We start from the raw sequence: 175255 nt of genomic DNA, 5'->3' as shown, positions 1-175255 counted from the left end.
CTCCACCAGAAAGGACCAGATTCGCGAAAGGCGAAAATAGTATGACTTGCCCAACTACATGCCCTTGACACGGACCGGCCTTCTCATGGAAGGCCAATGCACTCATTGAGGATTTTGTGAATCGGAGATTGGTCCTCACAAACGCTCGTGGGAGGGCCGACAAAAAGGTCCAATAACAGAAACGAATGAGGCGGTGGGCCTGTGTCTCTTCTAGGGGTCCGCTGACTCTCGCATATCGCTCGCCCGCTTCTTCATCCGAAAAGGGTCGGCATCTAAGAACCTTCCCGACTGCACTTTCAATCGTCGCAGTCGCCTTGCCAAAAGAGAGAGCCTTGGGTCCTGTGATCGGCATGGATCTGCCAATGTATTCCTCTGAGAGCAATGCCTCGGCGTATTCCTCTGAGAGCAATGCCTCGGCAGAGACAGCAGCGATATCGTCGGAGTGAATGAGAATGCGCCTCCATTCTCTGGTCGATGAGTGCACAACCCTGCGACCTAAGTCTAAGAAATCAATCGGACAATCGGCCCGTGAGGTCAGCTCTTACCCCAGATCATATCGAAGCCGTGGCGGAAGCCGAGCACCGCGCAGGAGATCAGCGTGATTTCGAGCGGAGCGTTCATTGGGTCGCCTCGATCTGCAATGCCGGACGGGTCTCGCGAGAATGGGCGTGTTGATCGTGCAGGAGTTGGAAGACGTCCAGCATGCCAGATCCGGTCTTGGCGGAAACCTCGAAGATCTGCATCCCGGGGCGCACACTTTCGATATTTCGGCGAGCGGTGGTCACATCGAAGTCGGCAGCCTCAGCAATATCCATCTTGGTGATGATCGCAACATCGGAGCTGTTGAAAATGGTGGGATATTTCAGAGGCTTGTCTTCACCTTCGGTGGCCGAGAGCATGACAAAACGGAGCTCTTCGCCGAGGTCGTAGCTGGAGGGGCAGACGAGATTGCCGACGTTCTCAATAAAGAGAAAGTCCAGGGCGTCAAGCTGCCATCCTTCCAGTGCTTTTTCGATCATCTGGGCATCGAGATGGCAGATGGTTCCAGTAGTGATCTGGCGGACGTTGGGTGTGGCTCGCTTGAGACGCGCGGCGTCGTTTTCGGTTGCGAGATCTCCGACCAACGCGGCGACGCGGAAATCGCGTGCTAGGCCGCTGAGTAGCTTTTCGAGGAACGCGGTCTTGCCTGAGCCGGGGCTTGAGACCAGACCGACGACACTGACGCCAGAGGTCTGGAATCGTTCACGGAGCGCGTGGGCGAGAAGGTCGTTTTGCTTGAGAATTTTGGCGCGTACTTCCACGATTCGTGTGCTCATGCGGCGACCTCCAGAGAGACGACTTCGAGTTCGCGGCCGCTGATTATCGTCTGGCTCGGCGTCTCGCACTCCGGACAGCAAAGTTGATAGAGCGACGGAGGCGTAAGGTTTTGGTGGCAGTTAGCGCAGTAGATGACGAGCGGAACGGTCTCGATATCAAGGTGCGAACGTTCGAGCGGAGTGCCTTCGCAGGCGAGCTCCCATGCGAAGAGGAGCGCGTTGCGGTCTACACCCGAGAAGACACCGACTTTCAGGTGCACAACCTCTACATCGTGAAGGTCGCGCGCTTCGGATTCGTCACCGATCTCATCGATGATGCTGAGAACGATCGATAGCTCGTGCATGAGCTGCCTTTCCTACTTACTGCATCAGGTTGCGAGCGGCTACATTGTGCTGATTTTGATGTAACGCTTGATGTCTGGCGCTGCCATAATTCCTATGACGATTACGGCCAGCCCCAGTACTCCGAAGATAATTTTTCCTGTCATGATGTCACCTCGCTACTGTTTGGGACCTGGACGAGTGTCTGCAACCGCATCGGCGGATCCTCGATTTCGGCGAGGGTTCTTCCGATCAACTCTTCGATCATGTTCGACGCTTCTTCGACCGCGGCCTGTACCTGCGGCGACAGCCCCATTCGGCCTTCGAGTTCGTCGCCAAAGTCCCTGGGTTCGCAGCCAACGACAAGGATTCGGGGCGCGATGGGACCAATCGCAGCGGCGAGATTGAGGACACGCATGGGGTCCATGCCATGAGGGTTCAGGTCCATGCCAGGTGCACCCGGATCGCCGAGTCCGGTGAGATCGGGTTCGAGGACGAACAGCGTGCCGGGTGTATCGTTGCGGGGAAGTGCGTCGACGAGGATAACTGTGTGCCAAGGGTCGAGCAGCGTGTAAGCGAGGTCGAAGCCGCGGATGCCAAAGTCTTTCACCAGGACCTCGCCGGCTAGTGTGCGGCGTGATAGCGAACGGACGACCTCGACGCCGAACGCGTCATCCCCAAGGAAGATGTTACCGATGCCGGCGATGAGGATTGTCTTCGTCACGCCGAAGCATCCTCTCTCAACGCATCCTGTCCGTTGTCTATATATGGCTCGACCTCTTCCGTGCCGAAGAAGAAGCGGTGGCCGGGCTGGCGCATCATGCCAAACTCGCGGCCGGGGTCGTCATCGATTACCACAGCGATCTGAATCTGATCTTCAAAGTCCTGCTCGATGGCTTCGATCACGCCAACCTTGCCGGTGAGGGCAATGTCGATGATGTCGGCGGTCTTCTGTGGCCAGATGCGGACGCGATCGCCGACGCGGAGAGCAATTCCGAAGACGGTCACCGACTCAGGTGGTGCTTTCTCTTCGGCGAAGGGATTCCACTCGACGCTGAAGCCATCTGGAGCGTCGGGATTCATGAGGCATCTCCTCGGATTTCACGTGTCGGACGAACGATGCCATGGGCTTTCAGCATCTCTTCGCCGGTGAGAGCTTCAGTGCGTTCAAGGATGCGGCGAGCGCGAGGATCGCCTGTACGCATCTGCTGCTTTTCGTCGTCGGTAAGGGTAAGGACACGTAGCGTAAGCATTTCGTCCATCTCTGTAGCGTCGAAGAAGTCGCCGGCGCTCTCGGGCGAGGTTTTGGGATAGTCGTACATGATGATGGGCGAGAGAAGAAGGATGGAGCGGTCCGGTTCGTCGCCGGCCAGGACAGGGAAAACTCCGATGTTAGCGCAGGCTTTGGCATCGGCACTGTAGAGGTCGGAGGGTTCTAGGAGCGAGATGAACTCTCCTCCGGTCAGGCCGAACAGGAGGTGTGCAGAGACCAGCGACTGGGGCAATGCTTCGTCGCGGCGGCTTTCGGCGGCGTTCGAAAGGGGGCTAATGTTTTCAAGTTCGAGATGCAGCTTGCAGGCGCCGCTGGGCAACATCTGGGCACTGACGGTGAGGCTCGCAGCGAGTTCGGCCGTAGTCTTGATGTGCAGTCTAAGAGGTTTGGTGAGGAGCGCCGTAAGGCTCAGGTTGCAGTGGTCCGACGTACGTTCGATTGCTTCTTCCCAGTCGAGTGATGGATCGGCGAGGTCTGAGCCTGTTCGCGGTTGCGGCAACAGTTGGAGAAAGCTGACCTTGATATCGAGCGAGACGCTGTGGCCGGGTAGAAGAAGGCATTCGGAGACAAGGCTGAACGGTTCCGGGGGCCGCTGGGCCTCGGCGTAGATGCGAGGGTAGAGCGTGCCGAAGTTCCACCGGTGGCGATTCTTGATGGCTGTGGGCCGGTATGGATAAAGAATGTATCCCTCGTAAAGTACAGCTGCTGCGATCTTTTCGACGGAGGTGAAGTTCATGCTTCGACCTCCTCTGGGCGTTTTGCTGAGGCGTTTTCGCTGGCCAGGGCCTTGGCGATGGCTTGTTCCCAGGTTGGCAGACCGTGGCGGACCTTGTAGTTGTAGAGTTGCTCGAAGGTATCGCGACGAAGGCAGAGCCAGGCAGAGTTAGGATGGTGCATCTCCATCATGTCTTTCCAGACAGAGACGGGAAGACGATAGATGCACTCACGGTCCCATGGGACTTGCGAGATCTGTAGAGCGCCATTGGAGCCTTCATAAAAAAGCGTGCCGCTGAACATGATGGCGACCGGGATGTCGCCTGAATTGAGGGCGTGGAAGTACTTTGTGGCAGCGACGTTGAAGTCGAAGGTACAAGGAAGTTCAAGATCGACAAGCAGTTCGCCGGTAAAGCGCGGGACGGCAATGCTGGTGTTCATCCAAAGCAGCGGTTTGACGGTACGTGCCCAGCGCTCGGGTGTGCCGAACAGGTCGAGCAGTTTCTCTTGTTCGTTGGGGACGTAGCGGCGCTTGGCGGGTTCGATCTGAACCTGGCAGCGAAGAGTGATGGCGTGAATCGTCTCAGTGGCGGGAAAGTTGGTGATGCGCAGCTTGAGTACAATCAACGGTGTGGCCGCATGAGGCACCGCTTCAGCGCCTTCGATCTGGAAGTGGAGCTCAGGCATGGGTAGGCTCCGGCTGCTGATTCGCAACAGACTCTCTCACTTCAGTGCTACGCGCTTGTAGACTCGCGAAGAATTCATGGATGTGCTTCCAGACTTCGCCCCCCCCGGAAAGGCCGCGCCAGTGCATGCGAATGAGGCCGACGAGATGGAAGCATTCGTCGATGGGAACGATGTAGTACTCATGGATGGCGCCGACGCGGTTGACGAGGAAAGTCTCTACGTCGGACTCCATCTTCTGGAGAGAGGGATGCTGAGCGGCGATTTCGGCCCAGCTTTCGAGGCTCAAGAGCGATTCGATGGCGCCAGCGGGACTGGGATACATCGCGATCATCCTGCCACCAGCGGTGTCGTAGTAGAAGAAAGCCAGGTTGATGGGGATCATGAGAGATTCCCATTGCAGATTCGGCATCTGGAAGTCGGCGAGAGCGCGAATGTGGCGCGGAATACGCAGGTAATGGGCTCCGGGCTGGCCGCTGAAGAGCAGGGCACAACCATCGCAGGAGCAGGCAATCTCGCGCTTGCGGGGCACGAGCAAATGCTGGTGGATCGGTGTCAGTTCGGCGCTGCAGAGCTCACAGCGTTCGGCGCCGTCTGAGATCGGGCGACGGCGGGCGACCTGCCTCAGGAATGACGGGACCGGAGTTCGTTCCTGCTGTTCGGAGAGTTCGTTCATACTGGGCTCCCAGGGTTAGGCAGGCGGCAACTGAGGCATCTTGGGACTAATTGGGCCGCGCTGCTCAAGGCTGATGCCGGTGGCGTCCTTCGCGGTGCGGGTGGGGCTGTGGTGGGCGAGCTGGTCAACGCGGCTCTCGCCTTTGCGGATTCCGAGGGCACGGGCTGGAGTATCAGGGCGTGCATCTTGTTTGGCCATGACGGTTCTCCCTACTTGATGGTTACGAGTTGAGGTCCGCTCTGCTCAGTAGTTGCGGCATTCTCGGAGACGACTTCGACGATATCGGGTGCGACCTCGAAGAGCGCGTCTTCGACTGCACTCTTAAGTGTGATGGAGGAACTAGGGCAGCTACCGCAGGTTCCGTGGAGGCGTATGTGAACAATGCCGTCGCGGACGCCAGCAAGGTCCACGTCGCCTCCGTGAGATTTGAGATAAGGACGAGCTTTTTCGATGCCGCGAAGCACACGGGTCTCGATGTCGTCCGGGTGGAGGTTGTGCAGCAGAAGCATGCTTGAGACCAAGTCGTTTTCCAACGCTTCGTTTAGAGCCTGCTCACCCGCCTGCGTCTGTCGGAGTGAGTCGACAAGACGTTGAAGAGCCGCGCCGTGCAGTTCAACGACAGATTGCACGAGGTCGAGCGCGGTCGCCCGTATCTCCGGGTCACCTGCGCTTTCAAGGCGTGCCGCGAGTTTTTCAACTCGCTCCGTCTGCAAACGAAACTCGCCGCGCTGTGGAGGTGAGATGGTACCAACAACTTCCGGCTGGGTATCCGACTGAGGCGCAGCAGCCATTATTCGTGCCCCGCTACGCCGAACATAGGAGAGTGGCGAGTTTCGAGGATCTTGCCGTCACCGAGATACATGTGAACGCCGCAGGGCAGGCAGGGATCGAAGCTGCGGACGGTGCGCATGATGTCGATACCTTTGAACTTGTCGGGGCCGTTCTCCTCGAAGAGTGGTGTGTTCTGCACCGCGTCTTCATATGGGCCGGGAGTTCCGTACATGTCGCGGGGATTAGCGTTCCAAGGAGTGGGGGGATAGGGATGGTAATTGGCGATCTTACCCTCGCGGATCACGACATGGTGCGAGAGAACGCCACGAACGGCCTCGTGAAAGCCACAGCCGATAGCTTCTTCCGGAACCTTGAATTCGGTCCAGGTGGAGGTGCGACCGGCATTCAATTCGGCGAGTGCTTTCTCGACGAAGTGCAGAGCGGTAGCCGCGGCGTAGGCCTGAAAGTATGTGCGGGCACGGTCACGCTCGAGTGTGTTCGACCACTTCGGGATGTGCCACTCGAATTCAGTCTCTGGCAGCATGGCGGTTTTGGGAAGATTGATCTTGACGCTGTGCCCGGTGGCCTTGACGTAGCCGATGTCTACCAGTCCGGAGAGTGCAGTCGACCAGAGACGTGCGATCGGCCCGCCACCGGTATCGAGGGCGAGGTGGTCTCCAGTGCGCTGATCGAGCCAGCGCGGCGACATAACCCAGGTGTAGTTGCCCTTAAAGTCGCGCTTCTGCGGGCGTGGGATTGTGGTCTGGTTCCAGGGATGACGTTTGTCGACGGTGTTGCCGAGCGGGTCGCGGGGTACGAAGGTTTCAGAGCCCTGCCAATCGTCATAGTAGGAACTTCCGAGCAGTATCCGAATGTTGAGATTGATATCGATAAGCGAGTTGGTGACCAGTTCACCGTCGACGACCACGCCAGGAGTCACGAACATCTTGCGTCCCCATTCGGCCATGGTCTTGTACTGGTAGTCGCAGTGGTCTGGATCGTTGTAGGAGCCCCAGCAGGCGAGCAGGACGCGGCGGCGGCCGACCTCTTCATAGCCCGGCAGCGCATCGTAGAAAAAGTCGAAGAGATCGTCGTGCAGTGGTACGACCTTCTTCATGAATTCGACGTACTTCATCAGCCTAACTAAATAGTCGGTGAAAAGTTGGATAGTAGCGACGGTGCCGACGCCGCCGGGATAGAGGGTCGATGGGTGGACGTGCCGTCCTTCCATGAGACAGAACATCTCGCGGGTCAAGCGACTCATGGCGAGTGTCTCGCGGTAGAAGGTGCCGGTGAAGGGGTTGAGCGCAGTCATAATATCGGAGATCATGCGGTAGCCGTGCTTGTCGGCGTTCGGCGAAGACGTATGCTGTGCTTTCTCCCAGACGTTCGGATTGGTCTCCTTCACCATCTGCTCGCAGAAGTCGACGCCAACGAGATTGTCCTGAAAGATGTTGTGATCGAACATATACTCGGCTGCTTCGCCAAGGTTGATGATCCATTCCGCAAGCGCGGGGGGACGAACGCCAAAGGCCATGTTCTGCGCGTAACAGGCGCAGGTCGCGTGGTTATCACCGCAGATACCGCAGATGCGACTGGTGATGAAGTGAGCGTCGCGCGGGTCTTTGCCCTTCATGAAGATGCTGTAGCCGCGAAAGATGGACGACGTGCTGTGACACTCGGCAACGGTCTTGTTAGCGAAGTCAATCTTAGTGAAGATACCGAGACTGCCGACGATACGGGTAATGGGATCCCAATTCATCTCGACGAGATTGCGCTTCTTATCCTCGAGTTCAGGGATAGTATCGGGAAACGTTGCCATAGCGTGATCCTCTCTCAAGTGATTATTAGGCATTGGGGGGAGCTGGACGATAGCCCGTGGTGAGCTCCGGACGATTGTGACGCCACTTCGGTTCCTTGTTGACGGTAGCGTTGGTGATGCTGCGAAGTGCACGGATCATGCGCCCGTAGCCGCTGACAAGAGTAGCCGAGAGCATGCCTCCGGGTGGCTCATCCATAAATGGCATGAACTTATCGGGGAAGCCGGGCATGGTGCATCCGATACAGATGCCGCCGACGTTAGGACATCCGCCGATGCCACGCATCCAGCCGCGCTTCGTGACGTTGCAATCGACGACCGGACCCCAGCAACCGAGCTTGACGAGGCATTTTGAAGAACCGTATTCGGTGGCGAAGTCTCCCTGCTCGTAGTAGGAGCCGCGATCGCATCCCTCATGGACCGTCTTGCCGAAGAGCCAGGTGGGGCGAAGCTGCTTGTCGAGTGGAATCATGGGAGCGAGACCAGCTACTTGGTAGAGCAGGTAGAGAACGGTCTCCATGAAATTGTCGGGCTGGACGGGACAGCCGGGCACATTGACTATGGGCAGACCGGCCTTCGAACGCCAGTCCCAGCCCAAGTAGTCGGCCAGTCCCATGGCACCGGTTGGGTTACCGGCCATGGCGTGGATACCGCCGTAGGTTGCGCAGGTGCCGGCACCGATAACGGCCAGCGCCTTGGGAGCGAGGCGATCGATCCACTCGCATGTGGTGATAGGTTGGCCGGTGTCATGATTCGTCCCCATGGCCGCCCAGTAGCCCTCTTTCTTGATCTTCTCGTTGGGGATGGAGCCTTCGACCACAAGGACGAAAGGTTCGAGCAGACCCTTCTCAGCATCGTAAAAAAACTGCATGAACTCGTCGCCGTTCTCGTAAGCAAGCACCGGATTGTGAAGATGAACTCGGGGAAGACCGGGTATGGCACCCAGTAAAACATCTTCGATCGAGGGTTGTTCGGCGGCGGTCACCGAAACGCTGTCGCCGTCGCAACTAAGACCGGCTGTGATCCAGAGAATGTGGACGTCGGATACCGGTGACGGCTTGGTAATGCCGCTTGGCGAGTCAACCATGGAATTCTCCTTGGGACGACATTGTGACCTGCTCCGCGAGCTTGCTCGAAGTTGAGTTCTGGGGGGAGTTAGCGTGATGACTCTCCGAGCGAAGGGCCAAGGAGTCGTAACACATGGGCTGTGATTTTGAATTCGGGAAAGCGGAATGGTAGAAGCAGGACACGCCTGTCACCTTCGCAAAGCGATACTTTTGCTCTTATTCAGAGCCCGCGAGCGAAACCGCCTCGCTCGAATGCCAGAGACAGTACGCCTCCTCGAAGCTGGCTGTCAATCGCTTATACCCGCATATTTATTGGACTAATACAACCTTTATGAGGTCGATGGGATTATTAGATCTTGAAGCAACCAATCCGGAATTAGCAGATGCGCGGAAGCTGCTCGCCGAACATCACATCGAGCACCCGCGTGCCACCGATCTCAGTCTTCATTAGCACCATGCCAGGATGATCTTCAACAACCTCCCCGATAATTACGGCGTCATGGCCCAGACGATGCTGCCGCATCTGCTGGAGAACTGCGCCAGCCATCTCCGGAACAACTAGAGCGAGCAACTTGCCCTCATTCGCGACATAGAGCGGGTCGAGGCCAAGCACCTCGCAGGCGCCCTTGACCGTTTCGCGCACAGGGATCGTGCGCTCGTCCAGCACCATGCCGACGTTGGCGTGTTTGGCTATCTCGTTGAGCGTGGTTGCGACGCCTCCGCGGGTCGGATCGCGCAGCGTATGGATGAAATCGTTCGTGGGGGAGGCGGTCGCAAGCATGGCCGAGACGAGGCCGTTAAGCGGTGCGCAGTCGCTCTCAATAGCACCCTCGAACTCGAGTCCCTCGCGCTGGCTCATGATGGTCATGCCGTGGTCGCCGATGTAGCCACTGAGGATAATCTTGTCGCCGGGGCGGGCGTGATCTGCCGAGATGCTGATGTTGTGATCGATCACGCCGATGCCGGTTGTAGTGATGAAAATCTGGTCGCCTTTGCCGCGGTTGACGACTTTGGTATCGCCGGTGACGAGCTGTACACCGGCCTCAGCCGCGGCGCCCCGCATGGACTCGACCACTCGGCTCAGATCGTCCACTGCCAGGCCTTCTTCGAGGATGAACGCTGCCGACAGATAGAGCGGACGGGCCCCGCTCATCGCAAGGTCGTTCACCGTACCGTGAATCGCGAGCCGACCGATATCTCCGCCCGGGAAGAAGATAGGTGTGACAACGAAGGAGTCAGTGGAGAACGCCAGTCGCACCCCCCTGATGGTGAGCACGGCCTGATCGTCGAGCTTATCGAGCGTCGGATTACGAAAGGCCGGAAGGAAGATCTTGTCGATCAGATCGGCGGTGAGCTTGCCGCCGCTGCCGTGGCCAAGAACGATCCGTTTGTGGTCGAAGATCGGGATAGGGCACGAACCGAACGGCGTCAGACTCTCGCCAGCGATTGTCTTCTCCGTCTTCAAATCATCTTCAGCGGCCGGCATGAGTGTATTCGCGCTCCTCGCGGGGCTTGACACTGACGTCGTCCCGAACAGGTCCGGGAACGATCTGATGAAGCTTATCGGCTCCCTGCGGGTTCAGGTGACGGCCGTACGCGTAATACGCGGCGCACGCTCCCTCAGCCGAGACCATCGTCGCACCGAGTGGGTGCTGGGGAGTGCAGAGCGCACCGAAAGCAGGGCAATCGTGTGGTTTTTTGAGCCCACGAAGGATCTCACCACTGATGCATATCTCGGGTTCCAGAGTGGCGATCTCCGCCACATCGAAGAGCTTTTCGGCGTCGTGCCGAGAGAACTCGTCGCGCAGATGGTAGCCGCTCATCGGGATACTACCGATGCCGCGCCACTTGCGATCTCCGACCCCGAACACTTTGCCGATCAACTGTTGCGCCGGCAGATTTCCCTGGCGAGTCAGAATGCGCGAGTACTGATTCTCGACCGTGGCCCTGCCCTCTTCCAACTGCTTGATGGTCATCAACGTACCCTCGAGGATATCGATCGGCTCGAACCCGGTAATGACGATGGGGACGCGGTGGCGGGCGCTGATGGGGTCATACTCGCTGTACCCCATTACGGCGCAGACGTGGCCTGGACCGAGGAAGCCCTGCACGCGATTTCCGGTGGCGCTGAGAATGGCTTCGAGTGCCGGTGGCACCAGGACATGGGAAACCAGTAGAGAAAGATTGTTAACCTGCTCTTCGCGGGCTCGCCACGCCAGCATCGCATTCGCCGGGGCCGTGGTCTCAAACCCGATGGCGAAGAAGACAACATGCTTTTCCGGATTGGCGCGGGCGATCTTCAGGCAGTCGAGCGGCGAGTACACGATACGGACATCGCCGCCGAGAGATTTGATCGAGAACAAGTCACCGTCGGAGCCGGGCACGCGCAGCATATCTCCAAACGAACAGAAGATCACCTTGGGCGATCGTGCGATTGCATGCGCCTTGTCGATCATTTCAAGCGGTGTGACGCACACCGGGCAGCCCGGTCCATGCACAAGTTCGACACCCTCGGGAAGCAGGTGGTCAAGGCCATTCTTGACGATCGAGTGGGTCTGGCCCCCGCAAACCTCCATTAAAACCCACGGACGGGTCTGGACCCGGCGCATCTCGGCAACGATCTTCGCCGCTATGTCCCCATTGCGATATTCATCAAGATACTTCATCGGCGAAGATCTCCGGCGTTCATCCAGGCTGGGTAGGACGGCTCGTCCGTCTCAGTGATCTCTTCGACAACCGGAGACTCCAGCTCGGTGAGCTGATCAAGATCCTTCAGCGCCTGGTAGGTACGTCCTGCTTCTGCTTCATCGATACGGCTGATGGCGAAGCCGACATGGACCAAGACGTACTCGCCCACCTGAGTTTCCGGTACATATTCCAGGCATGCTTCGCGAACAATGCCGCCGAACTGGACCTTGGCCATGCGCAGACCGCGTTGGTCGTAGGTGTCTACCACTTTGCCGGGAATGGCTAGGCACATGTCAGTCTCCTCGACGCAATAGCTCGTTTGCTATCACCGCCTGCCCCAACGAAATACCGCCGTCGTTCGCAGGCACCATCGCGTGCAAGAATACTCCAAATCCCAGACGCCGCAACTCCAATGCCGTGACTCCCAGCAAAAGATGATTCTGAAATACGCCGCCGCTTAGGCATACGCGGGCCAGTCCGTCGCTCTTGCGGATACGACAGCAGACCTCGACGATGGCGGCGCTGAGCGTGTTGTGAAAGCAGGCGGAGATCGCGCCTACGGATCTTTTGGCAATGGTATCCCTCACGATCGTAGCGATGGTTTGACGAAGATCTATCACCATCGATTCACTTTGCTCCAGATCAAACCCGTACCGATCCGTATTGCTTGGCTCCGCCACCATCTCCAGCGCAATGGCCGCCTGCCCTTCGAAAGTGACCTCAGGCCCCAACCCCAACATCGCCGCTACTGCGTCGAACAGGCGGCCGCCCGAAGAGGTCTGCACCGTCTGAATGCGGCGCGAAAGCATCGTGTCCACGAGCCTGAACTGCGTGGCGGGAACGCCCCGGAAACACGCAAGATCGTCAGGCATTTGAGAGCCAAGAGAATCCCGAAGGTAGCTCAGGGCCATTCGCCAGGGCTGACGTATCGCTGCATCGCCGCCGGGCATCGGTACGGCGCGAAGGTGGGCACGACGCTCGAAGCCAACGAGATCTGCCACCAGGAATTCGCCGCCCCATATGGTGCCATCGGAGCCAAGTCCAGTGCCGTCCATGGCGACGCCGATGACCTTTCCGCTGAGCTGGTTTTCCGCCATGCAGCTGGCGATGTGCGCGTGATGATGCTGCACCGCAAACCTGCGCTCGATGCCCGAGACGAGCGCCATGCGCGTGCTTCGATAGCCGGGATGTAGATCGTGTGCGATGGCCTTCGGTGAAACCTTGAAGAGATGCTTCATCTTCTCCAGCGTCTCTTCGAAGAAGCGCATGGTTTCATAGTTTTCGAGATCGCCGATGTGCTGACTCAGGATCGCGTGTCTGCCCCGGGTCAGGCAAAAAGTATTTTTCAGCTCGGCGCCGACAGCCAGAACTTGTTCCATCTCGATGCCCAAATCTATAGTCTGCGGCACGAAGCCGCGGGAGCGACGCAGCACCGTTTCCTTTCGTTCAATGGTGCGAACCACCGAATCGTCCACTCGTGTGGCGATGTCGCGATCATGCAACAGGAACCAGTCGGCGATGCCTGACAAACGCAGGAGCGCCTCGGTGTTCGAGACCACGATCGGCTCCTCACTCAGATTGCCGCTCGTCATAACAAGAGCGACAAACTCCGACGCCGATTCCGGTGAGTCGCTGAAGAGTAGATAGTGCAGTGGCGAATAGGGGAGCATGATGCCGAGTGTGTTGTTTCCTGGAGCAATGATGTCCGACAGGCCGCTCGTTACTGCTCCGTCAGATGAGGCGCGAGAGAGAATTACGATCGGCCTGCGCGGATGCTGCAGCGCGCCTTCATCCTCTGGTGACACCGCGCAAATTCTCCGGGCTCCTTTAATATCCCGCACCATCAGAGCGAATGGCTTCATGGGCCGACGCTTGCGTTTGCGCAACTCGGCGACGGCAGCGCCGTTGTTCGCATCGCAGGCAAGCAGAAAGCCACCCAGACCTTTGACGGCCACGATCTTGCCGTCCCGCAGGATTTGCCTTGCCGCACGAATCGCTGGAAGCGAGTCTTTCTCGGCAAAGGAACAGTCAGCCGACGACGAGCCGCGTGGGACAAGGCACAACGCTGGGCCGCAGACCGCGCAGGCATTTGGCTGTGCATGGAAGCGCCGATCGGCTGGATCGTCATACTCCGCCTTGCAGGCGTCGCACATAAGGAAGCCCGACATCGTTGTTTTCGCGCGATCGTATGGTATGTCCTGGACGATGGTGTAGCGCGGACCACAGTGTGTGCAATTTGTGAATGGATAGCCGAAGCGGCGGTTAAACGGATCGCCGAAATCGCGCCAGCAGGCGTCGCAGGTGCCGGCGTCGGGAGAGACCAGAGTGAACTCACCGATCTCCTCCCGGCTCTCGAGAATGTCGAAGCCTGAGCTATCCACGACCTCCATTTCGGAGACGGTAAGTTCGAGAATCTGAGCGAGCCGTGGAAGATCGGCTTCCAGACTTTCGATAAAGGTGCGAATTGCTGCGACGTGACCCTGGATTTCTATCGTTACGCCCGACGAAGAATTGAAGACGAAGCCGGTCAGCCCACGTGATGTGGCAAGCTTATAAACGAATGGGCGAAACCCGACTCCTTGAACGATTCCTCGAATGTGAAGTTGACGCCGTATCTTCGAGTCTGGCGGAGGAGAAGGCATCATCGATAAATCAGCATAACTGAGTTCCGGTCCAGCTTCTTACGGGTGCCCAACTCCCCTAGATCACCGGGAACGGTCATTGCAGACTTCGAGATTTGTGGCAAATGTTCATCAGTATTGGTCTCGGGCGCGTTGCTTAGGCCTCGATGAGGAGATCGATCTCAGAAACCTCGAAGCCAATCGCCTCCAGATCAAAATCGAGTTCTAGTTCGGAGAGGATCTTCAGTTGCTCGCCGAGCTCCGCTGATCCAGGAGGAGTTCTCGGTCAACCGGTAGTCGGCGATCAGGGAAGCCGTGCGCTGTAACTCTATGCGGTGACTGAGGCGAACGGCAGGCAGGGTCTCCGATCCCAGCCTGCGCGCGGCCAGGAGTCGACCATGGCCTGCTAACACCTTCTGCTGATCACTAACCAGGAGCGGGACGTGGCGGACCATCAAGTTTCAGACAAGCATATTTTACGGACAAACGGATCTCGACATCACTTCCCTAAGCCGACTCATCGGTATTAATCAGACCTGGATGAGTGATTTGGCGATTTTGCACTCATTGATAAGGCGAGCCCACGGCCTCCACGTTATTAGCCATTCGGGATAGGCGGCGAGAAAGGCATTGCCCGTTACCTATCATCCGCTCCGAAGATCGCCAGACATAGTGTTGCAGCCAAATATGCCGTCGGTGATGGGGATGCTGCGACGATCGAGACCCACTGGACGACCTCTGTAGTTCTGACAATCAGGCCGCTCAGCGATGAATTGCGGTCGCCGATCAGGAGTTACACGCCAGGTTGAGGGTGGATTCAATCTGCTCCAAAAAACAAGGTAACGGACGGTGGCTTGTATGAAGGAGACATAGTCTCTCCTTGATCGTTGATACGCCCAGGGTCTGTTCCCCTTCAAAGCCGATGAGCACTCCAGGACCCCAGAGCTGCCGGAGCGAAAGCGCGCCATAAGACGTTGGGATCGCAACTGCGCCGAGATTCGATAGGTGGATATCGAATAAGAACAGCTTCCCACCTTCTTCACCTGCGGAATAGGCGGCCAGTCCCGATTGCACGATTCCACCAACGGCTCCGAGCCACGGCCTTGACCCCATTCTCACTCTGCCCCAGGCTGAGCCTGTCCGTCCACAGGGCTATCTGGGAGGGGAAAATCGCACGCTGTAAAGAATACGCCGCAGTCTTCAGGCGAGCCAACGCGCCCGCGATTGCTGATCGTCGAGCAGAGGTGCAGGTCCCGGCCCGCGCCGTACCCGGGGTTTCGTCTAGCCACAATCCCCGTAGCCGCCACCAGTGCCGCATGCACTGTGGTCTTCTCTTGTCTCACCCGCTTCCGCAGCGCGTCGGTCAAAGCGTATGAGAATTGGAGAGAGCGGACTTCCGGGATGATCGAAGAGCTCGACCGATACACAGTCAGAGCTAATGTCATTTCCGGTCGCAGTCCACTCCACTCTGCGCTCTGGGTTCAGAACAGATTCCGATCATGTGCTCTTGAGACGAGTGGAGGCTGAGCTTGTTGAGCTTCGAGCCTGAAAGCGCCTGCAGCACGTCTCGCATAGCGAAAGCTAGCGACATACCATCACAGATCGAATGATGTGCGCTCAGTATGAGCATGCTGCTCGAGTCGGTATGCATCAGTACTGCGCGAATCAGTGGGCCGTTTTCGGCATCGATGCGTAAGGAAAGCTCGCGGGCTACTTCTCGCTCCCAGGCTTGGGCGAACTCATCTTCTAGAACCCGCAGCGCCACTCCCGGATGGTGCATTGTCTGAAAGAAGGGTGCGCCATCTTCGGTTTGAGCGATCACTGCCGACCACAACGGATGACGTTGCCGTGTCTGGTCAAGCGCGCTTCTCCACTCTTCAATCGCTGACCCATCAACATGCGCCGCCAGGGTGGCGTGCAGCGGACTGCGCTTGTCCATCTGCCACAGGAGTTCTTCGAACGAGCCGAGGGGGCGCAGAAATGCTTGCGCTTGCGAGGCGTCACTGAGTACGGTTTCGAGGATCATTGAGCCACTTTCTGATAAATCGCGATGCCGGGTTAGTGCGTTCATGAGTTTCTCCTGCATATCGCAGGATATTTTGCGCACGAAGCCGCGCCGTCGTTGACCGACGTTGGTTGCGAGTCTGCTCACAGCATTTTTTTCGTGTTCAGCGGTCCAGCGTGCGTGCACTCTCGGGCGATCTCACCGCAGAGTCATATAGGCTCCGCCGGTTAGCCGGTTACTCCGAGTGCTCGCCGGTACTCTGTCGGAGTCACAGCGCAGACCGCGCGAAAGACCCTTGCAAAATGCTGTGACGTTTGAAATCCGCAGCTGATCGCAACATCGATCACTCGCAATCTCGGCGACTTGAGTAAGTCTTTTGCATGTTCCACTCGGGCGTTCAATACAAATTGATGAGCCGCCTGTCCTGTCGACCTTCGGAACATTTGATTGAAATAGCTCGTACTCAGTCCTGCGGCGCCGGCCATCTCCTGCAGAGAGATCTCTCGGTCGATTCGTCCATAAACAAGCTGCTTCACTCGCGACAGCTGTGTCGGCGTTAGGCCGCAATGGTACTGCAGAAGACCACGTTTCAAATTCCCGCGCAGTTGAACCAACGCCGATGCAAGCGCCTGCGCGATGGAATCCATGTAGAGGCGACCGGCAAGGCTTCCTCCTTCTTCCTCTGCCTGGATCGCCGAGACAAGCGCATCCACTCGCTTATCCTCGAACTTCGTGCTACTCCTTATCTCGACTGACTCCGCGCCGACTTCCTCTGCGATTGCGCGGAAGACCTCGTCCGGCAGATCAACCTTCAGGATCTGGATCTTGCTGTTCCAACGCACAAACTCATCGATCCCGCGGTTGCAGACGATCAACTCTCCGGCGCCGTAAGAGTAGTCGAAGAGCTTATTGCGGCTCACACCATGCTGGTATCGGCCTGGAGAAAGTACCTTGGCCAAAGACTGCTGATGCTGCATGTAGTACTTCGGCTCTGTTTCGATGGAGCTTTCAAGGTGCTGCAGTTGCAAGCCATTGCTCATGTCCATGGCGAACCTCCGGTTGTCCGGAGTCTGCGAATTCCGACAGTGTCTTAAGCCTACGCCTCATGGGACCGATATGACGGTAGATCATGCAGCTAAATTAGCGCCATAGCGACGCCGGAATCCAGCTGCATGTCCGGTTTCGGCCTCTTTCTCTACCCGTGTCCAGGAACGTCGCCGTTCAATGGGCGATCGCATAAGCCGGCAGTTGTTCCGCAATCTCGTCCGGCGACATCATCCGCACACCATACTTGATGAAGACCGCCATGGTCGACGTCAGGTCAACTGTGGCATAGGTCTCCATGTCGGACGGAATCTCCATCGTGCGAGCCGGAGCATTTATCTTGTTAATTGCGTTGAGAAATCCCCCAGGAGTCATCAGGGCCAATACGTGGCACTCCTCAGACTGGATGAGGTAGGCGTGCGGGATCTTCTTCGGCAGAAAGACGCTTTCACCGGCTACCACGGTAAACACCTGACCATCGGCAAACACCTTGATTTCACCTGCGAGGATGTAAAAGAGCTCGGCTTCCCGGTCGTGAATGTGCGGAGGCGGTTCGGTGCCTTTCTTCATCTTCGATTCGACGAGATCGAAAGCACCATCTGTGTCGGAGTTGCCAGCTAGCTGACTGATCAAAAGCCCCTTGTACCAGGTTGAATTTTCGAGTGCGGGGGCACGTTTGTACGCTTGTATCGTTTTCATTGGACTTCCCTCTTTCCTTTGCGGTGGGCCAATACTGACAGAGATGATTCCTTGACAGAGCAACCACACACGTTAGACATTCGGCTCTACGGAGTCACCAGAGACGCTTTAGCTATCTCAACGCACAGAGAGCTGACGCATGTGTCGCATCCACCAATCTGTGTCCAATACGTCGATGTAATTCGCAGGGCTACATAAAGCACGAGATGACAATTGCTCGCATCAACTTGCTAGTCGATGCAAGAACGTCCAGCATTGGGAAGGCTGCATTCGAGACAAGAGCCACCCCTTCTGCGCGTTGAGAAGGCTCATCCCGAGGCGATCAAATTCTTTGCATTACATCCTACTAGTAGGTAGTCACATAAGCATGCACGGAGAAACCGCAGATCGCATCCTTCAGACGGCCAGTACTCTGATCTCCGATCTCGGCTATTCAGCATTTAGCTATGCCGATATCGCTGAAGCGGTCCAGATTCGGAAGGCCAGTATTCATCATCACTTTCCGACGAAAGCGAGCCTAGTTGTTGCTGTCCTCAAAGAGTGTAGCAACACTTTCTGGAGTTGAGTGGATAGATTCGGGAGACGCTTGAAGAAGCGTGTCAGCAATCGGACGTTAAAACTCAAAGGCACCCCTGAAGACGAGGCACAGACGCTCATCGAGAGAGGCTGTTGCAGGGGACGCAGTCTTTGACGCAAAAGATTTTCGACCCCTTGGCACAGTCGACTTGTCGGAAGTAATCCGAGGAACATGACGTGTCTCGGATGCGGATACTTCCTAATAGCAATCGAAGCGCATTTGTGGTCACCCTGGGCCGCGTGTAGGCTTCGATATGTACCTTTCTCGGAAGCCTATAGCGGATGACTCTCACCGCGGTTTAGTCGTGCTCACCTTGTGTCGGTCAATGAGTGTTCGACATGAGTACTAAAAAAATAAACTCAGCGGGAGATAGTCATGGCCGGCTCAAAGGAAAAGTAGCTCTCGTAACGGAGCGTCAATGGGTTTTGGCGCCGCGATTGCGCACAGATTTGGTCTGGAAGGTGCTGCTGTAATCGTGAACTATCCTCTCGAGAAATCAGAAGCGGATGAAGTAGTCGCCGACATTGTGGCGTCTGGTGGTAGAGCAATTGCGCTCCGCGCAGATGTTTCAAAGTGAGATGAGGTACAAAGCATGCTGGAGGAAGCTGTCAAAGGCTTTGGCTCAGTAGACATTCTCGTCAACAATGCGGGTGCGTATGAGTACATTCCTTTGGAAGAAATTACGAACGATCATTTTCACCGGCTCTTTGACCTCAATGTGCTTAGAACAATCCTGGTGACTCAAGCAGCTCTTCCCCACCCTCGAAAAACCGGAGGTAGCGTCATCAATATCAGCTCCGTCGTAAGCGTCTGGGTATGTTGATTGGGACCCTCTCCCCAACTATTCCGCTCTTTTCCTGCAAGTACTTTGGAGGAAACGAAGAAATCTGAGACCGACGCGCGGGAATACTATGGATTCATGCGCAAGGTCGTCATCAGTGGGCCGCCACCGGTCCAGGTCCTCGACGTGACGGGTCCACTCGAAGTGTTCTCGAATGTTTCGGACTATCAAGTGGAGATCGTCTCCTTGGATGGAACGGGACAACTCAGGACGAATCGAGGAATCACCCTATCCGGCGCAGTCTCAGCCACCAATGTGTCCGGTTCGATTGACACTCTTGTCATTGCTGGTGGACCTGGCGCCGAATGCGGTGAGTACGACCTCGATTACGTACGCTGGATCGCCGACGCCGCTGGACGATCACGACGTGTCGCTTCCATTTGCACCGGCGTCTTCCTGCTCGCTGCTGCAGGGCTTCTAGACGGCAAGCGGGTTGTCACCCATTGGAAATTCTGTGATCGTTTGGCTCGTGAGTTTCCTAAAGTGAACGTCTTTCCCAACCCCATCTTCTTGCGCGATGGATCCATCTACACCTCAGCGGGAATCACCGCGGGAATCGATCTCTCGCTCGCTCTCGTTGAGGAGGACCACGGCCACCAAACCGCTCTGAGTGTCGCCAGACAGCTTGTCATGTTCCTGGTTCGGCCCGGAGGCCAGGCCCAATACAGCCACATGCTCTCCCGACAGGTCACGACCTCTGAGCCGCTACGCGAATTACAGGTGTATATGCTCGAAAATCTGAAAGCGAATTTGTCGGTTGATGCACTTGCGGAAAGAATTGGAATGAGCCCGAGACATTTCTCTCGCGTATGTCTGCGAGAGATGAAGATGAACCCGGGGCAGTTCGTTGATCGTCTGCGGGTCGAGGCGGCTCAGCAAATGATTGATAGTTCGTCGATGGGACTCAAAGAAATTGCGGAGGCCTGTGGATTCGGCTCCGCAGACTCCATGCGCCGAACTTTCCACCGCGTTATCGGGATTACCGCGGGCGAATACACGGAGCGATTCAAGCGCGCAAAGAAGTAAACATCGTATAACGATGTCCGAAAGTGTCGGAAGGATGTCGTGGCGGCATCCGGGTATCGAATCTAAGCTGATTTCGTAGTGAGAACAACCGCATAGGAGATAAACCGATGACCAAACAATCCGTATCGAACAGTTCGGCTGCGCAAGAAGCAATTGCGGACGGCAACTCACCAGCCAAAATTATAGAGACAACAACCGCTGAAGTGAGACCTACCTTTCGACATCCGAAGGTAATTCTGCCCGTCCCCGCGCCTCAGGAAAAGTTCCAGCACGCTCAGCCGGGAGTTCCCGATACGCAGCTGACTCGCGAAGCGACCGGACTCCTTCATGAGTTCAGTACGCAGTTGCTGTTCAACCATTCTCATCGCGTGTTCTTCTGGGCGAATGAACTTGGCCGCCAGACGGGTCAGCACTACGACCAGGAGTTGCTCTTCGTCTGTGCTGCATTTCACGACATGGGACTTCTGAAGAAGTTCTCAAGCGCCGAGGATCGTTTTGAGGTCGATGGTGCGAATGCCGTCCGGCAGTTCCTGGAGCATCATAACGTGCCGGCAGCGCGTATTCAGGTGGCATGGGATGCGATCTCTTTGCACACAACCCCGGGCATAGTACAGTACAAGCCGATCGAGGTCGAACTGCTCTACAACGGGGTTGGCCTCGACGTTCTTGGCATAGGCTATGAAACTTTCCCCGATGATCTGCGGAAGACAATCGTCGCACAGTACCCTCGCGTGAACTTCAAGCACGATATCGCCAACGCATTCCTTGGTGGCTTCGAACATAAGACGCAGACAACTGAAGGCACCTGCAACGAAGATATCTGCTCGCACTTCATTCGCAATTACAAGCGGAGCAATTTCTACGAGCAGATCCACAACTCTCCTTTTCAGAACTCGCAGGTCTAACGGAGCCGCACCGAAGATTTTAGTTTTCTGTGGAGTTTGCGGTGTTTTGCAGGGGTTTTTCACGATTTCCTGCTGCAAGTCGTGGTGAAAACGTGGTGTGACTGTGGTGCATTGCGTGGTAAACGTGGTTTTCTAGCATCCGCTTTTTGCGGTGCAAAAAATACGCCACGTTTTCAATTTTATTTTTGATCCTTCGCTTGGCAATTGATGCCACCCGTTTCGGCCTAGTACGACTACGGGATCATCTCGGTGGCGGTGGCGAAACTGAGCTGGTGGATTGCCATCCAGGTCTGGGAATATGCATTGAGTGCGTCCGACGTGACCGAGCGCGATTGGCGGAGGGCGTCGAGATAGTCGATCAGAGCGAGACCACCGTGTTGGTAACTGAACTGCGCGATATCGAGAACGTCCTTCGCTTCGTCGAGGTAGTGGCCGTTGTAGCGATCAGAGAGCACTCTCGCGTTGAAGTATCCGGAGTACGCCTGGTCGACGTCGGAGATGACCTGGTTGTGGGCGGCGGTAACGGAAAAGCGGCTGGCCTGCGCGGTGAACTTGGCGGTTTCCTTATTGCCCTGGTTGCGGTCAAAGATGCGGATCGGGATGTTGAAGACGAAGCCGACGGAGTTGTCGGCAGCGGTGTCGTTGGGGAGGCCATTTTCGCCGTTATGGTTGTAGTCGGCCTCCAGCGTGGGGTCAGCGGTACCGTTGGCGTAGGCCAGCTTGACGCTGGCGTCCGCGACGGCGACCGCGGCGATGGCGGCCTTAAGGTCGGGCCGGGCAGCCAGGCCTTTCAGTTCGAGGTCTTCCATCGTGAAGGAGATAGGAGGGGGAACGACGTCGCCGATCACGTCGAAGTCAGTACGCGGCTTGTCGTTTCCGAGGAGGACCTGAAGCTGGTCGGAGGCCTGCTGGGCTGCGGTGATGGCGTTGGATTCATCGGTTTCAAACTGGGCAAGCTGCAGGTCGAGGCGCTCGAAGTCGAGCTTGGCGATGTCGCCGGCCATATACCGGTCATGGCTGATCTGCAGTTCACGCCTGTAGTCGGCGAGGTTGTCGTCTGCGATTTTTTTGGCGGCCTTAGCGATAACGAAGTTAGTGAACGCTTGGTTGACCGCGAGAATGGTCTGCTGGATGGTGAGTTGAAGCTGGGCGTCTGTCTGGACAGTAGTGGAGCGGGCGACATCGAGGCGCCAGCGGCGTTTCTCTCCGCGCTCGAAGAGGCGCCCAACGCCAAGGGTGAAGTTATAGGGATTGACATTGCTGTCGGTTTCGGTGAGGTTTCCACCGGACGCGGTGAAGTACGGATTGGCGCGGACACCGGCCTGGATCTCCTGAGCCTTGACCGAGAGCAGGTTCTGCTGCGCGGCTAGCAGTGTCGGATTCTTGGCGCGCGCCAGATCGACGGCCTGCTGCATGGTGATCGCGTTGGGCGAGCTGGGAGGCTGTGGAGTCTGAGCGAAGCCGACGCAGGGCAAGAACAGAATGCAGGCAGCAGCGAGGAGGCTCCGGTGTCTTGTATCTGACTTTGCGATCATGGAACCTCCTTCCGTGGCTTGGGTGAGAGTCGTTGAAGATCGGCCTGCGCGGTTGAACAGCATTAGTTCTCGAACTCCGTCTCGGGTGTGGGCAGAACGTCGTCGGGCCTTGCGATCCAGACGTACAAGGTGGGAAGAAGAAAGACGCTGATCATGAGCGCGCCGATAAGGCCGCCAACGATAACCATGGCAAAGGGTCGCTGCGAATCTGACCCGATGCCGTGCGAGGTTGCAGCGGGGAGAAGACCAAGGGTGGCAACGAGCATGGTCATCATGATGGGGCGAAGGCGGAGTACCGCGCCTTCGATGGCGGACTCTTCGATGGAGTGGCCGCGAACACGCATCTGGTTGATGTATTCCAGCATGATGACGCCGGTCTGCACCGAGACGCCAAAGAGCGCGAGGAAGCCGACGCCGGACGAGACGCTGAAGTTGGTGTGGGTGAAGAGCAATGCAAGTAGCCCGCCTACTGGAGCCATGGAGACGTTGATGAGAATGAGGCCGGCCCACTTACCGGAGTGGAACATGGAGTAGAGGATGATGAAGATGAGCAGGATGGTGATGGGAAGAACCAACATGAGACGACGTGAAGAACGCTTCTGGCTCTCGTATTCCCCAGCCCAGTCCGTTTTGTAGCCGGGCGGGAGTTTGACCTGATCGTTGACTTTGCCGATGGCCTCTTCGACCGTGCTGCCGAGATCGCGGTCGCGGACACTGTATTTGATCGCAACGAAACGCTGCCCTGCCTCTCGGCCGATGGTCTCAGCGCCGTCCTCCATCTTTACTTTGGTCAACTGGGCCAGCGAAACGCGCTCGCCAGATGGGGAAAGGAGACGGATTTTATCAATAGCATCCTGGGTGTCGCGGTATTGCTGAGGGTACCGGACGACAAGGTCGTAACGCGCTTCGCCTTGCAGTACCTGGGTCACCGCGTTACCACCAACGGCGGTCTGGATAGCATCCTGAATATCCGCAACGTTGATGCCGTATCGGGCGGCGGCGAGGCGATCGACGGAGTAGTTCAGGTTGGGCTGACCGATGACACGGAAGAGACCGAGATCCTGGACGCCCTTGATCTTGCTCATGATGGAGACGATCTGATCTCCCAGCTGTTCGAGGGTTTTGAGGTCGTCTCCATAGATCTTGACTGCCAGCTCACCCTTGACACCGCTGACGGCCTCTTCGACGTTGTCGGAGATGGGCTGGGAGAAGTTCCAGATGACGCCGGGGATCTTTTCGAGTTCGCGATCCATCGCACCAATCAACTCATCCTTGTTCTGTCTAAAAGGAGGACGCCAATCTGCTTTGGGTTTGAGGTCAACAAAATATTCGGTGTTGAAGAAGCCGGTGACGTCGGTGCCGTCATCGGGGCGCCCTGTCTGGCTGACTACCTTTGTCACCTCGGGAAAAGACGATAGGACAATACGCGCCTGATTCATGATGCGCAGGCTCTCGGTAGGGCCGGTGCTGGGAGCTAGAGTGCCACGAACCCAGATCGCGCCTTCGTCAAGGTGGGGTAAGAACTCTGAACCGATGACGCCGCTTAGACCGAGGAAGAGGGCTAGGGCGAGCGCGAAGCCTGCTCCGCTGAGAGTGACCCAGCGATGTTCGATGGCCCAACGCGCGGCATGGCGGTATCGGTCGGTGAGCCACGCCATTACGGGATTTTGCCACTCTGAGGCACCCTTCGGAAACAGAAGACTGGCCAGGACCGGTGCGATGACGATGGAGAAGATCAACGCGCCGAGAAGAGCGAAGGCCACTGTCCAGGCCATGGGGCGGAAGAGTCTGCCTTCGACAGCCTGCAACGTAAAGATGGGCAGGTAGGCCGTGATGATAATGCCAATCGCGTAGAAGACTGGCCGCTGCACTTCGTGCGCAGCCTCACGAATTTGTTCGGCTGGAGAGAGAGTATCTTTGCGCTGGTGGCTGAGGTGCCGAACGATGTTCTCGACCATCACGACGGCACCGTCGACGACCATGCCGAAGTCGAGTGCACCGAGGGAGAGCAGATTGGCTGGGATGTGACGGAGGTCGAGGCAGATGGAGGCAAACAGTAGGGAGAACGGGATGGTCAGCGAGACGATGAGAGCGCCGCGGACGTTTCCCAGAAAGAGGAAGAGGATGATGATGACGAGGATGATGCCTTCAGTGAGGTTGTGCAGCACCGTGTGGGTGGTGTAGTGGAGAAGGTCGCTGCGGTCGAGGAAGGGTATAAGTTTTACGCCGGGCGGAAGGATACGCGTGTTGAGTTCGTCGACCTTTTCGTGAATCCCTGCGAGAGCAAACTCGGAGTCATCGCCCTTTTGCAACGCTACGATCCCTTCGACGACATCGGGGTCATCGATGATCTTGCCATCCTCGCGGTTGATGGCGTGTTCGTCCTTCTTCGACTTTTCACTGTGGTCGATACATGGGTCGCTGGCGGTAGAGGAGTTGAGCGGTTGGGGCTTTGGAGTGCCGCCAAACCGGCATGATTTTCCGATCTGACCAAGGCGGATCTTGGGGCCCTGGGTGACGGTAGCGATATCTTTCACGCGGAGCGGAGCGCCGGATTGCGTCTTTAAGACGGTCTCCTCGATATCGTGGGTGCTTCGGTAGAGACCAACCTCACGGACGTTGATTTGCTGTTGGCCTTCTTCAATGAAGCTGCCGCCGGCGTTGGTGTTGTTGTTGGCGAGTTGCTGCTCAACCTGGCCGATACTGACGCCATACGAGACGAGTTTGTCGGGATCAACGCGGACCTGGTATTCGCGTGTCATACCTCCGAAGCTGGAAACGTCAACGACACCGGGGACCGATTTGAGTTGCTTTTCAATTGTCCAGTCCTGAAGCGACTTCAGGTCCATGTTGTCGTAGAGGGGGTTGGTACTTCGCAGGGTGTACCAGTAGATTTGCCCGACGGGACTCCAGTCGGTGCCCATCTGAGGCTGAAGGCCAGGGGGAAGCGTGACTTGAGAGAGCCGCTCGAGGACCTTTTCACGATTCCAATCGTTGACGGATTCGTCGTCGAAGATGAGAGTGAGGCTGGAGATGCCGGCGAGAGAAGTCGACCGCAGATGGGTCATGTGGGGAATGCCGGCCATGCCGATCTCGAGCGGGATCGTGACCTGCTGTTCAATTTCTTCCGCGGCGCGTCCGGGCCATTGCGTGATGATCTGGACGTAGTTGTTGGCAACGTCGGGATAGGCCTCGACGGGCAGGTTATGGAAGGAGACGATTCCCCAACCGAAGAGCAGGATGGAGAGACCGAGAACCATCCATCGATTGTTCAGTGCAAAGTCGACGAGCCCTCGAATCATTACTGATCCGCCGTGTTCTGGAGAGCGAGGGCGTTGGTGACGACCTGCTGGCCCGCGTTAAGGCCGGAGATAATCTCCTGCATATTGCCCGGTAAGGATGCGCCTCCACGCACCGGTACCCGGCGGAACTTACCATCGCCGACAGGAGTGTAGACCCAGTCGCGGTCATGCAGATGAAGAACCGCGGTCGCCGGGACTTGCACGTGGGTCTGCGAATTCTTCCCGTGAATGGTGACAGTGGCAAACATGCCGATGCGCATTAAGGTATTGGGATTTTCAACCTGGATACGAACTTTTGCGGTACGGATCTGCGGATCGAGGACGGCGCCAATGTCGCTGATCACGCCGGTGAGGACACGGTCCGGATAGGCGTTGAGGCGGATGTCCGCCTTCTGGCCGAGATGCACAGTTGGAAGGTCGTTCTCGTAGACGTCGCAGATGATCCATACATGCGAGAGGTCGGCGATCGTGAAGGCATTGGACGAGCCGGCGAAGGTTACTCCGGCAGCGGCGGCGTTGGTAACGTTTTGGGCGATGATGAAGCCGGAGGCCGGAGCGTACACTTTGACAGTGGCGGCGGGGTGATCTTTGTCGACGCCTAGAACGCGGAGCTGCTCTTCCGAGGCTGTAAGCGCCGCTTTCGCGTCATCCTCGGCGTTCTGAGCGATCTCGACCTGACTGTTGGGAATAGCGCCCTTATCGTTGAGGAGCTTGGCCCTTTCGAACTGAACCTTGGCGAGGCGCTCGTCGTTGACCGCCTTCAGGTAGGAGCTAAAAGCGCCCGAGACGTCGGTGCTCTGAACATCCATGAGAAGCTGGCCCTTTTTAACATAGTCGCCGATGCGCGCGTGTACCTCAACGACGCGGCCAGAGGCGATGGAGATTACGGGAATGGTGCGGGAGATGTCGGGATTGACTGTGCCAGTGACCTGAATGGAAGAGGCGGCTGCATAGTCGGTCGCAGCAACGAGCGTGAATTGATCCGGGTGATCGACGTGAACCAGATTCGGGTCAGCGTCGGGTTGAACGATGGCCGTGGGAGGAGCTTCGCTTTTGGGATCGGACTGCTTGGCGTTGCAGCCTGACGACAGGCAGGCGCCGAAGCAGAACAAGAGAGTGGCGAGGTGCCTGAAACTGATCGGACTCATCGTGTAAATTCTTTATCCCCTGGGAAATCAAGCGACAGTTCTTCCATCTTTAGAGATTATCGGAAGCACGCAATCTGGACGCACTTCAACCAGCCAAAGCTGCATTTCCGGGGTCATATGACATGCCTTCGCGTTATCTAACCCAAAGTTTACCGTTCGGTTGCTATCTCCGCGTCAATTTTTTGGTCGAAAACTGGATTGGCTTGATCACCGCTTATGGAATAAGAGCCTTCCAATGTGAGAGAAAGACCTTCAGGTCCAGATCGCGCTGTCAATCTCGCAAGCCTCCAGAAACATTCAGCCGTCGCATGAATGAAAGATTGACAGAGATATTTACGCGGAGCCCATCCAGCCTCCCCCGGCTGCGCTCAGATGTCGAGAAAGCCGCGCTTTAGCGCGATCATAACCGCGTGAGTCCGATCACTTGCGTCGAGCTTGGAAAGAATATTCTTAAGATGGCCCTTGACGGTGTGCTCGGAGATCGCAAGCCGCGCTGCAATCACTTTGTTAGAACTGCCCTTCGCTACGTCCCGCAGCACTTCAATCTCCCGAGTAGTGAGGGTATCGTCGCCAGCATGCTCAGCCAGTTCCAGAGCTATCTCAGGTGGGATCCGCCTCATACCCGCATGAGCGAGCCGAATGGTGTCAATTAACTCTGTCCGCAACATACTTTTCAACAGGTAACCGACCGCCCCGGCCTTGAAAGCCCGCAGAGCCTGAATATCCCCTCCGTATGTGGTCAGGACGACGACGCGAGCATTGGGGAATTCCTTGCGGATGGCCGAGATTGCGTCAATACCATTCGTCTTTGGCATCCTGATATCCATCAGGGTTACATCAGGGCGATGTATTCGAAAGGACGCAATTGCTTCCTCACCATCTGCTGCTTCGGCCACGACGGACATGTCGGGTTGCGCGTTGATTGCACCCGAGATTCCAGCTCTGAGGAGAGGATGATCGTCGACGGTAAGCACCCTAATTGTACGTATCTCACTCATTGCGATCCTTCGGCTCCAATCGAACGTTCCCTAGAACAGCGCAGCCGCAAACGTTTTAACCATTGACCGATATGATTCGGCGGAGGCGTCCCTCATTCTATCTCTGCGCCTGCGCCGAAGTGACATCAAACTTCGAGATCCACATTGGGTTAGCTGAGGGTCCGCGAGATGCCTGTTGGCAAGCTAAAGACAGCCCCCCCAAAAGTGTTGTTTTTCATACCCCCTCTTCGGGTTTGCCAGCTTCCAACAGCACGACTAGCCTCGGCGACTGTGCAGAGACTCTTTTCGATGTTCCCGACGGGAGCGGCGGGTGTTGCGTTGATTCTTCTGCGAATCGCTGTGGCTGCAACCCTTTTATTCAATATATTGCCGCAGGGCGGTCCAGCAGCTCACATGTGGGAGTCTACCGGTCTGGGTCTGCTGGGTATCGCAATCTGTCTTGGACTATTTACTCCTGTGTCTTCCATCGCATGCTGTCTGATTGAGACTGCGATGCTGCTCGACGCGAAGGACCTCCACTTCATCCCTGTCATCTCATCGATCCTCGTTGCAGCTTCCCTGGGGCTATTGGGCCCTGGAGCCTACTCCCTTGACGCCCGCATGTTTGGCAGACGACTGGTAGTTTCATCCTCCGACAAAACAATGAGCGGTAACTAAACAGCCTTATCCGTAGTGAATGCAGTTTTGGGGAGCATGCCACATTATTTTTGGGTAACTTTAGTCCCCCTCGAAAGAGTAACTCCATAGGGGCACGATTTGGGCTATCGAGGGATTGATTTACGCCTTAGCTTGAGGAAGATCTTTCATCGCTTGGCGATCCTCACGCTGACAGGTGATTTCAATGCACGCAGAACTCATAACCGGATCCTGAAGTAACACCGATGAACAGTGTTTTTTCAATACCTAGATTATCCATCGAGTCTTGTATTTGAAATGGCGTTTGTTTCTCACTCCAAGCCTCAACGACTCTGGCTCTAGAACTCTCACAGAAAGGTCTTCTAATGGACTCATACTTTTCACCAGGCACCCTCAGCATGCAAGCTATCCTCGAGACCTCGAATGATGAGATGTTGGTCGCCGCAGCGAAGACTGGAGAGCATTTAGCCTTCTCCGAGCTTTGGAATCGCCACTCAAAGAAAATCTTCAGCACAATGTATCGGATCACGAGAAATCGGCAAGACGCGGAAGATGCACTTCAAGATGCTTTTTTGAAGGCCTATGTTCACCTGAAAAACTTTGATGGCAGATCGAGCTTTTCCACCTGGCTTACGCGAATTGCCATCAACTCTGCGTTGATGATTTTGCGCCGGAAGCGCGCTCATCCCGAGATCTCGATGGATGGAGGAGTTGAGGGCGAGACGTGGCAGCACTGGGAGGTGGCCGATCGGCGGGTCAACACGGAAGAGCACTATGCGAGATCTGAAAGAGAACACCATCTGAAGCGTGCAATTCATCGGCTGAGACCAGCGCTCCGCACCATCGTCGAAATTCAACAAGTACACGACAGCTCGATCAAAGACATCGCCGAAATCGCGGGAATCTCCGTAGCCGCCACGAAATCGCGCTTACTGCGCGCCAGAACGGTGCTTCGCCGCTCGCTCGGATGAAGTTGAGAAATCTTTCTCTAGTTAAGTAACGAGAGCGGTCTATTCATCTTTGTCCTGATATATCTCTGTCGGGAACGAACTGGTAAACTTGACCATTCTCAGATGACGGACACGATACACCTTTTTTGTAGACACAGTCTCCGGCTGACATTTCTGTTTTTCTTTGTGTGTCTTTGGGCGCAGCAAAGAGGGCTGTCGCAGTGTGCAGGAGCGGCATCAACGCCTCGCGCGGTATCAGAGTGCGCCGCTCATTCCATTCCCTCGGGGAAGGTTGCAGCCCTCGATCCTAAGCGAGTCTATGCGCTTGCTGAACTGATCGATATAGCGGAACGGAATAATCCGCGCACTCGGATTGTGTGGGAGCAAGCCAGGCAGAAGGCCGAACAGCTTGGAATCGAGAAAAGCGCCTATTACCCTGTGCTCGTCGGGCTCGCGGTATTCGGAGACCAACGAACAATTACACCGTTTCCTGAGTCACTCTTGCCTCGCGGATATTCGACGGTCGAGATCCCAATCATCCAGCCTGAAGTCACGATGCAATATCTGCTCACCGACTTTGGCAAACGCGAGGCCAAAGTAGACGGAGCAACCGCTGAAAAATTGGCTGCGGGAGCCAACTTCATTCAGGCGAACCAAGAGGTTGCTTTCCGTGTCGCCAGCGAATACTACAAGCTACTCACCGCGCAGGAACGACTGCAGGCCGCGCAGGAGACGCTGAAGACTGCGCAGACTACCCAGGATGCGGCCGAAGACCAATTGGCGAACGGGCGCTCCACCTTACCTGACGTGCTTCAAGCCCGTGCCGAGACGTCGCAGGCTGTATTCGACCTCGAGTCTGCGGACGGCGATGAAAAAATCTCGCGAGTTACACTTACCGAAGCAATAGGTGTGGAACCCTCTCCGGACATAACTATTGATTCGGAGAAGGATACTCCGCTGCCTGAATCGCTCACCCTTTCCATCGATGAGCTAATCGAGCGAGCCTTATCTGACCGTCCCGACCTGGCGGCACAGGCTGCGGAGATTCGTGCAGCCGACGATGCGGTGAGGGCAGCGAAGGCGGAGTATCGCCCGAAGATTGTTCTATCCGGCTCGGCCGCACAGACTACAGTGTGGCCAACGGCGGACAATGGTCAGCTTGGCTACGCGAGCGTACCTACCTGGACCGCCGAGCTGGGAGTGGAATGGCGAATCTTCGATGGAGGAGCACGAAAAAACGGAGTGGCTATTGCCGAATCGAAGAGACGTGAGGCGCAAGATGAAATGACGGAAAAACACGATCAGGCGACACGTGAGGTTTGGACAGCATTTATTGCATTTCGTACCGCGTTAAGAAAGGAACAGGCTGCCCTCTCTTTGCTCGATTCCGCGAACACCTCTTATTCCGCTTCTCTGGAAGCTTATAAATATGGCGTGAAGAATCTGGTCGATGTTGTTACTGCCGAAAGGCAGTTAGCAAAGGCTCGACTCTCTGGCGTCTCGGCACGTTCTCAGCTATTTCTGGAAGCAGTGGATCTAGAGTTTGTGACTGGAAATCTGCTCAGAAACAAATCGGCCGCGACGAAACTACATACACAGGATGGCCAGAAGTGATGACCATTGGAAGAAAGCGTCAACTTTTGCTGTTCGCTGTATGCCTGGTGTGCTCAGGGTGCAACCATGCGCCATCCATCGACATTATTGGTTCTTTTTTTCCTGTCTGGATGCTCTGTTTAGCCATTGCAGTAGCCCTCGCGTTTGTTGTGCGTCACTTTCTGGTTCGATTCAATTTGGATTCTGAGGTTGGACCGGTCGCGCTCTTTTATCCGAGTGTCGTCATACTTTTCACAAGCCTGCTCTGGCTGATTTTTTTCCGGTAAGGAGGACCATGGAACAGGCTCCCGAAGCTCTCAACCGCAAGCAGATTGGCCGCTGGATCGCTATCGGTGTTGTTGCGACCGCAATTGTCGCTCTGGGACTTGTCATCTTCCAAACTGACATTCATCCACGAACTGACGACGCCAGCGTGAGAGCGAATTACATCGAAATTGCTCCCGAGGTAAGCGGCAGGCTGGTTGAATTGCCGGTCAAAGACAACGCGTTCGTGAAGAAAGGCGATCTCCTGTTTCTGATCGATCCTCGTCCGTATGAGTACGCCCTACAACAGGCGTTATCTGATCAAGAGGCATTGGAGCAGCAGATCATCGATGCAAAACGCAGAATCGCGGCCCAAAATAGCGCCGCTGAAGCTGCTCGCGCGGGTGTGCACAGCTCACGAACCGGCGTCAAAACCGCAGGGAGCACCATCGATGTGGCAAAGGCGACCGTCTCTCGAGCTCAAGCGTCGTTAGCGGCTGCAGAGGCCCAGCTGAAGTTGGCAACAAACAATCTGCACCGCATAGAACCGCTGCTGCAAAAACAATATGTGACGGTGGAACAGATCGATCAGGCCAATACCGCGGTGCGCGTGGCTCAAGGAAACTACGATGAGGCCCAAGCTGCTCTTGCTCAGTCACAAGCTCAGCTCGCTCAATCGATTCTGCGTCAACAAGAGGCAGATTCAGCGGCTGCTGAGTCACAGGCGAAGCTAGGCCAGGCTATCCATACGATCGATACAGTTGACACGTTGATGTCCGAAAGGCCGGGAAAGGCATCCAGGGTAGATAGTGCGAGGCTCGATCTTGAGCGCTGCCGCGTTGTCGCCCCCTTCAATGCCTATGTGAACAACATGAATATCTCTGTGGGTGAGTATGCGCATCCCGGCACCCCGCTGTTCACCCTGATAGATACCCGAACCTGGTGGGTTGTCGCCAACTATCGTGAATCAAAAGTGAAGCATATCGCCATTGGATCGCATGTTGACGTGTATCTCATGGGGCATCCTGACCGACGATTCGACGGGATTGTTGAAAGCATTGGATACGGCGTCTTTCCGGAAGATGGAGCGGTTACTGGAGGACTACCCAATATCGAACGCACTTTGAACTGGGTGCATCTCTCCACGAGATTTCCTGTTCGCGTTCGAGTTCAGGATCCCGATCCGGATCTGTTTCGTATCGGTGCAACCGCACTGACGGTCGTGAGATAGCAGATGGACGACACATCTCTACTCGGGACGATCAAGTCTCTAAGGCGAAAGTTGTGGGAGGATTTACAACCCACGCCTGAACGGCTCAACAGCAGTCTCCGTATCTTACTTGCGACCATAATTGCTCTGATCCTCATGTTGGTCTGGCAGATGCCGTCTATTTACCTCGGCATGTACTTTATTTTCCTCGTCGGGCGCGACAGTCCCACAGTTTCTCTTCGCTCCGGCCTGATTTCGTTGCTCACAGTTACGATCGCAATTGCGTGTGAGCTCGGCGTTGTCATTATCAGCGACAGCGATCCAATGATCCGAGTGCTTAGCGTTGCTGTCGTTACCTTCGTTGCGGGTGTTCTTGTGGCCTCGACCAACTTTCCCGTTCTCGGATCGACCTGGGGACTAATCTTCTGCATCGTGATTGGGAATTGGGATAGTCATGCCCCTGCGGACAAGTTGGTTAAAGGCTCGCTCTGGTTGATCGCAACGCTTTCAGTTTCGGTTGGCTGTGCTGTTCTGGTGGAGTACCTCTTCGGCGATCGCGACCCCGCGAAAAAATTGGAAGCACAGCGCAAAATGCGATACCAGGCGCTGGAGAAGATGTTCACTGTATACGCTCAAGGCGGATCACCTGAGGAGCGATCCGCCGCAGTGCTTCCCGTCTCCCGCTTTGCAATAGCCGGCACAAATGGAATGCTGGAGTTATACAACAAAATTGCGGAACGCGACCTCGATGCAGGGACCCTCCCTCCGGGAACACGCTTGCGCCTCACGATGCTTTCCCAGATCCTGGATGTCTCTGCGGCTTTCGGCCTGCAAAATACTAAGGAAGATAGTCCAGAGCTAAGACGGCGGTGCGCAATTATCGCTACGCAGTGTCATGAACTGATTCCGATTGCAATTCCGAAAATTGAAAGCCACTTGCAATTTATGCCCGAGAATTGTGTGACGTTGTTGGATCGCGTCGAAGCAGCGCTTCATGCGCTTCTGACGATGCCTACCGACGCTTCCCAATTAGGCAACAAAGAGCTAGTCGCGATGCCCGCAAGAAAGGCGCCCTTTTTCATTCCGGGAGCGGTCGGCAGAATCGATACGATCGCATTTGGACTTAAGATCAGCCTATGCGCAACTCTCTGTTATATCGTCTACAACGCTGTTGATTGGCCTGGAATTTCGACTGCGGTGACTACCGTGATGGTTACCGGGTTGAGCAGCAGCGGGGCAATAAAGCAACGACTCTTCTTCCGTCTGTTGGGTTCGATCATCGGCGGCCTCATTCTGGGCCTCGGAGCGATCTCTCTCCTCTTTCCGCACATGGATTCCGTTACGTCGCTGGTCGTTCTCATTGGATTTGTTGCATTCATCTCAGCCTGGACCGCGGGGGGACCAAGGTTCAATTACATAGGTTTACAGATGGCGTTTTCGTTTTACCTTGTGGCGTTTGAAGATTTTAGTGCTCCCACGGAACTCGCTCCCGCGCGTGACCGTTTTATCGGCATACTCGTCGCACTTCTCATTATGTGGTTTGTTTTCGATCAAATATGGCCGGTGCGCACTGTCACAGTCATGCGTCAGGGTCTTGCGGGTATTCTGAAGACCGTTGCGAGTTTCCTCCGTCTCATTGAACCTCGCCGCGATCAGAAAGATCTGCTTCTACAAGCGGATGCCCTGCGGGATCAGGTGGGCAAGACAGTTGTAGCGCTTCGGTCGATGAACGATGCTGTGGACTACGAATTTGGGGTGGACCGGGAACAGCATGTCCACACCGGCGAGATGATTCTCCGAACATCTCTAACTGCAGGAACGCTCTTTTGGAATCAGTTCGCGGTTCTCTACAATGAAGACGACAGAGATTTTCTGACGGAACCTGACCTCATCGAAATGCGTCGAAGACTAGCGGAATATATTGATGGGCTGGCCGACGGGGTTGTGAATAAGACGGCTCCCGCTATGGTTCCCGCGGATGCTTTCCTGATCCCGGCGATGCTAAATGACCCACGCTACGGGGAATATTCCCGAAATACGATCGCGCGGTTTGAAGAACTTCATTCGTACGCGGTAATGTTGAGCCGCGAAGTGTAGTCTCGCTGGAAGTCAGGTTCCTAGATGCACTCCGCATTCTGAACTCAATGTGGAAGGCTGACAGCGTAGAGATACCAAGCCGCATGCGGAAGCCACTGCTCGGTCCACCGCCAGTCTTCATCTTTCCCCGTCACGGCATATCCTTCGTTGAAGGCAATCCCATCTTCATTGTCGATTGCCGCGGTAATGCCATTGAGAATAGAACCCGGCGCGCTGGTGTATTTATAAGAGCGAAAAAACATATACGGTGCGTTCCCATGGCCACTCCCCATCAGCATGCTTGCGTCAAAGGGGTTTCGACCGAGAATCCAGTGCAACTGATTCCACGCGTACTGCTGGAGTTGCGATTGGAAGGCTGGATCGTCGTCAAAGAGCGGGGCCGCCATGCGCGCAGCAGCCGCCAGCGAGGCTAATCGAGCGTCTTCTCCTTGCCACCAGGGTGCAGCCTCCGTATCGTGCGGGAAGAAAAATGCACTGCGGATCTTACCGTCTCCCATTCGCACAAGTTGTCTGGCATAACCAAATGGATTGTTGACTTCAGCAGTTATGGAAAGTTCGAAACGAAGCGACCGTTCCACCGCGTCGCGAACATGTTTCTGTGAGGCAGGATCCGCGATCTGCGCGTACTCAAGCAAGCTGACAACCGGCAAGCCTGCATCGGATGGATGGAAGTATGGCCGCGAACCATCATCGGCCCGCCAGAAGTTACGACGTCCTTCAGCAGTCGATAGCCGCTGCATCAAATGCACCGCTCGTCGATCGGCCGCTACACGATAGGTCTCCTGCTTCGTTGCTCGATACAACTCAGTCGCCGCCATCAGCGCGCAGTAGTCATCGAGAATATTTTCCTTCCCGTCGTTGAGTAACTCGCGATTGTGCACATCGAGAAATTGAAACGCTTCCTCGGCAGCGCGAAGATATGTGGTGCGAGGCAGGTCTCCGTCAATTGGCATGGTGCTAGCGAGCGCCAAAGCGGCGATAGCCATACCTCCTCCTGCACGAAAGCTCGCCTCGTAAGCGTGGGGTCCTTCAGCGCTTTGTATATGTTCCGTTGAATCTGAGGCGTTCTTCTTGATCTGCGTTCGCCAGTTGGGATTACCAATGGCACGATCCTGAGGCAGCTTGTCTTTTCCGGGTGCTGTGATGCTTTCAAAGAAGGACCCATCTGGTCGCTTGATACGTACGAGAAAATCTGCGCCAAAGAGTCCTTCATCCAGCAGGCGTCGCACGTATTCGCTGAAGTTGTCGTCATGTCGGGCTTCGAGAACTCGATAACTCTTCAACAAGCTCCACGCGACCAACGGCACCTGTTGAGGATTGAAGTAGGAGGTAGGATTTTGATGGGAGAGATGGATGCCGTAATCGCCAGTCGCGTCATACCATCCGCCATGAACATCCACAAACCCTGTCTGACCCGGAGGCAGGGGAAGGTGTCGATCCGCCTGATCCATCAAGCCACTGGCACGTTGCCCCTTGAAGTAGAAAATAACATTTGAAAGCGTATTTCGTTCCAAGAGATCGTTATCGATATCGAATCCACAGGAACGCACCTCTCCGGCAGTCGAGTGGATCTGAACCGAATAGTGGCCGATTCCCTGCCACGAAGAAAAGTCTGCGGCCCAGAAAACGCGACCGCCCCACGAATCTACCTGGCCATCGGGAACCAGGCTGCCTGTCAACACAATCTTGCCGTTTGTAGAATCTACCAGCGAAAACTTTTCCGGGTGATCCCGCTCGGTCCCAACTACGATTGCACGCTTGAACGAACGAGCCTCATAGCCGACCTGATCAACGACCACGGTCAACTGTCCCATAGCTGCAGAAGTGAATGTCCCGATAAAGCAGCCGACTAAAATCTTCATCCCTAGATGTGTAATTTTCCTGCACCTCAAAAAGACGTTATGAGATCCGAATCGATGCGCTCGACGAATCTCTATCCTGCGTTCAAGAAATTCCGTTGCCTGGACCTGTCTGGACGACTATACTCATCCGCTAATCTTCAGACAAACCGAAAGACCAGCCCACTGCGAACCGCACGAATTATCCAGTGATGCTGAACTCTTGACCGACTAATGCGCTTCAACAGCGAATCGATCATTTTTCGACCGAAGAACACTGCGTAGAAAACACTTTCCCCGGGAGACAGAGTGGAAAAAAACGATGTCCAATCTCCTTTATCGTCGCTAGACAAAGACGGATTTATACCGCTTTACTATCAGATTCAACAGGCACTGTTAGAACAGATCCAAACGGGTAAGCTGCTGGTAGGCGATTGCCTTCCATCGGAGTATGAGTTAGCGCGATCCTATCGGGTAAGCCGAATGACGGCGCGGCAGGCTCTGCATAACCTGAAGAGTCGAGGTTATGCACTCAGCCAAAAAGGGCGAGGCACCTATGTCACGCGACCCAAGCTGGAAAAAAACATCATGCATCTCCGAGGTTTCACGGAGGACATGAAACAGCGCGGAATGATGCCGAGTTCACGTCTACTCGCGCAAACGGTCCTATCGGCTAAAGGAGTTCTGACGGAACAGCTTCGAGTTGAGGAAGGTTCAGCGATATTACAACTCCGTCGGCTGCGCATCGCGGATGGCCTTCCGATGGCAATCGAAGAGTCCAATATTCCTTTGAAACATTACCCCGGACTCGAACGAACCGACTTTACATCAGAGTCACTTTACAAAGTGCTTCGTAATAAATACGGTGTTCGCGCTGCCTGGGCTGATGAGGTACTTGAAGCCTCCCCGGCAACTCACGAAGAGTCCGAACTGCTTTCCATCCCTAAAAACGCAATTATGCTGTCCATCTCACGAGTCATCATGAGGACGGACGAGATACCAATTGAAGCCGCCTGCTCTCGGTACTTTGGCAATCGATACCGCGCGTCTATCCGCGTACCGACCACCACGATTGAGTGAGAAGCGCCGCAATTAGTCGCAGCAGTTCCCCAAAGCAAATCAGAACTCGTTGACCCGCCAGTCTTTACCGCGAATAGGCTTCGAAGAACGAGGAGGAAGTCCGCCTCTTTAGGACGCCTCTCGGACGTTTCCGAGCGTGACATGGAAGATTTCTCTTGCACTTCAGTACAGTTGTCTATACGATCTGGCATCCGCACATTTCAATTTACGAATAAATTCTGCCTTCTTTTGACCGTGAATCAGAACGATTTCTGCATTTCCAAGGAGTGGCCGTTGCCGTTTTCCTAAAGGAGATCACAGGACCAAGGATGACCGGGGGCCTGTCCGTTCTTGAGGTACGGACTACGCGCAAAGCTGGGAATTTCGAAGTTTGAACTTGATTGAAAACGCAGTAAGCAGGATGGGCCAAGGAAGCCAACCGCGAAACTCGTACGGACAAAGAAATTCGCTCTGCACTTTTTACTTTGGAGGAACATGATGCACAAGAGACTAAAGCTCGGCTTCCGTTATCTTTCAGCGCTAATGCTGGTTATGGTGACCTGTATACCGGCATTCACGCAGACCATCACCGGGTCCATCACCGGTACCGTGACCGACCCGACCGGGGCAGTCGTGGCGGGCGCTAAAGTAACCGCTACTAACGTCCAAACAGGTGTGGCCACTCCGACTGTGACCAATCCTAGTGGCATTTACTCTCTTCATTTTTTGCAGATTGGGCAATACAAGATCACTGTAGATTCCAGTAGTTTCGCTCCTCAAGGCACCAGCGCTTTTTCGCTTGAAGTCGATCAGGAAGCCAAGGTGAACGTAGCTTTGAAGGTCGGCGGAACAAACAGCAATGTCGTCGTCACCGACACAGCTCCCATCCTAAATACAGAAAACGCAACGACCGGCGACACGATTACTGCGGCGGCCGCTACGGAACTACCGTTGCAGAGCCGCAACTTCTCCACGCTCACACTCTTAGTCGCTGGCGCCATCACTCCAAACCCTCAGGCACTTGATAACGTGGGTCGCGGTCAATATAACGGAGGGTTCAACGTCAACGGAAACCGTGAGCAGAGCAACAACTACACACTCGACGGAGCGGATATCAACGAAGCGATCGACAACTACATCGGCTACAGCCCCAACGTCGACGCACTCGGCGAAGTCCGCATCATTACCGGCAACTCTACCGCTGAGTACGGCAACGCAAACGGCGGTCAGGTTGTTATGGTTACCAAAAGCGGAACCAATCGATTCCATGGCAACGCTTTCTTCTTCGGTGAAAACCAGAACCTGAACGCAAATACATGGGCTGCAAACCTGACCGGCGCGCCACGTGCTCCATTCAACCGTGCCATCTTCGGTGGCACTCTCGGCGGTCCCATCTTCAAAGACAAGCTTTTCTTCTTCGTGGATTACCAGGGAGCTCGCCAGCATTTCTCCACCGTCGAACTCCGAACGGTCGTCTCAGCAGCAGATCGCACGTTGCCCGGTATCACAAATCCGGCAGCAATCTATCTCTTCGCCCACCCAGAGCTTTATCCAGAGCCCAATACCGTGACGGACACGTCCGTAAACTACGTCGGCTCGTCGGGCCAGGCAACCGTCAACAATCAGGGCGATTTCAAGATCGATTGGCAGGCGACTAAGCGCGACACGATCTCTGGTCGCTTCTCTATGGGCCGCGAGAACGACGGTTACTCTAAGGTCGCTCTCCCTACCGATATTCCAACCAACAACAACGACCCCTACACAGGCTTCATTCTCAACTGGACCCACGAGATCTCGCCCAGCATCGTCAACGAAGCGCGTGCTGGCTATGGCCGTACCCGCTACATTCAAACTCCAACCGACGTCTCCGGCAATTGGGGTCTAACTGGCAACGCCAAACTTGGCATACCTGGAACCCAACTCGTTCCCGGCTTCAGCACCCTCGTCATCGGCAATGGCGACAACTCCGGCACAGTGGATGACATCGGCGCTCCGTTTGGTCAAGATGGTAATGGCTCCTATGGCGGTATCAATAGCGACAGCATCGTGAACGCCTACACTTACGGAGATAATCTCACCTGGCAACACGGCAAACAGACACTGAAATTCGGTGCTCAGGTGCTTCGCTACCAGGAGAACCGCTACTACTCGGGCAACGATGGATCACTAGGTTGGTTCGGCTTCAATGGCAAAGTTGGCGACTTCCTCAGCGACAACGTAACCTCCGAAGGTCAAGGCGCTCTAACCGGTCGCTGGGGACAACGCCAGTATCGTCCCGCTTTCTTCGCGCAGGATGACTTCAAACTGACCTCAAACCTGACGATCAATCTCGGCCTGCGCTGGGAGTACGATCAGCCTTACATCGAAGTCAATAACAAGCAGGCAAATATAAACATCACCACCGGTGTGATCACCAACGCAGGTGTGAACGGCGCGCCGCGCGCCCTCTACAATGCCTACCACGCGGGCTTCATGCCGAGGCTAGGTTTCGCCTGGTCGCCAGAATCGTTCCGCGATAAGTTTGTACTTCGCGGCGGCTACGGCATCACGAACTTCCTGGAGGGAACGGGAGCCAATCTGCGGCTCACGCTTAACCCGCCATTCTTCGTCGACGCCTCCTGTAACAACAGCTTGCCCTGCGCCAACGGAGCTCCCTTCCTCAGCATCACCAACGGCTTCTATCGTCCGTCCGACCCATCAGTATATGCAGGTAACGTGCGCGCATGGCAGCCAAATCTGAAGCCTGCCCTGATTCAGCAGTACAACCTCACTACCGAATATCAAGTAGACAACTTCACCTCCGTGACGGCCGCTTACCTGGGGCAGAACGGAACCCACCTGGTAGACCCGCGCGAAGGAAACCAGCGTGCCTGTCTCCAGTGTGCTCTTCCAATCACGACATTGTCTGTTCTCAATCCGGCTCTTAGCCAGATTGCGAACATCAGCTATACCGAGTCGGAAGCTGTCATGAATTACAGTTCTCTCCAGGTGACCGGACGGCGTCGCCTCGACCACGGTCTCGAGTTCCTGGCCAACTGGACCTACAGTAAAGGGCTCAGCAACAACCTGGGCTACTACGGTGCTGGCGGCGGCGCTGGCGACTCGCAAAGTGCGTACTGGCAGGATGCATATAACGGTGGAGCAGATTATGGTCCGACGTACTTCGACGCCAAGCACAACGTCTCCATCTCCGGCTACTACGAGTTGCCTTTCGGCCGCGGACGCCAGTTCGGTGGTGGCATGAATCGCATTGCGGATGAGGTGGTTGGAGGCTGGAAAGTAGGTTCGATCATGAGCTTCCACACGGGCTTCCCCATTACCGTAAATTCAAATGCGTTCTATTCGGCAGCGGTGAACGCCAGAGCGGCTCGTGCCAACCACCTTCGTTCTCTCCACGTAAGGGGTCGAACAGAAACCAACTATTTCGGTACTGATCCTTCAGCCCAAACCTGCGCAAGTGACTTCGACAACGGAACCTGCGCCTACCAGGAGCAGAGTGCTTCAAGCTTTGGAAACTCCTCAGTAGGTTCAGAACGTGATCCTGGTTACAAGCAGATCGACCTAGCCCTATCCAAGGACTTCGCAATCACCGAAGGAAGTCACATTGAATTCCGCAGCGACTTCCTGAACGCCTTCAACATGGTTAGCCTGGCCCCGCCGAGCAACAACGCCAGTCCTGGAAACAACTTCGGTCAGATCAGCAACACAGTGAACGAACCTCGTAACATCCAACTGGCATTGAAGTTCGTCTTCTAATCCTGGAATCAGTGATAGCTTGGGACGGCGAAAGTCTTTCGCCGTCCTTCTTTTTTCGTACAAGTGGACGAAAAAAGATGCTACGAGGTCCTTCGTAAAATCAACTGATTGACTCACCAGCAGAACAGGAATCCATGAAGCGTATTTCAAACCCTTTATTACTTCGCGTCCTCTCTTCTTGCCTGGCTGTCCTTATTCTGTCTATGTGCTTCACCCTTCATCTGCGAGCAGCGATATCTCCCGCACAGAAGAAGGAGATCATTGCTTACATCTTTCCAAAGGATAGGATCATCGCTCCGCAGGAAGTATCTGCAGCAAAGTTGACGCGAATCAACTACGCCTTTGCCAATCTACAGAACAGTCAAATCGTAGAGGGCTTTGCGCACGACGCAGAAAACTTCGCTGTGCTCAACTCTCTAAAACGAGACAATTCTTCTTTGACCGTAGTGGTCTCGGTCGGCGGATGGACGTGGTCCGGCGACTTTTCCGATATCGCTCTAACGAAGCAGAGTAGAAAGCTCTTCATCGAAAGCGCAGTGAAATTCGTCGAAAAATACGAGCTCGATGGCGTTGATATCGATTGGGAATACCCCGGAATGGCCGGCGATAATCATCGATTTCGTCCTGAAGACAAGCAAAACTACACACTTTTACTCAAAGAGCTGAGGGCACGATTCGATAAAGAACAAAAGAAACTCCATCGACATCTGGTGACGTCCATCGCAACCGGCGCCTCGACCGAGTTCCTCGAGCATACCGAGATGGACAAAGTTCAAAGATATGTGGACACGGTCAACCTGATGTCGTACGACTACTACGTTCCGAGCTGGGACAAAACCACCGGACACCATGCGCCGCTGTTCACCAACCCAGCCGATCCGAAGAAGATCTCAGCCGACCGCACTGTGCACGAATATGAGAGCGCCGGTGTGCCTCAGGGAAAACTCGTGCTTGGCGTGCCTTTCTACGGGAAGGGCTGGACGCAGGTTCCGGATCAGAACCACGGACTCTTTCAACCTGGAAAGGAAGCACCCAACACCTATCTCCCATTCAGCGCGTTAATCAGTCTGCAGAATAGTGGTTACTCACGCTATTGGGACACCGATGCATCTGCCCCATATCTTTACAATCACGACACTCAAACTTTCATATCGTATGACGACCCCGAATCACTAAAGAAAAAATGCGAGTACGTGATTGATCACAAATTGGCAGGCGTCATGTTCTGGGAGTACACCGGTGATTCTGCCAACACTCTCCTTGATGCGATCAATGCGGGCCTGCGAAGTGAAGCCACAACAACTACGGAGACGCGATGAATCCATCGATGGAACTCCTCCAAGCGAATGCAACAAACACGATTCGCGCTCAACGTGTCGCGTCCATCGATATATTCCGCGGGCTAACGATGACCTTGATGATCTTTGTCAACGAACTGGCCGAGGTCAAGGGTCTCCCGTGGTGGAACTATCACGCTCCTGCAAAGGTCGATGCGATGACCTACGTAGATATGGTGTTTCCGGCCTTTCTATTCATCCTTGGGATGACGATCCCCATAGCTCTGGAACATCGACTCCGTAAGAATTCATCCGTGCCAGCCCTCTGGCTACATATCATGCTCCGCACCATCGCTTTGGTCCTCCTCGGACTTATTCTCGCGAACGCGGAACTGGGAAGTCGAGCGCTCATGGGGATAGGTCCGATAATGTGGACCATCCTCGCGCTCAGCGGTGCCGTCTTATTCTGGAACGTGTATCCACGCACTGAACGCTATCAGCCATTGTTTCGAATTCTGCGATTCTCCGGGCTGGCACTGATGGTGGCGATGTTTGCCATCTTTCGCCGCACCACGACCGACGGACATGCAGCCTGGATTTCCACGTCATACCCCGAGATTCTAGGCCTGCTCGGCTGGACCTACCTGGCAGTCTCTATCCTCTATATCGCAACGCGACGATGGAACTGGGCGCCGCTGGCGTGGTTCGCCGCTATGACGATCCTTTGTATCGCATTAACGGCGAAGTGGATTCCGTTCCCACGCCATCTCCCCCTGTACATCTGGCCATGGGGCAACGGTGCCATGGCATCGATCGCACTGGCCGGCGTCGTCACCTCAAGCATCTTTGTGAACAGCCACGGTCTCCGATGGAACACATTTCGGCAGAAGTCTACCGTCGCCATCCTCTTTAGTGTCGTCACGTTCTTCTGCGGATGGCTTCTGACTCCCCTGGGCATCTCGAAGATCCGCGCCACTCCAACTTGGTGTCTCTACAGCATCAGCTGCAGCGTGCTGCTTTTCACCCTCCTCTATTGGATCTGCGACGTTAGGCGAGCGGTACGCTGGGCCGTATTCGCACGCCCCGCGGGCGAGAACACACTCCTCACCTATCTGCTCCCAGACTTCTACTTCTTCATCGTCTCCGCTTGTGGCTTCACATACTTTGCAGAACATGCCAACTACGGTCTCCTCGGCGTACTGAGGTGCCTCATCTTCACTGGTCTGATTCTGGCGCTCTCTGCACTGCTCACCAGATGGAAGCTAAGATTGCAGATCTAGGAATCACAGGGCGTCGCGACTAGCCACGACTAGGGCTCTTTCCGAGCAGCTCCCGGGCAATCACCATACGCTGAATCTCACTTGTGCCTTCACCAATCGGACACAGCCGCACATCCCGGTAAAACTTCTCTGCTGGATAGTCCTTGATGAATCCATATCCGCCATGTATCTGCAGACCTTCATCGCAGATCCTGCATGCAGCCTCGCTCGCATACAGCTTTGCCATTGCAGACTCCAGAGTCACTTTCTTCCCTGCGTCCTTCATCTGTGCCGCACGCATCGTCAACAGCCACGCCGCATCCAGTTCGGTCGCCATATCGGCCAGCTTGAACTGAATCGCCTGAAACTCACTGATCGTCTTGCCGAACTGTCGTCTCTCCTGCGCATATTTCATCGCAGCATCAAGCGCTCCGCGTGCCATCCCCAAACTTAGCGCCGCAATCGAAATTCTCCCACCATCGAGCACGCGCATTGCATCTTTGAAGCCATCGCCTTCCTTACCAACAAGATTCTCCGCCGGGATTTCGCAGTCTTCGAAGATCAGCTCTGCTGTATCGCTCGCCCGCAAACCAAGCTTGTTCTCCTTCCGCCCCGACCGAAACCCTTTCGTCCCGCGCTCCACCACGAACGCCGAGATTCCTCCACGGGTTCCCTTCTCCTTATCCGTTACTGCTAGCACTACCGCGCAATTTGCATACGTCCCATTCGTGATGAACGTCTTACTCCCATTCAGCACCCACTTATCGCCACGCTTCACAGCAGTAGTGCGCGCGCCCCCAGCATCGGAGCCAGACCCGGGCTCCGTCAAACCCCACGCCCCAAGCCACTGACCACTCGCCAGCTTCGGAATCCACCGCTTCCTCTGCTCGTCGTTCCCACCTAGCATGATGTGGTTCGTGCACAGCGAATTATGCGCCGCCACAATGATCCCTACGCTGCCGTCTACGCGCGAAAGCTCTTCAATCGCCAGTACATACTCCACGTAGCCCATGCCGGCCCCGCCCAATGATTCGGGAAATATCACACCCAGCAGACCCATCTCTCCAAGCTTCTTCACCACTTCGTGCGGGAACTCGCTCTTCTCGTCCCACTCCGAAACGTGCGGGCCAACTTCGCCCTCCGCAAAGGCCCGTACTGCGCTCTGCAACTGCTTCTGCTCATCGGTTAATCCAAACATGCACCCTCCAAAGCTTTATAACCTGCGCTAATACATGTATCACATCCATGCATACTCTGGCACGTCGCTCACTACAACAAGAAGAGCGCGGACCCTTAAGCCCGCGCCCTGCAGTTCAAATCAAAAAGACCTAAATTTGATCCAAAGCCTGTCCTAGATCCGCGACGATATCTTCCACATCCTCAATCCCCACCGAAACCCGCATCAATCCATCTGTAATCCCCAGACGCGCGCGACCCTCCGCTCCCACCGCAGCATGCGTCATAGTGGCCGGATGACAGATCAGCGTCTCTACTCCTCCCAACGACTCCGCGAGCAGTCCGAGGCGCAACGTCTTGGCAAATGCATTCGCATTTTTCAGCGACCCCAGTTCCATCGAGATCATTGACCCAAATCCATTCTGCTGTCGCTTCGCCAGTTCGTGTTGGGGATGCTCCGCCAATCCTGGATAAAACACCTGTTGGACCTTCGCATGGCTCTTTAAGAAATCCGCAACCACGCGCCCGTTTGCATCATGCTGCTTCATCCGCACAGCCAGGGTCTTCACCCCGCGCAGCAGCAGATAACTTTCAAACGGTGACATGATTCCGCCTGTACACTTCTGCACGAACCGAAACGTTTCCGCGTGTTCCGGCTTCGTGCAAACCAGCACACCGCCCAGCCCATCCGAGTGGCCATTCAAAAACTTCGTCGTCGAGTGCATCACGATATCTGCTCCCAGCGCGATCGGCTGCTGCAGATACGGGGACAGGAACGTATTGTCGACACTCAACTCCACACCCTTCGCATGACAGATCTTCGCCACAGCCTCAATATCCGTCAGCGACATCATCGGATTCGTCGGCGTCTCGATATGGACCAACTTCGTCGCCGGCGTGATCGCAGCAGCTACATTCTCCGCCACACTCGTGTCGACGTAGGTAAAGGTCAGCCCATAGTTCGTCAGTACTTTGTCGAACAAGCGTCCAGTCCCGCCGTACACGTTGTCCGAGCAGACCACGTGGTCGCCCGACTTCATCATCGTGCACAACGCCGTAATCGCAGCCATTCCACTGCCGAACACGTGAGCACTCGTTCCGCCCTCCAAAGAGCACAGACTCACCTCCAACGCATCCCGCGTAGGGTTAGTCAGCCGCGCATACTCATGCCCTTTGTTCTTCCCGATCTCCTCCTGCTGATACGTCGAGGTCAGATAGATCGGTACATTCACCGCCCCGGTCAACTCATCCGGAGCCTGCCCATCATGGATCGCCCGCGTTGCAAATCCAGGTCGTTTCTTCATTTCCTTCATTTGTAACCTCAACAATCACAATCAATTCAAATCTGAAAAATCAATCCAACAGACCCTTTGACAGATACCGCTCCGCCGAATCCGGGATCACCGTCACCACTCTCTTGCCTCTTCCAAGTTCTTTCGCCACGTCAACTGTCGCGCACAACATCGCACCTGCGCTGGACCCCGCGAACACACCCTCTTCCGCAGCCAACCGCCTAACCATCTCCAACGCCGGCTCATCCATCACCATCATCACGCGATCACATACGGAGCGGTCAAACGTTGCAGGAATAAATGAAACCCCGATACCCTCCACCTTATGCGGTCCCGGCTCTCCGCCTTCCAGCACACTGCCCTGTGGCTCCACGGCAACGGTCAAAGTCTCCGCTCGCTTCTTCTTGAAAAACCGAGCCACCCCGGTAAATGTTCCCGCCGAGCCCACTCCCGAAACCCAGGCGTCCACGCGGCCTTCCATCTGCTCCCAGATCTCGACCGCCGTCGTCTCCTCATGGAAATCAGGATTCGCCGGATTCTCAAATTGCAGCGCAGCGAACGCTCCCGGCGTCTCTTTTTCGAATTGCAGCGCCCTTCGAATCGCGCCTGCCATGCCCTCATCCTCTGGCGTCCGCACCACCGTCGCCCCGAGCCCACGCATCAGCTTGCACTTCTCCTCGGCAAACTGCTCCGGCACATACAGCATCACCTTGTATCCGCGATTTACGCCAATCAGCGCCAACCCAACGCCTGTATTCCCCGCTGTCGCCTCTACGATCGTTCCGCCCGGCTTCAACACTCCGCGGCGCTCCGCATCCAGCACAATCCCTAACGCCGCCCTGTCCTTAATACTTCCACCAGGATTCAAATACTCCAACTTTGCCCAGATCTCCGCGCAGTTCTCACTGCCGCTTCCTGACTCAAGTCGCCGCAACCGCACCATCGGCGTCTGCCCCACCAGCTCCAATATGCTCTCCACAACCTTCATCAACCAACCCTCTGCCTTTCCTGGGACCTCCTTCTGGAAGCCTTCGACATCATCTCACTTCACGACCATACCTTTCCTGCAAGCATCAGAATCTCTTTTCTGAAGCCAGCAGTTCTGAAGTAGTGGATGTACCCCCGCTAAAGGGTAAACACTGCCATCTAAAAGAATTGAGGAAGAGAAGATTTTCCAGCCCGGACCTTGCAGCTGATAGCCTCTACCCGATCAAGGCTTGCTCCCTGCACTAAAACCCGCGCTGGCGCCTTTGCTCGCATCCGCGACCACTCTCGGGTAGTACCCTGTTCGCGTCCGCACCGAAAGCCTCCCGAAGTTCTTCGACTTCGCCTCTACGTGCACCTCACGATACCCGCCCAGCGTGGGCGATTTCGTCGAGTGATACGAGATCGTGTACTGGGTGCGAATATCCTGCGCCACTTCCGCAGCAATCGCATCCACTTCTCTCACCGACTTCGGAAAGTACGCCGCTCCGCCCGTCTGTTCCGCGAGAGTCTCCAAAACTCTGCGCGCATGCCGCGATTCGCGTTTATCGGTATCGTCGCCAAACAACAATCCCACGCAGTAGATCACCGGCCCATCCAGATCCTGAATCCTCCGAATCGTCTGTTCCAGTGTCGCGCTCGAGGCGTTGTCTTCGCCATCCGTAATCACAAGCAGCACCTGCTTCGGATGTTTCGCGTTCTTGCTTAAATAGTCCGCAGAAGCCACCAGCGCATCGTAGATCGCCGTTCCACCGCTTGACTTGATATATCCCAACCCTTGTTGCAGCTTGTCGATATTGTTCGTAAAGTCCTGGTCGATGAACGCCTCCCACGAGAAGTCAACCAGAAACTCTTCATCTTCCGGATTCGACAGCTTTACAAAATCCAGCGAGGCCTTATCCACCGAAACCCGCTTGTCATACATCGATCCTGAACTATCGATCAGCAGCCCCAGCGAAACCGGCAAATCCTCATGCCGAAACGAGTTGATCGTCTGCGGTACGCCATCTTCATAAATGTGAAACGCGTCCTTATCCAGCGTCTGAACCGAGCGTCCGCTCCCATCGAGCACAGTCGCGTTCAACCGGACTTCGTAAGCATCCTGTCGCAGCGTGTACTTGCCGCCCTCACGAGAGATTGCGCCACCGGCTCCCACACCCTGCGGCGCGCCAGTCTGGCTCTGCGCAGGCGCGTCTGGATCCGGCGAAGCCACAGGATCGCGATCGATAGTCAGCGAAGGCTGTTGCGATGCGGGCCGTTGTTTCGCGGCTGTCTGTGGAGACGTCTGGGCCCATCCGCCCACCCCACCCGGCAGCAGCGCCAACCACCCCGCGGCGGCCATACCCAATGAAAAACTCTTACTGCGAAGGTGCATAGTACCCCTGGCGATTATGTACCGTCAGGTTTGGAAGCCCTGGCGGCGGAACGAGTCGTATCTTCAATTTACGCCAGTTTCCATCCTGCTTCACCTCAGAAGGCCGATACCCAATCACATATTCATTTCTCAGCTCGGCACTGATCCGTGAAGCAATATCCCCCAGGTCCCCTAGTTCCGACACCCGGAACATCCGTCCCCCTGTCATGTCGCAGATATCAGTCAGCAGAAGCGGCCCTAGCTGCTCCTCGGTCGTCGGGGCATACTGGTCGAAGATACCGATCGAATATATCTGAACATCGCTTTCCCGCACCACCCGCCGCAACTCGCCTTCGGTATAGCGGCTCCGGTTGTCCCCCCCATCGGAGATGATCAGCAACGCCTTGCGTTCATACTTCGCCTGCTTCAATTTATCCACGCCAAGATAGATCGCATCGATCAACGCCGTCCGATTCTCCGGCTTCAACATCACCATCCGCGCCTCGACGTCGTCCACATCCGACGTGTAGTCCACAATCACGGCTGGCCGATCGTTGAAGCCCACCACAAAAAACTCATCCTGTGGATTCGACGTCCTCAAAAACTCACTCAACGCCTTCCGCGCCCGCACAAACTTCGACGACATACTTCCGCTCAGGTCGAAGATGACCCCGATCGTCACCGGCGCGTCCTGCGTCGAAAAGCTCTTAATCACCTGCCCTATGTTGTTGTCGTAGACTTCAAAGTTTTCCTTCTCCAACCCCGTGACCAAACGGTTCATCGGATCGGTCACGGTCGCGGGAATCAGCACCAGATTCACGTCCACACGAATGCGCGCGTCACGCCTCGAGGTTGCCAGCGCAGCTGCATTTGCCGCTCCTTCAATGACAGGTTTTTTTTCTTCTGGCGTTTTCGGCGGTGGAGGAGGCGTTGGCGTATGCACTACATCCAGCGGATTCTCCTGCTCCTGCGCACCGCAAACTCCGCTCCCTGCCGAAGCCCATAGCCCCACCCAGAGCAACGTCGCAACAACCCAGATAGCTCGCCGCGCTATCCGCCGGCCTGACTGCGAACCTCTCAGCCTACTACCCTCATCCACTCTGTTTCGCGTGTTGATTTCCATCTTGGCACCCATGTGTCCTCACGACAATCAGTCGTAACCTCAGTGAGGACTTCACATCGTCTCCGCGATAGTCAACTTACCCAGACCGCTAAAGTCCATCAGTTCTTGCGTTCTGAAGATAATAGACCCCGTGTCAACCCCTTTTGTCATCATTTCCTTGTGAGAACGTCGTACTTCTGTCTCCTCAACGTTCTCCGTGCGCTTCCGGATTCGACCTAACCCTTCTTCCTCTGTCTTTCACACTCCAACCCGTACAATCACCTCATATCCCAAGTCTGGAGAAACCTCGAAGCATGGCCCGTCTCTACCCTTTCCGCGCCCTCCGTTACGACCCCGCCCGCGTCAACATGGAAGACGTCGTCACCCAGCCCTACGATAAGATCACCCCGGCCATGCAGCAGCGCTACTACGAAGCCAGCCCCTACAATCTCATCCGCGTCATTCTCGGCAAACACGAGCCCGGCGATACCGATCCCCAGGACTTCCTCCCTGCAGGCGAGCAGGCACACAACGTCTACACCCGCGCCGCCGAAACCCTCCGCGACTGGCGCCACGACCGCGTCCTCGCCGAAGAGTCCGAACCTGCCGTCTACGGCTACTCCCAGACCTACGAAGTTCCTGGCACGAGCGAAACCCGCGAACGCCGCGGCTTCATCGCCCTCGGCCACCTCTATGACTACGCCGACAAAGTCGTCTACCGCCACGAGCAGACCTTCCCCAAGCACAAGTCCGACCGCCTCGCCCTCTTCAAGGCCACCCGCGCCTACTGCGAGCAGATTTACATGCTCTACTCCGACCCCGCCTTCACCGCTGAAAAACTAATTTTCGGCGCCAGCGGCCCCAATGGCCCGGACACCGCCCCAGCCGACCTCGCCATCACCGACGAGTACAACGTCGTCCACCGCCTCTGGAAGATCTCCGATCCCGGCATCATCAATCTGCTCCTCACAGCCATGGCGGACAAAAAGCTCATCATCGCCGACGGCCATCACCGCTACGAGACCTCCGTCGCCTACGCTAAGGAGCGTTCTGCCCAACTCAAACTCCCATTCAAACAACCCATCCCCGGCGACGAGGACGGCTCACCCTCGGTCATCGCCGACGGAGACACCCGCTCCACCCTTCCCACCCCCGCCTTCCCCGAAGCAGCCATGATGATGACCTTCGTTAACATGGACGCCCCCGGAATCACCATCCTGCCCACTCATCGCGTCGTCCACGGCCTGCCCAGCTTCAGTTCGCCCGACTTCGTCACCAAAGCCAGCGCTTTCTTTAACGTCAAAGAGCTCGACAGCCCCGATCTAGCCGCCCTCAACACCACCCACGGCACCGCCTTCCTCGCCGCAACCGGCGACGGCAACTATCTCATGACTCCAAAGCCCGACGTTATCGCGCAAGCCCTCAAAGGCATCTCACCTCGCCAGGCGCAGCTCGACGTCGTCCAGCTCCACTCCATCATCCTCGACAAGCTCCTCGGCCTCGATCAGGACACCATCACCCGCCTCGGCAACGTCCGCTACATCCGCGAGGCCTCCGAAGCCACCGCTCTGGTCACCAGCGGCGATGCCGACATCGCCTTCCTCATCAAGCCAATCACCCTCGACCAACTCCGCGACATCTCGCTCTCCGGCGACGTCATGCCCCAAAAATCCACCGACTTCTACCCCAAACTCCTCAGCGGCCTTGCCATCTACGCCCTCGACTAACTAACCCGCCTTACAAGACAGGAAACCCACTTCAGAGGATGGTGTCGGGCGTTTTTCTCTCCGCGTGAAATCAGAAACCGTCATCTCAACCGAAGGCGCTCACAGTCTCATCGTGAGCGCCGCAGTGGAGAAACCCTTGGATTTCGCTTTGGTCTTCCCACGCATCACTTCTGACGGTAACCCACACATCCTTATCCGCCATTTACAATCAAACCCGCGACCACACACTATCCCTTGACTCTCCCCGCTAAGCCCATCGCCGCGCGCCTCCTCCTCGCATTCCTGACGAGCCTCGCCGCCCTTCCCGTCTCAGCCCAGCAGCCCCTTCCTCGCACCGTCATCTTCCTCGACCCAGCCCACGGCGGCTCCGATCCCGGCGCCCGTCTCTCCGACAATCTCCCCGAAAAGACCGTCACTCTCTCCTTCGCCGCTCGCCTCCGCGCCGTCCTCTCCAGCAGCGGCTTCTCCGTCATCACCACCCGCGACTCCGACCCTTCAGCCGCCTTCACCACAGACCAGCGCGCCGAAATAGCCAACCACTCCCACCCAACCGCCTGCCTCATCCTCCACGCCACCGCCGGCGGCAACGGCATCCACATCATCACCTCCGACCTCGCCCCGCCCGACGACAACTACGCTGACACCCGCCACGCGATTCCCTGGGACACCGCTCAATCCGCCTCCATCCCCCAAAGCGTGGCCTTAGCCAACACCCTCGGCCTCGCTCTCCTTCACGCCAGGCTCCCCGTCCTGCTCACCCGTGCCTCCCTTCGCCCTCTCGACAACTTTACCTGCCCTGCCATCGCCATCGAGATCGCCCCCCTTACCCCCGACGACGGTGACACAACCCCCGTAAGCGACGCCAACTACCAGCAGCAAATAGCCCAGGCCATCGCCACCGGCCTCACAACCTGGCGCAGAAACCTGGGCGCCCCGGTCGGAGTCACTCGATGATCCCCCGCTACCAGCGCATTCTCTTCTGGAGCCTCTTCGCCGGCATCTTCCTCATGTCCGCCTTCCTGCTCCGCGGCTGCCAGCAAGCCCACAAGCGCCTCGCCGCCCTCAACGACGCCACCCCGATCGCTGCCCCCACAGCCACCAGCACCGAAGACGTAACCCTCTACCTCGCCAACGACACTGACGCCTCCATCACACCAACCACCGAATCCCTCGCCCTGCCTCAGGCTCCCACTCTCCGCGCCCGCACCCTGCTCGATCACCTCCTCTCTGCCTACTCCCTCCCCACCTCCAAACATCCACTCCAAAGCGGCCTCGCTGTCGATGACGTCTTCCTGCTCGGCGAACCAACCAACGGTCCCGACAAACCCTCAACGAGTTCTATCCCGGTTAGCTCGCCGCAAGCCAGACAGTTGGCTATCGTCAATCTCCGCGGCTCTTTCGTAGACAACCACCCCTCAGGCATTCAGGTCGAAGCCCTCACCCTGCAATCGATCATCGGCACTCTCCATGCCGCTCTCCCCGAGGTCACCAGTATCCGTTTCCTCGTCGACGGCCAGCCTCACGACACCCTTGCCGGTCACGCCGACCTCCTTCGCACCTACCCAGCGGTCGACACTACCGTCCACCCGGCCCCACCGACCGAAACTCCTCAGCTATAACCGAAAGCTATAAAAACAGCCATGACCGAAAGCCCCTCAGCCCAACCAAACACCGCAAAGTCCCTCACCATTGGCGTCTTCGACTCTGGCTTCGGCGGCCTCACCGTACTCCGGGCGCTTCTCCCCCTCATCCCCGACGCGCATTACATCTTCCTCGGCGACACCGCCCGTCTCCCCTACGGCTCCAAGTCTCGCGAGACTGTCGCAAGGTACGCCGTCTCCAGCGCAAAGTTCCTCCACACCCAGGGCGCCGACCTCCTCGTCATCGCCTGCAACACCGCCACCGCACTGGCCCTCGAAGACATCCAACAAGCCCTTCCCATCCCCGTCATCGGAGTAGTCGAACCCGGAGCCCAAGCTGCCCTAACCACCTCAAGCTTCCCCGTCGGCCCACATCACGTCCTCGTCCTCGCCACCTCCGCTACGGTCCAATCCCACGCCTACACCCACGCCCTACACACCCTTGGCCTCGAAGCCAGCGAAAAGGCCTGTCCCCTTCTCGTCCCTCTTGTCGAAGAAGGTTGGACCAACCATCCCGTCACCGATGACGTCCTGAAGATCTACCTCACCGAAGCCCTGGCTGCTGCCCCGGCAACCCAAACCCTCCTGCTCGGCTGCACCCACTACCCTCTCATCGAACAAGCCATCCACCGAACCCTCGACGCCATCGGCCACCCCCTCACCATCATCGACTCCGCCGACGCCGCCGCCCGAGCCACCGCCGCCCTCGTAGCCCAGCAGTTTCCCGATCGAACCAGCGACGCCAAACCCACCTGCACCTTCTACGCCACCGACTCCATCGAAAAATTCCAACGCCTCGGCTCCAACTTTCTCGGCCAGCCCGTCGCCGAAGTAAATCTCATCGATCTCGGGGGCTAAACTAGATCCGGCCACGCGCAAGTTATTGTTGACCTCAACGAAAAGAGACAAACAAAATGGCATTCCTGCTAAAAACCGAACCTAACAAATACTCCTTCGACGACCTCGAGCGCGATGGCGAGACCACCTGGGACGGTATTTCCAACCCTCAGGCTCTGCTCTATCTCCGCGGCATGAAAAAGGGCGAACAGCTGGTCATCTATCACTCCAACATCGGCAAAGCGGCCGTGGGCTTGGCGAAAGTAGTCTCCGTCGACGCCGCCGATCCCAAAAACCCACAAGTCCGCATCAAGCCGGTTAGGCGGCTCAAAGCCGAGAAGCCTCTCGCCGACATGCGCACCGCCTCCGTCTTCAAAGACTCCATCCTGTTCCGCCAGTTCCGCCTCTCCGTCGTCCCTCTCACCGACGCGCAGTACGACTGGCTCACCACTTAGGCAGTCTTCAAGATCACCTTCTTCTCGAAGTATGAAGCGTTCGCCATGTGGCAGGCCGCCGCCGCATGATGGCCAAACACCACGTCCTCCACCACAGGCTTCCGTGACCTCACGGCATCGAAGAACGTAGCCAGGTGCGGCCTCAGCTCATCCCACGACGGCCCCTTCCACATCATCGTGTCATCCAGCGGATGCTCCGCCAGAAACGCATCATGCTCGGCATGCCACTGCTTCTCATACTGCGCATGCATCGCTGCCGGAAACCCATTGATCCCATAAGCCGGCGAGCGATCCACGCCCAGCTCAGGAATCAGCGTCACAGTGTTGGTATTCGAGATCTCAATAACGCCCTTCGGCCCCATCACCCGAGTCACCTCTGGCGTCTCCGTCCCCAGCGTCAGCCGTACCGTCACCGGCACATTGCCATACTCAAACGAGGTCACCATCAAGTCCGGCATATTCCGCCCATCCTTCCAGCGATAGATCCCCCCCATCGAATAAGCCCGATCTGGAATTGCGTTGATGCCAGTTACAAATTGCATTCCGGTCAACAGATGCACCATCAGATCACCCGCCATGCCCGTGCCGTACTCATGAAACGCACGCCACCGCGCAAACGCAATCGGGTCGAACGCCTTCTTAGGCGCGGTCCCCTGCCACGTCACCCAATCCAGCGTCTCCGGCGACAGATCAAGCGGCGGAGGATAAACCCACGCCCCACCAGGCGAGTTCCTCCCCAGCTGCAACTCCACCTGATGCACCTCTCCAATCGCGCCCGAGTCATACAACTCCTTCGCCTTCGCAAACACCTTCGAACTCACCCTCTGCGAACCCACCTGCACAAAGTTCTTGCTCCCCTTCACCGCCGCAACCATCTCCTCGCCCTCGGCGATCGTGTGCGCCATCGGCTTCTCACAGTGCACATCCTTCCCGGCGCGAATCGCATCGACAGTCACCTGCTTATGCCAGTGATCCGGCACCGCAACAATCACCGCCTCAATATCCTTGTCCTCGAGAATATCCTGATACCGTCGCGTCGTCTTGATGTTCGCCCCGGCGATCTCCTTCGCCAGCGTATGCCGCCCGTCGTACAGATCACACGCCGCCACACACTGCGCCTGCGGCAGACTCACAGCATTCCTCAGCAACTGGGATCCTTGAATCCCTACTCCAATGCTCGCAAACCGCACCCGGTCCCCGCTCGCCACTGGCTGCGCCTGTTCTTCCCCAAGCGCCACCGCACCCGGCAAAACCGCTGACATCGCCAACCCACTACCCGTCTGCAAAAACCGTCTCCGTGAAAACTCCGACATACCCATGGTCTCCTTAGCTGCGAATCCAGCATAGACCACGATGCGCCATCATGCGTCACCGTGCCGAACAGTATTCGCGCCACCGGATACGCTGGTATCCTCAATCTTGCGTATTCGAACAGGAGACACCGAACATCATGATTGATCTCAAAGGCAAAGTGGCCGTCGTCTTCGGCCTCGCCAACAAACGCAGCATCGCCTGGGGCATCGCCCAGAAGCTCTCCGAAGCCGGCGCCACCCTAGCCATCTGCTACCAGAACGAACGCCTCCAGCGCGAAGCCGAAGAGCTCGCCGCCGACCTGCCCAACACCAAGACCTTCCGTTGCGACGTCTCCATCGACGCCGACATCGACAACGTCTTCGAGCAACTCAAATCCGCCTACGGAAAAATCGACATTCTCGTCCACTCCATCGGCTTCGCTCCCAACATCAAGAACAACGTCCTCAACACCGCCCGCGAAGACTTCCGCATCGCTCACGACATCAGCGTCTACTCCCTCATCGCCCTCGCTCGCGCTGCAGAGCCCTTGATGGCCGAAGGCAGCTCCATCCTCACCCTCACCTACTACGGAGCAGAAAAAGTCTTCCCCAACTACAACATCATGGGCGTCGCCAAAGCCGGTCTCGAAGCCGCCGTCCGCTACCTCGCCTCCGACCTCGGTGCAAAAAAAATCCGTGTCAACGCCATCTCCGCTGGCCCCATCAAGACCCTCGCCGCGCGCGGCATCAGCGACTTCACCAGCATCCTTACCGCAGTCGAACAACGCGCCCCGCTCCACCGGAACGTCGACGCATTAGAAGTCGGCAACGCAGCCATATTCCTCTCGAGCGACCTTGCCAGCGGCATCACCGGCGAAATCACATTCGTAGACTGCGGCTTCAACGTCACCGGCCTCTAAAACAAATCAACCCCAAAAACCACCGTCATCTCGGCCGAAGCAGCGGGCAGTCTTATCGTCCGCTGCGCAGTGGAGGGACCCTCCACATTTTGCATTTGTCTTAATCGGGCGGCAACCCGATTCCTGTATCCTTCACTCCTATTCGAAGGAGCCATTCATGACCATCTCAGAAATTCTCCTCCAGGACTTCGACACCGAGGTCTCCAACACCCGCCGCACCCTGGAGCGCGTCCCCGAAGGCAAAAACGACTGGAAGTGTCACGACAAATCGATGCCCTTCGGCAAGCTCGCCATGCACTGCGCCACCATCCTCATGTTCGGCCACTACATCCTCGAAGACGACGGAATGGACATGGCCAACTCAAAACGATCACAAATGTCCTTCGAGTTCACCACACGCGACAATTCGCTGAAACAACTCGACGAAAGCTCTGCGAAGTGCCGGGCCTCACTTGCCGCTGCGAGCGATGAGCATCTCTCAAAACTCTGGAAGTTCTCTTACGGCGACAAAATCATCTCCCACAACCCGCGCTCACAATCCTTCCGCCAGATGTGCTTCGACCACCTCATCCACCACACCGCGCAACTAGGCGTCTATCTCCGCCTCAACGACATTCCCGTCCCCGCACTCTACGGCCCCTCCGCCGACGAGCAGTGGTCAGCCTGAGAGCAATCCTTCAGACTGCACCTCAAGGCCGCTTGTAAACGACCCCATTCTTCATCACAAACACTACCTTCGTCGTCGCCGAGATATTCTCCAACGGATCTCCCGGCACGGCGATCACATCCGCAAAGTACCCAGCCTTCAACTCCCCAATCTGTCCCCCCCAACCCAACAACCTCGCACCATTCAGCAGGTCCGCCTGCAACGCCGCCGCCGGCTTCATCCCAAACTCCACCATCAACTCCAGCTCCCGGGCCTGCGTCCCATGCTGAAACGGCCCCACATCGCTTCCCATCGCCATCGGCACCCCCGCTGCAAGCTGCTTCTTGAACTCCGCAGCATGATATTTCTGCTCATTGCGATCCCACTCTGCCCGCGCCGGATTCGCTGCATGATCCGCAAAGTACTCCGCAATCGCAAACGTCGGCACCGCATAAATCTGCTTCTCCTTCATCGCCTTCATCGTCGCGTCGCTCAACTGGTATGCATGATCCACCGAAGCCACCCCCGCTGCCACTGCAAACCCTGTCCCCGGCTCCCCCGTAGCATGAACAGCCACCCCACGCCCCGACCCCGCACCACCGCCGGCCCTCTCAGCTTCCTTCACCGCAGCCGCAAGCTCAGCCTCGGTGTACTGATACGGCGTTTGAAACCCACCATCCCGAAACGAATCCTTCCCCGTCTCATAGATCTTCGTAAAATCCGCGCCGCCCTTCCGCTGCTCCCGCATCACCTTCACAATCTCTTCGCTCGAATCCGCATAGTCCGCATTCGACAGCACCTTCTGCGCCGGGTTATACCCGATCGCGTCCTCATGCCCGCCAGTCAAATCAATTGCGTTGCAACTCATGCGCATCCGCGGCCCCGGAATCAACCCCGAATTGATAGCATTCCGCACTGCAACATCAGCGCATCCCGCGCCCTCGCTTCCCATATCGCGCTCAGCGGTAAAGCCAGCCATTAGATCCGCCTTCGCCGCCCCCGCCGCAATTAAAGTCCGCTCCGGCACGCTCTCTTGCACCGTCTGCAGATCTTCTGCCCCAGGATGCAGAAACAAATGCACATGCGCGTCGATTAACCCCGGCATCAGTGTCGTGCCCCCCAGGTCAATCACCTCTGCGCCCGCAGGCCGTTCCACATGCGTCCCCACTGCAACAATCTTCTCCCCCTCCACCAACACCTCACCCGGCGCCACCACCTTTCCCGCCGCCACGTCCAGCATCCTCGCCGCATGCAGCACCGTCACGTGCTTAGCCGCACCCGCATCCTGCGCCGCACAAGCCACTCCTGCCAGACTGACAACCATCCCCAAAAAAAGTTTTTTCATAGTCCCAGCAGCATATCGCGAAACTCCCAACAACGCCGTGCCTACCGCCCTACATCCAACCTCCAGCGTTCAATCGACTCAGCGAAACGCTGGAGCACACTTGGAGGACAACATGAAAGCAACATGGAAACACCACGAGGACAACAAAGCCCTCGACGCAAAGGAACGCAACGATCTTCCTGCTTCCGTCTACGCCTTTCCCGAAAAGCGCAAAGAGCCTCTCAACAACGCCTCTCACGTCCGCAACGCAATCGCCCGCTTCGACCAGGTCAAGGATGTCACCGACCACGAGCGCGAACAAGCCTTCGCCAACATCAAAGCCGCAGCCAAACACTATGGCGTCGAAATGCCAGAAACCAATTGGCATGATCTCGGCAAAAAACCTCACACCGCAAATCCAAAACACAAAAAATCAGCTTGATCTGGCGCTCGCGCGAGAAGTCGAACAATACACTTTCCAATTGACTTGACAGGTCATCCACGCTAAACACAACCATGGCCTGTCATCTTCCAAAACTCATTCGCCGGACACTTGTCCTGCTCGCGATCGTTAGCTGTCCTGCCTTCGCCGCGAATCCCAAGCTCATCATCCGCAACGCGCGCATCATGACCATGGCCAGCAACCAGCGCGAGCCCATCAACGGCTATCTCTCCATCGCGCCCGACGGCACCATCATTGCCGTAGCCGTCGGCGAGCCGCCCGCCAGCCTCCACGCCGACAAGATCGTCGACGCCCACGGCGACTTCATGATTCCTGGCTTCATCTCTGCACACAGCCACCTGTGGCAAGCGGCCTACCGCGGCCTAGCCGCCGACAAAACCCTACCCGGCTGGATCGACGATCTCTACGGCAAACACGCTTCCCTTGCCTCGCCCGAGGACATGTATTGGTTCGCTCTCCTCGGCTCGCTCGACCATCTCGAGCACGGCGTAACCACCGCCTACAACTTCACCTACGGCGGCCGAGCCAAAACCGCAGAGCTGAATAATCAATTCGAAAAGGCTCAATTCCGCGGCGCCGAGGAGTCCGGCATCCGCTTCGTTCACAGTTACGGCCCCGACCGAGTATCTCCCTCCGTCACCGTCGAGCAAGGACGCGCACGCCTCAAGACCTTTCTCGACTGGACCGCCGCCCAACCTCCCAACTCACATTTTCTCAGTGTCATGATCAGCGGCATGACCGCCTTCAACAACACCTACCAGCAGGCCGTCATGGAAGCAGCCATGATGAAAGAGTTTCACCTCGGCAACCAAACCCACTACATCGAAGCGCCCGACGACCAGGGAGAGCAGCGCTCCAAGTTTCGCTGGATGCAGGACAGCGGCCTGCTCAACAACCAGCTCATCTTCGGCCACTTCATCCACGCAGACGACTACATCCTTGCGCAGACCGCCAAAGCCGGCGCATCCATGTCCTGGAACCCTCTCTCGAACGGCCGTCTAGCCTCCGGTACCGCAGATATACCGAAGTACCTCAAGATGGGCATTCGCGTAGGCATGGGCGTCGACGGTGAAGCCAGCGCCGATCTTGCCGACCCCTTCGAAAACATGCGCACCGGCCTCTACGCTATTCACGACAAGTACGAAGACGCCACCGTCATGAGCCCCTACCAGGTCCTCTGGCTCCACACCATGGGATCCGCCGACGTCCTCAACGTAAAAGACAGACTAGGCTCGCTTGAACCCGGTAAGTTCGCCGATTTTCTGCTCATCAACCCAAAGCGCCTCGGCGTCTCACTCGAAGACCCCTACGCGAACCTCGTTCTCATCGCGGCAGAGCGTGACATCGATAGCGTCTACGTCGGCGGACAATTGATGGTCGAGCACAATCAGCTCCTTCATCACGACCTCGACAAAGTCCAGGCCGAATCCAACCGCCGAGTCCTCGCCCAACACTAACTCAGCCGAGAACCTAACCAACCTTCTCCGCTAACTCAGCCCACCGCGCATACAGTTCGTCCGCCGCCGACTGCGCCGTCTCCATCTCCGCCAGCGCCGCAGTCAGCTTCACGGCATCCACCGCCACCGCCGGATCCTCAATCATCTCTCGCGCCTTCTGCAGCCGCTCCTCAGCCGCCTCCACCGCCGCCTCGATCCCCGCATACTCCCGCGCCTCCAGATAAGAAAGCTTCTTCTTCCCACCCGAATTCGAAGCTCCATTCGAAGCAATGGCAGCAGCAGGCGAAACCGCAACCCCCGTGGCCCCCGGAGCAATCGCCTCCTCCACCTTCACCCCACGCCACTGCTCCCACTGCGAGTAGTCCGCAAACATCTCCGAACCACCCCGCCCATCCAGCCCCAGCACAATCGTCGACACCCTATCCAACATGTAACGATCATGGGTCACTAATACCAACGCCCCGGTATACTCCAGCAGGCTCTCCTCCAGAATCTCCAGCGTCGCAATATCCAGATCATTCGTCGGCTCATCGAGCAGCAGCAAATCCGCAGGCTCTAGCATCAGCTTCGCAATCAGCACCCGAGCCCGCTCGCCGCCGCTCAGCCTCTCCACCGGCTGATTCAGTTGCTCACTCGTAAAGAGAAACTTCGTAGCATAACTAGCCACATGCACCACCCTGCCCTGATACACCACCGAGTCCGAATCCGGAGCCAGCGCTCGCCGCAGCGTCACACCCTCCTCCAACTCGCGCATCTGGCTGAAGTAAACAATCTTCAACGAAGCCGCCTTCTTGATCGTCCCCTTCGAAGGCTCCAACTCCCCCGTCAACAGCCGCAGCAGAGTAGTCTTCCCGCTTCCATTCGGCCCCACCAGGCCCACGCGCATCCCCGATGTCACCAGGAAATTCAATCCCTCAACAATCTTTCGATCCCCCAACACGACCGAAACATCCTCCAACTCCACTAACCGCTTCGTCTGTCTGTCCGTCGCCGAGAAATCGATCCCCGCGCTCGACGTCTGCACTCGCGAGTTGACCTCCTTCAACTGCCCAATCAAATCCTGCGCATTATCAATCCGCGCCTTTGCCTTCGTACTCCTCGCCTTCGGCCCCCGCCGCAGCCAGTCCACCTCGATCTTCACGCGATTCTTCAGCGCATCCTGCAGCTTGCTCTGCGCCTCCATATACGCCTGCTTGCCTTCGATAAACTTCGAGTACGTCCCCTTCACCCGTAGCAGCCCTTCTGCATACACACGGTTCAACTCCACTATCTCTGTCGCAACATTCTCAAGAAAATAACGATCATGGCTGATAAGCACACAAGCAAAACTACCCTCATTCAGCAGCTCCTCCAGCCACGCAATCCCGGCTAAATCCAGATGGTTTGTCGGCTCATCCAGCAGCAGCACATCCGGATGCGTTACCACCGCCTCCGCAATCGCCAGCCGCTTCCTCCACCCTCCGCTCAGCCGCGCAGCCTCCGCATCCAGACTCGGAAAACCCGTCCGCCCACTTGTCTCCCGCAGCCGTCCCTCATGCTCACCGTCGGCCACCTTCGCGCGCACCAGCGCAGCCTCCAACACCTCACGCACCGTCACCCCCGGCGCAAACACCGACTCCTGCTGCACATACCCAACCCGCGCACGCTTCCGCACCGCAACGTCACCGGCATCAGCGTCTTCATCACCCGCCAGCACCTTCAGCAGCGTAGATTTGCCCGCACCATTAGGCCCAATCAGCCCAATACGATCTCCATCACTCACAGTAAAACTGATCTCACGAAACAAAGGCGTCGCGCCAAAGGCCTTAGTCAAACCCTGCGCATTAACGATTGGTGGCATTCCTCCAGTTTACCTTTTACACCGCGCCATTCCTAATCGAACGAGCGCAATCAACAATTGAGTCGGATTAGCCAGAACCGCTCTCCGAGTCAGATGAAAAAGGCGCGCTCAGACCAAGTCGAAGTACCCTATGATGATTGCGTGAATTGGAGGCTGCCCTTGAAGATCACTCTTTTTGCGACGTTGATGATTCCATTCTGCTGCGTAGCGTCTACGATTCAGGCCGAAGCGCAGAATACGCCCACGGCCCCGGCAGCTGTTCCCGCTTCAGTTGCCACGGAACCTTCAACTCCCTCGCAAACAAAATCCTATGGACTGATCTCGGTCCCAGAGATTATGCCCGGCATCCTCGCCGGATACTTGCCGCCGGCGGCGTTGCCAAATAGTTTGGCTTTAGTTCCTCCCGCCCCCACGCCAAGCACCGCCGTCTATGCGCTGGACGAGGCTGTCAGCAAAGCCAACCTGGCACTGCAAGGCTCTCCTCGTTGGCAGCAGGCAACCAGCGATGCAGATCTATCGTTCCCTCACGCAGCCGAAACCTTTTCCTGCTCTATTGGCATTCCGATTACCGAGGTCGACACGCCGCACCTCTACGTGTTGTTGCGGCGATCCTTTACCGACGCGGCACTCTCCACCTACGCCGCCAAGAGTCATTACAACCGAAGCCGTCCATTTATGGAAAACAATCATCCGACCTGCACGCCAAACGACGAAGCCTTCTTGAGGAAAGATGGCTCCTACCCATCGGGTCACACCGCCATCGGATGGGCCTGGGCTCTCATTCTCACCGAAATTGCTCCGACCCAGACCGATGCAATTCTCGCGCGCGGACGCTCGTTCGGGGACAGCCGGCTGGTCTGCAACGTGCATTGGCAAAGTGATGTCAACGAGGGCAGAATCATGGGCGCAAGCACAGTCGCGAGACTGCACGCAGATCTTGCCTTCCTCGCCGATCTCGACGCGGCCAAAGCAGACTATGAAATTGCTCGCGCTAAGGAATTGAAACCTACTCGCGACTGCGCCGCCGAAGCCGCTGCTCTCGCAACCCCTCCCGCGACGGAAGCAAAGCCAACCGTACATTGACACCAAACGGCCACAAGCTGCATCACAGTCGGGGCAACAACTAATCCAAATCAAAATCCCGCAACGGCCGATCCGTCATCGGAGTCTCCTTCGCCTTCTTCACTGCCTCCGCAAACTTCTTCGCCATCACGTCATCCTTGTTCTTCTGCGCATCCACGCTCTGCTGAAAGATCGAATCCCTCCGCGCATCCGCCTCGCGCAACGCCTTCGCCGCCTCGCCAAAGTCCTCGAACATCTTCTTCTTCGGAGCAGACTTATGCGCAATCACCGACCGCGTCACCGGATCCACCTTCAGCATCCCCCCACAATCCGGACACATCACTTCAAATGGCTGATCGCTCAATCCCATCGCAAAACACCTCACCACCATTCTAAGACCGCAAGTCAAACCCGTCAGCCACACAAGAGCTTTGGCTTTCGTTCGGTGTCGTCATCCTGAGCGAAGCAAAAGGACTCCCGTATTTGCTTTTGTGTTGTGTTTACTTCCAGCCGTCTGTCGAGGCTTCAAGTGTAAGTTTCTACAGCCGCACAACCACATGCCCCGGACACTGATTCTCCGCCACCCCAACCAGCTTCTCCACCAGACCATCCCCAAATCGCGCCATAAACCAAACCCCTGCAATCACGCGCTCCTGCGGATGTCCCCCCGGAAACACGTTCAGCACAATCGCCTCTGCATGCTTCCGCAGACTGGCCTCCTTCTGCAACTCAAACGTGGCCGCCATCCGCCGCAGCCGATTCATCTGATATTGCATCTTCGAACCCGACACCTCCGCCGCCCGCCCTAGCGACGCATCCATCCCACCCAAATAATCGGTCAGCGCACTCAATTCCGTCTCCATCGCATTCCCGGCCGCCGCCAGCTTGCGCTTCCCCTCAATCGGCATTGCACGAGCCCCGAGCCTCTGTGACAGCGCCTCCGCTGTCGTCATCGCATCCGGCAGTTGCACCTCATCTTTGTCCATCACGGTCGCAATCGCCGGCTCGAGCAACGTCGCACTCAGTCGCGGCAACACCGGCGTGATCCGACCCAGGATCGCCTCATACAAAACCGCACTCTGCGCAAAATAAGCAATCTCAGCCGGCCCACCAATATAGGCTGCAGTAGGCAGTAACGTATCCTGAAACACCGGCCGCAGCAGCGCATTCGGACTCAATCTCTCCGACGCCGTCTCTAAAATCGCAATCAGCTCCGCCGTCGAATAACTCCGTCCACCAGCCTTCCACATTCCATCCGGTGTACGCCGCAACGCTTCGCGATCCCACAATCCGATTCCCTGCGGATCACTCAAAAGAAACAGCAGTGAAGCTCCGGCATTCACCAGGACCTGAGCGTGATATCCACCAGACTCAAGCTCCTTCGTCCGCTTCAACAACGCCTCTTCAAGTTCTGCCGCATGTTCGATCGCATACCGTAGCGTCTCTGCGCCAAGAGCATGAAATCCCCGATCCGCGGCATCCATCACAATGAGTCCCTGCTCTTCAAACAGCCGCGTCATCAGCCGTCCGAACGCACTCCCTAAAGTAGGTCCGTGATCATTCCCAGGCTGAGACCCATAACACTCGCGAAGCAGATCACAGACAGGCGCATACCCCAATAACTCACTCGCCTGCTCTAACAGTTCATCGATATGGCCCTCAAGCACCACGCCACCGGAAGGAACAGCATGATGAGGAAACTTCACACCCATCGAAAGCTTCTCCACCGAGGTCTTCGTCAGCAGTGAAACCTGATCCACCTCTTCCAGGTCATGATCCTCCGTCGCCATCCAGAACACCGGCACGTGTTCAACACCGGTAGCCTTGGTCGCCTCCTTCGCCCGCGCCACCGCCGACGCAGCCTTCAGGATCGTCAACAGCGGCCCTCCGAACAGCATCACCTGCTGCCCCGTCACCACCGCCCTCGCCCCGGCTCTCAGCTTCGCAATATTCGCCTTAGTTGCGTCCCCCGCACCAAACTCAACCGCCTGCTTCTCCAACAAATCCGCCAGCGCCCCGGCATCCTTCACCGGCTTGCCTCTTCCGACCCACTTCCCGGCAAACGGCTCCGCCCCAAACCACCGTCGCACCGCCGAATCACCCGCGCTCTCCGCCATCGCAAGATAGTCGCGATAGATCTGCGAAGCATGCGGCAACACCGTGATCGGATAACACTCAACGTTCATGCAGACCTATCCTCAATCTCTTCAACAGCAACCACCCACAGCCAGACGACACAATTTTCCCGCGCATTCCGTTGGATGCCCGTCACCCAAGTCTAGATGCAGGATGATACTTTAGCCTCATGGCCGCAAAAAGAAAGCAGACCAAGCCCAGCGCCCTCCAGACCCAAGCCCCGAAACCACCAACTGCAACCACCATTAAACCGGCGTCAAAGTTCGGCAAGCCCAAACTCATCTCGTCGAAGCTCTCCTACAAGGGCAAAGTCTTCTCTGTCTTCACCGATAAACTCGAAGAGCCCGGCGGCTTCGTCAACACCCGCAACGTCATCCGCCACAACGGCTCCGTCGTCATCCTCGCCGTCGACGAGTCAAAGAACCCCGCCGACCCCGACATCATCCTTATCCGTCAGTACCGCCACGCCGCCGGCCAATTCCTCATCGAGCTCCCAGCCGGACGCGTCGACGCCAACGAAGCCACCCTCGCCGCCGCCAAACGCGAGATGATCGAAGAGACCGGCTACCGCGCCAAACGCTGGACCCTCCTCACGAAATACTTCGCCAGCCCCGGCTTTCTCGGCGAGTGGATGCAAATCTACCTCGCCCGCGATCTCCGCGAAGGCACCGCCACGCCCGAGCCCGACGAAAACATCGAAATCTTCCGCCTACCCTTCTCCGAAGCCCTCGCTCTCATAGCCGCCAACAAGATCCACGACGGCAAAACCCTCATCGGCCTCATGCTTTACGACTCGGCCCGTCGCGCCGGTCATTTCTAATCAACCGAGTCAAACGCCCGCATCGTAACGTCTTCAGAGCGAAGCAGTTTTTGGTCCTACGCAAAAATTTGCCCAGAGCTGTCGCCAGCATGCAACATCAGCTGCGCCGCTTAGCATGTTCGCAAGCAACCTGTGATTATCCACAAATAACCGGTCTGCGAGCGCCTCTTCCAGAAAACTCCCGCAACGATGTTTGCGTCACATCTTACCAGTGGTGCAACCGCTGAAACGCTTTCAGTTCCCGGTTCACCATCCGTGTTAAGACGCAAGAGAGGGAGTCGCTAAAGTGGCACAATACAAAGGTACGGTCAAGTGGTTCAACAACGCAAAAGGCTACGGTTTCCTGGGCCGCGACGATGGGGCCGATGTCTTCGTCCATTACAGTTCCATCCAGCGCGAGGGCTATAAGAGCCTCAAAGAAGGCGATGAAGTGGAGTTCGACATCATCCAGGGGAGCAAAGGCCCGCAGGCCGACCAGGTAGCCCGTCTCAAGGAAGCAACCCAGACGCAGTAGCGATTCGGAGATACGAATATGACCTCCTCTGGTCGCTGCAGCGGCTCATCGGGCAGCTCCACTCGACCCATGTAATCCTCTCTTCATATCTGTTGCATACTGACTCAGTGGCCGAAGAGGCCTCTGAAGCTCAGCTATGGATAATATCTCGATCGCCCGACTCCTCGACGAAACGGCCTCACTCCTCGAAATCGACTCCGCCGACCCCTTCCGTATCCGCTCCTACCGCCGCGCCGCCGAGGCAGTCGAGCAGCAAACCACCCAGCTCTCCACCATCGCCGACGACCCCAAGCAGCTCCTCGCCATCGCCGGCATCGGCAAAGGCATGCTCGCAAACATCCAGGCCCTCCTCACCACCGGAACCATGCCCCTCCGCGAAGAGCTCCTGCAAAAATACAAACCCACCATGCTCGAACTCCTTCGTCTCCCCGGCATGGGCCCCAAAACCGTAGCGCTCGTCTGGTCCTCCTGCCAAGTCTGTGATATAGACGGCCTCGAAGCCGCCGCCAAGGCCGGCCACCTCACCAAGCTCCCGCGCATGGGCGAAAAGTTCGTCATCAAGCTCCTCAAAGGCATCGAAGACCACCGCAAGAACTCCAGCCGCTTCCGCATCGACAAAGCCCAGCAACACGCCGACACCATCATCGGTCTCATCCGCGCCTTCCCCGGCATCGACGAGATCATCCCCGCCGGCTCCCTCCGCCGCGGCCGCGAGACCGTCGGCGATCTCGACCTCCTCGCCACCGGACCCGCCTGCGAACCTGACGTCGTCAGTGCCGCAATCGAGCACGTCGCGTCCCTCCCCCTCATCGACAAGCTCATCGCCAAAGGCCAAAACAAAGTCTCCTTCACCCTCCGCAACAACCTCCAGGTCGACGTCCGCCTCCTCCCCCGTGCCAGCTACGGAGCCGCCCTCCAATACTTCACCGGCTCGAAGATGCACAACGTAGCCCTCCGCCAACGCGCCATCAAACGCGGCCTTACCCTCAGCGAGTACGCGCTCCTCCGCCTCGAAGACAACGTCATCGTAGCCGCCGCCAGCGAGGCCGACATCTACAATGCCCTCGATCTCGACTACATCCCACCTGAGCTCCGCGAAAACGGTGGAGAACTCGAAGCCGCCGCAACCCACACCCTCCCGCAGCTCATCACACGAGCCGACATCCGCGGCGACCTGCACATGCACACCGAGGCCACCGACGGCCGCGACACCATCCGCCAGATGGCCGAAGCCGCACTCGCCCGAGGCCTCTCCTACATTGCCATCACCGACCACAGCAAAAACCTCGCCATGACCAACGGCCTCGACGACGCCCGCGCCCTCGCCCACATCAAGCGCATCCGCGAAGTCGACGCCGAACTCCAGCAAGAGCTCAAAGGAAAGATTCGCATCCTCCCCGGCATCGAGGTCGACATCCTCGCCGACGGCGCCCTCGACCTCGATGACTCGACCCTCGCGCAAATGGACATCGTTGTAGCCAGCGTTCACTCGCACTTCAACCAGCCCACCGAAGAGATGACCGCCCGCGTCCTCCGCGCCCTCGAAAACCCACACGTCCGCATCCTCGGCCACCCCACCGGCCGCAAAGTTCTGGGACGCGAACCGTACGCCGTCAACGTCGACACCGTCCTCAGACAAGCCGCGAAACTAGGCGTAGCCGTCGAGCACAACGCCAGCCCCGCCCGCGCCGACCTCAACGACCTCCATCTCCGCCTCGCCAAACAGCACCGCTGCAAGATCGTCATCAACACCGACGCCCACGCCACCGAAGAGCTCGACCAGATGCGTTACGGCATCACCCAACTCCGTCGCGCCTGGCTCACCCCCACCGACATCCTCAACACCCAACCCACCGCCGAAGCGCTCCTTAAAAACCTTCGCCCCAAACCCTGACCAAGGAACCAACGCACTCCTCACCGTATCTACCATCAAACCGAAATAACACCACGAAGCAACAGGAGACGCCGTTGCGCAAATCGCTCTGCTATGCCCTGATCTTCGCAGCCACCCTAACCGCGCACGCCTACCAGTCTGCGCAAAAATCCCAGTCCAACCAAAACTCTCAGTCCGAATCCATGGATTGCACCGATTCCGACAAGCCCATCACCACGCACGACTACACCGCTGCCCCCGCCGACATCGTCCAGCCCCATCACCTCGAGCTCACACGCCCCTTCGACACCAGCGCAAAGCTGAAGCTCCACATCTGCCGCGCCGACCTGCGCGTAAACATCCAACCCGACTCCAGCCAGATAAAGCTCACAGTCCTGCTTAATTCCGAATCAGGCAGCTATAACATAGCCAACTACATCAAGACCATCCGCATTCAGCCCGACAAAGGCGTCATCCAGCTCAACTTCCCAAAGGGAGCCCACGCAACCGTAACCGTAACGCTACCCATGGGTCTGAACTCCGACAATGAGATCAACCTCGGCTACGGCAACCTCAACTTCAACGCCGCAGGCAGCGCCGGCCACCGTGAGTTCAACGTAGGCATGGGCCAGATGGATCTCCTGCTCGATAAAGATAAGAGCTACGCCAAAATGGCGGTCAACATTGGTCTTGGCACCCTCCACGACCACCGCCCCGGCGGCTCCGACGGCCACGTCAACGTCACCAAAGTGTACCCAGGCACCGGCGCAGGCTCACTCGAGATCAACGTAGGCATGGGCATCCTCGACATTCGCAACGACTAAAGCCACACCAACAGCAACGCGCCTTCACCCAACAAAGTCGCTTGAGTGAAGACGCGCAAGCCATTCGAAAATCCCTCAGAAAATACTCGTAGCCGGCGTATCCACTGTCATTCGAGTTCCCGTAATCGTCCCCTGAAAGTGAGCTACCCGATTTCCAGCTTCGGTGTACTGGTCGATCGTGAACGGGCCGCTGAACGAATTCCCCTCACGATCCAGCGTTACTTGTTCCTGAATTTGCGCCGGACCAATCAGGTTCAATCCAGTGTTGTCATAAGCTGCCGCAAAATGATTCAGCTTGAACACATTCAACTTAACCTGCTTCCACACTCCCATGCACATATCCCCAATAAGCGGAGGCCTGCCACCCGACTGCATAATCTCCGTCCCGTCGCCATGCCAGATCGAATACCCTGCATCGAATTCGGTGCCATCTTTGAACCCAGCCGTATCTTTCAGGAAGAACTTCACATGCCACATCCCGACAATCGGTGAAAAATTATCAAGCACATCGTTCGCCAGCAGAAAATGTGCTCCTCCAGTTTGATAGTTATAGCCAGTATGCGTTGGCGTCGGACGATTGACTCCGCATATAGCATTCGCGTTAGGAACGAACAGAATGGTCAGTGCTGCCGCGCCAACCATGGCAGACAACGATCGATAGAGCTTCTTCATTTCATCTCTCCTTTGCCGGCTTGGCCAGCTCGTAGTGAGTTATGCTCCGCCAATCATTCCGGCGCAATGCAGAGGAGGTGAAGTCGAGGTGAAGTTGAGGTAAAGCGGCAACTACATGAAACTAAAAAGGATCCGCCTCCCTTCCTGAGTGGGAGCTATACTGCCACCACAAAGGAGTAAGCTCCTGTGGCTGTCTCGGTCTACAAGTTCGGCGACTTCCGACTCGATTGCGACCGCTTCGAGCTGTACCGGGCTGGGCGCAGTCTGAAGCTGGAACGTAAGCCAATGGAGCTGCTCGTCCTCTTGGCGACCAGAAACGGCAACCTCGTCACCCGAACCGAAATCGCCGAGCACCTATGGGGTCGCGAAGTCTTCGTCGACACTGAGCACGGCATCAACACCGCCATCCGCAAAATCCGCGAAGTCCTAAACGACGATCCCGTGCAATCACGCTTCGTTCAAACCGTCACCGGCAAGGGCTACCGGTTCATCGGATCCATCATCGAGGTCCCCGCCGAAGCCATTGCCTCGACCTCGCAACAAAGCGAATCCTCGGCAAACAGAAACCGAAGAGTAGGCGACATCAACCCATCGCCAACCAGCGCCGTCGCCATACAGGATCTTCCACCAGGCAATGAAGAGCCGCCTGAGGCACCAGTATCTTCCAGCAAAGACGAACCCGTCCCTTCGCGCAACTCGCGTCTCCTTCTCTGGCTCTTGGCATCAGCCGGTCTAACTCTTCTCGTCCTTGCCGTCACTCTCGGCGCACGCATCCTGCGAAACCGTCTTCACCCCACAGCACCCAAAATCACCTCACTGGCAGTCCTCCCCCTCGACAACCTCTCCGGCGACCCCGCCCAGAACTACTTCGCCGACGGCATGACCGACGAGCTCACCACCATGCTCGCCAAAAACTCCACCCTCCGCGTCGTCTCCCGAACCTCCGCCATGCAATACAAAGGAGCTCACCGTCCCCTCCCCGAGATAGCCCGCGAACTCGGCGTCGACGGCATCCTCGAAGGCTCCATCTCTCGCTCCGGCGACAAGGTCCACATGACCATCCAGCTCATCCAGGCCCCCACCGACACGCACCTCTGGGCCGAAAGTTACGACCGCAACGCGAACGACATCGTCACGCTCCCAGGCGAAGCTGCACAAACCATCGCAAAGCAGCTCGGCACCACCGTTCCCCAACGCGCCCCCGCTCGCTACATCAGCCCCGAAGCCCACGACGCATTTCTGCGAGGGCGGTACATCTGGTTCACAGGCGATAACGAAGAAGCCGGCAAGTACTTCAAGAAAGCGACCGAGCTGCAACCCGACTACGCCCTGGGCTGGTCTGGTCTTGCGATGTACTACGGTCAGGGCGTCCTCGACGGCGAGATCGACCCCAAATATTCAGCAGCGGGACTCGAGGCAGCACGTAAAGCGGTGGCTCTCGACGACTCGCTCCCCGAAGCCCACCTCGTGCTTGGAGCCATGCTTCTCATTGCCCCCTGGGACTGGACGCAGGGCGACCGCGAGCTCGGCCGCGCGATTGAGCTCGATCCCCGCTATGCCGAGGCATACCACTTCCGCTCCAAGATGTACATCCTCCTCAATCGCAACGAGGAAGCGATTCAACTACAGAAAAAGGCAATGGAACTGGATCCATTTGAACGGCCCTACGGCATGGTCCACGCATACGCTGAGGCACGACAGTACGACGCCGCAATAACCGAAAATCTCCAACGACTTGCAACCATGCCTCAGGATCTCACGCTGCATTGGTTCTTATGCGACACCTACCGCCGCAAAGGCGACCTGAAGCAGGCTGCGGAAGAATGGGAGAAGGCCACGCTCCTATCCGGCGACAAGGATACTGCAGCAATCATCCACCAGACATACCAGAAAGGCGGCTACTCCGCCCTCCTCCTTTGGCGGATAGACAACCTCAAGCAACAAGCCTTGAAGAAATACGTCTCGCCTGTCGATTTCGCGCTGCAATACGCGCAGCTTGGCCAAAAGGAAAAAACTCTCTCGTACCTCGAAGCAGCCCTTCGGGAGCCCCACCCGACGCTCCTCTGGATCCAGGACGACCCGGCCTACGACTTCCTGCACTCCGACGAACGCTATCGCGCCATCATCAAAGCAACCGGCCTCCCGCCAAAGTACTGACCTCACCTATCTCTTCACCAACGCAGCAAAGCCTCGGTCTTTCACCGAGGCCAACCACAAAACCCAATCCGCCGAATCTATTTCTTCTTCAGCCGCTTAACCACTCCAGCCAGCGAGTGTTCATTCATCGCCGCCACCGCGTCCCCCCGCACCTTCTTGATCCACGCGCTCACAGCCTTATCCTCAATGCTCAGCCAGTCGCCCGCCGACGCCTCAAATACATCGCCAAGCCCAATCTGCTTCGCCGGAATCTTCAGCTTCGCGCCACCATGCGGCCCCTTCTTCTGCTCAATCAACCCCGCCTTATGCAGCAGCAGGAAAGCCCTCCGCACCATCACGGCGCTCTCCTTCAGCTCCTCTGCAATTGCAGACGACGTATGCATTGCATCCGGCTCACTCGCCAGCACCGCCAAAATTCGCACGCTTAACTGAAACCGTCCGCTCTGTGCCATGCAAAAAAACTACCACACCCAGCCGAGGATTCGATGACTCATCCTCGCTCAACACAATTTCTCCACCACACCAACATGTAAACTTCTATAGTGAACATCCTTTTTGTCGGAGATGTCTTTGGCTCCGCCGGCCGCCACATCGTCCGTGAACACCTGCCCCACGTCCTCGAAACCAACGCCGTCGATCTCCTCGTCATCAACGGAGAAAACGCCGCCGGCGGCTTCGGCATCACCCCCTCCATCGCAGAAGAGCTCTTCGATCTCGGCGCCCACGTCATCACCACCGGCAACCACATCTGGGACAAGCGCGAGATCTTCGAGTACATGACCGTCCCCGCCGACTCCCACGTCCGCGGCCGCCGCGTCCTCCGCCCCGCCAACTACGCCGTCGGCACCCCCGGCTTCGGCGTCTACGAGGGCGAACTCCCCACCGGCCAGACCTACGCCGTCATGAACCTCCAGTGCCGCGTCTTCATGTCCTCCTGCGACGACCCCTTCCGCAAAGCCGACGAGCTCCTCAGCAAGATCACCGCCAAGGTCATCCTCCTCGACCTCCACGGCGAAGCCACCTCAGAAAAAGTAGCCATCGGCTGGTATCTCGACGGCCGCATCACCGCTCTCCTCGGCACCCACACCCACATCCCCACCGCCGATGAGCGCGTCCTCCCCAACGGCACAGCCTACCAGACCGACGTAGGCATGTCCGGCCCCTACGACTCCGTCATCGGCGTAGAAAAAGAGTTAGTCCTCGCCCGCTTCCTCACAGGAATGCCCGGCAAGTTCGAGCCCGCCAAGGGCAACCCCAAAATGTGCGCCGCCCTCATCAACTGCGACGGCGCCACTGGCCGCGCCCATCACATCCAGCGCATCATGCTAGGCGAATAGCAAGCCACCTCAAAAGAAAGAGCAGCCGCAGAGGCTGCTCTTTCTATCTTCAGTCCAAGAAACCTACTTCCTGCTGGCAGGCGGCACAATTCCATTCATCCGCAGATACTCCACCAGCTGTCCATAGTGGTCCGATGCGTGCGCCACCAATCCGCCCGCCATGCTCGCCCGCGTACTCGTCCCATCCACACTCTCAAACGCGTTCTGCGGAGTCAGCATCGCAAACGCCTTATGCGCAAACACGAAGGAAGCTTTCAGCGCCGCAACCGCCGCGTCCTTGTCCTTGATATTCGCCAGCGCCTTCACATCCACATCCGGCTTAGTCCCACCCACCTTGCTGCCATAGAAGTAATTCGCTGATGCAATATGCAGCACCATCTTGCGAAACGTGCTCACAGTCGCATATTCACTTCCCTGCCCCGGAACAAAGATCGCAGCGGTCGGTGCAAAGTCATACTTCTCAGCCGGCATCGCCTCGGCCAGCGGCACCATTTCGCCCTCAAAATCACTCAGGATCCCATCGAAGCTCTTCGACGGTGCAATCATCGTCCCAGGAGCGATTTTCGGCCCCTTCGCATCCTGCGCCTGCATCCCTGTCGCGCAACAACAAGCCAGCGCTAACGCCACAACCATCCTCTTCATCATCATCGTTCTCCAATTAGTTTTAGCTATGTCGCGACCGAAGCCACGGACCGCGATAAGCCTATCAGGTTCGCCGATCCCGAATGTCGCACCCATCCGACCGCAGTAGAAACAACCAGCGCGCACATGGGAAATGCCCGGTTCACGTATTATTTCCTGAAGCAATCCCAGGCCCTAAAGCAAAATGCAGGTCGGAGATGACACTCGCATGCTCAATTGGACGGGCTCACGCCTCAGGGCCCACTGCCTGACCATTCCCCTCGCCGTTCTCCTCTCGCTCATCGCAACCCACGCAACCGCGCAAGCCACGCCCTCTACCTTCGATCTTGATAAAGATCGCAACCCGATCACTTCAATCGATATCCTCTGGCGTTTTCACCCCGGCGACGACGCCCAATGGGCTAGCCCCTCCTTCGACGACTCCGCGTGGCCCCTCGTGCATGCAGATCGCTCCTGGACCAGCCAGGGCTTCCCCAACTACACCGAATACGGCTGGTACCGCTTCACCCTCCGTCTCCCGCCCCGCCCTGGCCTCCAAGGTCTTCTGCTCTCACGTATCTACTCGGGCTATCAGGTCTTCGCCGACGGCAGACTCATCGGCAGCAAAGGGTCCACCTCGCGTACCCTCGCCCCCGTCTTCGCCGTCGACCCGCATATCTTTCCACTTCCCCTTCCTCCCGGCGCAGACACCAACCCAACCTCTATCCACATTGCAATTCGCGTCTGGGAGTATCGCCCCATCGTCAGCTGGGGTGGCGCAGGCACCCTCTCCCCAGGAGCAGCAGCCGGAAATACTGCGCTCCTCACCCAACGCCTGCAGCTTCTCCTTGCGCGGCGCGGATTCATCTTTGCCAACGTCTATTCCTATTGTCTCCTCGCCTTTCTCGTCGGCCTCACCACCTTGGCGCTCTTCCTCTTCCGCAGGAAAGACCGCGAATATCTCTGGTTCGCAGTCGTGCTCCTCGTCGCAGCGGCCGATGCCGCGCTAAACATCTACGGCTACGACTCCATGCGATTTCTCATCTACCGCGCTCTCGACGAGATCGCAGTCGCAATCGGAGCCATCGCCGCCGTAACCTTCTTCTCCATTCTGCTTGAGCTGCGTGGCTCTCCCTCGTGGCGAATCGTCTGCTACGTCGCAACCATCAGCCCCCTCTCCCTCGTCCTCTATTACCTGCAAGCCACCTCCATCGGCGTCTCCTACAGCCTTCAGCTCGTCTGTCTTCTGCCTGCCTACCTGTGGATCATCATCCAGCTCTCCCTTCACACCCTGCGAGGCAATACCTCAGCACGTCTGCTCCTGGCTCCATCCGCGCTCCTTTATGGCTATGCCGTCGCAGCAAACCTTGCCTACATCTGGTATCAAGTCAGCGGCAATTCCTCTCTCTCAGACAAGCTCATCGGCCCGATCCTGCAGCGGCCGTACCCACTCGTTCTTGTGGATGTACTCCGCTACATCTTCGTACTCGCACTCCTTATCTTTCTCGTCCAACGATTCTCACTTGCCCGCCGTGAAGAAGAGCGCTTCTCCACCGAGTTCGCCGCCGCCCGCAGCGTGCAATCGCTACTCGTCCCCAAATCTCCGCCACCCATACCCGGCTACTCTCTCCAAAGCGTCTACATTCCCGCCAGCGAGGTCGGCGGAGACTTCTTCCAGGTGCATCCATCAGACGATGGCTCTCTATTGGTCATCATCGGAGACGTCAGCGGAAAAGGTCTGCGCGCAGCAATGACCGTCAGCACCATCGTGGGTGCCCTGCGCGGCTGCCGCTCTCAACAGCCGCCTATGCGTTCTCCCGCCAATATTCTGTCCTACCTCAACCGCGTCCTCCATGGCCAGATCAGCGGCTTCGTCACCTGTTGCGCAATCCTGCTGACACCCGATGGCAGCCTGACTGTCTCCAACGCCGGGCACATCTCCCCCTACCTCAACGGCTCCGAGTTCATCACCGAAAACGGCCTTCCCCTCGGACTCGCAGACGCCGTCCCCTATGTCGAATCCACCGGCCATCTCGCACCCAACACTCAACTCACACTCGTCACCGACGGCGTCGTCGAAGCCCGCAGCAACTCCGGCGAGCTCTTCGGCTTCGACCGCACAACCGCCATCTCAACTCAGTCAGCTCAATCCATCGCCAACGCCGCCCAATCCTTCGGCCAGGACGACGACATCACGGTACTCACCATCGCCCGCCTGTAATCATCCCAAGCAGAATCTACGAAGCAGGAAACGCCGGGTCAGCCTTGATCTCCTCAATCTGAAACGTATGCCGAGTGCTGTGTTGTCCCAACACCATCAGCCACTGATAGCAGTCCAGATCCCCTAACGAAATATGAGGAAAAAAGTGATCGCGCAGTTTCGCATCGGTCTGCGCAACAAACGCAACTGTAACCGCCCTGGTCTTTTGTAACTCAGAAACTAACTCATTCCGGTTCGGCCATCTCCCCGTCGGACGAACGACCTCCCGAGCAATCAACTTGCTACTCCGGCCATTCGCGATCCCAAGAACGAACGGCTCCTTCGCACCAACCTCCGCCTTCTTCTCAGGCTCGGCCGTCCCCTCCAGAGTCTTCGCAATCGCGGACCGGATGAATCCTTCAAACACAATCAAGTGCTCGATGTTATCTGCAATCGACCATCGCTCCGGTGCCTCGCGAAAACTCCACTGCGCGTCCGTCAATCCACCAACCAACTCCAACAGCCTCACTTCACTCGAAGCCAACTCCTCCATCACAACCTGCCGCTCGCGTTCTTCCATAACAGTTATTACAACCCAACGAGTCTGGCTCAAGCAAGACCGATGATCTCACCAGGCCAGTTGCACATCGTCTTCAAACACCAAACCCGTAGGCCCATCACTCTCCAGCTGTGCCAACCGAATCGCCACTAAAGCACCTTGCTCCGGCGTGCGCGTCCCGCGAAATCCATTGAAGTCCGTTGCAACATGCCCAGGCGCCGCTCCATTCACCTTAATCGGAGTCTCCGCCAGGCTTCGAGCGTAATGCACCGTAATTGCATTCAACGCCGTCTTCGAAGTGGAGTAAGTCATATTTGGCCGACCCACCCACGCGCCATCTTCTCCAATCGATCCACGCTTACTCGTTACATTCACAATACGGCCCGCGTTCGATCGCAGAAGTAAAGGAATAAACACATTCGTCACCGTCACCACGGCAAAGACATTCGTCTCATACACACCCCGAAGATTATCGGCGCTCTCCTCAATCGGACTGCGAAATCTCGATCCCGGCGCTGAGCTGATTCCCGCATTGTTCACCAACACATCCAGGCGGCCAACCTCCGTTTCAATCGTCTCTTTTGCAGCAAGAACGGAAGCAGGATCGGTAACGTCCAGCTGAACAAAGCGCACCGTTCCATCTCCCGCCAGCTCCGCTGCCGCTGCTCTTCCGCGCTCGACACCACGAGCACCGAGATAAACAACATATCCATCCCGTGCCAGGCCCTTCACAATGGCCTTACCAATTCCCTTGTTTGCTCCTGTCACAAATGCGATCTTTTTATCCGCCAAGGTTGTCATGTCAACCAAATTACATTCACCAGGCTGTCATGTCAACCAACATCCTGATAACCTTTCCCCACCAATGTCCGACAAACTCCTATCCCCTCGAGAACTCCGTGTCTGGCATGCCTTCAAACTGATGGGCGAAGATGTACTTACCCGTGTCGGCCGCGACATCTCGGACGCAACCGGTCTCTCAGGGTCCGAATTCGGTGTCCTCTCCCGTCTCGCCGCCATCGGAAAAGGAGAGATGCGCCAACAAGTCTTAGCCAACATGATGGGTTGGGACAAAAGCCGTCTCTCTCATCAACTCACGCGAATGAAGGCAAGAAAACTCATCGAGCGCCGCTCCACCGGCAACAACACCGTTCTCGTCGTGCTCACCAGACTCGGCCAGCAGAAGCTCGACGACGCCCGTCCAATCCACGCCGAATCGGTCCGGCGAAATCTTCTCTCCCGACTCACCTCAGAGCAGATCGACGCAATAGTCCGCGTCAGCAATATCCTCGGCGAGGACGAAGACGAATAGCACACATCACGTTAAATCCCTCCCGCACCAGCAGAGCGCATCGGAATCACCGAATCGACCTTGGTCATCCTGAACAACTCCTCCGCGCAGTAAAATAGATCCATGCGCCGAATCTACATGGACGCCAACGCCACAACGCCTCTTCTTCCCGAGGTCTTTGAGACCATGCGTCCCTTCTTCCTCGAGCACTACGGCAACGCCAGCTCCATCCATCAACAAGGCCAGTTCGCTCGCGCCGCCGTCGACCACGCCCGCGATCAGATCGCCCGCCTCCTACACTGCCGCACCTCCGAGGTCGTCTTCACCTCCGGCGGCACCGAGAGCGACAACCTCGCCCTCTTCGGCACACTGGAGCACGCCGCCTCACCCGCTCACTTCATCACCACAAGCATCGAGCACGACGCGATCCTCCGTGCCGCCGCGGCCCTAGCCAAAAAGAAGATAGAAGTAACCATTCTGCCCAGCACCCCCCAAGGTGTCATCGAGCCCACCGCTCTGCTGGCCGCCATCCGCCCCGAGACAAAGCTCGTCAGCGTCATGTTCGCCAACAACGAAACCGGCGTCATCCAGCCCATCGCCGCGCTGGCCGCCATCGCCCACGCCTCTGGCGCTCTCTTCCACACCGATGCCGTCCAGGTCGTGGGCCGGCTCCCGCTCGACCTAAGCCCCAAGGGCCCACTCAAGGACGTCGACCTCCTCACCCTCTCCGGCCACAAGATTTACGCCCCCAAGGGCATCGGCGCCCTCTTTGTCCGCCGCAACGTCCGCCTCGCCCCCATGCTCCACGGCGGCAGCCACGAACGCCAGCGCCGCGCCGGAACCGAAAATGTACCCGGCATAGTCGGTCTCGGCAAAGCCGCAGAACTAGCCCAGGCCTGGCTTACGCAAACGCCTCCCGAAGATCCCGGTGCCCCATATCTCGATTCTGAGATGTGGGCATCGGGCGAACGCCCGACCGCTCCCGCCCATCTCATCTCCGCCGACAGCCCCACCCACATCGCCGCCCTCCGCGACCGCCTCGAGCAAGGCATCCTCTCTCAGGTAGAAGAGTGCGGTGTCAACGGCGAAGGCGCCCCTCGCGTCTCCAACACCTCCAGCCTCTACTTCGACCACGTCGAAGCCGAAGCCCTCGTCATCGCCCTAGACCTCAAAGGCCTCTCGGTCAGCGGAGGTTCCGCCTGCCAGTCCGGCGCCACCGAACCCTCCCACGTCCTCACAGCGATGGGCCTCTCTGCCGCCCGTGCCCGCGCCAGCATCCGCTTCTCTCTCTCCCGCCTCACCACCACCGAAGAGATTGACGAAGCCCTCGCCCTCATCCCCGCAGCCATAGCCCGCCTCCGCGACCTGAGCCCCACCTGGAACAAGCCCACCCTGATCCCCGCCTAACCCACCAAAGCAAGCCGCCTCGCAAGAGGCAGCTTTGCACTGTCAAAAAAATAAATCCCAAAACTTGGCGCATTTTTCATCGCCGAAAAACACGCGGCGAAACACCTCGTTCCACCACGCATCTCACCGCAAATTCACCATCAAAACACCACACCAAAACAGCCGTTTTTCTCAACCCCCCCCAGCAAAAACGGGCCTCAGCCATTCTCACAGGTACCAGGGAATATTAACCACCACAATTCGCTGATTCCCCCTCACCAGCAGCAGCAACTTCAGCAACTGCACCCGCTGATTATGCAGCGCGTTCTCCCACCAATGCCGCACCACCAGCTCCGGCAGCAGCACCGCCACCTTGCGCCCGGGATTTTCCTCCTCGAGCTTCAAGATGTAGTCCATCAGCGGACTAATGATGAATCGATAGTTTGAAGGAATCGTCACCAACTGCGGCTCCTGCAGCCCCTCCCTCTTGATCGGCGTCATCACAAGCTCTTCCCAGATATCCTCCAGGCTGCACTCCTCATCATCGGAGTGAATATGCACCACCTTGATCTCCTTTGAAAGCAGCAGCCCAAATCGCATCGCCTTCTCCGTGATCCGGTCCCACCGAGCCATCGGAATCACTACAAGCGGCTCCTGCAGATTCACCAGGTTCAACGGCGCCAGATCCGCCATCTCGCGCTTCACCCGCGCGTAATGCCGCTTCACCACCCACATGATCCCGATCAACACTGGCACCAGCAGCGCCGTCACCCACGCGCCAGCGCGGAACTTTGCAACCAGCACAACGAGCGTAGTGATCCCCGTCGCCACGGCACCGATGCCGTTCACAAACATATGCCAGCCGCGGCCCGGGTGAGCCTCGCCCTTCTTCCAATGCACCACCATTCCAGCCTGCGAGAGCGTAAAAGCAAGAAACGCTCCAATCGCATACAGCGGAATCAAGCGGTCGGTCACGCCCCCAAACAAAATCAGGATTAACGCAGTAAATCCCGTCAGCGCGTAGATCCCATGCGAGTACAGAAGCCGCCGCCCACGCAGAATAAACACATGCGGCAGATAGTCATGCAGCGCAATCGCGCGTGTCAACCGTGGAAAGTCCGCAAACGCCGTGTTCGCGCTCAACGCCAGAGCCACCAACACGCTGCCCATCGTCAGAAAATAAAACCACCCGCGCCCGAAAACCGCAGTCACCAGCAAACTCAACAAACTTTGAAAATGCGCTGCATCCGGATCCATCGGCATCACCCGATAGGTCTTCGCTAGATAAGCAATCCCGAATAACAGAACCATCAATATCCCAATGATCACCGTCAGCGTCCGCTGCGCCCGCTGCACTCTCGGCTCGCCAAATGCCATCACGCCGTTCGACACCGCCTCCACCCCGGTCATCGCCGCGCATCCGCTTGCAAACGCCTTCAACAGCATCCACATTCCCAGCGTCCCAACGCTGGCCGGCAGAGCAGCAGGAATCGGAGCCATCGGCATCGGATGGCCGCCCGCGTGAATCGTCTTCCACATCCCAACCACGATCAACGCAAGCAGAGTACTGACGAAAAGAAACGTAGGCAGCATAAATGCCGTTCCTGTGTCCTTAACGCCTCGCATATTTACCAACGCGAGAATTACAAGGATGATGAGACAAATCAGCAGCGTATGGCTCTGCAGCCCCGCGAATCGCGTACCCTGCACCGACGACGTCAGCGCAGTAACGCCCGCCGAGATCCCTACCGCCGCCGTCAAAATGTAGTCGATCATCAACGCCGCAGCCGCCAGCAGCCCGGGCTTCTCCCCCAGGTTCTCCGAAGCGACCGTGTAGCTCCCACCACCACCCGGATACGCCGCAATCGTCTGCCGATAACTAAAGTACACAATCGCCAGCAGAATCAGGATCGCCCCGATAATCCGCCACCCATACTCCACACCGCCGATCCCCAACGGAATAAGCAGCGTCATCGCCGCCTCAGGCCCATACGCCGCGCTCGTCAGCCCATCCAGGCCGAAGATAGGAATTCCCGCAGCTACACCAATGTGCTCCGCCCTCTCCTCACTCGTAGCGAGAGGTCTGCCAATAATCGAATCTGTAAGTGACATACGATTTAGATCCTACCGCCTCCGTCAACCCAATCCCCCGAAAAAGTCATAAAGAAGACGTAAAGACCCTCACACGATATCGGCCCCACTAGCCATTCCGGGAATCCCAGCCACACCTATAATCGACTCAATACAGTTTCAGGAGAATCCATGTCCACCGCTGCTCTCTACGACATCCCCGTCCACAAAATCACCGGCGAAGGCACCTCGCTCGCCGACTATCGTGGAAAAGTCCTCCTCATCGTCAACGTCGCCTCTAAGTGCGGTCTCACCCCTCAATACGACGCCCTAGAAAAGATCTACGCCCGCTTCAAAGACTCCGGCTTCGTCGTCTGCGGCTTCCCTGCCAACGACTTCGGCGCCCAGGAACCCGGCTCCAACGAGGACATCCAGACTTTCTGCCGCTCTACCTTCGGCGTCGATTTCCCCATGTTCTCCAAGATCACGGTCACCGGCCCCGACACCCACCCCCTCTACCAGTCCCTCATCGCCGCCGAACCCAAGGCCACCAGCCCTGGTCGCGAAGCCTTCCGTGAAAACCTCAACGGCTTCCTCCAGCAGCACGGCACCACCACCAACCCCGAACCCGGCGTCCTCTGGAACTTCGAAAAGTTCCTCATCGACCGCAACGGCAGAGTCGCAGTTCGCTTCTCCCCCGAAGTCCTTCCCGATGACCCCGCCGTCGTAGCCGCGATCGAATCCGCCCTCAACTCCTAATCCCGGAACGAGGATGCATCCTGACCCAGAAACAGCCTGCGTCCTTTCCTTCCTCCTACCCGTATCTAACTAATATCTAAAATCTCCTTCGCTTCGAGAGGAAAAGCCCCCACTCATGATCAGCCGCATCACCGTCCTGCCTCTAGCTCTTCTCGCCCTCGGAACTCCTGGCCTGCTCCACGCCCAGCAGACCCCCATCCAGATCACCGCCGATCTCTCCGAAGCCCCCCGCAAGCTCTATCACGCCGAGATCGATATCCCCGTCCAACCCGGCCCCGTCTCTCTCACTACTCCCAAGTGGATCCCCGGTAACCACCGCCCCACCGGTCCCGTCGACGACATCACCGGCGTCGTCTTCACCGCCAACGGCAAAGTCCTCCCCTGGCGCCGCGACGATGAAGACCTCTACGAATTTCACGTAACCGTCCCTGCAGGCGTCACCACGCTCCACGCTCGTCTCGATTGCATCGTCACCGCCCGCGTCAGCGACAAGCTCGCCGTCCTCGAATGGGAAAAACTCCTCCTCTACCCCGCGAAGACTCCCGTCAAAGAAATCGCCATCCAGCCCTCCGTAAAAGTCCCCACTGGCTGGGGCATCGGCACCGCCCTCACCCCCACCGACGGCTACGATCCACAAAACCCCAAAGGCGGCCTCACCCACTACGCCCCCACCACCGTCGAGCAGCTCGAAGACTCTCCCGTCATCACCGGCCAGTACTTCCATGAGTTCGCCCTCGCTCCCGAGGTCACGCCAAAGCACTACATCGACGTAGTCTCCGACTCGCCCAACGACTCCAAACTCCGACCCGCCCTCCTCGCCGAACTCAACAACCTGGTCCGCGAGACCGGAGCCGCCTACGACTCCCGCCACTACAACGTCTACCACTTCCTTCTCACCCTCTCCGACGTAGCCGGTGGCGAAGGCCTCGAACACGGCCAGTCCTCCGACAACGGCGTCGGCGAAAAAGGCTTCTCTGACCCAATGCATCAACTCGCCGAATCCGACCTCCTCTCCCACGAGTTCACTCACTCCTGGAACGGCAAATACCGTCGCCCCTTCAACCTCTACCAGGACGACTTCGAGAAGATGCAGCAAGGCTCGCTCCTCTGGGTCTACGAAGGCATGACCCAATACCTCGGCAACGTCCTCGCCGCCCGCTCCGGCCTCAAATCGCAGGAGCAGTACCGCGAAATTCTCGCGCTCTCCGCCGCCAGCCTCGATTACAAGCCCGGTCGCGAGTGGCGTAGCACCGAAGACACCGCCATCGCTGCCAGCATCCTCCGCGGCGGCAACCCGGCTTGGGCCAACTGGAAGCGCGGCCAGGACTACTACCAGGAAGGCGAGCTCTTCTGGCTCGACGCCGACACCCTCATCCGCCAGAAGACCGACAACAAGAAGTCCCTCACCGACTTCCTTCACATCTTCCTCGGCAAAGGTGGCAACACCGGCCCCCTCATCGTCACTTACAACCGTGACGAGTTAGTCGCCGATCTCAACCAGGTCATGCCGTACGACTGGGCCACCTTCGTCCACGAGCGCATCGATAACCTCAATCCACACGCCGACCTCACCGGCATCGAACGCGGCGGCTACAAGCTCGTCTACACCGACAAGCCCTCGAAGTCCGAGCACACCATGGCCGAATCTGGCAGCCGTCGCGGCAGCGCCGTCAATGTCTGGTACTCCCTGGGCTTCCGCGTCAGCAGCGACGGCGCCATTGCCGACGTTCGCTGGAACGGTCCCGCCGACAAGGCCAAATTCTTCCCCGGCCAGAAGATCATCGCCGTCAACGGCAACGTCTTCTCCGGTGACGCGCTCAAGACCGCAATCAAACAGGCAAAGGGAACCTCTGAGCCCATCCACTTCATCCTGCAAAGCGACGCCTTCGTCACCACCGCCGACATCGACTATCACGACGGCGAACGCTACCCCACCCTCGTCCGCGTAGACGGCACCCCCGCCTACCTCGACGACATCACGAAACCCCTCGCCAAATCCGAACCCATTCCAGCCGAGAAAAAAGAGAACGACTTGAACTAACAAATCATCAACTCAACGAAAAAGCGCCGCTCAACGAGCGGCGCTTTTTGCTGCAATATGCCAAGAGAGCTACGAAACCTCCAACCCACCCGTAGCTCCATACACCTCGCCCGTCACATAGCTCGACTCCTGCGAAGCTAGCAGCACATATAACGGTGACATCTCCACCGGCTGCCCCGGCCGCTTCATCGGCGTCTCAGAACCAAAATCCGGAATCTTCTTTCCCGGCTGTCCTCCGCTGGTCTGCAACGGCGTCCACACCGGCCCCGGAGCCACACAATTTACGCGAATCCCATCCTCCGCCACCTGCCGCGCCAATGCTCTGGTGAATGCAAGAATCGCAGCCTTCGTAGGAGCGTAATCCAGCAGGCTCGGACTAGGATGCGTCGCCTGAATCGAGGCCGTCGTGATAATCGACCCGCCGGCCGGCATCAACGGCAACGCCGCCTTGCACATCCAAAACAGAGCGAACACATTCACCCGATACGTCTCTTCAAACATCTTCGTCGTCATGTCCGCGATCTTATCCACCGCATGCTGCCTACCCGCCACACAAGCCAGAATGTCCAGCCCACCCAGCTTTTTGTGCGCCTCCTTCACCAGCTTCACGCAGAACTTCTCATCTTTCAGATCGCCTGGCAGCGCAAATGCCTTCCTTCCTTCAGCCTCGATCAACGCGATCACCTCGCGCGCATCCGCCTCCTCGCTGGGCAGATAGTTGATCGCAACGTCCGCACCCTCCCTCGCAAACGCAATCGCCGCCGCACGGCCAATTCCCGAATCCCCGCCCGTCACAAGGGCCTTCCGATTCGGTAACCGTCCGCTTCCGCGATAGCTCGTCTCCCCATGATCGGCCTTGGGCGTCATCTTCTTATCAAGCCCCGGAACTGCTTGCGTCTGCTTCTTGAACTTCGGCCGTGGATACTGCTTCGTCGGATCCTGCAGCTTATAAAGATCGCTCATCGAATTCACCAAACTCCTTCTCCTGAACTCCAATCTTCGGTTGGATGCAATCTGGCGAACATGCGCGACTCCACATCGTCAACTCCAAAAAATGCGTCCGAACCCCCTCAAACTTCGATAAGCTCGTGAAGACCATCCCACTCGGAGACGCTCAATCCTTACATGCTGACTCTCACGCAAAACATAGTGATCCTCGTCGTCACAATGATCTGCTCCATGCTCTTCCTGGCGCTGCTTAACCGATACTGGCCACGCGAAAGCCGCACCATACATAACGACCTCATCGGCTGGCAGCTCGGCATCCTCGGGACCACCTATGCCGTCATTCTCGGCTTCATGCTATACACCGTATGGACCAACTTCGGCGAAGCAAACCTGAACGCCGACCTCGAAGCCAACTCGCTGCGCAACGTCTATCGTCTCGCAGAGGGCCTCCCGACTCCGCAGCGGATCCTGCTCGAGCAGCAGGCCCGCGCCTACGCCGACACAGTCATCAACCATGACTGGCCCGAGATGCACGGCAGTCAGCTCCCCGAAGAAAGTCATCTCCTCAACCGCGACATGTGGAAGACTCTCATGTCCGTCAAAGCCGCGTCCCCTTCAGAACTCCTTGCCGAGGACCACGCAATCACCGAGCTAAGCGCCCTCACCGAGCACCGCCGCACCCGCCTCCAACAAAGCGTCTACCGGCTCCCCACCATCTTCTGGGCCGTTCTCCTCGTCGGAGGACTCGTCACCATCCTCTCGGCCTCCCTCTTCGGCGCCGCTAACCGAACCCTCCACGCGGTGCAGGTCTTCTGTTTCACCATGCTCATCACGCTCGTCCTGCTCGCGATCGCCGACGTCAACCTGCCCTTCCGTGGCTGGGTCCACGTCAGCGACTTCGCCTTCCAACGCGCCCAGCAAAACATGAGTGACTAGCGATCAGACGCCACGAACCCGCGTCTATCGACGATAGTTCTGCGCATAGCTGTCGCGTGGCAGCCCCTCCGCATGCCCCTTCTTCAGCAGCGCAAACGCGTCATCGCGGTTCATCGTGCCCCCGACAGTCACCAGATAGGGAGCACGTCCGTTGGGCGTGAACACCTCCGGCCGCAGATCCGGATGCTTCGACGCAACGCTCGCAGCCTTCTCCTTAGCCTGCGCCTCCCGGTTATACGTAAACGCCACCACCCGCCACTGCCCAGCACTATTCGTCGCCGCCGTCCGCACCGCAGGCACAGAAGCCTCCGGCTTCGCCACAGCAGGAGCAGTAGCCACTGAGCCAGGCTCAGCCACCGGCGTCTCCAGCGCCGGAGCGGGCACCGCCTCACTCCCCTCCGTCGCAACTGCAGGCACAACAGCATTCGCCTGCACCGCACCGGACTTCGCACGACCATGCACAAAGAGCGCAACCACCGCCAGCAGCAGTATCGCCCCAACACCGATCGCCAGCCGCCGTCCTTCGATCCCGCGCGGCTCCTCCTCCACAGGAACCCGAACACGTTCCGTCGGGTAAGACGGAAGCTCCTCCACTACGGTCTGCGCCACTATCCCTGCACCGGTCTCTTTCGTTACCACTGGATTCTTTGCCACCGGACGAGCCCCTACCTGCACCGTATCCGGCCGTAACGCCGTATGAATCTGTTCCAACCCCCACTCTCCACTCATTCCCTTGGGGACGATCTCGTCGAACGGCGCCGCCAGCGGCATATACCGCTTCGCCTCTTCAAGCGTCTTGCTCTGCGTCAAAGCCTGCAGCAAAACCACCGAATAATCGCGCACGTCCCGGCTCTTCAGATCGCGACCCTCCTGCCCCTCGGGAGTCTCCCGGATGCAGTCGCTGCGCAGCTTGATCGATTCACCGACAGCAAGCACATTCGCCGGCTCAATATGTTCATGCACAAACCCATTCGAGTGCAGCGCCTCAAGCGCCGTCAACAAACTCGTCCCAATCTGTGTAGTCTCCTGCGTCGTCAACCGCCGCTCCGCCACAATCTCGCCCATGTTGGCGTCCACCGGCTCCATCACTGCATAAACCAGCGACGTCTCGTCCAGCGTCACCCGGCCAAACTGAATCAGCTTCACCAGGTTCGGATGATTCAGCACCTGAATCCCGCGCCACCGCACCAGGATCTCTTCATCATCAAAGTGCGATTCGATCAGCCGTATGACCGTCTGTCCACCCACACCATCCGACGTCGAAAAGAAGGCGCTCCTGCCCTCAGGCCGTATCAGCTTCGTAAGAGGGAATGCTCCATCAATCGTTCTTCCTTCATATTCTGTCCAGAGTTCCATGCTGTTCTACCATCCTAGGAATTTATTCAAGGAGAAGGCCGCAAAAGGGCGAGGGGTACAAGAAAGGTCGAAAAAGCAAGTCGCAAGTAGCCAGACTCCTCGCACAACCACGACCTATTATCCTTCATCGTAACGCCCCCTCTCAACGCAGACTAGCTTCCCGACGGAATTACCAGGTACTGCTCTAGCTTCCCGTCCGGCTCTTCAAAAATCGTCACCCGTACCTGCCTGTCCGGAAAGCTCACGCTGAATGACCGAAAAGTCATCCCGCCGCGCAACTCCTCATCCGTCTGCTTGAAGCTGGTCGGCACCCCCAGCGGCTTCAGGCTGTTTGAAAAATCCGTCACCGCCTCCTCCGTGAAATACGCATTACAAAACGCCGTCAACTGCGTTCGGTCCAGCTTTCCATTCTGCAGCCCGGTAAAGATATCCAGCGCGCGCTTCTCTGCCGCAGCCGTCCCAGCCGAAGCCCCATCACCACCAAGCACCAGCGGACCGATCCTCTTCGCCAACGCGCCAGCCGCGCTCGAAGCATCTTCATTCGTCAACACCGTCACCGACACCTTGTCATCGGGATACACAACATTCTGCGACACAAACCCCGACACCTCGCCGCTATGTGCGATCGTTCGATGTCCGTCCTTCACCGCTACAAACACACCGAGCCCATAGCTCGTTCCGCTACCATCCTTCAGCTTCACCTCGCGAAACATCTCGTCATACGAAGCGGGCGCCAGCAGCGTCCGATTCATCAAACTGATATCCCACAGCGCCAGATCGCTAGCCGGCATCGCCAGCTCACCCGCCGCAAACATCCAACCCGCGCCCTCCTGCGGCGCCGGACGCATCGGCCCCAACGCATGCTGGTAGTACCCAGTCGGATCGCTTGCCGGTAACCTGCTCGCATCCGAGTTCAACACTCCATTCATCTTCAACGGCTTGAAGATCCGCTCCTGCAACTGTTCAATCAACGGCTTGCCCGCAACGATCTCCGCAATCCGCCCTGCAATCACATAATTAGTATTCGAGTACTGCCACTTCGTCCCTGGCTCGAAGTCCAGCGGCTTCTTCGCCCACACATCCAGAATGTGCTGCGGGGTCGCCGGCTGCATCATCGAGGTCATCACATAATCCTCGGGCCAAAAATCCTGATACCCCGAAGTCATCGACAGTACCTGACGCACCGTCACCTCATTCGCTCGCGTCAGCTCCGGCAGATACTTCCCCACCGGATCATCCAGTTTCACCTTGCCATCCTGCACCAGCAGCAGAATCAACGCCGCCGTAAACTGTTTACTCACCGAGCCAATCGAATACTGCATTCCCGGCTCCGCCAGCATCACCGGCTCCAGCCGCGCCTTCCCATACGCCTTCACAAACGCGACCTTCCCACCCTGCACCACCGCGACCGAAGCGCTTGGCACCCCAGTTGACTTCATCACATCAGCCGCAGCGTCATCGATCTCCTTCACCGCGTCCGGCGCAAGCGTATTCTGCGCCAACACCGTTCCCACCGTTAGAAAAACCACCCCAAAGACAGCAGCAGAACACACTCGCAGATTGATCATGCACGAAAGAGTAGCAGCACTTCTGAAACTCGTCAGCCGCAAAGATTCTCCCCATCCAAACGCCCGATTTTCTCCCAAAGCCTCATATTTTGCTAACCTTGGCTTCATGCTCCTTCGCCGGCTTCCGCTCGCCCTCCTGCTCTCCTGCACCACGCTGTTCGCCCAATCCTTCACCCCCGTTCGCGAACAAAAAAACCTCTCTCCCGCCGCCATCGCCAAACTTCACACCCTCGAAACCCTCAACGCCCTTTCTGCAGAAGAATGGCGCTTCCACGTAGGCGACATTCCCCACGGTGAATCCACCACTCTCGACGACTCCTCCTGGACCGTCGTCCAACCCAAATCCAAAGCTCCCCACGAGGCCGTCTGGTATCGCCGCGAGATCGAGGTCCCCAAAACCCTCAACGGCTACGACATCACCGGCTCTCGCATCTCCTTCCAGTTCCGGTCGAACGCCAACGGTGCCGTCCCCGAGATCATCTACTTCAACGGCAGGCGCGTAGCCCTCGGCGAAGACCTCGAACCCATCGTCCTCTTTGACCCCGCCAAGCCCGGCGACAAGATCCTCGTTGCCGTCAAGCTCCTCCAGACCGTCGACGATAAGACCTTCTCCGGCGTCAGTCTCCGCATCGAACCCAACACCGCCAACGCCCGCCCATCGCCCGATGACATCCGCATCCAATGCATCGCCGCAGCGAACCTCCTCCCCGCGCTCGCAACCCCACGCAAAGACCTCATCCCCAAAGTTGAAGAAGCCGTCGCCGCCATCGACACCAACGCCCTCGCAGCCGCAGACCAGGCCGCCTTCGACAAATCTCTCCGCCATGCGCAGGAGATCCTCACCACCCTCCACCCCGTTCTCTCCGAAGCCAAAATCGACCTCGCCGGAAACTCCCACATCGACGCTGCCTGGCTCTGGCCCAAAAGCGAAACCATCGACGTCGTCAAGCGCACCTTCACCACCGCCCTTCAACTCATGAACGAGTACCCCGACTACACCTTTTCGCAATCCGCCGCACAATACACCGAGTGGATGGCCGAAAAATATCCCGACCTCAACGAACAAATTAAGCAGCGCGTCAAAGAGGGTCGTTGGGAGATCGTTGGCGGCATGTGGGTCGAACCCGACCTCAACCTGCCCGACGGCGAATCGCAAGTCCGGCAGCTCCTCCTCGGCCAGCGACTCTTCAAAAAGGAGTACGACGTCACCGCTCGCATCGGCTGGAACCCCGACTCCTTCGGCTACAACTGGCAGACACCCCAGATCTACAAGCGCTCCGGCCTCGACTATTTCGTCACGCAGAAGATGCACTGGAACGACACCAACCAACTCCCCTTCCGCCTCTTCTGGTGGGAATCGCCCGACGGCAGCAAGGTCCTCACCTACTTCCCCACCGATTACGTCCACGACAACGTAAACCCCACCCGCATCTCTGCCGACTTCGCTGAGTCCGCCGACCGAAACCCCGGCACCACTGAGATGCTCGATCTCTACGGCATCGGCGACCACGGCGGCGGCCCCACCCGCGCCATGCTCGACCAGGCTGACCACTGGATCGCGGCCGGCAAACAAGACGCAGTCCCCACCATGCGCTACCACACCGCACAAAACTACTTCACCAACGTAGAAAAAAACCTCAACTCCAACTCCCCCATCTGGGACTATGAATCGATCGCCAAGGGCTACACCGCCCCACCCGCCGCTAACGGAGCCCTCGGCATCCCCACCTGGAAAGACGAGCTCTATTTTGAATACCACCGCGGCGTCTACACCACGCAGGCTGCACACAAACGCAACATGCGCACCAGCGAAGTCGCTACGCTCGACGCCGAAAAACTAGCCTCCCTGGCGTGGCTAAACGGACAGCCTTACCCCAACCCCGAACTCACCGAAAACTGGAAAAAAATCACCTTCAACGGCTTCCACGACCTCGCCGCCGGCTCAGGCATCGCCATCATCTACAAAGACGCCCAGCGCGAGTTCACAGAAGTCTTCAACGCCGACAAACTCATCACCAACGCCTCTCTCAAAACCCTGGCAGACCAGGTCAACACATCGAATCAACCCGGCGAAGCCGTCCTCGTCACAAACACTCTCGCCTGGCCACGCAAAGAGACAATTCAAATCAATGTCCAAACGCCAGAGGTCGGTGAACTCGCTCTTACCGATGACGCCGGAAACAAGCTTTCGTACGAAGATCTGAACGAAGGATCAAATAGTCGAGAGCACACCGTGCTCGCCACGGTCGATGTCCCCGCACTCGGGTATACCGTTCTGCACGCAACCGCGTCATCAGCCAAGCAGCCGCGCGGCTACGAAACCGCACCCTCCGATCTGACTCTCACCAACGACAAGCTCACCCTGACCATCGATCCCAAGACCGGCTGCATCACTCAGATCAGCGATTCAGCGAAGACCCACAACTATCTGGCACCCAACTCCTGCGGCAACCAGCTTCAGGCCTTCGTCGACACTCCAAAACAGTACGACGCCTGGAACATCGACCCCGGCACCCTCGATAAAGCCCCCACCATCATCGACCACGTCGACTCAATTCACGTCATCCGGTACAGCCCCCTCCGCAAGACCATCCGCATCTCTCGCCACTGGCAAAACTCCACGTTCACCCAAAACATCTCCCTCGACGCCGGATCGGACCACGTCGATATCTCCAACGACGTCGAGTGGCACGAATCCCACGTCCTCCTTAAAGCCGCATTCCCACTAGCCGCCACATCCGGGAAAGCCACCTACGAAATCCCCTACGGCTCCATCGAGCGCCCCACCACTCGCAACAACTCCTGGGAGAAAGCTCAGTTCGAAGTCCCGGCCATGCGCTGGGCCGACCTAGGCGACGCCAACCAGGGTCTTTCCATCCTCAACGACTCAAAATACGGCTACGACGCGGTCGGCAACACCCTCCGCATCACCCTCCTCCGCTCTCCAACCTGGCCTGACGCCGACGCCGACCGCGGTCACCAGCACTTCGTCTACTCCATCTACCCCCACACCGGCTCCTGGAAACAAGCCCAGACCGTCCGTCGCGGCTACGAGCTCAACGACCCCCTCAAAGCCACGCAAGTCTTCGCCCACACCGGCACTTTCCCCGCCGAGCACTCCTGGGCCGCCGTCGAAAATCCCAACGTAACCCTAACCGCCATCAAAAAAGCTGAAGACTCCGACGCTCTCGTCTTCCGCATGTATGAGTGGGCCGGCACCGCATCGCAAATCAAACTCCACATCCCCCCCGGCGCCACCTACGCCGTCGAATCCAACATGATGGAGAAGCCCGAAGGCGAACACCTCTCGCTCGCCGGAGACGTAATTACCGTCCCCATCAAGCCCTACGAGATCCTCACCCTGCAAGCCGTCTATCCCCACCAACCCACCACGGCAAACAGCAAATAGCCTCCTTCGTTCTCGCACCCTGCGCCGCGGTGAGTTTCCCCCCAACTGGAAACCAACCGCGGCTTTCTTTTTACAAAAAACCTACATAAAACAATAGCCTCGCATCTATCCCAGCCAGCTAGACTTCTGCCATACTTGAAATCATCACTAAAAAATGAAGGCTTCCTCATGATGCACCGGGCTCTGCTCTGTATCTGCACCATAGCCGTTCTCATAAGCTTCAGCCGCGCTCAATCTTCACGCGAAAAGCAGGATCGCAGGCTCAACCCACAGGTCCCCCTCCAGGCCGAACTGCTCGCGTCCGTAGATGCTAACAAGCTCTCACTGGGAGCTTCGGTCTTCGCGAAGGCCCGGGTCGACTGGAATGATTCCTCCTGCCATCTCCGCACCGGTTCCGCCGTCAGCGGTCACATCGTCGCCATCGAGAAGCGGACAAAGCAAAGTAAAGGATCAAGCCTCGCCATCGCCTTCGACCACGCAGACTGTGACGGCCGCATCGCGCCCATTCAGTTCACTCTCTTTGCCATCATCGCCGCCCCGGAAGTTGATGAGGGAGCCCCACTCAGAGACTCCGCCACAAATCTCGGTGCTTCAAGCACGCAACCTCACATGTCCCTGGGCAGCGGTGGATCCTCAGCGCACGCCGCCACTCCCATAGCCAGCAAAGATGACATGAGCCTCAACGGAAAGTCCTCCGAGGACAATACCCCCAAAGTCATCCAGGCCGGACAGGTCATCGGCCTCAAGAAATTTACACTAAGCGTAGGCACCGGCCCCGACGGCGCCTCCGTCCTCACCTCCCTCAAAGACAACATCCGCCTCGAAGGCGCCACCCAACTCGTGCTCATGCCTCGAGGCTCGGTCGCCCCTACGGCGAAGCCATCCGTCGCGGAAAACTCCACGCCTCCCGACCTCACCGCAGCAGTCACACCCCCTCCACCACCCGAACCCAAACCCGCTCCCCTCCCGCCACCACCCCCACCCGAGATCGACGAGACCAGCATCTGCACAGCCCCCTGCACCCTCGTCCCCGACTCCACCGATCTCGCAGCAGTCCACGCCTCTCGTACCCTTTCCACCGCCGCCTTCGGTTTCGTTCCCCACGACACCCGCGAGTACTCCGCCTTCGACTACGAATCCACCCTCACCTACCTCGACGCCCAGAACCTTCTCTTCACCTACGACCCTCATAAGCTCCGCCAGCGCTTCCCCGCCGGCATCCGCACCGAATCCATGCGCACCGTTCGAGCCGTACTCCTCGACCCCGCCACGCTCAAGATAAAAAAGATGGTCGACTGGCAGATTCAAGGAGAAGCTCAGTTCATCTGGCACGCCGCGCCCGGCCAGATCCTCGTTCACCTCGGCCATCATTTGCGCCTTCTCGACGCCAACCTCAACGTCCTGCGCGAGGCCCCCGTCCCCGGCCAACTTGTCTTCGTCTCCGCATCTCCCTCAGGCAGCTACATCGCCGTTGGAACCCTGCATGAGCGCCATACCCCCACCATGCACCAGCAGCTCGCCGACGATCTCCACATCGATCCCGAAGAAGACATCGACGTTCAGCTCTTCGACCAAAACTTCGCCCTCCTGCTCACCACCCGTCAAAGCTCCTCGCTGCCCCCGCCCGTTCTCTCCGACGCCGGAGAGATTCGCGTCAACTCCATCGGTCACGACCGCTGGCGCATCCGCGAGCTCCGCTGGGACCACACCGAGCACACCATCGCCAACATCAACTCCGTCTGCCATCCCAACATCTCCACCCCTCTGCCGGACTCCGTCTTCCTCGTCGGCTGCACCCAGTCGCCTCTTCAAAACTGGTATCGCCTCATTCGTCTCGACGGCCATCCCATGCTCAACGGTCACGGCTCCTCCGAAGAGATCGAGCAATCCTCCAGCAGCAGCAACGAGGACGACTTAGCCGTCCGTATTGTCCGCTGCCACACCTCCAAAGCACGCGGCGCCTACTTTCACAAGCAGGACCTGAAGGAACAAGAGGTCAGCGTTTACCGCGCCAACGACGGCAAGCGTCTCTTCTTCTCCACCAATCCCGCCGTCTCTCTTGCCGAGCAGTCCTTCGCCTTAGCCCCCGATGGCGCACAACTCGCCATTCTCACCAGCGACAGCATCTCGCTCTACCCAATCGCCAACACTTCCCCGAAGATCGGAAAAGTCTCACAGGCAACTCACCCCACCGCCTCAAATTGAAATCGTTTCAACGGACTGACACAAAGTCACACCGATCGCAATCTCTCTTCCGAGCCACGGCGAACGCGTTTTCCGCACATTGATATACTGAAAGAGTGCGTCAGAGGACGCGCGTCATCGCCATGTCTCTCAGGCTATTTCAGCAAAGTCATCCCGCGGTGCCCCCGAACAATCATGCCCACTGAGCCCAACAACACGATTGCGGTTGCCATGTCCGGAGGAGTCGACTCCTCCGCCGTCGCCGCACTCCTGCGCGCTCAGGGCCACGAGCTCGTCGGCCTCACGCTCCAGCTCTGGAACCAGCGCCGTCTCGCCGGACACGAGGGCATGCCCGAAGCCGTTCAAGGCCGCTGCTGCTCCATCGACGACGTCTACGACGCTCGCCACGTAGCCGAGCAGCTCGACATCCCCTACTACGTCGTCAACCAGCAGGAGCGTTTCGAAGCCGACGTCGTCAAGCCCTTCGTCAGCGAGTATCTCGCCGGTCGCACGCCCATCCCCTGCACCCTTTGCAACAATCACCTCAAGTTCGACCAGCTCCTCACCACCGCCCGCCAGATCGGCGCCGACCGCATCGCCACCGGCCACTACGCCCGCAACCGCTTCGACGAGACGCGCCGGCGCTGGATCCTCTCCCGCCCCGAAGACAAGTCCAAGGACCAGACCTACTTCCTCTTCGGCCTCACGCAGGAGCAGCTAAGCCGCACGATGTTCCCCTTGGGAGAGATGCAGAAGCCCGCCGTCCGCCAGATGGCCGCCGACGCAGGCCTCGCCGTAGCCCAGAAGTCAGACTCGCAGGAGATCTGCTTCATCCCCGGCGGCGACTACAACACCTTCCTCAAGGCCTACCTTGACGAGCAGGGCGAAGACTTACCCAACACCGCCGGCGAACTCGTCACCACCACCGGCGAAGTCATCGGCCATCACGAAGGCATCCAGAGCTTCACCGTCGGTCAGCGCAAGGGACTAGGCATTACCAGCCCCAACCCGCTCTACGTCCTCGCCATCCACCCCGACTCACACCAGGTCACCGTTGGCTCGGACGAAGATCTGCTCTCCCGCGACCTCTTCGCCAACCGCCTCAATTGGATCTCGATCCCCGAGCTTACCGAACCCATCCGTGTCAGCATCAAGATCCGCCATCGCCACACCCCGGCCATGGCCACGCTCACCCGCGTAGACGCCGAAACCGTCCACGCCTTCTTCGACGAGCCCCAACGCGCAATAACCCCCGGCCAATCCGCCGTCTTCTATCAGGAAGACGAGGTAGTCGGAGGCGGTTGGATCACCTAAACTTCTCGTTGTCGTTGCCGTTGCTTTTCTGTTGTCATCCCCAAAAGGGATCTGATGTGCTTTTGTCGTTGCTGTTGCTTTTGTCGTTGCTGTTGCTTTTGTCGTTGCCGTTGCTTTTCTGTTGTCATCCCCGAAGGGGATCTGCGGTTGCTTCTCGCACATCTTCAGCAAAAGTACGGCCGTGACGCACTCCGAACCACTTCTGTCACCAGCCCTCGAAGAAAAAAGAAGTTCTCACCAGCCCGGATCAGTATCCCGTGAGTTCCTGCTAGGCCCTTTCGCCCGACCCACCAGAACCTCAATCCCCGCCTTCAGCCCATTCACGAGACCGGAGACCTCCCGAAGCGGTACCTTAATCCCCCGCGTAACCGTCTCCGAGATATCGTTCGTAGTATTCAGAACAGAAGTCACCATCCCATCCACCCGATCCACCTGTGCACGCGTCTTCGAGTTGAGATCACTCGCAGTCGCGTCAAACTCTACCGCTTTTGCCCGAACCAAATGACTTGTCTCGACCAGGTTGTCGGTGATGATCCTTATCTTCGGAGTCGTCTCTTGAATAAACCCATGAGAGTTCTCGAGCACCGGCATCATCTTCGCGCGTATCTCTTCAAAAATCTCAAGCCCGCGCTTCCTCGTCTTCGCCGCGCCGACAGCCATCGCGATCAAGGCAATCGCTTGGGCGATCAACGCAACCGCCACCATTCCAACGAAGACCATCAACAGCCTCGAGTTCCCCGAAGAAAGAGAGTCCGCGTCCTGCAGCCACATACCCGACATCACGATACGCATCGCTTCCATAAAGTCTCTCAATCCCTCAAGTTACGAGATAACAATCATAAGGCCCGGCCGCCAGCAAGCGTCGACCGGGCCTAGACTATCAGAAACGACGAACGACGACAGAGCCGCCTTACGAGTTGGATTCGCCCGTCGTGCTCACATACGCTTGTTTGCCCGCGTCGATCGCAGAAGACACCTTATCGGCGTGCTCCTGCACTAGGCCCTTCCCCTTCTCGACATACTGAGCCCACTGCGTCCGCCCGCGGTCATAATAGTCCTTGCCGCGATCAACATACTCGTTCATCTGCTCTTTACCCTGCTGCGCCAGAACAGCCGCACGATCCTGTGCCTGCTGGGCAAGTACAGCAGCCCGATCCTTGGCATCAAGAGCGCTCGCGACCAGATCCTCCCGCGTCTCTTTCCCGGCCTTGGGCGCATACAACACACCGACAAGGGCACCGATGCCCAGTCCCGCCAGGAACCAACCCAATCCACTCACACTCTCGTCGTTATCTGACATACTCATTCTCCTCTTTCAGGCTTTCGTTCGGAATCTGCCTTCCGCCTTTATATCTCAACTTCTTAGATTTCCAATCCATCAGATCCGAAATCGACTCCAAAATACTCGCTCGCCGCAATTGCCCGGCGACCGCAAATTTGCTGTGTCTAGGAAGATGCCCTGCACTCCAATTAGGTTGCGCGCCAACCCGCTCCCCGCGGTCGTTTGCCGCAAACCTCCTCCCTGCGCGCTCTCCACGTTTGCCCAGAGCAAGCTGATATCTTTCCTGAACCGCCTCGTCTAATACTCAACAACAAGATCATCCTTCGCGAAAAACGAGCAAACCCGGTTCCCTCGAAACTTCCGTCAGAGACGCCGCATCGGATACCTGTGCAGTGGTTTACAGTGTTCGCAGTACGTCTCCTCGACGCACGAAAGGGGTTTCATGTACGTCAACCGCTCTCTGACCTCCACACGCGCTCTTCTGAGCATCGGCGCTCTCGCCATCGCACTCAGCTTTGCCGGATGCAAGAGCTCCGCGCCCGCCGTCGCCACCGACGACGCCAGTCTGACCGCTGCCCTGCAAACCCGCCTCACCAACGATGATGCCCTCAAGTCCGAGCCGATCAACTCCTCAGTTCAGGACAAGGTCGCCACCCTCAACGGCACCGTCAGCAGCGAAGCAGCGCGCTCCCTCGCCGCCGCTGACGCCGCACAAGTCGTCGGCATCAAGACCGTAGTCAACAATCTCTCCGTGCAGGCTCCCGTTGCCATGACCGCCGCAGTTGTCCCGCCTCCGCCGCCACCTCCGCCGCCCACGCCAAAGAAACTCCCCACTCCTAAACCAGCACCGAAGCCTAAGGCCGCCCCCGTAGTCCAGGAGCTCCCGCCAGTCGAGCCGCCCCCCGCCCAGGTAGCAGCAGCCACGCCGCCACCACCACCCCAGCAGGAACTTCCACCGCCGCCGCCACCCCCACCACCCGTGCCGGAGTTCCGTAACATCACAGTTCCGCCTGACACCACCATTCCCATCCGCATGACCCAAACCCTCGACAGCGCCACCACACAACAGGGCGACACCTTCACCGGCACCGTCGCCACCGACATCATCCTCGACGACCTCGTCGTCATCCGTCAGGGCACCCCCGTCACAGGCCGTGTCTCTGCCGTGCAGGAAGCAGCCCACTACAAAGGAAGCTCACTCCTCACCGTCGAACTCACCAGCATCACTCGCCGTGGCGAAAAACTCGCCATCACCACCGAACCCTACAGCGTCGAAGGCAAAGGCCGCGGCAAAAACACAGCCGAAAAAGTCGGTGGAGGAGCGGCCGTCGGTGCTATCCTCGGTGGCATCCTCGGCGGTGGCAAAGGAGCCGCGATCGGCGCTGCAGCCGGCGGCGGTGTTGGTGCAGGCGCAAACACCATCACCCGCGGCGAGCAAGTTCAGATCCCGTCCGAAAGCCTCATCCGCTTCCGTCTGACCAACACCTTGTCTCTCAAAGTTCCAACAAAAAATACCGAGAGCACGACGAGCACGAACCCAGACCTGCAACAGCGGCCAGGAGACCAGCCGCCACAACAGTAAAGTTTTGCATCTCAACATTTAGCACAGGAACGGCAGACCACTCGGGCTGCCATCCCAACGCCTGAATCGCATTATCGCGGTCCAGACCTAACAAGCTGCAGCCCGACGAAGATCCGTCACAAGACTGCCCTACCCAGCGTCATTCCAGAGGTGTTCGTCTTGACGAAGGCATCGATCGACAATGCGTCTCGCCCCGCAGGGTTTCTCACCTTCACCCTGCATGCGCATCTCCCCTATGTCGTCAATCACGGCACGTGGCCCCATGGTCTCGAGTGGCTCCACGAAGCCGCCGCCGAAACCTACCTCCCCTTCCTCCGCGTCCTCAAAAATCTCGAGCGCGACAACATCCGTTTCAACTGCAACCTCAATCTCTCGCCCATCCTCCTCGAGCAGCTCTCTCACCCGGTCTTCCTCGCCGAGTTCCCCCGCTACCTCACCCGCAAGATCGTAGCCGCCCGCGAAGACGAAGCGTTCTTCCTCCAATCCGGCGACCTTCATCTCGCCGAGACCGCCCGCTTCTGGCAGCGTTTCTTCTCGCAGGCACTCGACGACTTTAACGGCTTCAACCGCGATCTCATCGCCGCCTTCCGTCACTTCAACGACACCGGCCTCATCGACATCATCACCTGCGGCGCCACCCACGGCTACATGCCTCTCCTCGGCACCGACGAGAGCATTCGCGCCCAAGTACACACCGCCGTCGACACCCACGTCCGCCACTTCGGCAAAGCCCCCCGCGGCATCTGGGCACCCGAGTGCGGCTATCGCCCCTCCGGTATCTGGAGCCAACCCGTCCCCAACTCCGACGGCACACCAACGCCCCCAGCCTTCCATCGCATCGGCGTCGAACAAGCCCTCTCCGAAGCCGGCCTCGAGTTCTTCTTCGTCGACACTCATCTCGTAGAAGAGTCTCGTCACACCAGCTCGCCCTACGATCCACCCGGCGACGGTCTTCCCCATACTCCCGAAGAAGAGCGCGCCACCCACGAGCCCCACCGCTCCCTCTACCAGCCCTACTACGTCGACGGCCCCTCCGCCAAACAGAACGCCACCACAATCTTCCCCCGCGATCCACACACCGGCCTCCAGGTCTGGTCGGGAGACACCGGCTACCCCGGCGACGGCGTATACCTCGACTTCCACAAGAAACGCTGGCCCGGCGGCCACCGCTACTGGCGCGTCACCGGCTCGCGGGTCGACATGAAGGACAAGCAGCCCTACTACCCTCAAGAAGCCGCCGAGCGCGTCAAAGCCCACGCCTCCCACTTCGTCCATCTCGTCTACGAGGCGATGAAGTCCGGCTTCAACGACTCCATCCCTCCCATCCTCTGCTCTCCCTTCGACGCCGAGCTCTTCGGCCACTGGTGGTTCGAGGGCTCCCTTTGGCTCGAAGCCGTCGCCCGCAACCTCCACGAGTACGAATCAGGAATCCAGCTCATCAGTTGCGCCGACTACCTCGACCAGTACCCCCGCGCCGGCTATATCGCCATGCAAGAGGGCTCGTGGGGAACCGAGGGCAACAACCAGGTCTGGCTCAACCCCGATACCAGCTGGACCTACACCCACATCTACCCCGCCGAGATTTACACCCGCGACGTCTGCACCGCCGGCCTCTGGCGCACCTCTGACCTCGGCCTGCGCATCATGCAACAGCTCTGCCGCGAGCTTCTCCTCCTCGAATCCTCCGACTGGCAGTTCCTCATCACCACCGGGGCCGCCCGCGACTACGCCGAAATTCGCTTCCTCACCCACAACGATCAGTTCAACGAAGTCAAAGCTCTCTGGCAAACCTACGAATCAACCGGCGCCATCACCGAAGTCCAGCAATCTCGCCTGGCCGAAATCGAACAGCGCGACAGCATCTTCCCCGACATCGATCCCGGCCTATGGGCTACCGCCGCCAAAGAACCCGTCCCCACCACACCCCTCCCCCATCCAGTCGAAACCACAGCCTAGCCCCACCGTTGCCTCAGCTTGCTGTTGTGTTGCCAATGCATTGCCGTCGCTGTTGCCGTTGCCTCCGCGCTTGCTGTTGCCCTTGACTTTCTTGCTGTCATCCCCGAAGGGGATCTGCTGTTGCTGTTAAACCAAACCCCCTGCTACCCTCCCCAAATGCCTCCCCGCGAATACCACGTCTGGGTCTACATCCTATCCAGCCGTTCGCAAAACCTGTACATCGGCTCAACAAACAGCATTCATCGCCGAACCAATCAACACCGCGAAGCGTCCCCCAAAACCCACACAGCACACACTACAACATTCATCGCCTCGTCTACTGTGAATACTTTCGCTATGTCCGCAGCGCCATCGCTCGCGAAAAAGAGCTCAAACACTGGTCAAGAGCACAAAAGATCGAACTGATTGAACGAACAAATTCAACATGGGACGACATCCTGCCACCTCGGCCCAATTAATATCTCCACCCTAACGCAGGCGACTTCCTTTTGTCGTTGGCTTTGCCGTTGCCTTTGTCGTTGCTGTCGCCCCTGTCTTTCTTGTTGTTATCCCCGAAGGGGATCTGCTGTTGTTGTTGTCCCGAGCACTTGTCCCACCCCAAAAACTGTCAAGCCCCCAAACCCCAAAAACCCGCGCCAATCAAGCATATTAGCGTGGCGTATGAGTTCCGCGCCACCAGCTATAATGAATAAAGCAAAGAGAAAAACCCCGGAAACCGCCGGGGTTTTCGACATTAACCCGTAACCCCTTTGATTGGAAGAATTTAGCCGCAACCCTTTTAGAATGACGATTTTACAGAGATGTATACGCTGTAAATAACTGAAAATAAGCAGCTTACGCGAAGGCAACCGGGGGGGGGTACACCCTAACCAGTGCATCAAACAAAAAGAAGGGAGAGTGAAAGTGACGACAGCGACACAAACACCCCGCACGGTCATTCTCAGCCATCAAACCACCTTCCCCAGAAATCCCCTCACCCTCTGGCATCTCCTCTCCCTCGACGCACCCACGGTAGCCGCCCTTTGGACCTGGTTCATAGCCTCCGCCAACCACCTCCATCTCCCAGCGATCAGTATCGTAGCTATGTTTCTCGCCGTCTGGATGCTCTACGCCGCCGACCGTCTCCTCGACGCCCGCTTCATCGGCGCATCAAGCAGGGGCGACCTCGAAGCGCGCCACTACTTCCACCACCGGCACCGTCGCGCCTTCCTCACCGGCATCCTCGTCGCTTCCATCACGCTGGCGATCCTTCTCCCTCGTCTTGAACCACGAGCCATCCACCTCTACCTCATCCTCGGCGGTCTGCTCTTCGGTTATTTCGTCCTCATCCACGCCACCAGCAGCGCTCATCGTCTCCCGAAAGAGATCGCCGTTGGAATCTTCTTCGCCGCCGCCATCTTCATTCCCACCGTGGCCCGCCGTCCCGACCTCCGCTTCTCCCTGTTCCCTCTAGCGGTCCTCTTCGCTACCACGTGCAGCCTCAACTGCCTCTTCATCTACACCTGGGAACACGGCCCCCTCACGTCGTCGTCGGATCACCAGGCACATGCCGCCACTCGCCTGGCCCTCCACAAACTCCCGCTTCTCACCACCACCCTCATCTTCCTCAGCGCCACATTCTCTCTGCTCGACCGTCACGCTTCGTGGTCAATACCATGCGCGGTCACAGCCTCCACCATCTTGCTCTTCCTCTTGCATCACCGCCGGCACCACACTGCACGCCTTACCCTCCGAAGCCTCGCCGACTTGGCGCTCATCACACCCCTCCTCCTGCTCCCCCTCCTTCCTCGATGACGCGCACTCAACCCAACTTCGACCACATCGCACGCCCTTACCGCTGGCTCGAATACATCACCCTCGGCCGCGCCCTCGAGCAATGCCGCCTCCACTACCTGCCCAGCCTCCTCAAACGCAAGCGAGCCCTCGTCCTCGGCGACGGCGACGGCCGCTTCCTCGCCCAACTCCTCGCTCAAAATCCTCGTCTCCACGCCGATGCGATCGACACCAGCGCAACTATGCTCCAACTCCTCCGGGAACGCTGCGAAGCACTAGCCCCCAACGCATCCGCGCGCCTCAACACCCATCAATCCGACGCCCTCACCTGTCCTCTCGACCCATCCTACGATCTCATCGTCACGCACTTCTTCCTCGACTGCCTCACCCAGCCCGAACTCGGCACCCTGATCACGCGCATCGCCCCAACTCTCTCCCCGCAAGCCGTCTGGCTCGTCTCCGACTTCCAAATCCCCACCGGCCCCATGCGTCTTCCCGCAAAGATCCTCGTCCGAACCCTCTACCTCGCCTTCCGCATACTCACTGGCCTCCGCACCACGCAACTCCCCGACCACGCCTCGCCCCTCCAGCAAGCGGGCCTAACCCGAATCGCCCACCGACACCGCCTCGCAGGCCTCCTCATCACCGAACTCTGGCAACTAAACCCAACTCCTCCATAGACGTCACCCAAACTTTTTCCTCCCCAAACCCGCAACCCCACCTACAATCCCGGTATGCCGCGAACCCGCCCGCTCCTCGTCGCCGCACTCCTCCTTCCACTCACCGCCCACGCTCAAACCACTCCGCAACCCAGCATCGCCACCAACTCCCCCGATGGCAAACCACTCTCCACCCGGGTCGTCGCCTACAACATCGACGCCAAACTCGACACCGACAAAAAGACCCTCGACGCCATCGAGACTCTCACCTACAAAAACCTCACCGGCCACCCCCTCACCTCTATTCCCTTCCACCTCTACCTCAATGCCTTCCGCCCCCGGTCCACCTTCACGAAAGAAACTCACTTCACCGGTGGAGTCCTCGACCCGGAAGACGACAAGAACTACCCCTCCGAAAAACTCGGCAGCATCACCATCTCCCACATCGAAGCCGACGGCTACGGCGACCTCACCTCAGCCATGCACTTCATCGCCCCCGACGACAACAACGCCGAAGACCACACCGTAACCGAGATCACTCTCCCTCATCCACTCGCTCCCAACGACGCCATCACCTTCCGTTTCGCCTTCCACGACGTCTTCCCGCTCTCAGTCGCCCGCAACGGCTACAAGCGCGACTTCATCATGGGCGGCCAGTGGTACCCCAAACCGGGAGTCTTCTGGCACGGCGCCTGGAACTGCCACCAATATCACTCCTCCACAGAATTTTTCTCCGACTTCGCAACCTTCCGCGTCTCGCTCACTCTTCCGCGCCGCTACGTTGTCGGAGCGAGCGGCGTTCCGATCGGCGAAGTCACCAACTCCGACAACACCAAGACCCTCAGCTTCTACGGCGAAGACATAGGTGACTTCGCCTGGGCCGCGAGCCCCAACTTCACCATCACCGACGGAACCTACCTCTCCTCCCTCGGCCCTGTAAAGATCCACGTCCTCGCCCTCGCTGCCCATCCCAAAGCTGGCGCTCGTTACCTCAACGTCATGCAGAAGACCCTCGCACAGTACGACCATCGCTACGGTCCCTACCCCTACAAGATCATCACCGTCATCGACCCCGAACCCGACTCCGAAATGGGAGGCATGGAATACCCCACCCTCTTCACTGGAGAGACTTCCTGGTACGACCCCACCTACCTCACCGAACAAGCCGCCGAACACGAATTCGGCCATCAATACTGGTACGGAATGGTCGCCACCAACGAGTTCGAAGACGCGTGGCTCGATGAAGGCATCAACTCCTATACCGAGGTCAAAGTCATGGCCGCCATCTTCGGTCAAAACACCTCGGTCTTCGGACGATCCTATGCAAACATTGGCGACACTGATCTGCGGCGCTATGACTACTTCATCGAACCCGACTTTGATCCGGTAACCCGCTGGGCGTTCAAATTCCGCAACTTCTACTCCTACGGTGTTATCACTTACGGCAAATCCGCCACGCTCTTGACCACGCTCGAGGGCATCATCGGTCGAGACACCATGGACGAAGCCCTGCGCACCTACTTCATGCGCTACCGCTTCACTCATCCCACAACCGAGGACTTCCTCCGCACCATTGAGGAGGTCGCCATAGCCGACGGCAAGGCCATCTCCACCGTCCCCCCCCCTCCAACACATGGACAGCACTCCACAATATCGGACCAATCCACAGCCACCTCTTTCAACGAGGCCGATGCTTCTCCCGCGCTCGTCTTTCCTTCATCCCCGCCGCTCACCTCAACCGGCTATCCCGACTACGCCACCACTCCAGCCACGAACTCCAGCCTGCGCTCCTTCTTCAATCAGGCCGTCTACGGAACTCAAATCCTCGACTACTCCGTCGACCAAGTCTCTTCCGATCCAGCCCAATGGTGGCTCCCGGAACCCAAAGACAAGAAGCAAGTCCAGTACCTCTCCTCTGTCTACCTCCATCGCAAGGGCGATTTCGTCCTCCCCGTCACCGCAGAGATCGTCTTCGACGACGGAACCCGTCTTCGCGAACGTTGGGATGGCCTCGATCGCTGGACCAAGTTCACTTACACTCGCAACGCAAAGATCCTCTCTGTCGAAATCGACCCCGACCACACCATCCTCCTCGACAAGGATCTCTTCAACAACAGCTACGTCACCACGCCCAACAACATTCCCGCTCGCAAACTCTCCAACATCTGGCTGAGCTTCCAGCAGCTTCTGGCGCAACTCTCCACCTGGATCGTGTAAACCCATCATGCCCGAACGTAGCAACATCTTCCTTCATGGCTTCTTCCTCACATTGCGCTGCTTCCCTGCGCTTATCTGGGCTTATATCTTCAACCTGGGCCTGGCTCTGATCTTTTCCATCCGCCTTCACGCCCAGTTCAGTTCCATCATGGATCACTCCCTCGCCGCACAACGACTCACAAGCGGTTTCGACCTCAGCACACTAGCCAACACTTTTCTTCGCCTGCAGGATGGCCCTTCTGGAGGCAACGCCGGGGCCTTTACCTCTGTCCCCCTGTACCTCTTGGTCTATTTTTTCCTGGTCCCCGGAACTCTCTTCTGCTATCAGACCAAAAGCCCTGCACACCTCAGCACCCTTTTTCACCAGGGTCTGCTCCACTTCTGGCGTTTTTTCCGGATCACCCTCCTCACCATCCTCGTCTCGGCACTAATACTCGGCCCTCTCGTCTTTATCCAGGGCAAATGGGCTGACCAGGTCGACAAGCATGCTGTAGAACTTCACGCATTTTTCGCAACCCTCGTCGGCTACGTGATTATCTTCCTCGTGGCGTCTATCCTTCGTCTCTACTTCGATCTCGTAGAGGTTTACACGGTCCAACTCGGCCTCCATCTCCGCCATAACGGCAAACCTGACCGCCGCGTCCGCCGCGCTCTCGCCCCCGCCTGGCGAACCCTCCGCGCACACTTTTCGCAAGCGTGGCCCGTATTCCTCTTTCTCACCATCCTCGGAGCGTCCGCCGTCGTCCTCACTGCACGTGCTTCCATGCATATGCTCGCGCAGCCGCGAGTCTGGCCAACCTTCCTCCTCGCCCAGTTCGGACTCTTCGTTCTCCTGTTCACTCGCTTCTGGCAGCGCGCAGCCGAGACCTCTCTCGCCCTCCAGAACCCCACCTTCACCCCGTCGCCCCTGCCCATCCTTCCTGTCGTTGGCAAGGTAAACCCCATCGACCCCCTCCACCCGAATCACCCAGTCCCTGCTCACCAGATCTCCTTGCCTGGCCAGCCTTTTGACCCAATCCCAAATCCCGAACCCGCATCCCCCTCCCTTGACGAGCCAGACCCCGGAGTCTTCCATCACAATCCTGCCAAATCACCGCAATAGCCCCGACATCTCCCCACACCCTCACACCCTCGCTATGATCCACAAACGGCTCTGCGGTAATATGTGAATAGATTATGAATTTGTACATTCTTCGCCACGCTAGCGCAGGTCTTCGCCGAACAAATCCCCTCCTCGACGTAAAGCGTCCCCTCGACAAAGAAGGGAAAAAGCACAGTCTCCAGCTTGCTTACGTGCTGAATGCATTGAACATACAGTTTGATCTCATCATCTCGAGCCCACTTAAGCGCTCCCTCCAGACTGCTGCCATGATCGGCACCGAGACCGGCTACGAAGCCCCGATTCAGCAATCCGAAGCACTCGCCCCCTCAGCCACCGTAAAAGACTTCCAAAAGCTTCTACGCGAAATCTCCAGCCGCGAGAACGTCCTCGTGGTCGGCCATAACCCAAACCTCACCACCTTCTTAGGCTCGCTTCTGGTGCCAGCCTCAAGCCCTGAGGCAAAGATTCGCCTCCGCAAGGGCTCCATCGCTCGCGTAGTTCTCACCCGCGGTCCAGCGACTCTGCAAGCCCTGCTGGACCCCCGCACCGTCCGCGCCCTTTACGCCACCTCGACGAAGAGCTCGCGTCGAAAGATCTCGCGGAAATAAGCCGCCTCTTTCTTCAGAGACCACGCCTCCAGCTCCGCGCCGCCACGCCCCGGCACCAGCTCGAGCAACACACGCTTCGGATACACATGCGTCTTCATCTGGAGGACCGCACTAGCCCGGTCCTGATTCAACGCCACCGCTAACCGAAGCAACACCACCGCTCGTGTCACGTTCATGTGCTCTTCCACAGGGATCCACCGCATCGGCCGGTCCAGAGGATCAGGCCGGCTCTTCCCCATATACCGGGCCACAGCGCTGACAATCATCCGCTGTTCCGGCGAAAATCCGAAGATCTCCGAGTTCGCAATGATGTATTGCGTGTGGCGGTAATGTCCCTGGTGGTTCATGAACTTGCCGACATCCTGCATCATCGCCGCCGCTTCCAGCCACAGCCTGTACTCCTCCGGCAGCTCATGCACCCGCGCCAATGCGTTGAACAACTCCACCACATGCTGCCTCACCGGCTCCACTCGCCGCTGCTCGATTCCGTACCTCTCGCAAACCTCCAGCACGCCTGCCCATCGCTCGCTCTCGATCTTCTGGTGCACTGACGTTCGTAGATCGACCTCCGCCAGCATCTGCGCTAGCATCCCGTCGCGCAGCCCCAGCGGAGAATAGCGAAATCCCTTCTGCCCCATCCGCTCCAGCAAACTTGCATACACCAGCGAACCGCCGACGATAATCTCCGACCGACGTGGCCCAATCCCCGGCACTGCCTCCCGCTCCGCATTGTTCATCTTCGCCAGTCGATCCGCCAGGCGCCGCACATCGGATGTGTCCGCAGTCAGCGCCCCCACGCGCTCTAGTCGCTTCTTTGCCAAAGTCTTACTCGCCGCCCTGCCCTTGCGGACATGCCCACTGGCCTCCGCGAGCGCCGACGCCGTCCCCGAGGTCGCAATCACCAACCCTACTCTGGGCGTCCCAAGCTTCTTCTCTGCCCGCTTCAACTCGCGATCAATGAACTGCTTCAAACGCGCGACATCTTCCTTCGCCGGCGGATCGCTCCGAAGAAACTCCTCCTGCAACCGCACCGCTCCCAGCGGCATGCTCACCATCGACTTGATCCGGCCGCCATCGGAGAGCGTCACCTCACAACTCCCGCCGCCCAGATCTATCAGCAGACACCGTCCTCGAGCCCCCACCTCATGCGTCACGACCCCAAGATGAATCAGCCGCCCTTCCTCAAGCCCCGAGATCACCTCGACGTTCCATCCCGTCGTCGCCTTCACCCACTCGGTAAACGCCGCTGCATTCCGCGCATCTCGCATCGCGCTCGTCGCCACCACGCGAACTTTATCGGCGACATGCAGCTGGACTGCCTTATGAAAACGCTTCAGCGCGCGAATCGTCGAGGCCATCGCCTCAGGCGAGATCACTCCCGTCTGAAAAACACTCTCTCCCAGCCGCGTGACCTCACGGTCTTCGTGCAATGTCTTCAATCGATGCATCTGTACACTGGCAATCTTCAAGCGACACGAGTTCGATCCGATATCGATCGCGGCAAACGTAGGCATAGTTCTGGTATCACCTCAGGAGCAAAAATCCCACCACAAGAAGATTACATGCCGCAGGCCGTTCTCTGAGCGGCGTGCCGTCATCAACAATCTTCCCTGCAAGCCATTTATGCTAGAAGAGCACAGCGAAAATATGATGAAAGACACACTCCTCGAAACAATTGCCGAACCTGAGGCAGCGCTCGCCACCTACAACCCGCGACGCTCCACGGCGCTCCTCGTTCTCGTCGGCCTCTGGCTCATCATCTTCTTCGCTGCCCTCTTCTCTCCGCCGCTGCTCGACGACGCCGACGCCACCCACGCCAATGCCGCCCGTCATATGGCACTCTCCGGAGATCTCGTCACGCTTCGTGTCAACGGCATCCGCTATCTCGAAAAAGCGCCGCTTCCCTACTGGCTGGGCGCCCTCAGCTTCCGTCTCTTCGGCTTCAATACCTTTGCCGCGCATCTCCCGCAGGCAATCGGCGTCCTTCTCCTCGCACTCCTCGGCTATCACTGGGCGTTTCGCGCCTTCAACGCCCGCGCGGCCTTCTACGCCGGCGTCGCGACCCTCACCACCGTTGGCGTCTTCCTCTTCACGCGCTACTACATCCCCGAAGTTCTCCTCTCTCTCTTCCTCTGCATCGCCCTCTACTGCCTCCTGCAATGTCTCCCACCTTCTGCAGATGCTGAGAAAAGAGCCGTCATCTCGACCGGAGCGCAACGGAGTGGAGAGATCCCCGCATTTCTTTCTCCAACCGCCTACGCCTACGTCATGTGGATTGTCCTCGCCCTCGCTGTCCTCACCAAAGGCCTCGTGGCCCTCATCTTCTTCTCCGGCGCGGCCATCCTCTATCTCGTTTTAAGCGGCGAATACAAAAACTGGCGCAATCTCAGACCCTTCACAGGTATCCTGCTCTTCCTTCTCATCGCAGCTCCTTGGCATATCCTCGCTGGCCTGCGCAACACCGGCGGCATGAACGGCCACGGCTTCTTCTGGTTCTACTTCATCAACGAGCACTTCCTCCGCTTCCTCGGCCGACGCTATCCGATGGACTACAACAAGCTTCCCAGCTCCCTCTTCTGGAGCCTCCATCTCGTCTGGCTCTTCCCTTGGTCGCTCTTTTGCGGAGCACTCATCCATCAGGCCTACACCGCCTTCCAGAGCTATCGCGCTTCCAATCCCGCGCCCACCGACGAAGCAAGAACCTTCTATTGGCAACCCTACGCAATAGTCTTCGTCGGCCTTATCCTCCAAAACGCCCTGAAAATTCCATATCTCTTCACGGTCTTTGCAGCACTCGTCCTCTTCCTGATCCACGGACTCCGCCGCCGCCAGTCAAACTCTCCATCGGGTACCCCACTCCTCCGCGTCAACACACTCGCCCAACGCAGCACTCTGCTGTTAAGCCTCTTTGCCTCCCTGGTTCTGACGTTCTTCTCCCTCTCCACCAACCAGGAGTACTACACCTTCCCCGCGTACCTCGCGATCATCCTCCTCCTTGCCGTCGCCCTCAGCAACGCCGAACAAACCTTCCACTTCGACTCCGCGTCGCGCCGCTGGATCACCGTTGCTCACGCCACCTTCACCGTGCTCGGTGTGGCCATCGCCATCACGCTAATCTATGGCCTCTGGAACTCTCGTCACCTTCCCTTCGTACCCGACATCGGCGATGTCCTCGCCCACCGCGGCGTAGGCAACTACACCCTCTCCATGTCCGGTATCTTCGACCTCACCGGTCCCAGCTTCGCGGCGTTGCGTCTCCCCGCCGCGCTCGCCGCCATAGCCTTCCTCACTGGCCCGGCCATCGCCTGGTTCCTCCGCTCCCAGCGGCGGCACCTCGCTTCGACTGTAACTGTCGCCCTCACCGCGACCACCTTCTTCATCGCAGCTCACATAGCCTTCGCACGCTTTGCCCCCATGCTCTCTTCCCGCAGCTTCGCCGACACCATTCAACAACTCGAAGCCAACCACTCCATCGCCCCTGATACCGAAGTCCTCCTCTACGGCGATCAGTCCTACGGCTCCTCGATCGCCTTCTACCTCGGCCGACAGATCTATCTCGTCAACGGCCGCTCCTCCTCGATGCTCTTCGGCGGAACTTTTCCCGACGCACCGCCCATCTTCCTCACTTCGCAGGATCTGCTCACCGTCTGGGGCCACGGCGACCGCAAACTTCTCTTCGTCCCCATGGAAAAACGAGAAATAGTCGACCAGCTCCTCGGCAGCAAAAAAATTCTTCTTTTCGAAAGTTCCGGCAAAGCCCTCTTCACCGACCGCCCCGTGGACAACTCAGGCAAACCCAAAGATCCCGAGACCGCCACACTGTCCCTCAACCAACGTCTGACCAGACAGGACACCCCCTGATCGGAACGACCTCGCAGCCCATTGCAGCACCGGTTGATCTGCCAAAGCGCTCCCAGCTAAAGCCAGAGACCACCATGCAACCTGACCATCTCTACGAAGAAGCCATAGTGCACGAGCCCTCTCCCCAAAACGCCGCCCCGCGACGCCTCTGGAGCCCTGTCTCTCTCGCCATCATCTTCTCTCTCTGGCTCATTCTTCAGATCGGCGGCCTCTTCAGCCCCGGACTCCTCGACGACGTCGACTCCATCTACATCGAGATCGCTCGCGAGATGCTCCAGCGCCACGACTTCGTCACTCCGACGATCGACGGCATTCGTTTCTTCGACAAACCTCCCCTCATGTACTGGATGGCAGCCGGTTCCATGCATCTCTTCGGCATCCACGACTGGGCCGCTCGCTTCCCACTCGCCCTGGCCGTCCTCGCGCTGCTCCTAGCCGTCTACGCCCTCGGCATCCGCCTCTTCGCAACAACCTCCCCCATCGACAAACCCGAACGCGGGGGCTTCTACGCCGCACTCGCTGTTGCCACCAGCATCGGCCCCTACCTCTACACCCGCTTCTACATCCCAGACATTCTCCTCGCCCTCTGGATGACCCTGGCGGTCCATCTCTTCCTCGTCACCCTCAATCGCCTTCAATCGGACGGCACCTCATCATCCCAGCGACAAAAATCCACTCTTCAACCGTGCCTTGCCTTCGCCGCCGTCATGGCCGCAAATGTCCTGACAAAAGGTCTCATCGGACTTGTCTTTCCTATCGGCTTCGTCCTCCTCTACCTGGCCTTCACCAAACAACTCCGCCTCGTCTTCAAACTCCATCTCATCCCCAGCACCGTGGTCTTCCTCGCTCTCGCAGCACCCTGGCACATCCTCGCCGCCCTCCGCACACCCGCAATCCCTCTCCCCGCTGGGTTCGGTCTCCCCGCCACCGGAGGCTGGGCATGGTTCTATCTCTACAACGAGCACATCGCCAGATTTCTCTCAAAACGTATCCCCCACGACTACGGCCAGACTCCTGTTCTGCTCTTCTGGCTCTATCTCGCCATTTGGGTCCTTCCCTGGACTGTCTTCCTTCCGGGAGCGATCGCCAATCACGTTCGAACCCTCCGCAACCGGGCGTCCAACATCACCGCCAACACGCTCTCTGTCGCCCGCGACCACGAAGCCGCGCTCTCTCTCCTTCTATGGAGCATCCTCGTCATGGGCTTCTTCTCGCTTTCAAGCCGTCAAGAGTACTACTCCATTCCCGCGATACCGGCATTGTGCCTCTTGGCCGGCGGTCTCCTTGCCCGCGCTGACCAATCCTCACGATCAACACGTCCCGAAGCCACCGCCACCGAAAGCGCCCTCCACTGGCACGCCTATCTCCTCCTGCCCCTTGCCACGATCATTGCCATCCTCTGCGGATACTTCGCAATCACAGCACCGCGCCCCGCTCCAGGCGCCGATCTAGCCTCCCTCCTCAACTCCAATCCCGACTTCTATAACCTCTCCCTCGGCCACCTCTTCGACCTCACCGGCGACGCTATGGGAATCTTCCGTGGCCCGCTCATCGCCGTCTCCCTCAGCATGCTCGGCGTCGGCTTCGGCAGCTACCTCCTGCGACGCCGCTCCTTCACCTACGCTGCAAATCTCGTCCTCGCCGCTGCGATGACTCTCACCCTTCTCGCCGCACACGAAGGCCTCGTCCGCTTCTATCCCATCCTTGGGTCAAAGGCCCTCGCAGCCACCGTCAATCACGACATTCGGCCCGGCGACCGCGTCATCATCGATGGCTGGCTCTCCTCCGGCTCATCCATCCTCTTCTACACCGGCCAACAGGCAGCCCTCGTCAACGGGCGAATCTACGGCCCCTGGTATGGCTCCTTCTGGCCCGATGCCCCACCCATCTTCGGAACCGACGAAGGACTCCGCCAAGCCTGGTCCGGCTCCCAGCGCATCTTCCTGCTTACCTTCAACAAACAACGTGCCGCCGACCTTGCACGCTTTGCCCCGGTCCACCTCCTCGCCTCCGAAGGCGGTAAATTCATCCTCTCCAACCGCTGATCGTTCTTCCATCACCATCACCTGCAACCCATCCCGCAGTGGCACAACCCAACCCGAGCCGATATCCTTACAGAAGCCATGTCCCCCAACCCACTCCTGATCGGCCGCGTTGCATTTGCCCTTGGCTTCTTCGGCATCGTGACCTCCGGGGTGTCTTTTCTTCTGGCCCTCATCGGCGGCCTGCGATTCCGCTCCCGGCGCAACGATCAAGGCAACTACGCCCCTCCGGTAAGCATCCTAAAACCCCTTCACGGCAAGGACTGGGGTCTTGAGCAGAACCTCGAGAGCTTCTTCAGCCTCAACCATCCCAAGTTTGAGCTTATCTTCTGCGCAAGATCGCTCTCCGATCCCGGAATCGTCTGCGCTCAAGAAGTAGCTCGGCGATTTCCATCCATTCCCGCGCGCTTCCTGGCCTCAGGCGAGCCCCTCTGGCAAAACCCCAAGACCTTCTCCATGTCACTCCTCGTCGAAGCGGCACAGCACGAGATAATCCTCTTCTCCGACAGCGACGTTCGCGTCAGCCCCACCTATCTCCATGACATCCTGCAGCCTCTGGGCGACCCCGCCGTCGGCTTAGTCACCTGCGTCTTTCGGGGAAAACCGGCAGCCACCTCCTCACTGCCCACCGCCCTCACACAAACAGTGGAGTTCTCCAGTGGCGTCCTGACGGCGAATCTGATCGAAGACATCAAATTCGGACTTGGTCCCACGCTCCTCACCCGAAAGGCCCTGATCGACCAGATCGGCGGCTTCAAAGACATGGGAGATCTGCTCGCCGACGACTTCTGGCTCGGCAACCGTATCGCGGAACAAGGCTACAAAGTCATTCTTTCAACTGCCATCGTCGATCACTGTATTAACTATGGAAGCCTCATAGGAGGCCTGCATCACCAGATCAGCTGGGCTAAGAACACACGTTGCTCCCGTCCCGCCGGTCATCTCGGCACTGGTCTCACCTACGCGATGCCGTTCGGTCTCCTCGCATTTTTCTCCGGCCTCGCCATCGGCCGACCCACCATCGGCTTCTGGCTTCTTTTTGCCGCAATTGCCAATCGCTGTCTTCAGGCCCTGCTCATAGGCTTCGTCATCATGCGCGACAGGCTATCGCTCACCTTCTTCTGGCTCTATCCCGTCTGCGATCTTCTTGGCTTCTACAGTTGGGCCGCCAGCTACTTTGGGCGAGAGATCATCTACCGTGGCGAACGCTACCGCATCAATCCCGGCGGCGTTCTCGTTCGATTAGGGCCTAGATAAGCACTTCAGCCGGTCTTCTTATCCTTCCGTCCCGGAATCACAACCTGACGGCGAAACGGAACCAACCCAGCCCCCGGGGCCTGCTGTTGCTGCATTCGCGTCAACATCTCCGTTCGTACATAGTCGACGAACCCCTGCATCTGCCGGTTCATCTCCTCCATCCGTTCCCGCATCTGCAGCACGATCGCAATTCCTGCGATATTCACCCCAAGGTCACGCGCCAGGTTCAAAATAAACTCCAGCCGCTCCAAGTCCTCATCGGTATAAAGACGTGTATTGCCCTCACTCCGCGACGGCCGCAGCAAGCCCTCGCGCTCATACAAACGCAACGTCTGCGGATGAATCTCGTACATCTCCGCCACCGACGAAATCATGTACGCGCCTTTGCTCTTCCGCTTTGTCGCCATAGTCCCAACCCCTGAAATCTAAACCCTGACCAGATGCCTTACCGAAGTCTAGCTCTTCTCAACATATGCAAGTCAACTAAACTTCACCATGCGCTGAATCAGCATCTCATCTAACTATGAAGATCGCCAGAGCCGCACTTCACGCCAGCCAGATCATCGCCGGAGTCGCCGGAATCAGCGCCATCGCTGGAATTGGCGCCGTCGCCGCTGCCCGCGCAGTCATGCCGCGTCCCCCAAAACGCCACCGCGGCCGTGTCGTCCTCATCACCGGTGGCTCCCGAGGCCTCGGTCTCGCTCTCGCACACCGCTACGGCCGCTCCGGAGCAAAACTTGTCCTGGTTTCCAGAGACTCCGACGAACTGACCCACGCCCGCGACATGCTCCTCAGACACAAAGCCGTCAAGCATCCTGACGATATTCTCTTGCTCCCCGCCGATCTCACCGACGCCAAACAGGCGGCCACGCTCGTCGACTACGCTGTCGGCTTCTTCGGCCACATCGACATCCTCATCAACAACGCTGGCGTCATTGAAGTTGGCCCCGTTGAAGATCAGCCCATAGAAGCCTACCAACGCGCCATGGCCACCAACTTCTTCGCTTCGCTCTACACCACCAACTCCGCTCTTCCGCACCTGCTCCAACGCAACCACATCTACGGTCAAGCGTCCATCGTCAACATCGCCAGCATCGGCGGCAAATTCGCCATGCCCCACATGCTCCCTTACGTCGCCAGCAAGTTCGCCCTCGTAGGCTACTCCCAAGGGCTTCATGCCGAACTCCGCCACAAGGGCATCCGCGTCACCACCGTCTGCCCGGGCCTTATGCGCACCAAAGGAGAGGCTCACGCCCACTTCACCGGCCAAACCAAAAAAGAGGAGCGCTGGTTCAAATTCTCCGCCAAGACTCCCATCTTGGCTGCCTCAGCCAACCGCGCCGCTAACAAGATCTACAACGCCGTCGTCGCCGGCCGCGCCGAAATCACCATCACCCCGCAAGCCTGGCTCGCCGCTCGCATTGCTGGTCTCGCTCCCGAGTCCACCCAATACATCGCCAGCCTCGTCAACCAATTCGTTCTCCCGGCCCCTTCCAGCCAAAGTCTATCCATCCCGGAGCGCAGTATTTATCCATCTACTGCGATATGGGTTAAGCGCACATAAACATCAAGACTCACCGGCATGCGTACTTTAGACTTCACTCCGCCTTCGTACGCTCTAACGAGTCAGACTAGCGTTAAGTGGTGTCCCCGCACTCTGAACTGATGCGCCTTCATGTGCATGCTGATCTGCAGCGACGATAGGTCTTGTTAACAGAACGTCATACTTTCCATAGTCGATCGTCACCTTCGCTTCCCCCCCAATCCGAACATGTGTCGTTGAGATATTCTTCGCCGGAACCCACACGTCGCCCCGTCGCATATACCAGGAGTCAAACGCAGCACTGTCCAAAATCCACGAAGGACTCTTCGCCGGCTCTCCCATCACCCGTACCATCGCAAAGTCGTCCGTGCTCACCCACAACTTCCCCCGATAGGCCACCCCGCTGTAAACCTTTGGCTCTACCCTCAGTACCCACGTGTTCACGCCCCCTAACTGCTCCTGACCGACCAGTTGCACTGTGTAGGTGTCTATGGAAAACATCGCGCGCTGCCAGTCAGTCTTCTCCGATGTCTCCTCTTCCTTATCCACAAGTCGCCGCAAAACCTCCCGACAAAGCAACTTCGACCCAGACTCCGACAACACCGTAAAGTTCTTTCGGCCGGGTGCCTGATACTCCGCCCGCACGATCATCTCTGCGTGGTGCTTGCCACCCGTGCCGTCATATTCCAGTTGATAAGTTCGGTCTGTCCTGTAGTGCTCGAGCGCCGCCTGACGCTCGTCATTCTTCAACAGCATTCGCCTGACGATCTCCTCCGCAGTCGGAGTCGTTCGATTCTGTGCCTGCAACCACCCCGCGCAAGCAAGAGTGATCGAGAACACGAGACCCGCGAACATCCGCGTCCGCGCCAGATGCCACATGGAATCACCTCCGAACTAAGGGGATTTCATCACGGTGCACAACATTCAGTGCAAATAAACCGTGCGCTCAAACATTTCTTGATGAACTTGGATGCAACGAAATGCCGAACGGGGTGCAAAATGGGCAAACTTATGCGCGTTCAAATAAATCTTCGCGAGGATCCTCCGGATTCAGCTTCGCCAGCTCTCGCAGAATCTCCTTGCTCCGCTCATCATGCACCTTCGGCACGACAATCTTCACTTCCACAATCTGATCGCCACGCACACCCTCCCGCGAAGCCGAAGGCACTCCCTTCTCCCGCAGCCGCAGCTTCTGTCCCGTCTGCGTCCCCGGCGGAATCTTCAACTGCGTTCTCGCACCACCTTCATGGGTATCGATCGTCGGCACATCAATCTTTGCTCCCAGCGCCGCTTCCGTCATCGTAACCGGAACAGTTACATATATGTCATCTGCACTACGTGTAAATACCGGATGCGTCCCCGCCTTAATAATCAAAAACAGATCACCTGCCGGGCCGCCATTGATCCCCGCGTTGCCTTTACCCGCCAGCCGAATTCTCTGACCATCCCGAGTCCCCGGCTTAATTCGAAACTCCAGCGGCTCCCGCTTCGTCACCACACCCTCGCCATCGCAGGTCGGGCACGAGTTCTGCACCTTCCCCGAACCACCGCACCGCGGACACTGAATATTGAACTTCATCCGGCCGCCCATCTGCGTCACCTGCCCCGAACCATGGCACTCAGGGCACTCGACACTTCCGCCCGTCGTCGACTTACCCTTGCACGTCGGGCAAACCTCCTGCCGCTGAATCTCCAACCGCGTTACACCACCCCGCACCGCCGTCCAGAAATCGACGCTCACCTGGTACTCAAGATCGGTCCCCGGTTGCGGCCCACGCGCGGCCTGCTTCCCTCCGTTGAACATCCCGCTGAAGATATCCTTGAAGCTGCCTCCAAACCCGCCGCCCGACTCCTGCTGGGCCGAACGTCCACTCTGAAAGTCCGAAAAATCGAACCCACCAAAGTCAAACGGAACCTCCTGACCTGCACGTCCTCCACCAGCACCGCCACGATACCCAGCAGAAGTTGCTCCCCCGCCATAGCCGCCACGTGCAGCCGCCTCGGCCGCTGCCGGGTCGATATTGTCCGAGTAGAAGCCAAGCTGGTCGTAGATCTTCCGCTTCTTGTCGTCACTCAAAACATCGTTCGCCTCGGAGATCTCTTTGAACTTCTCCTCAGCCTTCTTGTCATTCGGATTCACGTCCGGGTGATACTTCCGCGCAGCTTTGCGAAACGCCTTGCGAATCTCCTCCGCCGTCGCCGTCTTCTTCACGCCCAGCGTGCCGTAATAGTCCTTCGTCTGTGTCGTCGCCATAATCTTCTTCCATTCTCTTACCAATGCGCCTCATGCGCATCTCTAAACCTTATTCAGCCTTCAAATCCTGGCAAACCGGGCACCAAAAAAGATTGCGCCCTGCCATCACCTTCGTCAAAATCTTCGTCCCGCTGATAAAGCAAGGTCGACCCTGCCGCCGATACACATAGTGCGCCTCTTCCTTCAGCACTGGCCCACTCTTATGCGGTCGATCCTTCGGCTTCGTCGTCACGATCCTCCGGTCAACCATCCCAGCCTTCATCAACACGCCCGCCTCCTTCCATATCGACCGCAGCGTGCTCTCCGCTACCTCCTTCCCCGGCGTAAACGGGCTCAGCCGTGCCCGAAACAGTAACTCTGCACGAAAAATATTCCCCACTCCCGCAGCCACAGATTGGTCCATCAGCAGCTCTCCAATCGCCTTCTTGCTCTTCGCAACCCGCGCAATCATCTTCTCTGGCCCGTCTCCATTCAACGGATCGGGTCCCAGCCGCTCCAGCAGCGCATCCCACTTTTCCTGCGAGTAGATGGAGCAGTCCATCGGCCCACGCAACTCTACCCAAGCCACCTTCGACGGCTCGATATGTCCAGTCCCATCATCGTCCGAATACCACGCATGCCGTTTGCTCACACCCGGCACCACTGGCCGCTTCACCGCCGCGTCATTCCACATTCGCAGCCGCAACGCACCACGCACGTCCGGCAGCGGTCCCGAGCCCTCCGTAAAATCCCCCTGCAATCCAAGATGCACATGCAGAATCAGGTCCTTCCCGAAGTCATATCCAACGTGCTTGCCCACAGCCATTACCCGCTTCAGCTTTCGTCCATCAATCATCGCCGCATCGGTAAACCGTCCCTGCGGCCCATCCACTCGAACAATCTTCCCGGCAAAAGCAGCCGCATGTCTCTCGGCCCATCGATGAATCTCATTCCCTTCAGGCATCTTCCCTCAACCTCGTCGCAGTCACTTGCGTCTGATGTCGCCGCCGAACACGTCGCGGCCGGCCACTCGTCTTCAACTCATACCGGTAGTGCTCGATAATGCGCTCCGGAGTCCACAGCGCCCAATGCTCTCCCTTTTGCGTTTGCATCTTGTCCATCTGAATCTCATCCATCTGCCGCATCATCTTTTGCAAGTCCCGGTAGTGCTCTGTATAAGAGCTATCTTCACTCTCGATCAGCCGCTGCATATCTACGTATACCGGCTGCGCCCATTCATAAAACGTGTGCCACACGTCATACACATCTAGGTGGCCCTTCTTCACCAGCAACGACAGATGCTCATAAAAGTCCAGCACCTCGAACGCGCTCACAGGCGGCTCCTCAAGGGTCCACGCCTTCAACTCATCGCCCTCCAGCCGAGATTCCGCCAGCGTCTGCCTCACCGAGACAAACTTCTCTGACAAAAAGAAGCTAAGCTGCTTCTCAAGATTCTCAACCGCCCGATAATCTCGCTCATGTCGCAGCTGCAACCCGGCATAAGAGATAGCACCGGCACTCGTAACCACCAAAGCGGCCGTTGCCACTGCCTGAACCGCCTCCCAATTCACCACCAGACGCCCTCCAGCCTCTTTTGATGCATCCCGGAAGCTGCCGAAAGTTCTTCTCATCCAATAGCTGCCTTCAAAACAGCAAGGACGACGGCCGCATCGCCATCTCTGACCTTTACCTCTGCATCCTCCATGCTATGCTCCTTGGAACGCGGCGCTCCCCATCGTCTGCACAAGCGCCTAACGAGGAATTCTTTGACCGCAACAAATGCGAGCTTCTACCGGCCAGAGCTTGATGTCCTTCGCTTTGTCGCCTTTCTTTTAGTCTTCTTCTATCACTCAGTCACGGTCGCCAGCGGCATCTTCGATTCATTTCGCATCGCCGGCGCGCTTGGCGTCTGTCTCTTCTTCCTGCTCAGCTCCTATCTCATTACCGAACTGCTCGAGCGCGAAAAGAGTCAATCTGGAGACATTCACCTACGAGCCTTTTACATTCGACGGGGTCTTCGCATTTGGCCCCTCTATTTTATCGTTCTGCTGGCTGACTACCTCCTGCAGCTCCACCTGAAATCTGGAGTCTTCACTGCCTCACGCCTCTTGGCTTTCCTCCTCGCCGCGGGCAACTGGTACGTCGCGTACCACGGCTTTACAGATACCATCTCAACGCCGCTCTGGAGCATCCCCGTAGAGGAGCAGTTCTACATCCTCTGGCCCTCTGCTCGGAAATACCTCCATCGCTCTGGCTCCATCGTCTTCTCCATCGCAATGTTTGCCGTCGCCTATTTGGCGCTCGCGCACCTATGCCATGCCGGATCCAGCGCCGTCCTGATGATCTGGGTCAACAGCTTCGTTCAATTCCAGTTCTTCAGTACAGGAGCTTTACTTGCGCTGGCGCTTCAAGGCCGTGCGCCAAAACTGCATCCCCTGGTTCGATCGCTCTTCTTCATCATCGGTCTTGCTGCTCTTGGTGCAGCCCAACATCTCTTTCAGGTCAAGGAAACATCAGACCCGGTCACCTTCCATCTAGCGGCTCCTGGCTATCTCTGTGTCAACCTTGGTTGCACCCTGCTCTTCTTCAGCTTCCTCGGCGAGACACGTCTAGGCAAACTGCGTCCCCTGGTGTACCTGGGGAAGATCTCGTACGGCCTCTACGTCTTTCACTGGGCCATGCTGCGTCTCTCGATTTACATCGTTCATCGCCTCACCAGTGGCCACCAAATAGCGAGGATGACGACCAACGCACTTGAAGTCGCGTTTGCCTTCATCCTCACTGTCTTGCTGGCTTCTATCTCTTACCGATTCTTCGAATCACCCATACTGCGCTACAAGAAGCGCTTCGAAGTTATTCGAACACGCTCCGTCTAGCCGATTAGTTCCAGACCTGCCGCGCCTCAATCGCCTCGATCGAAAACATCTGATCCGGCTCCATCTGCTGCATCCGCTGGGCAAACTTCACCGCTTCTTCCTTGGTGTCGAACATCATCCGGTTGTACAGCCGGCCTGCTCGAACCTGGTCGCACTTCCACATCGTCTCGGTCATGGTCTTCCCTCCAAGCAATCGATTGAGTTCCAGGTTCTCCATCCAAAACGTCTCTGCATACTGATCTTCTCTGTTTCTTCTGCTCACCGCTACACACCTTTCTGGTGATAGACGCACTCTACACGTCTATCGCCGTAAGCCAGCCTGATAAAAAGGAGGGGCACCCCATCAGGAACGCCCCTCACCTTTATTACGTCAAAACCAGCCGGTACGGATTACACTTATTTCTTTTCATCGACGTCGACGTACTCAGCATCAATCACGCCTTCGTCCTTCTTCGGCTCTTCATGCGTTTCCGTCGCACCTGTCGCACCATCGGTCGGTGCTGATGCCGCAGACGCCTTGTACATCGCCTCTGCAAGCTTGTGGCTCACAGTCGTTAGACGATCCTTCGCAGCATTCAGCTCACTAGCGCTTGGAGTACCGGCCAGAGTCGTCTTCGCCTCTGCCAGAGCCGTCTCTACCTCGGTCTTATCCGACTCCTGAACCTTATCGCCCGCATCCTTCAACATCTTTTCGATGTTGTAGACCAGCGAATCCAGTCCGTTCCGAGCCTCGACCGCCTCGCGCTGCTCCTTGTCCTCAGCCGCATGAGCCTCGGCATCCTTCGCCATCCGCTCAACCTCTTCCTTGCTCAGGCCTGACGAGCTCGTAATCGTAATCTTCTGATCCTTGCCAGTCGCATTGTCCTTCGCCGTTACATTTAGGATGCCGTTTGCGTCGATGTCGAACGTGACCTCAATCTGCGGCACGCCACGAGGAGCAGGAGGAATCCCGGCAAGCTTGAACTTGCCCAGCGTCCGGTTCTGCGCGGCCATCGGCCGTTCGCCCTGCAGCACATGCACTTCAACCTCAGTCTGCGAATCAGCCGCCGTAGAAAACGTCTCCGTCTTCTTCGTCGGAATCGTCGTGTTCCGGTTGATCATCGCCGTCGCAACACCGCCCATCGTCTCAATCGACAACGTCAGCGGAGTCACATCGAGCAGCAACAGATCCTTCACTTCGCCGGCCAACACGCCAGCCTGAACGGCCGCGCCGATCGCCACAACCTCATCCGGGTTCACGCCCTTATGCGGCTCCTTGCCGAACAGCTCCTTCACCAACTGCTGAATCTTCGGCATACGAGTCTGACCACCGACGAGAACCACCTCATCGATCTTGCTCGCATCCACACCAGCATCCTTCATCGCCTGCTTCGACGGCCCAATCGACCGCTGCAGCAGATCATCGACCAACGACTCCAGCTTCGCACGAGTCAAGTTCCGCACAAGGTGTTTCGGCCCACTCGCATCGGCAGTAATAAAGGGGAGATTGATCTCCGACTCTTGCGCCGTCGACAGCTCGATCTTCGCCTTCTCAGCAGCATCCTTCAACCGCTGCAGCGCCATCTCGTTGCCCTTCGCATGCAGATCAAGCCCGGTATCAGCCTTGAACTCACCAATCAGCCAATCCACAATCCTCTGGTCGAGGTTGTCACCACCAAGGTGCGTATCACCATTGGTCGACTTCACCTCGATCACGCCTTCGCCAACCTCAAGAATCGAGATATCGAAGGTACCGCCACCGAAGTCATAGACCGCAATCGTCTCGTCCTTCTTCTTGTCCAAACCATAAGCAAGCGCAGCCGCCGTCGGCTCGTTCACAATACGCTTCACATCAAGTCCAGCAATCTTGCCGGCATCCTTGGTCGCCTGACGTTGAGCATCGTTGAAGTAAGCCGGAACCGTAATCACAGCCTCGGTCACCGAAGTCCCGAGATAGTCCTCCGCAGCCTTCTTCAGCTTCTGCAGAATCATCGCCGAGATCTCAGGCGGAGTGAACTCCTTACCCTGCGCGCTCACAACAATGTTGTCGCCCTTCGCAACGACCTTGTACGGCACCATCTTCATCTCGTCGCCAACTTCGTTCATGCGACGACCCATAAACCGCTTGATCGAATAAACCGTATTCTCCGGATTCGTAATCGCCTGGCGCTTGGCCACCTGACCCACCAGCCGCTCCCCGCTCTTGGTGAACGCAACGACAGATGGCGTAGTCCGGCCACCCTCTTCGTTCGGGATCACCTTCGGCTCGCCACCTTCCATCACCGCGACGCACGAGTTCGTCGTTCCCAAGTCAATTCCAATAATCTTCGCCATCCCACATCCCCATTCTGGGCTCGCAGCCCATCAACATTTTTGACATCCCAAGAATCTCACCTTGAGTCACTTATTGTCAACTATTCTGATGTACCCGGCCACCTATTGGATTCAAAACCCTTACTCATTCTTCCAAATAGCTTTAGCCGCCGCTTAGCCGTTACAAAAGGCCCCAACCCCGCCTCAAAAATACTCCCGACGCGCCTCCAGTTCCCACTGCAACCGTCCGATAAACCAAACACGTGATTCGCCAAAACATCGCGGTGTCATCACCGAACGGTCCCTCGAAGGTGTCATTGTCGCCCTTGATGCCCCCGGTTACGCTTCCTTCAATTAATGCATCACTTGGAGCTCTGCTCATGTCTTCCCTTACTGCACGCCGTACCGCACGCCGCCTCCTGAAAGTCGCTTCATTGGGCCTCGCAGGACTTCTCGCCGGTCTCCTATCCGGCTGCAACGCCACCCCGGACTCCACCAATATCTCGACCACGACCTACACCTGGTCCACCCACCTTCCCAAGAGCCTAGATTCCGTTCAAGTCCCCCCGCTCCGCCACGCCCCTTCCACGCGAAGACTTCAAACGGGCTCTTACCACAACGTCTCCCAGTCGATGGGCCCGATGGGCCGCAACCCCTCCTAAACCCCTCGACACCGAACCGGCAGACGATCGCCGGAAAACCACAACCAACCAAGCGCGGCAGGCTCCATCCAACGGGCCTGCCGCCTTTTTTGCGCCGCTGACCGCACTGCGCAAACCCCGAATGCATCCATTACCTCCTTTTTTGCCTCTATTTAGGAGACAACCATTCCACCGCGCAAGGGACCCTCCGAAGACCATGGCCTCCGCTGCGACCGCACCACCCGACGAATCCGCTTCCATGACCCAAGGCGTCAACCCCTGGCTGATCGCCGCATCGGTCATGCTCGCCACCTTCATGGAGGTGCTCGACACCGCCATTGCCTCGGTCGCACTACCCTACATCGCCGGCTCCCTCTCTGCCTCCAACGACGAAGCCACCTGGGTCCTCACCAGCTACCTCGTAGCCAACGCCATCGTTCTCCCCGCCAGTAACTGGTTCTCCCTCAAATTCGGCCGTAAGCGCTTCCTCCTGTCCTGCATCGTGATCTTCACCATATCCAGCTTCGCCTGCGGAGCAGCTCCCACCCTCGGCATCTTGCTGCTGGCCCGCATCATTCAAGGCGCTGGCGGCGGCGCCCTCCAACCTCTCTCCCAGGCCATCCTCCTCGAATCGTTCCCACCCGCCAAACGCGGAGCCGCCATGGCCGTCTTCGCCTTCGGGGTCGTCGTCGCCCCAGTCCTCGGCCCCACCCTCGGCGGCTGGCTCACCGACACTTACTCCTGGCGCTACGCCTTCTACATCAACATCCCCATCGGCATCCTCGCAATCGCCATGATCAGCCGCTTCGTCCACGACCCGCCATACATCAGCAAAGCCCGGGTCCCTGCCTTTGACCGCTACGGTTTCGCAGCCCTCGTCGTCTGGACCGGCTGTCTCCAGGTCGTCCTCGACAAAGGTCAGGAAGACGACTGGTTCGGAGCCACCTGGATTCGTTGGGCCGTCTTCTTCCTCGTCACATCTTTTATCTACTTCTGCTGGCACTGCTGGCGCGACAAAGATGCCATCGTCGACCTCAAGGTCCTCAAAGACCGAAATTTCCGCCTCGGCTGCATTCTCATCTTCATGTTTGGCGTTGGCATCTACTCCACCACCACCATCCTCCCTCTCTTCTTTCAGGAGCTTCTCGGCTACACCGCCTTCACCGCAGGAATCGCCGTCGCTCCTCGCGGCATCGGCGCGGTCTGCGGCATGCCCGTCATCGGGTATCTCTCCAATAAAGTCGACCCCCGCTACCTCCTCACCTTCGGCTTCTTTACCTTCGGCCTCACCACCCTCTACTTCGGCAACGTTACCCTCGATATCTCACCCACCACCCTGCTTCTTCCCATCCTCATCACCGGCTTCGGCCTCAGCTTCATCTTCGTCCCCATCAGCACCGCCGCCTACGGCACACTCGACTCGAAACAAATCGGCAACGCCAGCGGCCTCTTCAACCTCATGCGCAACGTCGGCGGCTCCATCGGAATCTCCATCGCCTCCACCCTGCTCACCCGCCGCGCCGACGTCCACCAAAACCTCATCATCAACTCCGTTCCTCGCACCGGCCAGCAGTTTCAAAACTCCCTCGGCAGCCTGACCCAGTTCCTGACCAACCCCTACGGACAGGCGAACGCCGCCGATCCCGCCCAGGCCTCCCTCTACCAGCAGCTCGGCCGCCAGGCCACCCTCTGGGCATTTGTCGACGTCTTCCGCTGGCTCTCGCTCCTCTGTTTCTTCTGCGTCGGCATCGTCTGGTTCTTCAAAAAAGTAAAACCAGGCAAGCCCCCCGCCGGCGCCCATTAGCCCATGGTCATTCTTCACCAGATCACTCCGACGCTATCCACCAGCTACAAAACAGTTCGTCTCCGCGCTCTCAAGGACACACCCTCTGCCTTCGGCAGCACCTACGCCCGCGAATCTCAATTCTCTGAAGCCGACTGGCGCACCCGCGCCGCAAACCTCTGCACCCCACACTCCATTGGCTACCTCGCCTACCACCAGGGCGAATATTGCGGCATCGCTGCCGGTTTCCTCGACAAGGAAGTCCCACAAAACGCCGAGCTGGTCTCCATGTGGGTTGCCTCCACTCACCGCCGAACCGGCACCGGCAAGCTCCTCGTCGACGCAATCGAATCCTGGGCTCGCCTCTCTGCAGCCCACACCCTTCGGCTCATGGTTACCAACACCAATCTCGCAGCCATTTCCTTCTACGAGCGCCTTGGATTCACCGCAACTGGCAGAACCGAGCCCTACCCGAACGATCCCAATCTGATCGAATACGAAATGTCGAAATCGATCCTTTGATCTCTCGCCCTCGCATCGATTGAGGTCGGTCAACATCCCAACATCACTCAATGCCTGCATCTAACTCTGCGATACCCTCTAAGACATGCAGCGCGACCGGCTTCCTTATATCCTGATCCCTCTAGCCGCCTGCATCGCCATCCTCCCCCTCATCCTCAACGGCTGCTCCTGCGGCCACGACTTCGACTTCCACCTTCTCAACTGGATGGAGGCTGCCCGTCAATTCACACAAGGAAATCTCCACCCCCACTGGGCCTACACCGCCGCCTGGAACGCAGGCGAACCCCGCTTCGTCTTCTACCCTCCACTTTCCTGGACGCTCGGCGCGATTCTCACCCTCATCTTCCCGATCACCGCAACGCCCATCGTCTACACCTGGCTAGCCCTCACCGCCAGCGGCCTCGCGCTCCATCGCCTCGCCCGCGCCTTCGCTCCGCCCACCGCCGCCCTTCTAGCTGCGATCCTCTACACGGTGAACCCCTACATGCTCTTCACCGCCTACGAGCGCACCGCCTATGCCGAACTCCTCGCCGCCGCCTTCATCCCACTCCTCCTCCACGCCATCCTGCGCGAGCGCGTCACCATCCCCGGCATCGCCATTCCCATCGCCCTCCTCTGGCTCACCAACGCCCCCGCCGCCGTCATGAGCTGCTACGCACTGGCGCTCCTCACCCTCATTCGCCTAGCCAAGCCCAGCAGCCTGCGCAGAGAAATTGCCATCAACACCACCGCGGGCACGGTCCTCGGCCTCGCCCTCGCCGCCTTCTACATCGTTCCCGCCGCCTACGAACGCCGCTTCGTTCAGATCGCCATGGCCATCATCCCCAACATGCGCATCCAGGACAACTTCCTCTTCCACCGCACCGGCGACCTGGCACACGATCAGGTTCTTCACACCGCCTCTCTCCTGGCCATAATCCTCCTCGCCGTAACGATCGCCGCCCTCGCAATCTCTCTCACTCGGTCGAGCAAAAAACACAGACTAACGAATTCCGCCGACGAATCTCTATTGCATTCTTCCGACCGGCCAAACTCCGACCCATCAAAAAAGACGTCATCTCGACCGGAGCGAAGCGAAGTGGAGAGACCCCCGCATTTCGCCAGCACCACCGCAACTCCCCCCCCGCCGCGCAACCTCTACGTATACCTGGCCATCCTCACCGCAGCCATTGCCCTCCTCCTGACACCCGTCACCGCCGTCATCTGGAACCACGCCCCCGAACTAGCCTTCCTACAATTTCCCTGGCGCTTCCTCGCACTCCTCGCCGCCATCTTCAGCCTGTCCACTGCCCTCGCACTCACTCCGCTGCATCTCAAACCCACCACCCGCACACTCATCGCAATCTTCATCGCCGCAACTCTGACCTACCCTGCCTACACCCTCTTCCGTCAATCCTGCGACGAGGAAGACACCCCCAAAGCCCGCCAGGCTCTCTTCCAATCCAACCAGGGCACCGATCCCACCGACGAATACACCCCAACCACCGCCGACAACGACTCCCTCGCCCCCAAAGATCCTCCCTTCTGGCTCTCCCCTGATCCCAACGCCAAAGCCCCCACTAACACCCAGCCCAGCCCCACTTCCCTTCACATCACCATCAACGCCTCCATCGCCGAAGACCTCATCCTCAATCTCCGCGACTACCCAAACTGGACCATCACGCTCAATGGCTCCCCTGACTCAACCCGTGACCAACGCGACGACGGCCTCATAGCCCTCCCCATCCCCGCCGGACCGTCCACCATCGCGATCACCTACGCCCACACCCTCGACCAAACTATCGGCGACATCATCTCCCTCCTCGCGCTCTCAACTCTCTTCTTCCTCCTCCTCCGCGGCAAATCTCAATCGCCACCCATCCCTTCCTAAACATTGCGAACTCATGCACATAAACCCCCAACAGCAAACTACATTAATCAAGCTGATTTATCATCGAAGCCGATGCAACCCACGGTAAAAGACCTGCTTCTCTCCGGCGCACAGCTCACCGATGCTGCTCTCGAACGCCTCCTGCCCGCAACCGACACTCTCCCCCACTCCATTCACCGCGCCATGCGCCACAGCACCTTCGCAGGCGGCAAGCGTCTCCGTCCCATCCTCTGCATGGAAGCCGCCCGAATGGTCGCAGGCACCGGAACCTATCCCGAAGGCATCGCTGATCTAGGCGCAGCCCTCGAGATGCTCCACACCTACTCGCTCATTCACGACGACCTCCCCGCTCTCGACAACGACGACCTCCGCCGCGGCCAGCCCACCGCCCACGTTGTCTTCGGCGAAGCCACCGCCATCCTCGCCGGCGACGCCCTCCAAACCCTCGCCTTCCAGACCCTCGCGGGCCTTCCCATCTCATCCCCCACAACCGTCGCCATCCTCCGCGACATCTCCCTCGCCATCGGCACCGGCGTAGGCCGCGTAGGTGACCTCGACACCAAGCTCCCCCCCGGCATGATCGGCGGTCAGGTCATGGACATCGAAGCTGAAGGCACCGCCCCCACCGCCGCACTCGTCGAAGCCATCCACCGCTCCAAAACCGGCGCCCTCATCACCACCAGCATCGTTTCCGGCGGCCTCTATGGCCTCAGCGTTCGCCATCGTTCCGCCGGCAGCGGCCACAGTAACGACGAGCCCGAATCCAAACCGAACCGCGCCGCCTACTCCCCCTACGCCGACACCATCGCTCGCCTACGCACCTTCGGCGAAAAAGCAGGCCTCGCCTTCCAAATCGTCGACGACGTACTCGACATGACGCAAAGCTCCGAAGAGCTCGGCAAGACCGCCGGCAAAGACACCGCGACCACCAAAGCCACCTGGCCCGCCGTCTTCGGCATAGACCAGTCCCTCCACGACGCCGAAGAGCTCATCGCCGACGCCTTCGCCGCCCTCACCCCCTTCGGCGAAGCCGCAGCGCCCCTCAAATCGCTAGCCCAATATCTCGTCGAACGTAAAAACTGACACCCACCCATTCGCAGACGGTAAACTCTCACCCTATGAAGTTTTCTCACTTTACCGTCCGCGTACACTCCTCGTCCCTCGCCATCGCAATCCTCTCCGCCGCAAGCTTTTCCGCCTTCGCCCAAACCTCAGGTACCCTCCTCGTAGCCAATCAGACGGACCGCACCCTCTCCTTCATCGACCCTGTCACCGCCCAACAGACCTTTGCCCTCCGGGAAGATCGCATCACCGGCCACGAAGTCACCACCTCGCCCGACGGCCGCACTGCCTACCTCCCCATATACGGCGACGCAGGCGTAGGTCGTCCCGGCACCGACGGACACGAGATGCTCGTCATCGACGTCCCGACCCACAAGATCACCGCCACCGTCGACTTCGGCCACGGCGTCCGCCCCCACCTTCCCGTCTACGACACCCGGCGCAATCTCCTTTACGTATCCACCGAACTCGACGAAGCCATCACCGTCATCGACCCGAAGACCCTCAAAATCCTCTACAAGATCCCCACCGGAGCCGCGCAATCTCACATGTTCGCGCTCTCACACGACGGCCGCTTCGCCTACACCACCAACGTAGGCCCCGCCAGCGTCTCTGTCCTCGACCTCGACACCCACAAGACACTAGCAATCATCCCCGTCGGCGAGCCCGGAACAACGCGAGTCCAGCGCATCTCTCTCAGCAACGACGACAAGCTTCTCTTCACCTCCGACTGGAACAATCCCCGCCTCGCAGTGATCGACACCACCACCCGCAAGCTCAAGACATGGATTCCCCTCCCCGGCACCGGCTACGGCAGCGCATCCACACAAGACGGCCGCTACCTCATCCTCTGTCTCTCGAAATCAGCGAAGATCGCAGTCATCGATCTCTCGAACTTCTCAATCGTCCGGACCATCGACGTCCCCAGCCAGCCGCAGGAAGTTCTCATCCGTCCCGACGGCCTCGTAGCCTACGTCTCCTGCAACAAAGATCACAAGGTTGCCGCCATCGATCTAAAAACCTGGAAGGTCCAATCCCTCATCGACGCTGGAAACGATGCAGACGGTCTCGCCTGGTCTAACGCACCATCAGCCGCAGCCACCGGCACCCACTAGCAACAGATCCTCTCGCAACAGCTTAAACGGACTACGCAGGATAACCCGCGTCCATCCACTCCTTGAATAGCGAAACACTCTCTGCTGACCACGGTTCATCGGGAGGCATCGAGCCATTGGACACCGTACCGTAAACAAGACTCGCGTTCGCGGGGACACGCATCCACGCGAAATCATCCAGAGCAATCCCATCAGGCTTCATGCACTCAATGTCCCCATCCCGAAATAGCGGGCGGATATCTTTCGCAAAGCTGATCGCCATTGTGCCTCCTTAACGAACCACTGATGATTTTGGATTCTACGCCCACACCCTTCTTCGCAAATCAAGCTCATCCTCATCGACATCATCGAATTTCACAAATACCTGACATCCACGCGGCGTCCAGGTCTCGTACACCATGCACCCGGAAAGTTCTCCGTGACCCCTGGGCCCCCCAAAAAATCGAAGCGAACGTGGACGAACTTTTCAGGAATTGAATCAGGAGATGTACCGCAATGAAAGCACTCAACGAAATCGAAGCCGTCCGTTCGCCAGAAGAAAGCCAATCAGCATCCTCCCGACGATCGTTTCTCAAAGGCGCCGCGCTTACCGGAGCCGCAACCTTCGCCGCTGTCGGCGCACTCTCCACCACAGTCTCAGCCGAACAACAGGAAGAGACAGACAGCATGCAGTACGAACACGAACATCTGAAGAAAAGCGATCGCGACATCCTCATCGCAGCACAGATCGCCGAAGCGCTCGCCGTCACCACCTACTCCAACATCATCAACATCTCACCCTTCTTCAAATCAATCCCCGACGACGATCAGGGCTACCTCATCGGCGCACGCCAGGAAGAGATGTCCCACTATCTTCTCGAGCAATCTGTAACCGACCAGTTCACCCCCTTCACACAGTTCTTCTATCCCAAAAAAATGTTCTCGGACGCGCAGACCACCCTCAACATTCTGGTCACTCTCGAGGACGCATTTATCGCCGCCTATCTTGTTGGCGTGCGCAACTTCTCCACGCGCAACCTGCGAGTCACCGCAGCCCGCATCATGGGAATCGAAAGCGACCACCGCACTCTGGCACGTGTCGTAGGTGGCGACGTGACCCCGCAGTTTGGCGGCCCGATCAAATCCATCACCGGCATTCAGGGCGTCGCAGAGAGTATCGCTCCCCCAAATAACAACGGCTACGAAAGAACGCTCTGCTGGACCTCGATCGACCAGGCCTTAACCGCGCTCACTCCCTTCGTAAACTTCAACGCTGCCAAAGCCGCAGGCTTCGACACAGCACAATCCTTCCCATTCGAACCCTTTACCCCAACCCTGCCCAACCCGCTCGGAGCCTTCGTCTCCTTCAGCGGCTGCTGACAACTCGGCCGACGAGTGCCCTCACCTCGAGCCAAGAGGTGCGGGCACTCGTGTGCCTCTCACACGTGCCCCAGAGCTCTGTCCTCTATCATCAGCTCAGATGCTCACCGAGTCCGACATCCTAAAGGCCCTCCGCGACTGCTACGATCCCGTCCTCCCCTGCAATATCGTCGACCTTGGCCTCATCCACGCCGTAACCATCACCCGCGACCTCGACGCCCCCGGCACCAACATCCCCGGCGTCCCGCAAAAGCACATCATCGAGATCGCCATAACCCCCACCCAGACCGACGAATCCTCTCAAGCCCAACTCATCTCTCAAATCACACACCGCCTCGCCGGCCTCGAAACGGTAAGCCGAACCACCGCCACTATCCTCGAATCCCCCATCTGGACGCCACTCAACATCACCCCAGCCGGCCGCAAAACTCTCGGCCTCGACGGCAACCCCAACCTGGTCCAGATCCGCTAAACCATGCCCCCACGCAAATCCAAATCCGTACTGGTGATGCCTCCGCCACCGCCACCACAACATCCCTTCGACCAGATCCACGGTGTCGAAACCAGCGGCCTAATCGCAGCCGGCAACCTCACCACCGGCCACCCCAACGACGCCCACGTCACCGCATACTACGGCGTCGCCCCTAGCATCCTCCGCACCCTCGTCGATCTCTGGCGCGCCACCAACCCACCTCACCCCATCCACCACTACACATTCGTCGACATCGGCGCCGGCAAAGGCCGCGCCATGCTCGTCGCCAGCGAACTCCCCTTCCACCAGGTCATCGGCATCGAACTCAACCCCACATTAGCCGACACCGCACAAACCAACCTCGAGCATTGGCTTGCCACCCACGCCGCCGACACTACCGCCCCAGCACTCGCCCCCATCCGCCTCCTCGAGCAGGACGCCCTCACCTTCGACTTCCCCCGCGCCCCGACCCTCGCGTTCCTCTTCCATCCTTTCGAGGCACCCGTCCTCAAGCTCCTCCTCCGCCGCATTGAAGCCCAATTCGCACCACACCGCGGCACCCCCGCACCAGCCTTCGATCTCCTCTACGTCAACTCCGAGTGCCGCGCGGTCCTCGACCGCCACCCAGCGTTCACCCGCCTCTTCCTCGGTCCCGTAGCCATGTCTCCCGAAGACCACGCCGCCGACCTGGCCGCCATCGCCCAGCAAAAAGAATACGGCTCCACCGGCGACGAAGAGTGCGCCATCTATCGCCTCACCGGCCGCGCCACCAAGCCCTGAATCACCAAGCCAGCCACGCACTCCAGGTGATACGCTGTCGTTGCCTATGATTGCCTGAACGAACCATCGAGCTGCCTGCAACCTCGGCGCCCTCACAGACGCCAAGCATGCCTACGCGCCAGCCACCATCGTTCAGGAGATCCAAATGCCCCACGCAACTCAAATTGCATCCAGCATCACCACTGCACGTCTCGAACTAGTAGCAATCACCCCCGACTCCCTAACCTCGGAACAAGCATCCGACGGCCGACTCGGCCAAATCCTAAACTGCCGCGTCACCTCCGAGTGGCCCCACGCCGACTGGGAGCCTCACGTCCTCCAACTCCTTCAGGAGCGCTTCGCCGAAGACCCCACCGAGATAGGCTGGCACCGCTACGTCCTTCTTCGCCCAATCAACGGCCAACCCGCAACCCTCATAGGCTCCGTCGGTGGCTTCCGCTGGCCAAACGACCACGATGCCGCAGAGGTCGGCTACGCCATCCTCCCCGAGTTCCGTCTACGCGGCTACGCTCTCGAAGCAACCAAGGCAATGCTCACTTGGATCGAAGCCACCAACTCCGTCAAAACAATCTTCGCCCACACCTTCCCGCATCTCACCGGATCCATTCGCATCCTCGAGCAATGCGGCTTCACCCTCGAAGGCCCCGGCAAAGAAGAAAACACCATCCGCTATCGAAAGCAGTAACCAAAACAAAGGGGCGCGATCATTGACCGCGCCCTCCCGAGTTCTCCCATACAAAACTACTTAATGTAGTACCCCGCCACCCGCCAAACCTTATCCTTCTCCCGGCTCATGATCACCGTCTCCTGCGCCACCAGTTTGTGTTCAAAGCTCGTCTCATACAGAATCACCACATACTCTCCAGGTGGAACTCCCGGCAGAAGTGTTGTATACGACGCACTCTGCAGTTTCCTGCTGTTCAGTTTTCCCATAGGTTCGCGCGCAGCCTTCATAGACGACTCAAACTTCTCCATCGTGACCGCGTTCCTTACCATCTCCGATGCCTCGTTCCAGCACTCTGCGTACTTGCCGGCATCAAGCTTTGCCATCCACTCTTCCGCTTCACGGGTTGCAAGTTGCACCGCATCCTGTTGTGCCTGCGGAGCGTGTTCCTGCATCGCAAAACTCACGCTCCCTGGCACTCCTCCCACCAACACACACAACATCAAAACGATCCTCGAAACTCTGCGCACGCCGGACCTCCCCTAGTCAATTCGTAAGCCGATTTTGGCCCCACCAATCGTAATACGGCCCGCTTCGTAATACAGCCCGCTGCCGCTACGAACTAAAACACTCCCCGCCAACTACCCCTTCACCCGCACATAGAACATGCGCTCATCTCCGCCCGCATGTTCAATCAAAATCTCCCCATCCGCCCGCTCCACCACACTCGGAAACTTCTCACCCCACTCCACCAGTATCAGCGCATCCGGTTCCTCGGCCATCTCCTCCAGCCCCAGCGTCATCAACTCACGCTCGGTCTCAAGCCGATAGAGATCCAGATGAAACAGCCGCACTTTCTTCCCTTTGTACTCATGCAGCAGCGTAAACGTAGGACTCGTCACATCCTCCATCTCCGCCGCCCCCAACGCTGCTGCGATCCCCTTCACCAGCGTCGTCTTTCCAGCACCCAGATCTCCCCGCAGCACAAACATCTTCGGCACAGGCAACAACATCTCTGCCACCCTCTCGCCCATCGCCAACGTCCCAGCCTCACTCCGCGTCTTAAACCGCTTCTTCTCCCGCAACTCCACGCTCACGCCACTCTCCTCGACTCAGCTACCATCTTCTCATTGGACCGATTCCTGTTTGGTCCCCGTCTTCTTCGGTCTTGCCATATCCACCAGACTCGAAGCGGCGTGTACATCAAAATGTCCGTCATAGACCAACAGCCCACCGTCTAAAATCGCCGTCGGCTTCAATGCTTTGAACTGCGCATAAGGATTGGGCTGCCCAAACTGAAGATCCACTCCCTCCAACTCGTCATCACTAATCAGCACCGGACCATCGATCTCTATAGGTACATCCATCGGTACAGGAATCCACCACAGATTCACTACCGTCGGAAGCGGCTTGCAAGGCACGCCATAGTAGCGCTCATCAGCCACCCCACTCGCTGTGTACGCCATCCAGCATTCAGTCACGTGCCTATCCCGCAAATAATCGGACGCCGTCTTCAACTGTTGTCCCCAATCCGAGTTCGAGTCGCTCAACCAACGATGCACATTCCTTTGCCCACCCCACGCCTCATTCGCATAAGCAATATAGCCAGGGAAACTTCGCAGCGAAGTCACTATCTGAAAGACAAGCAGCACCCCAGCGACTGCAATCCACCTGCGATCGCGGCTGATCAACACACTCAACGCCGACGCACCCACAAGATAAAGAAATGGGTAGATCGGTAAAATATGTCGAACCCCAATATTCATGTCCGAGTTAATCGCCAGTCCCAGAAACACAACAACCGGAATCATCAACAGCAGCCAACGCCACCGGACCCCAGGTTCGCGAAAACAAACGAAGACAGCAACCACCAACAAAACAAGAAATGGCAGAGTCGACTTAATCAAAATCGCCGCCGGGAAATAGAGCCAGGTTCCATGCCGGCGCAATGTCCCAAAAAGATAACTGATATCCCGCTCTTCCGTAAGCTTTGTATTCGCAAGTCCCCAGATATAGGCCTCTGGAAGAACATGCGTTCGAGCCAGAATCCGTAAGGGCTTGGGATTTGCAACGTGAGCATAATCTTGCAGATAGCTCGCAAGGTCTGGATTTTGCACCATACCGTTAGGCCGCGCTGCATAGCGAAATCCATAACAACCCCACAGCACTGCGAAGGCAACACACACCGCGATCGCCAGCCCAACGCACCTCTTCCAGACCAGCCGTAAACTCGGTCTCTCAAACCACTCAACCAGAACCATCAACCCCAGTGCCGGAATCAGAAACAAGCCGGTGAACTTCGCCGCCCAGGCAAGACCCATCACCACGCCGGTAAGAAACAACTTCCAAACCGTCGGTCGCCCCATGTACCGATACCACGCATACACCGCCGCAAAGACAAAAAATGTGATCGCCGCATCCGTCGTCACCAGGGCTCCATGAGCAAGAAGCGTTGGATCAACAACCAAAAACGCCAATGCGAGCAATCCGGTTGTCGCCCCAAAGATCTCTTGCCCGGCCAGAAAAACCAGCAACGCCAGCCCCAGCGCAAACAAAGAGATCACAACACGCCCACGGAGCAAAAGCCCATTCGCATCATTTTTAAACAGAAAGTCTTTACCATCGAGAAACGCCTCCAACTGCGAGCTGCGTCCATGCTGTTCGGGCTCATACAAACGCAGTGGAAGCAAGGGAAGAGCCGCCGCGGCCTTCGCCAGCGGGGGCACCTCAGGATTCAACCCGAAATCCCGATGCTTCAGAATCGTGTACCCATCGAACAGGTGATGGCCCTCATCCCAACTCATCGAGGATCTGACATTCACACCGAGCAGTTGGAGAAAAAGAATCAACAATAAGGCCGTAACCACGGCCCCGCGCTGAATGAGTCGCCGATGAGATTGAATCACACGTTCCCCCAAATAGTGCCGAGTGCCGGCTCTCTTTGCTCTAACGCATCTCAAACGGCATCAGTTCCCGAATCGCCCCCGAAAGCCACCGCTTTCGCCTTAAGAAACCTTAACTTCGTAACCCGCAAATCCAGGCCAGACCATCCTCATCCGTCACGCGATAACGAAACGCATCCGACAGATGTGTAACCGTATCAGTTGCAAGTACCGTATGCTCATCCATCGCGTGAGCCGCAAAGTCCGCAGCCAGCCCATGCAGATACACCGCCGCCTCCACAGCCCGCGCTACGTCCTTCGGAAACTGTGCCAGCATCGCCGCCACAATCCCAGTTAAAATATCACCGCTTCCACCCTTCGCCATCGCCGGGTTCCCGCTTGTATTCACCGCAATCGAACCATCCGGATGCGCAATCAGCGTCCGCCACCCCTTCAGCACTAGCGTTAGCTTATGCGTGGTCGCAAACCTCCGCGCCAACCCCACCCGATCCGCCTCCACCTCTCGCACCGTCATCCCCGCCAGTCGTGCCATCTCCCCCGGATGCGGCGTCAGCACCATCACCCGTCCTTCGCCATTCAACAACTCCGTCTTTCCCGTGAATGCATTCAAAGCATCCGCATCGATCACCACCGGCACCCCTGTCTTCTCAACAATCTGCCGCGCAAACGCCGGCGCATCCCCCTCGGTCGACAGTCCCGGCCCCACCGCCACTACGGTTATCTTCGCCACCAACGCATCCAGCTTCGCCCCATCCAGATTCTTAAAAGAGACCTCGCCTTTCGTCCCCTCCGCCAACGGCACCATCATCAACTCAGGCGCAATCCGCGTCACCGAATCCAGAATGCTCTTCGGTACCGCCGCCGTCACCAGCCCAGCGCCCGCCCGCAAACACGCCAGCGACGCCATCGCCGGCGCTCCTGCCTTTCCATAGCACCCACCCACCACCAGCACATGCCCAAACTTGCCCTTATTCGAATTCACATCGCGTGGCCGCTCCGCCAGCGCCTTCGACGCACCCGACCAGCTGAGCCCACTCGCCGAAACCACCGCATCCTCCGGCGATCCGATCCCCGCAACCACCACCGGACCGAACACGCCTCCCTTCTTTTCATTGCGCGTCAGATGCCCGAACACATGCGCCATCTTCGGCGCGGTAAACGTCACCACCGCGTCAGCCCGGAACGACCCATCCGCCGTCTGCTCCATCGAATTCGCATCCCACCCCGAAGGCAGATCCACCGCCACCACCGGCGCCTCCAATTTCTCCACCATCTCCCTCAGCGAAACCGCGAGCCCACGCAGTGGCGGCTTGAATCCGGTCCCCACCAGCGCATCCAACAAAAGCTCCGCCTCGCCAAGTTTCTGCCCACATGCAGCCAACCCACCCTCGTCCACCAACTCTTCCACTACGACAGACGAGACCTCGTCCCTCAGCCGCTTCAAAGCTCCCGCGGCCTCACCCTTAACCTCTTCCATCCGCCCCAGCAGGACTACCCGCACCAGGCACCCAGCCTGTGCCAGTATCCGCGCCGCAACAAAACCGTCCCCACCGTTATTTCCCTTCCCACACAGCACCACCACAGGCGACAAAGCCGGGTATTGCCGCAGACAGAACTTCGCCACCGCCCCACCTGCCGCCTCCATCAACGTCTCGAGAGAAACCCCAAACTCCTCCGCGGTCCACCGGTCCACCGCCTGCATCTCCGTCGCCGTAAGAATCTTCATCTTCCCCTTCTACCCGATTCCCTCGCCGAAGCCAAGACGCTCAGACAAGACGCACTCCTCAACCGCCGCGGCCGCATCGAGTGCTCGGATCCAAATTCCGACACGCCAACCATGTCCACGGCGCTGTCCCACCAGGCAAAGTACATTTCATGAGACAAGCGCAAGTCGTCAGGCAAGTGCAAGTCGTAGGCAAGACCTGAGGCGTCACTCAAGACGCATTCCAAGGTCGAAAGGACTCCTACATCAAATTCAAGTCATTCCACGATCCATGATAAAAAATGGGAAATTAAATGCCGAAACGTGGCACATTTTCTGCCGCGCGAAATCACGCTGCCATGCACCACGTCTCCACCACCAAAACACCACTTTGTGACCACATTCCCACCAGCGTTTTTCGCCATCCGAGCCGTCAAACCTACTCGGAAGCACCCACAACACCACTGGTTTCAACCGTCGGCTTCTGCAGGAAATAATCTTTATCCCACAGCGCCCGATAGAACTCCCCAGTCAGCTCAGCCGCCTTAGGCCCAAAAGTAGGCCGTCCACCCTCGAGGAAAAACACAGTAACAATACGCCCCTTCGGCGTATCGGCAAACGATCCAAACCACCCAAATCGAGTGCCATTATTCGAGCAAGTCCCCGTCTTGCCCATCACCGGAAACTGGCTGAAGTTGGCCCTCAAGGACCGCGCCGTGCCGTACTGCACTGCGCCTTGCATACCCACCGAAATCTCAGGAATCAGCGGAGCAATATCCAGCACCCGCTTCACCTTGGGCTCGAATGTTGCCACATCCACGGCCGTCTCTGGATGTTGCAGATAATAAAGCGTCCCGCCATTCGCAATCGCCGAAACTAGAGCTCCCAACTGCAGCGGAGTCATCGAAACGCTCTCGCCAAACGAGCACATACGTCCCACTCCACCAAGCGAGGCAGGTAATACCTCGTCGGGATATGTCCCCAGCTGTTCGCCCTGAATTTGATAGCCGGCCAGCTCGCCAAGCCCAAACTCATTGGCGTAATGTTTCACCCGCTCAAACCCAAGCTGTCGTCCAAGCGTCTCAAAATAAAGGTTGTTCGAGTGTGCCAAAGCCTCCGTCATGGTCAGGTGATAATGGCCGCCCAGATTCACCGGTGTGTCCTTGTTGACAATTCCCTCCTCGAGCGCCGCCAAAGCAACCGTCAGCTTGATCGTCGAACACGGCTCCGCTCCCCGCGACAGCGCCAGCTTCTGGTTAACCATAGCCAGAATTCGTCCCGTCGAAGGATCGATCGCAATTGCTGTGCCGTTCATGTTGCCCAGCGCCTCAATCGCCGCCGCGCGAACCAACGGATCTTCGCCCTCTACAACATCACCCAAGGTCAGGTTGTCCGCGTACGAACTTGCCGAAAAGTGCTCCTGATATCGAGTCCGTCGCACCGCTAAGGTAGGCCGCGCTCCATGTCGACGCCGTCCCGCAACGGTCGTAGTTGCAACAGCGTGGGAGGCAACCTTTGCAGCAGAGCTGGAGTGCGAAGCCCCGGAATGAGCCTTCACAGACGTCGCAACACGCGTCGTCCCAGCAGAGTGCCGCTTTGTTTTGCCGGCGGTAGCCGTCCCCGTTGCCGCGTTCGCACCTACTCCAGTCCCTAGCACAAGGCCGAAGAGGAGCGCGCCAAAAACCTTCAGTGATCTCGACACAGGCGATCCCTCTTATTGATTTGACTGCAATCGAACTGCCATCGATACATAATTCATCTTATAAAACACTAATTGAACACGATTTGTCGCGATAGCGCCGTTCCCCATTCGTGCTACTTCGCTGAAATCAGTTGTACCACTAATTTCCACGCCGCAAAAACGCAGGAATATCAAGCTCATCCGGCTCCGCAGCCGCCACCGCCGCACTTCCAAACGCCGGAACACGCACCGAAGACTCTCCCACCCCTTCCGTTACAGTTCGGATATCCTCCTGTTGGACGCGAACCTGCGCGGGAAAGTGAGTAGCCTCACTCGCTCGAGCGCTCCGCCCAACCTCCGTCACCTTCTCACCACGCACCCCAGGAGCCCGAAAGAAGTCATCATCAAACACCGATGCTGGCACCGGAACCAACTCCACCGCTGCATTCGACTCCATCTTCGCGATCGGCTCTTTTACTTCATCCGTCTCGCCCAACGGAAGCGCAACTTCCTTTACCGGCTCCGCTTCCATCTCGCTCGCAAACCGCATCGTCGCTGGTCGCGACGTCACCACGCGCGGCTGAATCGGCACATCGTACCGCATCGTAGGCAGCGTCGCCTCCGCCAGCATGCGCTCCCGCCGCTGCGGCATCTCCTGCTGCTTGAATCCAGTCGCAATCACAGTGATCTTCACTTCATCGCCCATCGACTCATCCTGCACCGCACCGAAGATGATATTCGCATCCTCATGCGCCGCGTTCTGAATAATGGTCGAAGCCTCGTTCACCTCGCTCAACTTCAAACTGCTCGACCCCGTAATGTTGATCAGAATCCCACGCGCACCATCGATCGCTCCCGCCTCCAGCAGCGGCGAAGCCATCGCTGCCATCGCTGCCTCCACCGCGCGATTCGCGCCCGACCGCACTCCGGTTCCCATCACCGCATAGCCCATCCCCGCCATCGTCGTCTTCACGTCGGCAAAGTCGCGATTGATCACACCAGGAATCGTAATGATGTCCGAGATCCCCTGCACACCCTGCCGCAGCACATCATCCGCAATCCGGAAGCTCTCAAAAAATCCAGCATCCTTCGCCACCGCCAGCAGCTTCTCATTCGGAATCACGATCACGGTATCGACCGACTCGAGCAGCTCCTGCATACCCCGCTCAGCCTGCTGCATCCGGCGCTTGCCTTCAAATGCGAACGGCCGCGTCACCACAGCCACCGTCAGCGCGCCCATCTCACTCGCCAGACTCGCAATCACCGGAGCAGCGCCTGTCCCCGTGCCACCGCCCAACCCAGCCGTCACAAACACCATATCCGCGCCCTCAAGCGCTTCAATGATCTTGTCCGAATCCTCCAGCGCCGCCCGTCGCCCCACATCCGGATTCGCACCCGCGCCAAGTCCGCTCGTCAGCTTGACTCCAAGCTGCAGCTTCACCGGAGCATTTGAAACCTGCAGCGCCTGCACATCGGTATTCGCCGCAATAAACTCCACGCCCACAACATTGGCCGCGATCATGCGATTCACAGCATTATTCCCGCCGCCGCCCACGCCGATCACTTTGATCCGCGCCCCATGCGGTATCTCATCGTGATAGTGAATGCGAAGATCGTTGGAATCGTTGGGCATATCGGGCAGATTGGACATTTCAGCAGGACTCCTTGAAGGTTGTTTAATTCTCCCACCTCCCTGCCAAACGCACGACCCCCGTTTTCCACCGCACGTACCACGCATGGTTCCAAATTCGCGCGTCGGCCGAGGCACTCGCGCTCGCCATGGCCCACCCTCATCCAGTCTGCAAACTATCAGCCTCTCCCTGCAAAAACCTCCAGTCTTACTGCAAACCGATGGCAACCCCTCCCAGCACGTCCCATGCTGACAATATGAAAACGCTCTCCCGATTCCTCGTGTTCCCCCTCCTGACTCTTCTCGTCGCCTTCGCGCTCACCCAGCCACCCCAGTCAGCGCAAAGGAAGTCGAGTCAATATGGACAGCCTCGCGACGCCATCGATCTTCTCCTGCGGGCCGAATCTCCTCCGCTCAACGACACTAGCCGCGACATCACCTGGCACCTATTCAGCTCCGCTTACAGAATCATGAATGCTTACGAAAAGGCGCGGCAGTGCTATCAAACAGCAACTCACATCCTCAAAGAAATCCCGAATCCACAGCCCGACTACGCGCTAGCTCTCGATAACCTTGGCGCAGTCGAAGAACTGAAGACCCTTCGAACCATGTCAAAGCGCTTGTATCGAAGAATCTGCGACCGCTACTCGCAGGTCGATCTCAAGACGGAACTTGCGTCTGCTGACGCTTCTCGCAACGCCGAACCGAAGAAAGAAGCAGCGCGTCTTGAAACGGACGCCGCTCCAGCTCTGACGAATGTTCGTGCCCGTCGACACGGCGGTTGCGCCACGAGTGCAGAAAGCTTCCAGTAATCACCATGGAGCGACGAATGGACCGGAGCACCAAAAGCATCTCGCCCAGCCCGGCATCTGGGACTCTGCACCTACGCGGAGCGAAATCCACCACGATCGACGCGCCGAATACGAATACTTCGTCGACCTCGCAAATGGTCAACGCCTCAGGATGAGCAAAACCGGCTGGAGAAATCTCACCTCAGCCCACATCCAACAGTCTTGAGAAAGGCTCACCGCCACAAACAAAGAAGCCTCAGGCTTCCTTCAATCAACGCACGCTTGAAGGGAAACCCGAAGCTCATCAGTCCCGACAGATCAAAACTAAGCTAAAACAGCACAACCAAATCAACCAGCCGATCGATACTCTCGCACCAACCCTGCGACATACCCGCAAGGTGCTTCGGAGGCGCACCAGGCTTCATCTTTGTCACACGAGCAACTAGCGAGATCTCCGTTCCGCCAAGCACTTCCCTGAAGGTCACCGTATTCGTCACCTCGAACATCGGCTTCCCGTCCCCATCAATCGGCGCCGTCACAAACACCAGCCTGTGCGGCCGATCGATCGTCACAAACCGCCCAGTCATCGGAGACTCCACGCCTTCCGGCGAGTGCATATTAATCAGCATCGCTCCACCGATGCGCGCATCCACCTCGCACACTGGATTCGTGAAGCCCTTCGGCCCCCACCACTGCGCGAGATGCTTCTTCTCGATCCACGCCCGAAACACCACATCCGGCGAGGCTGCCACTCTGCGCGTCAAACAAACCTCTAGCAACCCCGCCTCCATTACCCCTCCTTCAACCGCCATACTCTACCTCGCGCAAAAACTCTTCCAACTTATCGAGGCTACTATTCCAGCCCTTCATATGACCGTCTCGATCTTCCAACGTTACGAAGAACGCCTGGTGAAAGTTCATCGTAGTTTTTCCGCCATGCTCTTCTAACGTAAGCGTAATCACTGTGTCGTGCTCAGGAAGACCCGAACCCGCTTCCCAGTGAAACGTAAAGACAAGCCTCTCCGGCTCAACCACTTCCATGTATTCGCCGCCCTGCCACACATCTGCCGTCCGCCACTCGCCCGCACTATCGGTGAAACCGTCACTATGCAGACAGTCTCTCCACTTACCACCCGGACGCACGTCCGTCGTCAGGTTCCGCGCCTCAAACTGCCTCGGTCCAAACCATTGCTTCATATGTTCCGGATCAGTCCACGCCTTCCATACCAACTCACGTGGCGCCTCGAACACCCGCGTAATGTTCAGCTCATGCTGCGTCCTCACCTTCGGAGATACCGTCGCTGTTCCCATCACATTCCTCCTCGTGTTTTAAACCTTCTGCGTCTATACCTTGGCAGTAGCCTCTGCCAAACGAACCGTAATCGCGCACATTCTGGTCGCGAGCCTCAGCCGAATCAAACAACGCGCGCATCGTGACCCGCGTACCGCCTGCTACATCTTCAAAGATCGTTGTCTTTCCATCTTCACCGCAGGTCCGCCCTTGAAACCGCCCGTCAACGTGTACACAAGCCGCTCATACTGCACTACGTCGACAAACACACTTTCGTTCGGATAATCGGTGCCATCAGGCCCATGCATCACCTGCCTCCACACCGCCCGGCCTAACATCCATCTCTTCAATCGTGGTCGAAAATCCATTCGGCCCCCACCACTGCGCAACCTGCTTCGGATCGGTCCACGCCTCCCAAACCATCTTGCGCGGTGCATCGAACACGCGCGACAGCACAATCTCCCGTTCAGCGTCGCTTATTACCGTTCCCATTGTTCTTTCCGGCATCTCGCTTCTCCTTTATCTGTAAGGTCTTCAAGTACTCGTCCAATCGATCGAAACTCTCCTCCCAGAACCGGCGATACTCGTCCAGCCAGTCCGCAGCCTGCTTCAACGGCTCCGCCTTCAGCTTGCAGGGCCGCCACTGCGCCTCCCGCCCGCGCGAGATCAACCCAGCCTTCTCCAGCACCTTGAGGTGCCGCGAGATCGCCGGCATGCTCATTTCGAACGGAGCGGCAATCTCCGTCACCGAGGACTCTCCCAACGCCAGACGCGCAAGAATCGCTCTCCGCGTCGGATCCGCCAATGCTGCAAAGGTCGCTGTAATCTGATCGTCCATATTGTTATTAACAACTAAGTTAAATAACCATAACGTTAAATAAGAAATCTGTAAACAGGCAAACAAGATTTTTCTATTTTGTAGGGGAAGGTTAGTTGCGCTTACCTTTCAGTGCTCCCTCTACTTTGTAATCTCAATAGGCTTCAAAAAACGTACCCAGGCCTGGCTCCCAGGAACGTGCTGCCATCCCGGCGACGAAACCTCAAACGGAATATCCGTCGCAACCACCGCAACAGCACCCTGCTCTCGAAACAACTCTAGAACCTGCTGCTGCGTCGAGGGATGATCAAAAAATAGATGCAGATCCTGCACCTGGCTCTGCGGATCGAACGCATCGTTCCCAATCGCTGCCACAATATGCAAACTGGAAGCGTAGGCCCACGTGCATCGGAAATCGTTTCGTGGCGCTACAGAAGCCACCTTATCTCCCGCTTTCAAATTCAGCTTCACCAGATAGTCAGCGATGGCCCACTGCCCGCCGCTTTGCATATCAGTCCGCTCGATAGCCGATCGCACCGCACCATGCAACCGCTCCGTCGAGTTGAACAACGTCGCCGCAACCAAAAGCAGAATAGCCGCCGTACGTATCGAGGAGCGAAGCGGCAGGCGATCCAGCGTGAGAAACGGCGCCATTCCAATCACGCAGAGAAATCCCGCCACATACCGTCCTTCCAGGTGAACCACAAGATAAAACGAAAATCCGACAATGGAGGGCAAGTACACAATCCACGGATCCAAAGAGGGTGCTGCGCCGGTACGGGTCCTCCTCTTAACCAAAAACGCAACGCAGAAGCACACCATCACGGCCAAAGTAACGGGAAGAATCTCTTGAAACACATACTTCAAATCATGAAGATTTTCGACAATAGCGCGAGCCATATTTTTTAAACTGAAGACCTGACGATATCCCTCATACCAATACGCCATGTTGAACTGAGGCGGATAAGTAACATGGAATGGCTCGCCAAAAGCGAAGACCGGCGGATCGTTTCTAAGCATCCGCACCGGATGGATCGGCGACCCAAGCTCCGGCGGACCTCCCTGCCATCCCATCCAGTGGCTCAGGTGATTCACATGAAACGCGAAATTCAACGCTCCCGCTTCGCCCAGCGTGGGCCTGCCTAGAGCCCACGAAAGGCCCGCACCATACACAAGGACGAAAAGCAGGAAAACCCCCACCGCACGAAAAAACGGTGCGACGATACGGCGCCGTCCCTGCAACGCAACCATCATCCCGAAGAACACACCCGCGAGAGTCAGCAGAATAGCCTTCGTCAGAAAACCCACACCGAGCAGTGCTCCCAGCGCAACGCTATTGCCTACGGTCGGCTGCAAAAAAACCTTCAGCGCAACTGCGGACGCGAAAAAGAACATACAGGTCACCAGCAAATCGGGACCGATTGTGGAAACTCGACACACTCCCGTCTGAACAGTGACAAAGATGCAGCCCCCACAGATCAAAAGAAACGGAGACAGTGGACGATCAGCCTCTCGCAAAGGATCTCCTCGCAGAGACCCCGCAACCAGACGCAGAAGTCTTAAAAACCCAATCCATGCGACGAAGTAGATCGACAGATTCAACCAGAAAACCGCCGCAAGCTCTCCATGCGGAGTCGCGGGAAACCAGCGCCTTACCATCGAGATCAGCCAGGGATATCCAATACTCCACACCGGATTGAGCCCTGCTCTCCAGTCCCCGGCCCGAATCATATTGGCAACGTCAAGGTAGGAGATGTCGTCCCCGAACAACTCCGACTTGCCGTATCGCCCTTCAAGAGCTCCGGCAATCATCACCGCAGCGCCCACTAGCAACTGCGCCGTGTGGTGCAAGCTCCATCCAGCGAGCGGAGCTGCTGTCTGTTGTTCGTCGCGATATTTTCGAATCTTCGCAAGCGCCAATGCCAACTCACCCATAGCTGGTTTCGTTGTTGCAGGGCCCGCGAACGGCTGCCATTTAGTCGGTCAAAACCGACCAGAAGCCGGCTAGAAACAAGGCAGCAGACATAGTTGGATGCAGAAACTGTGATCGTGCTGGTCTGGAAAATTTCAACCAAGGAGAATCGCCGAAAATAAAGCCTATCCGTCCCAGGATTCAGGCCTTCACAGCACCCGCCTAAAAGCTCCCGGCAAAAATAGCCTTCAGCTTCGCACGTAATCCCTGCTCTTCACTTGCACGCCGCACCTGCGTCCGATGCGTATAAAGCAGCATTCCAATCGCCGCAGCAAACTCCGGCACAGCCAGTTCCGGAGGCATACGCGAAAGCGGCACCGGATATCCAATCCGCGCCGGCACTCGCAGGAGACTCTCCGCATTATCCAGTAGCCCAGCCATATTCGCGCCGCCTCCGGTCACCACGCAGCCCGCACCCAACGCCTCCAGCACACCACCCTGCCGCAGATTATCGCGCAGCATCGTAAACAACTCACGCGCACGCGGCTCCAGGATCTCCGCCAGAAATCTCTGTCTCACCATCCGTGCCGGCTGCCCGCCTGAGAAAGCAAGATTGCCGCCAACTTCAATCTCATTCAACTGCGGCACCGCAGTCACCACGCAATGTCCATATAGCTTCTTCAGATACTCCGCTTCCTCCACCGTCACATGCAGACCAACCGCCAGGTCATTCGTAAAGTGGTCCCCGCCAATCGGCAGCACAGCCGTATGCGCAATCGAGCCCTCAAAAAACACCGCCAACTCCGTGGTGCTAGAGCCGATATCGGCCATGCAAACGCCCAGCTCCCGCTCATCGGCGCTCAACACAGCCTCCGCCGAGGCGATCCCCTCGTACACCGTATCCAGCACCTCGAGCCCCGCACGATTCGCGCACGTAATTACGCTCTGCGCCACGCCACCCGAGCAAGTCGAAAGATGCAGATTAACCTCAAGCCTGTTCCCCACCATCCCCACTGGATCATGAATCCCTGGCTGGTCATCCAGAATGAACTCCTGAGGCAGAAGATGCAGCACCTCGCGATCAGGAGGCAGCGCCACCGACCGCGCACGGTCCACCGCTGCACGAACCTCCTCGCGTGTAATCTCACGCATCCGGCTTCCCATGCTGATGCCGCCGCGCGAGTTCACTCCGCGCACATGCGTTCCACCGATGCCCACAATCGCCGTCTCAATTCCAGCCTTCGTCACGCGCTCCGCCGTCAACGCCGCACGATTGATCGCCTCCGCCGCCGGCCCAAGCTCTGCTATCAATCCCTTGCGCATCCCGCGCGACGGCTCCACCCCATGCCCGCGATACCGCAGCACACCATCCTGCAGCTCCGCCACCAGCACGCAACTCTTCGTGCTTCCCGCGTCCAGCACGGTGATCAGATTGTCCTGCTTCTGATTCATGGATGAGCCACCTGTGAAGGATGATACTGCGTTGTGGCAGCCGACGGTTTCGCAACAACCGTATGGTGCTTCACAACGACAACATGTTTCGCCTTCGGATCTACCTTCTTCGCCTTCACCGAAGAAGCAGCCTCACTCTTGGCGCTTACATGCGCAGGAGCCTTGGTCGCAGGCTTGCCCTTCACCGCCGCTGCATGTGCAGCCGAAGCCTTCGCCGCAGGCTTTGCAACCGCCTTGGCTGCATCGGCTCCGGCATCCTGAGATGTAGACGCCACCTTCGAATTCGCCGCCATTACTCCAGCAGCATCCTTCGAGGACGAATCAACCGGCACACCCGCACCCGGCTGCATCTCCAACACCACCTGCCGCTCATACCTCATATCCACCGACGAGAGCTTCGGATAGACCGTCCGCCACTCCGGCAGATGCTCTTCAAACCGCTTGTACCGGTCCAGAAAATCCACATCGCCAAAGTGAACCAGAATCTCATTCGACTTATCCGGGATCAGCGCCTTCACATCCTCTGGATTCGACAGATCCACCTCGCTCAACCCCTCCGAGATCTTCTCGCCCGACCCGTCCAGCTCCGCCGTAAATCGTTCGTAGATCTTCATCCTCGCCGAACGCGTCGACAGCGGCTCATCCGCCGTAATCCCCGTCACCACCGGAAACGAATACCGTGCGTCCGGCTTTGCCTCCGCCGGCATATCCAGCAGCACCCCGTTCGCATCCACCAATCCGATATGGCTTCCCTGCCGTACAAACGCTACCGGCGTCCTCTCCACAATCGACACCCGCATCCGATTCGGCAGCAGCCGCATCACCGTCGCATGCGCCACCCACGGCAGTCTCTCCAACTCCGCGCGCCTCTCTGCCAGCGACACCGTGAAGATGTTCCGTTCCACATCCTCCCCAAAGATGCTGAGCAACTGCGCCCGCGTCACATGCGCATTGCCTTGAAACTCAATCGATGAAGACGAAGGAATTACAAATCGCTCATCGTGCAACAGAAAGCTCCTGGCCATCAAGAAACCGCCCGCACAAATCCCCAGCAGAACTAACACCCCACATCCCGCAGCGATCCGTCCCCACTTCGTAGCGGGCATCCCGCGAAACCGAACCCGCAGCCCCGCCTTCCGCCGACCCACCGGAGCATCGTCCTCCCAATAGGGATCGTCGGCAAAATCTTCGCTCAGATCGCGACGCAGCTTCCTATCCGGCGAAGCCGACACTCGCCGCGGACCACGCGAACCCCGAGTCTCCGAGGCATAGTTCTTCTCAGGCGCCTCTAGCACCGTTGTTCCACCCCGCAAAACAGCATCGCTTTGTCGCACGCCTGAGCAAGGCCGCGAGAATCGCCATCCTGAGCATAACTCGCATAACCCCCTCCCTTCCCTGCGATCTTCGGCATGTACCCTTTCAGGAACTCACCCATTTGTGGCCAAAGCTTCCAGCACCGTAGCTCCTGCCTGCGATACACTTCCCGCCCCCAGCGTCAGAATCAGGTCGCCCTCCTTCGCCGTCCGCACCAGCGCCGCTACCCCATCCGCCACAGACGCCGCATACTCCACCCGCTCCCCACCCTTATCCCGAATCGCCTTTACCAGCGCCTGCGCGTCGATACCTTCAATCGGCTGCTCGCTCGCCGCATAGATATCCAACACCTCCACCGAATCCGCATCCTTGAAAGCACCCGCAAACTCCGTCATTAAATCTCGAGTCCGAGTAAACCGATGCGGCTGAAACAAAACATGCACCTTCGAGTACCCACAATCCCGAGCCGCCCGCAGCGTAGCCAGAATCTCTGTCGGGTGATGCCCATAATCGTCCACCACCGTCACGCCGCGCACCTCACCCTTGATCTGAAATCTTCGATCCACCCCACGAAACGTCTCTAACCCCGCCGCAATCTGGTCCGGCGCCACACCCAGCTGCACTCCTACCGCCACCGCCGCCGTCGCGTTCAGCACATTATGCCGGCCCGGAACATGCAGCCGAAACTTCCCCAGCACCAGCCCCTTGTAGTTCACCGCAAAACACGAGTGACAGTCCTCATCCTTCGGCAGCACCTCAACCCGAAAATCCGCATCGACACTCTCGCCATACGTATAAATCTTCCGCCTGACCCTCGGCAGCACAGTCCTCAGCAGCGAATTGTCTGTACAAGCCGTAGTAGCCCCATAAAACGGCAGCCGATCCATAAACTCGACAAACGCCCCCTCAACATCCTCCATATCGCGATAGCAATCCATATGCTCACGATCCAGATTCGTCACCACAGCCAGCACAGGCGACAACTTCAAAAAACTCCGGTCGCTCTCATCCGCCTCCGCCACCAGGTACTGCGAGTTTCCCAGCCTCGCATTCGACCCCAACGCATTCACCCTTCCCCCCACCACCACCGTAGGATCGAGCCCCCCGCCCGCCAACACAGCCGCCACCATGCTCGTCGTCGTAGTCTTCCCATGCATCCCAGCCACTGCAATCCCATACTTAAGTCGCATCAACTCCGCCAGCATCTCTGCCCGCTGAATCACCGGAATCTTCCGCTCCCTCGCCTCCACCACCTCGGGATTGTCCTTCGCCACCGCCGAGCTAGTCACCACCACATCACTAGCGGCCGCATTCGAAGCCACATGGCCCTCAAAGATCCGCGCCCCCATCCCCAGCAGCCGATCCGTCACCGAACTCCGCCGCAAGTCGCTCCCCGAGACCGAATACCCCATCGTCAGCAGAATCTCCGCGATCCCGCTCATCCCAATCCCGCCGATCCCGATAAAGTGAATCCGCTGCGATGGCGCAAACAAAAAATGTCCAGGCACAAACATTCTGACCAATCTCCACTTTCAAGAAGCCTTGAATAAGCTAATCCTCCACTCTATCAGCGGAACACTATCCTTCACTCCGAGCAACGGGGGGACCGAACCAGCCACCTTACAACAAGGTACACACGCCACGAAGTGGCCGCCCCACGCGCAGTGGGCCCGTCCGGCAGGACGCCTCAAAACGAACTAAGTGATATATAAAATTCATGCCTGCCAACCGAACGCGCCTCATCACCCTCTGCGCCGCCACACTACTCAACCTCCCCGCGCCAGCTCAGCAAAACCAAACCCTCCTGGCCACTCCCACCACCGTCGCCTGGGGCTTCTACTCCGCCAAAGCCACACCCACCCTCACCATCCACTCCGGCGACACCGTCACCATCCAAACCCTCTCCACCTGCGGCTCCCCCGAGCGTCTCAAAGCCCTCGGCGTCGCCGCCTCCGACATTCCCTCCGACGTCGACGACATCTACACCAAGGTCCCCACCTCCGAAAGAGGTCCCGGCGGCCACATCCTCACTGGCCCCGTCGCCATCACCGAAGCCGAACCCGGCGACGTCCTCGAAGTCCGCATCCAGAAAATCAACATCGACGTCCCCTGGGCCTGCAACGGCTTCGGCGCCGGCCGTGGCTTCCTCCCCAACGACTTCCCCTACAGCCGCACCCGCATCATCCCTCTCGATCGCGAAAAGATGATCGGCCACTTCGCCCCCGGCATCGACATCCCTCTCCACCCCTTCTTCGGCAGCATGGGCATCGCCCCACCCGAGTCCGCCGGCAAATACAACTCCGCCCCACCCTGGATGCACGCCGGAAACATCGACAACAAGGAGATGGTCGCAGGCACCACCCTCTACATCCCTATTAACTCCAAAGGCGCCAACTTCGAAGTAGGCGACGGTCACGCCGGCCAGGGCAACGGCGAAGTCGACATAACCGCGCTCGAAACCCAGCTAACCGGCACCTTCCAGTTCATCGTCCATAAAGATCAGCATCTCCTATGGCCACGAGGCGAAACTCCCACCGCCTACATCGCCATGGGCTTCGACGAGGACCTCAAAACCGCCACCGAGATGGCCGTCCGCAACATGATCACCTTCCTCTCCGAGCAAATCCCGGACCACCCACATCTCACCCGCGACGACGCCTACGCCCTCATCTCCACCGCCTGCGACGTCGACATCACCCAGTTGGTCGACACCAAAAGTGGCGTCCACGTCCTCTGCCCCAAAAAACTCTTCGTCGCCACCCCAAACTCCCACTAACAAACGAAAAATCCCACCAAACTGGTACAACCATCCGGAACCAGTCAGCAAATCCCCACATCAACATTTAGCAACAAAAGCAATATATTCGTGTCTAATCAACTGAGCACTTGACCCGGGCTTCTTCAGCCGGGCTGGAACTCACCCTTGCTCTCCGCGAAGTCCGCGCTCGACCTCAACACCGGACAAACGAAGGCTGAGCAGGAAGGTAACGCCATGACGTTTGCCCGCCTCTTCAGAAACTCGCTCGGTGTCGCAACCTTAGCCGGATTCGCTCTGGCCATGCCGCTCCTCGCCCAGATCCAGCCCTACAACCAAAACGATCAATACGGCTCCCCCGCGGATCAACAGGCCCAGCAGCAGGACCCCCAATTCGGTGGCCCGCCCAACGGCGCTCAGCAGGACAACACCTACCCCCAGCAGTACGGAGCCCCTCAGCCCGGCGCCCCCCAGGGCATCGAGCAGGCCCCTCCAGCCATCCCCGACTATCAGCAGCCCCCAGCCCCGGGCGACGGCTACATCTGGACCCCCGGCTATTGGGCCTGGACTGCTGACGGCTACCAATGGATTCAGGGCGCCTGGGTCGCAGCTCCCTACACCGGAGCCCTCTGGACCCCCGGCTATTGGGGCTTCAACGATGGCTACTTCTGGAATGCCGGATATTGGGGCCCCTACGTTGGCTACTACGGTGGCATCAACTACGGCTTCGGCTACTTCGGCATCGGCTTCTACGGCGGATATTGGGGCGGCGGCCGCTTCTACTACAACCGCGCCTACTGCAACATCGGCGGCGGCTGGCACGGCGGCAACTTCTACAACCGCTCCTATAATGGATACTCAGGCCATCCCGGCGGAGCCAGCTTCACCCACGTCAACTCCGTTGCCTACCATGGTGGAACCTCAAACGCTTACCGCGGCTCCAGCATCAACGGCCGTTCCTTCGCATCGAACGCTGGCCACACCAACTCAGGCTTCGGCAACAACAACGTAGCCCACAACTCCTATAGCGGAGGAGCCGCCTACAGCGGAGCAGCCCGCAACTACGCTGGCGGCAACACCTACAGCGGAGCAGCCCGCAGCTACACAGGCAACAGCGCATACAGTGGAGCCTCCCGCAGCTACGCCCAACCCGCACAGAGCCACGGCAGCACCTACGCCGGCGGCGGTTACAGCGGAGGTGGCGGCAGCTATCACGGCAGCACCGGCGGTGGAGCCTCTTACGGAGGCGGCGGCGGTGGCTACCACGGCGGTGGAGGCGGTGGTGGTGGCGGCTCACACGCCGGCGGTGGTGGCGGCGGTCATCGCTAGTACCAAAATCATCAAAGGGCTGAGGACAAACTCCTCAGCCCTCTTTTATTCCGCGTCCGTTTTCTCCTGACGTTATCGCGATCCTCATTCGCAGGCTCGACACCGCCCGCTGTTCTCATCTAAAACCTGTCAAGCCCCACACCACGAAATCAGCGCCAGTACTGCACATTCGCGTGGAGTATTAGTTATGCGCCAACCGCCATACTTGAAATAGGACATTAAGAAAGCCCCGGAACTGCACCGGGGCTTTCTGCTTTTAAAATCCATAACCTGTTTAGAAAGACGATCTTGCATTCTGTGAAATCGCAAGTCATTGAAAATGGATAATTTAGCCATACCAACCCCGATGGGTACCCCATAAAAGAAGAGAAAGGAGAAATGATGAGCCGCCACGAGCCGGAGCAAACACAAGAGCAATCCATCACCGCGAAATTCCGACCACCATCTCCCCAATCTCCTCAACAGCATTAGGATGCGCCAATCCCCGCGCTCGCTCTCCCATCTCCTTCAACCAATCCGCATCCAGCAACATCCCACGCAACGCCGACAACAGCCGATCCTCGGTCAAATCCGCCTCAACAATCAGCTCCGCCGCCTCAGCCGCCACAAAGACATCTGCATTCTTCCTCTGGTGGTCATCCGCCGCCTGCGGAAACGGCACCAGCAAGGACGCCTTCCCCGCCGCCGCCAGCTCTGCCATCGTGCTCGCCCCGCTCCTGCATAACATTAGATCGGCCTGCGCAAACTCCCCCACCATATCGTCCAGATAAGGCTGCACTCGCAACCGCGCCTCCGCCGTCAGGCCAGCCTGCTCATACAGTTCCTTGGTCGAGACCTCATGCCGCCCGCCGGTCTGGTGCACAATCTCCAACCCTGGAATCGCCTGCAGCAGCCTCGCAGCAATCTTCGGCAACACCTCGTTCAGCACCCTTGCACCCTGGCTCCCACCAAACACCAGCAGCCGCCGCGCCGTCCCTGTTGTCTTCGCACCAACCTCGAAGAACTCTCGCCGCACCGGAATTCCCGTCACCTTCGCTTCGCGAAAGAACGATCGGGTCCCATCAAAGTTCACCGCAGCAGCAGTCACCCACTTGCCCACCAGCCGATTCGCCAGCCCCGGCACCGCATTCGGCTCAAACGCCAGCGTAGGAACCCGCAACAGGATCGCCGCCATCATCGCCGGCCCCGAAGCATACCCACCCACCCCGACCACCACATCCGGCTTGAAGCTCCGCACCAGCCCCACACACCGCATCACGCCAAGCGGCAGATCCGCCACCGTCCGCAGCTTCGTCACCACACTCACATTCTTCAGCTGCCCCACGCGAATCAACTCCAGCGGAAACCCCGCCTCCGGCACCAGCCGCGTCTCAAGCCCCCGCGCCGTACCAACAAACCGCACCTCAGCGCCATGCGCATCGCGCAACTCCCGCGCAATCGCCAGCGCCGGAATCACATGCCCGCCCGTACCACCACCAGCAATCAAAACTCGCACAAGAGCCACCTCTCACTCCGACCAACGGGAGGGCCGATACCGGTCATCACAAGCACGAACGGTACACACGTCACGAAGTGACCGCCCCGCGCGCAGCGGGCCCCTCCGGCAGGGCAGCACTGCCACTCAATCAATCTCGCGCGTAATGTTCAACAGCACACCCATGCTGGCCAACGTAATAAAAATCGAAGTTCCTCCCGAAGAGATAAACGGCAGAGGAATCCCCTTCGTCGGCAACAGCGCCAGCACCACGCTCATGTTGAAGAAAGCCTGGATCAGGATCGCTGTCGTCAGCCCAAAAGCCAGAAACCGCGCAAACGGATCGGTCGAAAGAAACGCCGCCCGCAGGCCGCGATACCCCAGCGCCACAAACAACCCCACAATCAGCAACGCTCCAATCAGCCCCAGCTCTTCGCAGATGTTCGCAAAGATAAAATCCGTCTGAACCTCTGGCAGGTAGAACAGCTTCTGCCGTCCTTCCATCAACCCAAGCCCGCGAATCCCGCCCGTTCCCACCGCGATCAGCGACTGAAGAATGTGAAACCCCGTCCCGCGAGGATCGGCCTCGGGATTCACAAACGCCAGCATTCGCGCCCGTCGAAACGCAACATGAAACAGCATGAAGTAAAGAACAGGAGCTGCCAATGCAGCACCAACCGCAAAGTACCTGGTCTTCGCCCCGGCCAGATACAGCATCAACGCCGTCACCGCCATGCACACCAGGCCGGTCCCAAGATCAGGCTCTTTTAAAATCAAGGCCGTAAACAACAGGGGCACGGCAACTGCACGCAGAATCGTCCCCTTCCAGTCATCCATCTGGTGGATTCGAGTCTGCAAAAAGTAAGCCAGAAACAACACCAGCACAGGTTTCGCCAACTCCGAAGCCTGCAAAGTCGTACCCGCGACACGGATCCACCGGTGCGCTCCATTCATACCGGGCATAACAAACACGCACGCCAGCAGGAGCATCGTTACCGTAACTGCTGGAAACACAACTCGAGGATTGTTATAGCGGCGGTAGTCCACGCGCATCAACCAGACCATTACCAACAGGCCAAGCACCGCCCACTTAGCCTGATTTGCAACATAAGGATACGGAGAACCCAAACTCGACTGCGCCATCACCGCCGACGCAGAGAACACCATCACCAGCCCAAATAGCACCAGCAGCAGCACCACTCCGAAGAGCCACTTATCCACCCCAACTCTCTTCGCCATGCATCACTTCCACTTCTTCGCTAAATTAGTTCGTCTACCAACTGCCGAAACACGCGGCCCCGATGCTCATAGTTCTCAAACTGGTCGAAGCTCGAGCAGGCGGGCGACAGCAGCACCACGTCACCAACCGCAGCTGCCTTGGCCGCCTCAGTCACCGCAGTCTGCATCGTTCCCGCTGCCACCATCTTCACGACTCCGTGAAGCTGACGCTCAATCTTTTCTGCAGCCGAACCAATCGTATAAACAGCCTTCACCCGTTCCTTCAACAGTTCCGCCATAGTCCCGTAGTCCGAGTCCTTGTCCTTCCCCCCAAGAATCAAGTGAATTCCCTTGCTGAACGAAGCCACCGCCTTCATCGTTGCGTCCACATTGGTCGCCTTCGAGTCGTTGTAGAATTCAACTCCATTCAACTTCCTCACCAGCTCCAACCGATGCTCAACAGCCCTAAACGTCGCTACCGAAGCTCGAATACTCTCAGCCGAAACCTTCGCCAGCCGAGCTGCACAAACCGCTGCAAGCACATTCTCGATGTTGTGCGCACCCTTGAGATGCACCTCCGAAACCGGCATGATCGGCTCGGTCACACCACCTTCCTTCTCCACCCAAACAATCACGCCATCACGCACAAACGCGCCGCGTCGAACCGCCTTCGTCCCGCTGAACCAGAACACCTCACTCTTTGCCCGCGCCGCACTCATCTGCGTTACGCGATCGTCCCCGTTCAACACTAGCGCATCACCAGGTCCTTGCCTCTCGAAGATCCGCTCCTTCGCCGCCACATACTTCTCGAAGCTCCCATGTCGATCCAGATGGTCTGGCGTAATGTTCAAAATCACCGCAATCCATGGATGAAACTCCTCAATGGTCTCCAGTTGAAAGCTCGACACTTCCAGCACATTCACCGTCTCAGGCGTGCTCTTCGCCACCAGATCGATCACCGGCAACCCAATGTTCCCCCCTACCTGCGTCGGCACGCCAGCATCACTCAGGATCTTCCCCACCAACGTCGTGGTCGTGGTCTTCCCATTTGACCCAGTAATCGCCACCACCTCTCCTAACAGGTAGCGACTCGCCAACTCCAACTCACCAATCACGGTCAGTCCAAACGCCACCACCTGCTTCACCTCCGGCGTATCCAACGGCACACCTGGAGAAACCACAATTAGATCCTGCCTCCGAAACGTCAGAAGCCCGTGCCCCCCGGACTCGACCATAATCCCCGCTTCCAACAACGCAGGAATCTCCTTCGCCAAAGCCACCGCACTCCGCGAATCGCTCACGGTCACCCGAGCCCCTTGCGCGCGCAGAAACATCGCCGCCGACAGGCCGGATTTTCCAAGTCCCACAACCAACACTCGCTTGTTCTTCAAATCCATCATGCCTTCAACACTCTCATCGCAGCTTCAAAGTAGTCAACGCGAACAATGCAAACACCAGCGCCAGAATCCAGAACCGCGTAATCACCTTCGATTCGGACCAGCCCATCAATTCAAAATGATGGTGCAGTGGCGCCATCTTAAAGATGCGTTTGCCATTCCTTAACTTATAGCTGCCCACCTGAAGCATCACGCTCAACGCCTCAAGAATAAACACACCTCCAATGAACGGAAGCAAAAGCTCCTGCTTGATCACAACCGCCACCGTCCCAATCGCCCCGCCCAGCGCGAGACTTCCGACATCTCCCATAAAAATCTCCGCGGGGTGAGCGTTGTACCAAAGAAACCCAATACTCGCCCCGACCATAGACCCGCAGAACACCGTCAATTCGCTCACCATCGGCATCCGCTGCAGTTCCAGATAATCCGAAAACACAACGTGTCCGCTCACATACGTCAGAACCGTCAGCGCTCCGGCCGCAATGATCGTACAACCGATCGCAAGCCCATCGAGCCCATCAGTCAGATTCACCGCATTGCTTGCCCCCGCAATCACGATCATCACAAAGACAACGAACGGTATAAAGACCAACCAGTGCATATGCGGGATATGGCCCATCCACTCCCAAACCAGATCCGGCCGGAACCGCTTCGCAAACGGCACCATCAGCCGAGTCGAGTATCCTCCACGAATCTCCATCACAACCAACGCCGCCGCCACCGCAGCGCTAACGATAAATTGGAGGCCAAGCTTAGCCTTCGCAGTCAGTCCCTGATTCTCCCGGTGCACTACTTTTATATAGTCATCCGTAAATCCGATCGCACCAAACGCAAGCGTAGACAACATCACCAGCCAAACATAGGGATTCGAAAGATCGGACCACATCAACGTTGGCACCAGGATCGAGATACAGATCAGCACCCCGCCCATCGTCGGCGTCCCGCTCTTCTTCTGGTGCGACTGCGGTCCCTCTTCGCGAATGTACTGTCCGATCTGAAACTCGCGCAGTTTGTCGATCACATACGGGCCGATCAAGAGGCCGATCAGCAGCGCCGTAAGACTCGCAAACACTGTGCGAAACGTCAGATATCGAAAGATGCGAAACAGCCGAAAGTAGGGAAACAGCTTCTGATACAGCAACCAATAGAGCAAAACGTCTCCGCCTTTTACCCGCAGCTTTACGCCCGTTTCTGTTGCGAGTCACGGCTATATTAACAGCACCATGCCACACGGCCTGTGGTTATCTCACCCGCGAACCAATCCGAATGCCCACAAAATCGCGAAATTCGCGCTAGAGCCCGTTCTCCAGAGCAAAACACAGCGCATCAGCAGCCATTGCAAGCTCGTACGCCAGCTGAGCATCGTGATCGGAATCCTCCGCCTGTCGCAGCAACTCCACAGTCACCGGAAAAAGATCCGTTCCTTTGCCGCGCTCAGCGTGCTCAATCTGCTCCAACCTGCGATCTGCCTCCGCAATAAACTTCTCCAGCCACTCCGGTGCCGGCGACGCAACCTTCTGCTTGTGCTTCTGTCTGGCCGCATACAGGCCGGCCAGTGACAAGTGCTCCGCCGCACGCAAAACCCCGATCGCCCGCAGCACAAACCTGTTTCCTTCTTCACCATCCGTGGCCTTACGGTAGAGCTTGACTCCCCTCTCGAGAAGATCCCGCAGATCCTCCCCAGTTCCCTTCTCCATCAGAGAAATCACCACCGAAGCTCTCTGCATATGGTGAAACGCAGTCATTAGCCCATAGTCGGTGGCATAAACCGCCCCCACTCCCGTAGCTCTCTCTGCCGCCTGCTTCGCAGCTTTCTTAGCGCTTTTCTTCGGGGCACTCTTCTTCGCAGCGTGTTTAACCGCCTTCTTCGCGTGCTTTTTTATCGCAGTCTTGGCTTCGCGCTTAACCAGTGCTCCCTTAGTCGACATAGTCCGCTCCATACGATCTCGTTTCGCCATCGTTACTCAGCTGCCTCTTGAACACGACGCATTATTTTGGAGTCCCAAGTACCATCAAGGCCTTCTCTAGCCGCACTCCCCGGGAGGCCTTCAACAACACTACGTCGCCTGGACTCAAATTCGCAACCAACCATTCACCCGCTTCTTCAGGACTGGTTACAAATAGTCCCTTCGCGCCCGCTGCTTGCGCGGCATCCACCAAATCCTGCGCCAGACCACGTACTCCGAGGACAAAATCCACTCCCCGTTCTATCATCCGCGCACCACAGGCCGCATGCAGCGATGCACCGTCCAAACCAAGCTCCAACATCTCTCCCGCAACAACAATATGTTTCTCCGCCGGAATTGCCACGGTCGCATCAACCATCGCATTCAACGCGGTTGGGTTGGAGTTGTAGCAATCATTGATGAGCGTCGCCCCCCGCCACTCCAGAACCTCACCACGCTTGTCCCCGGCCCGCAGCTCACCCACTGCCGCGGCACAATCGCTAAGCTCCATTCCACTCTGCAATCCGACCGCAATCGCAGCCAGAGCATTTGGAACGTTGTGACGCCCTAACATCTTCAACTGCACACTCGCACGCTGACCCTTGGCCTCGACCGTAAACACCACGCCCTCCGCGCCCACCTCTGCGACGTTCACCGCTCTGACATTCGAGCCTTCCCCAAACCCGTAGAACACCGCGCGCTCTCCCAATCCTCTACCGAACGCCGCCACATAGGTATCGTCGTAGTTCAAGACCGCAATGCCATCCTGAGGTAGCGCTTCAATCAACTCATACTTCGCCCGCGCAATTCCAGCAATCCCATCTGGAAAAAACTCTAGATGTACGGGCCCCACATTCGAAACGACCGCCCAATCCGGCTCTGCAATCTCCGCCAGCGCAGCAATCTCCCCGGCATGGTTCATCCCCATCTCGATGACCGCGACCTGATGCTCTCGCTCCAGCTTCAGAAGTTGTAACGGAAGGCCGAACGCGTTGTTCAGATTGCCAGCCGACTTCAATACCTTGAACTTCGCACTCAGGACCTGTGCGACGGCTTCCTTGGTAGTCGTCTTCCCTGCCGAACCCGTTACGCCAATCACCCTTCCGCCCCACTCCCTCCGCACGGCGTGGGCCAGTTGTTGCAGCGCACGCAGCACGCAGTCTTCGCCGTCCGATACCCGCAGCAGACGCCTCTCATCCACCTCCGCCGGCACCACCCACATATTGCTCACCACCGCTGCGACAGCCCCGTTTGCGAGCGCAGCCTGTACGTAATCGTGCCCATCCAGACGCTCGCCGCGGACCGCGAAAAACAACTCGCCACCGCCAATCGTTCGCGAGTCGATCCCGTACCCCACTGCCTCCGCCGATGTGTCGAACTCACCATCCGCATGAATCCAGTCAGCAACCTGCCCTAATGTAAGCTTCACCCGATCTCCTTCAAAACTCCGGCAGCTACAGCAACATCATCGAACGGCACCGTCCCGTCCCGCAAAATCTGTACCTTCTCATGACCCTTCCCCGCCAGCAGGACAATATCTCCAACCCGCGCTGCACGAACCGCAATCTCGATCGCCGCCCTCCGGTCCTCCTCCACAATGCACGTGGCGGCCGTCTCCCTCACCCCCGCCAGAGCCTCGTCGATGATCGCCATCGGATCTTCGCTTCGAGGATTGTCACTCGTCAGCACCACCAGATCGCTTCCCTGCCCAGCCGCCTTGCCCATCCGCGGACGCTTCGTCTTGTCACGATCCCCGCCGCAACCAAACAGCGTAATCACCTTGCCACCGCTCTCCTTCACTAACTCCCGCGCCAGCGAAATCAAGTTCCGAAAGGCGTCATCTGTGTGAGCATAGTCCACCACCACCGTCAGATTGTTTGACGAAGGCACTACTTCAAACCGTCCCGGGACCTGGGCTCCCGAAGCCGCTCCCGCGACAATCTCTTCTAACGTCAACCCTCGTGCCAACGCCGCACAGGACGCCGCCAGCAGGTTGTAGACATTGACTCTTCCCGTCAGGGAAGACCGTATCGGCGCATCCCCCTTCGGAGTTTTGAAGATAAATCGCGTCTCGCCCGCGAGCAGCCTGATCTCCTCCGCCCTGTAGTCTCCGCCCGATGACTCAAGTCCATACGTCATCAATTGAGACGCCTGAGACCCCACGATGAGACGCTTTCCGTAAGGATCATCACCATTGATCACCGCCACTCGCGGCGTCGGCGCACCAACACCTTCAAACAGCCTGGCCTTTGCCGCGAAATAACTCTCCATTGTCCCGTGATAATCCAAATGGTCCTGGGTCAGATTGGTGAACATCGCCACATCCACCGGCAGCCCCCAGACTCTCTCCTGCTCCAGCGCATGGGACGACATCTCCATCACGGCCTCCGTCGCTCCAACCCTCACGCCGTTCTCAAAAATCTCCAGCACATCCCGAGACTCCGGCGTGGTGTGCGGAGAAACACGCACTTCATCTCCAACATGCGTCTCAATCGTCCCGATCAACACACAAGTCCGTCCGACACTTCGCAGCATGGCCTCAAGCAGGAATGCAGTCGTGGTCTTTCCGTTCGTCCCGGTCACTCCACTCAGCGCAAGATTGCGTTCAGGATGCCCCATCACCTCTGAGCTGACCTCCGCAAGCGCTCTTCGTCCTCGCTCGACGAGCGCCGCACCAACCTGGGCATGTTCTCGGCGAAGCTTCTCATAGGCCTCGCGAGAATCCGTCACCACCGCCGACGCCCCCGCTCCGATAGCCGCCTCTATGTAGCGATTCCCATCCGTCGCCTCTCCCCTCATCGCGACAAACACATCCCCACGCCGCACCTGCCGAGAGTCATACTGAACCCCCGAAAGCTTGGCGGAAACACAAAAACGGTCCTCAGCACTCATCCCCTTGCAAAGGGTCTCCCAGTTCATAAAGGGATGCTAGCCGAGAATTCGAATATTTCGCAGCACAAAGCCATCATCGGCTGAACCGCACCACGATCTCCGTTCCCGCCCCGACCATCGTTCCAGCCGCTGGCACCTGTTCCCGTGCCAACCCGCTTCCCACCGCTTGCACGCGCAGACCCACCGCACCCGCTTTCTCCACAACACCCCGCAACCCCAATCCATCAAACAAAGGCACAGGAACGCGCAGGCTCGCGTCCACCACAACGGCATCCTTCTCCTTTGTTTCAACGGTCGAAGCAGGCCTCTGAGGCGTTAATCGTGCGGTCTCTGCCCCTCCCGCTCCCCCCTCGGTCCGAAACGCCGCAAGCACCTTCGCTGGAAGAAGATTCAGAATCCCCGGCGAATCTCCAGGCGCTTTCGCCGTGTGCACAACCGGCTTCACGTTAGCCGTAACATCCACAGGCGCCGCATTCGCAGGCGCGCGCAACGGATCATCTGCCGGCAAACTATTCACATCGTCAAACATCGCGCTCAGGTCCGTCGTGCTATCGGCAGGAGAGTCATCAACAGCGTCCTTCTGCGCGATCTGCAACTCCTTCTTCGTCTTCAGAGGCTGATCGTGCGGCACACCCAGGTACTCCAATACCTGCTGCGCCACATCAGCAAACACCGGCGCACTCGCCGCTCCGCCATAGTGCGCAGCCTCCCCACCAGCCGTCGGCGTGTCGATGACCACCGCGATCGAAATCGCCGGATTGCTCACTGGAGCAAATCCCGCAAAGCTTGCCACAAGCTTCGTATGTGAATACGTATGAGTCGCCACATCGATCTTCTGCGCAGTCCCTGTCTTGCCTGCAGAGCTGTACCCATTCAACGCCGCCAGCTTGCCCGTGCCCTCAGTCACAATCCCCTGCATCATCATGCGCATCTTGGCCGACGTCATCTCCGAGATCACCCGATGCGCCCCATCCGGCAGCGTCGTCGGCAACTGATTCGATGGCCGAAACGCCGCTGGCTTCAATCTTGCATCACCCTTCATCTCATCGGTCGACTGCAGCAGCACATGCGGCGGCATGTAAACCCCGCCGTTCGCCAGCGCACTCACCATCGTCACCAGTTGAACCGGCGTCACGCCAACCTCCTGCCCGATCGCCATCGACAAAATACTCGTCGATCCCCATTTCTTCGGCGCTCGCAGCAGACCGCGCGTCTCGCTCGGCAGTTCAATCCCCGACCGGTCGCCAAAACCAAATCCACGCATGTAGCTATAAAACTTATTCGGCCCCAGCTTCAGCGCCATCTTCGCCGCGCCCACGTCGCTCGAATGCTCCAGCGCATACTGCACCGTCACCACGCCAAAGTGGTCGCTATGGTCGTCATGCAGCGTGCGGCCATACATCGTCATCGCCCCGTTCTGACAGTCCACAAGATCCGTCGGCTGCACCCCCGCGCCATCCAGCGCCGCCGAATACGTCACAAGCTTGAACGTTGACCCCGGCTCATACACATCACTCACCGCCAGGTTCTGCAGCACACTCGAATCCATATGCTTCTGATCATTCGGATTGAATCGCGGCGAAATCGCCAGTGCCAGAATCTGTCCCGTATGCGGATCCTGCACCACCACAGTCCCATGCAGCGCTCGTGTCTTCAACATCTGCGCATCCAGCGCACGCTCCGCCATGTACTGAATATTCGCGTCAATCGACAACACCAGATTCTCACCCGGCATCGGCTGGCTCTCTTCACTCCCCAACACATGCCGCTTCGCATCGAGCGCAGTCAACATATGGCCAGGCTCGCCGTGCATATCTTCATCAAACTGCCGTTCCAACCCACCCAGCCCTATATCATCCGTGCCGACATACCCCAACACCTGCGCGGCCAAATCATTGTTCGGATAAAACCTCTTAAACTCCTTTTGAAAATAAACACCCTTCAAATTCAACTCGCGCAGACGATCCGCGATACTCGGATCGACCTTCCTCGCCACCCATGCAAAGTTTCTCGAAGCGTTGAACCGCGCCAACATCTGCTGTTGCGACGTAAAGTTGTCAGTCGGGTCAGCATGCACAATCTCAGCCAGTATCTCCGCCACGCTCGCACGATTATCTCCAAGCTCCGACGGCACCGCATACACGCTATCCACCTGCACCGTCACCGCAAGCTCCCGCAGATTGCGGTCATACAACATCCCCCGCCGCGGAGCCACCTCGAAAGTCCTCTGCTGCTGCATCGCCGCGCGATGCACAAAATCCGAGTGCCTTACCACCTGCAGCCATCCCAGCCGCACCGCAATCAACGTCGTCCAGGCACAAAAAAACAGCGCCACATAGGCGAAACGGATCCTCCGTATCGGAGCGGTCAACGTCTGCCGTGGCGCCTTGTTCATCTCATCCCTGCTTCAAAGTTAGTTTACTTCCGAGCCCTCTTCGTCAGACTTTCTCTGCAAAGTCGAACCACCCGCTAGTCCAATTATTGCGCAATCTGCATCGCAGCAGTATTCGCCTGCGCCAGCACCGGAGCGTTCGGATCTCCACCCTCTGGCCGCACCACCTGCCCCGGTTGAGGCTCGCCCAACCCAAGCTGCTTCGCAATCTTGTCGATCCGGCCCGGATCCGTCAACTGCGCCTCGGTCAAACGTAGCTGCCGATTCTCCTCGCGCAACTGCTCCACCTGCTGCTTCTGCGCCTCAACGTGATAGCCAATCTCAATCGCCGAAAAATGCTGCCAGACATAAACCATCACCAGCACGAACAACACACTCATCACCGCAGAGAACGTACGCATCTCGCGCCGGCGCTCTGGATCGTCAGCCTTCACAATGCGGCTATTGTCGATGTGCTTCGTAAAGAAGACCTCAGGCGTCGGACCACGCCGCGCACGCCGTTGGTTCTCAAACATCTCGCGATTCCGCGTCGTCAGCGACTCCGCACGGCTCTGCGCCCGCGAACCCAACATCTCTAACTGTTGTCCTGCCATCGCCGAAGCCGCCATCGTGTACCTCTCTCAAACCTCTCTCAAATCCATGGGCCCAAATCTTTGCCACTCTCCTCAACGTACGAACCGGGCCGGGATCGCTATTGGAGGAAGGGACTTTTTGTTGCAGAGTTGTCTTTCGCCTGAAAGAAGGTAGGACAACCCCGGCCCGATCACATGTTTTCTCTATATATAGACTGCACCATTTTCAGTGCAACAGAGAATCTCTTACCTAAATTTTTTCGGCCGCCCTCATCTTGGCACTGCGCGACCGCGGATTTCTCATCTGCTCTTGCTCTGCCGCTACCACCGGCTTCTTCGTCAAAACCTCAAATACCTTCGCGTCCTTTGCCGCCTTGAACGCATCCTTCACCAGCCGGTCCTCCAAAGAGTGGAAGCTGATCAGCACCAGTCTTCCTCCCGGCCTCAACAGAGACCCCGCGCTCTTCAGCAGCGATTGAATCTCTCCTAACTCGTTATTCACGCGAATCCGAAGTGCCTGAAAGGTTCTTGTAGCGGGATGAATCTTCTCGCCTTTCATTGGTGGGGCCTCGGCCGATACGATTCGAGCCAATTCCGCTGTAGTCGTAATCGGCCGGGCCCTAACAATGGCTCTGGCGATTCTCCGCGACCTCCTTTCCTCTCCGAATTCGTAAATCAGGTCGGCGAGTTCGTTTTCGTCTTCCTGATTTACCACTTGCTCGGCCGTCTCCCCGCTGCGCGTATCCATCCGCATATCTAACGGGCCATCGGTCCGAAAACTAAATCCTCTGTGCGCCTCGTCCAGCTGCAGGCTGCTCACGCCAAAGTCAGCAAGCAATCCATCCAGGCTCCCCGGCTCAATCAGGCTCGAAGCCTCCGAAAACGCCCTCGGCTCAAGCACCAGCTCCGGCATCTCGTCTCCAAGCTCAGCCCGTAAAACCTCAAGCCTTGCTTTAGCCTTTTCCATCGCCTCCGGGTCGCGGTCAAAGCCAATCAACTTGCCTTTGCCGCCCAATCTCTTCGCAATCTCTGAAGAGTGCCCCGCCAGACCCAGCGTCGCGTCAACCACCACGCCGCCCGGCCGCACATTCAAATACTCCAAAACTTCTTCTAAAAGAACCGGCACATGTTGCGGACTCTTCATAGTTCACCCGCCTTCTGTGCTGCCCCTGGGGGCCACCTTGCACCAACCTGAACTTCTTTTATCTTCCCCTCGTCATCCTGAGCGCAGCGAAGGATCCCTGTATTTCGCTCTTGCTCCCTCTACTGCTATGCAACTACCGCTAAGCAACTGCCTTCGTCTTGTCTGCGAATGCCATCAGATCCGCATCCGTCAGCTCAACAGCTCCACTGGCCTTCTTCATCTCAGCATCGAACAGCTCTGCATTCACAACTTCCAACAACGTCTGCGATCCCAGAACATTGACCTCGCCCGTCACCTTCGCCAGCTCCCGCAGCTTCTGCGGAATCAGCACCCGGCCCTGTGCGTCCATCTCAGCCATCTGGCCGTAAAAATTCGTTACGTCCTGAAACTTCTTCCGAACCGGATCCATCGGGGACATCTTCGACAGCGACGCCTCGATCTGCTCCCACTCCTTCAGCGGATAAACCTGCGCCCGCTTCCCATCCATGCTCGTTATGTAGAACTGGGGTCCGTACAGCTCATCCACACGACGCTTGAACTCGGCAGGGAGTTTTAATCTCCCTTTCTCGTCAACGCGTGTTGGGTGATTTCCCCGAAACATAACGACCTCGATACCTTGTCCAACTCAAATTCCGTTCAAAATCACTTCACGTCGTAGAATTTTGTATGTCAGGAACCTAGTTTGATCCACCAGACTCCAAAATCTTCTACTTCGTTCCACCAGCATCGCCGAGCGCCTCCCCCCTGTAAAGAGTTAATTTGTGCAACTTCTGTGCATTTCCCATATCGGGATGTGGATAACTCAGTCTCTTGGGCAATCTAAAGAGTCAACTACTACCGGTAGTGTTTATCTTCCCGGTTCATGACTTCTGAGTCACTTGCAAGCCCTGAATCCATCTGGTAAGCGAAATAAAAGCGAAAACGATCAGCAGCTCTCCAAATCCTGATAAGAGAACAAGAAGACCCTCGTCCAGACAGAACCAGGACATCGGGATCCATCGCCCGTCTAAAATCTGTCAAGCCCCAAAACTGAGTATCTCATTTATCAACAAAGAGATACGCGTGGCGTATTAGTTATGTTCCAGCTTCTATACTTATAAGTAAAGAGAAAAGATCTTGCGCCGCTGACAAGTGGAGGCAAATGCCCGAGCTAACCCTTTTGTTTGGAGGAATTTGGAAGTAAGGTCTTTAGAATGACGAATTTGGAGGTGCACCCAGCCGATAAGTCACTGAAAATAAATAACTTGGGCGCGGTGTATATGGAGGGGGTGCTAACGCTTCCCCAATAGGTTCTTCCGGCGCAACAGCCAAATCAGATAAGCCAACACCGCTAGATTGATGATCAGCAGGCTCAGACGAAACCAGTCGGGCCTTCGAACCAGCTCATACAGCTCCCAGGGGAGAAAAGACACCGTCAAAATCAGCGTCAAGTACTCAGCCCAGACCTTTTCGAGAAGCAGCCCAATACCCTCGGTCAGAGCCAGTGCAGAGTAACCGAACGTCCCCACACTGATCTGCCTCAACCGATGAGCATCGATAAGATCCGCCTTATGGAGCAACAGCGCAACCAGCCGACTCTCAGGGTCAAACCTCAACCGCAACGCCAGCCGCGTCACCTCATCGCCGACATCCTTATGCAGTAGATGAACCGCGCCGGCACCGATACAGAAGAAGAAGATCGCCTTCGCCAGCTTGAAGAGACCGATCAGCATCAAGCCACGATCATGCGCATGGGCGGGGTGGTCCCCCACCTCCTCTGTCTGCGTCAACCGGTGACTCGTCCTGCTGGCCACTTTTAACATAGGCTCCGACCTTCAGTTGACGAGGACTCGAGGTAATTGTCAACGCCACCTTCGTAGGATGCACAACTTCACATCATCAACATCTTCTCGCGATCGATTACGCATACACAACCGACCTCGCAACACTGCCACTCTGGCTCGGTTTTCACGAGCATGATGGGAATAGAACCAATCCAGTCCACGCAAGTGGACGTAGATGCTTATGAACGCCCCTGCAGGGAACGAGCTTCTAGAACCTAAGAAACGCAAAGGAAAACGAAATGAAGAAGTCTCTGCTCGCAACCCTCGCAGTAGCCACTCTTGCCATCACCTCACTCAGCGCCCACGCCCAGAAGGATCCCGATGTAGGCGGCGCTGCAATGTACCCCACCAAGACCATCGTCGAGAACGCAGTGGACTCGCCGATTCACAAGACCCTCGTCGCTGCGGTCAAAGCCGGCGGTCTGGTCGACACCCTCAACAGCCCCGGCCCCTTCACCGTCTTCGCACCCACCGACGACGCCTTTGCCAAACTACCGGCCGGCACCGTCGACACACTCGTCAAACCAGAAAACAAGGACACATTGGACAAGATCCTCACCTACCACGTCGTGGCAGGCAAGATCAGCTCCAAAGAGCTCGCAAAGATGATTCAAAAGGGCGGTGGCAAAGCCACCCTTAAGACTGTTCAGGGCGAAGACCTCACCGCGACAATGTCAGGCGGCAACATCATCCTGACCGACGCTAAAGGCGGCATGGCCACCATCACTACCGCAGATGTCTTCCAGTCGAACGGTGTCATCCACGTCATCGACACCGTCCTCATGCCCAACTAAGTGTTTCCTCCGGCAATCCTTCAAGGCGCCTCATCGCGAGGCGCCCATTTTCTTATCACACAAAAAACATCGTTCCTTTTTGCATCTGCACCACTCGCTCAACACGTTATAACCAACTCAACATGCGCCACACATTTCAATCCGAACAGTGGCTTCCCTACCCCATTGAACTCGTCTTCGCCTTCTTCGCAAATCCTGAAAATCTCCCTCGCCTCATGCCCGCGTGGCAGAAAACCCGCATCGAAAAGATCTCCCTCGCACCGCCGCCTATCGCTTCGCCCACCCCCAGCAGCCTCACAGCCGGCGCAGGCACGAAACTCACAATCAGCTTCCGACCCTTTCCCTACGCACCCCTACGAGTCTCCTGGAACGCCGAAATCTCCGAGTTTGTCTGGAACGACCACTTCTGCGACCAACAACTCAGCGGCCCCTTCGCATACTGGCACCACTGCCATTACATCGAGCCACAAACGCGAACAGAAAATTCCAACCCATCGATCGCAGGCACTCTACTTCACGACAAAGTGGAATATGAGCCGCCGCTCGGAACGTTAGGCAACATCGCAAACAGCATCATCAACTGGCAACTTCAAAAGACCTTCGCATATCGCCACACCCGCACTCTGGAACTGCTAACGATCTCTTGAAAACGCTCCCGAAACGAGAGAAGGCCGCGTCACGCGGCCTTCTCTTTGAACTTCAAACCCGCTAGGAATGCTTGGCCAGCACCTGATCCATCATCTTGTTCAAATAAGGCCTCGATCTCTCAAGCGCAGCCTCAGCCGTCAGGCCATACTTCTCCCGCAACGACTCCACCTTGCCATGCTCGATGAAGGCGTCCGGCCACCCGACCCTCACCACCGGCACCTGCAACTCAAGTTCATTGAGAGTCTCCATCACAGCCGAGCCAAACCCTCCCGCGAGCACGTGATCCTCTAACGTAATTACCAACCCACATCGTCTACCGAACTCGGCGACGCACTCGCGATCTACGGGCTTCGCAAACCGAGGGTTAATGACCGCCGCGGAAAAACCCTCGCGTTTCAACATCTCTGCTAGCCGTTCCGCCTCAGGTAGCATCGCACCAAGACCGAAGATCGCAATATCCGCGCCATCGCGGATCACTTCCGCCTTGCCGATCTCGATTGCCGTAGGGCTCTCCTTCACAGGAGTACCCGGACCGGTACCACGCGGGTAGCGAATTGCGCTTGGCCCATCATGTAGCATCGCCGTGTACATCATGTCCGACAGTTCATCTTCATCCTTAGGAACCATGTGGATGAGATTCGGAACGCTGCGCAGATAGCTAATATCAAAGAGCCCATGGTGAGTCGGTCCATCATCGCCGCTCAACCCGCCGCGGTCCATGCAGAACACCACTGGCAAATTCTGCAGACAGACATCATGCACAATCTGATCAAAGGCCCGCTGTAAAAAGGTCGAGTAGATTGCGCAAAAGGGTTTGTAGCCCTTCGTCGCCATCCCAGCCGCAAAAATCACCGCATGTTCCTCAGCGATCCCCACGTCAAAGTATCGCTTGGGATGATGCGGCCGGAAGAGATCGAGCGCCGTCCCATTCGGCATCGCAGCGGTAATTGCTACTACCTTATCGTTCGCGGCCGCCAGCTTGGTCAACGACTCGGCAAATATCTCCGAGTAGGTCTTCTGTCCCGCAGCCTTTGTCTCTCCCGTCTGTGCGTCATACGGCCCAAGACCGTGAAACTTCTTCTGCTTCTCAATCGCCGGTTGAAAGCCCCTGCCCTTCTGAGTAATCGCGTGCAGCACAACTGGCCTGTTCTGTTGCTTTAGATACTTGAATGTCTCGATCAGCAATGGAAGATTATGTCCATCGAGCGGCCCGAAGTAGCTCAGTCCAAACTCCTCAAACAGCATGCCTGGCCCGATCAATCCCTTCGCGGCCTCTTCTGCCTTACGCACCACATGCCGTGCCGTCTTGCCGCCAAACCGCTCCAACAGATCCGCTGCCTTATCATGCAGGCTCGAAACCGTCGGATTCGTCACAATCTTGTGGAAGTACTCAGCAATCGCTCCAACGTTCTTATCGATCGACCATGCGTTATCGTTCAACACAACAATCAATCGCTTGGTCTGAGCCGCAATATTGTTCAGCGCCTCAAAGGAGATCCCATTTGTAAACGCTGCGTCCCCAGCCAAGGCGACGATGTGTTCTTTTCCGCCCGCCATGTCGCGGCCAACAGCCATCCCAAGCGCCGCACTAAGCGCTGTTCCGGCGTGCCCTGCGCCGTAGCTGTCATGCTCACTCTCGGTGCGCAGCATAAATCCATTCAACCCGCCCGGTTGCCGAATCGTATGAAATAACTTTTCTCGCCCAGTTAGCAACTTGTGCACATAAGCCTGGTGGCTCACATCAAAGACAAAGCTATCCGTCGGCGTATCGAAGACATAATGCATCGCCAGGGTTAATTCGACGACACCGAGGTTCGGGCCAATATGTCCGCCTGTCTTGGCAACCCCGACAATCAATCGCGCCCGAATCTCCTCTGCCAGCTCAGTCAGCTCCGCAATTGACAGCTTCTTCACATCAGCGGGAGAGTTAATCGTCTCAAGAATGTTGCTCATCAAAACCTGTTCTGCAGTCTCGCTCACCGAGCATCGCGTCCTGCCCAAAACACAGTCACATCCTCAGCTCGGCTAAATGAGGTGACCCTTAAGTATAACAACCCCTGCATCCTCCATTCGTTGCACCTTTCACCTCAAGTTTTAGACGGTATCTCCCATCAGTCGCCATCCTCTGGATGGCTTTTAGGTTTTACGATATGCAAAAAAGTGAGAAAGTCCTTCCGCCTCAAATCGTTGGCTGTCGCTCCTCGAACCGTTTGCGTGCCCTAACGGTCCATCCCCTTCCCCTGTCAGAACCCCTGGAATATGCCTACTCCCCCAACCTCTGCGGTATGCTTCCCACACATGGTTCCCGCCCTCTCCACTACAGGCCTCACCCGTCGTTTCGGCGACTTCATTGCTGTTCAGGACGTTAACCTCACGGTCGCTCCCGGCCAGTTTTTCGGTTTCCTCGGCCCAAACGGAGCAGGCAAATCCACTACCATCAAGATGCTCACTGGCCTGCTCGCGCCGACCTCTGGCTCCATCCAGATCCTCGGCCTCGACGCCATCGCGAACCCAATCGAGGTCAAGCGCCAGATCGGCGTCGTCCCTGAAGGCCTAGCTCTCTTCGGCCGTCTTACAGCAGCTGAATACCTCCGCTTCGTAGGCCGCATGTACGGTCTCGACCAGGCCACCACCGGCACCCGCACTACCGAGCTCCTCGAGTTCATGGGCCTCGCCGGCGAAACGAAAAAGCTCATCACCGACTTTTCTCACGGAATGCAGAAAAAGCTAGCCCTCGCCGCTGCCGTCATCCACGGCCCTCGCATCCTCTTCCTCGACGAGCCCTTTGAAGGCGTAGACGCCATCGCCTCCGGCACTCTCAAAGCAATGCTCCAGGGCATGATCACCCGCGGCGCCACCATCTTCCTCACCTCACACGTCCTCGAGATCGTCGAGCGTCTCTGCACCCACATCGCCATCATCGACCGCGGCCATCTCATCGCCAACGGCTCCCTCGAAGAGCTCCGTGCAGGCGTTCAGGCGCGGAACCCTGAAGACAACGGAAGCATTAAGCAAACCCTTACCCTCGAGCAAATCTTTCTCAGCGTCGTCGGCAGCGATCCCACCGCGGTCCATCCCGAACAGGAGCTCTCATGGCTGGGCTGATTCAAAATCCGCAGCCACCACCGCAGCTCCTGACAGACCCACACACCAACCCCTGGACCGCTGCACAAAGCCGCGCGCAATTTCTCGCCTTGGCTCAACTCCGCTGGTGCATCTTCCGCAACGCCTTCCGTCGTAAAGGTGGGGTCGGGGAAATCATCGCTCGCGTCATCTTCTTTCCCGTCCTTGGCATCATCGCCGTGGGTCCTATAGTCGGTGCAGGTTTCGCCAGCTATTACCTCATATCAGCCGACAAACTAACGCTCCTTCCTGCTCTCACCTGGGCAATCTTCGCGCTTTGGCAACTTGTGGTCCTCAACATCTCTCCGCCCGCCTTGAGTTTCGACATCAACACCATCATCCGCTTCCCCATCAGCTTCCCCCGCTACCTCACCGCACGCCTCTTATTCGGTCTGCTCTCTGCCTCAAATGTCATCGGCACCCTGGCTCTTGTCGCTGCAGATATCGGAATTGCAATCGCCCGACCATCTCTTATTCCCTGGGCCACGCTCCTGCTCGCCATCTATGCCTTATCGAACATCTTCTTCACCCGAATGGTCCTCTCCTGGGTCGATCGTTGGCTCTCCACCCGTCGCGCCCGCGAGATTCTGACCGCATTCATCCTCTTCGCCTCCCTCGGCTTTCAGTACATCAATCTCAACTACAATCCTGCCTTTCAAAACAGCCGCCACCACGCCAATCGTCTTCCATTCCTACTCAAGATCTTCCACCACGTTGAACCCCTCGCCGCATTGCTGCCTCCCGGACTAACAGCGACGTCAATCGCCAACTTCGCTCAAGGACGCTTCCTCCACGCCTCCGCGGCGCTCGTCGGCCTCGTCGCTTTCAGCAGCCTCTTCCTGGCCATCTACGCTTTACGCATGCATCGCGAGTTCCGCGGAGAAAATCTAAGCGAAGTCACCAAGCAACCTCAAACAGTCCGCCTCCCAAACACTCCCGCAGCGGTCCCGCATCCCTCGACCTCTCCCCTCGCAAGCGCGAGCAATTTCGGTCTTAGCCCTGCCATCTCCGCTTGCCTGCAAAAGGAGTTTCTCTACCTCCGCCGCAACACCAACCAGCTCTACGGATTCATCGCTCCTATCTTCATGGTCTTCCTCTTCGCCAACCGGATCGGTACCAGCGGCCGCTTCGGAAGCTTCGTCTTTCCTGCCGCGGTCGCGTACTCTGTCCTCGGGGTCTCCATCCTCTCGTACAACTGCCTCGGCATGGACGGCCCAGGAATCCAGTTCTACTTCCTCTCTCCCACTCGTCTTCGAGACGTTTTCCTCGCAAAGAACATCATCGGTTTTCTCTTGAGCTTCATCGAACTCATTCTGATCTTTGCCGTCATCAGCCTCACCGCTAGCCCACCATCGCTTCTCATCTCCTTCGGTACGTTCTGCTGGCTTCTGTTCGCGATCTTCACCAATGGTGCAGTCGGCAATCTCCGTTCTCTCGCCGCTCCCAAAAAAATTGATCTCTCAAAGATCAACCGCAAGCAGACCTCTCAGCTCAGCGCCCTCATCGCCGTTGGCGTCGTAGCAACCTGCTGCGGCATCGGTTATGGTGGAGTCCTGCTGGCGAACGCCTTCAACCTCCCATGGCTCATGGTTCCCTTCTTCCTCGTGCTGGCCGTCGCCGCGTTGCTCTTCTACCTGCAAGTCCTCAACCGCATCGATACCATCGCCCTCAACCATCGCGAAGAGCTTGCAGAGGAACTCTGCAAGACCTAGACTCTGCTTTGCCGTCATCCCACAACTACAAACGGATCCTGCGCTACACTGAGCACCTCTGCAAACGCCCGAGCTTTAGCGGAAGTAACGGGACCAATCAAATCGAGCAATTCACGAAGGGAAAGACAAGATGCAGCTTCGGAGCCGCAAGACCGCAATCCTTACCGCATTCGCAATCGCAACAACCTTTGGTTCCGTTCACACCTATGCGCAGAACACCAACGAGCAGCCTGATAAATACCAGTGGCTCGAAGATGTCTCTGGCGAAAAAGCCATGGCCTGGGTCAACGAAGAAAATGCCCGTTCAGCGAAGGTCCTTCAGGGCGACCCACACTTCGCCGCATTGGCCGAGACCGCGCTTAAGATACTCGAATCTCCAACCCGGCTTCCGACTCCCGATTTCCATGTCGGTGAGATCTACAACACCTGGCAAGATGCCGAGCATGTCCGCGGCATCCTTCGTAAGACCTCTCTCGA

152 protein-coding genes and 2 pseudogenes (1 of these 154 only partly in view) are annotated in these 175255 nt (G+C 57.8%); 71 read left to right on the top strand and 83 right to left on the bottom strand.

The window, feature by feature from the left end:
• Window positions 1-617: 617 nt before the first annotated feature.
• From hypB to HDF14_RS11230, 20 genes are all read right to left on the bottom strand, one after another.
• Entirely contained in the window at window positions 618-1316 is a 699-nt protein-coding gene (hypB, locus tag HDF14_RS11320; protein ID WP_183976528.1) for a hydrogenase nickel incorporation protein HypB, read from the bottom strand.
• Window positions 1313-1660, bottom strand: coding sequence for a hydrogenase maturation nickel metallochaperone HypA (gene hypA / locus HDF14_RS11315; protein WP_183976526.1), 348 nt, complete (start codon window positions 1658-1660; stop codon window positions 1313-1315). Before hypA ends, hypB begins: the two co-directional genes overlap by 4 nt.
• Before the next feature lie 39 nt (window positions 1661-1699).
• Window positions 1700-1804 (bottom strand): DUF6893 family small protein, encoded by a 105-nt coding sequence (locus tag HDF14_RS27535; protein ID WP_406707210.1) that lies wholly within the window; start codon window positions 1802-1804, stop codon window positions 1700-1702.
• The gene (locus HDF14_RS11310; RefSeq protein WP_183976524.1) at window positions 1801-2361 is read right to left on the bottom strand and encodes a hydrogenase maturation protease; all 561 of its coding nucleotides are present in this window, start codon (window positions 2359-2361) and stop codon (window positions 1801-1803) included. Before HDF14_RS11310 ends, HDF14_RS27535 begins: the two co-directional genes overlap by 4 nt.
• Window positions 2358-2720: a hypothetical protein gene (locus HDF14_RS11305; RefSeq protein ID WP_183976521.1), complete on the bottom strand. Its 363-nt coding sequence runs from the start codon at window positions 2718-2720 to the stop codon at window positions 2358-2360. The genes HDF14_RS11310 and HDF14_RS11305 overlap by 4 nt, the downstream gene beginning before the upstream one ends.
• Entirely contained in the window at window positions 2717-3646 is a 930-nt protein-coding gene (locus HDF14_RS11300; RefSeq protein WP_183976519.1) for a hypothetical protein, read from the bottom strand. Before HDF14_RS11300 ends, HDF14_RS11305 begins: the two co-directional genes overlap by 4 nt.
• Window positions 3643-4311, bottom strand: a complete 669-nt coding sequence (locus HDF14_RS11295; protein ID WP_183976517.1) for a DUF6084 family protein — start codon at window positions 4309-4311, stop codon at window positions 3643-3645. The genes HDF14_RS11300 and HDF14_RS11295 overlap by 4 nt, the downstream gene beginning before the upstream one ends.
• Complete coding sequence (locus HDF14_RS11290; RefSeq protein WP_183976515.1) at window positions 4304-4984, bottom strand: DUF5947 family protein; 681 nt, start codon at window positions 4982-4984, stop codon at window positions 4304-4306. Before HDF14_RS11290 ends, HDF14_RS11295 begins: the two co-directional genes overlap by 8 nt.
• Window positions 4985-4999: 15 nt before the next feature.
• Window positions 5000-5182 (bottom strand): hypothetical protein, encoded by a 183-nt coding sequence (locus HDF14_RS11285; protein ID WP_183976513.1) that lies wholly within the window; start codon window positions 5180-5182, stop codon window positions 5000-5002.
• 11 nt (window positions 5183-5193) lie between these two features.
• Window positions 5194-5775 carry a NifU family protein gene (locus HDF14_RS27200; RefSeq protein WP_183976511.1) on the bottom strand — a complete coding sequence of 194 codons (582 nt, stop codon included), beginning with the start codon at window positions 5773-5775 and terminating at the stop codon, window positions 5194-5196.
• On the bottom strand, window positions 5775-7577 hold the full coding sequence (locus tag HDF14_RS11275; RefSeq protein WP_183976509.1) for a nickel-dependent hydrogenase large subunit: 1803 nt from the start codon (window positions 7575-7577) through the stop codon (window positions 5775-5777). The genes HDF14_RS27200 and HDF14_RS11275 overlap by 1 nt, the downstream gene beginning before the upstream one ends.
• 25 nt (window positions 7578-7602) lie before the next feature.
• The gene (locus tag HDF14_RS11270) at window positions 7603-8661 is read right to left on the bottom strand and encodes a hydrogenase expression protein HypE (protein WP_183976507.1); all 1059 of its coding nucleotides are present in this window, start codon (window positions 8659-8661) and stop codon (window positions 7603-7605) included.
• 356 nt (window positions 8662-9017) lie between these two features.
• Window positions 9018-10127 carry a hydrogenase expression/formation protein HypE gene (gene hypE / locus HDF14_RS11265; RefSeq protein WP_183976505.1) on the bottom strand — a complete coding sequence of 370 codons (1110 nt, stop codon included), beginning with the start codon at window positions 10125-10127 and terminating at the stop codon, window positions 9018-9020.
• A complete protein-coding gene (gene hypD, locus HDF14_RS11260; protein WP_183976503.1) occupies window positions 10114-11307 on the bottom strand; it encodes a hydrogenase formation protein HypD in 1194 nt (397 codons plus the stop codon). The genes hypE and hypD overlap by 14 nt, the downstream gene beginning before the upstream one ends.
• Complete coding sequence (locus HDF14_RS11255) at window positions 11304-11621, bottom strand: HypC/HybG/HupF family hydrogenase formation chaperone (RefSeq protein WP_183976501.1); 318 nt, start codon at window positions 11619-11621, stop codon at window positions 11304-11306. Before HDF14_RS11255 ends, hypD begins: the two co-directional genes overlap by 4 nt.
• A 1-nt stretch (window position 11622) precedes the next feature.
• A complete protein-coding gene (hypF, locus tag HDF14_RS11250; protein WP_221304634.1) occupies window positions 11623-13974 on the bottom strand; it encodes a carbamoyltransferase HypF in 2352 nt (783 codons plus the stop codon).
• 1091 nt (window positions 13975-15065) lie between these two features.
• Complete coding sequence (locus tag HDF14_RS11245) at window positions 15066-15395, bottom strand: hypothetical protein (protein ID WP_183976499.1); 330 nt, start codon at window positions 15393-15395, stop codon at window positions 15066-15068.
• Window positions 15392-16021: a condensation domain-containing protein gene (locus HDF14_RS11240; protein WP_183976496.1), complete on the bottom strand. Its 630-nt coding sequence runs from the start codon at window positions 16019-16021 to the stop codon at window positions 15392-15394. Before HDF14_RS11240 ends, HDF14_RS11245 begins: the two co-directional genes overlap by 4 nt.
• Window positions 16022-16182: 161 nt before the next feature.
• The gene (locus tag HDF14_RS11235; RefSeq protein WP_183976494.1) at window positions 16183-17001 is read right to left on the bottom strand and encodes a helix-turn-helix domain-containing protein; all 819 of its coding nucleotides are present in this window, start codon (window positions 16999-17001) and stop codon (window positions 16183-16185) included.
• Between the two features lie 175 nt (window positions 17002-17176).
• Window positions 17177-17698: a cupin domain-containing protein gene (locus HDF14_RS11230; RefSeq protein WP_183976492.1), complete on the bottom strand. Its 522-nt coding sequence runs from the start codon at window positions 17696-17698 to the stop codon at window positions 17177-17179.
• 367 nt (window positions 17699-18065) lie between these two features.
• On the opposite strand from HDF14_RS11230, the pseudogene HDF14_RS11225 reads away from it, so the two are divergent.
• From HDF14_RS11225 to HDF14_RS11205, 4 genes and pseudogenes are all read left to right on the top strand, one after another.
• Window positions 18066-18236: pseudogene (locus tag HDF14_RS11225) on the top strand (TetR/AcrR family transcriptional regulator); the annotation flags it as partial.
• Between the two features lie 457 nt (window positions 18237-18693).
• A pseudogene (locus HDF14_RS26550) lies at window positions 18694-19098 on the top strand (SDR family NAD(P)-dependent oxidoreductase).
• Window positions 19099-19143: 45 nt separating this feature from the next.
• A complete protein-coding gene (locus HDF14_RS11210; RefSeq protein ID WP_260698184.1) occupies window positions 19144-20142 on the top strand; it encodes a GlxA family transcriptional regulator in 999 nt (332 codons plus the stop codon).
• Window positions 20143-20249: 107 nt separating this feature from the next.
• A complete protein-coding gene (locus HDF14_RS11205; protein ID WP_183976484.1) occupies window positions 20250-21047 on the top strand; it encodes an HD domain-containing protein in 798 nt (265 codons plus the stop codon).
• Between the two features lie 233 nt (window positions 21048-21280).
• On the opposite strand, the gene HDF14_RS11200 is transcribed toward HDF14_RS11205, so the two are convergent.
• The 4 genes from HDF14_RS11200 to HDF14_RS11185 all read right to left on the bottom strand — a co-directional run bounded on the left by HDF14_RS11200 (window position 21281) and on the right by HDF14_RS11185 (window position 28030).
• Window positions 21281-22582: a TolC family protein gene (locus HDF14_RS11200; protein ID WP_183976481.1), complete on the bottom strand. Its 1302-nt coding sequence runs from the start codon at window positions 22580-22582 to the stop codon at window positions 21281-21283.
• A gap of 62 nt (window positions 22583-22644) precedes the next feature.
• Window positions 22645-25884 (bottom strand): efflux RND transporter permease subunit, encoded by a 3240-nt coding sequence (locus HDF14_RS11195; RefSeq protein ID WP_183976479.1) that lies wholly within the window; start codon window positions 25882-25884, stop codon window positions 22645-22647.
• Window positions 25884-27032, bottom strand: coding sequence for an efflux RND transporter periplasmic adaptor subunit (locus HDF14_RS11190; protein ID WP_221304633.1), 1149 nt, complete (start codon window positions 27030-27032; stop codon window positions 25884-25886). The genes HDF14_RS11195 and HDF14_RS11190 overlap by 1 nt, the downstream gene beginning before the upstream one ends.
• Window positions 27033-27400: 368 nt before the next feature.
• Window positions 27401-28030: a response regulator gene (locus HDF14_RS11185; RefSeq protein WP_183976477.1), complete on the bottom strand. Its 630-nt coding sequence runs from the start codon at window positions 28028-28030 to the stop codon at window positions 27401-27403.
• A gap of 288 nt (window positions 28031-28318) precedes the next feature.
• On the opposite strand from HDF14_RS11185, the gene HDF14_RS11180 reads away from it, so the two are divergent.
• The 6 genes from HDF14_RS11180 to HDF14_RS11155 all read left to right on the top strand — a co-directional run bounded on the left by HDF14_RS11180 (window position 28319) and on the right by HDF14_RS11155 (window position 34780).
• Window positions 28319-28687 (top strand): hypothetical protein, encoded by a 369-nt coding sequence (locus HDF14_RS11180; RefSeq protein ID WP_183976475.1) that lies wholly within the window; start codon window positions 28319-28321, stop codon window positions 28685-28687.
• Window positions 28688-29031: 344 nt separating this feature from the next.
• Window positions 29032-29637, top strand: a complete 606-nt coding sequence (locus HDF14_RS11175; RefSeq protein WP_183976473.1) for an RNA polymerase sigma factor — start codon at window positions 29032-29034, stop codon at window positions 29635-29637.
• Between the two features lie 102 nt (window positions 29638-29739).
• Window positions 29740-31230, top strand: coding sequence for a TolC family protein (locus tag HDF14_RS11170; protein ID WP_183976471.1), 1491 nt, complete (start codon window positions 29740-29742; stop codon window positions 31228-31230).
• Entirely contained in the window at window positions 31230-31496 is a 267-nt protein-coding gene (locus HDF14_RS11165) for a YtcA family lipoprotein (RefSeq protein WP_183976469.1), read from the top strand. The genes HDF14_RS11170 and HDF14_RS11165 overlap by 1 nt, the downstream gene beginning before the upstream one ends.
• Before the next feature lie 8 nt (window positions 31497-31504).
• Window positions 31505-32704: a biotin/lipoyl-binding protein gene (locus HDF14_RS11160; protein ID WP_183976467.1), complete on the top strand. Its 1200-nt coding sequence runs from the start codon at window positions 31505-31507 to the stop codon at window positions 32702-32704.
• A gap of 3 nt (window positions 32705-32707) precedes the next feature.
• Complete coding sequence (locus HDF14_RS11155; RefSeq protein ID WP_183976465.1) at window positions 32708-34780, top strand: FUSC family protein; 2073 nt, start codon at window positions 32708-32710, stop codon at window positions 34778-34780.
• A gap of 44 nt (window positions 34781-34824) precedes the next feature.
• Here the strand turns inward: HDF14_RS11155 and HDF14_RS11150 are convergent, their stop codons facing one another.
• Window positions 34825-36642, bottom strand: coding sequence for a glycoside hydrolase family 9 protein (locus HDF14_RS11150; RefSeq protein ID WP_183976463.1), 1818 nt, complete (start codon window positions 36640-36642; stop codon window positions 34825-34827).
• A 285-nt stretch (window positions 36643-36927) separates the two neighbouring features.
• Here HDF14_RS11150 and HDF14_RS27195 point away from each other — a divergent pair, with 285 nt between their 5' ends.
• The 4 genes from HDF14_RS27195 (at window position 36928) to HDF14_RS11130 (ending at window position 43990) form a co-directional block, all read left to right on the top strand.
• Window positions 36928-37698 (top strand): GntR family transcriptional regulator, encoded by a 771-nt coding sequence (locus HDF14_RS27195; RefSeq protein ID WP_183976461.1) that lies wholly within the window; start codon window positions 36928-36930, stop codon window positions 37696-37698.
• A gap of 474 nt (window positions 37699-38172) precedes the next feature.
• On the top strand, window positions 38173-41433 hold the full coding sequence (locus HDF14_RS11140; protein ID WP_183976459.1) for a TonB-dependent receptor: 3261 nt from the start codon (window positions 38173-38175) through the stop codon (window positions 41431-41433).
• A gap of 134 nt (window positions 41434-41567) precedes the next feature.
• On the top strand, window positions 41568-42752 hold the full coding sequence (locus HDF14_RS11135; protein WP_260698183.1) for a glycoside hydrolase family 18 protein: 1185 nt from the start codon (window positions 41568-41570) through the stop codon (window positions 42750-42752).
• Window positions 42749-43990, top strand: a complete 1242-nt coding sequence (locus HDF14_RS11130; RefSeq protein WP_260698182.1) for a DUF5009 domain-containing protein — start codon at window positions 42749-42751, stop codon at window positions 43988-43990. The genes HDF14_RS11135 and HDF14_RS11130 overlap by 4 nt, the downstream gene beginning before the upstream one ends.
• A gap of 19 nt (window positions 43991-44009) precedes the next feature.
• Here the strand turns inward: HDF14_RS11130 and HDF14_RS11125 are convergent, their stop codons facing one another.
• From HDF14_RS11125 to HDF14_RS11105, 5 genes are all read right to left on the bottom strand, one after another.
• On the bottom strand, window positions 44010-45167 hold the full coding sequence (locus HDF14_RS11125; RefSeq protein WP_183976457.1) for an acyl-CoA dehydrogenase: 1158 nt from the start codon (window positions 45165-45167) through the stop codon (window positions 44010-44012).
• A gap of 130 nt (window positions 45168-45297) precedes the next feature.
• A complete protein-coding gene (locus HDF14_RS11120; RefSeq protein ID WP_183976455.1) occupies window positions 45298-46449 on the bottom strand; it encodes a trans-sulfuration enzyme family protein in 1152 nt (383 codons plus the stop codon).
• A 49-nt stretch (window positions 46450-46498) separates the two neighbouring features.
• A complete protein-coding gene (locus HDF14_RS11115) occupies window positions 46499-47425 on the bottom strand; it encodes a PLP-dependent cysteine synthase family protein (protein WP_183976453.1) in 927 nt (308 codons plus the stop codon).
• 222 nt (window positions 47426-47647) lie between these two features.
• Complete coding sequence (locus HDF14_RS11110; protein ID WP_260698181.1) at window positions 47648-48796, bottom strand: VWA domain-containing protein; 1149 nt, start codon at window positions 48794-48796, stop codon at window positions 47648-47650.
• Entirely contained in the window at window positions 48780-49910 is a 1131-nt protein-coding gene (locus HDF14_RS11105) for a VWA domain-containing protein (RefSeq protein ID WP_260698180.1), read from the bottom strand. The genes HDF14_RS11110 and HDF14_RS11105 overlap by 17 nt, the downstream gene beginning before the upstream one ends.
• 281 nt (window positions 49911-50191) lie before the next feature.
• Here HDF14_RS11105 and HDF14_RS11100 point away from each other — a divergent pair, with 281 nt between their 5' ends.
• The 5 genes from HDF14_RS11100 to HDF14_RS11080 all read left to right on the top strand — a co-directional run bounded on the left by HDF14_RS11100 (window position 50192) and on the right by HDF14_RS11080 (window position 54536).
• A complete protein-coding gene (locus HDF14_RS11100) occupies window positions 50192-51604 on the top strand; it encodes a DUF1015 domain-containing protein (RefSeq protein ID WP_183976451.1) in 1413 nt (470 codons plus the stop codon).
• A 234-nt stretch (window positions 51605-51838) separates the two neighbouring features.
• Window positions 51839-52558: an N-acetylmuramoyl-L-alanine amidase family protein gene (locus tag HDF14_RS11095; RefSeq protein ID WP_183976449.1), complete on the top strand. Its 720-nt coding sequence runs from the start codon at window positions 51839-51841 to the stop codon at window positions 52556-52558.
• Complete coding sequence (locus tag HDF14_RS11090) at window positions 52555-53223, top strand: GerMN domain-containing protein (RefSeq protein ID WP_183976447.1); 669 nt, start codon at window positions 52555-52557, stop codon at window positions 53221-53223. Before HDF14_RS11095 ends, HDF14_RS11090 begins: the two co-directional genes overlap by 4 nt.
• A gap of 21 nt (window positions 53224-53244) precedes the next feature.
• The gene (gene murI / locus HDF14_RS11085) at window positions 53245-54102 is read left to right on the top strand and encodes a glutamate racemase (RefSeq protein ID WP_183976445.1); all 858 of its coding nucleotides are present in this window, start codon (window positions 53245-53247) and stop codon (window positions 54100-54102) included.
• 56 nt (window positions 54103-54158) lie between these two features.
• Window positions 54159-54536, top strand: a complete 378-nt coding sequence (locus HDF14_RS11080; RefSeq protein ID WP_183976443.1) for an EVE domain-containing protein — start codon at window positions 54159-54161, stop codon at window positions 54534-54536.
• Here HDF14_RS11080 and HDF14_RS11075 read toward each other — a convergent pair.
• Window positions 54533-55849, bottom strand: a complete 1317-nt coding sequence (locus tag HDF14_RS11075) for a Gfo/Idh/MocA family protein (RefSeq protein ID WP_260698179.1) — start codon at window positions 55847-55849, stop codon at window positions 54533-54535. The genes HDF14_RS11080 and HDF14_RS11075 overlap by 4 nt on opposite strands.
• Window positions 55850-55986: 137 nt before the next feature.
• Between HDF14_RS11075 and HDF14_RS11070 the strand changes: the two genes are divergently transcribed.
• Together HDF14_RS11070 and HDF14_RS11065 are read left to right on the top strand one after the other, a co-directional pair.
• Entirely contained in the window at window positions 55987-56748 is a 762-nt protein-coding gene (locus HDF14_RS11070; protein WP_183976439.1) for an enoyl-ACP reductase FabI, read from the top strand.
• A gap of 157 nt (window positions 56749-56905) precedes the next feature.
• Window positions 56906-57415 carry a DinB family protein gene (locus HDF14_RS11065; RefSeq protein ID WP_183976437.1) on the top strand — a complete coding sequence of 170 codons (510 nt, stop codon included), beginning with the start codon at window positions 56906-56908 and terminating at the stop codon, window positions 57413-57415.
• A gap of 22 nt (window positions 57416-57437) precedes the next feature.
• Here the strand turns inward: HDF14_RS11065 and HDF14_RS11060 are convergent, their stop codons facing one another.
• A complete protein-coding gene (locus HDF14_RS11060; RefSeq protein WP_260698178.1) occupies window positions 57438-58739 on the bottom strand; it encodes a metal-dependent hydrolase family protein in 1302 nt (433 codons plus the stop codon).
• 112 nt (window positions 58740-58851) lie between these two features.
• Here HDF14_RS11060 and HDF14_RS11055 point away from each other — a divergent pair, with 112 nt between their 5' ends.
• Together HDF14_RS11055 and HDF14_RS11050 are read left to right on the top strand one after the other, a co-directional pair.
• On the top strand, window positions 58852-59160 hold the full coding sequence (locus HDF14_RS11055) for a DUF6582 domain-containing protein (protein WP_183976435.1): 309 nt from the start codon (window positions 58852-58854) through the stop codon (window positions 59158-59160).
• Window positions 59161-59234: 74 nt separating this feature from the next.
• Entirely contained in the window at window positions 59235-60638 is a 1404-nt protein-coding gene (locus tag HDF14_RS11050) for an amidohydrolase family protein (protein WP_183976433.1), read from the top strand.
• A 13-nt stretch (window positions 60639-60651) separates the two neighbouring features.
• On the opposite strand, the gene HDF14_RS11045 is transcribed toward HDF14_RS11050, so the two are convergent.
• A complete protein-coding gene (locus HDF14_RS11045) occupies window positions 60652-62478 on the bottom strand; it encodes an ABC-F family ATP-binding cassette domain-containing protein (RefSeq protein ID WP_183976426.1) in 1827 nt (608 codons plus the stop codon).
• Between the two features lie 159 nt (window positions 62479-62637).
• On the opposite strand from HDF14_RS11045, the gene HDF14_RS11040 reads away from it, so the two are divergent.
• A complete protein-coding gene (locus HDF14_RS11040; protein WP_221304632.1) occupies window positions 62638-63561 on the top strand; it encodes an acid phosphatase in 924 nt (307 codons plus the stop codon).
• A gap of 40 nt (window positions 63562-63601) precedes the next feature.
• Here the strand turns inward: HDF14_RS11040 and HDF14_RS11035 are convergent, their stop codons facing one another.
• The gene (locus HDF14_RS11035) at window positions 63602-63910 is read right to left on the bottom strand and encodes a hypothetical protein (protein ID WP_183976424.1); all 309 of its coding nucleotides are present in this window, start codon (window positions 63908-63910) and stop codon (window positions 63602-63604) included.
• A gap of 169 nt (window positions 63911-64079) precedes the next feature.
• Window positions 64080-65726 (bottom strand): bacillithiol biosynthesis cysteine-adding enzyme BshC, encoded by a 1647-nt coding sequence (gene bshC / locus HDF14_RS11030; protein WP_183976422.1) that lies wholly within the window; start codon window positions 65724-65726, stop codon window positions 64080-64082.
• Between the two features lie 119 nt (window positions 65727-65845).
• Here bshC and HDF14_RS11025 point away from each other — a divergent pair, with 119 nt between their 5' ends.
• From HDF14_RS11025 to HDF14_RS11010, 4 genes are all read left to right on the top strand, one after another.
• Window positions 65846-66496, top strand: a complete 651-nt coding sequence (locus HDF14_RS11025; RefSeq protein WP_183976420.1) for an NUDIX hydrolase — start codon at window positions 65846-65848, stop codon at window positions 66494-66496.
• Between the two features lie 286 nt (window positions 66497-66782).
• Window positions 66783-67010, top strand: a complete 228-nt coding sequence (locus HDF14_RS11020) for a cold-shock protein (protein ID WP_183976418.1) — start codon at window positions 66783-66785, stop codon at window positions 67008-67010.
• A gap of 136 nt (window positions 67011-67146) precedes the next feature.
• Window positions 67147-68904, top strand: a complete 1758-nt coding sequence (gene polX / locus HDF14_RS11015; RefSeq protein WP_183976416.1) for a DNA polymerase/3'-5' exonuclease PolX — start codon at window positions 67147-67149, stop codon at window positions 68902-68904.
• A gap of 74 nt (window positions 68905-68978) precedes the next feature.
• Window positions 68979-69707 carry a hypothetical protein gene (locus tag HDF14_RS11010; protein ID WP_183976414.1) on the top strand — a complete coding sequence of 243 codons (729 nt, stop codon included), beginning with the start codon at window positions 68979-68981 and terminating at the stop codon, window positions 69705-69707.
• Between the two features lie 75 nt (window positions 69708-69782).
• Here the strand turns inward: HDF14_RS11010 and HDF14_RS11005 are convergent, their stop codons facing one another.
• Window positions 69783-70379, bottom strand: coding sequence for a hypothetical protein (locus tag HDF14_RS11005; RefSeq protein ID WP_183976412.1), 597 nt, complete (start codon window positions 70377-70379; stop codon window positions 69783-69785).
• 186 nt (window positions 70380-70565) lie between these two features.
• On the opposite strand from HDF14_RS11005, the gene HDF14_RS11000 reads away from it, so the two are divergent.
• Complete coding sequence (locus tag HDF14_RS11000; protein WP_183976410.1) at window positions 70566-72536, top strand: winged helix-turn-helix domain-containing tetratricopeptide repeat protein; 1971 nt, start codon at window positions 70566-70568, stop codon at window positions 72534-72536.
• 77 nt (window positions 72537-72613) lie between these two features.
• On the opposite strand, the gene HDF14_RS10995 is transcribed toward HDF14_RS11000, so the two are convergent.
• Complete coding sequence (locus tag HDF14_RS10995) at window positions 72614-72988, bottom strand: RrF2 family transcriptional regulator (RefSeq protein WP_183976408.1); 375 nt, start codon at window positions 72986-72988, stop codon at window positions 72614-72616.
• 90 nt (window positions 72989-73078) lie between these two features.
• Between HDF14_RS10995 and HDF14_RS10990 the strand changes: the two genes are divergently transcribed.
• Window positions 73079-73873, top strand: coding sequence for a TIGR00282 family metallophosphoesterase (locus tag HDF14_RS10990; RefSeq protein WP_183976406.1), 795 nt, complete (start codon window positions 73079-73081; stop codon window positions 73871-73873).
• Between the two features lie 63 nt (window positions 73874-73936).
• On the opposite strand, the gene HDF14_RS10985 is transcribed toward HDF14_RS10990, so the two are convergent.
• The gene (locus tag HDF14_RS10985) at window positions 73937-74521 is read right to left on the bottom strand and encodes a DinB family protein (RefSeq protein WP_260698177.1); all 585 of its coding nucleotides are present in this window, start codon (window positions 74519-74521) and stop codon (window positions 73937-73939) included.
• A 202-nt stretch (window positions 74522-74723) separates the two neighbouring features.
• Between HDF14_RS10985 and HDF14_RS10980 the strand changes: the two genes are divergently transcribed.
• On the top strand, window positions 74724-76715 hold the full coding sequence (locus HDF14_RS10980; protein WP_183976404.1) for a PP2C family protein-serine/threonine phosphatase: 1992 nt from the start codon (window positions 74724-74726) through the stop codon (window positions 76713-76715).
• Window positions 76716-76731: 16 nt separating this feature from the next.
• Here HDF14_RS10980 and HDF14_RS10975 read toward each other — a convergent pair whose 3' ends face one another.
• Window positions 76732-77274, bottom strand: coding sequence for a DinB family protein (locus tag HDF14_RS10975; RefSeq protein ID WP_183976402.1), 543 nt, complete (start codon window positions 77272-77274; stop codon window positions 76732-76734).
• A 48-nt stretch (window positions 77275-77322) separates the two neighbouring features.
• Entirely contained in the window at window positions 77323-78054 is a 732-nt protein-coding gene (locus tag HDF14_RS10970) for an SDR family oxidoreductase (protein ID WP_183976400.1), read from the bottom strand.
• Between the two features lie 64 nt (window positions 78055-78118).
• On the opposite strand from HDF14_RS10970, the gene HDF14_RS10965 reads away from it, so the two are divergent.
• Both HDF14_RS10965 and HDF14_RS10960 read left to right on the top strand, forming a co-directional pair.
• Window positions 78119-78565, top strand: a complete 447-nt coding sequence (locus HDF14_RS10965; RefSeq protein WP_183976398.1) for a MarR family winged helix-turn-helix transcriptional regulator — start codon at window positions 78119-78121, stop codon at window positions 78563-78565.
• 102 nt (window positions 78566-78667) lie between these two features.
• Entirely contained in the window at window positions 78668-79951 is a 1284-nt protein-coding gene (locus HDF14_RS10960) for a cysteine desulfurase family protein (protein ID WP_183976396.1), read from the top strand.
• A gap of 207 nt (window positions 79952-80158) precedes the next feature.
• Here HDF14_RS10960 and HDF14_RS10955 read toward each other — a convergent pair whose 3' ends face one another.
• Window positions 80159-82042 (bottom strand): APC family permease, encoded by a 1884-nt coding sequence (locus tag HDF14_RS10955; RefSeq protein ID WP_183976393.1) that lies wholly within the window; start codon window positions 82040-82042, stop codon window positions 80159-80161.
• A gap of 150 nt (window positions 82043-82192) precedes the next feature.
• Here HDF14_RS10955 and HDF14_RS10950 point away from each other — a divergent pair, with 150 nt between their 5' ends.
• A complete protein-coding gene (locus HDF14_RS10950) occupies window positions 82193-82759 on the top strand; it encodes a glutathione peroxidase (RefSeq protein ID WP_183976391.1) in 567 nt (188 codons plus the stop codon).
• A gap of 115 nt (window positions 82760-82874) precedes the next feature.
• Window positions 82875-84800, top strand: coding sequence for a M61 family metallopeptidase (locus HDF14_RS10945; protein ID WP_183976389.1), 1926 nt, complete (start codon window positions 82875-82877; stop codon window positions 84798-84800).
• Between the two features lie 69 nt (window positions 84801-84869).
• On the opposite strand, the gene HDF14_RS10940 is transcribed toward HDF14_RS10945, so the two are convergent.
• Window positions 84870-85763, bottom strand: a complete 894-nt coding sequence (locus HDF14_RS10940; RefSeq protein WP_221304631.1) for an SDR family oxidoreductase — start codon at window positions 85761-85763, stop codon at window positions 84870-84872.
• 162 nt (window positions 85764-85925) lie between these two features.
• On the opposite strand from HDF14_RS10940, the gene HDF14_RS10935 reads away from it, so the two are divergent.
• Entirely contained in the window at window positions 85926-86684 is a 759-nt protein-coding gene (locus tag HDF14_RS10935; protein ID WP_183976385.1) for a DUF4239 domain-containing protein, read from the top strand.
• A gap of 24 nt (window positions 86685-86708) precedes the next feature.
• On the opposite strand, the gene HDF14_RS10930 is transcribed toward HDF14_RS10935, so the two are convergent.
• Both HDF14_RS10930 and HDF14_RS10925 read right to left on the bottom strand, forming a co-directional pair.
• The gene (locus HDF14_RS10930) at window positions 86709-88040 is read right to left on the bottom strand and encodes a protein kinase domain-containing protein (RefSeq protein WP_183976383.1); all 1332 of its coding nucleotides are present in this window, start codon (window positions 88038-88040) and stop codon (window positions 86709-86711) included.
• A 152-nt stretch (window positions 88041-88192) separates the two neighbouring features.
• Window positions 88193-89608, bottom strand: a complete 1416-nt coding sequence (locus HDF14_RS10925) for a serine hydrolase domain-containing protein (protein WP_183976381.1) — start codon at window positions 89606-89608, stop codon at window positions 88193-88195.
• Between HDF14_RS10925 and HDF14_RS10920 the strand changes: the two genes are divergently transcribed.
• From HDF14_RS10920 to mnmA, 3 genes are all read left to right on the top strand, one after another.
• Window positions 89607-93017, top strand: a complete 3411-nt coding sequence (locus HDF14_RS10920) for an alpha-mannosidase (protein ID WP_260698176.1) — start codon at window positions 89607-89609, stop codon at window positions 93015-93017. The two genes, HDF14_RS10925 and HDF14_RS10920, sit on opposite strands and share 2 nt — an antisense overlap.
• A gap of 168 nt (window positions 93018-93185) precedes the next feature.
• Window positions 93186-95222, top strand: coding sequence for a hypothetical protein (locus HDF14_RS10915; protein WP_183976379.1), 2037 nt, complete (start codon window positions 93186-93188; stop codon window positions 95220-95222).
• 174 nt (window positions 95223-95396) lie between these two features.
• Window positions 95397-96515 carry a tRNA 2-thiouridine(34) synthase MnmA gene (gene mnmA / locus HDF14_RS10910; RefSeq protein WP_183976377.1) on the top strand — a complete coding sequence of 373 codons (1119 nt, stop codon included), beginning with the start codon at window positions 95397-95399 and terminating at the stop codon, window positions 96513-96515.
• A gap of 234 nt (window positions 96516-96749) precedes the next feature.
• Here mnmA and HDF14_RS10905 read toward each other — a convergent pair whose 3' ends face one another.
• Both HDF14_RS10905 and HDF14_RS10900 read right to left on the bottom strand, forming a co-directional pair.
• Window positions 96750-97316 (bottom strand): hypothetical protein, encoded by a 567-nt coding sequence (locus HDF14_RS10905; RefSeq protein ID WP_183976375.1) that lies wholly within the window; start codon window positions 97314-97316, stop codon window positions 96750-96752.
• Window positions 97317-97425: 109 nt separating this feature from the next.
• On the bottom strand, window positions 97426-97815 hold the full coding sequence (locus HDF14_RS10900; RefSeq protein WP_183976373.1) for a YtxH domain-containing protein: 390 nt from the start codon (window positions 97813-97815) through the stop codon (window positions 97426-97428).
• A 424-nt stretch (window positions 97816-98239) separates the two neighbouring features.
• Here HDF14_RS10900 and HDF14_RS10895 point away from each other — a divergent pair, with 424 nt between their 5' ends.
• The 8 genes from HDF14_RS10895 to HDF14_RS10860 all read left to right on the top strand — a co-directional run bounded on the left by HDF14_RS10895 (window position 98240) and on the right by HDF14_RS10860 (window position 107694).
• Window positions 98240-99379, top strand: coding sequence for a BON domain-containing protein (locus tag HDF14_RS10895; RefSeq protein WP_183976371.1), 1140 nt, complete (start codon window positions 98240-98242; stop codon window positions 99377-99379).
• Window positions 99380-99538: 159 nt separating this feature from the next.
• Window positions 99539-101335, top strand: coding sequence for a glycoside hydrolase family 57 protein (locus tag HDF14_RS10890; protein WP_183976369.1), 1797 nt, complete (start codon window positions 99539-99541; stop codon window positions 101333-101335).
• Between the two features lie 156 nt (window positions 101336-101491).
• The gene (locus tag HDF14_RS10885) at window positions 101492-101740 is read left to right on the top strand and encodes a GIY-YIG nuclease family protein (RefSeq protein WP_260698175.1); all 249 of its coding nucleotides are present in this window, start codon (window positions 101492-101494) and stop codon (window positions 101738-101740) included.
• Between the two features lie 498 nt (window positions 101741-102238).
• On the top strand, window positions 102239-103129 hold the full coding sequence (locus HDF14_RS10880; protein WP_221304630.1) for a hypothetical protein: 891 nt from the start codon (window positions 102239-102241) through the stop codon (window positions 103127-103129).
• Complete coding sequence (locus HDF14_RS10875) at window positions 103126-103788, top strand: class I SAM-dependent methyltransferase (RefSeq protein WP_183976367.1); 663 nt, start codon at window positions 103126-103128, stop codon at window positions 103786-103788. Before HDF14_RS10880 ends, HDF14_RS10875 begins: the two co-directional genes overlap by 4 nt.
• Before the next feature lie 54 nt (window positions 103789-103842).
• On the top strand, window positions 103843-105984 hold the full coding sequence (locus HDF14_RS10870; RefSeq protein WP_183976365.1) for a M1 family metallopeptidase: 2142 nt from the start codon (window positions 103843-103845) through the stop codon (window positions 105982-105984).
• 7 nt (window positions 105985-105991) lie between these two features.
• On the top strand, window positions 105992-107086 hold the full coding sequence (locus HDF14_RS10865) for a hypothetical protein (protein ID WP_183976363.1): 1095 nt from the start codon (window positions 105992-105994) through the stop codon (window positions 107084-107086).
• Between the two features lie 74 nt (window positions 107087-107160).
• Entirely contained in the window at window positions 107161-107694 is a 534-nt protein-coding gene (locus HDF14_RS10860; protein WP_183976361.1) for a SixA phosphatase family protein, read from the top strand.
• Here the strand turns inward: HDF14_RS10860 and HDF14_RS10855 are convergent.
• The gene (locus HDF14_RS10855; protein WP_183976359.1) at window positions 107646-109208 is read right to left on the bottom strand and encodes a Ppx/GppA phosphatase family protein; all 1563 of its coding nucleotides are present in this window, start codon (window positions 109206-109208) and stop codon (window positions 107646-107648) included. The two genes, HDF14_RS10860 and HDF14_RS10855, sit on opposite strands and share 49 nt — an antisense overlap.
• A gap of 133 nt (window positions 109209-109341) precedes the next feature.
• On the opposite strand from HDF14_RS10855, the gene HDF14_RS10850 reads away from it, so the two are divergent.
• From HDF14_RS10850 to HDF14_RS10840, 3 genes are all read left to right on the top strand, one after another.
• On the top strand, window positions 109342-111555 hold the full coding sequence (locus HDF14_RS10850; protein WP_183976356.1) for an ArnT family glycosyltransferase: 2214 nt from the start codon (window positions 109342-109344) through the stop codon (window positions 111553-111555).
• Between the two features lie 74 nt (window positions 111556-111629).
• Window positions 111630-113600: an ArnT family glycosyltransferase gene (locus tag HDF14_RS10845; RefSeq protein ID WP_260698174.1), complete on the top strand. Its 1971-nt coding sequence runs from the start codon at window positions 111630-111632 to the stop codon at window positions 113598-113600.
• A gap of 78 nt (window positions 113601-113678) precedes the next feature.
• Window positions 113679-114854, top strand: a complete 1176-nt coding sequence (locus tag HDF14_RS10840) for a glycosyltransferase (RefSeq protein ID WP_183976354.1) — start codon at window positions 113679-113681, stop codon at window positions 114852-114854.
• A 5-nt stretch (window positions 114855-114859) separates the two neighbouring features.
• On the opposite strand, the gene HDF14_RS10835 is transcribed toward HDF14_RS10840, so the two are convergent.
• A complete protein-coding gene (locus HDF14_RS10835; protein ID WP_183976352.1) occupies window positions 114860-115261 on the bottom strand; it encodes a MerR family transcriptional regulator in 402 nt (133 codons plus the stop codon).
• A gap of 116 nt (window positions 115262-115377) precedes the next feature.
• Between HDF14_RS10835 and HDF14_RS10830 the strand changes: the two genes are divergently transcribed.
• Window positions 115378-116418 (top strand): SDR family NAD(P)-dependent oxidoreductase, encoded by a 1041-nt coding sequence (locus HDF14_RS10830; protein WP_183976350.1) that lies wholly within the window; start codon window positions 115378-115380, stop codon window positions 116416-116418.
• A 54-nt stretch (window positions 116419-116472) separates the two neighbouring features.
• Here the strand turns inward: HDF14_RS10830 and HDF14_RS10825 are convergent, their stop codons facing one another.
• The 4 genes from HDF14_RS10825 to HDF14_RS10810 form a co-directional block, all read right to left on the bottom strand.
• Window positions 116473-117276 carry a hypothetical protein gene (locus tag HDF14_RS10825; protein WP_183976349.1) on the bottom strand — a complete coding sequence of 268 codons (804 nt, stop codon included), beginning with the start codon at window positions 117274-117276 and terminating at the stop codon, window positions 116473-116475.
• Window positions 117277-117406: 130 nt separating this feature from the next.
• Window positions 117407-118651 (bottom strand): DnaJ C-terminal domain-containing protein, encoded by a 1245-nt coding sequence (locus tag HDF14_RS10820; protein ID WP_183976347.1) that lies wholly within the window; start codon window positions 118649-118651, stop codon window positions 117407-117409.
• A 49-nt stretch (window positions 118652-118700) separates the two neighbouring features.
• Window positions 118701-119594 (bottom strand): Fpg/Nei family DNA glycosylase, encoded by an 894-nt coding sequence (locus HDF14_RS10815; RefSeq protein WP_183976345.1) that lies wholly within the window; start codon window positions 119592-119594, stop codon window positions 118701-118703.
• Window positions 119587-120261: a hypothetical protein gene (locus HDF14_RS10810; protein ID WP_260698173.1), complete on the bottom strand. Its 675-nt coding sequence runs from the start codon at window positions 120259-120261 to the stop codon at window positions 119587-119589. Before HDF14_RS10810 ends, HDF14_RS10815 begins: the two co-directional genes overlap by 8 nt.
• 135 nt (window positions 120262-120396) lie before the next feature.
• On the opposite strand from HDF14_RS10810, the gene HDF14_RS10805 reads away from it, so the two are divergent.
• Window positions 120397-121506 (top strand): acyltransferase family protein, encoded by a 1110-nt coding sequence (locus tag HDF14_RS10805; protein ID WP_183976343.1) that lies wholly within the window; start codon window positions 120397-120399, stop codon window positions 121504-121506.
• Between the two features lie 4 nt (window positions 121507-121510).
• Here HDF14_RS10805 and HDF14_RS10800 read toward each other — a convergent pair whose 3' ends face one another.
• On the bottom strand, window positions 121511-121723 hold the full coding sequence (locus tag HDF14_RS10800; protein ID WP_183976635.1) for a hypothetical protein: 213 nt from the start codon (window positions 121721-121723) through the stop codon (window positions 121511-121513).
• 179 nt (window positions 121724-121902) lie between these two features.
• The gene (gene dnaK, locus HDF14_RS10795; RefSeq protein WP_183976341.1) at window positions 121903-123819 is read right to left on the bottom strand and encodes a molecular chaperone DnaK; all 1917 of its coding nucleotides are present in this window, start codon (window positions 123817-123819) and stop codon (window positions 121903-121905) included.
• Window positions 123820-124178: 359 nt separating this feature from the next.
• On the opposite strand from dnaK, the gene HDF14_RS10790 reads away from it, so the two are divergent.
• From HDF14_RS10790 to HDF14_RS10765, 6 genes are all read left to right on the top strand, one after another.
• A complete protein-coding gene (locus tag HDF14_RS10790; protein ID WP_183976339.1) occupies window positions 124179-124460 on the top strand; it encodes a hypothetical protein in 282 nt (93 codons plus the stop codon).
• Window positions 124461-124656: 196 nt separating this feature from the next.
• Window positions 124657-126243, top strand: a complete 1587-nt coding sequence (locus HDF14_RS10785) for a DHA2 family efflux MFS transporter permease subunit (RefSeq protein ID WP_183976337.1) — start codon at window positions 124657-124659, stop codon at window positions 126241-126243.
• 3 nt (window positions 126244-126246) lie between these two features.
• A complete protein-coding gene (locus HDF14_RS10780; protein ID WP_183976335.1) occupies window positions 126247-126744 on the top strand; it encodes a GNAT family N-acetyltransferase in 498 nt (165 codons plus the stop codon).
• 85 nt (window positions 126745-126829) lie between these two features.
• Complete coding sequence (locus HDF14_RS10775; protein WP_183976333.1) at window positions 126830-128614, top strand: hypothetical protein; 1785 nt, start codon at window positions 126830-126832, stop codon at window positions 128612-128614.
• A gap of 72 nt (window positions 128615-128686) precedes the next feature.
• Window positions 128687-129697 (top strand): polyprenyl synthetase family protein, encoded by a 1011-nt coding sequence (locus HDF14_RS10770; RefSeq protein ID WP_183976331.1) that lies wholly within the window; start codon window positions 128687-128689, stop codon window positions 129695-129697.
• A gap of 35 nt (window positions 129698-129732) precedes the next feature.
• The gene (locus tag HDF14_RS10765) at window positions 129733-130791 is read left to right on the top strand and encodes a cytochrome D1 domain-containing protein (protein ID WP_183976329.1); all 1059 of its coding nucleotides are present in this window, start codon (window positions 129733-129735) and stop codon (window positions 130789-130791) included.
• Window positions 130792-130822: 31 nt separating this feature from the next.
• Here HDF14_RS10765 and HDF14_RS10760 read toward each other — a convergent pair whose 3' ends face one another.
• On the bottom strand, window positions 130823-131053 hold the full coding sequence (locus tag HDF14_RS10760) for a hypothetical protein (protein WP_183976327.1): 231 nt from the start codon (window positions 131051-131053) through the stop codon (window positions 130823-130825).
• A 233-nt stretch (window positions 131054-131286) separates the two neighbouring features.
• Between HDF14_RS10760 and HDF14_RS10755 the strand changes: the two genes are divergently transcribed.
• From HDF14_RS10755 to HDF14_RS10740, 4 genes are all read left to right on the top strand, one after another.
• On the top strand, window positions 131287-132150 hold the full coding sequence (locus tag HDF14_RS10755) for a twin-arginine translocation signal domain-containing protein (RefSeq protein ID WP_183976325.1): 864 nt from the start codon (window positions 131287-131289) through the stop codon (window positions 132148-132150).
• Window positions 132151-132250: 100 nt separating this feature from the next.
• On the top strand, window positions 132251-132622 hold the full coding sequence (locus tag HDF14_RS10750; RefSeq protein WP_183976323.1) for a metal-sulfur cluster assembly factor: 372 nt from the start codon (window positions 132251-132253) through the stop codon (window positions 132620-132622).
• 3 nt (window positions 132623-132625) lie between these two features.
• On the top strand, window positions 132626-133402 hold the full coding sequence (locus HDF14_RS10745; RefSeq protein WP_183976315.1) for a class I SAM-dependent methyltransferase: 777 nt from the start codon (window positions 132626-132628) through the stop codon (window positions 133400-133402).
• A 145-nt stretch (window positions 133403-133547) separates the two neighbouring features.
• Window positions 133548-134087, top strand: a complete 540-nt coding sequence (locus tag HDF14_RS10740) for a GNAT family N-acetyltransferase (RefSeq protein WP_183976313.1) — start codon at window positions 133548-133550, stop codon at window positions 134085-134087.
• A 56-nt stretch (window positions 134088-134143) separates the two neighbouring features.
• Here HDF14_RS10740 and HDF14_RS10735 read toward each other — a convergent pair whose 3' ends face one another.
• From HDF14_RS10735 to ftsZ, 6 genes are all read right to left on the bottom strand, one after another.
• Window positions 134144-134533 carry a DUF4019 domain-containing protein gene (locus HDF14_RS10735; RefSeq protein ID WP_183976312.1) on the bottom strand — a complete coding sequence of 130 codons (390 nt, stop codon included), beginning with the start codon at window positions 134531-134533 and terminating at the stop codon, window positions 134144-134146.
• A 174-nt stretch (window positions 134534-134707) separates the two neighbouring features.
• On the bottom strand, window positions 134708-135163 hold the full coding sequence (gene tsaE, locus HDF14_RS10730; protein ID WP_183976310.1) for a tRNA (adenosine(37)-N6)-threonylcarbamoyltransferase complex ATPase subunit type 1 TsaE: 456 nt from the start codon (window positions 135161-135163) through the stop codon (window positions 134708-134710).
• 30 nt (window positions 135164-135193) lie between these two features.
• Window positions 135194-136870: an ArnT family glycosyltransferase gene (locus HDF14_RS10725; protein ID WP_183976302.1), complete on the bottom strand. Its 1677-nt coding sequence runs from the start codon at window positions 136868-136870 to the stop codon at window positions 135194-135196.
• Between the two features lie 211 nt (window positions 136871-137081).
• Window positions 137082-138695 carry an NAD(P)H-hydrate dehydratase gene (locus HDF14_RS10720; RefSeq protein ID WP_183976300.1) on the bottom strand — a complete coding sequence of 538 codons (1614 nt, stop codon included), beginning with the start codon at window positions 138693-138695 and terminating at the stop codon, window positions 137082-137084.
• Window positions 138696-139110: 415 nt separating this feature from the next.
• Entirely contained in the window at window positions 139111-140373 is a 1263-nt protein-coding gene (locus HDF14_RS10715) for a penicillin-binding transpeptidase domain-containing protein (RefSeq protein WP_313899543.1), read from the bottom strand.
• 139 nt (window positions 140374-140512) lie between these two features.
• Window positions 140513-142003 carry a cell division protein FtsZ gene (ftsZ, locus tag HDF14_RS10710; protein WP_221304629.1) on the bottom strand — a complete coding sequence of 497 codons (1491 nt, stop codon included), beginning with the start codon at window positions 142001-142003 and terminating at the stop codon, window positions 140513-140515.
• Window positions 142004-142239: 236 nt separating this feature from the next.
• Here ftsZ and HDF14_RS10705 point away from each other — a divergent pair, with 236 nt between their 5' ends.
• Together HDF14_RS10705 and HDF14_RS10700 are read left to right on the top strand one after the other, a co-directional pair.
• A complete protein-coding gene (locus tag HDF14_RS10705) occupies window positions 142240-142794 on the top strand; it encodes a hypothetical protein (RefSeq protein ID WP_183976298.1) in 555 nt (184 codons plus the stop codon).
• Entirely contained in the window at window positions 142775-142999 is a 225-nt protein-coding gene (locus HDF14_RS10700) for a hypothetical protein (RefSeq protein ID WP_183976296.1), read from the top strand. Before HDF14_RS10705 ends, HDF14_RS10700 begins: the two co-directional genes overlap by 20 nt.
• A gap of 103 nt (window positions 143000-143102) precedes the next feature.
• Here the strand turns inward: HDF14_RS10700 and HDF14_RS10695 are convergent, their stop codons facing one another.
• From HDF14_RS10695 to murC, 9 genes are all read right to left on the bottom strand, one after another.
• Window positions 143103-143585 (bottom strand): SRPBCC family protein, encoded by a 483-nt coding sequence (locus tag HDF14_RS10695; RefSeq protein ID WP_183976294.1) that lies wholly within the window; start codon window positions 143583-143585, stop codon window positions 143103-143105.
• On the bottom strand, window positions 143575-144084 hold the full coding sequence (locus HDF14_RS10690) for an SRPBCC domain-containing protein (protein WP_183976285.1): 510 nt from the start codon (window positions 144082-144084) through the stop codon (window positions 143575-143577). The genes HDF14_RS10695 and HDF14_RS10690 overlap by 11 nt, the downstream gene beginning before the upstream one ends.
• A gap of 141 nt (window positions 144085-144225) precedes the next feature.
• A complete protein-coding gene (locus HDF14_RS26025; protein ID WP_221304628.1) occupies window positions 144226-144372 on the bottom strand; it encodes a hypothetical protein in 147 nt (48 codons plus the stop codon).
• Window positions 144359-144556 carry an SRPBCC domain-containing protein gene (locus HDF14_RS26020; RefSeq protein WP_221304627.1) on the bottom strand — a complete coding sequence of 66 codons (198 nt, stop codon included), beginning with the start codon at window positions 144554-144556 and terminating at the stop codon, window positions 144359-144361. The genes HDF14_RS26025 and HDF14_RS26020 overlap by 14 nt, the downstream gene beginning before the upstream one ends.
• Window positions 144531-144902, bottom strand: a complete 372-nt coding sequence (locus HDF14_RS10680; protein WP_183976282.1) for an ArsR/SmtB family transcription factor — start codon at window positions 144900-144902, stop codon at window positions 144531-144533. Before HDF14_RS10680 ends, HDF14_RS26020 begins: the two co-directional genes overlap by 26 nt.
• Window positions 144903-145022: 120 nt before the next feature.
• Window positions 145023-146816 carry a hypothetical protein gene (locus HDF14_RS10675; protein ID WP_183976280.1) on the bottom strand — a complete coding sequence of 598 codons (1794 nt, stop codon included), beginning with the start codon at window positions 146814-146816 and terminating at the stop codon, window positions 145023-145025.
• Window positions 146817-147015: 199 nt separating this feature from the next.
• A complete protein-coding gene (ftsA, locus tag HDF14_RS10670; RefSeq protein WP_183976278.1) occupies window positions 147016-148245 on the bottom strand; it encodes a cell division protein FtsA in 1230 nt (409 codons plus the stop codon).
• Window positions 148242-149540 (bottom strand): cell division protein FtsQ/DivIB, encoded by a 1299-nt coding sequence (locus HDF14_RS10665; protein ID WP_313899542.1) that lies wholly within the window; start codon window positions 149538-149540, stop codon window positions 148242-148244. The genes ftsA and HDF14_RS10665 overlap by 4 nt, the downstream gene beginning before the upstream one ends.
• A 132-nt stretch (window positions 149541-149672) precedes the next feature.
• Complete coding sequence (gene murC, locus HDF14_RS10660) at window positions 149673-151073, bottom strand: UDP-N-acetylmuramate--L-alanine ligase (RefSeq protein ID WP_183976276.1); 1401 nt, start codon at window positions 151071-151073, stop codon at window positions 149673-149675.
• A gap of 203 nt (window positions 151074-151276) precedes the next feature.
• On the opposite strand from murC, the gene HDF14_RS10655 reads away from it, so the two are divergent.
• Both HDF14_RS10655 and HDF14_RS27190 read left to right on the top strand, forming a co-directional pair.
• A complete protein-coding gene (locus HDF14_RS10655; protein WP_183976274.1) occupies window positions 151277-152335 on the top strand; it encodes an acetamidase/formamidase family protein in 1059 nt (352 codons plus the stop codon).
• A 147-nt stretch (window positions 152336-152482) separates the two neighbouring features.
• Window positions 152483-153643 (top strand): YXWGXW repeat-containing protein, encoded by a 1161-nt coding sequence (locus HDF14_RS27190; protein ID WP_313899541.1) that lies wholly within the window; start codon window positions 152483-152485, stop codon window positions 153641-153643.
• 421 nt (window positions 153644-154064) lie between these two features.
• On the opposite strand, the gene murG is transcribed toward HDF14_RS27190, so the two are convergent.
• The 12 genes from murG to HDF14_RS10585 all read right to left on the bottom strand — a co-directional run bounded on the left by murG (window position 154065) and on the right by HDF14_RS10585 (window position 168447).
• The gene (murG, locus tag HDF14_RS10640) at window positions 154065-155147 is read right to left on the bottom strand and encodes an undecaprenyldiphospho-muramoylpentapeptide beta-N-acetylglucosaminyltransferase (RefSeq protein WP_313899540.1); all 1083 of its coding nucleotides are present in this window, start codon (window positions 155145-155147) and stop codon (window positions 154065-154067) included.
• Between the two features lie 117 nt (window positions 155148-155264).
• Entirely contained in the window at window positions 155265-156356 is a 1092-nt protein-coding gene (gene ftsW, locus HDF14_RS10635; RefSeq protein ID WP_183976272.1) for a putative lipid II flippase FtsW, read from the bottom strand.
• Window positions 156357-156376: 20 nt separating this feature from the next.
• Window positions 156377-157732 carry a UDP-N-acetylmuramoyl-L-alanine--D-glutamate ligase gene (gene murD, locus HDF14_RS10630; protein ID WP_183976596.1) on the bottom strand — a complete coding sequence of 452 codons (1356 nt, stop codon included), beginning with the start codon at window positions 157730-157732 and terminating at the stop codon, window positions 156377-156379.
• A 16-nt stretch (window positions 157733-157748) separates the two neighbouring features.
• Window positions 157749-158885: a phospho-N-acetylmuramoyl-pentapeptide-transferase gene (gene mraY, locus HDF14_RS10625; protein WP_183976270.1), complete on the bottom strand. Its 1137-nt coding sequence runs from the start codon at window positions 158883-158885 to the stop codon at window positions 157749-157751.
• Window positions 158886-159024: 139 nt separating this feature from the next.
• Window positions 159025-159660 (bottom strand): hypothetical protein, encoded by a 636-nt coding sequence (locus tag HDF14_RS10620; RefSeq protein WP_183976268.1) that lies wholly within the window; start codon window positions 159658-159660, stop codon window positions 159025-159027.
• A gap of 61 nt (window positions 159661-159721) precedes the next feature.
• Window positions 159722-161107, bottom strand: coding sequence for a UDP-N-acetylmuramoyl-tripeptide--D-alanyl-D-alanine ligase (locus tag HDF14_RS10615; RefSeq protein ID WP_183976265.1), 1386 nt, complete (start codon window positions 161105-161107; stop codon window positions 159722-159724).
• Window positions 161104-162570, bottom strand: coding sequence for a UDP-N-acetylmuramoyl-L-alanyl-D-glutamate--2,6-diaminopimelate ligase (locus HDF14_RS10610; RefSeq protein WP_260698171.1), 1467 nt, complete (start codon window positions 162568-162570; stop codon window positions 161104-161106). Before HDF14_RS10610 ends, HDF14_RS10615 begins: the two co-directional genes overlap by 4 nt.
• Window positions 162571-162643: 73 nt before the next feature.
• The gene (locus HDF14_RS10605; RefSeq protein WP_183976261.1) at window positions 162644-164965 is read right to left on the bottom strand and encodes a penicillin-binding transpeptidase domain-containing protein; all 2322 of its coding nucleotides are present in this window, start codon (window positions 164963-164965) and stop codon (window positions 162644-162646) included.
• Between the two features lie 83 nt (window positions 164966-165048).
• A complete protein-coding gene (gene ftsL, locus HDF14_RS10600; protein ID WP_183976259.1) occupies window positions 165049-165570 on the bottom strand; it encodes a cell division protein FtsL in 522 nt (173 codons plus the stop codon).
• A 214-nt stretch (window positions 165571-165784) separates the two neighbouring features.
• Complete coding sequence (gene rsmH, locus HDF14_RS10595) at window positions 165785-166678, bottom strand: 16S rRNA (cytosine(1402)-N(4))-methyltransferase RsmH (RefSeq protein WP_183976251.1); 894 nt, start codon at window positions 166676-166678, stop codon at window positions 165785-165787.
• A gap of 139 nt (window positions 166679-166817) precedes the next feature.
• The gene (locus HDF14_RS10590) at window positions 166818-167279 is read right to left on the bottom strand and encodes a division/cell wall cluster transcriptional repressor MraZ (protein WP_183976249.1); all 462 of its coding nucleotides are present in this window, start codon (window positions 167277-167279) and stop codon (window positions 166818-166820) included.
• A gap of 670 nt (window positions 167280-167949) precedes the next feature.
• Window positions 167950-168447 carry a DUF2127 domain-containing protein gene (locus tag HDF14_RS10585; protein WP_260698170.1) on the bottom strand — a complete coding sequence of 166 codons (498 nt, stop codon included), beginning with the start codon at window positions 168445-168447 and terminating at the stop codon, window positions 167950-167952.
• A gap of 293 nt (window positions 168448-168740) precedes the next feature.
• Here HDF14_RS10585 and HDF14_RS10580 point away from each other — a divergent pair, with 293 nt between their 5' ends.
• Window positions 168741-169295 (top strand): fasciclin domain-containing protein, encoded by a 555-nt coding sequence (locus HDF14_RS10580; protein ID WP_183976245.1) that lies wholly within the window; start codon window positions 168741-168743, stop codon window positions 169293-169295.
• 122 nt (window positions 169296-169417) lie between these two features.
• The gene (locus HDF14_RS10575; protein ID WP_183976243.1) at window positions 169418-169942 is read left to right on the top strand and encodes an SRPBCC family protein; all 525 of its coding nucleotides are present in this window, start codon (window positions 169418-169420) and stop codon (window positions 169940-169942) included.
• A gap of 61 nt (window positions 169943-170003) precedes the next feature.
• Here HDF14_RS10575 and dxs read toward each other — a convergent pair whose 3' ends face one another.
• Window positions 170004-171896, bottom strand: a complete 1893-nt coding sequence (dxs, locus tag HDF14_RS10570; protein WP_183976593.1) for a 1-deoxy-D-xylulose-5-phosphate synthase — start codon at window positions 171894-171896, stop codon at window positions 170004-170006.
• Between the two features lie 345 nt (window positions 171897-172241).
• On the opposite strand from dxs, the gene HDF14_RS10565 reads away from it, so the two are divergent.
• From HDF14_RS10565 to HDF14_RS10555, 3 genes are all read left to right on the top strand, one after another.
• Window positions 172242-173048 (top strand): ABC transporter ATP-binding protein, encoded by an 807-nt coding sequence (locus tag HDF14_RS10565; protein WP_183976591.1) that lies wholly within the window; start codon window positions 172242-172244, stop codon window positions 173046-173048.
• On the top strand, window positions 173036-174778 hold the full coding sequence (locus HDF14_RS10560; protein ID WP_183976241.1) for a hypothetical protein: 1743 nt from the start codon (window positions 173036-173038) through the stop codon (window positions 174776-174778). The genes HDF14_RS10565 and HDF14_RS10560 overlap by 13 nt, the downstream gene beginning before the upstream one ends.
• 130 nt (window positions 174779-174908) lie before the next feature.
• Window positions 174909-175255 carry the beginning of a prolyl oligopeptidase family serine peptidase gene (locus HDF14_RS10555; protein WP_183976239.1) on the top strand. It continues 1783 nt past the right edge of the window, so only the first 347 of its 2130 coding nucleotides appear in the window; its start codon is at window positions 174909-174911; its stop codon lies off the right edge, out of view.

It is taken from the genome of Tunturiibacter gelidiferens (assembly GCF_014201335.1).
GTDB classification, from domain to species: domain Bacteria; phylum Acidobacteriota; class Terriglobia; order Terriglobales; family Acidobacteriaceae; genus Edaphobacter; species Edaphobacter lichenicola_E.
The sequence above is the reverse complement of the archived record's forward strand: the minus strand, read 5'-3'. Positions and strand labels throughout refer to the sequence as shown.

What these genes read in the sequence shown, in the direction of transcription:
- ftsL (WP_183976259.1), bottom strand. Translation starts at nt 165,570, where the DNA reads ATGGCGGCTTCGGCGATGGCAGGACAACAGTTAGAGATGTTGGGTTCG.
- HDF14_RS10705 (WP_183976298.1), top strand. Translation starts at nt 142,240, where the DNA reads ATGAAAACGCTCTCCCGATTCCTCGTGTTCCCCCTCCTGACTCTTCTC.
- HDF14_RS11235 (WP_183976494.1), bottom strand. Translation starts at nt 17,001, where the DNA reads ATGGACATGAGCAATGGCTTGCAACTGCAGCACCTTGAAAGCTCCATC.
- HDF14_RS11290 (WP_183976515.1), bottom strand. Translation starts at nt 4,984, where the DNA reads ATGAACGAACTCTCCGAACAGCAGGAACGAACTCCGGTCCCGTCATTC.
- HDF14_RS11155 (WP_183976465.1), top strand. Translation starts at nt 32,708, where the DNA reads ATGGACGACACATCTCTACTCGGGACGATCAAGTCTCTAAGGCGAAAG.
- HDF14_RS11065 (WP_183976437.1), top strand. Translation starts at nt 56,906, where the DNA reads ATGACCATCTCAGAAATTCTCCTCCAGGACTTCGACACCGAGGTCTCC.
- HDF14_RS11025 (WP_183976420.1), top strand. Translation starts at nt 65,846, where the DNA reads ATGGCCGCAAAAAGAAAGCAGACCAAGCCCAGCGCCCTCCAGACCCAA.
- dxs (WP_183976593.1), bottom strand. Translation starts at nt 171,896, where the DNA reads ATGAGCAACATTCTTGAGACGATTAACTCTCCCGCTGATGTGAAGAAG.
- HDF14_RS11080 (WP_183976443.1), top strand. Translation starts at nt 54,159, where the DNA reads ATGGCATTCCTGCTAAAAACCGAACCTAACAAATACTCCTTCGACGAC.
- HDF14_RS11045 (WP_183976426.1), bottom strand. Translation starts at nt 62,478, where the DNA reads ATGCCACCAATCGTTAATGCGCAGGGTTTGACTAAGGCCTTTGGCGCG.
- HDF14_RS11035 (WP_183976424.1), bottom strand. Translation starts at nt 63,910, where the DNA reads ATGGGATTGAGCGATCAGCCATTTGAAGTGATGTGTCCGGATTGTGGG.
- HDF14_RS10695 (WP_183976294.1), bottom strand. Translation starts at nt 143,585, where the DNA reads ATGGCGGTTGAAGGAGGGGTAATGGAGGCGGGGTTGCTAGAGGTTTGT.
- HDF14_RS10755 (WP_183976325.1), top strand. Translation starts at nt 131,287, where the DNA reads ATGAAAGCACTCAACGAAATCGAAGCCGTCCGTTCGCCAGAAGAAAGC.
- HDF14_RS10935 (WP_183976385.1), top strand. Translation starts at nt 85,926, where the DNA reads ATGCTGACTCTCACGCAAAACATAGTGATCCTCGTCGTCACAATGATC.
- HDF14_RS10720 (WP_183976300.1), bottom strand. Translation starts at nt 138,695, where the DNA reads ATGAAGATTCTTACGGCGACGGAGATGCAGGCGGTGGACCGGTGGACC.
- HDF14_RS11100 (WP_183976451.1), top strand. Translation starts at nt 50,192, where the DNA reads ATGGCCCGTCTCTACCCTTTCCGCGCCCTCCGTTACGACCCCGCCCGC.
- HDF14_RS10850 (WP_183976356.1), top strand. Translation starts at nt 109,342, where the DNA reads ATGATGAAAGACACACTCCTCGAAACAATTGCCGAACCTGAGGCAGCG.
- HDF14_RS10930 (WP_183976383.1), bottom strand. Translation starts at nt 88,040, where the DNA reads ATGGAACTCTGGACAGAATATGAAGGAAGAACGATTGATGGAGCATTC.
- HDF14_RS10830 (WP_183976350.1), top strand. Translation starts at nt 115,378, where the DNA reads ATGAAGATCGCCAGAGCCGCACTTCACGCCAGCCAGATCATCGCCGGA.
- HDF14_RS11240 (WP_183976496.1), bottom strand. Translation starts at nt 16,021, where the DNA reads ATGAACGCACTAACCCGGCATCGCGATTTATCAGAAAGTGGCTCAATG.
- HDF14_RS11180 (WP_183976475.1), top strand. Translation starts at nt 28,319, where the DNA reads ATGTTCCCGACGGGAGCGGCGGGTGTTGCGTTGATTCTTCTGCGAATC.
- HDF14_RS11245 (WP_183976499.1), bottom strand. Translation starts at nt 15,395, where the DNA reads ATGACATTAGCTCTGACTGTGTATCGGTCGAGCTCTTCGATCATCCCG.
- rsmH (WP_183976251.1), bottom strand. Translation starts at nt 166,678, where the DNA reads ATGAAGAGTCCGCAACATGTGCCGGTTCTTTTAGAAGAAGTTTTGGAG.
- HDF14_RS26025 (WP_221304628.1), bottom strand. Translation starts at nt 144,372, where the DNA reads ATGCATGGGCCTGATGGCACCGATTATCCGAACGAAAGTGTGTTTGTC.
- HDF14_RS26020 (WP_221304627.1), bottom strand. Translation starts at nt 144,556, where the DNA reads ATGGGAACGGTAATAAGCGACGCTGAACGGGAGATTGTGCTGTCGCGC.
- HDF14_RS10965 (WP_183976398.1), top strand. Translation starts at nt 78,119, where the DNA reads ATGTCCGACAAACTCCTATCCCCTCGAGAACTCCGTGTCTGGCATGCC.
- HDF14_RS27200 (WP_183976511.1), bottom strand. Translation starts at nt 5,775, where the DNA reads ATGGCTGCTGCGCCTCAGTCGGATACCCAGCCGGAAGTTGTTGGTACC.
- HDF14_RS10875 (WP_183976367.1), top strand. Translation starts at nt 103,126, where the DNA reads ATGACGCGCACTCAACCCAACTTCGACCACATCGCACGCCCTTACCGC.
- HDF14_RS10975 (WP_183976402.1), bottom strand. Translation starts at nt 77,274, where the DNA reads ATGGAAGAACGCGAGCGGCAGGTTGTGATGGAGGAGTTGGCTTCGAGT.
- HDF14_RS10760 (WP_183976327.1), bottom strand. Translation starts at nt 131,053, where the DNA reads ATGGCGATCAGCTTTGCGAAAGATATCCGCCCGCTATTTCGGGATGGG.
- HDF14_RS10745 (WP_183976315.1), top strand. Translation starts at nt 132,626, where the DNA reads ATGCCCCCACGCAAATCCAAATCCGTACTGGTGATGCCTCCGCCACCG.
- HDF14_RS10590 (WP_183976249.1), bottom strand. Translation starts at nt 167,279, where the DNA reads ATGTTTCGGGGAAATCACCCAACACGCGTTGACGAGAAAGGGAGATTA.
- HDF14_RS10800 (WP_183976635.1), bottom strand. Translation starts at nt 121,723, where the DNA reads ATGGAGAACCTGGAACTCAATCGATTGCTTGGAGGGAAGACCATGACC.
- ftsW (WP_183976272.1), bottom strand. Translation starts at nt 156,356, where the DNA reads ATGGCGAAGAGAGTTGGGGTGGATAAGTGGCTCTTCGGAGTGGTGCTG.
- HDF14_RS11110 (WP_260698181.1), bottom strand. Translation starts at nt 48,796, where the DNA reads ATGCACCTTCGCAGTAAGAGTTTTTCATTGGGTATGGCCGCCGCGGGG.
- HDF14_RS10610 (WP_260698171.1), bottom strand. Translation starts at nt 162,570, where the DNA reads ATGAGTGCTGAGGACCGTTTTTGTGTTTCCGCCAAGCTTTCGGGGGTT.
- HDF14_RS10870 (WP_183976365.1), top strand. Translation starts at nt 103,843, where the DNA reads ATGCCGCGAACCCGCCCGCTCCTCGTCGCCGCACTCCTCCTTCCACTC.
- HDF14_RS11200 (WP_183976481.1), bottom strand. Translation starts at nt 22,582, where the DNA reads ATGATCGCAAAGTCAGATACAAGACACCGGAGCCTCCTCGCTGCTGCC.
- HDF14_RS11090 (WP_183976447.1), top strand. Translation starts at nt 52,555, where the DNA reads ATGATCCCCCGCTACCAGCGCATTCTCTTCTGGAGCCTCTTCGCCGGC.
- HDF14_RS11130 (WP_260698182.1), top strand. Translation starts at nt 42,749, where the DNA reads ATGAATCCATCGATGGAACTCCTCCAAGCGAATGCAACAAACACGATT.
- HDF14_RS11165 (WP_183976469.1), top strand. Translation starts at nt 31,230, where the DNA reads ATGACCATTGGAAGAAAGCGTCAACTTTTGCTGTTCGCTGTATGCCTG.
- HDF14_RS10995 (WP_183976408.1), bottom strand. Translation starts at nt 72,988, where the DNA reads ATGGCACAGAGCGGACGGTTTCAGTTAAGCGTGCGAATTTTGGCGGTG.
- mnmA (WP_183976377.1), top strand. Translation starts at nt 95,397, where the DNA reads ATGCCCACTGAGCCCAACAACACGATTGCGGTTGCCATGTCCGGAGGA.
- HDF14_RS11135 (WP_260698183.1), top strand. Translation starts at nt 41,568, where the DNA reads ATGAAGCGTATTTCAAACCCTTTATTACTTCGCGTCCTCTCTTCTTGC.
- HDF14_RS10775 (WP_183976333.1), top strand. Translation starts at nt 126,830, where the DNA reads ATGCAGCGCGACCGGCTTCCTTATATCCTGATCCCTCTAGCCGCCTGC.
- dnaK (WP_183976341.1), bottom strand. Translation starts at nt 123,819, where the DNA reads ATGGCGAAGATTATTGGAATTGACTTGGGAACGACGAACTCGTGCGTC.
- hypA (WP_183976526.1), bottom strand. Translation starts at nt 1,660, where the DNA reads ATGCACGAGCTATCGATCGTTCTCAGCATCATCGATGAGATCGGTGAC.
- murD (WP_183976596.1), bottom strand. Translation starts at nt 157,732, where the DNA reads ATGGATTTGAAGAACAAGCGAGTGTTGGTTGTGGGACTTGGAAAATCC.
- HDF14_RS10655 (WP_183976274.1), top strand. Translation starts at nt 151,277, where the DNA reads ATGCCTGCCAACCGAACGCGCCTCATCACCCTCTGCGCCGCCACACTA.
- HDF14_RS10845 (WP_260698174.1), top strand. Translation starts at nt 111,630, where the DNA reads ATGCAACCTGACCATCTCTACGAAGAAGCCATAGTGCACGAGCCCTCT.
- HDF14_RS11160 (WP_183976467.1), top strand. Translation starts at nt 31,505, where the DNA reads ATGGAACAGGCTCCCGAAGCTCTCAACCGCAAGCAGATTGGCCGCTGG.
- HDF14_RS11050 (WP_183976433.1), top strand. Translation starts at nt 59,235, where the DNA reads ATGGCCTGTCATCTTCCAAAACTCATTCGCCGGACACTTGTCCTGCTC.
- HDF14_RS10950 (WP_183976391.1), top strand. Translation starts at nt 82,193, where the DNA reads ATGTCCACCGCTGCTCTCTACGACATCCCCGTCCACAAAATCACCGGC.
- murC (WP_183976276.1), bottom strand. Translation starts at nt 151,073, where the DNA reads ATGTTTGTGCCTGGACATTTTTTGTTTGCGCCATCGCAGCGGATTCAC.
- hypD (WP_183976503.1), bottom strand. Translation starts at nt 11,307, where the DNA reads ATGAAGTATCTTGATGAATATCGCAATGGGGACATAGCGGCGAAGATC.
- HDF14_RS11305 (WP_183976521.1), bottom strand. Translation starts at nt 2,720, where the DNA reads ATGAATCCCGACGCTCCAGATGGCTTCAGCGTCGAGTGGAATCCCTTC.
- HDF14_RS10580 (WP_183976245.1), top strand. Translation starts at nt 168,741, where the DNA reads ATGAAGAAGTCTCTGCTCGCAACCCTCGCAGTAGCCACTCTTGCCATC.
- HDF14_RS10840 (WP_183976354.1), top strand. Translation starts at nt 113,679, where the DNA reads ATGTCCCCCAACCCACTCCTGATCGGCCGCGTTGCATTTGCCCTTGGC.
- HDF14_RS10725 (WP_183976302.1), bottom strand. Translation starts at nt 136,870, where the DNA reads ATGAGTTGGGATGAGGGCCATCACCTGTTCGATGGGTACACGATTCTG.
- hypB (WP_183976528.1), bottom strand. Translation starts at nt 1,316, where the DNA reads ATGAGCACACGAATCGTGGAAGTACGCGCCAAAATTCTCAAGCAAAAC.
- HDF14_RS10900 (WP_183976373.1), bottom strand. Translation starts at nt 97,815, where the DNA reads ATGTCAGATAACGACGAGAGTGTGAGTGGATTGGGTTGGTTCCTGGCG.
- HDF14_RS11070 (WP_183976439.1), top strand. Translation starts at nt 55,987, where the DNA reads ATGATTGATCTCAAAGGCAAAGTGGCCGTCGTCTTCGGCCTCGCCAAC.
- HDF14_RS10765 (WP_183976329.1), top strand. Translation starts at nt 129,733, where the DNA reads ATGAAGTTTTCTCACTTTACCGTCCGCGTACACTCCTCGTCCCTCGCC.
- HDF14_RS11185 (WP_183976477.1), bottom strand. Translation starts at nt 28,030, where the DNA reads ATGAGTGAGATACGTACAATTAGGGTGCTTACCGTCGACGATCATCCT.
- HDF14_RS11150 (WP_183976463.1), bottom strand. Translation starts at nt 36,642, where the DNA reads ATGAAGATTTTAGTCGGCTGCTTTATCGGGACATTCACTTCTGCAGCT.
- HDF14_RS11255 (WP_183976501.1), bottom strand. Translation starts at nt 11,621, where the DNA reads ATGTGCCTAGCCATTCCCGGCAAAGTGGTAGACACCTACGACCAACGC.
- HDF14_RS11075 (WP_260698179.1), bottom strand. Translation starts at nt 55,849, where the DNA reads ATGTCGGAGTTTTCACGGAGACGGTTTTTGCAGACGGGTAGTGGGTTG.
- HDF14_RS11055 (WP_183976435.1), top strand. Translation starts at nt 58,852, where the DNA reads ATGAAAGCAACATGGAAACACCACGAGGACAACAAAGCCCTCGACGCA.
- HDF14_RS10810 (WP_260698173.1), bottom strand. Translation starts at nt 120,261, where the DNA reads ATGAGAAGAACTTTCGGCAGCTTCCGGGATGCATCAAAAGAGGCTGGA.
- HDF14_RS10680 (WP_183976282.1), bottom strand. Translation starts at nt 144,902, where the DNA reads ATGGACGATCAGATTACAGCGACCTTTGCAGCATTGGCGGATCCGACG.
- HDF14_RS10885 (WP_260698175.1), top strand. Translation starts at nt 101,492, where the DNA reads ATGCCTCCCCGCGAATACCACGTCTGGGTCTACATCCTATCCAGCCGT.
- HDF14_RS11140 (WP_183976459.1), top strand. Translation starts at nt 38,173, where the DNA reads ATGATGCACAAGAGACTAAAGCTCGGCTTCCGTTATCTTTCAGCGCTA.
- HDF14_RS11275 (WP_183976509.1), bottom strand. Translation starts at nt 7,577, where the DNA reads ATGGCAACGTTTCCCGATACTATCCCTGAACTCGAGGATAAGAAGCGC.
- HDF14_RS10565 (WP_183976591.1), top strand. Translation starts at nt 172,242, where the DNA reads ATGGTTCCCGCCCTCTCCACTACAGGCCTCACCCGTCGTTTCGGCGAC.
- HDF14_RS10835 (WP_183976352.1), bottom strand. Translation starts at nt 115,261, where the DNA reads ATGGCGACAAAGCGGAAGAGCAAAGGCGCGTACATGATTTCGTCGGTG.
- HDF14_RS10905 (WP_183976375.1), bottom strand. Translation starts at nt 97,316, where the DNA reads ATGGAAGCGATGCGTATCGTGATGTCGGGTATGTGGCTGCAGGACGCG.
- HDF14_RS10960 (WP_183976396.1), top strand. Translation starts at nt 78,668, where the DNA reads ATGCGCCGAATCTACATGGACGCCAACGCCACAACGCCTCTTCTTCCC.
- HDF14_RS11115 (WP_183976453.1), bottom strand. Translation starts at nt 47,425, where the DNA reads ATGAAGGTTGTGGAGAGCATATTGGAGCTGGTGGGGCAGACGCCGATG.
- HDF14_RS10985 (WP_260698177.1), bottom strand. Translation starts at nt 74,521, where the DNA reads ATGATGATGAAGAGGATGGTTGTGGCGTTAGCGCTGGCTTGTTGTTGC.
- HDF14_RS10770 (WP_183976331.1), top strand. Translation starts at nt 128,687, where the DNA reads ATGCAACCCACGGTAAAAGACCTGCTTCTCTCCGGCGCACAGCTCACC.
- HDF14_RS10780 (WP_183976335.1), top strand. Translation starts at nt 126,247, where the DNA reads ATGGTCATTCTTCACCAGATCACTCCGACGCTATCCACCAGCTACAAA.
- HDF14_RS11005 (WP_183976412.1), bottom strand. Translation starts at nt 70,379, where the DNA reads ATGAAGAAGCTCTATCGATCGTTGTCTGCCATGGTTGGCGCGGCAGCA.
- HDF14_RS11120 (WP_183976455.1), bottom strand. Translation starts at nt 46,449, where the DNA reads ATGAAGAAACGACCTGGATTTGCAACGCGGGCGATCCATGATGGGCAG.
- HDF14_RS11190 (WP_221304633.1), bottom strand. Translation starts at nt 27,032, where the DNA reads ATGAGTCCGATCAGTTTCAGGCACCTCGCCACTCTCTTGTTCTGCTTC.
- HDF14_RS10815 (WP_183976345.1), bottom strand. Translation starts at nt 119,594, where the DNA reads ATGCCTGAAGGGAATGAGATTCATCGATGGGCCGAGAGACATGCGGCT.
- HDF14_RS10970 (WP_183976400.1), bottom strand. Translation starts at nt 78,054, where the DNA reads ATGACAACCTTGGCGGATAAAAAGATCGCATTTGTGACAGGAGCAAAC.
- HDF14_RS10605 (WP_183976261.1), bottom strand. Translation starts at nt 164,965, where the DNA reads ATGAACAAGGCGCCACGGCAGACGTTGACCGCTCCGATACGGAGGATC.
- HDF14_RS10955 (WP_183976393.1), bottom strand. Translation starts at nt 82,042, where the DNA reads ATGTCACTTACAGATTCGATTATTGGCAGACCTCTCGCTACGAGTGAG.
- HDF14_RS10825 (WP_183976349.1), bottom strand. Translation starts at nt 117,276, where the DNA reads ATGTGGCATCTGGCGCGGACGCGGATGTTCGCGGGTCTCGTGTTCTCG.
- HDF14_RS11105 (WP_260698180.1), bottom strand. Translation starts at nt 49,910, where the DNA reads ATGGGTGCCAAGATGGAAATCAACACGCGAAACAGAGTGGATGAGGGT.
- HDF14_RS11300 (WP_183976519.1), bottom strand. Translation starts at nt 3,646, where the DNA reads ATGAACTTCACCTCCGTCGAAAAGATCGCAGCAGCTGTACTTTACGAG.
- HDF14_RS10895 (WP_183976371.1), top strand. Translation starts at nt 98,240, where the DNA reads ATGTACGTCAACCGCTCTCTGACCTCCACACGCGCTCTTCTGAGCATC.
- HDF14_RS11295 (WP_183976517.1), bottom strand. Translation starts at nt 4,311, where the DNA reads ATGCCTGAGCTCCACTTCCAGATCGAAGGCGCTGAAGCGGTGCCTCAT.
- HDF14_RS11205 (WP_183976484.1), top strand. Translation starts at nt 20,250, where the DNA reads ATGACCAAACAATCCGTATCGAACAGTTCGGCTGCGCAAGAAGCAATT.
- HDF14_RS10690 (WP_183976285.1), bottom strand. Translation starts at nt 144,084, where the DNA reads ATGGGAACAGCGACGGTATCTCCGAAGGTGAGGACGCAGCATGAGCTG.
- HDF14_RS10920 (WP_260698176.1), top strand. Translation starts at nt 89,607, where the DNA reads ATGCACGAAAGAGTAGCAGCACTTCTGAAACTCGTCAGCCGCAAAGAT.
- HDF14_RS10940 (WP_221304631.1), bottom strand. Translation starts at nt 85,763, where the DNA reads ATGAGCGATCTTTATAAGCTGCAGGATCCGACGAAGCAGTATCCACGG.
- HDF14_RS10675 (WP_183976280.1), bottom strand. Translation starts at nt 146,816, where the DNA reads ATGGGTGAGTTGGCATTGGCGCTTGCGAAGATTCGAAAATATCGCGAC.
- HDF14_RS11195 (WP_183976479.1), bottom strand. Translation starts at nt 25,884, where the DNA reads ATGATTCGAGGGCTCGTCGACTTTGCACTGAACAATCGATGGATGGTT.
- ftsZ (WP_221304629.1), bottom strand. Translation starts at nt 142,003, where the DNA reads ATGTCCAATCTGCCCGATATGCCCAACGATTCCAACGATCTTCGCATT.
- HDF14_RS10980 (WP_183976404.1), top strand. Translation starts at nt 74,724, where the DNA reads ATGCTCAATTGGACGGGCTCACGCCTCAGGGCCCACTGCCTGACCATT.
- HDF14_RS11285 (WP_183976513.1), bottom strand. Translation starts at nt 5,182, where the DNA reads ATGGCCAAACAAGATGCACGCCCTGATACTCCAGCCCGTGCCCTCGGA.
- HDF14_RS10925 (WP_183976381.1), bottom strand. Translation starts at nt 89,608, where the DNA reads ATGATCAATCTGCGAGTGTGTTCTGCTGCTGTCTTTGGGGTGGTTTTT.
- HDF14_RS11175 (WP_183976473.1), top strand. Translation starts at nt 29,032, where the DNA reads ATGGACTCATACTTTTCACCAGGCACCCTCAGCATGCAAGCTATCCTC.
- HDF14_RS10945 (WP_183976389.1), top strand. Translation starts at nt 82,875, where the DNA reads ATGATCAGCCGCATCACCGTCCTGCCTCTAGCTCTTCTCGCCCTCGGA.
- HDF14_RS11270 (WP_183976507.1), bottom strand. Translation starts at nt 8,661, where the DNA reads ATGGTTGACTCGCCAAGCGGCATTACCAAGCCGTCACCGGTATCCGAC.
- hypF (WP_221304634.1), bottom strand. Translation starts at nt 13,974, where the DNA reads ATGATGCCTTCTCCTCCGCCAGACTCGAAGATACGGCGTCAACTTCAC.
- HDF14_RS10790 (WP_183976339.1), top strand. Translation starts at nt 124,179, where the DNA reads ATGTCTTCCCTTACTGCACGCCGTACCGCACGCCGCCTCCTGAAAGTC.
- HDF14_RS10915 (WP_183976379.1), top strand. Translation starts at nt 93,186, where the DNA reads ATGATGCACCGGGCTCTGCTCTGTATCTGCACCATAGCCGTTCTCATA.
- bshC (WP_183976422.1), bottom strand. Translation starts at nt 65,726, where the DNA reads ATGAACGTTGAGTGTTATCCGATCACGGTGTTGCCGCATGCTTCGCAG.
- HDF14_RS10860 (WP_183976361.1), top strand. Translation starts at nt 107,161, where the DNA reads ATGAATTTGTACATTCTTCGCCACGCTAGCGCAGGTCTTCGCCGAACA.
- ftsA (WP_183976278.1), bottom strand. Translation starts at nt 148,245, where the DNA reads ATGAATCAGAAGCAGGACAATCTGATCACCGTGCTGGACGCGGGAAGC.
- polX (WP_183976416.1), top strand. Translation starts at nt 67,147, where the DNA reads ATGGATAATATCTCGATCGCCCGACTCCTCGACGAAACGGCCTCACTC.
- HDF14_RS10575 (WP_183976243.1), top strand. Translation starts at nt 169,418, where the DNA reads ATGCGCCACACATTTCAATCCGAACAGTGGCTTCCCTACCCCATTGAA.
- HDF14_RS11060 (WP_260698178.1), bottom strand. Translation starts at nt 58,739, where the DNA reads ATGAAAAAACTTTTTTTGGGGATGGTTGTCAGTCTGGCAGGAGTGGCT.
- HDF14_RS11125 (WP_183976457.1), bottom strand. Translation starts at nt 45,167, where the DNA reads ATGTTTGGATTAACCGATGAGCAGAAGCAGTTGCAGAGCGCAGTACGG.
- hypE (WP_183976505.1), bottom strand. Translation starts at nt 10,127, where the DNA reads ATGCCGGCCGCTGAAGATGATTTGAAGACGGAGAAGACAATCGCTGGC.
- HDF14_RS10560 (WP_183976241.1), top strand. Translation starts at nt 173,036, where the DNA reads ATGGCTGGGCTGATTCAAAATCCGCAGCCACCACCGCAGCTCCTGACA.
- HDF14_RS10855 (WP_183976359.1), bottom strand. Translation starts at nt 109,208, where the DNA reads ATGCCTACGTTTGCCGCGATCGATATCGGATCGAACTCGTGTCGCTTG.
- HDF14_RS10785 (WP_183976337.1), top strand. Translation starts at nt 124,657, where the DNA reads ATGGCCTCCGCTGCGACCGCACCACCCGACGAATCCGCTTCCATGACC.
- HDF14_RS10740 (WP_183976313.1), top strand. Translation starts at nt 133,548, where the DNA reads ATGCCCCACGCAACTCAAATTGCATCCAGCATCACCACTGCACGTCTC.
- HDF14_RS11170 (WP_183976471.1), top strand. Translation starts at nt 29,740, where the DNA reads ATGACGGACACGATACACCTTTTTTGTAGACACAGTCTCCGGCTGACA.
- HDF14_RS10820 (WP_183976347.1), bottom strand. Translation starts at nt 118,651, where the DNA reads ATGGCGACGACACAGACGAAGGACTATTACGGCACGCTGGGCGTGAAG.
- HDF14_RS27535 (WP_406707210.1), bottom strand. Translation starts at nt 1,804, where the DNA reads ATGACAGGAAAAATTATCTTCGGAGTACTGGGGCTGGCCGTAATCGTC.
- murI (WP_183976445.1), top strand. Translation starts at nt 53,245, where the DNA reads ATGACCGAAAGCCCCTCAGCCCAACCAAACACCGCAAAGTCCCTCACC.
- HDF14_RS11230 (WP_183976492.1), bottom strand. Translation starts at nt 17,698, where the DNA reads ATGAAAACGATACAAGCGTACAAACGTGCCCCCGCACTCGAAAATTCA.
- HDF14_RS10865 (WP_183976363.1), top strand. Translation starts at nt 105,992, where the DNA reads ATGCCCGAACGTAGCAACATCTTCCTTCATGGCTTCTTCCTCACATTG.
- HDF14_RS10620 (WP_183976268.1), bottom strand. Translation starts at nt 159,660, where the DNA reads ATGTCGACTAAGGGAGCACTGGTTAAGCGCGAAGCCAAGACTGCGATA.
- HDF14_RS10750 (WP_183976323.1), top strand. Translation starts at nt 132,251, where the DNA reads ATGCTCACCGAGTCCGACATCCTAAAGGCCCTCCGCGACTGCTACGAT.